The 230,686-nt window shown below is 48.0% G+C and carries 195 protein-coding genes, 1 riboswitch and 1 other annotated feature (2 of these 197 running past the window's edge); of the genes, 46 read left to right on the top strand and 149 right to left on the bottom strand.

Going from position 1 to position 230,686, the window contains the following annotated elements; all coding sequences use genetic code 11:
* From C558_RS31280 to C558_RS0117340, 15 genes are all read right to left on the bottom strand, one after another.
* Positions 1–694, bottom strand: the 5' portion of a protein-coding gene (locus tag C558_RS31280; protein ID WP_018757572.1) for a glycosyltransferase. It extends 479 nt beyond the left edge of the window; only the first 694 of its 1,173 coding nucleotides appear in the window; its start codon is at positions 692–694; its stop codon lies beyond the left edge, outside the window.
* A complete protein-coding gene (locus C558_RS35210; RefSeq protein WP_018757571.1) occupies positions 691–1,389 on the bottom strand; it encodes a CatB-related O-acetyltransferase in 699 nt (232 codons plus the stop codon). The genes C558_RS31280 and C558_RS35210 overlap by 4 nt, the downstream gene beginning before the upstream one ends.
* Entirely contained in the window at positions 1,386–3,383 is a 1,998-nt protein-coding gene (locus C558_RS0117400) for a DUF4838 domain-containing protein (RefSeq protein ID WP_156826166.1), read from the bottom strand. The genes C558_RS35210 and C558_RS0117400 overlap by 4 nt, the downstream gene beginning before the upstream one ends.
* A 101-nt stretch (positions 3,384–3,484) precedes the next feature.
* Entirely contained in the window at positions 3,485–4,795 is a 1,311-nt protein-coding gene (locus C558_RS0117395; protein WP_018757569.1) for a glycosyltransferase family protein, read from the bottom strand.
* Complete coding sequence (locus C558_RS0117390; protein ID WP_018757568.1) at positions 4,761–6,023, bottom strand: hypothetical protein; 1,263 nt, start codon at positions 6,021–6,023, stop codon at positions 4,761–4,763. The genes C558_RS0117395 and C558_RS0117390 overlap by 35 nt, the downstream gene beginning before the upstream one ends.
* Before the next feature lie 24 nt (positions 6,024–6,047).
* Positions 6,048–7,157 (bottom strand): glycosyltransferase, encoded by a 1,110-nt coding sequence (locus C558_RS0117385; protein WP_018757567.1) that lies wholly within the window; start codon positions 7,155–7,157, stop codon positions 6,048–6,050.
* A gap of 16 nt (positions 7,158–7,173) precedes the next feature.
* Complete coding sequence (gene wecB, locus C558_RS0117380; RefSeq protein WP_018757566.1) at positions 7,174–8,304, bottom strand: non-hydrolyzing UDP-N-acetylglucosamine 2-epimerase; 1,131 nt, start codon at positions 8,302–8,304, stop codon at positions 7,174–7,176.
* A gap of 3 nt (positions 8,305–8,307) precedes the next feature.
* Complete coding sequence (locus tag C558_RS0117375; protein ID WP_018757565.1) at positions 8,308–9,423, bottom strand: polysaccharide biosynthesis C-terminal domain-containing protein; 1,116 nt, start codon at positions 9,421–9,423, stop codon at positions 8,308–8,310.
* Positions 9,420–10,445: a polysaccharide biosynthesis protein gene (locus tag C558_RS0117370; protein ID WP_018757564.1), complete on the bottom strand. Its 1,026-nt coding sequence runs from the start codon at positions 10,443–10,445 to the stop codon at positions 9,420–9,422. Before C558_RS0117370 ends, C558_RS0117375 begins: the two co-directional genes overlap by 4 nt.
* A gap of 38 nt (positions 10,446–10,483) precedes the next feature.
* On the bottom strand, positions 10,484–11,620 hold the full coding sequence (locus tag C558_RS0117365) for a glycosyltransferase family 4 protein (protein ID WP_211220774.1): 1,137 nt from the start codon (positions 11,618–11,620) through the stop codon (positions 10,484–10,486).
* A gap of 100 nt (positions 11,621–11,720) precedes the next feature.
* Positions 11,721–13,601 carry a polysaccharide biosynthesis protein gene (locus C558_RS0117360; protein ID WP_018757562.1) on the bottom strand — a complete coding sequence of 627 codons (1,881 nt, stop codon included), beginning with the start codon at positions 13,599–13,601 and terminating at the stop codon, positions 11,721–11,723.
* Positions 13,602–13,844: 243 nt separating this feature from the next.
* Positions 13,845–14,534 carry a CpsD/CapB family tyrosine-protein kinase gene (locus tag C558_RS0117355; RefSeq protein ID WP_018757561.1) on the bottom strand — a complete coding sequence of 230 codons (690 nt, stop codon included), beginning with the start codon at positions 14,532–14,534 and terminating at the stop codon, positions 13,845–13,847.
* Positions 14,515–15,264: a YveK family protein gene (locus tag C558_RS0117350; RefSeq protein WP_018757560.1), complete on the bottom strand. Its 750-nt coding sequence runs from the start codon at positions 15,262–15,264 to the stop codon at positions 14,515–14,517. The genes C558_RS0117355 and C558_RS0117350 overlap by 20 nt, the downstream gene beginning before the upstream one ends.
* A gap of 45 nt (positions 15,265–15,309) precedes the next feature.
* On the bottom strand, positions 15,310–16,017 hold the full coding sequence (locus C558_RS31275) for a tyrosine-protein phosphatase (RefSeq protein WP_018757559.1): 708 nt from the start codon (positions 16,015–16,017) through the stop codon (positions 15,310–15,312).
* A 75-nt stretch (positions 16,018–16,092) separates the two neighbouring features.
* Positions 16,093–16,527: a hypothetical protein gene (locus tag C558_RS0117340; RefSeq protein WP_018757558.1), complete on the bottom strand. Its 435-nt coding sequence runs from the start codon at positions 16,525–16,527 to the stop codon at positions 16,093–16,095.
* Positions 16,528–16,737: 210 nt separating this feature from the next.
* Here C558_RS0117340 and C558_RS0117335 point away from each other — a divergent pair, with 210 nt between their 5' ends.
* Positions 16,738–17,109, top strand: coding sequence for a helix-turn-helix domain-containing protein (locus C558_RS0117335; protein WP_018757557.1), 372 nt, complete (start codon positions 16,738–16,740; stop codon positions 17,107–17,109).
* Between the two features lie 74 nt (positions 17,110–17,183).
* On the opposite strand, the gene C558_RS33855 is transcribed toward C558_RS0117335, so the two are convergent.
* From C558_RS33855 to C558_RS0117315, 4 genes are all read right to left on the bottom strand, one after another.
* Positions 17,184–17,348, bottom strand: a complete 165-nt coding sequence (locus C558_RS33855) for a hypothetical protein (RefSeq protein ID WP_018757556.1) — start codon at positions 17,346–17,348, stop codon at positions 17,184–17,186.
* Positions 17,349–17,773: 425 nt separating this feature from the next.
* The gene (gltB, locus tag C558_RS0117325) at positions 17,774–22,375 is read right to left on the bottom strand and encodes a glutamate synthase large subunit (protein WP_026263970.1); all 4,602 of its coding nucleotides are present in this window, start codon (positions 22,373–22,375) and stop codon (positions 17,774–17,776) included.
* 435 nt (positions 22,376–22,810) lie between these two features.
* Positions 22,811–24,808 (bottom strand): YhgE/Pip family protein, encoded by a 1,998-nt coding sequence (locus C558_RS0117320; RefSeq protein ID WP_018757554.1) that lies wholly within the window; start codon positions 24,806–24,808, stop codon positions 22,811–22,813.
* Between the two features lie 115 nt (positions 24,809–24,923).
* Positions 24,924–25,502 carry a TetR/AcrR family transcriptional regulator gene (locus tag C558_RS0117315; protein ID WP_018757553.1) on the bottom strand — a complete coding sequence of 193 codons (579 nt, stop codon included), beginning with the start codon at positions 25,500–25,502 and terminating at the stop codon, positions 24,924–24,926.
* Positions 25,503–25,749: 247 nt separating this feature from the next.
* Here C558_RS0117315 and C558_RS0117310 point away from each other — a divergent pair, with 247 nt between their 5' ends.
* The gene (locus C558_RS0117310; RefSeq protein WP_018757552.1) at positions 25,750–26,871 is read left to right on the top strand and encodes an MGDG synthase family glycosyltransferase; all 1,122 of its coding nucleotides are present in this window, start codon (positions 25,750–25,752) and stop codon (positions 26,869–26,871) included.
* A 149-nt stretch (positions 26,872–27,020) separates the two neighbouring features.
* Here the strand turns inward: C558_RS0117310 and C558_RS0117305 are convergent, their stop codons facing one another.
* Complete coding sequence (locus tag C558_RS0117305; RefSeq protein WP_026263969.1) at positions 27,021–27,902, bottom strand: cation diffusion facilitator family transporter; 882 nt, start codon at positions 27,900–27,902, stop codon at positions 27,021–27,023.
* A gap of 170 nt (positions 27,903–28,072) precedes the next feature.
* Here C558_RS0117305 and C558_RS0117300 point away from each other — a divergent pair, with 170 nt between their 5' ends.
* Positions 28,073–28,258, top strand: a complete 186-nt coding sequence (locus C558_RS0117300) for a hypothetical protein (protein ID WP_018757550.1) — start codon at positions 28,073–28,075, stop codon at positions 28,256–28,258.
* 990 nt (positions 28,259–29,248) lie between these two features.
* Here the strand turns inward: C558_RS0117300 and C558_RS0117290 are convergent.
* From C558_RS0117290 to C558_RS0117265, 5 genes are all read right to left on the bottom strand, one after another.
* Positions 29,249–30,235 carry an S-layer homology domain-containing protein gene (locus C558_RS0117290; protein WP_245583822.1) on the bottom strand — a complete coding sequence of 329 codons (987 nt, stop codon included), beginning with the start codon at positions 30,233–30,235 and terminating at the stop codon, positions 29,249–29,251.
* A gap of 209 nt (positions 30,236–30,444) precedes the next feature.
* Complete coding sequence (locus tag C558_RS0117285; RefSeq protein WP_018757547.1) at positions 30,445–31,653, bottom strand: MFS transporter; 1,209 nt, start codon at positions 31,651–31,653, stop codon at positions 30,445–30,447.
* Between the two features lie 189 nt (positions 31,654–31,842).
* Positions 31,843–32,832 carry a helix-turn-helix transcriptional regulator gene (locus C558_RS0117275; RefSeq protein ID WP_018757545.1) on the bottom strand — a complete coding sequence of 330 codons (990 nt, stop codon included), beginning with the start codon at positions 32,830–32,832 and terminating at the stop codon, positions 31,843–31,845.
* A 145-nt stretch (positions 32,833–32,977) separates the two neighbouring features.
* Positions 32,978–34,594 carry an ABC-F family ATP-binding cassette domain-containing protein gene (locus tag C558_RS0117270; RefSeq protein WP_018757544.1) on the bottom strand — a complete coding sequence of 539 codons (1,617 nt, stop codon included), beginning with the start codon at positions 34,592–34,594 and terminating at the stop codon, positions 32,978–32,980.
* A gap of 52 nt (positions 34,595–34,646) precedes the next feature.
* The gene (locus C558_RS0117265) at positions 34,647–35,600 is read right to left on the bottom strand and encodes an MBL fold metallo-hydrolase (protein ID WP_018757543.1); all 954 of its coding nucleotides are present in this window, start codon (positions 35,598–35,600) and stop codon (positions 34,647–34,649) included.
* A 238-nt stretch (positions 35,601–35,838) separates the two neighbouring features.
* Here C558_RS0117265 and C558_RS0117260 point away from each other — a divergent pair, with 238 nt between their 5' ends.
* From C558_RS0117260 to C558_RS0117250, 3 genes are all read left to right on the top strand, one after another.
* Positions 35,839–36,975 (top strand): conserved virulence factor C family protein, encoded by a 1,137-nt coding sequence (locus C558_RS0117260; protein ID WP_018757542.1) that lies wholly within the window; start codon positions 35,839–35,841, stop codon positions 36,973–36,975.
* A 258-nt stretch (positions 36,976–37,233) separates the two neighbouring features.
* Positions 37,234–37,887 (top strand): transcriptional regulator, encoded by a 654-nt coding sequence (locus tag C558_RS0117255; RefSeq protein ID WP_018757541.1) that lies wholly within the window; start codon positions 37,234–37,236, stop codon positions 37,885–37,887.
* A 529-nt stretch (positions 37,888–38,416) separates the two neighbouring features.
* Positions 38,417–38,620: a DUF6199 family natural product biosynthesis protein gene (locus tag C558_RS0117250; RefSeq protein WP_018757540.1), complete on the top strand. Its 204-nt coding sequence runs from the start codon at positions 38,417–38,419 to the stop codon at positions 38,618–38,620.
* A gap of 14 nt (positions 38,621–38,634) precedes the next feature.
* Here the strand turns inward: C558_RS0117250 and C558_RS0117245 are convergent, their stop codons facing one another.
* The 4 genes from C558_RS0117245 to C558_RS0117225 form a co-directional block, all read right to left on the bottom strand.
* The gene (locus C558_RS0117245) at positions 38,635–40,506 is read right to left on the bottom strand and encodes an ABC transporter ATP-binding protein (RefSeq protein ID WP_018757539.1); all 1,872 of its coding nucleotides are present in this window, start codon (positions 40,504–40,506) and stop codon (positions 38,635–38,637) included.
* Positions 40,507–40,664: 158 nt separating this feature from the next.
* Positions 40,665–41,723, bottom strand: coding sequence for a stalk domain-containing protein (locus C558_RS32630; RefSeq protein WP_018757538.1), 1,059 nt, complete (start codon positions 41,721–41,723; stop codon positions 40,665–40,667).
* A 101-nt stretch (positions 41,724–41,824) separates the two neighbouring features.
* The gene (locus C558_RS0117230) at positions 41,825–42,535 is read right to left on the bottom strand and encodes an anti-sigma factor (protein ID WP_018757537.1); all 711 of its coding nucleotides are present in this window, start codon (positions 42,533–42,535) and stop codon (positions 41,825–41,827) included.
* Positions 42,536–43,105: an RNA polymerase sigma factor gene (locus tag C558_RS0117225; protein WP_018757536.1), complete on the bottom strand. Its 570-nt coding sequence runs from the start codon at positions 43,103–43,105 to the stop codon at positions 42,536–42,538.
* A gap of 222 nt (positions 43,106–43,327) precedes the next feature.
* On the opposite strand from C558_RS0117225, the gene C558_RS0117220 reads away from it, so the two are divergent.
* From C558_RS0117220 to C558_RS0117200, 4 genes are all read left to right on the top strand, one after another.
* Positions 43,328–44,023, top strand: coding sequence for a hypothetical protein (locus C558_RS0117220; RefSeq protein ID WP_018757535.1), 696 nt, complete (start codon positions 43,328–43,330; stop codon positions 44,021–44,023).
* Between the two features lie 8 nt (positions 44,024–44,031).
* The gene (locus C558_RS0117215) at positions 44,032–44,574 is read left to right on the top strand and encodes an RNA polymerase sigma factor (protein ID WP_018757534.1); all 543 of its coding nucleotides are present in this window, start codon (positions 44,032–44,034) and stop codon (positions 44,572–44,574) included.
* Positions 44,567–44,821 carry a hypothetical protein gene (locus C558_RS0117210; protein ID WP_018757533.1) on the top strand — a complete coding sequence of 85 codons (255 nt, stop codon included), beginning with the start codon at positions 44,567–44,569 and terminating at the stop codon, positions 44,819–44,821. Before C558_RS0117215 ends, C558_RS0117210 begins: the two co-directional genes overlap by 8 nt.
* 75 nt (positions 44,822–44,896) lie before the next feature.
* Positions 44,897–45,085, top strand: a riboswitch (Lysine riboswitch).
* A gap of 116 nt (positions 45,086–45,201) precedes the next feature.
* Complete coding sequence (locus C558_RS0117200) at positions 45,202–46,662, top strand: amino acid permease (RefSeq protein ID WP_018757532.1); 1,461 nt, start codon at positions 45,202–45,204, stop codon at positions 46,660–46,662.
* A gap of 61 nt (positions 46,663–46,723) precedes the next feature.
* Here C558_RS0117200 and C558_RS0117195 read toward each other — a convergent pair whose 3' ends face one another.
* A complete protein-coding gene (locus C558_RS0117195) occupies positions 46,724–48,202 on the bottom strand; it encodes an arylsulfatase (RefSeq protein ID WP_018757531.1) in 1,479 nt (492 codons plus the stop codon).
* A 44-nt stretch (positions 48,203–48,246) separates the two neighbouring features.
* Complete coding sequence (locus C558_RS0117190) at positions 48,247–48,612, bottom strand: DUF4180 domain-containing protein (protein ID WP_018757530.1); 366 nt, start codon at positions 48,610–48,612, stop codon at positions 48,247–48,249.
* A gap of 185 nt (positions 48,613–48,797) precedes the next feature.
* Between C558_RS0117190 and C558_RS0117185 the strand changes: the two genes are divergently transcribed.
* Complete coding sequence (locus C558_RS0117185) at positions 48,798–49,919, top strand: helix-turn-helix domain-containing protein (RefSeq protein ID WP_018757529.1); 1,122 nt, start codon at positions 48,798–48,800, stop codon at positions 49,917–49,919.
* Between the two features lie 43 nt (positions 49,920–49,962).
* On the opposite strand, the gene C558_RS0117180 is transcribed toward C558_RS0117185, so the two are convergent.
* From C558_RS0117180 to C558_RS0117140, 9 genes are all read right to left on the bottom strand, one after another.
* Positions 49,963–50,715 (bottom strand): class I SAM-dependent methyltransferase, encoded by a 753-nt coding sequence (locus tag C558_RS0117180; protein ID WP_018757528.1) that lies wholly within the window; start codon positions 50,713–50,715, stop codon positions 49,963–49,965.
* 102 nt (positions 50,716–50,817) lie between these two features.
* Positions 50,818–52,242 carry an amino acid permease gene (locus C558_RS0117175; protein ID WP_018757527.1) on the bottom strand — a complete coding sequence of 475 codons (1,425 nt, stop codon included), beginning with the start codon at positions 52,240–52,242 and terminating at the stop codon, positions 50,818–50,820.
* A gap of 110 nt (positions 52,243–52,352) precedes the next feature.
* Positions 52,353–53,624 carry an MFS transporter gene (locus C558_RS0117170; RefSeq protein ID WP_018757526.1) on the bottom strand — a complete coding sequence of 424 codons (1,272 nt, stop codon included), beginning with the start codon at positions 53,622–53,624 and terminating at the stop codon, positions 52,353–52,355.
* 14 nt (positions 53,625–53,638) lie between these two features.
* The gene (locus tag C558_RS0117165) at positions 53,639–54,751 is read right to left on the bottom strand and encodes a transglutaminase domain-containing protein (protein WP_018757525.1); all 1,113 of its coding nucleotides are present in this window, start codon (positions 54,749–54,751) and stop codon (positions 53,639–53,641) included.
* A 19-nt stretch (positions 54,752–54,770) separates the two neighbouring features.
* A complete protein-coding gene (locus C558_RS0117160) occupies positions 54,771–57,125 on the bottom strand; it encodes an S-layer homology domain-containing protein (protein WP_018757524.1) in 2,355 nt (784 codons plus the stop codon).
* A 95-nt stretch (positions 57,126–57,220) separates the two neighbouring features.
* Positions 57,221–58,138, bottom strand: a complete 918-nt coding sequence (locus tag C558_RS31260; RefSeq protein WP_211220773.1) for an alpha/beta hydrolase — start codon at positions 58,136–58,138, stop codon at positions 57,221–57,223.
* Between the two features lie 682 nt (positions 58,139–58,820).
* Complete coding sequence (locus C558_RS0117150) at positions 58,821–59,459, bottom strand: bifunctional 4-hydroxy-2-oxoglutarate aldolase/2-dehydro-3-deoxy-phosphogluconate aldolase (protein WP_018757522.1); 639 nt, start codon at positions 59,457–59,459, stop codon at positions 58,821–58,823.
* Between the two features lie 24 nt (positions 59,460–59,483).
* On the bottom strand, positions 59,484–59,810 hold the full coding sequence (locus C558_RS0117145; protein ID WP_026263968.1) for a YnfA family protein: 327 nt from the start codon (positions 59,808–59,810) through the stop codon (positions 59,484–59,486).
* Positions 59,811–59,822: 12 nt separating this feature from the next.
* Positions 59,823–60,785, bottom strand: a complete 963-nt coding sequence (locus C558_RS0117140) for an ROK family protein (protein WP_018757520.1) — start codon at positions 60,783–60,785, stop codon at positions 59,823–59,825.
* 208 nt (positions 60,786–60,993) lie between these two features.
* Between C558_RS0117140 and C558_RS0117135 the strand changes: the two genes are divergently transcribed.
* The 4 genes from C558_RS0117135 (at position 60,994) to C558_RS0117120 (ending at position 64,436) form a co-directional block, all read left to right on the top strand.
* Positions 60,994–61,191: a hypothetical protein gene (locus tag C558_RS0117135; protein ID WP_018757519.1), complete on the top strand. Its 198-nt coding sequence runs from the start codon at positions 60,994–60,996 to the stop codon at positions 61,189–61,191.
* A gap of 82 nt (positions 61,192–61,273) precedes the next feature.
* Entirely contained in the window at positions 61,274–62,572 is a 1,299-nt protein-coding gene (locus tag C558_RS0117130) for an MFS transporter (protein ID WP_425413949.1), read from the top strand.
* Between the two features lie 494 nt (positions 62,573–63,066).
* Entirely contained in the window at positions 63,067–64,059 is a 993-nt protein-coding gene (trpS, locus tag C558_RS0117125) for a tryptophan--tRNA ligase (protein ID WP_018757517.1), read from the top strand.
* A 29-nt stretch (positions 64,060–64,088) separates the two neighbouring features.
* A complete protein-coding gene (locus C558_RS0117120) occupies positions 64,089–64,436 on the top strand; it encodes an MmcQ/YjbR family DNA-binding protein (RefSeq protein WP_018757516.1) in 348 nt (115 codons plus the stop codon).
* A 427-nt stretch (positions 64,437–64,863) separates the two neighbouring features.
* Here C558_RS0117120 and C558_RS0117115 read toward each other — a convergent pair whose 3' ends face one another.
* Positions 64,864–65,736, bottom strand: a complete 873-nt coding sequence (locus C558_RS0117115) for an SDR family oxidoreductase (RefSeq protein ID WP_026263967.1) — start codon at positions 65,734–65,736, stop codon at positions 64,864–64,866.
* Between the two features lie 132 nt (positions 65,737–65,868).
* On the opposite strand from C558_RS0117115, the gene C558_RS0117110 reads away from it, so the two are divergent.
* Complete coding sequence (locus C558_RS0117110; protein WP_018757514.1) at positions 65,869–66,852, top strand: helix-turn-helix transcriptional regulator; 984 nt, start codon at positions 65,869–65,871, stop codon at positions 66,850–66,852.
* Positions 66,853–66,896: 44 nt separating this feature from the next.
* On the opposite strand, the gene C558_RS0117105 is transcribed toward C558_RS0117110, so the two are convergent.
* From C558_RS0117105 to C558_RS0117095, 3 genes are all read right to left on the bottom strand, one after another.
* Positions 66,897–68,099 carry a hypothetical protein gene (locus C558_RS0117105; protein ID WP_156826165.1) on the bottom strand — a complete coding sequence of 401 codons (1,203 nt, stop codon included), beginning with the start codon at positions 68,097–68,099 and terminating at the stop codon, positions 66,897–66,899.
* Between the two features lie 97 nt (positions 68,100–68,196).
* Positions 68,197–69,459 carry a hypothetical protein gene (locus C558_RS0117100; protein WP_018757512.1) on the bottom strand — a complete coding sequence of 421 codons (1,263 nt, stop codon included), beginning with the start codon at positions 69,457–69,459 and terminating at the stop codon, positions 68,197–68,199.
* Between the two features lie 18 nt (positions 69,460–69,477).
* A complete protein-coding gene (locus tag C558_RS0117095) occupies positions 69,478–70,194 on the bottom strand; it encodes an SOS response-associated peptidase (protein WP_018757511.1) in 717 nt (238 codons plus the stop codon).
* 101 nt (positions 70,195–70,295) lie between these two features.
* On the opposite strand from C558_RS0117095, the gene selD reads away from it, so the two are divergent.
* On the top strand, positions 70,296–71,345 hold the full coding sequence (gene selD / locus C558_RS0117090) for a selenide, water dikinase SelD (protein ID WP_018757510.1): 1,050 nt from the start codon (positions 70,296–70,298) through the stop codon (positions 71,343–71,345).
* 15 nt (positions 71,346–71,360) lie between these two features.
* The gene (gene mnmH / locus C558_RS0117085) at positions 71,361–72,392 is read left to right on the top strand and encodes a tRNA 2-selenouridine(34) synthase MnmH (RefSeq protein ID WP_018757509.1); all 1,032 of its coding nucleotides are present in this window, start codon (positions 71,361–71,363) and stop codon (positions 72,390–72,392) included.
* 205 nt (positions 72,393–72,597) lie between these two features.
* Here mnmH and C558_RS0117080 read toward each other — a convergent pair whose 3' ends face one another.
* Genes C558_RS0117080 through C558_RS0117070 form a run of 3 tightly spaced genes read right to left on the bottom strand, consistent with a single transcriptional unit; the run spans position 72,598 to position 75,671 of the window.
* On the bottom strand, positions 72,598–73,683 hold the full coding sequence (locus C558_RS0117080; protein WP_026263966.1) for a Gfo/Idh/MocA family protein: 1,086 nt from the start codon (positions 73,681–73,683) through the stop codon (positions 72,598–72,600).
* Positions 73,684–73,695: 12 nt separating this feature from the next.
* Positions 73,696–74,631 (bottom strand): AraC family transcriptional regulator, encoded by a 936-nt coding sequence (locus C558_RS0117075; protein ID WP_018757507.1) that lies wholly within the window; start codon positions 74,629–74,631, stop codon positions 73,696–73,698.
* A 35-nt stretch (positions 74,632–74,666) separates the two neighbouring features.
* Entirely contained in the window at positions 74,667–75,671 is a 1,005-nt protein-coding gene (locus tag C558_RS0117070) for a Gfo/Idh/MocA family protein (RefSeq protein WP_018757506.1), read from the bottom strand.
* A gap of 256 nt (positions 75,672–75,927) precedes the next feature.
* Between C558_RS0117070 and C558_RS0117065 the strand changes: the two genes are divergently transcribed.
* From C558_RS0117065 to C558_RS0117040, 6 genes are all read left to right on the top strand, one after another.
* A complete protein-coding gene (locus C558_RS0117065) occupies positions 75,928–76,161 on the top strand; it encodes a twin-arginine translocase TatA/TatE family subunit (RefSeq protein ID WP_018757505.1) in 234 nt (77 codons plus the stop codon).
* Between the two features lie 20 nt (positions 76,162–76,181).
* On the top strand, positions 76,182–76,946 hold the full coding sequence (gene tatC, locus C558_RS0117060; RefSeq protein ID WP_018757504.1) for a twin-arginine translocase subunit TatC: 765 nt from the start codon (positions 76,182–76,184) through the stop codon (positions 76,944–76,946).
* 15 nt (positions 76,947–76,961) lie between these two features.
* Positions 76,962–77,435 carry a VOC family protein gene (locus C558_RS0117055; RefSeq protein ID WP_018757503.1) on the top strand — a complete coding sequence of 158 codons (474 nt, stop codon included), beginning with the start codon at positions 76,962–76,964 and terminating at the stop codon, positions 77,433–77,435.
* Positions 77,436–77,584: 149 nt separating this feature from the next.
* A complete protein-coding gene (locus C558_RS0117050; RefSeq protein WP_018757502.1) occupies positions 77,585–79,123 on the top strand; it encodes a beta-N-acetylhexosaminidase in 1,539 nt (512 codons plus the stop codon).
* Positions 79,124–79,169: 46 nt separating this feature from the next.
* The gene (locus tag C558_RS0117045) at positions 79,170–79,772 is read left to right on the top strand and encodes a hypothetical protein (RefSeq protein WP_018757501.1); all 603 of its coding nucleotides are present in this window, start codon (positions 79,170–79,172) and stop codon (positions 79,770–79,772) included.
* Between the two features lie 121 nt (positions 79,773–79,893).
* Complete coding sequence (locus tag C558_RS0117040; protein WP_018757500.1) at positions 79,894–80,973, top strand: M42 family metallopeptidase; 1,080 nt, start codon at positions 79,894–79,896, stop codon at positions 80,971–80,973.
* A 102-nt stretch (positions 80,974–81,075) separates the two neighbouring features.
* On the opposite strand, the gene C558_RS0117035 is transcribed toward C558_RS0117040, so the two are convergent.
* The 10 genes from C558_RS0117035 to C558_RS31255 form a co-directional block, all read right to left on the bottom strand.
* A complete protein-coding gene (locus C558_RS0117035) occupies positions 81,076–82,578 on the bottom strand; it encodes a methyl-accepting chemotaxis protein (RefSeq protein WP_040675236.1) in 1,503 nt (500 codons plus the stop codon).
* A 4-nt stretch (positions 82,579–82,582) separates the two neighbouring features.
* A complete protein-coding gene (locus C558_RS0117030) occupies positions 82,583–83,152 on the bottom strand; it encodes a hypothetical protein (protein WP_245583821.1) in 570 nt (189 codons plus the stop codon).
* A gap of 350 nt (positions 83,153–83,502) precedes the next feature.
* Positions 83,503–83,850: a hypothetical protein gene (locus C558_RS0117025; protein WP_018757497.1), complete on the bottom strand. Its 348-nt coding sequence runs from the start codon at positions 83,848–83,850 to the stop codon at positions 83,503–83,505.
* A 73-nt stretch (positions 83,851–83,923) separates the two neighbouring features.
* Positions 83,924–84,514, bottom strand: a complete 591-nt coding sequence (locus C558_RS0117020; RefSeq protein WP_018757496.1) for a hypothetical protein — start codon at positions 84,512–84,514, stop codon at positions 83,924–83,926.
* Positions 84,515–84,714: 200 nt separating this feature from the next.
* Entirely contained in the window at positions 84,715–85,683 is a 969-nt protein-coding gene (locus C558_RS0117015; RefSeq protein WP_018757495.1) for an ABC transporter ATP-binding protein, read from the bottom strand.
* The gene (locus C558_RS0117010) at positions 85,676–86,659 is read right to left on the bottom strand and encodes an ABC transporter ATP-binding protein (RefSeq protein ID WP_026263965.1); all 984 of its coding nucleotides are present in this window, start codon (positions 86,657–86,659) and stop codon (positions 85,676–85,678) included. Before C558_RS0117010 ends, C558_RS0117015 begins: the two co-directional genes overlap by 8 nt.
* Before the next feature lie 10 nt (positions 86,660–86,669).
* Positions 86,670–87,590: an oligopeptide ABC transporter permease gene (gene opp4C, locus C558_RS0117005; RefSeq protein ID WP_425413948.1), complete on the bottom strand. Its 921-nt coding sequence runs from the start codon at positions 87,588–87,590 to the stop codon at positions 86,670–86,672.
* A gap of 17 nt (positions 87,591–87,607) precedes the next feature.
* A complete protein-coding gene (locus C558_RS0117000; protein WP_026263964.1) occupies positions 87,608–88,561 on the bottom strand; it encodes an ABC transporter permease in 954 nt (317 codons plus the stop codon).
* A gap of 57 nt (positions 88,562–88,618) precedes the next feature.
* Entirely contained in the window at positions 88,619–90,349 is a 1,731-nt protein-coding gene (locus tag C558_RS0116995; protein WP_018757491.1) for an ABC transporter substrate-binding protein, read from the bottom strand.
* Positions 90,350–90,629: 280 nt separating this feature from the next.
* On the bottom strand, positions 90,630–91,553 hold the full coding sequence (locus C558_RS31255; RefSeq protein WP_018757490.1) for an ArsR/SmtB family transcription factor: 924 nt from the start codon (positions 91,551–91,553) through the stop codon (positions 90,630–90,632).
* A gap of 210 nt (positions 91,554–91,763) precedes the next feature.
* Positions 91,764–91,996: a binding site (T-box leader), on the top strand.
* 42 nt (positions 91,997–92,038) lie between these two features.
* Between C558_RS31255 and C558_RS0116985 the strand changes: the two genes are divergently transcribed.
* Complete coding sequence (locus C558_RS0116985) at positions 92,039–93,949, top strand: arginine--tRNA ligase (RefSeq protein ID WP_018757489.1); 1,911 nt, start codon at positions 92,039–92,041, stop codon at positions 93,947–93,949.
* A 23-nt stretch (positions 93,950–93,972) separates the two neighbouring features.
* Here the strand turns inward: C558_RS0116985 and C558_RS0116980 are convergent, their stop codons facing one another.
* Positions 93,973–94,719, bottom strand: a complete 747-nt coding sequence (locus C558_RS0116980) for an MBL fold metallo-hydrolase (RefSeq protein ID WP_018757488.1) — start codon at positions 94,717–94,719, stop codon at positions 93,973–93,975.
* 135 nt (positions 94,720–94,854) lie between these two features.
* On the opposite strand from C558_RS0116980, the gene C558_RS0116975 reads away from it, so the two are divergent.
* Positions 94,855–95,283, top strand: coding sequence for an Lrp/AsnC family transcriptional regulator (locus C558_RS0116975; RefSeq protein ID WP_018757487.1), 429 nt, complete (start codon positions 94,855–94,857; stop codon positions 95,281–95,283).
* On the opposite strand, the gene C558_RS33850 is transcribed toward C558_RS0116975, so the two are convergent.
* Positions 95,271–95,510, bottom strand: coding sequence for a hypothetical protein (locus tag C558_RS33850; protein WP_156826164.1), 240 nt, complete (start codon positions 95,508–95,510; stop codon positions 95,271–95,273). The two genes, C558_RS0116975 and C558_RS33850, sit on opposite strands and share 13 nt — an antisense overlap.
* A gap of 59 nt (positions 95,511–95,569) precedes the next feature.
* Here C558_RS33850 and C558_RS0116970 point away from each other — a divergent pair, with 59 nt between their 5' ends.
* Complete coding sequence (locus tag C558_RS0116970) at positions 95,570–96,904, top strand: ABC transporter substrate-binding protein (RefSeq protein ID WP_018757486.1); 1,335 nt, start codon at positions 95,570–95,572, stop codon at positions 96,902–96,904.
* A 76-nt stretch (positions 96,905–96,980) separates the two neighbouring features.
* Here C558_RS0116970 and C558_RS0116965 read toward each other — a convergent pair whose 3' ends face one another.
* The 4 genes from C558_RS0116965 to C558_RS0116950 form a co-directional block, all read right to left on the bottom strand.
* On the bottom strand, positions 96,981–97,151 hold the full coding sequence (locus tag C558_RS0116965) for a hypothetical protein (protein WP_156826162.1): 171 nt from the start codon (positions 97,149–97,151) through the stop codon (positions 96,981–96,983).
* 74 nt (positions 97,152–97,225) lie between these two features.
* Complete coding sequence (locus C558_RS0116960; protein WP_018757484.1) at positions 97,226–97,861, bottom strand: FMN-dependent NADH-azoreductase; 636 nt, start codon at positions 97,859–97,861, stop codon at positions 97,226–97,228.
* Between the two features lie 185 nt (positions 97,862–98,046).
* Entirely contained in the window at positions 98,047–100,797 is a 2,751-nt protein-coding gene (locus C558_RS0116955; protein WP_018757483.1) for an alpha-mannosidase, read from the bottom strand.
* A gap of 3 nt (positions 100,798–100,800) precedes the next feature.
* The gene (locus tag C558_RS0116950) at positions 100,801–103,926 is read right to left on the bottom strand and encodes a beta-galactosidase (protein ID WP_018757482.1); all 3,126 of its coding nucleotides are present in this window, start codon (positions 103,924–103,926) and stop codon (positions 100,801–100,803) included.
* Between the two features lie 861 nt (positions 103,927–104,787).
* Between C558_RS0116950 and C558_RS0116940 the strand changes: the two genes are divergently transcribed.
* The 4 genes from C558_RS0116940 to C558_RS0116925 are packed head-to-tail and all read left to right on the top strand — an operon-like array spanning position 104,788 to position 107,692.
* Positions 104,788–105,216, top strand: a complete 429-nt coding sequence (locus tag C558_RS0116940; RefSeq protein ID WP_018757480.1) for an SRPBCC family protein — start codon at positions 104,788–104,790, stop codon at positions 105,214–105,216.
* Positions 105,213–105,593, top strand: a complete 381-nt coding sequence (locus C558_RS0116935; protein WP_018757479.1) for an ArsR/SmtB family transcription factor — start codon at positions 105,213–105,215, stop codon at positions 105,591–105,593. The genes C558_RS0116940 and C558_RS0116935 overlap by 4 nt, the downstream gene beginning before the upstream one ends.
* Positions 105,594–105,635: 42 nt before the next feature.
* On the top strand, positions 105,636–106,316 hold the full coding sequence (locus C558_RS0116930) for a response regulator transcription factor (protein ID WP_018757478.1): 681 nt from the start codon (positions 105,636–105,638) through the stop codon (positions 106,314–106,316).
* Positions 106,313–107,692, top strand: a complete 1,380-nt coding sequence (locus C558_RS0116925) for a sensor histidine kinase (protein ID WP_018757477.1) — start codon at positions 106,313–106,315, stop codon at positions 107,690–107,692. Before C558_RS0116930 ends, C558_RS0116925 begins: the two co-directional genes overlap by 4 nt.
* 56 nt (positions 107,693–107,748) lie before the next feature.
* On the opposite strand, the gene C558_RS0116920 is transcribed toward C558_RS0116925, so the two are convergent.
* Both C558_RS0116920 and C558_RS0116915 read right to left on the bottom strand, forming a co-directional pair.
* A complete protein-coding gene (locus C558_RS0116920) occupies positions 107,749–108,081 on the bottom strand; it encodes a hypothetical protein (protein ID WP_018757476.1) in 333 nt (110 codons plus the stop codon).
* A complete protein-coding gene (locus C558_RS0116915; protein ID WP_156826160.1) occupies positions 108,078–108,332 on the bottom strand; it encodes a hypothetical protein in 255 nt (84 codons plus the stop codon). The genes C558_RS0116920 and C558_RS0116915 overlap by 4 nt, the downstream gene beginning before the upstream one ends.
* Before the next feature lie 258 nt (positions 108,333–108,590).
* On the opposite strand from C558_RS0116915, the gene C558_RS0116910 reads away from it, so the two are divergent.
* The 3 genes from C558_RS0116910 to C558_RS0116900 all read left to right on the top strand — a co-directional run bounded on the left by C558_RS0116910 (position 108,591) and on the right by C558_RS0116900 (position 111,952).
* Positions 108,591–110,816: an MMPL family transporter gene (locus tag C558_RS0116910; protein ID WP_018757474.1), complete on the top strand. Its 2,226-nt coding sequence runs from the start codon at positions 108,591–108,593 to the stop codon at positions 110,814–110,816.
* Between the two features lie 126 nt (positions 110,817–110,942).
* Positions 110,943–111,341, top strand: a complete 399-nt coding sequence (locus C558_RS0116905) for a DUF2871 domain-containing protein (protein ID WP_018757473.1) — start codon at positions 110,943–110,945, stop codon at positions 111,339–111,341.
* 125 nt (positions 111,342–111,466) lie between these two features.
* The gene (locus tag C558_RS0116900) at positions 111,467–111,952 is read left to right on the top strand and encodes an NUDIX hydrolase (protein ID WP_018757472.1); all 486 of its coding nucleotides are present in this window, start codon (positions 111,467–111,469) and stop codon (positions 111,950–111,952) included.
* Positions 111,953–111,997: 45 nt separating this feature from the next.
* Here C558_RS0116900 and C558_RS0116895 read toward each other — a convergent pair whose 3' ends face one another.
* From C558_RS0116895 to C558_RS0116755, 30 genes are all read right to left on the bottom strand, one after another.
* Positions 111,998–116,311, bottom strand: coding sequence for a DEAD/DEAH box helicase (locus tag C558_RS0116895; protein WP_018757471.1), 4,314 nt, complete (start codon positions 116,309–116,311; stop codon positions 111,998–112,000).
* Positions 116,312–116,456: 145 nt separating this feature from the next.
* Positions 116,457–116,639, bottom strand: coding sequence for a hypothetical protein (locus tag C558_RS33845; protein WP_156826159.1), 183 nt, complete (start codon positions 116,637–116,639; stop codon positions 116,457–116,459).
* A gap of 330 nt (positions 116,640–116,969) precedes the next feature.
* Positions 116,970–117,401: a hypothetical protein gene (locus tag C558_RS31250; protein WP_018757470.1), complete on the bottom strand. Its 432-nt coding sequence runs from the start codon at positions 117,399–117,401 to the stop codon at positions 116,970–116,972.
* Between the two features lie 9 nt (positions 117,402–117,410).
* Positions 117,411–117,878: a zinc ribbon domain-containing protein gene (locus tag C558_RS31245; protein WP_018757469.1), complete on the bottom strand. Its 468-nt coding sequence runs from the start codon at positions 117,876–117,878 to the stop codon at positions 117,411–117,413.
* A 349-nt stretch (positions 117,879–118,227) separates the two neighbouring features.
* Positions 118,228–122,178 carry a polysaccharide lyase family 8 super-sandwich domain-containing protein gene (locus C558_RS32625; RefSeq protein WP_018757468.1) on the bottom strand — a complete coding sequence of 1,317 codons (3,951 nt, stop codon included), beginning with the start codon at positions 122,176–122,178 and terminating at the stop codon, positions 118,228–118,230.
* A gap of 650 nt (positions 122,179–122,828) precedes the next feature.
* Positions 122,829–123,806 carry a metallophosphoesterase family protein gene (locus C558_RS0116875; protein WP_018757467.1) on the bottom strand — a complete coding sequence of 326 codons (978 nt, stop codon included), beginning with the start codon at positions 123,804–123,806 and terminating at the stop codon, positions 122,829–122,831.
* A 127-nt stretch (positions 123,807–123,933) separates the two neighbouring features.
* Complete coding sequence (locus tag C558_RS0116870; protein ID WP_018757466.1) at positions 123,934–124,821, bottom strand: AraC family transcriptional regulator; 888 nt, start codon at positions 124,819–124,821, stop codon at positions 123,934–123,936.
* An 85-nt stretch (positions 124,822–124,906) separates the two neighbouring features.
* Positions 124,907–125,869, bottom strand: a complete 963-nt coding sequence (locus C558_RS0116865) for a carbohydrate ABC transporter permease (RefSeq protein WP_018757465.1) — start codon at positions 125,867–125,869, stop codon at positions 124,907–124,909.
* A gap of 17 nt (positions 125,870–125,886) precedes the next feature.
* Positions 125,887–126,756, bottom strand: a complete 870-nt coding sequence (locus C558_RS0116860; RefSeq protein ID WP_018757464.1) for a carbohydrate ABC transporter permease — start codon at positions 126,754–126,756, stop codon at positions 125,887–125,889.
* A 4-nt stretch (positions 126,757–126,760) separates the two neighbouring features.
* Entirely contained in the window at positions 126,761–129,118 is a 2,358-nt protein-coding gene (locus C558_RS0116855; protein ID WP_018757463.1) for a DUF5696 domain-containing protein, read from the bottom strand.
* On the bottom strand, positions 129,118–131,229 hold the full coding sequence (locus C558_RS0116850; RefSeq protein WP_018757462.1) for a YIP1 family protein: 2,112 nt from the start codon (positions 131,227–131,229) through the stop codon (positions 129,118–129,120). Before C558_RS0116850 ends, C558_RS0116855 begins: the two co-directional genes overlap by 1 nt.
* Before the next feature lie 24 nt (positions 131,230–131,253).
* On the bottom strand, positions 131,254–132,168 hold the full coding sequence (locus C558_RS0116845) for a carbohydrate ABC transporter permease (RefSeq protein WP_018757461.1): 915 nt from the start codon (positions 132,166–132,168) through the stop codon (positions 131,254–131,256).
* The gene (locus C558_RS0116840; RefSeq protein WP_018757460.1) at positions 132,168–133,163 is read right to left on the bottom strand and encodes a carbohydrate ABC transporter permease; all 996 of its coding nucleotides are present in this window, start codon (positions 133,161–133,163) and stop codon (positions 132,168–132,170) included. Before C558_RS0116840 ends, C558_RS0116845 begins: the two co-directional genes overlap by 1 nt.
* Positions 133,153–136,119 (bottom strand): extracellular solute-binding protein, encoded by a 2,967-nt coding sequence (locus C558_RS0116835; RefSeq protein ID WP_018757459.1) that lies wholly within the window; start codon positions 136,117–136,119, stop codon positions 133,153–133,155. Before C558_RS0116835 ends, C558_RS0116840 begins: the two co-directional genes overlap by 11 nt.
* A gap of 13 nt (positions 136,120–136,132) precedes the next feature.
* Positions 136,133–137,251, bottom strand: a complete 1,119-nt coding sequence (locus tag C558_RS0116830) for an ABC transporter ATP-binding protein (RefSeq protein ID WP_018757458.1) — start codon at positions 137,249–137,251, stop codon at positions 136,133–136,135.
* Positions 137,252–137,955: 704 nt separating this feature from the next.
* Positions 137,956–138,738, bottom strand: coding sequence for a hypothetical protein (locus C558_RS0116825; RefSeq protein WP_018757457.1), 783 nt, complete (start codon positions 138,736–138,738; stop codon positions 137,956–137,958).
* Positions 138,739–138,765: 27 nt separating this feature from the next.
* Positions 138,766–140,130: a sensor histidine kinase gene (locus tag C558_RS0116820; RefSeq protein WP_018757456.1), complete on the bottom strand. Its 1,365-nt coding sequence runs from the start codon at positions 140,128–140,130 to the stop codon at positions 138,766–138,768.
* Complete coding sequence (locus tag C558_RS0116815; RefSeq protein WP_018757455.1) at positions 140,130–140,831, bottom strand: response regulator transcription factor; 702 nt, start codon at positions 140,829–140,831, stop codon at positions 140,130–140,132. Before C558_RS0116815 ends, C558_RS0116820 begins: the two co-directional genes overlap by 1 nt.
* Positions 140,832–141,041: 210 nt before the next feature.
* A complete protein-coding gene (locus tag C558_RS0116810; RefSeq protein ID WP_018757454.1) occupies positions 141,042–142,400 on the bottom strand; it encodes an ABC transporter substrate-binding protein in 1,359 nt (452 codons plus the stop codon).
* 292 nt (positions 142,401–142,692) lie between these two features.
* Entirely contained in the window at positions 142,693–145,428 is a 2,736-nt protein-coding gene (locus C558_RS0116805; RefSeq protein WP_018757453.1) for an alpha-mannosidase, read from the bottom strand.
* 11 nt (positions 145,429–145,439) lie between these two features.
* Positions 145,440–148,547 carry a beta-galactosidase gene (locus C558_RS0116800; protein ID WP_018757452.1) on the bottom strand — a complete coding sequence of 1,036 codons (3,108 nt, stop codon included), beginning with the start codon at positions 148,545–148,547 and terminating at the stop codon, positions 145,440–145,442.
* On the bottom strand, positions 148,544–149,863 hold the full coding sequence (locus C558_RS0116795) for a glycoside hydrolase family 125 protein (RefSeq protein WP_018757451.1): 1,320 nt from the start codon (positions 149,861–149,863) through the stop codon (positions 148,544–148,546). The genes C558_RS0116800 and C558_RS0116795 overlap by 4 nt, the downstream gene beginning before the upstream one ends.
* An 86-nt stretch (positions 149,864–149,949) precedes the next feature.
* Positions 149,950–150,867: a carbohydrate ABC transporter permease gene (locus C558_RS0116790; RefSeq protein ID WP_018757450.1), complete on the bottom strand. Its 918-nt coding sequence runs from the start codon at positions 150,865–150,867 to the stop codon at positions 149,950–149,952.
* 27 nt (positions 150,868–150,894) lie between these two features.
* On the bottom strand, positions 150,895–151,833 hold the full coding sequence (locus C558_RS0116785; protein ID WP_018757449.1) for an ABC transporter permease: 939 nt from the start codon (positions 151,831–151,833) through the stop codon (positions 150,895–150,897).
* Positions 151,834–151,914: 81 nt separating this feature from the next.
* Positions 151,915–153,381 carry an ABC transporter substrate-binding protein gene (locus tag C558_RS0116780; protein ID WP_018757448.1) on the bottom strand — a complete coding sequence of 489 codons (1,467 nt, stop codon included), beginning with the start codon at positions 153,379–153,381 and terminating at the stop codon, positions 151,915–151,917.
* A 147-nt stretch (positions 153,382–153,528) separates the two neighbouring features.
* A complete protein-coding gene (locus tag C558_RS0116775; protein WP_018757447.1) occupies positions 153,529–155,049 on the bottom strand; it encodes a response regulator transcription factor in 1,521 nt (506 codons plus the stop codon).
* Position 155,050: 1 nt separating this feature from the next.
* Positions 155,051–156,865, bottom strand: coding sequence for a sensor histidine kinase (locus tag C558_RS0116770; RefSeq protein WP_018757446.1), 1,815 nt, complete (start codon positions 156,863–156,865; stop codon positions 155,051–155,053).
* Between the two features lie 347 nt (positions 156,866–157,212).
* Positions 157,213–158,190, bottom strand: coding sequence for an aldo/keto reductase (locus C558_RS0116765; protein WP_018757445.1), 978 nt, complete (start codon positions 158,188–158,190; stop codon positions 157,213–157,215).
* A 210-nt stretch (positions 158,191–158,400) separates the two neighbouring features.
* Complete coding sequence (locus C558_RS0116760) at positions 158,401–159,786, bottom strand: Ig-like domain-containing protein (protein WP_018757444.1); 1,386 nt, start codon at positions 159,784–159,786, stop codon at positions 158,401–158,403.
* Positions 159,787–159,926: 140 nt separating this feature from the next.
* A complete protein-coding gene (locus C558_RS0116755) occupies positions 159,927–160,316 on the bottom strand; it encodes a hypothetical protein (protein WP_018757443.1) in 390 nt (129 codons plus the stop codon).
* A gap of 131 nt (positions 160,317–160,447) precedes the next feature.
* On the opposite strand from C558_RS0116755, the gene C558_RS0116750 reads away from it, so the two are divergent.
* The 3 genes from C558_RS0116750 (at position 160,448) to C558_RS0116740 (ending at position 162,582) form a co-directional block, all read left to right on the top strand.
* On the top strand, positions 160,448–161,338 hold the full coding sequence (locus C558_RS0116750; protein ID WP_018757442.1) for a helix-turn-helix transcriptional regulator: 891 nt from the start codon (positions 160,448–160,450) through the stop codon (positions 161,336–161,338).
* A gap of 68 nt (positions 161,339–161,406) precedes the next feature.
* The gene (locus tag C558_RS0116745) at positions 161,407–161,676 is read left to right on the top strand and encodes a zinc ribbon domain-containing protein (RefSeq protein WP_018757441.1); all 270 of its coding nucleotides are present in this window, start codon (positions 161,407–161,409) and stop codon (positions 161,674–161,676) included.
* Positions 161,677–161,700: 24 nt separating this feature from the next.
* Complete coding sequence (locus tag C558_RS0116740; RefSeq protein ID WP_018757440.1) at positions 161,701–162,582, top strand: SPL family radical SAM protein; 882 nt, start codon at positions 161,701–161,703, stop codon at positions 162,580–162,582.
* A 55-nt stretch (positions 162,583–162,637) separates the two neighbouring features.
* On the opposite strand, the gene C558_RS0116735 is transcribed toward C558_RS0116740, so the two are convergent.
* The 4 genes from C558_RS0116735 to C558_RS0116720 are packed head-to-tail and all read right to left on the bottom strand — an operon-like array spanning position 162,638 to position 166,852.
* Positions 162,638–162,874, bottom strand: coding sequence for a hypothetical protein (locus tag C558_RS0116735; protein WP_156826156.1), 237 nt, complete (start codon positions 162,872–162,874; stop codon positions 162,638–162,640).
* 7 nt (positions 162,875–162,881) lie between these two features.
* Positions 162,882–164,102 carry a Ger(x)C family spore germination protein gene (locus tag C558_RS0116730; RefSeq protein ID WP_018757438.1) on the bottom strand — a complete coding sequence of 407 codons (1,221 nt, stop codon included), beginning with the start codon at positions 164,100–164,102 and terminating at the stop codon, positions 162,882–162,884.
* 1 nt (position 164,103) lies between these two features.
* Complete coding sequence (locus C558_RS0116725; protein ID WP_018757437.1) at positions 164,104–165,201, bottom strand: GerAB/ArcD/ProY family transporter; 1,098 nt, start codon at positions 165,199–165,201, stop codon at positions 164,104–164,106.
* Between the two features lie 22 nt (positions 165,202–165,223).
* Positions 165,224–166,852, bottom strand: coding sequence for a spore germination protein (locus C558_RS0116720; protein ID WP_018757436.1), 1,629 nt, complete (start codon positions 166,850–166,852; stop codon positions 165,224–165,226).
* A 446-nt stretch (positions 166,853–167,298) separates the two neighbouring features.
* On the opposite strand from C558_RS0116720, the gene C558_RS0116715 reads away from it, so the two are divergent.
* Positions 167,299–168,273 (top strand): C40 family peptidase, encoded by a 975-nt coding sequence (locus tag C558_RS0116715; RefSeq protein WP_018757435.1) that lies wholly within the window; start codon positions 167,299–167,301, stop codon positions 168,271–168,273.
* 78 nt (positions 168,274–168,351) lie between these two features.
* Here C558_RS0116715 and C558_RS0116710 read toward each other — a convergent pair whose 3' ends face one another.
* The 15 genes from C558_RS0116710 to C558_RS0116645 form a co-directional block, all read right to left on the bottom strand.
* Positions 168,352–169,467, bottom strand: a complete 1,116-nt coding sequence (locus C558_RS0116710; protein WP_018757434.1) for an aminopeptidase — start codon at positions 169,465–169,467, stop codon at positions 168,352–168,354.
* A 344-nt stretch (positions 169,468–169,811) separates the two neighbouring features.
* The gene (locus C558_RS0116705; RefSeq protein ID WP_018757433.1) at positions 169,812–170,771 is read right to left on the bottom strand and encodes a carbohydrate kinase family protein; all 960 of its coding nucleotides are present in this window, start codon (positions 170,769–170,771) and stop codon (positions 169,812–169,814) included.
* Positions 170,772–170,821: 50 nt separating this feature from the next.
* Positions 170,822–171,532 carry an SRPBCC domain-containing protein gene (locus C558_RS0116700; protein WP_018757432.1) on the bottom strand — a complete coding sequence of 237 codons (711 nt, stop codon included), beginning with the start codon at positions 171,530–171,532 and terminating at the stop codon, positions 170,822–170,824.
* Positions 171,507–171,842, bottom strand: coding sequence for an ArsR/SmtB family transcription factor (locus C558_RS0116695; RefSeq protein WP_018757431.1), 336 nt, complete (start codon positions 171,840–171,842; stop codon positions 171,507–171,509). The genes C558_RS0116700 and C558_RS0116695 overlap by 26 nt, the downstream gene beginning before the upstream one ends.
* Positions 171,843–171,921: 79 nt before the next feature.
* A complete protein-coding gene (locus C558_RS0116690; RefSeq protein ID WP_018757430.1) occupies positions 171,922–172,545 on the bottom strand; it encodes a hypothetical protein in 624 nt (207 codons plus the stop codon).
* Between the two features lie 28 nt (positions 172,546–172,573).
* The gene (locus C558_RS0116685; protein ID WP_018757429.1) at positions 172,574–173,869 is read right to left on the bottom strand and encodes an ABC transporter substrate-binding protein; all 1,296 of its coding nucleotides are present in this window, start codon (positions 173,867–173,869) and stop codon (positions 172,574–172,576) included.
* 343 nt (positions 173,870–174,212) lie between these two features.
* Positions 174,213–175,373 carry an efflux RND transporter periplasmic adaptor subunit gene (locus C558_RS0116680; RefSeq protein WP_018757428.1) on the bottom strand — a complete coding sequence of 387 codons (1,161 nt, stop codon included), beginning with the start codon at positions 175,371–175,373 and terminating at the stop codon, positions 174,213–174,215.
* 17 nt (positions 175,374–175,390) lie between these two features.
* Positions 175,391–176,269, bottom strand: a complete 879-nt coding sequence (locus C558_RS0116675; protein ID WP_018757427.1) for a carbohydrate ABC transporter permease — start codon at positions 176,267–176,269, stop codon at positions 175,391–175,393.
* A 13-nt stretch (positions 176,270–176,282) separates the two neighbouring features.
* The gene (locus C558_RS0116670; RefSeq protein WP_040675277.1) at positions 176,283–177,122 is read right to left on the bottom strand and encodes a carbohydrate ABC transporter permease; all 840 of its coding nucleotides are present in this window, start codon (positions 177,120–177,122) and stop codon (positions 176,283–176,285) included.
* Positions 177,123–177,151: 29 nt separating this feature from the next.
* Positions 177,152–177,973 (bottom strand): hypothetical protein, encoded by an 822-nt coding sequence (locus C558_RS0116665; protein WP_018757425.1) that lies wholly within the window; start codon positions 177,971–177,973, stop codon positions 177,152–177,154.
* Complete coding sequence (locus C558_RS0116660; RefSeq protein WP_018757424.1) at positions 177,963–178,538, bottom strand: sigma-70 family RNA polymerase sigma factor; 576 nt, start codon at positions 178,536–178,538, stop codon at positions 177,963–177,965. The genes C558_RS0116665 and C558_RS0116660 overlap by 11 nt, the downstream gene beginning before the upstream one ends.
* A 163-nt stretch (positions 178,539–178,701) precedes the next feature.
* The gene (locus C558_RS0116655) at positions 178,702–179,562 is read right to left on the bottom strand and encodes a DegV family protein (protein ID WP_018757423.1); all 861 of its coding nucleotides are present in this window, start codon (positions 179,560–179,562) and stop codon (positions 178,702–178,704) included.
* 618 nt (positions 179,563–180,180) lie between these two features.
* Positions 180,181–180,399, bottom strand: a complete 219-nt coding sequence (locus C558_RS34475) for a peptidase associated/transthyretin-like domain-containing protein (RefSeq protein ID WP_211220771.1) — start codon at positions 180,397–180,399, stop codon at positions 180,181–180,183.
* 159 nt (positions 180,400–180,558) lie between these two features.
* Positions 180,559–181,560, bottom strand: coding sequence for a PHP domain-containing protein (locus tag C558_RS0116650; RefSeq protein ID WP_018757422.1), 1,002 nt, complete (start codon positions 181,558–181,560; stop codon positions 180,559–180,561).
* A gap of 14 nt (positions 181,561–181,574) precedes the next feature.
* A complete protein-coding gene (locus C558_RS0116645) occupies positions 181,575–182,345 on the bottom strand; it encodes a DeoR/GlpR family DNA-binding transcription regulator (RefSeq protein ID WP_018757421.1) in 771 nt (256 codons plus the stop codon).
* Positions 182,346–182,716: 371 nt separating this feature from the next.
* Here C558_RS0116645 and C558_RS32620 point away from each other — a divergent pair, with 371 nt between their 5' ends.
* Positions 182,717–183,559 carry a DUF2785 domain-containing protein gene (locus tag C558_RS32620; RefSeq protein ID WP_018757420.1) on the top strand — a complete coding sequence of 281 codons (843 nt, stop codon included), beginning with the start codon at positions 182,717–182,719 and terminating at the stop codon, positions 183,557–183,559.
* Between the two features lie 127 nt (positions 183,560–183,686).
* Here C558_RS32620 and C558_RS0116635 read toward each other — a convergent pair whose 3' ends face one another.
* From C558_RS0116635 to C558_RS0116605, 7 genes are all read right to left on the bottom strand, one after another.
* Positions 183,687–184,568, bottom strand: coding sequence for a metal ABC transporter permease (locus C558_RS0116635; protein ID WP_026263960.1), 882 nt, complete (start codon positions 184,566–184,568; stop codon positions 183,687–183,689).
* Positions 184,565–185,518, bottom strand: coding sequence for a metal ABC transporter permease (locus C558_RS0116630; RefSeq protein WP_018757418.1), 954 nt, complete (start codon positions 185,516–185,518; stop codon positions 184,565–184,567). The genes C558_RS0116635 and C558_RS0116630 overlap by 4 nt, the downstream gene beginning before the upstream one ends.
* Positions 185,519–185,526: 8 nt before the next feature.
* Positions 185,527–186,309 carry a metal ABC transporter ATP-binding protein gene (locus tag C558_RS0116625; RefSeq protein WP_018757417.1) on the bottom strand — a complete coding sequence of 261 codons (783 nt, stop codon included), beginning with the start codon at positions 186,307–186,309 and terminating at the stop codon, positions 185,527–185,529.
* Between the two features lie 33 nt (positions 186,310–186,342).
* Complete coding sequence (locus C558_RS0116620) at positions 186,343–187,302, bottom strand: metal ABC transporter solute-binding protein, Zn/Mn family (RefSeq protein WP_018757416.1); 960 nt, start codon at positions 187,300–187,302, stop codon at positions 186,343–186,345.
* 189 nt (positions 187,303–187,491) lie between these two features.
* Entirely contained in the window at positions 187,492–188,136 is a 645-nt protein-coding gene (locus C558_RS0116615; RefSeq protein WP_018757415.1) for a nitroreductase family protein, read from the bottom strand.
* Between the two features lie 104 nt (positions 188,137–188,240).
* Entirely contained in the window at positions 188,241–188,702 is a 462-nt protein-coding gene (locus tag C558_RS0116610; protein WP_018757414.1) for an RrF2 family transcriptional regulator, read from the bottom strand.
* A 137-nt stretch (positions 188,703–188,839) separates the two neighbouring features.
* Positions 188,840–190,162: an alpha-L-fucosidase gene (locus C558_RS0116605; protein ID WP_018757413.1), complete on the bottom strand. Its 1,323-nt coding sequence runs from the start codon at positions 190,160–190,162 to the stop codon at positions 188,840–188,842.
* Positions 190,163–190,281: 119 nt separating this feature from the next.
* On the opposite strand from C558_RS0116605, the gene C558_RS0116600 reads away from it, so the two are divergent.
* Positions 190,282–191,121, top strand: coding sequence for an AraC family transcriptional regulator (locus C558_RS0116600; protein ID WP_018757412.1), 840 nt, complete (start codon positions 190,282–190,284; stop codon positions 191,119–191,121).
* Between the two features lie 502 nt (positions 191,122–191,623).
* On the opposite strand, the gene C558_RS0116595 is transcribed toward C558_RS0116600, so the two are convergent.
* From C558_RS0116595 to C558_RS0116515, 17 genes are all read right to left on the bottom strand, one after another.
* On the bottom strand, positions 191,624–192,229 hold the full coding sequence (locus tag C558_RS0116595) for a response regulator transcription factor (protein WP_018757411.1): 606 nt from the start codon (positions 192,227–192,229) through the stop codon (positions 191,624–191,626).
* Between the two features lie 6 nt (positions 192,230–192,235).
* Positions 192,236–193,411, bottom strand: coding sequence for a sensor histidine kinase (locus tag C558_RS0116590; protein ID WP_018757410.1), 1,176 nt, complete (start codon positions 193,409–193,411; stop codon positions 192,236–192,238).
* Complete coding sequence (locus tag C558_RS0116585; protein ID WP_018757409.1) at positions 193,412–194,152, bottom strand: ABC transporter permease; 741 nt, start codon at positions 194,150–194,152, stop codon at positions 193,412–193,414.
* A gap of 75 nt (positions 194,153–194,227) precedes the next feature.
* Positions 194,228–195,109, bottom strand: coding sequence for an ABC transporter ATP-binding protein (locus C558_RS0116580; protein WP_018757408.1), 882 nt, complete (start codon positions 195,107–195,109; stop codon positions 194,228–194,230).
* Positions 195,110–195,318: 209 nt separating this feature from the next.
* Entirely contained in the window at positions 195,319–199,503 is a 4,185-nt protein-coding gene (locus C558_RS34970; RefSeq protein ID WP_018757407.1) for a S8 family serine peptidase, read from the bottom strand.
* A gap of 282 nt (positions 199,504–199,785) precedes the next feature.
* Entirely contained in the window at positions 199,786–201,024 is a 1,239-nt protein-coding gene (locus C558_RS0116570) for an L-lactate MFS transporter (protein WP_018757406.1), read from the bottom strand.
* Between the two features lie 118 nt (positions 201,025–201,142).
* Entirely contained in the window at positions 201,143–201,874 is a 732-nt protein-coding gene (locus tag C558_RS0116565; protein ID WP_018757405.1) for a LytR/AlgR family response regulator transcription factor, read from the bottom strand.
* The gene (locus C558_RS0116560; RefSeq protein WP_018757404.1) at positions 201,871–203,514 is read right to left on the bottom strand and encodes a sensor histidine kinase; all 1,644 of its coding nucleotides are present in this window, start codon (positions 203,512–203,514) and stop codon (positions 201,871–201,873) included. The genes C558_RS0116565 and C558_RS0116560 overlap by 4 nt, the downstream gene beginning before the upstream one ends.
* Positions 203,515–203,665: 151 nt before the next feature.
* The gene (locus C558_RS0116555; protein ID WP_018757403.1) at positions 203,666–204,508 is read right to left on the bottom strand and encodes an alpha/beta hydrolase; all 843 of its coding nucleotides are present in this window, start codon (positions 204,506–204,508) and stop codon (positions 203,666–203,668) included.
* Between the two features lie 54 nt (positions 204,509–204,562).
* Positions 204,563–205,324: an alpha/beta hydrolase gene (locus tag C558_RS0116550; RefSeq protein WP_018757402.1), complete on the bottom strand. Its 762-nt coding sequence runs from the start codon at positions 205,322–205,324 to the stop codon at positions 204,563–204,565.
* An 11-nt stretch (positions 205,325–205,335) separates the two neighbouring features.
* Positions 205,336–206,361 (bottom strand): FecCD family ABC transporter permease, encoded by a 1,026-nt coding sequence (locus tag C558_RS0116545; protein WP_018757401.1) that lies wholly within the window; start codon positions 206,359–206,361, stop codon positions 205,336–205,338.
* Positions 206,354–207,364, bottom strand: coding sequence for a FecCD family ABC transporter permease (locus tag C558_RS0116540; RefSeq protein ID WP_026263957.1), 1,011 nt, complete (start codon positions 207,362–207,364; stop codon positions 206,354–206,356). The genes C558_RS0116545 and C558_RS0116540 overlap by 8 nt, the downstream gene beginning before the upstream one ends.
* Positions 207,365–207,387: 23 nt before the next feature.
* A complete protein-coding gene (locus C558_RS0116535) occupies positions 207,388–208,374 on the bottom strand; it encodes an ABC transporter substrate-binding protein (RefSeq protein WP_018757399.1) in 987 nt (328 codons plus the stop codon).
* Between the two features lie 123 nt (positions 208,375–208,497).
* Positions 208,498–210,147: an AraC family transcriptional regulator gene (locus C558_RS0116530; RefSeq protein WP_018757398.1), complete on the bottom strand. Its 1,650-nt coding sequence runs from the start codon at positions 210,145–210,147 to the stop codon at positions 208,498–208,500.
* A gap of 74 nt (positions 210,148–210,221) precedes the next feature.
* Positions 210,222–210,554 (bottom strand): antibiotic biosynthesis monooxygenase family protein, encoded by a 333-nt coding sequence (locus C558_RS0116525; RefSeq protein ID WP_018757397.1) that lies wholly within the window; start codon positions 210,552–210,554, stop codon positions 210,222–210,224.
* Positions 210,555–210,745: 191 nt separating this feature from the next.
* The gene (locus C558_RS0116520) at positions 210,746–212,230 is read right to left on the bottom strand and encodes an ABC transporter substrate-binding protein (protein ID WP_018757396.1); all 1,485 of its coding nucleotides are present in this window, start codon (positions 212,228–212,230) and stop codon (positions 210,746–210,748) included.
* A 188-nt stretch (positions 212,231–212,418) separates the two neighbouring features.
* A complete protein-coding gene (locus C558_RS0116515) occupies positions 212,419–213,297 on the bottom strand; it encodes an AraC family transcriptional regulator (RefSeq protein ID WP_018757395.1) in 879 nt (292 codons plus the stop codon).
* A 182-nt stretch (positions 213,298–213,479) separates the two neighbouring features.
* Here C558_RS0116515 and C558_RS0116510 point away from each other — a divergent pair, with 182 nt between their 5' ends.
* The 5 genes from C558_RS0116510 to gnd all read left to right on the top strand — a co-directional run bounded on the left by C558_RS0116510 (position 213,480) and on the right by gnd (position 221,039).
* Positions 213,480–215,693, top strand: a complete 2,214-nt coding sequence (locus C558_RS0116510; protein ID WP_018757394.1) for a GH92 family glycosyl hydrolase — start codon at positions 213,480–213,482, stop codon at positions 215,691–215,693.
* Between the two features lie 222 nt (positions 215,694–215,915).
* Entirely contained in the window at positions 215,916–216,647 is a 732-nt protein-coding gene (locus C558_RS0116505) for a GntR family transcriptional regulator (RefSeq protein WP_018757393.1), read from the top strand.
* Positions 216,640–218,187: a gluconokinase gene (gene gntK / locus C558_RS0116500; protein WP_018757392.1), complete on the top strand. Its 1,548-nt coding sequence runs from the start codon at positions 216,640–216,642 to the stop codon at positions 218,185–218,187. The genes C558_RS0116505 and gntK overlap by 8 nt, the downstream gene beginning before the upstream one ends.
* A gap of 19 nt (positions 218,188–218,206) precedes the next feature.
* Complete coding sequence (locus C558_RS0116495; protein WP_018757391.1) at positions 218,207–219,553, top strand: GntP family permease; 1,347 nt, start codon at positions 218,207–218,209, stop codon at positions 219,551–219,553.
* Between the two features lie 76 nt (positions 219,554–219,629).
* Positions 219,630–221,039 (top strand): decarboxylating NADP(+)-dependent phosphogluconate dehydrogenase, encoded by a 1,410-nt coding sequence (gene gnd / locus C558_RS0116490; protein ID WP_018757390.1) that lies wholly within the window; start codon positions 219,630–219,632, stop codon positions 221,037–221,039.
* Positions 221,040–221,114: 75 nt separating this feature from the next.
* On the opposite strand, the gene C558_RS0116485 is transcribed toward gnd, so the two are convergent.
* The 9 genes from C558_RS0116485 to C558_RS0116445 all read right to left on the bottom strand — a co-directional run bounded on the left by C558_RS0116485 (position 221,115) and on the right by C558_RS0116445 (position 228,331).
* Positions 221,115–222,053, bottom strand: a complete 939-nt coding sequence (locus C558_RS0116485) for a metallophosphoesterase family protein (protein WP_018757389.1) — start codon at positions 222,051–222,053, stop codon at positions 221,115–221,117.
* Positions 222,054–222,134: 81 nt separating this feature from the next.
* On the bottom strand, positions 222,135–222,863 hold the full coding sequence (locus tag C558_RS0116480; RefSeq protein WP_018757388.1) for an MgtC/SapB family protein: 729 nt from the start codon (positions 222,861–222,863) through the stop codon (positions 222,135–222,137).
* A 24-nt stretch (positions 222,864–222,887) separates the two neighbouring features.
* On the bottom strand, positions 222,888–223,928 hold the full coding sequence (locus C558_RS0116475; RefSeq protein ID WP_018757387.1) for an ABC transporter ATP-binding protein: 1,041 nt from the start codon (positions 223,926–223,928) through the stop codon (positions 222,888–222,890).
* A complete protein-coding gene (locus C558_RS0116470) occupies positions 223,925–224,773 on the bottom strand; it encodes an ABC transporter permease (RefSeq protein ID WP_018757386.1) in 849 nt (282 codons plus the stop codon). The genes C558_RS0116475 and C558_RS0116470 overlap by 4 nt, the downstream gene beginning before the upstream one ends.
* The gene (locus tag C558_RS0116465) at positions 224,770–225,627 is read right to left on the bottom strand and encodes an ABC transporter permease (protein ID WP_026263987.1); all 858 of its coding nucleotides are present in this window, start codon (positions 225,625–225,627) and stop codon (positions 224,770–224,772) included. Before C558_RS0116465 ends, C558_RS0116470 begins: the two co-directional genes overlap by 4 nt.
* Positions 225,594–226,715: an ABC transporter substrate-binding protein gene (locus C558_RS0116460; protein WP_018757384.1), complete on the bottom strand. Its 1,122-nt coding sequence runs from the start codon at positions 226,713–226,715 to the stop codon at positions 225,594–225,596. Before C558_RS0116460 ends, C558_RS0116465 begins: the two co-directional genes overlap by 34 nt.
* A gap of 379 nt (positions 226,716–227,094) precedes the next feature.
* On the bottom strand, positions 227,095–227,292 hold the full coding sequence (locus tag C558_RS0116455; protein WP_018757383.1) for a YwbE family protein: 198 nt from the start codon (positions 227,290–227,292) through the stop codon (positions 227,095–227,097).
* Between the two features lie 16 nt (positions 227,293–227,308).
* Positions 227,309–227,797 (bottom strand): translation initiation factor IF-3, encoded by a 489-nt coding sequence (gene infC, locus C558_RS0116450; RefSeq protein WP_018757382.1) that lies wholly within the window; start codon positions 227,795–227,797, stop codon positions 227,309–227,311.
* 27 nt (positions 227,798–227,824) lie between these two features.
* Positions 227,825–228,331: a metal-dependent hydrolase gene (locus C558_RS0116445; protein WP_018757381.1), complete on the bottom strand. Its 507-nt coding sequence runs from the start codon at positions 228,329–228,331 to the stop codon at positions 227,825–227,827.
* 204 nt (positions 228,332–228,535) lie between these two features.
* Here C558_RS0116445 and C558_RS0116440 point away from each other — a divergent pair, with 204 nt between their 5' ends.
* A complete protein-coding gene (locus C558_RS0116440; RefSeq protein ID WP_156826155.1) occupies positions 228,536–229,117 on the top strand; it encodes a hypothetical protein in 582 nt (193 codons plus the stop codon).
* A 153-nt stretch (positions 229,118–229,270) separates the two neighbouring features.
* On the opposite strand, the gene C558_RS0116430 is transcribed toward C558_RS0116440, so the two are convergent.
* Together C558_RS0116430 and C558_RS0116425 are read right to left on the bottom strand one after the other, a co-directional pair.
* Complete coding sequence (locus tag C558_RS0116430; protein ID WP_018757378.1) at positions 229,271–230,248, bottom strand: alpha/beta hydrolase; 978 nt, start codon at positions 230,246–230,248, stop codon at positions 229,271–229,273.
* Positions 230,245–230,686: the 3' portion of a TetR/AcrR family transcriptional regulator gene (locus C558_RS0116425; protein ID WP_018757377.1), read on the bottom strand. 194 nt of this gene lie beyond the right edge of the window; only the last 442 of its 636 coding nucleotides appear in the window; its start codon lies beyond the right edge, outside the window; its stop codon occupies positions 230,245–230,247. The genes C558_RS0116430 and C558_RS0116425 overlap by 4 nt, the downstream gene beginning before the upstream one ends.

The raw sequence follows: 230,686 nt of genomic DNA, 5'->3' as shown, positions 1-230,686 counted from the left end.
TTTGAGCATGTTGACCAATATCACCAAAGTTGGTTGTCAATGAAGCCCTCGGGTATACAAAGAATTTGTTAGATTGAACAATGTATTTAATATAATATTTAAGCCATGAAGACTCTGGCCACTGAATGATCGCTTTGGGAAGGCCATCCTCATTCGAAATCATTCCATTATTTTGTTCATACCAGCATTTAAAATCGAGCCACATTCTTGCTGTCCACACTTGCCCCCATGACTGAGCAAATTGAAAAAAATAGCCATCCATCCCATCATCCATGGGTATGAATGGCCTATTTGAATTCACATTCCACAAATGGGAATAAAGTGAGATACCTGCAACGGATTCTTCATCTTTATACTTCTGAATCGCTTGTGTGAGATATCGATAAAAATAGGGAGAGACAAACAAATCATCCTCCAATAGAGCTACAGCTCCATACTGTAATGCATAATCGCCGCACTGGAGAATATGTCTGCGGAGCCCCAGACGTTCAGGTTGAATCACAACAACCTTCTCACCATAAGGCCAATTGAATTCTTTCGCAATGGATTCGACCTCCGAGTTTCCACTTTGATCAATGCTTATGATTAACGGAACTGCATCGCCGTCATAAATCGCATTTGTCAGTGATTCTAACAATCTTTGTAATGACTTTGGCCGGTTATATCCGACTGCAACGAGAGCTAGATTACTCATGCATATTCCACCTCTTTGTTATCGCCTTGAACGACAGCTCGTAATAACTCAATATCATGAAAGTATTCCACATGCTCCATAAGCCACGCTTCGGACTTATTCCACCATTGAAGGCATACTAAAAATTCAATTTCATCTTGGGTGAACCGATAGCGTATATGTTTAGCAGGAGTACCTGCCACAATAGAATAAGGCTCGACATCCGCTGTAACTAAGGCGTTTGCCCCCACAATAGCTCCATCGCCAATGGATACTCCTCCTAGGATACGAACGTCCGCACCAATCCACACATCATTTCCAATGGAGACATAACAACCATCCTGCGCAGCGTATTTTATTTCTTCGAATCGTTGTTTATTCACATAAGAAAAACCAGACTGCTTCAGAAGAGAATAAAATGCTGGATGTGTCGACACAAAGGTATGTGTTGGATGCATACCGGCTACAACCTTCACTCTCGGTCCAATGGAGCAATATCTACCAATTTTTGTACCATCCATGAAAGACTCACCGCCAATAAATGACCCAAAACCAATAGAACTGTTTTGAAAGACCACTTTTTCATTTATCACGTTATTCCCTAGGAATATGCTATTAAGACTGATGTTACAACCCGGCTTAAAAACTACCTTTTTCGTGCGAGAAATCCATACCTTCCGGAATTTCTTAATCATTCTTTTCACTAAACCTGTCATGGATCAATCCTCACAACCTTCAGTATATGATTTGCACGCTCTCTTGCCATCGTGTCCTGACCAGCAGCGGATTGAATGAGCATATCGTACACAGGCCCGCCTTTTGTCTCATATGTATTTAAGTAATCTACTACTAAGGAAAACTCCACAAATGAATTCTCCTGTTGCTCTTCCTGCGTCATAACAGAACCTGTCATATGCTCTAAAAGCGCATGATTGGGATCGGTTCTATACTGTTCTATTAGATCTTGCTTCTTCCGTGCATAATCCGCTTGTGTTCTCCCACTAAGTACGTGATCCAATAAGTTCATTGCTGTATTTGTATCAACTGGTTGCTGAATCGCTCGGGGATAACTCAATACAGAGGCCTCATAATATTCGAATTGCTTCATCAGGATCATAGCACGTGATTTCTGCTGCGCTGTCTCCGTCCTTGCAACAACAGATTCCAGTAATGACCTCATTTCTTTCATTTCTTCTTCTGATAATGACTCGAGATACGAATCCGAATGAAATAGAAAATACGTTAAATCTTTCCCTTCTTGAAACCATTCGGTCTCTTTAATCCGTGTTGTCCAGAACTCCTCCCAATGATCGAAATAGGCTCTTAATGCCGGAGCAGCGTCTTTTCCAACAGCATGTTCATACCAAAAGTTCAAAAGCTCATCCACATTTCTGCCTGGATCCCAGAGTAGTTTTGCGATAACCCAAGCTTTAGGTCCTTCCCCCCAGTTCGGGTACAATTCCCCAAAGTATGCGATGACCTCTTGTTCCTCGCCATACTTTAAATATTCCGCCATTTGATGAGGATAAAATCGTGGAAGCTTATACGGAGTTCCGTAAATATAATCATAATAAGCCAATTGGCTTGAAACTCTGTTCCAAGCCTGTATTTGTTGCTGATCTTTTTCCCTTACGCGATCATCAATCCAGCCCATCCGATCTTTGGTGAAATAAGGGATAATTCGCGAATTCAACTTAAATGATGGTGGATCCATTACACTGCCATACGCAAGTAAGCCGAACCATTTATCGGGATGAACCTTGAGGACTCCTTCTACGACTCGATTAACCCACGCGTAATAGATTTCAGACATATCGGGTTCTCCGATTGAATTCAGTCGATGCGGATTCTTCGGATGATCTAGTTCCGTTTCGCAGAAACCACCGTTATCATTAATTGCTAGTGAGAACGAAGAAATCTCGGGATGGTTATTAAAAAAATCCACAATTGTATCTATTGCTGCTGTTATCGTCCCTGGTTCCGAAAAACATGGTTGCCAGCCGATCTGCGTGGTCGGAATAAATCGCTCTCCATTCCGAAGCGGATAAAATTCTGGATGGGTTATCGGATATTTTTCACTCGGCAATCCTTTTTGAGGGAGGAATAGACTCCACATATGATGCTGATATCCAGAAATCCGTTGATGTAATCGATTCCGAATCCCCCATGTATAATTCGGACCATTATCCTGAATGATGAGTTCCGATAACTGCAGCCCAAACAAGACACGCGATTGATATGCTGGCTCCTCACGTATTTTTACATATGGAATCGATAAACTTGATCTCGCAATTACATCTTCCCCATCAGGACCTGGCATCAACCAGCTCACACCAACATATCGCTCAAGGAATTCATATACTCCGAATTGGGCCCCATAAGGTGTGCCTCCCAATATGGTGATAATCTTGTCTTGCACTTCAATCAGAAAACCATCCTCATCGATTTCTCGGAGCTCTTTCTTGACGTTTCCATTCTCTATGCTTCGAATGTCCCCAATCATTATATGGGTTAGTTCCTGATCGGAAGGCTCCAACTCCGTTACATACTTAATGGGTAACTTCACCTTCGTGGATTTCCACACATACTCAGATAAAAAATTCGCCCCTTCCATGAGCTGATTATCTGCATCGGTCGGAATGACGATAATGGCATTCGCCCGACCGTTGTCTACAATAAGGACAGAACGTTTCCAACTCAACCAAGTCATAATGAGAACACATAGAACAGTGAAACCTATAAGGGGGAACAGAAACCTCTTGTTTCTTTTTTTGAAGACATAAATGCGCACTGAGTTCCCTCCTGCACCCTTTAGCTATGTGACAAAATTCCCATGAATTGATCTGATATCGTATTTAGTTGATAGGGCCTCATCCAATCGGAGAGGGTCTCTCCTTTAAGATTAGACATTCCGAACAATTTCTCCAGTAAAGACACTACCTCTTCATCAAGAATAGCTAGATTTGAGCGTATGGTGATTGCGCTAGGATAACGGTTGAAAAATATTTCTGAATTATCATGATCAATATCCGCGATATTCAGGATACGATTGCCCGTACTTGCATATTCAACCACTTTACTTGGTAGCTGAAGCGGTGTCCGATTACTGATATTCACGAGGACATCGGCCTGTTGCATGGCATTTAATGCGACATGATGCTCTACAACACCATGCATAAATATATGGGTATGAAGGAGATCTTCATACGACGTAAAACTAGCTTCACAATCATGCACATTCCCAAAAAAATGGAGCTCTAGCCTATCGCCATAAGGAGTATCTAGCATTCGACGAAATAATTGGAGCAGAAAATCCGGATTCCGTATTTTACGGTATAACGTTCCGATGAAAACAAATCTTATTTTCCCATCCTCTTTAAATACATCCAATGACTCAGGCGCTTTTTGAATCGTTAACATGGGAGGGATGACATGCATTTTGTTTTCACTCTCTGGAAAAATCGTTATATAGGATGCGATGGCTTCTGGCGTAATCCCTACCGCGTTGGCATTCTGGAATATTAGACGTTCATATTTATAGTTCAAACGTTGATACAGGAGTACATTATTCGTAGGCGTCTCTTCGAGAATACAAAAAGGATCGCCAACATCAACTAACCAAGTGAGTTCAGGATTCTTGGTTTTTAGTCGATTAGCGACCACATGACTGGTGAATGGATGCGACACACTGACAACAAAATCATATCCATGCTTTACCTGTAAGCTTTTTGCTCTCCGATAGGCAGGGTAGAACCATAGGCAAGCGTAATCTGGCCAATATATTTTTTTCCAGGTCATATCATGAAGCATTTTCAATGTTTTCACGATCATTTTCTTAGCAGATGACTTCAATGTTGTCTGATTTTCTTTTTGGTCTTGCGCTGCATGAACTTTGGATGTAACACGCTTCCTTACTCTTTCTAATAATCCTCCGGCTACGCGATGAACGTTAACACCCTTCATTTTTTCTTGTTGCAGCAAACCCGGTTTACGAACAGATACAATATCAACTTGATGCCCATTCTCGACCCACTTCTCAGCAATAGCAGACCATCGATATGCATGGGGGGAACCAATCGGCAAATAATCATAGCATATAATGAGTACTTTTTTGAGCTCCATCAGCCCACTCCCATTCCTTGACATCGGTTTGATTCATCGAATATCGAATGTAGCCCAGAATAAAAAAAGAGAGAATAAAATAATAATTATAGCCTTGCATGATGGGTTCTAACATCATCCCTGTTGAGAAAGACATCAAGGTCCCAAGTACGATATAATTTTTCTGTTTGAATATGGCCTGTGCAAATGGCTTCATATGCTTAATTTGAATCATCAAAAGGATCAGGACAGGAATAATTCCTCCGTACCAGCCAATATCTAACCAAAGATTATGATAGAAGCTAGCCGATATACTTTGAGACTTTTGTCCTCCCATTGGAAATTCTATTAGCCCACGCAACCCTTCGAGCCATACACTATATCTAACATCTTCAACCCCCATCTCAACTTGACGACGAAACAAAGGACTGCTGACAATATATTCGATAATTTGATTTGCAAATATTGTGATCCCTAGAATAATACACCCAAATATAAATATCCGTTTGATCAAACCTTCTTGTGTGATAAAGGAGTGACCCAGAAATAGCGCTACAACTATGAGAATCGTAATTATCCCCGTAAGAAGAGGCGTTCTGCTCTGAATCGCCAACGTCGCAAAAATACTAAATAGTGAGATCGTAACCCCATAAACTTTCCAGTATCGATTCATTCGATCAAACAAAGATGTAATTAAAGTAATCCCTAAAGACAAATAAAGTCCTAATCCTGTAGCGGAAATCCTCTGCGATTCATCTGAGCTCCAAATCGAAGGAACGTTTCTGTTATCTAATACAATAGAGCCTGATCCAAATGTATTTCCATCCATAAGAATATTTTTATATACTGAGAGATTACTGAAGATAACAAATCCAGAAATCACAATAATGATTGTCACATGTACATTTTTATATGTATGCGAGAGGATTGCTCCTAAATAATAGGCGATACAAAAATTCACCGTAATTAATATCATTTCTTTATCAAGTACCGCTAATCTATAGCTAATCATAATGCCATAATAGATAAAACAGAAAAGAAAGACGAGTGCCACATCAATAACCAGCTTCATACGTATATTTAAACCTTTCATAAATAAAGATACAACGAATGCAGCAGGCAGCATTAATGATGAGATGGTCTTAATCTGTAGCCCAAATATAAATAGACTACATAGTATGAATAGGCTAACAAAAGTCAATTTATCGTTGGTTCCATCATCAATCTTGTTGATTATATCTCCATTCATGATATTTGCTCCTTTATTCTCAACCTATGTAGGGACTACACATTCTTTTATTAGATTAAGCACTGGTTGCCACCCGCTGTTGACTCTGGAAGGTGTACCAGAAGGTAACGAGTAGCTCCATCCCCCTTGCATAATGAACTCCATTTCTTGGGTCAACGCAAGGGGATCCATAGGATCGAAAAACCTTGCATTTTCATAACCCGCTAAATTCTCCTGAGAAAAGTTACAGTTCGACGCAAGAATAACGCCTCCAATCATTCTCGCTTCGATCAGTGGAAGTCCTACAGTTTCGATATAAGAAGGAAACAACAGTACTGATTCTGCGAATTTCTTATACACGTCACTTCTTGCTAAGGGTCCAATGAATCGAATGCAGTCCTCTAACTGCTGCGCATCAGTATACAATTCTCTCGCTAATGAATTATCATCTTTATTCATTGTGAACTCGATCGTAAAATCCTTATAACCCCGATCTAATAAAATACGTGCCGCTTGTAGAATACAATGGTGATTTTTATAATGACTCGCACCCGCAGGGTAGAAAAAACGATTCATTTGAATGGGATAACCAGTTTTAAGCGAACATCGGTCTATTTCAGGCATAATTAATTCGGGTGGAATAACAGCAACCTTGTTCTCCTGAATTTGTGTCTGATCTATCATAGCTAGTTTCATCCAGGATGACTGCACGATGACTTGGTTGGCTCGACGTACTCCGGCTTTAATCAGTCGACCAATCACGTGCTGATAGAATGCCATACTACGCTCTCTGCGATCGAAGAACGAATAACGTTTTACATTTTGAAATGGGAGTGATTGATGAACATATACGATATTGGGTACTTGGGAGAAGGGGATCGGAATATTTTGCAGCGAGAAAATAACATCGGGACGGTATTTCTTAATTCTTCGGCCTGCCAGACAATAATCCCATCCTAATCGATGTAATAAGCTCTTTCTTATCCAAGGCAGCCGAACCACTTGAATATGATCACACGCCTCAAGCTCCGGCGTACTCACAATGAAAGTCCATTGATCACGCTGACCATGATCCTTTACGAAATTGTAGAAATCGTTAAGAATCGATAATGCCCCCCCGCGATCTGCAGGTACATCTACAACAACGATATGCATGACCCATCCCCTTATTCTACTCGCCTTTTGACCATACGAACTGGTTGACGATTTTGGTATAACTTTGAATAATTTTGACAACCTTAATCGATACATTATCATCAGCATAATCCGTTGCTAATTTAACACGTTCTTCATTCGTCCACATTTGTCTTGCTAAATCGATACCTTGTACAAGATCCCGCTCCGTTATCCCGCCTATAATGACAGTCCCCTTATCCAACACCTCAGGGCGTTCTGTTGATGTTCTAAGAAGCACACCCGGGAATCTTAAGATTGCTGACTCTTCGGATAAGGTACCGCTATCGGATAACACACAGAATGAATGAAGTTGCAAGTGGTTGTAGTCAAAGAAACCGAACGGCTTCAATTGTCTAACCAATGGATTGAACTTGAACCCCGACTCTTCGATTCGTTTCCAACTTCTTGGGTGTGTTGAATAAATAATAGGCAGCTCATATTGATCTGCTATGCGGTTAAGTGCATTCATGAGCGAAAGGAAATTGCGTGCATGATCTATATTTTCTTCACGATGAGCCGAGACTAGTATATATTTCCCAGCTTCCAAGCCTAATTCATGAAGCACCTTGCTCTTCTCAATGTTATCCCTATTCTTATCTAAAACCTCAGTCATCGGTGATCCTGTAACAAAAATATGCTCTTTACGAATCCCTTCGGATAGAAGATATCTTCGACTATGCTCGGTATAAGGCAGATTAATATCACTGATATGATCTACAATTTTACGATTAATCTCTTCGGGAACATTTTGATCAAAACAGCGGTTACCAGCCTCCATATGAAATATTGGTACCTTAAGACGTTTTGCAGCAATTGCGCTTAGTGCACTATTGGTGTCTCCGAGAATTAATAATGCATCCGGTCTTTCTTGTTGCAGAACGGAAAAAGATTTGTGAATGATATTGCCCATGGTCTCCCCTAGATGTTCACCGACCGCATTCAAATAATAATCAGGTTCCCGTAAACCTAATTCTTTAAAGAAAACTTCATTCAACGTGTAATCCCAATTCTGACCTGTATGTACAAGTACATGTTCAAAATATTGGTCACAAGCTTTAATACACTCGGATAGTCTAATAATTTCGGGTCTCGTACCTACAATCGTCATCAATTTCAATTTATTCACAAGTTAAACCTCCAAATAATAAGTGTCCGATTTCGCAGTATCAAATATTTCACTGGCCCAGAACAACGTTAACACATCGCTGTCACCAATATTTGTAATAGAGTGCGCATAACCCGGAGGTATATCTAGAACTTTCAACTCATTTCCAGTAACATGATATTCAATGTCAAAATCCGCATTAACATGCCGGAATTTAATGATAGCTTCTCCATCGATTACAAGAAACTTCTCTACTTTCGTATGATGCCAGTGGTTGCCACGTGTAATTCCTGGTTTGGTGCGTGAAATAAATATTTGGCCCAAATGATCCGATTTAATAAACTCAGCAAGCCAGCCGCGATGGTCTTGCTTCATCTCAAGGGCGTAACTGAAATTACTTTCATCCAAATAAGATAGATAGGTCGCATATAAGAATCTCTCAAAATCACCAGCTAGATTATGTACGACCAGAGAATCCCTGCTGCCTTGAAAAGAATACAATGTATCTGCTAAATCGCCCAACTTCACCTTAAACGTACGTTCCACGGAACAATGACCGCTAACATCCCGATGATCTATTTCATTGAGTACTCTTGTAAATTCCTCAATCACATCATCGATATAGACAAGATTTAACTCCGTGTTGCGATCATGGATCTGAATCGGTTGATGGGTGGCAATATTGTGGCAGAATGTCGCCACGACCGAATTATAATTGGGCCTGCACCATTTACCAAATACATTAGGCAAGCGATACACATATACTTTGGCACCAGTCTTTACTGCATAATTCTTCACAAGTTCTTCAGCATCTTTTTTGCTCATACCATAAGCATTATCTAAAGAAACTTGGATCGATGAGGACAAAAGGACTGGAATATTCCTTCCATTTTCTTGAATACAATCCAACAGCAGCTCGGTAAGCCCTCTATTGCCAGAATCAAATTCTTGAGGATTCAGAGGACGATTGTCTCCTGCAAGATGATATACAAAATCTGCCTTGGCAATCAACTCTCTCAACTGCTCTGGTGTATTTTCCTTGCCGAATTTCAGAATTTCGACATTACCAGTCTGGCTCAGAGAGGTGGCTAAATTGCTCCCGATAAACCCATTGACGCCTGTAATCAATACTGTTTTCATACCCGTACACTCCAATTTTTAATTTCGGCTCTGACGTAATCCAATGTTAAAAGTAGCTCTCTGATCTGAGGGATATCTAAACGCTCAGCATTATGCGAGTTATACTCAAAGCTCTCACTAATGACCTGTTCACCCCGTGTAAAGTAACTATCATAGTTCAGATCTCTTGTATCCGCAGAAATCCGATAATATAAACCTAAATCCTCTGCATGAGCCATTTCCTCACGCGTTAAGAGCGTTTCATATAATTTTTCCCCATGACGCGTTCCAATGATCTTTAATTCGTTCCTTGCTTCAAATAAATCCCGTAAGGCAAAAGTTAAGTCTCCAATCGTCGAAGCCGGTGCTTTTTGTACGAAAATATCACCTTGCTTCGCATGCTCAAATGCAAATAAAACAAGTTCAACGGCTTCTTCGAGTGACATTAAATACCGTGTCATCGACTGGTCGGTTATCGTTAATGGTTGATCATTCTTGATCTGCTGGATAAATAATGGTATTACGGAGCCTCTTGAACACATCACATTTCCATACCTCGTACCGCAAATTAGCGTTTGCTGAGGAGATACAGTGCGAGATTTAGCCACCATAACCTTTTCCATCATTGCCTTGGAAATACCCATAGCGTTGATTGGATACACGGCTTTATCCGTTGATAGGCATACAACCTTTTCTACGCCGTGTGCAATTGCTGCATTTAGTACATTCTCAGTTCCTATAACATTCGTCTTAACTGCTTCCAACGGGAAAAATTCACAAGAAGGCACCTGCTTCAACGCCGCTGCATGAAAAATGTAATCGACCCCACGCATCGCTGACTCAATACTTGAGTAATCACGAACGTCACCAATAATAAACTTAACTTTCTCATGGTGCAGTTCTTTCCGCATATCATCTTGCTTCTTCTCATCCCGCGAGAAGATTCGGATTTCACGGATGTTTGTATTCAGAAATCGATGTAACACAGCATTACCAAATGAACCTGTACCGCCGGTAATTAGAAGACATTTCCCTTCAAACATTCCCTACCAACCCCCACATATTCTAATTTCGACTAGACTTATACATGCGCAGTAATAATTTGATAAGCTCTTGAAACCGTATAATGCTTCTCCAAATACGCTCGACCATTTAACCCCATTCGAGCTCGAAGTTCTGGATCGGCTAACGCTATTGTATTTATCAATTCAATAAACCCAAGAACATCATTACTTTCCGTCCACATTCCGCAGCCCGCCTCATGAATCACATCCTTGAGATCTGTGTTGACATCCGTTGCACATACAACAGGTAGACCTGATTCCATATAGGATGTTAGTCTCGACGGGAAATTGGGGATCGTGAATCTCGAATCTAAGAAAACCAATCCCACATCACAGCTTTCTAACAACTCATCATATTCTGCTGTTGGTAGAAATCGTCTGATCATAACATTTGAAAACTTTCCATCATGTAAACGAGAATGAATCCGATCATATTCTGTTCCTGCACCAACGATGAGGAAATAGAGATCTGTTCGATCTTTTACGACCTCAAGGACCTCAAGAAAGAAATCCATCCCCTGTGGTTTGCCCAAATTACCGCCATAAATGAAAACAACGGAATCCTGAGGGATCCCGTATCGAAGTCGAATATCATTACGCTTGTTATGACTCCTCCGAAGAGGTAATGGATTAATACAATTCGGACACTCCTCAACTTTACTGCGGCTTATTTCTGGATTATGTTTCAACACATATTCCACGTTGGCTCGAGACATACAACCAATGAAATCCGAGGCTTCATATAGGCGCTTTTCTTTATTTCTAAAATAACGCCAAAGCAATCCATTTGGCTTCAACATTCCGATATCGACTGCATTTTGTGGAAAAATATCTTTCAAGAGCAAATAGCTTTTACATCTATCACGCCGTTGAATATGTTTCACGACATTCTCGAACGTAATTGGCGGTGTAGAATAAATCAAGAGGTCAAACTTGACCCCTTGCAGATACTTTTTGATCGCATTTACATATTGCTTCTCAATGAGTAGTGTTGAGATCCCTTTCTCAACTAATGACGTTTTAGTTATATTTCCTGTACGTACCCTAAGAACATTTACACCCTTTTCGAAATTGAATGTCGTTGGTTTTCCTGAACGGCGTTCTCTTTGGCACAGGACATATACTTCATCTCCCTGCTCGTAGAACTCATGCATGAGATCCGTATATATATTCCTATCATTTCCTTCTTCTGGATACGACAATGTTAAGAAAAGTATTCTCACGATCTATCCTCCGCCTATTGTGAATATCGGTTTAGACACCTGCAAAGACCCACTCTGGATTTATTTCCTTACTTGCTTGAGATTGCTCCTCCATAACAAGAGAATTAAAACTTGGTACAATGTACGATAGATAACGATGTATATCTGATTTATCTTGATCTAATATCAAACTTAGGCGACTCATATCAACCTGTAATTGACTCCAATCTACTTCTTGAGCCTTTCCAATAAATATCCGATTATGTATTGTTGAGCTTAGGCCTTCTTCGTTCGTCAACAATTCCTCATATAATTTCTCTCCAGGTCGAATACCAGAATAAGCTATTTTGATATCAACCTCGGGCTCGAATCCCGACAATCGTATTAAATCACTAGCCAAGTCAACAATTTTTACAGGCGCGCCCATGTCAAGGACAAACACCTCTCCACCTTCAGCGAAAGCTCCAGCTTGGATAACCAATTGAACAGCTTCTTGAATGGTCATAAAATAACGTGTCATTTCTGGATGCGTAACCGTAACAGGACCACCATTTTTTATTTGTTCTTTAAATCGTGGAATAACACTCCCTCTACTCCCTAGAACATTTCCAAATCGAACAGCTGCAAAAACCGTACTGCTGCTACGACTTAAGCTTTGAATAATCATCTCAGCGATCCGTTTTGTTGTTCCCATAACACTCGTTGGGTTAACAGCTTTATCCGTTGAAATAAGAACAAATCGTTGTGCACCATATAGATCCGCGCATTCTGCTACATTTCTCGTCCCGAACACATTATTCTTAATAGCCTCTGCTGGGTTTTGTTCCATTAATGGGACATGCTTGTGAGCTGCAGCATGAAAGATGACCTGTGGCCGATATTCTTTAAAAATTTGCTCTATACGATCTCGGTCTTGCACATCAGCGATAATACTCTCCAATCTTATGTGGGGAAACTTTGTACGTAATTCCATCTCGATGGTATAAATACTATTTTCACCATGCCCTAGTAATAGAAGTGTACTTGGATGAAATGATGATATTTGACGACAGAGTTCCGAACCAATCGATCCTCCTGCTCCCGTAACAAGCACTATTTTTCGCTCAACATAATTGGCGATACCCTCTAGATCAACATTCACGCACTCTCTACCCAAGAGATCCTCAACTTCCACATCACGTATTTGTTGGATAGCTACCTTACCTTCAATCACATCACTCAAAATAGGAATTATTTTAAGCTTTGCCTTGGTTTTTTTACAGATCTCAATAATCTCTGAAATCGCATTTGAGGATGCAGATGGCATAGCAATAATAATATGTTCCACGTTCAATTTAGATACGGTATGAATGATATTATCTCTCGCCCCAAGAACCGGAACCCCATGAATTTGATACTTATGCTTCGTCGTATCATCATCTATGAATCCTACAGGATTCATATTAGACATACGATTCGCTTGTAATTCTTTCGCGATAATACTTCCGCAATCTCCAGCTCCAATGATAAGTACCTTTTGCGCATTGGTCTTCCTTTTAAAATCATAATAGTGCTTGTATTTCCACATGAACCTCACGCCACCAATTAGAAGCATCATGGTCTCCACCGATTGAATCATGATGGATAGTGGGATTGCTTCATGCAGGAAAAAATAGGTCATCAGATATGATGCACCGCAGCAAAATATCACAGCTTTCATAATAGCAAGGGTTTCTGGCACACTAGCATATTGCCAAATTCGATTATACAGTTTGAAATAATACATAACCCCCAAGCAGAACAATGTCGTCGATACGGAAAAAAATATACGCTGCGCTGTGAATTCTGGAGGGACATGACCGCTCATTCTGGAGAAATATGCAAAATAAATACTCACCCAAACCATGGCGATATCCGTTGTCATCAATATTATTTTTTTACTGTAATAATTCATTGACTACTTCCTTTCGTAGGAATAATCTATCATTTGCTTAAATAATAAAAATAACAGCTATATCGACTCGTTATGCCGAGTTTATATAGCTCATACTTTTATTTAGAAATCAAATAGAATGGGCATTAAACCCGTCCTCACATCACACCCTTGACGATAAACGTCTAAGGTATTCTCATACCCACAGCATGACCGAGTGCCTACAGTGATAAAGGTTCAATAGACATTACCTGAACTCAACAACTACTCTTCTTTAAGTTCGTAATCGTAATATTGTGATTCAGATTTGTTCAGTTTTTTATTGTTTAACACGACACCTAGGAGAGGTGCTTTTGCATAATCTAATTTTTCTTTTGATTTTTTTATCAAATGACGCTTTGCCTTTCCCGCTTGAATAACGAAAACGACACCATCACATAAAGTTGTAACAATTAGTCCGTCTGAGACCGTTAGAATGGGAGGTGTATCGATTAGGATGATATCAAAGCTGTTCTTTAACTCATCAATCATTTCCATGAAATTAGGTGAGGTTAATAGCTCTGCAGGGTTTGGAGGTATGGATCCCGATGTTAGAATGGATAAGTTATCTACCCCTGTGGTTCGAATCACATCACTTGCATGATATTGATTGACAAGTACATTAGACAAACCAACCTTATTTGCCATTGAAAATATACGGTGCAAAGAGGCTTTTCGTAAATCAGCATCCATTATCAGAACCTTCTTGCCTTCTTTAGCGAAACAAACAGCAAGGTTACTAATTGTTGTCGTTTTGCCTTCTCCAGGAATACTTGATGTCACAGCAATAACTTGTAGCTTCCTATCCCATTCCGAAAATTGAATATTAAGTTTCAAAGTACGATAAGCTTCTGCAATAGGTGAGTTAGGGTTAATCTCCATGATAAGTTTTGTTTCACTGGCTAATCGTGACATAATTTTCACCCGCTTGTTTTTTGGATGTTTTGTTACACTTTTTCTTTAAATCTTTCTTTCGGATTCTTGATATCACCCCTATGGTCTCTAATCCAAATAATTGCTTAACTTCAACTTCTGTTTTCACGGAGTCATCCAAAAAATCTAACAATAGAACTCCTCCAGCTGACAACATGAACGAGAGCACAAAAGCCATCACAAGATTTAATTTGAGCGCTGGACCCACCTTTACCGCATGATCATTGAGTTTCGCTGAGTCTAGAACTGTAATATTATCAACCATCATTATTTTAGGAACTTCTTCTTTGAACACTTCTGAAATAGCATTTACTAATGTCGCAGCCTTTTGATAAGATCCATCCGTCACTTTCAGCGTAATAATCTGTGAGTTTTGTGTCGTTAATACTTTTATTCGATAAAATAATTCCTCTGCAGAGATATTCATGTCAGGATATCGTTCTACAACCTTGTCTAAGATCGCTCCTGAACTAATAATTTCTTTGTAGGTATTGATTAACATAATATTCGTATTGATAGAGTTGACATCCAATAATGAGTTTCCGGACCTATCTACATCAGATTTATTCACAACGAGTTTATTGGTGGCCTCATAAGTAGGAGATACAAAAAATACTGTATAAATACCCGCCGATGCTGTAACAAGTATGACAATAAAGGAAATAAGCCACATTTTTCTTCTTAGTAATTGTAAAAATTGTCTCAGTTCCACGGTCCCACCCCCAATATTTTCCGCTAAATGGATTCATTCCGACAGTTACTTCCTGATGACAAGCCCCTCAGCATTTTGTAATATTGAATTTACATACTTCCTTCCACACAACTGCTCAATTGCTGCGTAACCTTCGCGTAGATAAAAACTTCGCTTCAACGTATTATGAGCATCTGATGCAAGGAAGTGCGCCCATTTACGTTTGCATATAAGAGCCGCAATTTTTTGGACTTTTTTCCCAAAAACACCTACTAATGACTGCGATGTAACTTGCAACATCACTCCCGCCTCAATCCACTCGTATAACTGTTTTGAATTTCGAATTACGCCAACATTCCGCTCGGGATGTGCGATTACAACTTTTATATGGTTATGGGACATATAGTTAATAAATTCAAAAAAATATGACGGTATCATTCGAGTGGGAAGTTCGACAAGCAAATAGGATGTTCCAGCCATCGTCTGTAATCTACCTGTTTGATGATCCACCTTGTAGAATTCATTTAATCGAAATTCTTGCCCAGGCAAAACCGTAAGTTGAATCCCGTTCAGTTTTAGCCTTTCATTTAACTTGATAACACCTTCTTGTATTTTTATTGCAGTATTACTATATCGCTTCGTTCCATGATGGGGTGTCGCAATAATTGTATGTATTCCTTGCGTAACGGCTACTGCGGCCATCCGAAGAGAATCTTGAATCGTCTGCGCCCCATCATCACAATTCGGCAAAATGTGACAATGCGTATCGATCATACCTCTCACCTGATTCCCTATTTTTGCGACTATTTCACTAATGCACAGCTGTCAGAAATATAGTAAAATGATATTCTAGTGATCCGATGACACACTTCGTAACAATGTGCTATATAATTGATGAATTCGCTCTTGCTCAGGAATGATTGATCTTAGATAGTCATGGAGTAATTTACTTAAGAGGAGCCTCTCAGCCTCAGTCTGAAGCAGCGTAACGCCGTATTCGTACAAGTTCTCTTCTTCAGTCCTCCACTCAACAGCGCCCCTCAGTTCCAAATGAACCTGAAGTATTCGCATTTCAATTCGTAATTCATAGTGGGACTCTACAGGGAACTTGAGGTGCGAGCAAATTCGCAATCCTGAAGGACTCATGTGGACGATAAGCACGGGATGTGCATTGCTCTTCACAGGCTCGCCATTTACGGCTTCAATACACAATTGGCCGATCAGAGGTGGGATGAGCCGAAGTCTGATATTCTTTCTTCCAATAGGTTTTTGTTTATGTTGCATACACCGATTCCTTCTTTTATTCATGGGAATGAGCAGGATTAACCTAGCTTAAAAAAGGGAATAATGCTACTTGTTGTTTCAAAACATCGCTTTACGATACATTTTGTATCATAGATGACACTATTAATTTACGATACAATTTGTAACATGTCAAGCGTTTTTTATCGTTGTCGATTTTAGATTGCATAGCATCCTTGGGGAGGAAAACATATGAAAAACGGGAATCGAATCTCAGAACTGCGGGAGCAAAAAGGGTGGACGCAAGAGGAGTTGGCAACGATGATCGGCATCAGCCGAGCAGCACTGTCACACTATGAGAAGAACCGCAGAAAGCCAGATTTTGAGACGTTGACACAGCTAGCCGATCTATTCCAGGTATCCATCGACTACCTCATCGGTAGAACGAATACCTCACAGCATGTTCTAGATCCTGAAATCGAACACTTTACGGAGCAATTAGAGCTCGCCGATTCGGAACTCTTAGAACGATTTAATCTAACCGTCGATGGACAACAATTAACGGATGATGAAGCCCGTCGCTTCATCGCATTTGTTCGCGCCGAACGTATGATGAAATCATAAGAAGAAAACATAACAATCCTCAATCAAGTGAATATAATCTCTCGCCATTCATTTGACTGAGGATTGTTCGTTTGTTAAGAAGGATCTGGCAGCACACGCTTCTGAATGATCTCCAAGGGCCACCGTTCTTCCTCAATTCCGAGCTGATGTAGCATCTTAATGACATCGATCTCAATCTTAGCCGGTGCATTCGCTTCCTTGTGAACCGATACGGTTTCAAAAGCTTGCTCTTCGCTCATATTATGTACCCTCGCTTTTTAATATATTTCTATGTATCACGTATCATCATCTGGCAGCATTTTGGGCTTCCTAATGAAGCACAAGCCTTATTATAAGGGAAGCGATCACAGGATGTTGTCGTTATCTGGAAGGGATGCAGAGGATTTTCATTCTTTTTTTGTCGAATCCATTTAGGTTTAGTTTAAAGTGTTAAAGTGCAGTTAGAGGAGATGCTTCGACCAAAAAAATATTAGATAAACCCCTGCGTTTGCTCAATTGGAGGGATGGGTATAGGGTTCCAATCGCTGTTAAAATCGTGTCTACTTGAATGGATGTAATAGCGGTTTTGGACACGACTTTAAGGTGAGCGCTTCGCTTCTCCACACTATAATCAACACAAAAAACCTCAACCCGTTCAAAACGGATTGAGGTTTCTCTATCTCGACTACACCTTCAGAACTTCACGCATACTGGTCTCGAAAGCCGACATTAATGCGCTCTCGCCTTCAAGGCCCTTCGCTTCAGCCTTCGCGATGTATTCAAGCATTTTCTTATAATCCTTCGGAATGATCCGTACGAATTTCGGAAGTGTTGCATCCCAATTGGAGAGGATCCGTTGACCAAGCTCACTGCCCGTGTAACGGACGTGCTCTTCGATCATCGTGCGCAGTTCCTTGACTTCATCCGCATCTTCAACACGTTCGAGCAAGACCATCTCCAGGTTCACACGGTTCACGAAAGACTGATCCGTATCGAGTACATACGAAACCCCGCCGGACATCCCGGCTGCGAAGTTACGTCCTGTAGCACCAAGAACAACAACACGACCACCCGTCATATATTCGCATCCATGATCACCAACACCTTCAACGACAACATGTGCACCGGAATTCCGAACAGCAAATCGTTCCCCAGCAATCCCGTTAATGTAGGCCTTACCGGATGTCGCGCCGTAGAAAGCCGTATTTCCGATAATGACGTTCTCTTCTGCCTTGAATGTCGCCTTCGTCGACGGTCTGACGATCAACTTACCGCCGGACAATCCTTTACCAACATAGTCATTGGAGTCACCCTCCACGGCTAAGGTCATCCCCTTCGGAATGAAGGCGCCAAGACTCTGGCCTGCCGTACCTACAAAGTTGAACCGGATCGTATCTTCCGGCAAGCCTGCCGCACCATAACGGCGCGTCACTTCGCTGCCAAGAATCGTACCCGCTGCTCGATCCACGTTCGTGATCGGAAGCGTCGCTTCAACCGGCGTACCCGTTACAAGCGCCTGCTCCGCAAGCGGAACCAGCTTCTTCATATCGAGCGTCAGCTCTAGACCATGATTCTGCGACTGTACGCAATAACGTTCGCTGTCCTCAGCCATTTCCGGTTGATATAACATCGATGAGAGATCGACGCCTTTGGATTTCCAATGCATAACCGCTTGCTTCGAATCCAGATATTCCGTACGTCCAACCATTTCATTCACGGTACGGAATCCGAGTTCAGCCATAATCTCGCGGAATTCCTGAGCAATGAACCGCATGTAATTTGCCACATGTTCAGGGTCCCCTGTGAAGTTCTTACGCAGCTCTGGATTTTGTGTCGCTACCCCTACAGGGCACGTATCCAACTGGCAGACACGCATCATGATACAACCAAGGACGATTAACGGAGATGTCGAGAAGCCATATTCCTCAGCACCTAGCAATGCGGCAATCGCCACATCGCGTCCGTTCATCATCTTCCCGTCCGTCTCGACAACGACGCGATCCCGGAGGTTATTAATCATGAGCGTCTGGTGCGTCTCTGCAAGTCCTAACTCCCAAGGCATCCCCGCATGGCGGATCGATCCCTGCGGCGAAGCTCCAGTTCCGCCATCATAGCCACTCACGAGAATGACATCTGCACGTCCTTTAGCAACCCCTGCCGCAATTGTACCTACTCCAACTTCGGAGACGAGCTTCACATTGATGCGAGCACGTGGATTGGCGTTCTTCAGGTCATAGATCAATTCAGCCAAATCTTCAATCGAATAGATATCATGATGTGGCGGCGGCGAGATCAGACCTACGCCTGGCGTTGAACCACGAACTTCAGCAACCCAAGGGTAAACTTTACGTCCTGGCAGCTGACCGCCTTCTCCCGGCTTCGCGCCTTGCGCCATCTTGATCTGAATCTCATCGGCATTCACGAGGTAATTCGATGTTACACCAAATCGGCCAGAAGCAACTTGTTTGATCGCACTACGCCTTGAATCCCCATTCGCATCCAGAATGAATCGTGCTGGGTCTTCGCCGCCTTCACCTGTATTGCTCTTCCCGCCAATACGGTTCATCGCAATCGCAAGACTCTCATGCGCTTCCTTACTGATCGAACCGAAGGACATCGCCCCCGTCTTGAAGCGGCTCATGATCGACTCAATGGACTCCACTTCATCAATCGGTACAGGCGTCCCTGCATGCTTGAAGTCTAGCAGCGAACGAAGCGTTAGATGCTTCTTGTTCTCACCCTGCACAAGGTTCGAGAATTTCTTATATAATTTGTAATCATTCGTGCGGCACGCATGCTGCAGCGTATGAATCGTCTGTGGGCTAAATAAGTGGTCTTCACCGTCTTTACGCCATTGATACTCACCGCCCGAATCGAGCGTTAGATCATTCGCTGTTCCTTCCTCAAAAGCACGGCGATGGGGCGCAAGCGCTTCTTCCGTAATTTCCTCAAGACCAATCCCGCCAATGCGAGAAGGCGTCCATGTGAAATATGCATCAACAAACTCTTCTTTCAATCCAACAGCTTCGAAAATTTGCGCTCCACGGTACGATTGAATCGTCGAGATGCCCATTTTGGATAGAATCTTCACGACACCCTTCGTCGCGGCCTTGATGAAGTTCTTCACGGCTTTCTCATGCGTTACACCGCGCAGCAATCCTTGACGGATCATATCATCGAGCGTCTCGAACGCCAGATACGGATTCACCGCACTGACACCATAACCTAATAACAGGGCAAAATGATGTACTTCACGCGGCTCGCCGGATTCGAGCAGGATGCTGACTTTCGTTCTTGTTCCTTGACGAATTAAGTGATGATGGAGCGTCGATACGGCGAGTAGTGCCGGAATTGCAGCATTCTCCACATCAATCCCACGGTCGGACAGAATAATGATATTGTGACCTTTGGCAATGACACGATCCGCCGCTTCACACATCACTTGGAGCGCATCGCGCAGTCCATTACTGCCTTCATTCGCAAGGAAGAACATCGGAATCGTAATCGACTTAAAGCCTGGACGATGCAGATGACGCAGCTTCGCGAACTCTTCATTCGATAACACCGGGGTGCTCAGATGGATCTGGCGGCAGCTCTCCGGCTCTGGGTTAAGCAGATTGCGTTCTGGTCCGATTGTCGTTCCTGTCGCGGTGACGATTTCTTCACGGATCGCATCGATCGGCGGGTTCGTCACTTGCGCGAACATTTGCTTGAAATAGTTATACAATCGTTGTGGACGATCCGATAACACGGCCAGCGGTGCATCGTATCCCATGGATCCAATTGCTTCCTGACCAGTTGTCGCCATCGGTTCGAGCACTTTGCGCAGCTCTTCATAGCTGTACCCGAAGGCAAGCTGACGGCGGTGAACCGCTACACGGTCCGGTTCAGGCATTTCCTTCGCATCCGGCAGATCCTCAAGGGCCACCAAATGCTCATCTAGCCATTCCTGATACGGGTGCTCGGCAGCGATTTGCGCTTTGACTTCCTCATCCGAGATAATGCGGCCTTGCGCCGTATCCACGAGTAGCATCCGACCTGGACGCAGACGTTCTTTATAGAGAATTTGTTCTTGATCTAGCTCCAGTACGCCTGCCTCCGACGCAAGCACGATCATATCATCTTTGGTGACGACATAACGTGCCGGGCGAAGCCCGTTCCGATCAAGAATCGCACCGATCTGAACACCATCCGTAAAGGCCATTGCCGCAGGACCATCCCACGGCTCCATTAACGAGCTGTGATATTGATAGAATGCACGTTTCGCAGGGTCCATACTCTCATGATTCGACCATGGCTCCGGCACCATCATCATCGCAACATGAGTCAGGGGGCGCCCCGCCAAATATAAGAACTCTAGCGTATTATCGAACATCGCCGTATCCGAACCGTCCTGGTTAATGATCGGCATAATCTTGGCTGTATCTTCACCGAACATATCCGATGCAACCAGCGTCTGACGCGCATGCATCCAGTTCACGTTCCCGCGAAGCGTGTTGATCTCCCCGTTATGAATCAAATAACGGTAAGGATGCGCCCGCTCCCAACTCGGGAATGTGTTCGTACTGAACCTTGAGTGAATCAGCGCAATCGCTGACTCCAACGCCGAATCCTGTAGATCCACATAGAAATCTCCGACTTGCTCTGTCGTAAGCATCCCTTTATAGACAACCTTACGGCAGGAGAAGCTTGAAATATAGAATGTATCCTCACCTTCGCCACCCGCATAACGGATCGCTTGTTCAGCACGTTTACGAATCACATACAATTTCCGTTCAAATGCAAGATCATCCGCTGCAGCAAGCGCCTCGGAACGTCCGATCATCACTTGACGCACATAAGGTTTAACTGCCTTTGCCGATTTTCCTAACTTCTCGTCGTTCGTTGGAACTGTTCTGTAACCTAACAGCTGCTGTCCTTCCTCTTGTACGATCGACGCAAGAATCGCTTCATGCTTCTCCCGTAACGCTGCGTCTTGCGACATGAACAGCATCCCTACGCCATATTGTCCCGCTTCAGGAAGCGTTACACCCATCGCGCCCATTTCTCGAGCTAAGAAACGATGCGGGATTTGAATCATGATCCCTGCGCCATCGCCTGTATTCGGTTCACTTCCTTGACCGCCACGGTGCTCCATGTTCACCAAGACGGTTAGCGCTTGTCGTACAATTTCGTGCGACTTCTGACCTTTGATGTGCGCAACGAACCCCATACCACAGGCATCTTTTTCATATTGTGGATCGTATAATCCCTGTTTTGGGGGCAGGCCAATACCGTTCTGTATCATCGTAGCATCGCAACCTTTCAAAGAGTAATAGAGGTTGTTCAAAAAATCAGCTTTTGATCACGAAGTGATTCAAGTAGCGGGATTCGACATCGAATCTTGCGCTCACCTTCGAAGTCCGGTACTCATTTAGGTTTTGCCTAAACTCCGTTCCTCCTCCTTCAGGTTCTCCCAACCTTCTCGGTGCTGAAAATCTGATTTTTGAACATGATTTAAAGTGTCAAAAACGTATACAGTCTCAATATTGTTCAATCATTGTATCACCCGCAAAAAGGTCAACACAATTTAATTCTTTTTATGGTCGTGATAAGAAAGTTTATACTATTTTCGGCAAAAAAATCTAAAGTTTGTGCAAAAATGTACATGGAAAATAAAAAGAAAAAATGCTCTAGAAGCGCATCACTGTGCATTCTAGAGCATTTTTCACGTTCTATACGATTATACTAACGCATTTTCCTTTTTATTACCATACACGGCTTGGAAGAATACGAATGTCAAGATCAAGAAAATGATCGCGAAAATGGATAAGATCCCTGCATTATTCCACATCATAGCATGATCGCCCATCGAAATAATCGCTTTAAACCCATTTACAGAGTACGTCATTGGCAGCCAAGCGCCCAACACTTGATAGAACTTCGGTGTCAATTCCACAGGGAACGTACCTCCGCAAGTTGTCAATTGTAGAATCAAGATCACAATCGCAGCGAATCGTCCAGGGTTACCCAGCGTTGTAACAAGACCTTGAACAATGAACATATACGTTAAGCTCGTGATAATACTGAATACCACGAATAAGGACACACTTTCCACTTCTAATCCTAATCCGTACAGAAGAATAGCATCTGCGAATAACGCTTGAAGCACACCTATACCAATCAAAATAAACGTTTTACTTACGAAACGCCCCCAGCCTGATGCATTCGCAACTGGGCTTTCACGCAGTGGGATAACAATGGTAGAGATCAATGCGCCAACGAATAATCCTAGCGATAGGAAGTAAGGCGCAAATCCAGTACCATAGTTCGGCACTTTATTAATGCTCTTCTCAACGAGCGTTACTGGCGACGCGAACATATCTACACGTTGGTCTGTACCTTGAATACCCGATGTTTTGTCTGCTGCTTCATTCAATTTGGTTGCCAGTTCACTAGAACCGTCTTTCAACTTCACAAGTCCTTCTGTTAATTTCCCAGCACCGTCATTCAATTGCATTGAACCGCTAGATAATTTAACAACTGCATCGCCAACTTGTTTAATTCCTCCAGGGAGCTGCGATGTTCCTGCCGCGAGCTTCTCTGTCCCTGCAGCGAGTGCCTTACCACCAGCAGCCGCTTCAGATAACTTCGTACCAAATTGCGTCATGCCGCCTTGCAGTTGTGCTTGCCCTGCTTCAAGCTGTGTAGCCCCTTGGCTTAGCTTGACTTGGCCTTCATGCAGATCCGCTGTTCCTTTCGCAAGCGCTTGGCTCGCTGCTAATAGCTGCTGCAACGCAGGGTTCTGTTCACCCTTCGTCGCTTGAATATATTGTTCAAGACCTTTCGAGAGCTGCTCCGCGCCGCCCGACAATTTTGCACTGCCGTCCACCGAAGCGTTCAAGCCTTGTGCCAATTGATCTGCCCCTGCTTTGGCCTTATTCGCCCCTTGCAGCAGCTGTTGTTGTGCTCCGTTCAATTGTGCAAGACCGCCTGATAGCTGCGACGCACCCTTTTGAAGTCCTTTTGCACCTTGATCTACAGCTTGAGCTCCACTATGGAGCTTATCTACACCTGTCTTCAATTGACTTGTTCCCGAGACGAGCAAGCCTAAATTTTTCTTGAGTAAATTCGCACCAGATTCCGCATCATTGACGCCGTTCGTTAACTTCGTTGCACCGTCTCCAGCTGTCGTAAATCCATCAGAAACTTCCGTCAACTGTTCGAATACGGACTCTGTATAAGATTTCGTCACTTCTGCAGATACTTCCGACTTAAGGGTCTGCATCCCCGAACCACCAATTTGAGCCGCTAAGAAGTTATGTCCTTCATTAGCCTCGACAGTAATTTCTGCTTGCTGCGGCTGATCGTCCATGAGCGTCGTTGCTTTCTTCGAGAAATCTTCAGGAAGCTTTACCGTCAGATAATAGCGGTTGTTTCGAAGTCCATCTTCCGCTTCCGCTTCATCGACGAAATGCCACTCAAAGGACGGATTTTCTTTCAATTTCTTCACGACATCCGAACCGACATCAAGTGATTTTCCTTCATAATTCGCACCCTTATCTGCGTTAACGACTGCAACAGGGAGCTCGTTCAACTTCGCGTAAGGATCCCAGAACGTTCCGAGGAAGATCCCGCTATACAGTAATGGAATGAACAAAATCGCAATAACAGGAATTAAAACTTTTGGACTTCTCACGATCGTGGAAATCTCTTTAGACAACACCGACAAACCTTTCATATTTCTTTCTCTCCTCTATCTTTTATATAATAAGATTATACTGAATGACCACTATTGTCATTTAGTCAATCTTGGTGAAAATAAAAACGTCATCGATTCATGACGCTCTTACAACCTACGCTTTAGGCGACAATCCTTCTATAAAATACAACCGAAAATACTCTTTGATAGCTTCCTTCTCAAGCGGTTCATGTGTTTTTCGCCAGTCTGCTGTCAAAGCCACATACAGCTTCAACATGACAAAGGAGGTAACCGCTGGATCGCATTCTCGCAATTCTTTCTTCGCTATGCCCAGGCGAATATCTTGTTCTATATAATGAAGAATCATCGATTCAATCTTGCTTAAGCCTTCGTTCGCCTTCTGGGTCCCGAAATCCCGTACTTCATGAGACAGCTGAATGATCAACTCATGATGACTGCGATAATCCAGCAATCGATCTAGAACACGATACAGATTATCGAAGAACGGCTTATCTTCCTGAATTTCACCTTCAACGATATGTTTCATCTCTTGAATGACCTGCTGCAAGATCTCATCGAACAATTCTTCTTTATTTGCGAAAAAAGTATAGATCGTCCCTTTTCCAACGTTCGCAATTTTCGCAATCTGATCCATTGTCGTCGCTTTGTACCCGAACAGCGCAAATGATTTGGATGCTGCTAGAACTACTTGTTTCCTTCGATCAATGATCAACGTACAAACACTCCTTTCTTTCGTGTATAATATAATGGAACCGAGAACGGACTGACCGGAATTCGAAATTGGTCAATTGGTCATTCATTACTTTACCATGCCTTTTTACCAATTGCAAGCAAAACAAATTCTTTTTTCATTCATTCTTTCTCTTACATATTTATATATTTATGGATATTTTACATTGAATGGTCTATCCAATACAGCAATCCTTCGTTACAATGGAGTATAAGAAGTAGGTGAAAACATGCGAAAGAAACGGGTCCTTCTCTTATCCGAAGCATTCGGAACGGGTCATACCCAAGCTGCTTATGCCTTAGCTGTTGGCCTTAAGCAACTGTCCCCCCAAGTGCATACGCGGGTTATAGAACTCGGTAAATTCCTAAATCCTACGGTAGGTCCCTTAATCGTCTCTGCCTACAGGAAGACTGTGAGTACGAGGCCTGAATTAGTCGGTAAACTATACCGTAATAAATATAAAAAACCATTAAACCGTATTACCCAGCTCGCGCTGCACCGAATTTTCTACGCGCAAGCCGCGAGTGTGGTTCGTCATTTAAAACCGGATATGATTGTATGCACACATCCGTTCCCGAACATTGTAATTTCAAGGCTCAAACGCCTCGGGCTGGATATTCCATTATTTACGCTCATTACGGATTATGATGCCCACGGTACTTGGATCAATCCGGAAGTGAATAAATTTCTCGTCTCAACACCGAGAGTTAGAGAGCTGCTGCTCGCACGAGGCATTCATCAGAGCCGGATCGAAGTAACCGGCATTCCGGTACATCCGAACTTCTGGAAGCCGCATAATCGCGATGAAATTCGTGCTGAGTTCGGATTCCAAGCCGTGCCGACCGTAATGGTCATGGGCGGCGGATGGGGGCTCGTATTCGATGAAGGGCTGCTTACCTATATGGCGCAGTGGAAAGATAAGATCCAGTTCATCTTCTGTATGGGCAGCAACCAGAAAATGATTCAGAAGATGCAAGCCGATCCGAATTATCAACATCCGAACATCCACATTCTCGGTTATACGCACGAGGTGCACAAAATTATGGATGTCTCCGATCTGCTGATCTCGAAGCCCGGTGGAATGACGTGTACGGAAGGACTTGTCAAACGAATCCCTATGCTCTTCTATGATCCCATTCCTGGGCAGGAAGAAGAGAACTGCGAATATTTTGTTCAAAATGGACATGCTGAAATACTCACATCGACCGATACACTGGATAGGTGGTTCTCGCTCCTTGTAAATGATTACGAGGCCGTCACAAGCCGCCGTATTCAGTTGACACAGCAGTTGACCGCATCCTCATTCGACCACCCTTCTCACTGCTCGCAAGCGGTACTTGATCTTTTATAAATAAAAGGCTATCCGAACAAGGTCTTACAAACCTTTCAGGACGGCCTTTTTTCATTGCCCAATAAATTCTATCGAATTGGTTAGATCCCATAAACAACAAAACCTTAACCCTTTTCAGCTTATCTGAAAAGAATTAAGGTTTCTCGTCGTTATTCCCCGTGGTGCTCGTAAGGCTCCATATGAACATGGACATTCATAATATTGTGTTTCTTCATCATTCTTCGTTCGATTTCATCACTAATTCGATGCCCTTCCGCAATGTTCAATCCCGGATTCACTTGAACCACAACATCGACGAGCACTTTATTTCCATGCACCCGCGCTTTCATATCTTTGATCGTCTCGACACCTGGAATTCGGGCAACACTCGTACGGAAATTTAACAGTTGCTTCTCATCGAATCCATCCGTCAACACCAGTGTAGCATCTGTGAAAATATCCCAAGCGGTTTTACAGATCAATACAGCCACGAACAGCGCAGCAACCCGATCGAGCCATGGAAGCCCAAACTGTGCACCAATTATTCCCATCGCCGCACCAATACTGACGAAGACGTCGGAACGAGAATCTTTGGCCGCAGCCATTAACGCTTGGTTATTAATCTGAATGGCGAGCTTACGATTATACCGATAGACAAGATACATGAACACCGCAGAGATCAGCGCTACCCACGCCGAGCTCATATTCGGCACCTGCGAGCCTCCGCCTGCCACCCAATTACGTATCGTCTCGATAAAGAGCTGAATGCCGACTGTCGCCATAATGAACGAAGCGAGCAGCGCTGCAACAGTCTCTGCCCTTAGATGACCATAGGGATGGTCTAGATCCGGTGGCTTCTGCGAAATTCGAAGTCCAACGAGTACCGCCACCGACGCAATGATATCCGTTAAGTTATTTAAACCGTCTGCAGTCAGCGCGCTCGAACCAAAGATCACCCCGCTGATCAACTTGAATGTAGATAAGATCAAATATGAGATGATGCTAATCCACGCACCACGCTCGCCTTTTTTTATATCTGAGTATGCGTCCAGAACAACACCTCCAATCACCTTTCTAATCTATTCATCAATATTCGAATTTGAATACATTCTTTATCATTGTCTCCTTGAAGCGGACCTCAAAAACGTATACAATGAAAAGGTAACAAAACCCTATCGTACCGAAGCACAAGCTTCGATATATTGAAGGCAGGTGGAACGAAATGTCCGAAACCAATGAACCGAAAAAAATAAACTTGGCTGATGCCATCAAACAAAAGCTTGCCCAAAAAAAGGAACAGCAATCCCAGCAGAAGAATCAATTTAATGGTGCTGGCGGTGGGAAAAAGCTCGTATCGCAAAATAATAAAAAGCCAAATAATCAGAGACGTCGTACAGGCGGATCGTAGGAGGGAAGACCGGGAAACGGTCTTTTTTCTTTTTGTGCGGGAGGCGTGGGACCCTGTCGTGTGAAGGTTCTGGAGTGGGTATATCCGATTCCATCGCTGTTGAAAACAGGAAAGTTGAATTTGACGATAATGGTGTTTTCCTGTTTTCAAAGGCGATCGCTTCCGCTCTCCATCGGCTATACCCATCTCCCCTTGATTCACACGACAGAGTGAAAACCGCCCGTTTCCCGGTCGGGGGAGGGCAAAGCAGTGTTCACTCCCAGCTGCGCGACGGGGTGCGATATTGTTGGTTTCGTACACGGCTGCGCTCGGTGAGGCGGCTTTGTTGGGAGCGTACTCGGCTGTGCGACGGGGTGGCGGCTTGTAAGGACAGAAATCAGATGAGCCTTTCGGGCGAGGTTGGTGCTGAGCGCTCCGTCCACGTCACCTTCGGGTTACATTACTTACAAGATGACGGGAGTCCGTACTCCTTCACCTGCTCCATCTTTCACCAACCTTCTATATCTCGTCATCCATGTGATATGTTTGGCAATGCCTCTCGACTACTGCACCGCGCGGCTATGTTGGATATTTGCAGTAACTTCGGCTCGAAATGCGGCGATTGAGCTGCTACAGTGGATTTTTGCACGAACTACGGTCGATTTGAGCAATGTAGAGGTGATATTGGGCATGCTATCCTGCAGGAATCCAGTATAGATGAGGCGCACTGCCCTTTTCACATCGCAATGTTGGATGGAATCCAGTATAGACGCCGCAGAGGGCATCTTAAATGCGATGTTGGATGAAGATGCGTTGATCATTTAATACGATGTTGGATGAAAGTGCGTTGATCACTCAATGCGATGCATAAAGAGCACCGAATCAACGTGGCACGGCAAAACCGTCATGCCACGCGCAACAGAAGCTTCATCACGCTTAAAAACCTCATCACGCAAAAAAAGCTCACCCTTATTCGTATCCGAATTCGGGTAAGCCTTTTTCAGCAATAGATTAGTTCCACCACTTATAATATACCGTCGTGTAAGAGGTTGGGCTTGTAATCTGTGGATCGATAACGAGTGTCTTACCGCCAACGGTAACGGAGACCTCTTTCTTGTTCTTCTCGGCCTCTTCGATCTTCTTGAAGAAAGTGTTATCCACCTTAAAGCCGTACAAATTCAGAATATCGAGCATCATGTTGCGCTGCACAATATCCGTACAGTTGGATAAAGATACCCCGCTGAAGCCCTTCAACTGCTGTTCGAATTGAACGGCAACCGACGTATCCGTCTGGTTCTGCTGCAATGTTTTCGTCAGAATGATCTTGTTCACGCCGTCATCGTACATCCGGTACCCGGTGTAATTCGGGAATACTTTTTTCCGAATCGCTAGATACATCTCATCTCGGTACGTATCCCATGCCGTCGGCAGCTTCGGTAATCGAGCCTCTGACGTCACTTCGAGCGGTCGATCATACATCTCCTGCGTGCCGTGATCCACCAGATTACGAATCAATTGCAGCACTTCGGCGCGTGTAATCGTCGCTCCACCCATGAAGCCCTGGATAGTATTCTCGCCTTTGATGCGGCCGTTCGCATATTTTTTACCCAGTACATATTGAATAGCTTGATCACCTGAGAAATTCACGCCATCGCTGCTCGAGACGAGCTCTGCTACATGCGCTCGATTGACGTAGCTATTCCGGTTTTTCGGATTATCATACCCATCCACCGGATAGTTCTTAAAATGAAGAAAATCATAATATTTGTCTGACCAGTTGTCAGTAATGAAATTATCTTCCAAGTCCTTGCCCGTAATCCCCACAACGAGCATCCGAATGAATTCCGCCTCCGTCACGTTCTGATTCGGCATGAACATCCCATTCGCGTAGCCCTTCACGATTCCTTTCTCAACGCCCCATTCAATCGTCGTCTTCGCCCAATGATTCTGTATGTCGTTAAAAGTAACACTGCTCGCCGCAGATGCATTACCTGCCAAGAGCAATCCTCCTAAAACGATAGCCGAAAAAACTTTGTAAAGCGTTTTCATACCTTGACCTCCATTGTCATGTTCTTCCACCCAATCCCGCATGGGAGTAGGCCTACCGAACACATTCTACCTGCCTCAAAATCAGACGGTCAAGCATAATAGCCACAAAAGTCGAAAGTTGGGTGAATCAGACTAATCCTGTCGAATCAATAGGAGACTTAAGCACTAGGACTGACGGTTTCTGATTTGTGAGCCGAGTCCGGCGTCAAAGCGATCCAGATCGAACCGCATAACAAGAGAATACAGAGTGCAAATGGAAGCAGATGATTCACCTGATACAAAAGTGTGCTCACGACAGGAGCGATGATCGCCGAGACACCATTCACGGATTGCGTCAGTCCTGCCACAGCCCCTTGCTGCTCTTGTGAGACGGCTAGCGACGCCCCCGTCATATAGCCTGGCAATTGCAGCCCACTGCCGATGCCGAAGATAAAGAACGCCAAATAATAGGTCCAATGCGATTCCGTGACAAGCAAAATAACGAAACCTATCATGGTCATCAAAGCCCCGATCCAGATCATCTGCAAAGGGGTAAATATCCGCTTTCTCATCAAAATGAGCTGCGTTATCAGCATCGCAACACCGGTTAAGGTCAATGCCAGCGCGAGCATTTTGGCCGTTGCAGCAACCGATAGCCCCAGGCGATCCTGGAAGTAAAAGCCGGTATTCACCTGAATGGACACAATTGCGATAAGTGCGAATAGACCAAGTGTCAGGAACTTGCGTACTCCTCGATGCCAAGGCATCAGCCGCTGCGGTTTCTTGACCATTCTCACTTTCGATGGCGGCAAAATAAAGATGACCGTAATAAAAGCAATCAACGGGAGAATCGTCCCCGCATACATCGGCCAGATCAAGCCGATCAGGACAAGCAGCCCGCCAAGCGCCGGCCCGAACACGAGCCCCATCCCACTTGATGCACTAATAATCGCCATGCCGGAGGATCGATCTCCTACCTCCGTAATATCTGCCATATAGGCCTGCGAAGCCGACGGTACAGCAGGTATGAAAGCCCCCACCAAGAACCGCCCAATACTAATCAAGACAAATATCGTCGTAACTGATAATGTTCCGCTGAAGCCCAGTTGGATCTGATACGTGTAAATCGCATAGCTTGCACACAAGCCGATTAGCCCCACCAAAATAATCGCTTTGCGGCCGAATCGATCACTTAATCTTCCCCATATCGGTCCCATTAAAGCCGTCCCAATAGCTCCGAAAGTCACCATGAAGCCCGCCTGACTCTCTGTCAAATGCAGCTCCCGAACAATTGGTGATAGGACCGGCATAATAATGGATACCCCCAGAGAGGCGATAAACGCGCATATAAAAATCAATATTTTCGTCATTTTCACAGACCTTGTCATCCTTTTATTCCTCCTTGATGGATTTCTCTTCTCTCCCTATGAGAAACATTATCATTTAGAGGAATGATGATCTCCCCCAGGATGGATTTTTTATCCCCCGAGAGGGAGTCTGACTGACAGTCTGCATACCAAAAAGCCCTTCGCTCGGCATTGGCCAATCGAAGAACTCCTCCATCATCGATCACAATTCTATTTTCGTGCAATCATCTCACCCGGATTCACCCCGTATCGCTTCCGAAAGGCAACCGTGAAGTGGCTTGGATTGGAGTAACCTACAGCGCAAGCAGCTTCTCCAACATTCATTCCTCCCTGCTGCAATAGCTGCATCGCATGCTCCAATCGTTGATTGCGTAAATAACCGAACAAGGTCGTGCCGAATACTTCCTTAAAACCAGCCTTTAGTTTGTAATCATTCAACCCGACAATCCTAGCCATTTCAATCGTAGAGGGCGGATGATCCATATGCGCGAGGAGCACATCCCGGGCATGCAGAATACGGTCCCGATCGTCATGCCGGAGCACAGAAACAGCAGATTCCTGCACAGACGATTCCATCACATACCGCTGCAGATAGTAGGCGAACAGCTCGAGCATCTTGCTCTCCAGCACCATTTTGCGAAGCGGCTGCGGATAATCACAATGCCGAATTTCATACAAAAGCCGTTCCACATGGGCATCCATCGGATGTTGAACCATCCGGTAGCCTTGCTGCCCAATCCAGCGCTGAATATCGAACCCCTGACCCAGCCCAACGCCCTCCAGATACTGTTTCATAAGGGAAAGCTCCATGCGCAGCTCCAGAAATTCGGTATCAATCTCACGCACCAACTCCACCACCGCATGCACCTGTTGGATGATCGAAATCCGACATTCGTGCTCCAGCATGATGATTTCGCGCCCCTGAATACCGCAATGATATCGACCTTTCAAGCAGAAAGTCAGCTCAATCGCCGGTTCCGCGGAACGAAAATCCAATACCTTATCCTGTGCTAGCCGATAGCTGGACGTAATCATCTCCATGCCGTCACGCAGCTTCATCCTTGCTAAGAGCCCTTCCCCTATAGCAGAGGGTATGGTCATCGTCTCAATACCACCATCCGTGCAGAGCACTGGGCCGAGTTGAGATACATAGTTGTTATACGTATGATGAAAAGCAGCAATCTCTTGCGCACTGCTCATTCGTAGTTCATCTCCTGTCTAAATCCGATTCTGACCGAACACCTAATTGAGAATCATTTTCATTATAAATTTAGAATAAGAATCCTGCAAGAGAACAAAAAAAGAGCGCAAGCCATTGCTGGCCCTGCACTCTTTTCTAAAAAGCTTAATTATATATCTTCTCACGCAATTGTTTGATTTCGTCGCTCTCCAGGTATTCATCATACGACATTTGACGATCGATGATACCGTTCGGCCCAATCTCAATAATGCGATTCGCAACCGTCTGAATGAACTGATGGTCATGGGATACGAAGATCATGGTCTCTTTGTAGTCGATCATACCATTGTTCAGTGCTGTGATGGATTCGAGATCCAAATGGTTCGTCGGTTCATCCAAGAGCAGCACGTTCGCGCCATGAAGCATCATTTTGGATAACATACAGCGTACTTTCTCGCCCCCGGACAATACGGAAGCTTTCTTCAATGCTTCCTCACCAGAGAATAGCATACGTCCCAAGAATCCGCGCAAGAACGTCTCGTCTGGATCTTTGGAATATTGACGCAGCCAGTCCACGAGGTTCATGTCTACACCGTCGAAGTATTCTGCGTTATCTTTCGGGAAGTAAGCCTGCGATGTCGTAATCCCCCATGAGAATTCACCGCTATCTGCTGTCTTCTCACCCATCAGGATTTGGAACAACGTCGACTTCGCAAGACCATTTGGTCCCACAAGCGCGATTTTGTCACCTTTGTTCACGATCAGGTTCAAGTTCTCGAACAGCTTCTCGCCATCTACACTCTTCGTCAAGCCTTCAATCGTAAGGATTTGTTTGCCACCTTCACGATCTGCTTTGAAGTTAATGAACGGATATTTACGGTTCGATGGACGCAGGTCGTCGAGCGTAATTTTGTCGAGCTGCTTCTTACGGGAAGTTGCTTGCTTCGATTTGGAAGCATTAGCACTAAAGCGTTGAATAAACGCTTGAAGCTCTTTAATTTTCTCTTCCTTCTTCTTGTTCGCATCGCGTACAAGTGTCAGAGCCAATTGGCTGGACTCGTACCAGAAGTCATAGTTACCGACATACATTTGAATTTTACCGAAGTCAATATCCGCAATATGCGTACATACCTTGTTCAAGAAGTGACGGTCATGGGATACCACGATAACAGTACCTTCATAATCCATCAAGAAGTTCTCTAACCAGCTGATCGATTCGATGTCCAAATGGTTGGTAGGCTCATCGAGCAGTAGGTTGTTCGGTTGGCCGAACAAAGCTTGCGCTAAGAGAACGCGGACTTTCTCGTTACCGGAGAGTTCCGCCATCTTCTTGTCATGCAAATCACGAGAAATACCAAGACCGATTAAGAGCGCCGAAGCATCTGACTCGGCCTCCCAGCCGTTCATCTCAGCGAAGTCGCCCTCAAGCTCACCCGCACGCAGACCGTCTTCTTCCGTAAAGTCAGCTTTGGCGTACAGCGCATCTTTTTCCTTCATAATGCTATATAGCTTTTGGTGACCCATAATAACGGTCTCGAGTACCGCGTATTCATCGTATTCGAAATGGTTCTGCTTCAATACGGCCATACGCTCGCCCGGTGTCATGCTAACGTCGCCAGTGTTCGCTTCAATTTCGCCCGATAGAATCTTAAGGAACGTCGATTTGCCCGCTCCATTTGCTCCAATTAGTCCGTAGCAGTTGCCCGGTGTGAACTTTATATTGACATCTTCAAATAGCGGGCGCTTGCCGTAACGCAAACTAACGCCTGTTACTGTAATCATGAATTAATCCGTCCTCCCTTAAAATAAACCCAAAATCCTTACCAAATCCCTATTATAGCACAAAATGGTCCGATAAACGTACTGTTTCGCCGTGTGCGGGCACAATAATTCGCTCTTTCGCAATATTTTTGCGTCTGCGTTCCGTTTCCAGTCGATCGAGTGCTTCCTTAGGCGTATCATCTGCTAATCGGAATGCCCCATAATGCATCGGAATCAACACTTTTGCACGCGATTCAACGAACCCTCGCAGCGCTTCTTCCGGCGTAACATGCTGCGTTTGCATGAACCATTCAGGCTCATACGCGCCAATCGGCATGAGTGAGACATCAATGTTGAACCGTTCGCCAATTTCTTTGAATCCACGAAAATACCCCGTGTCCCCCACAAAATGAATCGTTGGATACGGTGCCGTCGAAGACGGAATCGGTTCAATCATATATCCGCCCCAATGGGACGTGTTCGTATCGGTTAAGGTACGTCTTGTCCAGTGCTGCGTCGGCACGAAGGTGATCTGCACTTCGCCCAGGGTCAACGCTTCCCACCAATGCAGCTCCGTCACGTTGCGGAAGCCTTTGCGCAGCATTTTGCTCTTGAGTCCGGCAGGTACGACGAGCATCGTCTTCTCGTTATACAATTTCCGAACGGAACTGATATGCAGATGATCATAATGCGAATGCGATATTAAGATCACGTCCATTGTCGGGAGCGCTGCAAGCGGCACACCCGGTTCTGAGAGGCGACGTTGGAGACCCATACGCTTCGCCCACACAGGGTCCGTCACGATATTTAAACCAGCATATTGGATGAAAAAAGTGGAGTGCCCGATCCAAGTCACCGTCGGCTCGGTGCGATTTCCCTTTAAATATTCAATGTCCGGTTCGACATTCGGAACGACGAAGGTATAATCTTTCTTCTTCGCGCGCCGTTCTTTCTGCCACTGTCTTAAGCTCTTGAGGTCATTGTTCATCTTCTTGAAGTCTAAATTGTGGAATCGTTCTTTTGCCATGCGTTCTGCGCTCCTTTCCCGTAATTCTACTATAGCAAAATTTGGACGCAAAACAAAAAAATCCGCATCTCCCTCAGAATTCACTTACGTAAAGATACCGGGGCGGGGTATAATAAGATAACCCCACAAAGTGCAGACCTGGCTTCGAAGCTGATTCAGGTACTTTGCAGGGGGCCTCGAAAATATATACTTTTTAGTGCGAAACAAAGAACGTTGTACATCCATAGGAGGAAGAACAATGAAATTAATATCGATTGAACCCACGCCAAGTCCGAATTCCATGAAGCTTCATTTGGATGAGAGTCTTGCGCATGGCGTTCGTAAAACGTATACGCATGAAAATGAACGCTCTGCACCACCCTTTATTCAACGCATGCTGGCGATTAACGGTGTGAAAAGTGTGTTCCACACTGCGGACTTTGTGGCGCTTGACCGCCACCCGCGGGGAGACTGGGCCGCGATTCTCGGCGAGGTGCGCGATATTTTCGGCGCTGCTGACGGCGCGCCGCTCGCCGCATGGGACCCAAATGCGGCGGTAAGCTACGGTGAGGCACAGGTATTCGTGCAATATTTCCGCAGCATTCCGATGCAGATCCGCGTCAAAGCTGGCGTCAGCGAGGAGCGGATCGGGCTAGGTGACCGCTTCACGCAGGCGGTCACAGCGGTGGCAAGCGCGACGATGATCAAGGAGCGCCGATTGGTTGAATTTGGCGTGCGCTATGGCGAGCTTGCCGACATCGCACGTGAGGTGGAGCAAGAGCTCGAGGCGGCTTATCCGCCTGAGCGATTGCAAGGGCTTGTCGAGAAGGCGATCGCGCTCGGTGCGAGCGAGGAGCCTCTGATTGAAGAGCGCGGAGAGCTGACGGACAGCGAGCTCGAAGCGCTCCTGCGTGACGCGGACTGGCGCGTGCGGTACGCCGCGCTAGACCGCATGCAGCCGAGCCTGGCCCGGCTGCCGCTCTTGGCGGAAGCTTTGCGCGATGCGCAAAGCTCGATCCGCCGCCTCGCCGTGGTGTACCTCGGCGAGCTGCGTGCGCCTGAAGCGATGCCGCTCCTTTTCGCGGCATTGCGTGATTCGTCCGCAGCCGTGCGGCGGACGGCAGGCGACACCCTGTCCGATCTAGGCGATCCCGCCGCGATCGGACCGATGCTTGAAGCGCTGAGCGACTCGAACAAGCTCGTTCGCTGGCGCGCCGCCCGCTTCTTATATGAAGCCGGCGACGAATCCGCGCTCGACGCGCTTAGAATCGCGACGGCTGACCCCGAGTTCGAGGTCAGCCTGCAGGCCAAAATGGCGGTCGAACGCATCGAATCCGGCGAGGCCGCAGCAGGTACCGTCTGGCAGCAGATGGCACGTCGCGGGGACGAAGCGTAAATCACCTAGTACGCCGACTTAGACTCCCATTCGCACACATTTCGCTCGATCTACCTGCCTGCATATTCAAATAAAGGAGTTCCCCTTTTCCTGGGAACTCCCTTTTCCTTTTCATATTTTCAAGTTATACTAACCATATATTGCAGGTCGTGAAGCACACGCCGCTTTGTACCATACTTCGCCTTTGTGGGTCAGTATGTGTCAGAGCGGCTTTTTTGCGTCCTCCACCCATGATCCTCGAAAGCTGTGTGTGAAGCCATGTCAAGATTTGACCAAGCATTCGAAGAGTGGATGCATACTAGCATCACGCAAGAGCAAAATCATAGAAGACGTGAAATACTTGAGAAAGGACTTGGTCACGGTACCATTGAATTTTTGCGAAGTGTCTGGTTTCCTGCCGTGAAAAACTTCGATCATCTGCAACCAGAATGGGAAGTCCGTGATTTCCATAACGGCTATAGATATCTGGATCTTGCCTATATACCTGGCGGCGATGTCAAAGGTGGGATCGAGATTCAAGGCTATGGTCCTCATGCCAGGGATCTCGACGTACGACGGTTTAAGGACTTGTGCTGGCGCCATTGTCTGTTAGCACTGGACGACTGGCTATTCCTGCCCATTGCCTATCTATCGATAACTGACGAACCTAAGCGTTGTCAGCAACTCGTCCTTTCTTTTATCGGTAAGTTCATTTCAACGGATGTGCCTGAGCAATTGGCCTGGCTCGAAGCCGAGACCCTACGCTATGCGATACGACTTCTTCGTCCATTTACACCTCAAGAACTAGCAACCCATCTGCGCGTGACAGACCCACATGCGAGACGAATCCTTCATAAGCTAGTCGAGCTCCAACTTCTGTTCGTGATCAGCGGCAATCAGCGTTATCGTACATATGGCTTACGAACCCAGTAATTCTTATTTGCTCAAAAAACTGCGATTTAGAATTCTAACGAACTCCAGCGGCGCTATTCCTCGTAAAAGTGCTTCAAAACACCTACAATAGGCACAATAACGCTTCTGGAGTTCGTTAGCTCGAAAAAAAGCCCATTTTCTCACGAATAAGCACTATACGATTCGTTAGCCGCGGACTGGTATTCAGATACCCAAATCCCACTTGTATTTTTGTTCGTATAAGTGGTCCGCGGCAATCAGCGTTATCGTACATACGGCTTACGAACCCAGTAACTCTTATTTGCTCAAAATCCCGCCTTTTCGAATTCTAACGAACTCCAGCGGCGCTATTCCTCGTAAAACAACCAAAATAGGCACAATAACGCTTCTGGAGTTCGTTAGCTCGAAAAAAGCCCGTTTTCTCACGAATAAGCACTATACGATTCGTTAGCCGCGGACTGGCACTCAGATACTCAAACCCCACATTAACCCCCCTCAACCGAAACCGCTTACCTCCAACTGACGTACAATATACAAAGGAGATGATCTCATGTTCTTTTTCTTCGGTTTAATCATCATTGCCATCGGTCTAATGAATATCTTCAAACCATCCCTCGCCTGGTACCTCAAAGAAGGTTGGAAGGTTAGTGGGGACTCCGAACCGAGCGATACCTACCTCGCACTAACCCGGTTTGGCGGCGTCGTTGCCATCATTATGGGGTTGTTCGTGATAATCTCAGGTTGTTCCATGTAACCCCGATCGCCCCACTACACCTTCGCAAACTGCGTCTCATACAGCATCGCATACAAACCATGCTGCGTAAGCAAGTCCTGATGCCGCCCACGCTCCACCACGCAGCCGTCCTGCACGACTAGAATCTGATCCGCTGCCAGAATCGTCGATAGGCGATGCGCGATAACAAGTGTCGTACGGCCCTTCATCAGCTCCTGCAGCGCTTCCTGCACATACCGTTCGGACTCTGAATCCAGATGTGAGGTCGCTTCGTCCAGCAGCAGGATGGTCGGATTTTTCAGAATCGCACGCGCGATCGATATCCGCTGTCGCTCCCCGCCTGACAAGCGATGTCCGCGTTCTCCAACCATCGTGTCATACCCATCCGGCAGCGATTGAATGAAATCATAAATATAGGCTTTACGACAAGCCTCTTCGATCTCTTCCTGCGTCGCATCCTCGCGAGCGAATCGTAAATTCTCTCGCAATGTTGCATGGAACAAGAACGATTCCTGCGTTACATAGCCAATATGGCGCCGCAGATCCGCGAGCTTCACGTCCCGCAGGTCCATATCATCCACCTCGATGCAGCCCTCGGTTGGATCGTAGAGCCGTGCGATCAGACTGATCAACGTCGATTTCCCCGCACCGCTCGGTCCGACAACCGCAACCACCTCATTTGGTTTCGCCTCGAACGTGATACCCTTCAGCACGAGTTCATCCTCCTGCACCTTAGAGCCCGCTTCAAGCCGATCATCACCATGGTCGCCATCACGTCCCCGATCTCCGCCACCATAACCGAACTTTACATTCTGGAATGTGACCCGACCTGCCAGCGCGTCCAAATCCTTCGCATGCGCCCCATCTTCCATCTCCGGCTTCATATCCATGTATTCGAAGATTCGCCCGAACACGCCGAGTGCCGTAACGACTTCAACATGCAAGTTGAGCAAAGTTCCGAACGGCTGATATAACCGTCCCAAATAGGCGGCAAAAGCGACAATTGCCCCTACCGTCATCGTTCCTTGAATCACCGCAAATCCGCCATACAAATAAATAATGGCGGTGCCGATCGGCCCCAACACGCCGACGAACATCATGAACCAACGGCCCATCAGATTCACCTTCAGCTCCATGTCCATCACTTGCTTATTCGTCGCTTGGAACTGTGCGGCCTGACTTTGTTCGCGCCCGTAAATCCGGGTCAACAACGCGCCCGAAATCCCGAACACCTCGCCAAGCTGGGAGGCCATCTGTGCACGCACCTTCTGCGTTTCCTGCCGCATTTTTTTACGAAGGTGAGATACCTTGCGCACTGGAATCATCGAAATCGGCAGGATAATCATCGACAACAGCGCCAAGCGCCAATCCAGCACGAACAGGATAACCGTTGTTGTCACGACAACCACACTCTGCGTTATCGTATTGACGACCAGATTTGTTACCACGCCTTGTACCGCCTGTACATCTTCGGTCACCCGCTGAATAACTTCCCCAGACCGCGAATTCGTGAAAAATCCGATCGACTGCCGCTGTAAATTGCTGAACAATCCTTGTCTCAGATCCCGCATAATCCCCTGCGCAACTTTAAAATTCATATAATTCTGCCACACCCCAATGACGCCGCTAAAGACTGGCAACCCGATCAACAGCGCAGCCATCACGAGCAATTGTTTACGATCCCCAGCTGGAATCGCATCGTCAATAATCACTTTCATGACAAGAGGGGGGCCGAGTCCAATCACGGCACCCGCCAGGGCAAGTAGAATAATAAAGCCGAGCAGCGCACGATATTCCCGGAACAACTTCCACACGCGCCGAAGCGATACTTCTTGCACACTATCTTTTAATGTTTTCTTCGGAATCGCTCTGTCCGATCCCTCTACACCACGCCATGCATGTCTCATCCCTATAACACCTCAATTCTCTTCGTTCATTATAGGCTGATCATGAAGGACATTTCATCCTGAATTTCAAAAAAAAATCCCCCTGTCAAGTAAACGTCATGCGCTGTACCAGCACCGTTCACTTGAAGGAGGATTTAGAACAAATAAAAATTATTAACCTATTTTACGATGATCTTCCCTGTCATAAAATTATGTGGTTTACAGTAAAACTCGTACTCCCCGGCTTCAGTGAAGGTCATTGTAAATGTATCATTCTTCCCAAGGGATTCACTGTTAAAGGAACCGTCCTTTGCTGATACTGTATGATCCACATCATCCAGATTGGTAAACGTAACCGTGGAGCCGGCCTCTATTGTCAACTTATCGGGTTTAAAGGCGAATTCAGAAATACTGACCGCATATTTCTTGGCAGATTCCGCCTTATCCGCTCCTCTCGGCTGATCAGACGCTGCCTTTGTCATAAAAGTGATCACTTGTTTCACTTCCGGCTTAATTGGTTGGTGATTATTCCCTACCAGCTGGACCGTCAAGGTGTGCTTGCCTGGTTTAACATGCTCGAAGACGGCGGGTTCACCGTTAATCATTTTATAGGCCACTTTGGGATCGCTTGCGTCGGTATCCAGCCAAATATGGACATGCCCCTGGCCTTCATGTGGCTCCATATGCGTGCGGAAATCTGTGAGCGCATGGTTAAAAACGGCAACCCCCACTTTTACCGTATCGGTATACAAAATCGCATCTTTCGTAGGGCCCAGAACTCTTAATGAAGGCTTATTCGTTGATTGTAAAGAAACCGTTTGCTTTGCGGCATCATACTTCACATCCACCCCTAAATTCTCCGATACGAATCGGATCGGAACCATCGTAACGCCTTTTACGACCCTCGCCGGTTCATCTAGGGCTACAGGAATACCATTCAAGGTTGCCGTCTTCGATTCTAGTGGAAGCAAGTAGGTGTTAGTTCCTTTTGTGACCTTAACCGTTTTGGTCGCGGCTTCATAACCAACGACAGCACCGATGGCTTCTGCTATTGGTCTATAGGGAACGAGCAGTCTCCCATGACTGAGCAACGGCTGCTCACTGAAGGTAATCGCCTTGCCGTTGAATGTCGCGGACACACTGGTTGGCGACACTGGCGCCTGCGCTGCAACAGGCACCGTTCCGAGCATGGCTGCGAATAACGCAGTCGTGAGAAGCATTTTACTAATCTTGTTCATGGTTGATCCTCCTTAAATGTACCGTACTTGACGGTGAATGCCTTTATTTAAAGGGAACGAACACATGAGCAGTCCGGTTTGATGAGATGACAAAAAAATTTTTACGTACCCAGCACCTTCTTACCGCGAGGCTTCTCCCCGACCGCATCGGGCTCTAGCGTAATACCAATGGCTTCAAAAGGAGCTTGTTGCTCTTTCATATCATACGTAAGCACGCCATTTCCCTGCTCGTCGACAAGAAACACCCCTGCACTCCTTCGCGTTCCATTGTGGATGAGCCACACCTGATAGGCTTCCTGCCCCTCCGCCTGCGATAACCCTTGCACGCTAAATACGAGCTTCTTCGCATCGCCTTGCTGCATCAGCCACGCACTGCCTCTAGCTGCATCTCTACCCGAGTCCGCGGCGTTCAATGCAAAGATTTGCAGCACTTGCGTCGGGAGGCTCGGATTGGTCTCCATCGCTCCAAGCTGATTCCTTAGGTGGTTATTATTCCAGGAAACCCCAACCAGTAGAAGCATAAGAACCGCTGCTGCGATCCATCCGGTATTCATGGACCATTTTTTCTTCATCACAGGCTGCTCTGCCTTAAAAATAGAATCCATGACCTCGGATTTCAAATCCGCTGGTGCCTCTATTTCTTCCATCTCATAAGGGATTGCATACCACGCATCTCGCATCTCTTCCAATTCTTTCCGACAAGTCTGGCAAGATTCGATATGTTGTTCAATGCGTATCCGATCTTCTTCATTTATTTCACCGAACATATATTCAATGAGTTGATCTGTTCCGTGGCAGTTTGGGTTCTCCATTTACGTCTCCTCCTTTTCATGCACCAAGTGATTTCTTAGTATTTTCAACGTTTGGTGAAGTCGGCTTTTAACCGTACCTACGGGTTCGTTACGCATCTGAGCGATTTCACGAAGCGAATAACCTTCCCAGTATAAGTATTGAATGAGTTCGACTTGGCTCTTCGATAGATACTGATAGGATCGTTTCACTTGTTCCCGGATCAGCTTCTGTGACACGATGTGCTCCGGCGTGTTCTCTGTTCGGTCGGGCATGACCTCCCATATCTCCGGATCCATCGTAACCGCTGTCTGATCTCTCCTCTGCTTGCGGATATAGTCAATCGTAATATTCCGTGTCACCGTAATCAACCAATTGATATATTCACCTTTACTTGGATCATATCCCGCCCGGGTCGTCCACAAGCGCGTAAACACAGACTGCACAATGGTTCTTGCCTGCTGTTCATCATTCGTTGACTTCATGGCAAAAGAGTACACGAGCTTCACATATCGATCATATAACTCTTCCAAAGCCGGGCGATGCTTGATCATCACAAGCTGCATGAGATCAAGATCTGTCTTGTTCTTCATGAGATCCGCTCCCCCTCTTTCTGATCCCTGTTCTTGCACCCATTCTACCACAGATTTTCCCATATTCTTTTGAAATTTCAGTTCATCTATTTTTACTGAAAAATGCTACACAATAGCTTAAAATGTCCTTATTATTATTTTTTCCTAAATCATCCAACACTTTACGATATCGATCGTTTTATAGGGTATAGCAGCACAACATTTATGATGGAGGGATATGAAATGGTTGATGTGAATCAAGAGAACGGCATTACTAATGTGGGGTTCCTGGAGCTCACGGGAAAATCGCCTGAAGATTTAAGCGGCATATCTTATTTGGAAAATGTAGGAATCGTCCTTGTGCCAGAATCGTTACATGCTGCTTTGTTGAAAATCCCACAAAAAAATGTTGGCATAATCGTCACCGTACCGAAGACCGAAGGAAAAATAAAGGTTCTCAGTGGGCAACTCACTTTAAGTGGTGATGTATTCTCGAACCTCTCAGGTTCGCCAGATGATATTCTTGTGATTGTAGGCCAAGTCATCATCTCTTCACCTATCGAAGCAGTCGGATTCAGTGAAGTTATCGTTGCCGGGCAATTGTTCGCCCCGAAGAGCCAAGAAAGCAAGATAGTGAGCACCGTATCGCGCATGGTCGGCCAAATCGCCTATTACACAGGAGATGTTCAACGAGTTTTTATGGGTAACGAAACTTTCTCGCAAGATTTCTTCGAGCTAATTGATAGTAAAATGTCCTTGATCTTGATCGGAAGTTGTGAGATCTCCGAGGATGTCGATATCGTGATTCTGAAACAAAAGATTGCTGATTTCATTATCATTGGAGATATAACTGTTTCTCGAAAGCTCGCTCCACTTATTCAAATCCTAGCAACCACGAAACTCGGCGATATTCTGATTAGAGAAGATCAAGCAGGATAGTCTCGCCGATGAACAAAGAGCTATTTCATCAAATCTATGTTGATCATTATCGACAGGTATTTGCTTATCTCTATGGACGGACGAATAACAAGGAAGTCGCTGCTGATTTATTGCAGGATCTCTTCCTTCGCGTCTGGAATCGCATGGAAACTGTCGAACGCATCCCAACGCAACAACGGTTATACTGGCTATTTTCCATTGCCTCCAATCAACTAAAGGACTATTATCGCAAATCATCGACACAGCAGAAAACAGAAGAACAACTGCGCTCACAGTACCATCGCCCAACTGGCGATCTTTCCAATCTTCTCGAAGGGCAAGAGCAATTTCGTGAACTGGAAGCAGCGATCAACACGTTACCAGAAGAACTGCGCTGTATTCTCGTCATGAAGGTCATCGGGGAAATGAACAGTTTCCAGATTGGTCATGCGTTGCAGATTCCAGCAGGCACCATTCGATATAAGATGGCAAAGGCACGAAGATTGCTCGCGGAACAGCTGGGCATGTTCACGGAAGACACAGCGCAGGAACGGAGGAAACCCAATGGATGAAATAAACAAAAAAGCGATGAGTGAAATCCAAGCCTATCGACAATTGGACCAACTATTGGGGCAGTGGGCGAATGAAATGATGCAGCCGCTTGCGCAGGAATTCACCTTGGCTGATTCGATTTATGTCATCAGCGATAAAGATTTGGGTTACGATTGGTGGCGCCAATTGGTCGATCACGCCCGGCTCAACTCCGTCACCCTGCCCCCCTCGTTCTTTCAGCCTATTCAACGAATTGGAAGCAACTAACATTGATCCCACGTTGGTTCTCAGCTATACTAAAACTCAAATTTGCAATTGAATAGAAAACCCTCATCTTACGAAGGATGAGGTAGAGGTCGCGGTTGTTAAGAGTAAGAAGCGGAGAGCCAGAGAAATGCTCGATGATGCTATTCTGAAAGGAACCACCGCCGAAGTTCGCCAAGGTACTCTGCCTTTGCGTGCTGGGGCTGCTGCTGAATAAGCGCAGAACTGTCACAAGGGATGCATCCCTTGTGTTGTGCTATCTTATTCGTACATCGTAGGAGCCGTAGGGGTTGAATTGAACCGCCGTACATCGCTACGGCGGTTTTTTGGCATTCTAGCAGCATAAAGCCTTATCGTTCTGACATCTAAGAAGGAGTGTTATTATGTCTAAATCCACATCCCAAGCCGCTCCGGAGCTCAAGCGCTCCCTCAAAGCACGCCATCTCACGATGATCGCGCTTGGCGGCTCCATTGGTACTGGCCTGTTCCTCGCATCAGGCGGTGCGATTGCTACAGCTGGGCCTGGTGGTGCATTGCTCGCATATTCCGCTGTTGGCATCATGGTATATTTCCTGATGACAAGTCTCGGGGAGCTCGCCACCTATATGCCGGAATCCGGTTCATTCAGTACCTACGCAAGCCGTTTCGTCGATCCGTCGCTTGGCTTCGCGCTTGGCTGGAATTTCTGGTACAACTGGGCGATTACAATCGCCGCGGAGCTCTCTGCTGCGACGCTTATTATTAAGTACTGGTTCCCAGACACCAATTCCTTCATCTGGAGTTTCCTGTTCCTTGCCATTATCTTTTTACTCAATGCACTATCTGTCAAAGGCTACGGTGAGTCGGAGTATTGGTTCGCCTTGATCAAGATTGCTGTTGTCATCGTCTTCCTCATTGTCGGTGTGCTGATGATCTTCGGAATTTTGGGCGGCAAATCTCCTGGCTTCAGCAACTTTACTATGGATGGCGGTCCGTTCCACGGTGGATTCTTGACCATTCTCGGGGTCTTCATGGCTGCGGGATTCTCTTTCCAAGGAACAGAACTAATCGGGGTTGCTGCCGGGGAGAGCGAAAATCCTCGTGAAAATGTACCTCGTGCCATCCGTCAAATTTTCTGGCGTATTCTCATTTTCTATATTCTCGCGATCTTCGTCATTGCGATGTTGATTCCGTATACGAATCCAAACTTGGTGCGCGGCGGTTTGGAAGACATCGCGATTAGTCCATTCACGATTATTTTCGAGAATGCAGGACTTGCTTTTGCAGCCGCTGTGATGAATGCCGTTATTCTAACGTCGGTATTATCCGCCGGTAATTCAGGGATGTATGCATCCACCCGTGTCTTATGGGTTCTTGCCAAAGAAGGCAAAGCACCGAAATTCCTTGGCAAACTGAACCGCAATGGTGTACCGATCAATGCACTGTTGATGACAACAGCCGTAGGCATGCTCGCTTTCCTCGCATCCTTCTTCGGCGACGGTGTCGTGTACACCTGGCTGCTTAATGCTTCCGGTATGTCTGGGTTTATCGCTTGGGTCGGTATTGCGATCAGCCATTATCGTTTCCGCCGGGCGTTCAAAGCCCAGGGCCGCAGCCTCGATGAGCTCCCGTATCGCGCCAAATGGTTCCCATTCGGGCCGATCTTCGCGTTCATTGTCTGTATGATTGTTATTCTCGGTCAGAATTATCAAGCTTTTCTTGGCGATACGATCGATTGGAACGGTGTGCTCATCTCCTACATTGGACTGCCGTTATTCATCATCGTCTGGCTCGGCTACAAATTCATTAAGAAGACGAAAGTCATTCCGTTACATGAATGTAAGCTGGATCCTCCAACAAAATAAGCCTGAAATGAAAAACAGCCTCTCGATCCACGTTCAACGTGATTCGAGAGGCTGTTCTTAACTATGCGTGAACCGCCTGCTGCTCCCGCAAATGCGTTAAACAGCTCTTCGGCGTTCGGCCTACCGTTAACGCGCCATTCACGACATACCCTTCTTCTCGGTCGCGAAGCTCATGGATAAGACGTGATCTACCTAAGGCAAGCTCCGCTTCGTGCGCAGCATCTGCCACTAAGTTTCGCAGCTCCTGTGGATCTTCATCCAGATGGAACAACTGCTCCGTACCTGTCTGCGAATACCAGATGTATTTCCAATGCCCATCTGTAATATAGTGATGCGACAAGGCGCCATACGCATGCTCACCATGTAGGTAGGTTCGCCATGAACGCTCCTCCGAATCATTACAAAGAGGTACGACGCTTTGTCCATCGACGCAATCCGGTATCGCTGTTCCGGCCGCATCGAGCAGCGTCGGCATAATATCCCGCATCTCGATCACTTCAGAGACAACGCTGCCTGATTTGAATCCAAGCTTACCGGTCCGGTCGCTAATAATGAACGGCACCTTGGCACTGCCTTCATAAGCAAGTGCTTTCCGATAATAGTGATGATCTCCCATCATTTCACCATGATCCGAAGTGAACACAATGACCGTATTATTCAGTTCCCCATATTCATTCAAGGCATTGATCAAGCGTCCAATTTGATAATCTAGATGCGTAATCAATGCATAATACCCGGCTCTCGCTCGTTGCAGTTCATCTGCGCGCAGCTTCTTCAACCCCGTGACCGGACTTGCACTGCCCGCTTCTGCTGCGAACTCGTTGACCCAATCACCGACAGGTGGGTCTGGTAATGTCTGATGGATATACATATCCAGATACGCCTGCGGCGGATCGAAAGGCGGATGCGGACGGACGAATGAGGTCCAGAGGAAGAACGGCTTGGACGGATCGCGGCGGCGCAGGAAATCAATGGACTGTGATACGGCCCAATTCGTCGGATGCAGCCGTTCTGGCAAATGCCAAGGTAAGGTAACCGTCGACGCGTTGCAATCGAGCGCCATATCCATGATATCCTGATACGAGCCGGCTTGTTCGCGCAGCCAATGTAAGTAATCATCGCATTCATCGAAATGTCCTGCTGTGGATTGAGCCTTGCGATCGCGATTATAGTGCATATAACCATCATGCAGCACGACATTATGGAATCCACAGAGATTGCGCGTTGGATATACATGCATTTTGCCAACACATTGGGTATGGTAGCCCGCATTCGCCAGTTCACCCGCTAACATATGCTCATATTGCCAAGGTACCCGATCTTCGTACCCGACCCTACCATGCGATTGCTGGCTCATCCCCGTCATAATCGCCGCCCTCGCCGGTACACAGCTTGGTGTTGCCGTATACGCATTGCGGAACATTACGCCACTTTCTGCGAGCCCATCCAGATTCGGGGTTCGTACAACCGGGTGCCCGGCGCTACTCAAACAATCGGCTCGCATCTGGTCTACAGTAATCAATAAGATATTCGGTTTCATTCCTCTACCCCCGCCTCATGATCGAATCCCTGCCACGCCTTATTTTAGGAACGATGAAGCGCCTCCAGCGCCGCCTGCTCGTCCGCCAAGAAAAACACATGACTGCCTTGATTGCACTCGTAAATGAAATCTCTCAGACTTTTGCTGGTATATCCGCTATAATCCCCTACGATTGCGATCTTGAGCTGGTAATTCATATATTTCTGCAGAATCTCACCTGCCAGCTTCGTACTTAAATCGAAGAAGACTTCCGTAATATTGGATTTGTGCAGGATGATCTTATCGCACTCCTCTTGATACCTCACCGTGGCCATCAAATCCAAAGCATCTTGTACATCCTGGATTAGCAGCCCATCGTTTTCCACAATAGCCACCTTAGAATTTCCTTGTTGATCAACACGAATATGCATAGCCTTACTCCTTTCTCCATTCTTAACGCTTTACGCTAAGTGCTTTACCTGATTTTACCACGAATTTAATTCAATCAGTAGATAACACGGCACGATCATTTTCGTTGATATTTACAATTTGTCGTCGTTATGATATTATGTAATTACGTAATTACGTATTTAAATAAAATAACGAGGTGATCCTGTTGAAACGAAATGTCGAAGCAGAATTAGATGCACTAAAGGTACAGATGACTGAACTTCATGCACTCGTGAGACAACTAACCGTGTCAAACGCTACGACTACTACCAACCCCGCATTGAACCGCGTTGCTGCCCATCCTATCCAGACGGAAGTGCCGCAAGAATCGATCGACCAAGGCGGTGTCTATTTTTCCGGGCAATATCAGGGGGCCTTCTCCCAATATCGATGGGAACCGCAAGAACGCCGCATTAGCCAGCTGCTTGATCTGGATGGCGACAAAGTTGCCAAGGTACTATCCGTACTTGGACACCGTCAACGCTTAGATATTTTGCGCGCCGTCATGCAGGAACCCCTAACAGGGGCAGAGATTGTAGAACGGTTGAATATGGGTACAACCGGTCAACTCTATCACCATATTAAAGCTTTACTTGGCGCAGATCTCCTAGTCCAGGAGGAACGCGGCGGCAAATATACTTTGCCTGAACGACGTGCTCTCCCACTTCTCCTTCTGTTCGCCTCATCGGCTGAACTGCTCGATACGAGTGATTACATGGAACTTGCTCATGTACGAGAAGATGCAAGCGGGTATCTGGGCAGCTCGCAGGACGTCTATGATCCGCATTTGCTCTTAAGATCCGTCATTGAGAACACCTTGCTGGAACACCAAGCCGGTTACTGTTCAGAGGTTAGCATTATTTTGCACGAGGATGGCAGTGTGACGGTCGTAGACAATGGCCGTGGGATTCCAGTCGTAGCATTCGCAGGCACATCCAAACCGCATGTGCAAGCCGTGCTCACGGAACTCCACGAGAATGCCAGTGCATCCATCCACGCCTCGAACCGTAACAAAGGAATCAATATCCCCGTCGTCAATGCGTTATCGGAGAAACTATCGGTTGAGGTTCGTCGGGAGGGCAAAATCTACCGTCAAGACTATAAGCACGGCATCCCGCAATCGAATGTGCACACCGTTGGACTCACGCGCGATACAGGCACGAGCATTACCTTCCTGCCCGACCGCGACATCTTCCGTATGTCCTTCGATCGCAATCGGTTGGCTCAAGAGCTTGATGAAATTTCGGCACACCATGCAGGTTTGGCCCTGCATTTTCTACAGGACTAACAAAAAAGAGCAGGGTACGAGGTACCCTGCTCTTCTGGACTGATTAGGATCCCCAGAACACTTCTGTCTCATAATCGAAGGACACTTGACCACCCTGTTCGTTACGTTCAAATAATTCACGCAGGGCATCCATCATCGCATCGTAGCTCGGATCCCCTGGTACGGGAATGTAAGAGGAAGATAAAACTCGTCCCGCTAGCCCTTCTAAATCGAATAATTGATGATTCGGGAATCTTCCGATCTGCATATCCCCTGTTTCGAAAAATTGCACCAATGCATCAGGCGTAATATTTTTCTGCGTCACCGTCTTATAATCCGTACCGAACGTATGTAGAAACTGATCATATTCTTCCCGAAATGGCGTCCCCTGCGTCAGTCGATTGTTCCAGATCAGAACGATTTTTCCATTCGGCTTCAGAATACGCTGGAACTCTACCCGCGCTGCCGCCCGATCGAACCAGTGGAACGATTGCGCACAGACTATAAAATCGACAGAATGGTCCGGTAGCCCTGTCTCTTCTGCCGACCCTGGCACGGCACGGTAATTCGACTCTCCGCCAAGGTCCTTCTCGGCTGCTTCACGCATCTCCTTATTCGGCTCGACTGCAATCACTTGACTCCCTCGATCCAAGAGAAGCTTGGAGAAAATCCCTGTCCCTGCACCGACGTCCGCTACAACACAATCCTGTTTCAATCCAATGACACCGTACAAATAATCCATGACTGCTTGCGGATAACTCGGACGGTACAACACATACGTATCGACCCGGTTCGAGAACCGTTCCTTGCTATTCATAAGATCACGCTCCTTCACAGATCATCATTGCAGGTCAAAGCGTGAATGGCAACTTATAAAAAAGACGCCCCTTACGCGGAAGCGTCTTTCTCCTCTTCATTCTTACCGCCGGCGCATCTTCGCGATCTGCGGAAGGACCAACCCTAACGCAATCAAGAGACAAGCCGTTACAATGTTCATAATGAATTGGAAGTACCATTCGCTGGTATAGGCTTCAACCTTTGGGAACATCCCCATAATACAGGCGAATGCAGTGAAGATAAAGCACCATAGACCGATGATGAAACCCCATGTTTTATTTTTGACAAATTGGTATTCCGACTTGAACTTATCCGCCGCCTTCATGAGCGCCATGAAAGCAAGGAAGACGAATAAGTAACGAAGCGGCATGACGATGGAATTGAGGTCAAGCAGCCAGTTGTAGAGGGAATTCATGTTTCCGATCCCGAGCGCCGGAATGATAATCAGAATCCCGACCAAGATCCCTGTCATTATATAGCCATTCACCGGTGTGCCGCGGGAATTGGTCTTCATTAAGCCCTCCGGGATGTACCTGCGGTCCGCATCGCTCAATAATACTTTAAGCGGCGCGTCAATGGAGAACGCGAGGGCCGAGATCTGCGCGAGCGTATTCGCGATCGCATACAGAATCATGAGACCGTTGCCGAGTCCGTAATATCCCCCAAGGATCTGGAAGGCATAATACTGTCCGTTCATCTTCAGGTCGGCTGGAATGTTGTTCGAGTCGAACATCAGTCCCATCGCGAAGGAGCCGAGCAAGGCACAGATCGCAACCATAATTGCTAGTGCAATCATCCCCCGCGGGAATTCTCGTGCCGGATTACGCGTCTGATTGACGTAAGGGGAGATTTTCTCCGCTCCGCCAACCGCGAAGACGAGCATGGAGATCGTCGTGAAGTAGGCGAAATTAAAGTCAGGAATAAAGGTCTTGAACGTAATATTTGCCGTCGCAATCTTCGCCCCCGTCAAGGCTGGAGCTGTAATGGCAAGCAGTATGTACAGCAGTGACATAATGAAGACTGCAAGGCCTGCGATCGTGCCGATCCGCTTCAAGGAAGCAAGCCCATAAGATGCAATCCATAAGAATATCAGGAAGACGACAAGACACGCCGTTTGAATGAGAATGGGAGAATATTTCGACGTCAATCCACCCGTCCCTGTAAATGCCCAACCCAGTGCGATCAGAATCCCTTGCGGCTTCTGGGCCAAATATGGCACGTGAACCACCCAATACGTCCATGCGGCGAAAAAAGCAACGGTTGGACCCATCGTTTCTTTGATCCAGCTGCTGACACCGCCTTTCCCCTCCTTGAAGGTAGAGCCCATTTGGCCGACCATCAGCGCATAAGGAACGAAATATAACGCGATAATCAGAATCCATGATGTAATAACCGTTAGTCCCTGGTTTGCATAGTTGTTAACAACATTCCCGAATCCCCATACTGACACGAAGGCGATTAAGGCAACGTTGTACCAGCGTAGCTTTTTCTGTTCGATGCTATTCATTTGTTCTACGTCTTGCTCCTCTCTAAGATGTACCGTTTAGCCTAATTATTCTCCCCCTATCGTTTCCAATTCGCTATGAATTAAGCCACAACGGCACAAAAAAATCGGCCCTATAAGGACCGATTCATTGGAGCGGCTTGCTGAGGCTGCAGCTCATTGAACGATTGACGATACAAGTAACCAATACCCGTTGCCACTAAGCTTAATAACCCGCAAATAACGTAGATGGCTGCAATCCCGAACAGATCCGAGAGAACCCCAAGCACAACCACCGATATGCCAAAAATAAACGTATTGAGCGTAGACATCGCTGCGAGCACCTTCGGCAGCAGCTCTTCTTCCACGCTAAGCTGTCTGATCGTCGTAACGGCTACCGTACGCATTTCAACAAGCGGACCCATAAATAATGCGAGTGCTAGAGCAATCCAAGCGCTCGTCATATATCCGAAAATCAGGGTCAACACACCGTACCCGATCATTCCGATCATCATGGCACCGAAGCGGTTGCGGTTCAACCATGAACTGATCGCAACAATACACAGACCGCCAATAATCGCACCGATAAAGTAGGAGACATTGATATACCCCCACCACGTCTCATCGCGGTGAAGCACAGTCTTCACGTAAGCTAACAAGAATGCGCCTGCCCAGACCGAACCTGCTAACCCTTCTAAGAAATCCATGATGGCTAGCGACCGAAGCGCAGGACGTGACCAGATGATCAGCCAGCCCTCACGAAGACGCTGCCAAGCGCCTGCTTTAGGCGCCTCCTTAGATTCAACATCCGATGCCGACTTTTTCTCGCTCTTCCGCTTCGGTTCATGCACCATCGAAGTCATGAGGAACGCAAAGAAGTACATCACCGCGATACTAAGCAGGGTGTAAGGTCCCCCGAGCCAATTGAACACGATGGCACCACCGGCCCAGCCTGCGAGCTGAACGATTTGATTGGCTGTTCCGAACACGCCATTCGCCTTCAAGACATGCTCGGAATTGTCGAGCAGCCTCGGAATGAGGGCACTAGTAGCTGGCGAGGTCCAACCGTCAAGGAATGCCCAGACCATAATGAGGAGGAGCATTACCCAGAGCGTCTCTGGACTAAGCGACTGCCACGCATACCAGCCAATGATACAGAACAAAATGAACTGCAGGAATTGAGAGCTTTTTAATAAAAACGTTAATGGATAACGATCAAGCAGGAGCGGCGAGATGAGCCCGCTAATACTCTGACTGATCATTCTTACTAGTGGAACAAGTGCAGTATACGTTACCGAATTACTAATATGATACATGAGCGTAACGATCGTAATTGTCGCCATTACATCAGCGAGATTGGACAACGTCTGACCGAATACTAAATTTCTGACTGAACGATTAAACACGGAATCTATTCCTTTTATTTCAGAGTTATTTCGAGCAAAATATCACCCGTATTCTCAAAATCACGGTAGCTGTATCGAATGGACCCTTCGAATCCGCTTATATCTTGCAGCGCTTTACTGAGGTCATCAGATAGTGTTGCCTTGCGTGTGTAGCGTATTTTTACCGATGAATCCCCTGCACGCACAGCCTTCTCAATCTTCACAGATAGTGCCTTCACGGAAGAGACAATGTTCTCCGGATTCAAGTAAATATAATTCAGGTCAGTCTCCAGCTTGGTATAGAATGCACTGCGGCTCTGATCATCCTTCTTCAGCCGTTCTAGTGTCATGTCATAAGACTCAGCCGCTGCAGGATATACCTTCGTCCACTGATGATCCGCTCTAAGCTGCTTATCTGTACGCAAATAATAATTATAGCTAACTTTGCCCTTCTGGTCCGGAACAGGGTCATCCCAAGTCGTATCCAGGTGATACCACTTGCCATCGAGGTTCACGACATTCCATGCATGCAGTTGCCCCCCGGCCTTTCCTTCGGCAATCCGATTCGTAATTCCCGCTTCCTTCAGCATCCGATATGTCAATAAGGCATAACCTTGACAGACCGTCTTGCCTTCTTTCAATCCCAAATACGCTGTATCATTCTTCAGGGATGTGTCATAAGCCAAATTCAAGACGACCCAGTCGTGAATGGCTTTTACTTTCTCATGCGCGTTCATATTCTTGTTAATGATTGTAGGTAGTACACGCTTCACCGTACTTGTCACATACGCCGTCTGATCCGCGTCCTCACGGTACTCCATATAAATCGTAATGCTCGATGATAGCAACGAGCTTTTGTATTGATAGGAATATTGACGGACCATAAACTGAACGTAAGGATCCGTTGTAATGGCGTCCTGCAATGCCTTCTCGATCTTGGACTTGGATACACTCCCATTGATAGAGTAAGTCATGACCGTATCGCGGTTCAGCATCGACTGATAGATTTCCTTCGTAAGTCCTTCCATGGAATTCACCGTGGGCGTATCCACCGCCGCCGTGACAGGATTATTGATTACTTCAATCAGCGCAAAACTCAGCGTACTTGCGAACAAAATTTTAAAAATATGCTTTGCGAATCGAGGCACAACTCAACCCCCTTGTGAACTATCGTTGAATTTCAGAATCAATTCGTCCCTGAATTTCAACCAGCTTCATAATGGTCTCCGCTGCTTCTGCACGTGTGACCGTAGATTTCGGATAGAACTTGCCTCCGTCCGTGCTCATAATGCCTAATTTCAGCATAAGGGCAACGACACCTTTGTTCTGCACCTCAGCGGCATCCTGCAACTGCGTCACTTCCAAATCTTTGGATAAGAATTTCGCTAGTTGCTCGTATTGTAGTATACGAGAGACCGATTCGGCAAGTTGTTCGCGGGTTAATTCGGTCTCAGGTCTCAGAAATTCGGATGGATTTCCCTTCAACCATCCCTTGGAGATGAAGAAGGATACAGAGGAATAATAAGTGCTGTCGGATGTTATATCCTTGAAAAGCGGCTTATCATCACGGTTAGACGCATAAGACTGCACCGCATTGCTGATCCATTGTATCCAATCGCCGAGCTTGATCTTATCATTCGGTTTCACCAACCCATCGACATCCGATTTCAACACGCCAGCCTGAAGCAATTTTTTGAAAGCAGCCTCCGAAGTCGTGCCTTGGATATCTTTAGCATTCAACGCATCCTGGTTATTCCTTGCGTTATACCAGCCTGCTTCGAATTTACCTGTTATGGCGTTTAGAACAGTCTCATTCTCTGGGTTGAATTTTGGGCTATAGACAAGTCTTTGCTCTGATTTGATAGTTGGGTTTGCATTGATGTAGTCATAAGGCCCAACACGTGAATAACGAAGTTCCATCCCCAGATGATCCAAATACGTAGAACGCGCTTCTTCGGCAGACATGGATGGCTTAAGACCTTTCATGCCTTCTAGATTCAATGGTTGGATCGACGTCTCATAATTCACAAGCTCCCCACGACTGCCTAGCTCCATTCGGACGCTATTGACGTTCACCGGAATACCGTCCACAAATTGCTGGTACTCGAAGTGAAATCCTCCATTATCCTGCACATTCTGCTCTTTGGATGGGGTGCTCAGTTTCAAATTTGCCGCTGCATCTGGATAGAGAAGATTGATCCAGTAGTTCGCTTTTTTCTCTGCGTCCGCTAGGCTGATCTCCGGATTCTTCTTCTCCGCCTTATTCTCATTGCGGAACGACTTATAAGGATTGCCAATCGCTAGAATTTGACCCGTCGCTGCATGGATCCGTGCGATAAATTGATTATCGTATCCCCCATTTGGCCCCGTCCCCGCAGGGTTATCCCACGACAAGTACCACATCTTCACCTTCGGGTCATACCAATCATTCTGTATATGCTGATTCGTACGCGTATTAGCGGCAGGCGGCTTCATCACGTTCAACGCAATTTCTTTTGCCTGCTCATTAGTCAACTCGCTACCTTGATACGCTGCAAACTGCTTGGCTGTTGGTGTAATACTCTGATATGTATTTGGTTTCATATTCGCTTCTTTGCCGGTTGTCACATCGACAAATTTGCCGCTCTTCGCATCTAGAATACCATATTGGACATTCGTCGGTTGATAGGCGAGCATCATTTCCTTCGAAGGACCATAAGGCTCACCCACAGGCATATAGACGAGCTCCATTTTCAAACTCTCTGCATACAACGATTTCGCTTTCTCTGGCGTAATTGATGGAGTCCCCGATGGATAGCTCTGTTCCGATTTGGATCGGGAATAACTGAAGATGTTCCCTTCACCATCGATGGACACGTAAATCGTTTCTTCCGAAGGCAGCCCATTTACAGGGATGTTATATGCGAACGAATAACGCGTAGGTCCAAACAGGCTTGTGCCGTAATCATAATATGTTGAATCTTGCCCTTTCAGCTTCTGCATATCTACGTTTGGCGCTACACGCCCAACTAGCTTTTTCACGAGTTCTTCCGCTTGTTCTCTCGTGTAGGTCGGTGGATATTTCACCTTGTCTCTGCTCAGATCCGTCCATGGAGAGAAATCGACCTGCAATATTTCACCGGTCAGTGCATCGACACGACTGCCGAACCCGTAACCGTGATTCCCTACTTGATATTCCCATTGAATAGTCCAGACCATTTCATCGCGAGGCGGATAGACATTCGGATCCCCTAACGTAACGGACTGTACCTCAGCATCTTTAAATTGGGGGAAAAATTCTCTGATCTTTGCTACAGCCTGATCTTTGGTAATGGCAGGGTTTTTCTTCACTAATTTGTCCGTTGTGGCCTGGGTGTTACTACTTGCCGAAACCGAAATAGTGTCTGTTTTTACCGTCTTTTCATTTACGCCGTAACCTTCAGCCGCTGCAACTTGTTGCATTAGACATACACTAAGCGTCGTAGCAATAGCTGCTTTTCTAATCAGCACCGCTTGGCGATTTTTCTTTTGCCTCAATGTCATCGCTCCTCCTAATCGTATACCAGATATTTCCTTACATATCATGTTAAACGGTTGAAGAGGAGAAAAGTTCCTATAATTTCGTTATATCCCAGAAATTAGGACCTCTGAGCCATTCCGTGTTCCGAAGCCGTAGGGAAATGCTGTCGAAAAAATGGAATAACATGCCCCCAGAATTGATGATCTTTCTCCGAACAACTGTGACCTTTAATATCAATGAATAAATGCTCGACCTTCGTGCTGACATGATCAATAATGTATTGTAATTCTGAATGTGGGATAAACCCATCATGCCGAGAATGGATGAAGAAGACAGGAATCTTCGCGCCCTGCGCATTCCGATTGAGGACATGGATGACGTTCATTTTCTTGAACAGCTGTGGCGTGATCCGGGCACGGAGCAGCCAGATGAACATCACCATATAAGCGAGTGGAAACATAGGGACATGAATGCGGCTGCATTCCGATTGCAGCACGGTACGAAGTCGTATAGGCATCGAATCGGTGATAACCGCTTGAACGGAAAGACCGAGATCTAGGGCTAGAATTGCGCCCAACCCACCGAGAGAATGACCAACAACGCCGATCGCATCCTGCTGAACATCAGACCTAGATCGCACGTATTCAACGGCTGCCAGAAGATCATCACGAAACGTATAGGAGGAGGATGCCGGAATTTCTTCACTGTCGCCATGACAACGAACATCGAACAGGAAGACGGAGAACCCGGCATCATATAAGGGATCGACATACCGTAGGGAATATGCGCGATTCGAACCCCAGCCATGGACAACAATGATCGTCGGTGCCGTCATATGCGCCTGTGACGTGACATCACGACTCGGGATGAACCATCCGCAGCACTGTTTGTCGCTGCTACGGAACTTCACCTCTTCATAATGCTGCTTCGGTAATGCATCATTCACACGTCGAAGCGGCGTCTGCGTTCTCACCCCGAGCAACCACACCAGTACAAGTATGAGAGCCGCCACAAGAATTGCTACCTGTAAGATCATTATTCCCTGCATTCAAAGCACCTCCGACAGCACTTTCATGCCAATTAAAAGTACCTCTAGTGTTCCCCGTTTTGAAGAAAAAAGTGATGAAAACCCGGTGAGAAAGCTGCCCAGTGTCTCCTGCGTATTCCAAGTCTTGCGTGAAGCAGTTTCGTGCGGGGAATAACTGCAATTTTGCAGTTATTTCCGGTGGGGCGTGTCTTTACGAGCTAAATAACTGCATTATTACAGTTATTTCGGGTAGGCAGAGCCAATGCAAGCGAACTAACTGCGGTTATACAGTTATTTTGGGCGGGGAACGCCTCTGCGAGCGAAATAACTGCACTTTTGCAGTTATTTGGGGCGGGATGTGCCTTTATGAGCGAAATAGCTGCATTATTACAGTTATTTCGGGTAGGCAGAGCCAATGAAGCGAATTAACTGCACTTTTGCAGTTATTCGGGGTAGGTAGAGCCAATGCGAGCGAAATAACTGCATTAATGCATTTATTTTGGGTAGGCAGAGCCAATGCAAGCGAATTAACTGAACTTTTGCAGTTATTTGGGGCAGGGTGTGCCTCTGCGAGTGAAATAACTGCACTTTTGCAGTTATTTCGGCGAGCGGAGCGTGCTTTGCCACGCAACCATCTCAAAAAGACTTCCATATCCTCACGGACATGGAAGTCTCCACACTACCTGTCTATTCAAAGTGTCGTCTTAGCCGAATTCACATACTCCCGCGCATTCGCCGTCATCTGCTCGAAATCTCCGCTTGCGATCAGATCCGGTCGAACCAGCTTCGTACCGAGACCAACTGCAGCAGCGCCGGCCGCGAATGTCTCTGCAATGTTGCTCAGATCAACGCCGCCTGTTGCCATGATCGGAATATGATCGAGCGGCGCACGGATTTCACGCAGATAGGACATGCCGAGCGAAGCCATCGGGAACAGCTTCACCAGCTTCGCCCCAGCGTTCCATGCACGAACGATCTCGGTCGGGGTCATGACGCCGGGCCAGACATCCACGCCACGCTCAGCGCCGTAGGCGATCACCTGCTCATCTAGATTCGGTGAGATCAAGAACTGTGCTCCTGCAGCAATGGCTTCCTTCGCCATCGCTACATTTAAGACGGTACCGGCTCCAATATATGCTTGTCCGACGAACGAATCGCGCCATCTCGCAATAATCGGCAGCGCTCCAGCCGTATTCATGGTTACTTCCATAAAAGCAACGCCGCCATCGACAAGCGCCCGTGCGGCTGCATCCGCCTGATGGTCTGCAATGCCGCGGAAAATCGCGACGATGCGATGCTGTAATAATTGCGTCGTTAAATCCAACTCCACTCGTCCTCTCCTACCAAATCGTCCCTAAGATCGCGGGGCCCATAACATAATGGACACCCCGACAATACAAATGCCTGCGCCAACCCAGTCATATACGTCTGGTGTTTTCCGGTCCACGAGCCATCCCCATAAGACAGCAAGAATAATGAACACCCCGCCGTATGCTGCATAAACCCGGCCAAAGGAGGGGAATTTCTGCAGCGTCGGTATTACACCATAGGCGATAAGAATCGCCGACCCAAGGAGGCCATACCACATCGGTTTGGCCTCACGCAGCCATAACCAGACCAAGTAGCCGCCGCCAATCTCGGCGAGTCCTGCGATAATGAACAAAATAATAGCAATCATCATTGGAATTCGTTGCTATGCTTGCTTGGACACGCTGCTATTCGCGAATGCAGCACTTCCAATAACGCCGCCGTTATCGATAAGCTCTCCGACACGAATACTGAGGCGTTCCAGATACCCTTTGTAGACTGAACGTTGCAATTCTTCGCGCATAGGTTTGAGCAGACGTTCTCCTGCCATCGCGCCGCCCCCGCCAATCACAACGACATCAGGGCTGAACAAACTGATAGAATAAGCAAGGCCTTTTCCGAGCACCTTACCGGTATAGCTCATAATTTCAATGGCTAATGCATCACCAGCATCGTAGGCCTTCGACACTTCCGCTGCCGTCAATTCACCCTTCTCATAGACTTCACGTAGCGAGCTCTCACGTCCCGCAGCTAGCGCTTCCGTTGCTTGACGCGCAATCCCTGTAGCCGACACAACCGTCTCCAAGCAGCCCGTTAGTCCACAACCGCATGGCGTCTTCTCACCATCAATCGTTACGTGTCCAAGCTCTCCTGCCATATACCCGCTTCCATAGAACAGCTCACCGTTCGATACAGTCGCTGCCGCAAGGCCCGTTCCAATCGTAACGCCATGTACGACATTCGCACCTTTACCGGCACCTTTCATCGCTTCACCAAAAATGTACATCCGCACATCATTATCTATAAATACAGGTACGCCAATTTTCTCACTCAATAAATCTGCGAATGGAAGGTCTCTCCACTGCAAATTCGAGTTGAACGTGACATACCCTCTCTTCGGATCAATAAATCCAGGGATCCCTGCGCCAACTGCCTTCAATTCGCTGCGATCCACTTTCGCATTATTTAGCAATTCGTCGATCATCGATACCATTTTGTTCAGCACGTGGTCGCTGCCAAGATGCCGTTCGGTCGGCCGCTTAAGCGTTTGCAACAAGTTGTATTCCATATCGACCAGACCGCATACAATGTTCGTTCCTCCAACATCAATCCCAACCAAATAACTCACAACTTCTCCTCCTGCTCTCTAAAGGAAATAGATTCATATAATCTATCGATTATTATATCATATCGATTCCCGTGGATTCGGAAAATTCTTAATTTCGCCCCATTTGGAAAAGGATTATTAAGGTAAATGTCGGCAGCATTCTATATAATACTATTGTGATACTCGTCACACAATCTCGTTATCGAATTCATTTACGGGGGTTATTCTAGTGACCATTGTTGATATTAGTCAAATTGATGCATCGCTATTCATTACGATTGCCGTCTTCTTGATGGTAATTTGCCCACTGCTTAGCCTTGGGGTATTGCGGCTCTTTCAGGAGAGGAAGCGTGCTGGACTAACCTATATCGGGGGGTCCATTGCCGGCTATATTATTTTCCTCATCGTCATTAAATTGTTTTTCTGATTTCATCGATCAACTACATATTTTCAGATGACTTTATCCCACCCTCGTGCTTAGCATTCTGCGGCGCGCTGGTGGGATTTCTATTTTGTACCTTTCACTCGCGGTTGAGATTTTCCATCAATTTCACTATAATAGAACGGTTGTGCTGTTTACATCTAGAGGAGGATACATCATGAACAATGATTCCACATCAATGCAAACCTCGAGATTGCATTATTTCATTATGATTACAGTTATTATTGTGACGGGCGCGAGTCAGGGACTGCTGCTGCCGCTGCTAACGGTTCTGCTCGAGCATATGGGCGTCTCATCCGACTTGAACGGATTGAATGCGGCGATGCTCTATATCGGTATCTTCTCAACACTCTTTTTCGTGGAGAAATTATTAGCCTATTTCGGGTTCAAAAAACTCATTTCACTCTCATTGATGCTCGTCATCATTGCTCTAGCACTGTTTCCGATGTTTAAGAGTATTTGGATCTGGTTCGCGCTGCGCTTCTTAGTCGGTGTCGGCGACAGTGCGCTGCATTACGCATCCCAGCTCTGGGTGCTAACATCGAGTAATGAACAGAATCGGGGACGCAACCTTTCCTTCTATGGTATGAGTTACGGGATCGGGTTCAGCATTGGGCCGCTCGGCATGAATTTGCTGGTGTTCGGCGATTGGGTGCCTTTCGCAGCGATCGGCGTACTATGTACCATTGTGCTGCTCCTTATTGTGTTCATTCTGCCTGACTATCAGGTCATGGGGACAAAAAAAGATGCGCCTGTGCTGGAACGCCGCTATACACGGTCTTTCCAATGGGCATGGTTCGCACTCTTACCAGCATTCCTATACGGCTACACCGAAGCATCGATGAACAGCAGCTTCCCGATTTATGCGCTTCGGATTGGACTGGAACAGAACTGGATTTCCTTCCTTCTGCCGTTCTTCGGCATCGGAGGACTTATTCTGCAATTGCCGCTTGGCGTGCTAAGCGACCGGATTGGACGAAAAAAAGTGCTCATGGGCGCAGGATTCCTCGGTGGGATTGCGTTCCTGCTCATTCCGCTCTACGGTGCTAATCCGACGGCCATTCTGATCCTATTCATGATCGCTGGCGGCATGTTAGGTTCCTTCTTCTCGCTAGGACTTGCCTTCGCCGCAGATATTCTACCCAAAGCTTATCTGCCTTCGGCCAATGTCGTTGCCAGCTTCATCTTCAGTATCGGCAGCATTCTCGCACCGAACTTGGCTGGGATCGGCATGCAGCATATTTCCATTTCATCGCTCTTCTGGCTGCTTGGCGGTATCTTCATTGTGTTCGCTGCGCTAGGATTCATGTTCAAGTTGAAGCAAGCGGAGCAAGTACGCATACGCGAATCTGCACTTGACGTGTAGTCATTCGAACGCGTATGATACTGGAAATGGAAATAACTTACTGAACGACGTTGAAAAAGGGTAAGTAAAAGCGCGAATGTGGACTTGCAGAGAGCCGGTGGGAGCTGTGAACCGGTGTCCAGCGTACTTTGAATGGCCTTTGGAGTTGTCTCCCGAACCGTATCTACGAGAGTAGGGAGTACCGGGTTTCCCGCCGTTATCAAGGGAGCGATATCGATGAGCTGTGCCGGTGTTCGGCAATGCATCAGCGATTCCGTATCGTTAGAGCGGATCTGTCCTCCCATTTCCTGGGCGTGTGACGATTCATAAAGGTGGTACCACGAAGCTTTCGTCCTTTCTATAGGCGAAGGCTTTTTTTGTGCAATTTGACATGTTGAAGGAGGTGATGGTCATGGAAGATGGTTGGTGGTGGGCGTGGTTCGTTCGTTGCATATGTTATCACAATGAAAAAGGACACCAGCTGCGTGCTGATGTGTTCTTAAGGAGGAGCTTATATGACACAAGAACGCGTATTAACAGGAGATCGCACGACAGGCCGACTTCACCTTGGCCATTACGCCGGAAGCTTACAGAACCGTGTACAGCTGCAGCATCAATATGATACATTCATCATGTTAGCCGATGTGCAAGCTCTAACAACTCATTTTGACCGCCCCGAGATGATTCGGGAGCATGTACGCGAAGTTGCACTCGATTATTTGGCGGTGGGCATCGATCCGGAGCACGCGAATATTTTCATTCAGTCCATGATTCCGGAAATTGCTGAACTGACCGTATTCTTCTCGATGTTCGTGAAGGTGAATCATCTGCGTCACAATCCAACGATCAAAGCGGAATCTAGAGGTGGCTCATTCGACGAGCTCTATTACGGCTTTCTGGGATATCCGATCAGTCAGACAGCCGATATTACATTCTGCAAAGCAACGATCATCCCCGTCGGCGAGGACCAACTTCCGCATTTAGAAAGTTCACGTTACATTGTGCGGCGGTTCAACGAGCTCTACGGATCCGTGTTCCCTGAGCCTCAGGCCTTGCTGAGCAAGTTCCCACGACTCATCGGGCTTGACGGCAATGCGAAGATGAGCAAAAGTCTCGGGAATGCCATCGCCTTAAGCGCGAGTAACGAAGAGATTGCACTCAAGGTACGGAAAGCCGTGACCGACCCTGCACGGATTCATAAGAACGACCCGGGGCACCCGGAACGCTGTCCGATCTACCATTACCATCAAGCTTTTCGAGCGGATGAAGCAGCCGAAGTTCATGCTGCATGCGAGCAAGGCACCATTGGCTGTACGGAGTGCAAACATCGCATCACGAAAACCCTCCAAGATCTGCTTGGGCCTATGCGGGAGCGTCGAGCTGCCTATGAAGCCAAACGTGCATTCGTTGATGAGATGCTCCAGCATGGAACCGAACGTGCTCGCGGTATCGCGTGCCATACGATGGAGGAAGTACGTGAAGTGATGGGGATTCAATATTTTAAGTAAATAGATTGCAAGAAGGGAATGAATCGCACATGATCCATTATCTCGAATACTGCTTAAGCAAACCAGGTACTAGCCTGACTTTCCCCTTCGGGAATGAAGTGCGCGTCCTCAAGGTAGGGAATAAAATGTTCGCACTCATGTCGTCCGACGATCCAGCACCCGACATCAGCTTGAAATGCGATCCCATTCGTGCCGCTTCGCTTCGGGAACAATATGCGGAGATCAAACCCGGCTACCATCTGAACAAGAAGCATTGGAACACCGTCACCCTAGATGGCAACCTTACGGACGAGGAGATCAAGATGCTGATCGATCATTCGTACGAGTTGGTCTTCAAAGGGTTAACGAAGGCGGAGAAAGCCGAAATCTCGGGATAAGTTAAAATTAGCTAGGAAGATGAAGCAAGAGGTGTTCTTGCTTCATCTTTTTTTGGTCGACAGTATCACGTCGTACGATGCTAGTTCCCTGCTGCTATGTTGGATTTCGTACAATATAGGACGTAGATAATAACCCTTTGCCTCGTCTATCATGGATCTGAGCAGGATAGAAGACCATAAATGGCTTGTTTGCGCCGAAATAACCCCAAGTTACTGCAGGAATCCACTATAGTATAAGATTGCTTCTTATAGGACCCAAGTTACTGCAAATATACAGGTTAGCCAATTCTGTTCTATACATCATCTCCTCTTATCTCGATGGATTGAATCTCATACCCGTTTACCAGGCCTTTATTGAAGGTGCTTAATCAATAGAGCCGCCTATCTTGGTTTGGACCCAGATAGGCGGCTCCTTTCCGAGGTATGATTATGCTTTCGCAACATGCTCCGCATAATGCCGTCCCCAATGCGGTCTTGTCCCATCAAGATCCGTGAAGTCGTACACCTCTGACAGTCCCCATGTGCTATAGGTTCCGCCTGTTTTCTCGAATACGTTCGGATCGCTCGCCAGCGCAACGACAGCTCGGCCGATATAATATGGTGTCTCGGATGCGATGAAGTTAGGGTCCTTCTTCGCACCTTCCTGCCAATTCGCTTCGGTAACACCGAAGTGCTCCAGCATCTCCTCCGACCGTAAAAATCCTGGCGTTAACGATAGCGCCGTTATGCCATGAGGACGCAAGTCCGCAGCCATCGCTTGCGCCAGGTGAATGTTCGATATCTTGGCCAAGCTATAGTACAGATTGCCGCGATAATCATAGCTGACCCCGTCCGTAATCTCGAGAATCAACCCTTGCTTATTCTCGACCATGAGCTGCGCCGCATAGTAGCTTGTAACCATGTGCGTTCGTACGGCTCGCTCCTGAACGAGCAAACCTTTCGCAAGTGAATGCTCCCAGAACGGTTTCGTCCAATCGACCAGCGATTCGCCACCCCAAATATCATTGACGAGAATATCCAGACGTCCTTGCTCCTGCTTCACACGCTCGAATAGGGCAACAACTTCCGATTCCACCGTGTGGTCCACACGAACTGGAAAGGCTGTGCCGCCTCTTGCCTGAATTATCTCTGCTGTCTCATCAATCGTCTCACTGCGTCCGATATCCGATAGAGATCCGCGGACACTGCGCCCCGTCACATAGACCGTCGCTCCCGCTTCCCCCAAGGATACAGCAATCGCCCGCCCTGCACCTCGAGTTCCTCCTGCCACAACAGCTATTTTTCCTGCCAGCGATTTGATCTGCATAGAATTTGTCATAAGAATCGTCATCCACCTTTCCTATTTGCTTGTTACCTGTGTCTAATGTATCATCCCTATGATGACATCTATTGTCATATATGAAATTCAGTTTGATCCAAGGAGGTCTTCAGCATGCGCGGCGACCGCTTATTATCCATTCTGTTATATCTTCAGAGCCATGGCAAAATGACAACATCCGAACTCGCAGCAAGACTCGAAGTCTCTGAGCGGACCATTCATCGGGATATGGAAGCCTTGAGTACGGCCGGGATTCCGGTCTATGCAGAGCGCGGCTCAAGCGGAGGATGGGCGCTCATGGAAGGATACCGCACCAATCTTACGGGATTACATGCGGACGAGATGATGTCGCTGCTGTTAGCTCATCCCTCGGAGACGTTGTCTGAACTAGGTCTGCATAAAGAATATGATTCCGCCCTGCTCAAGCTGCTCGCTTCTTTGCCCAAAACCCTCCAAGCGGATGCTGAATTCGTCCGGGAACGCATTCATATTGATGGCGCGGGCTGGAGCACTGGGGGCAGCAGCTCTTCCTGGCTATCAGTCGCCCAAGAAGCCGTGTGGGAAGCAAAACAGCTATTCATTCACTATCCGTCATCCTCTCAGTCTGAGGTGACCGAACGGGTGATTGAACCGTTAGGCCTCGTCGTCAAAGGAAACGCATGGTATGTCGCTGCCCTTACATTAGAAGGCACGTATCGCACGTATCGTATCTCCCGGATCAAGCATGCCAGCAAGAAGGAGCAATCCTTCGAGCGCCCCGCCGACTTCAATCTTGCCACTTACTGGGATGCATCTGTGCAGAGCTTCAAAACGAATCTACCTCGCTATGAGGCCGTCATTCAGGTACATAACGCCATCCTAACTCGGATTGAGTATGCACGATTCGCAACCATCTTACACAAAGAGCCCCTGCATGACGTTCCGCAGCGGAGCACCGCACGGATTCAATTCGATACGCTCGAATCCGCAGCCTCCTATCTGCTAGGCTATGGGCCAGACGCCGTGGTCGTCGCCCCGCAGGAGCTGCATGACCTCGTCGTGCGGCAGGCTGAGGCGATTATCGTGGCTTATCGGAATACAACGCACAAAAAGAAATAGGGCTGAACAGTTAACTCCTGCCCAGCCCTCATCACCCAAATCCGTTAACGATTCGATGTAATTGTAATATCCGAATACCCTAGTGTTTTCAATTGTGCTTGTGTCATGAAGACACGGTCATTCATGATCCTACTGTTATCCGGGGTAAGTTCGATTTGCCGTGAACCGACTTGGATCGTGTAGCGATATCTCGGTGCTGCTGCACGATCCTTAGCGGACTCCAACTTGACTTGCCAATGCAGCTTCTGCGCCAGCTCACGCATCGGAATCCATTGCGCTCCATCTCTGTTGAAGACATATGGGACTGCAATCTCTTTGCCGTCAACATGAACCGTATGTAACTTATCCCTTACGACCGCAACCGGGTGAACCGGGAGTTTCCAGACGTCCAAATTCGCATCGAGCTTCGGTTGCTGTTCATATCCTGGCGGTGACCAAGCAAATAGACGGCCCCGCTCCGTATCATCAACTAGAAGACGTGACTTTTTCGTACCAAGATCATATACCATTTCTCGTCGAGACGGTTCATTATTCACATAAACCATCAGGTTGCTCTTGATATCATAGGCATATAATGTCCCTAACAAGATCCGCTCCCACTTCCCAGATGCAGGATCGTATGTCACAATCTCATTCTGACGGTCTTTCTCACTATAGCGCTTCAAAATGATCCGATCGTCTGCCGTCCAAGCCGCTCTTGCATTTCCGTAGCTCTCATTCCACTCTACAATCTCTCCTGTTTCGACATTACGCATCCAATAGACATAGCGTTTGTCACCCACAGTGAGATAATACGATTGCTCGATAAAAGCCCACTTGCGATTCGGTGACAGTATGAAGTTCGGACCCTCGTGGACCGTGTCCTCCGTCCAGTCATAATAAGAAGGTTGGAATTCCATATCCACATTGTACGGAATCCAGACGTTAGGCGCGTCCTTTGGGGTCCCTTTACTTACCCAAGTAAATCCTTCTCCCCACCGACTTAGGCTTCCATCCGGCTTGCGTTCAACGACGGCACTCCAGTAGCTATCTCCATCATGTCCACTCACATTGTAATAAACCGTTCCCCTCTCCTCATCGATATACCCAACGTATTGATTCTCAATCTTCGCGACGTCCGGACGATTCTCCACGACCGTACCTGCCAGCGTATTCGACTCTGCTGCATAACTCACGCTACTACCCATCAGCAGCGTAGCGCTCAACACAGCCAACGCGACAATTCTCCACTTCCCATTTACTCTCACACGTAACACTCCCCAATAGGAATAAAATGACAGGTTGGAAATTAATGTAACAACCATCCTATAGACGCCCCTTTGCCAGAAAGGTTGCAGTCCACCACTAATTCGTATTGAAGACACTATCCGTAATCATCTTACTAATTACATCCTGCACATCAGGCGAGATCTGCGTTCTGACCGGTCCGAGCAGGGACTGGACTTCTTGATTACGGAAATCGTAGCGATTCGCTTGAAATACCTTTGTAAAATGCGCTAACGTCTTGTCCAAGGCTTCCGGCGTCACGCCTTTGGCCGGTCCTTCTCTTTTCAACAAAGTCATATATCGGTTCAAATAATCGGCCTTATCCTCAATTCCTCCATCAAAAATGTACGCAACCCGTCTCGATATCTTCTTCTCGCCCGAACTTGATGCACTTGTAAACGGTGGGAGCCACCCTTCATTCTGATAAATGATCACAATATCATAACTGTCTGCGGTAATTCGCGGGTCCGTGAAGTCGATTAAGAACTGCCGTACCCCCGGATTTACGTATATTTCTTTAAGCCGGATTCCTTTCTCCTTCTCATTGTCCGCATAAGGTGCAGGCACGAGGTACGCTCCCACGGCATTGCCCTTGAACTTCACGATCGCAGCATCATCTTTGGACGAATAAAATTCCGTACTCGAGACGGCTATGGATGGGAACCATGCGCTTTTAGCCGATGGATATATATAGAAGGCGATCATGAAAATGAACATCATCACGACGTACAATCCATAGCTTTTACCGATATATCTCTTGGTGGAAGTCACCCGAATGATCAGATAAAAGCCCAAAAGCACGAGCGCGATCACCACGGCAACGATGAGATAACTGATCGAATCCAGCTGATGATTTTGCAATACATTCACCAATAAGTAGATAAATAACAACGGAAATGCGAGCGCACATAGAATGCTTAACCCGCAGTAGTAGAGCACGATCGTAAAATACTTCTCAATCTTAGCCAGCGTAATGCGAGAATCTTGTATGAAATAGAATGCAAAATGAAAAAGATAGAACAAAATGGGGATAAAAATAGAGCAGACCATGCCCTTAATCATATAAATCACGAAATTCCACATCATATTCAAATCGATCTGATCATCGACATAAATATCCCGCTCCATGGCACCCACCGTATTAAAAATATAGATTAACGCCATAATAATCGCGCCAATGATAATCGTGTGACGAATATTAATGCGATCCATCGTAGTTATCCCATCATCGAGAAGGGCAGGTACGGTCGGCTTCTGAGGCTTCTTTCTGGTCCTCCACCTCCATTTCCATCGCTTCTGCTTGTACGTCTTCGCACGAGACAATTCGACTTCATTTTCCATCGTTATGCTCCTCTCCCTTTAGAATAAGTACGGCTGCTCGGACTCCTCCGTCACCTTAAGTTCCTCCACCTTCGCAACACATTCCGGGCCATCATTCTTTACGCTTCCCACGGTGCTGGACACCGCGTAGCGCATCATTTCGGATTCAGGAAAAGGTTTCAGCAGGGTCAGCAGCTTGTCCGGGTTCGACTGATGGCGGTCCAGCCAGTATGCCTCATCTTCCTTCCGCAAAATAACCGGCATCCGATCATGCACATCGGACACCAGGCTGTTCGGCGTCGTCGTAATAATCGAGAACGTGCTGATCTTCTCGCCGTCTTCCGGGTTCACCCAGCTATCATATAAAGCCGCCATGCTGAAAATCCCTTCATCCCTCCGCATGAACCGCATCGGCTGCTTCTTGCTTCCAAACGCCTTCCATTCGTAGAAGGAATCCGCTGGAATGATGCATCGTTTACGGTAAACTAGATTACGATATGAAGGCTTCTCCAGCAGCGTCTCCGCCTTCGCATTGATCATGCCGCCCGCCTTCCGCTGATCCTTCGCCCAGTTCGGGACGAGCCCCCAGCGCAGCGGACCCAGACGGTTGCGGCTTCCATCGTTAATAATCGCGGGGACAATTTGCATCGGAGCCACGTTGTATCTGGGTAGATAGAAGGGGTCATTCACTTCTTCGATAAAATATCGCACGACTAACTCGTCGAAGGTCATCGTAATGGTATATCGTCCGCACATGAGGCGGTCCTCCTCGAGAATAGATTTCGAACCGTAAAATCGGTTATCATGAATATATAATTACTTCCATCTTAGTCCAAGATTGAAAGGGGAACAAGAACATGTCTGCCTCAGAGAAAATTAAATTAACCTCTTATTCCACGAAAGGAGGATGCGGATGCAAAATCGGCCCTGCGGATTTGTCGCAAGTCATTCGCTCCTTACCGCCAGCGATCCCGAACCCGAACCTTCTCGTCGGGATCGATACGAGCGATGATGCAGGTGTCTATAAACTGACTGACGATCTTGCAATCGTGCAAACCGTCGATTTCTTCACCCCGATCGTGGATGATCCGTATGCCTTCGGCCAGATCGCTGCTGCGAATGCGATCAGCGATATTTATGCAATGGGCGGCAAACCGCTTACTGCACTTAATATTGTAGCTTTTCCGATCCATACGTTGGACAAACAGGTCCTCGCCGATATTCTGCGCGGCGCCCAAGACAAGATGAATGAAGCTGGAGTAATGCTCGTCGGCGGGCACTCTATCGATGATAAAGAGCCGAAGTTCGGTCTTGCTGTGACAGGCCTTGTACATCCCGGTAAAGTCCGTGCCAATGCAGGAGCCAAGCCTGGGGACAAGCTAATCCTCACCAAACCGATTGGCGTCGGCATCCTCACAACATCGATTAAGAAAGATCAGCTTAGTGAATCGGAAGTCGAACGCGTAACGAGCGTCATGGCGACATTGAACAAGAAAGCCGCTGAGACGATGGAGCCTTTCGATGTCCATGCGTGTACGGATGTGACGGGATTCGGCTTGATGGGACATAGCCTTGAGATGGCCAAGGGCAGCGGCGTTGGATTAATCATTCATGCGGATCAAGTCCCTGTACTGCCACGCGTGCGGGAGCTAGCCGAAGCAGGCTTCGTGCCGGGCGGCACCAAGAACAACTTCGCTCACGTGCAGGAATCCATCACTTTCCCGGCCGAGCTGGATCAGGTCGGACAATGGATTCTGTGCGATGCCGTCACCTCCGGTGGACTCCTCATTTCCGTCGCTGGTGAACAGGCCGAGGAATTACTTCAACAACTGCAACAAGCCGGCGTCGAAGCAAGTATGATTGGCGAGACGACCGAGAATCATCCAGGACGTATCGTCGTACGCTAAAGGGGTCATTCAACCGTGTTCCAAGATATCACCATCGAACAATTATTAGCACGTAGATCATCCGGAGAGCTGACGTTAATTGATGTCCGTTCGCCTTCCGAATATCAAGAGAACACCATTCCAGGCAGTCTGAACATCCCGATCTTCGATGATGCCGAGCGCGCTGAGATCGGTACGATTTATAAGCAAGTTAGCGTCGAAGCAGCTAAGGACCGAGGACTCGAAATTGTCTCCGCCAAGCTGCCGACCTTCATCAAGACTTTCGCCCAAATCCAAGGTCCAAAGGCCGTCTTCTGTTGGCGGGGCGGCATGCGAAGCAAGACGACAGCGACGGTGCTCGACCTGATGGGCATCAAAGCTTCTCGCCTCATGGGCGGGGTTCGAGCCTATCGGCAATGGGTCGTCGCTACACTTGACGGGTTGGAACTGCCGCCGGCTGGATATGTCATTAACGGCAATACCGGCACTGGCAAAACGTTGATTCTACGCCGCCTCCAATCCGAGGGATACCCAGTGTTGGACCTGGAAGCGATGGCGGGTCATCGCGGTTCGATCTTCGGACATATCGGATTGCATGCGAACAATCAGAAATCCTTCGAAGCGCTGCTCGTCGAGCAAGCACTCATGCTGCAAGGTTCGCCTTATGTCCTCATGGAAGGCGAGAGCAAACGTGTCGGTAAGGCCGTGCTGCCCGACTGTGTCGTGCGTTCGAAAGAATCCGGCACCCAGCTCTTCATCGAGCTTCCGCTAGAGGAACGGGTACGCCATATTCTCGAAGATTATCAGCCGATGCAGCATAAGGATGACCTGGTGCAAGCCTTCAAGCATATCAAGAATCGCATCCATACCCCGATCGCGAAGGAAATCGAAGCCAATCTGTTGATCGGACAATTCGAACGTGCGGTGAAGCTACTGCTGGAACATTATTACGATCCAAGATACGCACATGCGATGAGCCAATACGAAGGGGATCGCATTGTCATTGAGGTGAATACGATCGAAGAAGCCATGGAGGCGGTAAAGGCACATCTTCCCGTGAAAGCTTAAATAAAGACCTACGAAATATTAAACAGTGTCAAAATCCAATAATACGAAAGCTCCAACGCCCACATCACTGTAGGTATTGGAGCTTTTTTCATGTCTGTCTATAGTGGACTCTAGTCTAGAAATAAAACCGCTCCTTCATGACAATGGAAGCATAGCAACCCTGTCAAAAAAGAACGGTTTGATTCGATCAAGTATTTCCCTTCCCCTACATCTCCGGAATCACAATCTCCACTTCCCGCTTCAATTGCGAAGAACGCAAGATACCATCCAGAATCGCTTGATTCCGCAGAATCTGCTCACCCGGAATCGGTGCAGGCTCCCCGGCACGAACGGCGCGAACGAAATCCTTCACCTTCTCCTCGAAAACATTGAGCTTGTGCTCTACGATCGGAATCGCGCTCTCCGTATGATGGCCTTGGATATCATGAAACAGCGAGATCGAGCCTACGCTGCCATCCCATACGCCGCTCCACGGACCTTTGCCAGCAGGCGTTACCTTCATCCCTGCATCCGTCCCGAGGAACATCGTCGCACCGAGCGTGTCCATATGCATCGCCCAGGAGGTCTTGAAGTTCAGCACCAAATCGCCTTCGAAGCGCACGATAGCAACCCCGAAATCTTCCACATCGAACTTCGACGCTTCCCCATGGTATTTCGGATTCGTGCCGAAATAGTTCGACGTATACGCCGAGACCGTCAGAGGCTTCGGATACCCAAGTGTGTTCAACGCCAAGTCAAGCGAGTAGCAGCCAATATCCGCCATAGCGCCAGCCCCTGCAATCTCCTGACGGATGAACGATCCACCCGGCATGCCGCGGCGACGGCCGCCTCCGGTTTCCACGTAGTAGACTTTACCCAGTTGACCGGACTCAACCATTTTTTTAATCGTGCTCATATTCGGGTCATAACGCGGCTGGAATCCGACATTGAGCATGAAGCCGGTCTTCTTCGCCACCTGGACCATATCGACCGCTTCTTCGAGCGTTACCGACATCGGCTTCTCCAACATCACATGTTTACCTGCATTTAACGCGTCAATCGTCGTCTGGGAATGTGCCACATTCGGTGTGCAGATACTTACGCCGTCCAAATCCAGCTCCAGCAGGTGGCGGTGATCTTCATAAGCTGCGGCGCCCTGCAGCCCCCATCGCTGGACGAACTGCTCCGCACGGCCCGGCATAATGTCTGCCACCGCGACGACTTCAACGTCTTCCATTCGTTTATAGGCCTCAACATGGCCGCCAGCAATACCGCCGCTTCCAATAATCCCTATCCGAATTGCTCTTCCCATGGCCATTGTCACCTATCCCCTCGCATTCATTCTTCGATATAGCGATGGCGTCATCGCATACCGTTTCCGGAATACCGTATGCAGGTAGCTTCCGTTCGAGAAACCCTCTTTAAGCGCAATATCTTCAATCGGCATCGTGGTCTCAACCAATCGCCGACATACCGCATTTAGTCGCACATCCTCTACGATTTCACTGAAGGAACGTCCATCCCCCTGCTCCTTCAAGATGCGCTGCAGCTGCCGCGAACTGATATGAAGCTTATCTGCGACATCGCTCAGTATCAATTGGCCTGTCGAATTCGTCTGAATATACTCCAGCGCCAATTGATATCGATACGCCTTCATATCACGGAACGGCAGTTCGGCTTCATTCGGTTCCGAATAATAAGCACGGACCGCACGCAGTAAGATTTGGACAATACATTGCTTAATCGTCGTATATACGCCGTTATACCGCTGTGCCGTTGCTTGGTAGGCATCTAGGAAGTATGGCATCGCTCGGTAAATATCCATCGTCGGCTTCAGTGGAAGCTGCCTCAGCTTCTCCACACAATCGCGTGCTTCATCCACTTCCCACGGATTGATTAGGGAATCCGCAAGCAGAGATTCCTCATCTCGCTCAACAATATCCACATGGAGACATAACTCTTCCATGGATTCACGGGGATCCGCCTCTTGATAGTGCAGCACATCCGGCCCCGTCAGATAGAACATGCCTTCTCGAAGCGTGTACGGCTCATCAACCAGGATCACACTCCCTTTGCCGCGAGGGATGAAGTGAAATTCAAATTCCGCATGCTTATGGAACGACACGATCTTCCCTGGTGCAAAAGATGTGAGATGGAACCGGAGAACGCGAATTTCATAATTGCCCCATGTTATGCTCAAATCGAGCCTTTCCAGCGCATCTTGGCGATCTCGCATCACTTCATAAGGAAAACTGCTCATTCCATACACCTCTCATAACATAACCTTAAAGTATTTTAGGCTTGAAGCTCATCCAATCGAATACTACGCTGCTCGCGAGCCGATTGATTCGCTGCCTCCATTAATTTCGTCAATTCCACCGCAATCGCGATATTCTCATCTGCTGTTGTATCATTCTTAATATGGTTAATCCATTGCTCGAATGCGCTCTCACGCTTCGTAGGTAACGGCTGTTCTACCCATGCGTTAGCGTCTTCTTTCGCTGGGTTCGATGTACGCAGTAGCAATTTCTCATCCGGCGTACCGAATAAGAGCGTACCTTCCGTGCCATGTACCTCAATCGTAAATGGAGAGAAGTTGTTAACGAATCCGGCTTCCACAATCCCTACAGCACCTGATGTCGTCGATAGTGTTGCAACGGCGTTATCTTCCACTTCTTTGCCTGTTACATAACCGAATTGCGCCTGTACGCCCACTGGCTCTTCCCCGAGGAATACGCGTGTCAAATACATCGGATGGCAGCCAAGGTCGATCAATGCGCCGCCCAGACATTCTTCCAGACCATAGAAATGCTCTGGCAGCCAACCTGCCGTCGCACCATTGTGAGAGAGTCGTACGCGAACGAGCGTTACTTTGCCGAGCAATCCTTGATCTAAGATGTCACGAATGGCAAGGGTATAGTTATCATTTAATCTTGGCAAAGACACCGTCAATTTGACATGGTGCTCCTTCACCGCGCTTAGAATTTCATTCACTTCATGAAGCGTTGGAGCTAGAACTTTCTCGGTGAAAATATGTTTGCCCGCACGTGCCGCAGCAAGTATGACGTCACGGTGCATCGATGTAGGCGCATCCACAATCACGCCATCAATATCATTCCGCTGCAGCATTTCTTCGAGTGAGGCATGGAACTGTGCCCCTTGTTTGTCTGCCGCTTCTTGACCACGCGCTGGGTTCTCATCCCATACCGCAACGATCTCCGCCTCTGGATGCTCTTGCGCTTGCTTCGTGTAATCCCATGCATGTACGTGCCAATAACTAATTTTTCCGATTCTAATCATTCTTAAGCTCACCTCTGTATTTAATATTAGGACATCATGAACATAATCTATCATATCATTTTAGCTTATTTCACTATGTTTACACGACAGATAACTTAAAATTCGCGACATAAATTCAGAAAGTCGCATTTCTATATATCTATCAAATCCAAGTGATGAATTTCATGGAAAAGATATTGGTCATATGCCTAGATTCCGTTTATAATTGGTAATGAGTCCAAATTGAACGAGCTTAAATTATTAGGAGGCGTATATCATGTTCAGCAACATCGGAGCGAGCGGTTTTATCATGATCGTTATTTTAGCGCTTATCATATTCGGTCCTAGCAAATTACCCGAACTCGGCCGTGCCGCAGGCAGAACACTGCGCGAATTCAAAAATGCGACGAGCGGTTTAATGTCAGACACCGAACCTGCGAAGAAAGAAACATCTTCTCCTGCTGCGCTGCGGTCCGAATCCGAAGAAAAAGACAAAAACACGCAGCAATAAGCTGCGGCTAGGTGATAAGGATGCCCGAGAAACTACAAGCCATCTTACAACATATTGGTGATCTACGCAGACGGTTGATATGGATCATCGCAGTACTTTTCCTGACGGCCATTATTGGCCTTTTTATTTCCCAGCAATTGATTGCTTATCTCAGAAGCGTTCCGCCAGGATCGACGTTCGAATGGAATGCTTTTTCACCGTGGGATGCCATTAAGGTCTATATGAATGTGACGATCCTATTCGCCTGCGTCATTACCCTGCCGTTCACCCTATTCCAGCTCTGGAAATTCGTGAAGCCAGGACTGCGGAAGAAGGAGCAGCAGGCGACCTTACGATACATCCCGTTCGTCTGTCTCATGCTTATCGTCGGACTTGCTTTCGCCTACTTAGTCGTCTTCCCGATGGCGTTCAAGTTCACGACCCGGATGACTGTAAGCATGCATCTGATTCCGACGTACGGCGTGTCGCAATACTTTGGATTCATGTTCAGCCTGGTTATCCCGGTGTCCCTAGCGTTCGAGCTGCCTGTCCTTGTCATGTTCCTGACAAAGTTGCGCATCCTGAACCCGAAGAAATTGCACAAGTTCAGAAGATATGCCTACTTCATTCTCGTCATCGTTGCGACCATGATCTCACCTCCAGAGCTGATCTCTCACCTGATGGTTGCCATTCCACTGCTCATCCTATATGAGATTAGTGTCGGTGTATCCAGCATCGTGTATCGTAAGCAGCTCACCGCCGATCAACAACTTGAAACGGATGCCGATGAACAGCATATCGCTTAGGAGGACGCAGATTCTATGATTCGAGGCTTATACGAGACCCACTTGCCGGTGCGCAGTCTAGCGGTCTCTATCTCGTTCTATGAACGGCTTGGATTAACCTTCGCCAGATGGCAGGGCGAACATACCGCATTCTTATGGATAGAAAAAGGCAAGAGCTGGCTCGGTTTATGGGAAGGAGAGCAGGTCAACACGCCTTACCATGCATCACTGCGTCACATTGCCTTTACAACGACTTATGAGGATCTTCGGCATGCTGCGGCATGGCTTCGATCCATGCAGATTGAGCCTGTCATTTTTCCGGGACAAGCGACAGGCGACCCCTTCGTTCGTCCGAGTCAGGCGAATGCCTCGATTTACTTCGATGATCCCGACGGAAACAGTCTTGAGCTCATGGCGAACATTGATGTCCCTGTTTCATTACGGGAGATCACCACGCTGCTTACCATCGAAGAATGGGAAGATCAACTGCGAACGGTACAACAATCCTAAATGTATAGCAATGCCCTCGAATAGCGGTGAAGGACCTGCAAGTTGTATGGTGCTTCACCGCTATTTGTATGGTTTTCCCTACGATTCAATCGTGATATGATAGTCTCGTCATTTTGTATATTTTCCCAATAGAAATGGAGGAATTTGCGATGAGCAAGATCAATGCAGCACCATCCATTGTGCCTAGCTTAAGAGAGTGGACAGGGCGGACAGGTAATTTCCAATTCCATCACACAACGCGAATTGTCATTGATGCGAAGAACGCCAATGTGCTACAGGAAATTGCAAACGCTTTACTAGATGAACTGAAGCAAGTAACTGGGCTTGAGCTTACGATTCATACGGCTCCTGCTGCAGAGCACGGCGATCTCTTCTTGACTATGAATATGGAAGACATGGCCCTTGGCGAGGAAGGATATGCCCTTGATGTAAGCGATAGCCTCTGCATCCAAGCCCCAACGGCTGCGGGCATCTTCTACGGAACACGAACACTGCTGCAGATGCTAACGCTCGATGTGGAGGCGCAAAGTCATGTCCCACAAGGTGTTGCACGAGATTACCCATCGTATCGGCGCCGCGGCATCATGCTCGATGTCGGACGCCGATATTATTCCGTGCCATATCTCGAGGATACGATTCGTCGCCTTGCCTGGCATAAGTTGAACACCTTCCAGCTTCATTTCAGCGAATGGAACGGCTTCCGATTGCAGAGTGAGACATACCCGGGACTCGCATCGACCAAATCTTACAGCAGAGCGGATATCGATCATCTACAAGCTGTCGCCAAGCGTTATCATGTCATGATCATTCCTGAAATTGAAATGCCGGGCCATTGCGCCATTCTCAATAAATATAATCCAGCGCTGAAGTTCACTTGCCCTTCGATGGATATGGATACAACCGGATGGAGTATTCCTGAATTTACAGTGGATTACACCAAGCCCGAGACGCGGGAATGGCTGAAGAAGCTCGTGGATGAATTCATCCCTTGGTTCGAATCGCCCTACTTCCATATCGGCTCAGATGAAATTCAGACGGAAGAATGCATGAAAGCTTCGGCGGTGCTCGCCCTATATCAGGCTAAACAAAACCATCCGAAAATCGGCGACAGCTTCATTGAATTCATCAATGAGATGAGCGAGCATGTGAAGAAGGCCGGCAAAATCCCGATGAACTGGAACGGCTTCGAAGACTATGATCCGAGCATCGCGCTACACCCGGACAACGTCATTACCGTCTGGAGCGATGAAGGAAGCCATTCAAAGCAAGCGATCGATTTCGCGGAGGAAGGCTATACCGTCTATGCCTCGCCTGGCAATGTCCTCTATGTCACACCAGGCAAACAGTTACTGCCGGACAACAACTATGTATATGAGACTTGGGAGCCGACAACGCATACGAACATCACCGGTTATTTCCTCTCGATCTGGTCCGACTACTGGGATCTAGTCCAGACGCCGGATGGCCGAGTTGGCTATGAAAGTGGTCGTTCCTTCAAAGGCGAGGAAGTTGGAGATGGCGTCCACGTCATTCCTGAATCCAACTTCGAAGATGCCTCCCGCGGACCGCGCCAGGTTCTGGCTGAACGGATGTGGGGTGGACCGCGTTCTGCGACGACCGCGGAGTTCTTCGAACGTGTGGAACGGATCGGGGATGAACCTTCGATTCGAGGGGATGTAAAGAAATAAACATCCGTAACAGGAATTAACCAATTTAACTCGGAGGGTCATATACTTGAAGATTTTGAAGACAGTACTCATCTCTCCAATGATATTCGTATCAGGTTGCAGTACATCTAGTCCAAATTATCTGGATGCATCATTGTTGAAGCCTAATCAAATATCTACAGAGGAGTTAGCATTGTATGATAAGAAAAACTCAACAATGATTAAATTAGGCATGTCTAGAGCAGAAGTTGAGAAGCAGATTGGCGAACCGAACGAATTTAACAATGTCGTATATACGTATCAGTATGATGGAATAGAAATCCGCTATGATAATAAAAATCATGATCGAGTCATAGCCATTTGTATAAATGACAACACGCCTAATTATACGAAATATGCTACGCCAAGGGACATCCGATATAATGACTTGTACTCGGATGTGATTAGTACATACGGTGACAAGGGGCTTGTTACTGAATCCGATAGCAATATCAGTTTGACTTATGCTCTTGAACTTAAGGATAACAAGTTTACGATGATCAAAGATTATTTTGGATTAGACACTAACAATATTTATTATGTATCCATGAATTTTTACAATAAGGACAAATTATCTTATCTTTTAATCTCAGATTATGAATTTGCCCAAAATCCAACTAAATATTATTAAGTTAGGGTTCTAGCTATCACATCACGAACTTGCTTCCTAATCGCAAGAAGTTCATACTGTAGGTAGATTAATTTGGAAGCCTCAACAGGCTTGAATTTTTTCATAAAAGGAGTATATAAGCATGCAACAAGAAACGTTGGATCTGTTCCGCAAATTAACGGAGTTCCCTGCCGCATCTGGTTTTGAACGTGGGCTTCGTGCACTCGTCAAAAGCGAAATCTCGAAATACACCGATGAAATCATCCATGATGCACTCGGCGGCGTGTTCGGTGTCATGCGTGGGAACGAAGAAGGACCTCGCGTCATGGTGACAGGACATTTGGATGAAGTCGGCTTCATGTCTACGCAAATTACCGATACCGGGATGATCAAATTTACGACCCTCGGCGGCTGGTGGGGACAAGTCATCCTCGCACAACAAGTCGATGTCATCACACCGAACGGCCCGATCCGTGGTGTTGTGGGTTCCATTCCGAAGCATCTCCTGGATGAAGCAACGGCGAACAAGCCGGTCGATCCGAAAGTCATGTACATCGATGTCGGTGCAGACAGCCGTGAAGATGCCGAGGCAGTAGGTATTCGTCCAGGCCAACAAATTGTGCCGGTCTGCGAATTTACACCGATGCTCAATCCGAAGAAGATCATGGCCAAAGCTTGGGATAACCGTTATGGTGTAGGGCTTGCGATTGAACTAATGAAGGAATTACATAACGAGAAAGTGCAGCTGCCGAATATTCTGTTCGCGGGTGCAACGGTTCAAGAAGAAGTGGGACTTCGCGGTGCGCGCACAGCTGCGAATCTGATTCAACCAGATATTTTCTATGGACTGGATTGCAGCGCAGCCAACGACATGACAGGCGATCGCAATTCTTTCGGCCACTTGGGCAAAGGCGCATTGCTGCGTATCTTCGACCCGACGATGATTACGCATCGCGGTCTCATCGAATTCGTACAGGATATTGCGGATACGCACAAAATTCCTTACCAATACTTCGTATCGCCAGGCGGTACCGATGCAGGTCAAATTCATATGAGCGGCATCGGCGTACCATCGACGATTATCGGGGTGGTTGGCCGTTATATCCATACCCCTGCTTCGATTGTACATACCGATGATATCGATGCAGCCAAAGAATTGCTCATCCAACTCGTGAAACATACCGATCGTACGACGTACAATACGATTGTGGAGAATAGCTAGTCCGACTGATTCACAAATCCAAGAAAACCCCACTGCTCTGAGAGAAGGTAATGAACCCTTTCCCAGACAGTGGGGTTTTGCTATGTATTCTTAATGAATCCGTTAGGCTTGATGCTCTGCCAATTGTTTCAGACTGGATACGCGTTGATCCAGACGATCATATCCTTGAACGAGTGCTCCAATTTGACCATCCTGATGTTCCATGCTCGCTGTCACTTCTTCAATCGACATCATATGCTGTTCCGTACTTGTAGCAATGGAGATCATACCTTGGGCCATCGTACCATACTGCTGCTCCAGATCAGCTACGGCAGTGCGCATAAGCTCTGCTTGACTGTTGACTTGATCCGTATTCCCCATAATCAACCGCACGATGCCTTCTACGGCATTCGTTGCTTCGACACTTGATGTTACAGCGCCTTCGCCTTGATCAATTAGGTGGGCTGCATCTGTAATCTGGCTCTGAATACTTTCAAGGATGGAGGCTATATCCTGCGCCGCACGCTGAGAATGATCAGCGAGCTTACGCACTTCATTCGCAACAACAGCAAAACCCGATCCGTGCTCACCTGCGCGAGCCGCTTCAATCGCCGCATTCAATGACAATAAATTGGTCTGAGCAGATATCTCACTGATGGTCTGCACGATGCTTCCCACTTGATCCGTTTGCGCCGTAAGTCTATTCATCAATTGAACCGTTTCACGGATCATGGACTGGACATGTCCAATTTCTTGGACGAGTGTTGATATTTGGGTATTCCCTTGCGTCACCAGATTCAGCGTCTCCGTCGCAACCTCATCCAACTGCCCGCTGCCCTCGCCGACATGTCGCAACGAACGCTCCACGGCTTGAACCGAAGCATTCATTTGATGTAGATTATTCGTCTGCTGCTCAATCGAGCTTGCGATCTGAGCAAAGGTTCCCACGACTTCGCGGGAAATGCTGCTCGTCGTCACTACGCGTTCCTTCTGCTCTATGCTAAATTCATTCAACATCGTGACGGATTCACGAATCTCAGTTAGCAGCTTCTCTGTTTGCGCTTTGGATTGCAGCGCTGCTTCGCTATGCTCCAGCACTTGCCGCTGCAGCTTCTCGATGAATATAGCTGATGCGCACAAGGCAATGGTCGCCAATACCACATACAATAACAAATAAAGAAGTGGCTCCTTCGTGAATAATGCATTATGCAAAACCGGATGATTGTACACATAGATCGTTGTAGCAATACTAAGTACACCAGTCAACAGCACGGGACGGAAGTTCGAATAAAGCGTCATGATACCCATATTCACATACACAAGGAGGTATGTACTAAAGATTGGGTTCGGGTCAGAGAGCATCAGCAATAGAATAAGTCCTGTCATAATAACGGGAACGAAATACATAATGTATTGGACTGCAAGACGCTTATACGTCAAAAATGTTGCAATCCCGCAGCCTACCGATCCACCAATGACTAGCGTGTATATCAGCTCGGCCTGAGCCCCTGCTGCAAGATTCGTTACGGTTCCTAACACAATCATCGCCCATATTATTTTGACAAACAATCGGTTTCTCTTGTCTAGAATATTCCGCTCGTTCAAACCTCTCCACTTCCTATTCATTAATTTATCCTACTATCGATACCCCCTCTACCTCTTGGGGATCCGGCAGTAACCATTCAAAATCGGATTTATTCTCACGAACTTCACCCACGTGAATAATCGTAGGTATGACATCATCTCCTTTATAAGCAGTTCGACCCGCAATCTGAGTTGTTGGCACGTGGAACGATACCCGAAGCGCACGGGCAAATACCGGCTCTAGCAAACAAATAAAATAATTCAAATGATGCTTGTCCGCATAATGCACCATCGCCGACAGCAAACGCGAGATGTTCGGTCCCCGATATTGTTTTAATAGAGCTACTTTGTCCACTTCTGCGACACGCGCAGAAGGTTCTATCAATTCTGGCTGCTCATGAAATGGCGCAATTTGGTGAATGGGATTGCTCTTTTCAGCGTGATAAGGTTTAATTTCGAAAGTACCTACATGCACCCCTTCTTCATCGCTTACGATCAGCCGATCCAGGACTTCTTGCCCATATTCAAGTTCAAACCCTTTTTCACGCCATACCTCTGTCCAAATGCGATGAAACTCCAACAGTTGTGAATGATTCTGAACAACGGTATACATCATACAACCCCTTCCCATTTTTAAATAAATTGGTTATTTTTGTGTGTTCCTACCCTTATTTTACTGATATATTGGGAAAAGAACCATACAAGCGCCAATTTTTCCTACTAAATACCTAGGAATAGTTTTATTTTAAAATGGTCAATAGAATTGATGATCTTTTTTTATCACTTGTTATCATTTATCGGCAAAACTAATCATTTCATTGAACATTACAGAGCGGTACCATTTAACATTTTTGTAAAAAAGCCATATCCCGCTAAAACAAACAACCCCGCATCACGCGATAAAGGGATGACCCTTTGCCACGAACTACGGGGTTCATTGGTACTGAACAACGTAAACAGTATCGCTTACAACATCAAAGTGAAATACACGCTGAGTCCGATCACCAATACAGACGAAATGCTGCATAAAACCGTGTGCAGCCCCTCCATCCGATGCTTCACCGCATAGATCAACTGTCGAACAGCAAAGAGAATACCCACCACATTCAATACGATGACCAGAATCATGAACACATTCATGAACGTCGACGAACCCGCAGCCATATCATGATGATGCATCGTCGCCATGGTACTCATCAGCATGGGGGCCGAGAGCCAGTGCACCGTATGCAGCACAATGACGCCTAGTAGAGATAGGACAGAAGCTGCCGAATACTTCGATTGCGCCCGCATTCGCATCATTCTCGATATCATGCTCACCACATCCTTCTATCCTTGATGGCAGATGTTCGCAAGAACTTCCTTTACTCATTATACGGGGGAAGCTTCAGAACATTCGTAATGATTCCATCTCACTACTCGTTGTTTCCTCGTCTATGCATTGGACAAATTCTGCCGGATAACACCGAATATAAGCGCCAATCCGCTGTAATGTGGCAGGTCCGAACTGACGGAACATTTGATCCAGCGGTGAGATCGCAGCGAACATTTGCTTATCCTCATCTAGATCGTGATATATATGATGGATTTGGTCAATGTCCCGGGTATCGTGTCTAGAAGTAAATACCTTCTCTACTTCCTCGAGCAGTCTCAGCATTGTAATTTCCCCAAAATACTGAACCGCCTTCTTCAGACTCGACCAGAACATCGGCTGCGCAAAAAAGTACGCACTCCACCAGTAGAACTCGGCTTGGGATTGTATGGCATGGTGATGATAGGAACAATACATAAATAACGCTTGTTGACCCGGGGTCAACTGTTTATAGAATTGAACTTTGGCTAATACGCCGTCTCCGCCCATCTCTTCATTCTTCTGCATCAACTCTTTGTAGGTCGCGATGATCGGCTTAAAACATACCCATACCAAGCTTTCATCCGTTGAGGAATCGAATGCTTGGCGTTCTACAAGAAAGTCCATCTTTTTACCCACTCCCTACGTATAAATATACAGGAAATGGAAGATGTAGGATAGGTGTTTATTATGATTTTGTTGCATTTATGTTTGTGATTTCCAAATTTAAGCGAATTCGACAATTTAATTTATTGCCACAAGATCAATTCCTTCTAATTCGGTAAAAGGCTCGCCGCAAGAGATTCTTCCCTTAGAACGATTCTTCATTAATTCACCAAATGGCACGCCACATAATGGTCGCTACCGACATGACGGAATTGCGGAATTTCTGCCTTACAGATCTCCGTCGCAAACGGACAGCGCGTATGGAACTTACAGCCTGACGGCGGATTCGCCGGGCTAGGAATGTCCCCTTTGAGTACGATACGATCCCGCTTCAGCTTCGGAATGGGAATCGGTACCGCGGACAGCAGCGCCTTCGTGTATGGATGCAGCGGATTACGGAACAACTCGTCGCGCGGAGCCGTCTCCATCATCGAGCCCAAATACATCACGCCAATTCGCGTGCATAAATGTTCGACGACGCTTAGATCATGCGAAATGAATAGATACGTAAGACCTTGCGACTCTTGAAGGCCGCGGAACAAGTTAATAATCTGAGCTTGGATGGATACATCAAGCGCCGACACCGGTTCGTCTGCAATAATCAAAGCAGGATCAAGGACAAGCGCTCGTGCGATACCGATACGCTGCCGTTGTCCGCCGGAGAACTCATGCGGGAACCGATCATAATGATAGGATGACAAGCCACAGGCTGCCAGCACTTCTTCCACACGGTCCCGGACTTCGCCTTTCTGCAATATACCGTGATCGAGTAATGCCTCTCCAATCGCATCCCCTACGCGGACACGCGGATTAAGCGAGCTATAAGGGTCTTGGAAGATCAATTGCATTTGCGGACGAAGCTTCCGCAGCTCCTTCGGAGGAAGCGTGTGAAGATCGATCCCCTTGAACAGAACTTCACCGGATGTCTTATCGGTTAGGCGCAGAATGGTGCGTCCCACCGTGCTCTTCCCGCTGCCCGACTCCCCGACGAGGCCGAACGTCTCGCCTGCTCGGATCGACAAGCTAATATCATCGACAGCCTTCACATGACCAATCGTACGATTCAATAACCCGCCAGTAATCGGAAAATACTTCTTCAAATTCTTTACTTCAACGATAGGTTCAGACACGAACGGCCGCCTCCTCGTATAACCAACATGCCACCTTCTGGCGGTCTGCAATGTCTTTTAATTGCGGCTGCTTCGACTGACATATCGACATGCACTCGCCGCAGCGATCATGGAAATAACAAGATTCCGTCAGAGACAAGGGGTTCGGAACTTGTCCTGGAATCGAATAGAGCTGGTCCTGCCGCTGATTGATGATCGGCTTCGACTTCAATAAGCCTTGCGTATATGGATGTCTCGGGTTGTTGAAGAGCTCGACCACTTCGCCTTCCTCGACAATTTTGCCGGAGTACATCACGATGACGTAGTCTGCCATCTCTGCTACGACACCCAGATCATGGGTGATGAGTAGGATCGACATATTCGAATGCGCCTTGATCTCGCGAAGCATATCCAGAATCTGCGCTTGGATCGTGACATCGAGCGCCGTCGTCGGTTCATCGGCAATCAGCAACTTCGGGTTGCAGGAGATCGCAATGGCGATCATAATCCGCTGCAGCATGCCGCCGCTCAATTCATGGGGATACGAATCAAAAATTTGCTCCGCTCTCGAGATTCCAACTTGTTCAATCAGCTCAATGGCACGTTTGCGCGCTTCTTTCTTGCTCAGCTTCATATGCTCCATCAGCGGCTCCGTGATCTGTTGGCCAATCGGAAGCACTGGGTTGAGCGAGGACATCGGTTCTTGGAAGATCATCGCGATCTCATGACCGCGAATCGTTCGAAGTTCATTTTTGCTCATCTTCAGCAAATCTTCCCCTTCGAATCCAATCCGACCGTTCACGACTTTCCCTGAGGGCCCCTCAATTAATCCCATGATCGACATCGCTGTCATGCTCTTGCCACAGCCTGATTCGCCGACGATGCAGACGGTTTCCCCTTCTCGCACACGCAGGCTTATATCGTCAATCGCCTTTACCGTACCATCCTCGGTATAGAAATACGTACTTAAATTGTCGATTTCTAATGTGTTCTTCATCCTCATTCACCTACTTCCTCTGTTTGGGATCCAGTACGTCCCGAAGCCCGTCACCGAATATATTAATGGCGATGACCGTCGAGAAAATCGCAAAGCCTGGCGGAATCCAGAGCCATGGATGTTTCTCGAAGTCAATGATGCTATTCGCCGCATCAATCATATTCCCCCATGTGGCGGTAGGCGGCATGACACCGAGACCGAAATAACTCAGCACCGACTCCGATAGAATCGCTCCACCGATATTGAGTGTTGCTACGACAATTAAGAGAGGGAATAAGTTCGGAAGCAGATGATTGAACAATTTGCGCCGATCCCTTAGACCAAGGACAACAGCCGCGTGCATGAACTCACGTTCACGAAGACTCAGCATCTGCCCGCGGACAAGTCTCGCAAGACCCGGCCAACCAACGAAACTCAGCATCATCATGACAATATACATCCGGTAATCCGTCGGAATCTTCCACTCGGATAACAAGGCCCCTAAGATGAACAAGATCGGGAGACTCGGGATGGAGAGCAATAGATCAGCGACTCGCATGATCACTTGATCCACGATGCCGCGATAGTAGCCCGCGATCGCACCGAGCAAGCTGCCGATAAAGACCGATAGCAGCATGGAAGCAAGACCAACGGTCAGCGAGATCCGACCGGCTTGGAGCAGGCGTGTCAGGACATCGCGTCCTAACAAATCCGTTCCCAGCCAATGCTTGAGATTTGGCGCATGATTCATCGCCGTCACATTCACTTTGCCGTCCGTATAAGGCGAGAAGAACGGCCCAATGAAGCAAGCGGCGAACATAAACACAATGAAAATAAGACCTGATACGGCTAATTTATTTTTTCGCAGTTTCCGCATGGACTGTATCCATAGCGAGGTTCTCGCTACGGGGAGCTTGCTGCTACGACCTTTGACGACTTCACCTTGAACCATCGACATATGCTCCCCCCTCACAATTTCACGCGCGGATCCGCGACGTTATATAGAATGTCAGATACGAGTGTACCGATGACCGTGAGAATGGCGATGAACATCGTAAATCCCATGAGCAGCGGATAATCTCTAGCGCCAAAAGATTGCATATACAGCTGACCGATGCCCGGCCAATTGAATATTTTCTCAATAATGAGCGAACCACCAAAAAGCCCAGGCAGTTCGAAGCCGACGAGCGTAATCGCAGGCAGGAGTGCATTGCGCAACGCATGACGGAATAATACTGTCTTCTCCGTCATCCCTTTGGCACGGGCCGTACGGATGTAATCCTGTTTGATAACGTCGATCATATTGCTGCGGAAATACCGAGTTAACGATCCTACACCAAGCAGCGTCATCACGATCACTGGCAGCGCCATGTGATTAATGACCTCCTTGATATAAGCTATCCCCGTCGCATTGCTGCCTGTTGTCATCATGCCGCCCGGAGGCAGCCACTTCAGATCCACAGCCAGCGTCTTGATCAGGAATAGTCCGATGAAGAACGACGGAATCGACATCGCCGCGAAGATCCCGATCATCACAAGCGTATCGAACCAAGAATACTGACGATATGCCGAGATAACCCCAATAATGACGGCGAGCAGCCAAGTCAAGAAGGTCGAAGTGATCGCGAGCAGGAATGAATTCCAGATATATTCATTGAACAGCGTCAGCACTGGCTTCTGCTGTGCAAGCGAATAGCCGAAATCACCATGCAGCGCATTCTTCATCCAGAGAAGGTAACGATCAATTAACGGCTTGTTCAGACCATAGATCTCCCGAAGCTCCGCCTTCCGATCCGCCGTCAGCTTCATGTTGCTGGATACGAAGTCCCCAGGCGTCAGGGCATATAAGAAGAAAATCAGCATCGAAGCGCCAAGTAATATCAATACCATATAGATCAGGCGTTTTGTTAGATACGTGCTCATATTTGGCTCCTTCATAGTCCATCCCCTGTCTACACGACAAGGGACGAAAAGGTGATATTATTTCAAAGTCCACTCCGGCAAACTCGCTGAGATGCCTTGCGATGGATTGACTTTGATATTTTCAATACGGCCGTTGTATGCCAGGATCAATTTGCTATAGCTTGTGAAAATATACGGTGCATCATCGTTGATCACTTGATACAGCTCTTTATAGATCGCTTTACGCTCTTCGATATCTGTTGTTGCAAGACCCTTTGCATAGAGCTCCTTCACTTTTGGATTGTCGTACCCTTTCACTTCGCCGTCAACAAAGGACATAACACCCTCCGAAGGATCGCCTAGAACCGATGTGGAGAAGGAGACCAGATCGAAGTCACCGCTCTCGAACTTGGCAATTTGTGCATTGAAGTCCGCGAATTGTTCTGCTTCCAGCTGTACGCCGATCGCCGCATAGTTTTCTTTGGCCACCGCGATGAAGATGTCCGTTCCTTTCTTCTTAGAGCCGATGAAGTGAACACTCAGCTTCTTGCCGTCTTTCTCACGGATACCATCCTTGCCTTCCTTCCAGCCTGCTTCATCCAGCAATTGCTTCGCTTTTTCCGGATCATAGTTGTACGGGTTAATCCCCTCTTCTGTATAAGACCATGAGCTTTGTTGCGTTGGGATATTCGCAATGGTCGCTGCCCCCTGATTCGAATCCACATAAATCGTCTGACGATCCAATCCATAAGTTAATGCTTGGCGAACGCGTTTATCCTTCAATGCTTCATGCTCCATATTGAACTGAAGGTAGCCATAGTTGCTCGCTGTATAAGGCTCTAGATTCAAGAAGCCTTGCTTCTGCAGACGGTCAATATTGTCTGTTGTGGCCGAGAAGCTGCCGTAGTCCTGCTCCCCTGTCTCGATGAATTGGAATGCGTCGCCTTCCGTTGTTTTGTAGATGAAATGTTCGGTCTTCGGCTTGCCAGCATAGTAGTTCTCGTTCGCTACGAAGCGTACTTCCTGGCCTGGAATAAATTTATCCAGCTTGTAAGGTCCGTTGCCGAGCGGTTTGGCATGCAGATTTTTGATGTAATCCAATTGGCCGAACTTGTAGTCTTTGCCGTAGTAAGCTTTGGACAAGACATCCGAACCGAGTACGGTAAGCGCCGTTGCATTCACCTTCTCCAAAGTTACCGAAATCGTAAGCGGGTCGATGACTTTGATTCCTTCGATGGAAGAAGCTTTGCCTTCCTTGTAGGCTTTACCGCCTTTGACATTCGTCGAGAGGATATCGTATTGGCCATCGTAGGCTTTGTCATGCAGAATCGTCCATGTAAAGGCGACATCATCTGCTGTAAGCGGGGATCCGTCGCTAAACTTCAAATCTTTGCGAAGGTGGTATGTATAGGTTAATTGATCTTCCGAGATATCCCATTTCTCTGCAAGACCAGGGATCGGAAGGCCTTTCTCATCGACTTTAACCAGTGAAGAGAAGAGCACCGAAGTCACGTTGCCATCATAGCCGCTCTGTAGGAAATAAGGTGTAAAGGCACCACTTGGATCTGTTAAACCGACGATGATCGTATCCGTACGTTTCTTTGCATTCTCCGGAAGTTTGGATAAATCCGAAGCTTTCACCAAGCTGGTAATGCCTCCAGCTGCCGGCGTTGTCTGCTCGGAGGTTGTCGTCGCAGCTTCCGTCTTGCCGCTATCTGCTGCAGGCGTCGAAGCTGGTGATGAACAAGCAGATAACAAGAGTGCCCCGCTAATGATAATCGTTAGTACAGAAAATAAACCTTTTCTCATAATACATCTCCCCGTTTCCAATAAATTGAATTACACATTAAATTCCGACCCGAAAGGTATGAATTAGTTTGATTGGTTTTATTATAAGAATCAAAATGTGTTCTGTAAATAGAGAACTTAAAAAAAGTTTTGTGTAAAGAGAATGTATTTCAAGTTCATAAAAAGTCATCTAGACAAAAAAAACGCCTCCGGCGTCCTTTCAAGGACGGGAAGCGTCTAGGCGAGAAATAGAAGAAAAATATTTTCAAAAAAAGATCCAACGTTCATTTCGCTGACTATATTATTGCGACATCGTAGTGATGTAGCGGTATAGAATCTCGTCAATTTGCCTTACTGCCTTGAGCCGAAGACTATAATGCGTCGTAACTTCTCCTTCGACATGGGCATGAATGAATCCCGCACTGCGCAGTTTCCCAATATGATCGTGAGTAATCCCTTTGGAAATTTTCAGATGACGAACAATTTCGGTAAAAGGCTGCGGACCATGGTGCAAATAACGCAAAATCTTCATTCGGCTCTTCTCGCCAATGGTCCGAAGAACTCGATAATGATGAGGAGAGAGCTCCCCAGGCTGGTCCATATACACTCTTGCTGCATAGTGGCAAAGTGTTACTTTACCAAAGTGCCAAATGACATTAAGTGGTTGAAAATGGTATTGCGGAACAAGGATCAATTCTTCAAGCCCCGGTATTGGGGTGAATAGCATCCCGTTCGTCGTATCATCGACGAAATCCTCTGGCGACAGCTGGGTCAACATCTCCGTTCTCCGAGCTACTTCCGCATGAAGCAACCGAAGGATCTCCGGGTCCAGTTGGCGGAAATACTCTTCATTCCAAGCCGTCAACAATTGAACAGCATGCGTGCGGAACGCCTCCATCTGAGCTGGAAATTCATTGCCATATTGCGACAACAGTTCGTATAACTCACCCACGGAATGACCTTCAATCCACGTCACGAGCTCTTCGGGAGACGTCGAGTCCGGACAGACAAGGGCCAGCAAATAGATAAATCTCCAATCGCCATTCACCTCGGTATTATCGAGCATACTTCGAAGTTCCGGCGATAACCGCTCTTGCGTTGTCTCCACCCATTCCATCGAGAGATCGATTTTTTTATAGGATTTACGGCATAAATAAGTATGCAGACTGCTAATAAATTCATGCAAAGGCGTAAAACTTACACGCAAGCGATAATCCAATGCCACACCCCTCCGCTCCTTTCCTATCCCTTACGGTTATCGATATTTTTATCTTCTAAATGTATAGAAAACTGTATCTATAATCAAGCGGTTCTGTAGCGTACCCCTAAAATAACCCCACAAAGTAGGACCCCGAAAACTAACATAGACTCGTTCCCGGTCATCAGCCACTTGCATTTATTTCACAGATTTTGTATAGTGTTTGACAATATATCTTCAATTTCGTTGATCGGGAGAGTAATTCATGTGAAGCGTCCAAGCGAACCGGGATAGTGTGAGCCGGTACGACAGCATGAATGAAGCGGACCCGGGAGAAAATCTGCTGAACCAGCGCGCTGCAGTCGCTGTGGTAGGGAGATTCGGCGCCGTCCGTTATCGGCTAGAGGGGTTAGACACATTATGTCTAGCAACAAGAGTGGTACCGCGAAGCAACAGCCTTCGTCTCTTCATAGAGACAGGGCTGTTTTTTTCATTTTTAGGGAGGAATTCGTATGAGATTACAATCGTTTATCATCACGCAGATTGAGAAAGCCATTACACGTCTTTATGAGCTATCATTTGCTTCGGAGCAACAGTCGCAAGTCGCCGTGCGGATTGAGCAGCCATCCCATATGGAGCACGGGGATTATTCCACGAATATTGCGATGCTGCTGGCCAAGGTTATGCGCAAATCACCAATGATCTTGGCTTCTGAGATTGCGGCACAGCTCACGCAAGACGGGATGATGGAACAACTCGTCGTTAAGATCGAGGTCGCACCGCCTGGATTCATGAATCTCTTCATCGATTGGGGCGTATGGGCCCGTCAGGATTGGCAGCTTGAGGCGCGTGGAGAACAGAAGAAGGCGATTGTCGAGCATACGTCCATTAATCCGAACAAATCTGCCCATATCGGCCATCTTCGCAATGCCTGCATTGGCGACAGCATCGTCCGTCTGTTAAGACGCACAGGTATGGGGGTCGAAGTGCACAATTACATTGATGATCTTGGCAATCAACTCGCCGACACCGTTGTCGGAATGCTTCATACGCCGCTTCAACAAGCGCATGCGAGGTTCGGGGATTTCTGCTGGGATGTCTATTCCTCACTGCATCGGGAATACAAGGTTCGCCCTGCCTTAGAACAAGAGCGTTCCACGATCCTTCACGCGCTGGAAGAAGGCAATAATAACATCGCTTGGATGGGGATGCTGGTCGCAGAGCGCATCGTTCGCGAGCAATTGGAGGAGATGGAGCAGTTCGGGATAGGTTATCATCTGCTCGTGTGGGAGAGCAATATTGTGCGGGAAGGGTTCTGGGATGCGGCCTTTGCACTGCTGCAGCAGACACCGCAATTCAAGCAGGAGACAACAGGCAAGCTGGCTGGCTGTTGGGTGTTGAAGCAAGGGGAGACAGGGGCTGTTGAAGAGCACGGGGATGAATCAGAGGTAGACAGCGAGCATCAGCAGGATAAAGTATTGGTGCGTTCCAATGGCATTCTGACGTATACGGCCAAAGATATCGCCTATCATCTCTGGAAGTTCGGCTTGCTGGGCAAAGATTTCGGTTACAAGCGATTCGCAGACGGGTTGTTCACCACGACTGCAGCCGGAGGGTCTGGAACCCATGCCGAAGCTGGTGCCTTTGGTCAGGCCGACACCGTCATTAACGTCATCGATGCACGCCAAGCGTATCCGCAGATGATGGTGAAGCAGGCGCTAGAAGTGCTCGGCTTCACAGCTCAAGCGAATCAACTACGCCATATCAGCTATGGCGTAGTCTCGCTCAGTCCGCGATCGGCGGCAGAGCTCGGCATCGATACGTCAGATGGCAAAGCTGCTTACGCAATGTCCGGCCGCCAAGGGATTGGAATTAAAATTTCACAGCTGCTCGATCTGATGGAACAAGTCATCGCGGATAACCGCTCTAACTCGGATGGACTATCCAGTCGGCTGATCGCAGCCGCTTCAATACGATACTATCTGCTGCGGTTCAACCTGCAGACCGAAGTCGTCTTCGATTTGCAGCAAGCGACCGAAATCTCAGGCAATACCGGCGTCTACCTGCTGTACGCCTATGCCAGAGCCAGCACCCTATTGAACCGCGCCGCAGAAGAGCATGGGATTATGCCGCAGAACCCTGCCGTGTTCCCTCTGTTACATCGCGCAGAATATGCACTCTTAAGGCAGATCGCGCTGTGGCCCGATACGCTGCACAAAGCAGCCGAGGAGTTGTCCCCGAGCCTTATCTGTACGTATGCCCATGAGCTCGCGACGTTATTTAATAACTTCTACGGCGCATGTCCAATTCTGAAAGGCGATGAAGCTTCGAAGGCATTCCGTATCTGGTTGACGTCCAAGTTCCACGAGACGCTTGGCGATGCGCTGCAAACGCTCGGGCTGCCAACGCCTGAGCGCATGTAATCAGGCTATCTGCGGTGTCGATCTTAGATCCATTCGCCGTCTTCCGGGATAAGTACGTTATAGGTCTTCTCTGATTCGGCGAGTTCTTCCCGAAGCTTCGCGCGTGTGACATGACAGTGATTGATCGCATCCATATGGACGGCAACAACTTGCGTATAAGGTGCGTGCTCGCACACAGCGATGACATCCGCTTCGTTCATTGTGATCGGATCGCCAGTAACGAACTGCGCGCCTCCGGCGTTCACTACCGTTACGTCAGGGTGATACGCATCCAGAGCTTGAACGACGTCATCGCACCAGATCGTGTCGCCAGCGATATATAACGTTGGTTCGTTCGCTGCTTGCAGGACAAAACCGGATACTTGGCCCATCCACTGACCAATCTCTCCCGTGCCATGTTGACCATCGGTACGATGTATGGTGATCTCCTTCCAGGTTAGCGTTGTATCGATCGGTTCGACGTCCGTGAATCCATGTGATTGAATTTGACCCTCGTTACCAGGTTGGCACAGGACCGGCGTTGACTTCGATAGGTGTGTAACCGCCGCCTCATCGAAATGATCCAGGTGAAGATGGGTGACGAGCATCAGATCGGGATGCTGCCATGCTGCAACTTCTGCTGGCAGCGGCACGAGTGGATTGCGTCGATCATTATTGGAGTTTATAATCGGCGGATTTGCACCCGCATCGCTAAACATTGGATCCACGAGGATCTTAACACCTGCATATTCAAGCCATAATGTTGCATTTCTTATCAATTGTATTTTCATCCTGACATCCTCCTTTACTTCCTGATACAATGATACACAGGATCATGAACCACATAAATAATCGGATGAAAGGAAACGGCGATTCTTACTTTCAACATGTAAGAATTTTATACGTTGCATAGAGGTGTTCAGCAAATGAATGATGGAACCATTGATTCCGTAGATTTGGATATACTCCAATTATTGATCGAAGATGCGAACCGATCTCACAAAGAAATTGGTCAAATCGTCCACCTAACGGGGCAAGCGGTCGGTGCTCGCGTGCGCAAGCTGCAAGACATCGGCATTATCGAAGGGTATACGGTAAGGTGGAATCGAGATAAGCTCGGGCAATCCGTCCAAGCGCTCATCACGATTTTCCTGACTTCCAATCATGCACATCAGCAATTCCGCTCCTTCGTCGCCAGCAGCGATGAAGTGATTGAAGTCTATAGCGTCAGCGGCGAAGGCTGCTATTGGATGCGTGTTCGTGTTGCATCGCCCTCTGACTTGAGCGCATTTCTCGAACAACTGCTGCGATTCGCGAATTATAAAGTCAGCCTCACGATTGATCAGCTCAAATAAGAAGGACCGTCCGGATCCACTCGACCGGACGGTCCTTTTTGGGTGTGAAGACCCATACGTGTACGATAGAGTTGAACGAAGCGGCCCAGCTTGCGATTGATGCAAGCCGGGTTTTTTGGCGTTAGACCGCAGCCTCGATTCTTCACACTATCTTCACGCCCAGTTTGGTAGGATATGGGTAGATTGACACGAAGGGGGAATTTAATGAGAGAGTGAATCGAAGCCACGCATGGATCACGCACCGTTAAGTAAGCGCTACCTATTTTATCATTGGGAGGTAATGAGTTTGAAAAGGAATAAAAAGAGCACGACTAGGTTGCTTGTATTCCTCATGTTAGTATCTTTGCTTGGCGGTTGCACCAGCGATAACGAAAATGCGAAGAAAACGGAACCGGAAATAGAGAAGAGCGATTCGGCAGGCACGGTCAAACAAACCGATAACGAAGTAGTTGAGATCACAATTTTATACCCGCACCCGGAAGAAAACTTCAAATCCCGATTCGGAACAATTAGTGAGAAGCTGAAAAATATTAAGCTGGTGCAGCTGCAAAAAGGAAACAATCTGGAGTCGCTTCAGGAACTGAACGCCCAGAAGATCGTACCTGACTTGATTTGGGGCGACGGCGACGCAATTGAAGCGACCACGGAGCTCGATATGATCGAGCCATTGGACGAGTTGGTCAAAGCCAACAATTTCGATTTATCAACAATCGAGCCTTCGATCATCGCTACTTACCGCGCCATGAACCCGAATGGCAGTCTGATCGGAATGCCTACTTTCAGCGACAACTTCACACTGTATTACAATAAGGACGTATTCGATAAATTCGGTATTCCATACCCGAAGGAAAATTTGACTTGGGACGATATTGTCGACCTGTCCAAGAAGCTGACAGGCGAACGTGACGGCATGCAGTACCACGGTTTTGAGTTTGGTGCTTATGGCGAAGCACTGGTACCGCTCAAGCAATTTTCCGTTAACTTAACAGATCCGGATACCGGAGAAGTCCTCATCGACAAATCGCCGGAAGTTACTAAATATTTGGAACTGATGAAGCGCATATACAGCATCCCCGGTTTGTACAACAAAGAAAGCTACCAGTTTCCGAAAGGAAATGTCGGCATGATCGTCACGTGGCCGCAATACTTGATGTGGGGGATCGGCGACGCGGACATTGTTAAAAATGTCGATGCTGTGCCGCTGCCATCTTGGCCGGAGCTTCCGAACGTTTCACCGACTTCGTATTCACATCCGATCATTCTGAACAAATATAGCAAAAACAAGGACGCGGCGTTTAAGGTCATGGCCGAGTTCGTATCTGTTGAAAACCAGTCCAGAATCACAAGAAAAGGCGTCGACCCTTCGGTCCTCAATGCCCAAGAAGTCAGGGACCAATATGCCGTTGATCAAGAACTGTTTAAAGGCAAAAATATTAAAGCATTTTTTGCTTCAAAACCGGCTCTTCCGCCTTCAAAAATAAGCCGATATGACAAATACGTCAATATTAACGAGAGTTTGGCCAAATTCGCTGAGTCCGACATGAACATTCCGGAATTTTTACGAAAACTGAAAGAAGAGTCGGGGGCCAAAATCAAAGACGCGATATCCAAACAAAAGTAAAGCGAATACTTATCAGATTGAATAAGAAAAAACGGCTGCCTTCAGGTATATAACCGGAAGCAGCCGTTTCTCATGATCATGATTGTGTGTAAAAAAAAGGATTGCCGCTAATATGGCGGCGCCATTCTTCATTCGTTATCGATCGATCATCTTGTTTATGTTCCGGGTCTTCTATCATTTCTTCAGCAAACTCTACATGCGCAGAACCATCGTAATAAACTGGAAACTTCTGATCTCGTGCCGACATCGTTCCACTCCTCAAACTATTGTTCTTAAACAGAAGATATGCATCGTTATTTGCCGCAATTCGTCCCATTCCATTTAGAAACGTTTTGCAGCCTCCTTGGCTTTAGCGATCGCTTTTTCTTTAATGGATTGCGCTTGATCCGGCATAGCCCCCATCCCTTCGACAAAGATCCCTTCGAACGACGGAACGCCGTGAAATTGCATGATCTTTTGCAGGTAGCTATGTCCATATTCCATGGCTGCTGCCGGCCCTTCTGAGTAAATCCCTCCGCTCGCCTGGATATGAAAAGCCTTCTTGTTCGGCAGCAATCCGACGGGGCCATTCTCGGTATATTTGAACGTTTTGCCTGCGACGCAGATCGCATCGATATACGCTTTAAGAATCGGTGGGAACGAGAAGTTCCACATCGGCGTAACATACACGTACTTATCCGCTGCCACGTATTGATCGACGATCTCGTTCAGACGGGCTACCTTGGAACGCTCATTCTCTGACAGCTGATCAAAGGAAGATCCTCCCTGGAGCTTCCCCCAACCGCTAAAAATATCTGCATCAATATGCGGGATATTTAATTTGTACAAATCCAAATGAATGACCTCATCATTCGGATTCGCTTCACGATAAGCTTCAATAAATTCTTTGCCCACAGCCATGCTGTACGATACTTGATGATCGTTCGGATGTGCAGTGATGTAGAGGACGGTTGCCATGTTCCCGAATAACTTCCCTTCTGTCTATAATTTAACGAAAATGGATTCACCAGCAAATATACGATGTCCGCAATGATCAATTTCTATTCCTCGTGCAACCTATGCTTTCTAAATATTTGCATAATAAGCCGCCCTCTGATCCTTAATTCAGGATCAGAGGGCGGCTTATTAGAATCATGCCAAATTTATTCGTAGTTCACACCAACACGTACCGGCTTGACGCCGATTGTGACGATCTCGCATGGACCCAGCGGCAGCGTTACACCTTCCGTCGCCTCGCTTGCGAACGGCTCTGCAGGCTGCTCCAAGATCGTCGTCTTGTACAGCTGCTCGGTCTGAATCGTTGCGTTCAGCGCCATGTCAACAGGTTGTGCGCTCATGTTGTACCAACGCAGCATCAAGTCGCCCGTCGCTGGGTTCATCTTCAAGGAAGAGAAGGCCGCAGCCTTCGATTCCCAGCGGAACGGCGTACATACCGCACTCACTCGGCCCGCATGAACGCCCGTCTGACATGCCGTCCAAGGCACTTGGAACTGGTAGGCTTCTGCATATGCACCGGATTCAATGCCGTCGCCGTCATGCGGGATGACTTCCATCCGAACCGTATGCTCACCGATGCATTGCGCTTCCGGTGTCGGGAAGTAACCCCAGTCGCCGAGTTCGCCGACACTGCGCAGCAAGGTCACCGCAATCGTATTGCGTCCATCACGGAGCACTTCGTATTCATTCAAGCCGAAATTCGCTACCGTGAGTCCCGCTCCCGCTTCGCTCACATCAACAAAGGCTTGCTGATGCTGACTATTGCTCGGATTCGTCCACTCCGGTGCAGGCTCGATCGAACGCTTCACGATTTCGAACATCGAATCCACGTCATGCGTGCTCGCTGTGACATCCGTCGGGAACAATGCACGCAGACGATGATCTTGCGCCTGATTGTTATACGATGTCTCGATCTGTACGCCACGACCATTACGATCAAGCGTCAATACCGTACGAATCGTGAACGGTACCATCTTGTTCGAACGCTGTGCCTTGCGCACCGACCAGCCGACCAACTCGCGTTGTTCTGTACCGAGCAATTCCTCAGCCGATGCCGGGATTTCCCAGGCATGAACAATCTCGAACGAAGCGCGATACGCCGAATCCTCAAGCACGCGAACTTGTGCAGGAAGTCCCTTCGTCGTTAGAGCTTGCTCCCCTTCCGGCTGCTTGTACATATACTCATTCCCGATATCGCCTGTACTCTCATAAATCCCAAGATCCGTGTACACACGTCCCGTACGCTTGTCCGTCAGCGTATAGGAGCCATCTTCAGCAATCTCCACTTGCAGCAGATGATTCGCCATGCTGCGATCGCCCGTCACCAGGGAGCTCAACTGCGATGCGTCTTCACTGCGTAATACCCAAGCATATGTGTGCAATCCAAGCGCAGGAATTCCCTCTGCTTGGAACGTAAGACGAACCTTGCGCGTTAGGAATGGCTGACGGAATTTATCGTTCGGCAAATCATATCCGAACACCACACCCAAATCCTCCACCGTACAAGGAATCGCGTTCCCTTCCGTATCTACGAGCACCCGTCCCGCGAGGCTTACTGCCTTCATGCGCTCCGTCATTTCTCTCGCTCGAATCCCTTCACGCTCATAGATTTTCGCGACTTCCAGCTCAACCGACACAACCCCTGTACGGCTCCAGCCTGTCGTATTGAAGACAACCAGCGGTAATGGCTCTTCACCATAGGCTTCAAACCCTGTCGTGTCCACCGCATCCACAATCGTACGCACGCTTGTATCAACGATCGATTCCGCGACATGACGGCTCTTATCGAAGCGTGTCACCATCTCGCGGTGCACTTCATCCACGCTGCAGCCGCAAATGCTATCGTGCGGATGGTTCTGCATCAGCGTCTTCCATGCATACGTGAGCAGATCATGCGGGTATGGACGGCCGAGCAGGTCTGCGAATGTCGCGAGCGGCTCTGCTACCTTTTCCAATAGCATCTGTCCTGTCTGGTTCATCTGCTTCAAATAGACGCGCGCCGACGCCGTATTCACGAGCGTGCCCAATCCATCCGTGCGCTGGCTGCGAAGTTCGCCGCGAACCGAAGATAACTCCCGTTCCATCGCACCTTCGACGGCCGCCAGATAATCGATGAAGTTTGAATGAATGAATTCCGTATCCGGATAGAGCTCCTTCGCGACGCGAATCGCTTCCGGTACGTCGAGCTGAATCGGCTGATGATCGCAACCGTTCATGAAGAGCAGCTCCCGCGTTGATGCGTATTTCTCTGCATCCGCAAGCTTGCGATCCCAGAATTTTCTCGCTTCTTCTTTATCTGTCGGTACCTCATTCCCGTTCGAATACCAATTCGCGAACAGAATGCCGAGCACCTTCGAGCCGTCTGGGCCTTCCCACATGAGCTCGGAGAACGAGGACTCATAGCCCCCGTCTGATACCGTGTTATTGAAACCGGTCGGCTTCACGCCGCGTCCGAAGAATGCGTTCGTTATGCCTGATTGCTGCATCAATTGCGGCGTCTGTCCCACAAGGCCGAACGTATCTGGGAAATAGCCGATTTTCGCCGGCTCGCCGAATCGCTTCGAATCCTCATGGCCGACCTGCATATTGCGCACGTTTGCTTCGCCGCTCGTCAGGAACGCATCCTGAAGAATGTACCAAGGGCCGATCATAATTCGGCCTTCTTGGATAAATTTCGTCAGACGCTCACGCTGACCGGGACGAACCTGCAAATAATCTTCGAGAATAATCGTCTGTCCGTCAAAGCAGAAGCTTTTGAAATCCGGATCCTGATCCAGCTTGTCCAGCAAAGCATCAACCAATTCCACAAGGCGTACATGATGCTTCTCATAAGGGAGGTACCATTCCCGATCCCAGTGGGTATGCGAAATAATATGTGCTGTTCTACGTTGTTCCATCGCTTAGTCTCTTCCCTTCACTGCAATGTTCACTTCTTGTGGACGATAAGTGGATACGAGCTGTCCGCCTTGATCCGTTGCGAATAGAATCGAGCGCTCTGCTGGTAACGTGAATTGATACGTCATACCTGATATCGGATCTTTGATCTCAACCGGCGCATCCCAAGCATATTCCGATACGAAAATATACAAGTTCCCGTTCTTGAACGCCAGCTTCTGACCATACACGCCCGGCAAATCACTGCCTGTAAGCCATTCCATGACAGGACTTACACCTGCTTGGCCTGCTGCATAACGATACAACGCTTCGATAGCCTCATCCCGTTCATTCAGTTCAACCGCCAGCGGACTCCAGAGAATCCGGCCTTGGCCGATCGACACTTCAACGATGGCATCCCCGTCCGTTGCTTGTTGTACCGAAGGCACTTCCTTTGCGAGCTGTGCAATGCGGCGCTGTCCGAAAGATACCCGGTAGCGCTTGTCACCGATCAACAGCATCTCTTCACGACGAACATTGCCAATCGTCCGCTCACCGAACTGCTCGTTCAAGCGGTTCGATGGCTGCCAATAAGCACCGATGCCTACAGGACCTGTAATCAACAAAGTCGCACCGGTCTCCTTAACGATCTCCACGAGCTGTTCCATGGCTTGATCATCCACATTATGCGCACTCGGCAGCACGATGAGCTTCGCCGGGTTCACGCGCAAATCTTCCAAGTGATATTCCGAAACCCCACGGAACGGCCATTTCAGACTATAGTTCATGACACGTGTAATCCGCGTCGTTGCGTCGAATGCCAGCTTCCGATTCGAGAAATCATTCGAATACGGGAAAATAACAGCGATGTCTTCAAGCGCACGATCTTCGAACAAATCGCGGTTCTCGTTCATGAATTGACCGAAATCATAAGATACATCCGCTTCCGGCTTCTCCGTTCCATCGGCACGCAGTGCGCCGATATGCGATTCATTCGCGTTATCCATATAGAAGTTCGTGTTCCAGATCCATTGAATGGCACCTGCACCGCCCGTGGAGAAAGCATACGCATATTTGCGCTCCAAGATGCTCCGCAGTTCAAGCTCAGAACGCTTCGCTCGACCATCCGGTGTCTCGACATACATGATTCCTGTCTCTTGAATCACATTCGGCTTATTCGCCGTCTTCGCGAAGATCCCATCCCAGACCAATTGATCATTCAACCACCAGGAATGGACGGTCGTATAATCAACTGCTTCTTCATAGAAGAACGGTGACGGACGCTGTGCACCGAGCGCTTCATCCTGACCTACCGTGACAAGATGATTCGGAACAATGTCCTTAATGGTATCGTACAACGCCTTTGCCCAACGATTATGCATCTCCATCGAGAACAAGCAGTAATCCAACCAACGTGTCCCTTTCTTGCCTTGGTGCATATTCTGAACGTCGAAGTTGATCTCTTCCTCTTCCGGCGGCAACACCACATCGAAGCTTGGCAGCTGTGCAGGCGACATATTCCAGCGCTCTTGCAAGAGCTCGATCGAGCCATGACGCTCTTTTAGCCATGTACGATACGCTTCCCGCTCGTAAGGATCATGTGCAGAACGAGGGCCTGACGAGAAGATTTTCTCCGGCGCGAACATCGACGGTTCATTGATCAAGTCCCAGTCCACATTCGCCGTATCCCGGTGACGGCTAACAATCGCGCGAATGAAGCGCTTCTGTGCTTCGACGCTTTGCGGATCCAAGTACGGATTTACGCCTTCCCATGTCTCTGGTGTGAACGAGAAGAAGGTAAAGGTAAGCTGAAGATCATGACGCTTCGCCGTCAAGATGAACGCATCGATGGCACGCAGTACTTCCTCGGACGCGTGACCGTCCACTTGCATAATGTTTCGATACGCCGTCCATACGCCCGTACGAATCCAATTGATGCCGGCTTTCTTCATCTGTGCCATATCGCGATCCCAGACGTCCACATTCGGCAGGAATAAGAACTTACGCGCCACATCCGATGTCATATAAGTCATCCCGACCACAGGGAGCGGACGTCCATCTTTTACGAAATAATCCCGATTGGCGGAGATAGGCTCACCCTCACGAAGCAATGCCGCATCATGGCCCCAGAATCCTTGACGAAGCACACGTACTTCACCGCTAGCCGATATCGCTTCACAACGAAGTTGATAGAAGCCGCTGCGAATCTCTACTGGTACAGGGATGCGCACGAACTGAAGCTCACTTCCAGCTTCCACTTTCACGTGGTGCGTCCAGCAAGCTGTCTCTTCATCATGCCGTGCTAAGGTAAGATCAACTGTCCATGACTCCACAGCAGCCGAAGTACCTGCGATCATGCGCTGCAAGTTCTGTGTCTGAAGCATGAGCATTGGACGTTCACCAGCTTCATAATTGGCATAATTCGGTTTAATTGAAATTTCCGTCAGACCTCTGCCGCAGAACGCTGCCAACCTCGCAATCACTGCCGCACCGCCTTGCGACCAGAATGAAGCACTAAGCGGCATATGGATGAAGATCCAGCGCGATCCCACGAATGTCCCACGCGAATTCTCCCATAAAACAACCGGTGCGCTAAGCTCCCGATCATCCGCGCTCTTCCCGATTAATAATGGGGTGATTTGCGTGCTCATCGTACCCGCCGAACCCATCTGGAGCGGCAAATCCGCGTTCTTCGTCGTATGTGGAACGAGATTCCATGTATCTGCAATATCGAATAGCCCTACTTGATCGGCAAGCATTGGATAGGCCTCGGATGCCTCCACACGTGCTACTTTCGTAGCATCGACCTTGAGCGCTTCATGAATATACAATTCCTGATGGTAACCTGTTTGCTCCGCTTCCACGATCCATTCGCCGTTCTCATGACGAACCGGACGTTTGAACGGCGCACCACCGACGCTTAGAAGTCCCCCGCCATTTCTCAAATACTGAATGATCCCGTTCCATGCGGATTTCGGGAAATACGGCGCATGCATATTCACGAAGCAGCCGCCTTCTACGCCTTCCAATGCGGAAGCAAGCCCCTCGGCTCCTACCACAGTGCCGAATTTAGCTAACTCCTCTACTTCAATGCCTTCTGCATGAATGATAGGAAATGATGGATCATAGAAAATAATAGCCTTTGTACTCATAGCAATCCCTCTTTCATAGATTTGTAAGATTTCGGTGTATGCGGGCTTCCACTCCCCTGTGCTGCCTGACTTTCAACGTATTAAGGATTCTTTTCACTCGGCGCTAAACGCCGTATTATTTCTGAAAATGATTGGATCCTCATTCAAGCGCTTTCAAACGAAGTAAAAAATTCAATCTATCGGAAGACCCGTTCGGTCAATTCTTTTTCTATTAACGATGCGCAACCACAGTGGACATATTTCCCGAATATTGTAACGGAAGGCGTGGTCTCTCGCAATTCTAATATTACGACACAAGCATGAGATAGACGGCGCGATATGTCGTGATTTTAAACACCCATCAAGATCCTTACATCAACTCGGACTCTGATCGGAATTCACTTGCACTTTTCCCCGTATATTCTTTGAAACGTTTGTAGAACGTATCCAGTTTTCAATACCCTACTTCTGTCGCAATTTCATATATTTTTTTATCCATATTTAGTACGAGGAACTTCACACGATCGAGCGCGCTCTTGAACACTTGCCCCAAATAGGTTGAATTCATATAGATTTCTTCAGCTGGTTGTGAACAAGAACTGCGATTCATAACCGGTATTGATGATAGAGCCTAGTGGCATAATAAGCAGCATCGTCGCTATTCTTTTGATCGATGACTGTCTGATAGTTATCCCTCCTTATCAGAAATTGCGAGACGCGGCAAACCTACAATACGATAGAATATGACTCCCAGAATCTTATAATCGCACGCCATCTTGAGGGGGTGCTGGTGTTCTTGCATTGACACAGTGATCAGCGGTTCCGTATAATTTTCATGAAACCAATAGGTTTCGAATGTACATTATTGGAGGATTATAACCCATGACGAATCACCCCGGGACCATGCCCGATATTGTAAAAGAAATCGAATTCAATGCGCCCATCCAGAAGGTATGGGATGCCGTATCGACAGCGGAAGGCATTGCCACTTGGTTCATGCCGAATGACTTCGAGCCTGTTCTTGGGCATAAATTTACCATCACTTCCGCCTATGCGGTATCGCCTTGCGAGGTGCTCGAGATCAATCCGCCGAAAAAGCTTGTATTCAGCTGGGGGGAAGATTGGATCATTACGTTCGAGCTGACGGCGATGGAAGAACGGACTGCATTTACGCTGACCCATGGCGGTTGGGTGGACAAAGTGGCACCGGATACGGGGATTCCTTATTCGGTTGCTCGCGAGCGCATGAACGGCGGATGGGACTCGAGCGTACTCCCTGCACTCAAGAAATATGTTGAGGGATTGGCATGACAGCAGCTGCTCCAAAATATGACGTGTTCCAAGCGATTGCTGATCCGACGCGGCGACAGCTCCTGCACTTGCTCGCAGAGCAAGAGCTTCCTGTAAATGTGATCAGCAGCAATTTCCCGATGAGCCGGACCGCGGTATCGAAGCATTTGCATGTCCTTGAGAGTGCGGGGCTCGTCACGGAGCGCAAGATCGGCCGCGAGACAAGGTACAGTCTTCAAGCTGCACCACTACGAGAGCTGAAGGATTGGGTCGCGTACTACGAGCAATTCTGGGATAACAAGCTCGCCTTGTTGAAGCATTTGGTGGAGGCGGCAGATGGGGGTACAAATGCAGATCCGAGTCAATCGAGTATGTCGGGTCCGCTCAAGCCGCTCTAAGGCTTGCCTTCACAATAGATGGGATGAAAGGAGCATGCCACGATGAGAATACATCTCCTCGTTGCGGACGATGATCCGCATATCCGCGAGCTGCTGCGCTTTATTCTGGAGAAGGAGGGTTACGTCCCTCATGAAGCGGAAGACGGCGAGCAGGCGATGCGCATACTGGAGAATGAACAAGTACACCTTGCTGTAATCGATGTCATGATGCCAGGCAAGACGGGGCTTGAGCTGTGCGAAGAGATTCGACGGCACCACGATATACCCGTCATTCTATTGACGGCCAAGGGTGAAATCGATGATAAAGAAAAAGGATTCCTATCCGGGACAGATGATTACATGGTGAAGCCCTTCGAACCGAAGGAGCTGCTGTTCCGTATTCGCGCGCTGCTGCGACGGTATCAGCTCGTCTCCTCGGAGATGATTAAGCTCGGCCGAACGATGATTGACCGCAGAAGCTATGAAATTCATGTCGATGGGGACACGCTCGTCCTCCCGCTTAAGGAATTCGAGCTTCTATCGCATCTGGCGAGCAATCCTGGACGGATTTTCACACGGGACCAATTGCTGCAAGCCATCTGGGGTGCGGATTATGAAGGCGACAGCCGAACGATTGATGTGCATATTAAGCGATTACGCGAACGGTTCCATGACAGACCAGAGGACTTCGTTATTACGACGGTACGAGGTCTCGGCTATAAGCTTGAGGTGACGGAACCGTGAGAACCCTTTACGTTCGAATCGTCATGATCTTCCTGCTGATTAGCTTCCTAGGAGGTATTCTCGCCCTCATTGTCACGAACTTCTATTATCTTGGGCATATTCAAGATTCGAACGAGAAGAAGATTATGAGCATCGGCGAGGACATTCGCTCACTCTATGAGCAGAATCCGAATATGGAGCTCGGTAGTTATTTGACGCATATCGCGAACCTCGGATATCAGATCTATGCCGTCGACAGCGAGCTGAACGGGACATATTACGGTACTCCGTTCAAGCACAAACAGTTCAATGGCGAGCATATAAAACATGTCCTTGAAGGCGGTGTCTATAACGGCATCAAGCAAGAATCGCAATGGCTCAAAATCAATGGTCTATTCGAAAATAGTCTGCGCAACAGCGTCGGGCTGCCTGTACAAGTTCACGGCGAGCCTTATGCGCTCTTCATCCGACCGAATATGGAACAACAGATCGGCGAAGTGAGAATCATCCTTGCGCTGCTTCTCGGCTTCTCGTTCCTCTTCAGTATCATCTTGATCGTCGTGTTGTCGCGATTTATCGTCAAACCGATCAAGAAGCTGACCGATGCGACGCACCGCATTGTCGGCGGCGATTATCATATGGAGCTTGATGTCACGCGGCGTGATGAGATCGGGGATCTCGCAAGGGACTTCACCCATATGGCACGATCGATCAAGCAGCTAGACGACATGCGGCAGGAATTCGTCGCGAACGTCTCGCACGAAATTCAATCGCCGCTGACTTCGATTCAAGGCTTCGCCCATTCGATCCTCGAGAAGAAGACGAGTCCCGAGGAAGAAGAACGTTATCTGCGTATTATTGAAGAGGAGAGCAAACGACTCTCTTCCCTCAGCAAGCAGTTGTTAACCTTGGCGACGCTCGACAAGGAAGATCATGTCTTGAAGCGTTCGAGCTTCCGGCTGGATGAGCAGATCCGACAAATCTTCATCGTGACGGAGCAGCAGTGGTCTGAACGCGATATCGAGCTGGACCTCGACCTGCCGGAGGTCGTCGTGACTGCCGATCAGCAGCTGCTCAACCAGGTGTGGTACAACTTGATCACGAATGGGATCAAGTTCACGAACCCGGGAGGCGTGCTGCGCGTCGTGCTTGCGGCGGAGGGCGGGCTTGTTGTCGTGCGGATCGCCGATTCGGGCATCGGCATCCCGGAGGCCGAGCTGGCACATATCTTCGACCGCTTCTACAAGGCGGATAAGATGCGCAATCGCACGCAAGGCGGCAGCGGATTGGGCTTGTCCATCGCGAGCAAGGTCATCGCGCTGCACGGCGGGCGGATCGAGGTGACGAGCCAATTGGGCGAGGGAACCGAGTTCACGGTTCGGGTGCCGATGGGGTGAGCCGCGCGTGGTGCAGGCGGCGGATCGCGTGAAATAACTGCACTATTGCAGTTATTTTAGCGACGAGCGGCCTCTTCGAGCCCATTAACTGCATTTTTGCAGTTATTTCGGCGCAAGGCGGCCTCTTCCAGCCCATTAGCTGCATTTATGCAGTTATTTCGGCGTCGAGCGGCCTCTTCGGGCACATTAACTGCATTTTTGCAGTTATTTCGGCGCCAGGCGGCCACTTCGAGCATATTAACTGCACTATTGCAGTTATTTCGGCGTCGAGCAGCCTCTTCGAGCATATTAGCTGCATTTTTGCGGTTATTTCGGCGTCGGGCAGCCTCTTCGAGCATATTAACTGCATTTTTGCAGTTATTTCGGCGCCAGGCGGCCGCTTCGATCATATTAGCTGCATTTTTGCAGTTATTTCGGCGCAAGGTGGCCTCTTCGACCCCATTAACTGCATTTTTGCAGTTATTTCGGCGTCAGGCGGCCTCTTCGAGCCCATTAACTGCAATTCTGCAGTTATTTCGGCGTCGAACGGCCTCTTCGAGCATATTAGCTGCATTTTTGCAGTTATTTCGGCGCCAAGCAGCCTCTTCCAGCCCATTAACTGCATTTCTGCAGTTATTTCGGCACCAGGCTGCCACTCCATGTGATTTAGCTGCATTTTTGCAGTTATTCCCTCACCATATCCCTACACAGCAATAACCGAGACCCCCCTGCATCCAGCAGCGTGGGATCTCGGTTATTTTCATATATATCCACACTTGTAATTCCCTGTTCATCATGCGTTCATATTCCAGACCTACAATGCATCGTATAAGAAAAATCTCTATCGAGGTCCTTCAAAGAGGAGCGACCGCGTTCAGAGGTAGTTTCTACCGCCAAATAGAATTGGAGGCCTTGAACTATGCACCGATTTTTTCAATCGTTAGCAAAACGTATAACCACACGTAGAGGCGCTTGGACCGTACTCATCATATGGCTCGTCGTCATCATTGTATTAAGCGGCGTAGCACCCAGCTCGAAGAAATTTGCCGTCAGCAGCGGTGAAGGCAGCATTCATGAGAATACGCCTTCGGCTATCGCTGAACAACTGATGAACGAACAATTCCCGTCCGAGGATGGACCTGTCGGGCTGCTCGTCTTCCATGCGAAGCAGGCCATCACGACCGAGGAACGTGCCAAGATCGCCGAAGTCAGCACTTGGCTGTCGTCGGATCAGAAGCCGGAGCATGTCTCCAGTGCACTGCCTTTTCACAAATTTCCGAAGCCTGTTCAAGACAAGATGTTCTCAGAAGATCAGACCACGATCCTTCTCAACATTGCGCTAGAAAAGGATCTCGATTCCGCTCAAGTCTACGATACGATGCAGCAAATTCGAGACAAGGTCGCTCAAATCGGGATGAAAGATGTGCAGTTTGAAATTACAGGTCCTGCAGGGATCGCTGCAGATACCACGAGTCTATTCAAGAATGCCGACTTCGTTCTGATGTTCGCCACCGTCGGACTCATTCTTATCCTTCTGATCGTCATCTATCGTTCGCCGCTGATGGCCATCATACCGTTAATCATTGCAGGGCTCGTCTACCAAGTAACCGACCGCATCCTCGGGCTTGCAGCCAAAAATGATTGGTTCGTCGTCGACAAGCAGGCACTCTCCATCATGATGATCCTGTTGTTCGCCGTCCTAACCGACTACTGTCTATTCATCGTCTCCCGCTACCGTGAGGCCTTGAAGACGATCGATTCGAAATACGAAGCGATGGGCGTCGCGCTCGGTCAAGTCGCTGAACCGATTGCTTTTAGCGGTGGGACGGTATTGATTGCGATGCTGACTCTGTTCGCTGCGATTTTTAAGCCGTACCATAACTTCGCACCAGTCTTCTCCGTCGCGATGGTCGTTATTCTGCTCGGCGGGTTGACCTTGATCCCTGCGATCTATACCCTATTCGGACGTCGTGGATTCTGGCCTTTCATGCCAAAGAAAGAACTCGCTCCCGCGCCGAAGAAGCCAGGCTTCTGGACCCGAATGGGCGGCGTTGTAACGAGAAAACCTGGCCTTACATCTGGGATTCTATTGCTCTTCTTAATCGTGTCGTCCATCAATGTGACAGGGATGAATTACTCCTTCAATCTGATGAAATCCTTCCCGAGCGATACCTCGTCCCGGCAAGGGTTCGAGCTCTTGGAAGAACAGTTCCCGCCAGGGCAATTGGCGCCGGTTACGATGCTGCTCCAATCCAATAAGGAAATCGCCATCGATGCTGCCTATGTAGAGAAGTTAACGAAACTCACCCAAGCGCTCGAAGCAGAGGGCGGCATCCATGACATCCGTCCGAATATCACGAATGACCTCGCAGCGCCGGGTGCAAAGCTGCCAGATCGGTTCCTATCAGATCAGAAGCACACCCTGATGTTGAAACTAACGCTGCAGGCGAACCCTTATGACCCCGAAGCGCTAGAGGTTATTAGCAATCTACGCGAGAAAAGCGAAGCCATTCTGGAGCAGAACGGCTTCGATCCGGCACAGAATACGCTTCAATTCGCGGGGCAGACGGCACAACAGCTCGATGTTCGCGGCATGAACAAGCAGGATACCATCGTTACTTTCACACTCATCACCATCTTTATTGCATGCATGCTCGCTTTCCAAGCACGTTCGCTCAAACTCGCTTTCACGATGATCGTCACGATGCTGCTCTCGTATACCGCTACGCTCGGGCTAGGCTGGATCGTGTTCCACGACATTCTCGGCTATGAAGCAATCAGTTATCGACTGCCAGTGTATACATTCGTCTTCTTGATCGCGCTCGGCGTCGATTACAACATCATGCTCGTCTCCCGCATTCGAGAAGAAGCGAAGCATTACCCTTGGAAAGAAGCGATCAGCCGTGGCGTCGCCAAAACCGGCGGTGTCATTTCTTCCGCGGGGATCATCCTTGCAGCCACGTTCTGCGTATTGATTACGCAGCCGTTGCAAGAGCTGTTCCTGTTCGGATTCATCATGGCAATGGGCATCTTAATCGATACGTTCCTCGTGCGCGGCATGCTGCTTCCAGCACTGATGTCACTCATGGGATCGCACAGCAAACCAATCAATGCCCCGCTTACAAAAGAACAATCCCGATTGTAATCGGCCTTGGATTAGCACGACATGTTGTAATGTTCTGTTCATTCTCCGTTCATATTTGTCTCGTATGATGAATCGTGTACATGAACATCGTTCAATTCATATCATTCCTAAGGAGTCTACATCACTATGAAAAAGAGTTATTATGCAGCATTCTTTTATCTCATCATTGGCATGCTAGCCGGTGTATTCTACCGTGAATATACCAAATATTCTAACTTTGACGGGCAATCCATTCTTAGCGTCGCCCATACGCATTTACTCGTCCTAGGTTTTCTGTTCTTCCTCGTCGTGTTGATTCTGTGCAAATTATTTGATATTCACAAGCATAAGCAATTTAATCTCTGGTTCATCGTCTACAATGTCGCTTTCATCATTATGATCGGTGCGTTAATCGCCCGGGGTATTTTGCAGATCGAAGGAGCGGATTTCGCTGGGCTTCCGCATATCGCTGGACTTTCGCATACCCTGATGTTCGCCGCATTGATTTGGTTCCTCTTATTATTCCGCAAACAGATCAAGGAATAGAGATATGAAGCCTATGAAGCCCATTCTTCAACTCGAAGAGTGGGCTGTTTTTATTACCGATGATTCCCAGCAAAAGAGCGCTATGCTAGACTTGGATCATGACTTTTATCCAAGGAGGAATAGCATTGACAAACATCGCCGTAGACTGGGGCGCATCCCGTGTCCTATTAACTTGGCAGCAGAGCACTGAACTCCCGCCACGGCATCTCATCACAAGCGTGCACGGTTTCTGCTTCCATCATCAGCAACTCCTATTGGTAGACCTTCATCATCGAGGCTGGGATTTCCCCGGAGGACACATTGAAATCGATGAAACGCCTGAAGCTTGTTTCCGCCGGGAAGCGATGGAAGAGGGGTATGTTGAAGGGGATTGCACACTGCTCGGTTATATGATCATCGACCACAGTGAGAACTCACAGTGGAATGATACCAGTCCCTATCCGAAGATCGGGTATCAGGTGTTCTATCGGATGGATATCCATGCTTTGCACCCTTTTGCGGCCAAATACGAATCGTCCCAAAGGAAGCTGATCAACATCAGCGATGTTGCTGACTACTATAGCGGCTGGCATGAAGTGTATCAGGAAATCTTGGACTGTGCGCTAACGTGAATTGCTCATGGTAGCAGTCAGAAACGCCGTTCTATTTTTTAACGATTAATTTACACTGCTTGACCAGATCACAAAAGAATTTCGATCCTTGATGGCCCCAAGCTCTCTCAATATTGGCGCGGCATGAGATGCTTCAATGGCTGTACCGTCCCACGTATCGATCACCCATTTGCGTGCACCTGTCAGTCGAATGACTCGCTGGGCAACGTATTGCATCACCGGCTTATTAAGCAGAATCGCTAGAGTAGAGGAAGGGTCACTACCAAGCGTCATGATCCGTTTCCCTTTATTCTCAATCCACAACGCACAGCGGCCATTGACGAGCACAATACAATTCCCCTGCCTCCTCGTGAACTGAATCTCTGACATATCCGGCCAGTCTAGTAGGACGCCATAAGGATTCATCGGGTCGGCTGCTGTCATCACCGCAATGTGATCCTTCGCCATCGTTATAGGTAGTTGAAGCTGTTCGATAGTCTCCGGCTTGGCGAATTGAAGCGACTGAATCCCTTCAATCCAGAAACCACGCGTCAGCATCCCCATCTGTTCCAGCTGCTTGCAAGCATCGTACATCTGCTCCCATGTGAATAGCGATTGCGTCGCAACCGTCTCCTTGGTCAAGATCAGATGCGTATCCAGTAAATGCTCAATCCAAGCTGCAGCACTTCGTTCAAGTGGCAGTTCCGGGTCCGCAAGCGACTCAAGCATATACCATCGTCCTAGCCCCGATTTAAAAGCACCCTGGGATTTACCTGGCTTCGAGCCATGCAATCGCAGAGGTGAGAACTGATCATTCGAGACGAGACCCGCCCAGACCAGATCGATCAGCAGGTCCATCAGTTCTGAAGGAGCACATGCCATCTCTCGGCTCAATGCGGTCAGGAAGCTCGCTCCTTTGCTTCGCAGTAGTTCTACGAGCTGCGGGTGAACCTCGAGTGAAGTCGACTTACAGAGCGGTGCATACAACGCCTTGGACTCCGCGAGAAAAAAAGCAACACGTCCTTCTTTCTCCCCCTCTTCTCGGCGTCCCACCCAGATAATATCGCCTTCCGCGCATAGTTGATCGAGCCATTCCTTCCGATACAGCTGCATCCGAGCCGGGAATAGACTCGACTCCCAATGCGACAACGGGAGGAACACCCCTTGCATGCGAGCAATAATTTTCCGAAGCCCCTCCGCGCCTTGTTCTTGATCTTGACGATACAAATAATGCCGACTGCATACATCATGACCATACCTTGATGCCTCCACAGGCTCAACCTGTTTGCGCAATTGCCCCGTAGTCCGGCGAATGGCCCGTTCAGCTGCTGTTCGGCTCATCCAGGTCGTTTCTTCGGATTCTTGGAATGGCGCAGGCTCAATCCGCTCCCGTTCCAACAACTCTTCGATGAACTTGTCTACCTGTGCTTCCGACAGACCATATGCAGCGACCAACTGACTCGCTGTAAAATAGAGCTCTCGCTCGATATATCGCTCCAGCACGAATGCCGCTGCTTGTGCATCTTCCTGCATCCGTGCATACGTATCTGCCTCGTCCGAACAAATCCAGCGTTTGGCACCATTAAGGGATATCGATTGAATCCGTTGTCTCTGGGTGAGCTCATCAAGCAGCCGTAAGGTCTCTTCCGCATCTTGCGTCACATGAATGAGCTCAGCCGTACTCCGATCGCCCTTACGCTTCAAATAGGTCCACAGATCTTGCGAGGACTGGACGTGATGTTCTTCTTCCTTCGGTAGCTCCGCAGATTTGGCGGGGAGCAGCGAAGCAGGGAACATCTCCCCTGCAAGCTCTCGATTGATGCTGAGCAGATGAAGCTGAATATCTTTGCCGATCGCATCGGATTCATACATCTGACTATTGGCTGAATCGAGTGCGAATTGCCACGCAAAAGGGGATGGCGTCTTGCGATCATCGATGACAAATTCAAGAGTTCCTGCTTGAATATCTGTCAGCAGCTGCTTCAATCGCTTCAGATCCAGCAGCTCATACAGACAAATCTGCATCGTCTCTTCGATGAACGGAAATTGAACCGCATGCGGGACTGCCGCACGAAGCAGTTCTTGACTGCGCAGCCGCTGCTTCCATGCCGGTGTGCGCGTGAAGCTTCGCGGCAGCAGCAAGGAAGTCTCTGCGACGCGGCGGAACGTCATGCCGAACAAAGGGGATGCAGGAATCGCATCGACCAGCAGCTCTTCCACTTTATGCAGCGGCATGCTGAACAAAGATTGCACAACACGCAGATCCCAGTCTGGAAGGATGAATTCAATGCCGTTGTCTTTGAGCGATGTATTCACATGCACGTTGAACAGACGTTCCAGACTAATCTGCAGGACAAGCTGCCAGGTTCGATTTAATCTTTTGCCGAACCAGCTGTGAATGACCATGTGATGCCGTAGATGATCGTCCTGATAATGCTCCACAATGATGCGCCGATCCGTAGGAATCGGTCCTGCTTCAAGCTGTGATTGGATATAGCCGACAAGCTGCTCTGCGGCACTCGCGTCCATCCCATAATTTTGCATCAGCCAGTCTTTGACTGCATCCTTCGTCTCCGTCTCTAACCGTATCGCAATCGACTGATGGAACTGACCGATCTGACATGATAATTCGAAGGACCTCCCGGACGCCTCCGCACGCCAGAAAGGAATTTCGCTCACTTCATTCGCCGCCTCGACCACATATACGCGATCATTCTTAATCGATTGAATCCGCCAAGAGGAGGTCCCGAGCTGGAAGACATCGCCGATGCGGCTCTCATAAATATATTCCTCTTCCAGCTCACCGAGCTTCAGTCGAGACTGGGCGTGGTGGATCGGGTAGCTGGTGCTCTGCGGAATCGTTCCAGCACCCATAATCGCGGACATCAAGGTCGTTCGGGTTGGCGTTAGCATCCCTGAAGCCGTATCCCATTCAAATAAAGGCCGAACAAACGGAAAATAACCCGATAGCACGCGCAAAGCATCATGCAGCCGTTCATGGGTTAAGCTGCGATACGTATCACTGCGTCTCAGAACCGCATAAAGACGCTCCACAGACCATGCCTCACTTGCAACCATCGCTACGATTTGTTGAGAGAGTATCCCTAGATCATTCGAAGGAATCTGGATGGCTTCGATCTGCCGATGGGCAATCAGATACGCTTGCACTGCACATTCCGAGAGGATGCCACGTGAACGAGCGATCATCGTCCCTCGGCTAATATCCCCAACGGCATGGCCTGCCCGTCCGATTCGCTGAATGCCGGATGCTGTGCTTGGCGGCGCATCAATCTGAATCACCAGATCTATATGGCCAATATCGATCCCGAGTTCCAACGAAGACGTAGCAACGAGGCATGACAGCTCCCCAGCCTTCAGCGCCCGCTCCACCTCGAGTCGATTTTCGCGTGACATGCTCCCGTGATGCGCTCTCGCGCGATCGGTACCCGCCTCCAGATTCAAATGCCGTGTCAGCCGCTCACAGAGTCTGCGATTATTGGCGAAAATAAGGGTTGTCCGATTCTCCTTCATGAGCGATTGAAGGCGATCCACGAGCGGAGCCCATATCTCTTCTTTATTGTTCGTCATCAGCGTACGATCAGGCAGCATCACGGACACGTGATAAGTCTTGTCCATCTTACTCTCGATAATCCCGACCGGGCGCGGTTGATAGATCGCTTCTAATGGTTCTACTTCCTCTGTCGATCGTTCCCATCCACCCATAAATTGCGCCACGAGGTGGATCGGCCGCTGCGTCGCGGAGACGCCGATACGCTGCGGTGAACGTCCTGTCAGCTCGACGAGCCGCTCGAGCGTAACGGATAGATGCATGCCGCGAGCATCCCCGGCTAGACTGTGAATTTCGTCAATAATCACCTGCTCCACCGTCTTCAGCATTTCTCGGGACTTCGGCGAGGTGAGCAGCAAATAGAGTGACTCCGGCGTTGTGATCAAAACATCGGGTGGTTGACGCAGCATCGCGGCTCGAGCCCGCTGCGGCGTATCGCCCGTCCGAATGCCTACGTGTAGTCCTGGCCATGCCAGATCCGACTTCGCCGCGACCTGCTCCATCTCGGCCGCGAACTGCAGCATATGATGATGCACGTCATTATTGAGCGCCTTCAGCGGCGTCACATAGAGCAGCTTCACACCCTTAGCGGGCTTCCCATACGCTTGTTCTTTCCCTCGAATAATCCGTTCCAGGCAAGGCATCAGTGCGGCCAGCGTCTTGCCCGAACCCGTCGGCGCTGCGATCAACAGGTGATCGTGATGCTGAATTTCACGCCATACGCTTCGCTGCACCTCGGTTGCTTCACCAAATTGCTCACGAAACCACGTCGCCAATACCGCGTGAAAAGATGTTAGATCAAATTCCAGCAACAACAACCCCTCCATCGTAACAAAGTCATATGTTGTTAGTATAAAGATATTTACATCATTATCCAATGACGAAGAAATAAAGCGCAAACTCCGCGAATCGAGTTGCGCTTCTTTTTAAGATTTTCTGTTCAAATTACATAGACTATTACCTTCCTGCTCTCCTCCGACGCAGGATGTACAAGTACACATACACCACCACGCCATACTTAGCAGCAAACCATAGGTACTCACTCCATGTTGCCTGCGTATTCCCGAGGCCTACAAGCAAGTTCGAGAAAATGCGGAACAGCACGATTGGCAGCACTAGAACAAGGATGATTCCGCCCATATCTATGGAACAGGAACAATTCGTAAGCCATCATTGAAAAAAGAAGCGGATACCCGTAAGCAGGGAGAAATAATTCCGGCTGATGTTTGAGCATGATGAGCCCTGTCTACCAAATCTGAATCTGAGGAGATAATTTCTTCTTCGTTCTGGCCACCTACAACTTTTTTTCATTCAGTAATTCATGACCGCAATGGATACAGAAACGTTCCTTTTCTTGATTCTGTCCGTGACAGTCATTACATATCATCGCTAATCCTCTTATCGTAAGATAAAATAAGCCCCTTCATGCAAACGCATGACAGGGGCAGTGTGCTTCACTACTTTTAGCTGCTATACCGTAATCTCTCTCTCATTAATTTCAGAATAGCTAGATGAGGCCGTGAACTTAAGAAGTAGATACCCCAGCCAGATAAAGATCGCAGCCTTAAGTACAGAGAATAATGAGAAGCTAGTAAACGGAAACAAAAACACAAACACGTTTGCAAACAAAGCGTATGGCGCCAATTTCATGTCTTTTGTGACAAGAATCAACCAAAAACCAATCCAAAAACCGAAATAAGCGAATGAATCTAAGAACGAAATGACAGAATAGATTCCATAAGCGTAAATACGAGGGAAAATCGTATAGGTTAATTTACATAAAAAATCAACCGCGATAGATCCAAATAAGATATATAGAGCAAAAGGCAAAAGAATATTTACGAATGGAATAGATAGAATCCACTTGCGATATTCCCGAAGTACATTAGAAAATTGATTCATAATAACCTCCTAAGATAGGGTATAGCCGCAGCTACCACAAAACTTTGCGTCATTCTGTACCGATTGATGGCATGAAGGACACGTAGCCGTCTCTTCAAGCTCAGGCTCTAGGGTTACGACAATCACCTCTTCGAATTTATGTCCACATGAGACACAAAACTTCGCATCCAAGGGCAAAACCTTTCCGCAAGCACATGTCTTTTCATTGCTTAATTCTTTGATCTTGAGTTCCAAGTCCTTCATATCTGCTTGAATGCTTAAGATCTGAGCGCACCATTCATCGATGGATGTAAGCTTCGCATCAGATTCCTCTTCTTGACGAATCTGAAACATAGCCTCTCCTATTTTCAAATAATACTCTTGAATTTCTTTTCTTTTATTAGATATCTGGAGCTTCAGACGGTTTACTTCAACTGTCACTTTAGCTAGCGTACCTGCTTCCGCGACTCCTTTTTTGAACTTATCAAGAAAACTCATCGGATCACCTGCTTAAGGTATTTTATTAAAGCTAACTTTAAATAATGAAGAAAAACCTTGCATCAATATACGATCATATGAAATACGTAGAACGAATAGTCTTTGAGACTCACGTGAGATAGATATGTATGACTACTTCCAAAATTTTCACCTAGGTCTTAATCATTATGTCCAATCGAGTCAACATTTGTCAATATTTGAAATTACATGTAAAAGAAAAAATAATGAGGTGACGCTGTTTCTACCAAATTTTAATTAATGAGATGGACACGTCAAGTACACAAAAGGCTATCCGCCGGTTCCTTTCAGACCCGGTCGGATAGCCTTTTTGATTTGCTTGATAACCCGTTTACAAATTCAATATCTTCCGCGCAACCATCGCCAAGTCATCAATATCAACCTTACCGTCGCCTGTCACATCGGCTCGCTTCGTTTGCGCCCAGCCAGCATCCGTCTCGGATGCGCCGTAATTCGCCGCCACGATCGCAAGGTCGCCGATGCTGACGACGCCGTCTCCGTTTACATCTTCAGGCACGACCGGTCCTGCTGGGACGACTTCAATCGTTATCGATGCCAGAGCTGCAGCTGTCTCCGCTCCACGCGCATCACCAAGGATTGCCGATTCGACTCCGATGTTCCCGAGCGTTGCCGCTGACACTTGCTTCGCCCGGAATGTAAGCTTCAGTAAGTTCGCATCACCGGATACTGCATTCTCTGCGCCTGCACTCGCTGTGATGAAGCGAACCTGGCCCGGTTCTGGCTGGGAAGTCTCTAGCACTTGAAGCCCTTCACGATTCGGTTTCCCTTCCACAAACTCAAATCGACTTGCATCATAGCTTATTCGAATATCCTGCGCGAATACGGGATCCTTCACTTGTGAAAGTCCTAGTTGGACCTGCACTTCTTGCCCCGCCGTGACTTTCGCTGGAGCGCTTAACGTTGCACTCGTCTTCATCGCAACCGTCGTAAATGTGCTGCTATAGGCATCTATCCCCATTCCCCCGCTATTCTGTATGGCTCCCTTTGGAATCAAAATCGTATACTGAAGCTCAGGCGATAACTTGCTGCTCGGCTTCAGATGAAGCGTGCTGCCTTCGACCTTAATCACAACAGGTACCACCGTCTCTCCTTGCTTCAATTGAATCTGATCGAATGTCTGCCCTGGCTTCACTTCTTGATCGAACTGAATCGAGAGTTCTTGATTCAGTGGTACATCCTTAGCCTCGTTGGCAGGGGTCGATTGTACAACAATCGGTGCGGCAGCCGCTTGCTGGAGTTGGAATGCATGCGTCGATCCCTTCGAGCCTGCGGTTTGAATCTCTACTTTGAGCGATGGCGTCGTCTGAAGTACCGTAACGGTGCTATCCTTACTTGCTACGGTAAGGTCCGAGCGATTCCATTCCAGCGTGATCTTCGACTGCGTCTGTGTTGGGTCAGAGATACCGACGCTCCACGTGCTGCCTTCCTTGCGGAGCATAACCGAAGCTGGGCTTGATGCCGTCAGCTCACCCGATGTCCCTGCTTTCCAGAAATTCATTGCCGTCACGCCGAGCTTCGTCTCTTCCACCGCTTGAAGATCCCCGGTGTTACTGAGCACGCGAATATCGGGATTCTCGCTATAATGCTGTGTCTCTTGGGTATTCTTATTCGGAAGCAATGTATAGGCATAAGATGCATCCGTCGGGTTCGTCCCATGGCCAACAGCCAGTGAGAGATAATTGCGCGTTATGGATTCCGTATCCGTAAATTCGAGCTTCTGATTAATATCGGACCACGCATTTGTGCGTGCTTCCCGTGAACCTACAACATCCGTTGCTTGTGGAAAATAGTACCCGATATCAGAGCCTGCCACATTCCCTTGTAAATGCGCCCAGTGAACGCCGAGAACAGTCTCTTTCCAGCCTAGCGCCGCCGATTTCGATACCCCGTTGATCGTCAACGCGTTGTCCCCGCTAGCATTTAGTTTGCGATTCTCCACGATCGTCTCGACGGTACTCCCATCGGTCGCCTGAATCCCTGCGCCAAGCGCTACAATCTCGTCATCGAACATGAACCAAGATTTTTTGCCCCGGAGTGTACTGCCCCGTGGAGCCACATCCATCCCAACCGCTCCGTATTTTCCTTCCAATGACGATCCGCCTACCCAAGTCCGATCATTCGTACCGCTCGTTCGCGTCTTCCCGTCTGAGGTTACTCCAGGCAACCGATACGAATCCACCGTCGGCCAGAAGTCATCATTGAACTGCGCTAGATCTTGATTGTATAGATAGGTCATGCCATCGCCTGTATACCAAGCTTTCAGGTTCTCACTGTTCCCCGTCTCATAATTCGCGATACGCTTCGAAGTAAGACTGATGCCGAATCCAAACCCTGGACGCAAGTGTACCGCCCGATCCATCGCTGGGAACTGCTTATGCAGGACAAGCTCCTCTTTTGGCGTAACGCTCGTATCTTGCAAGAGAGATTTGACGAGCTGCATATCCGAAATTGGGAGTCCTGCTGTAAACGAAGATCCAGATTTACTAGACTCGATCCAATATTTTGCCATACGCTGGATCTTAGCCCCTTCCTCCGCTGGTGCAGCCTGAGATAATCGGAGCAAAATAACGACCGCCGCTTGCCCGATCGTATCGTCCTGCCAAGCTTTTCTCGAGATCGCTCTGCCGCGTACCATGTCCATCATGACACCTTTGTAAATCACCGGCTCGAAAGAATCTTGAATCCAGCGGTAAATATTACTCGTCCCTGGATCGGTCACTTCCCAGCTCGAACCTTTCAAAAGCACGAGCAGATCCGCTAGATGATCGATGAGCACGTACCCATAGCTGCCGGTGTAGGCGATATTGGAATGCTGAATGAAGGAACCGTCCTTATAGAACCCATCTCCCGAGGTCACATAGGCGAATACTTGCGAGAGGGCGTCACGGCCTTGCGCGACTTTGGTGCCATTTTTGCCAATGATGCCACGCAGTGCAACAATAAGTGACTTATCTACGCGGTTCGCGCCGGTCTCGATTAATGTCGGGGAATTCGTCCGTTTCGTCGGATCGAACACAAATTTATCGATGGCTTGGATATAATTCGCTAGCTGCGTCTCGGTTAAATCGCTATACATCAAGGCCATGAGATCGTTCAAGGTCATTGGCGAGCCAATCTCCCAGTCCCACCAATTGCCCCGTTCGGTTGCTTTCTCGTTGTATCGCTGAGCATACAGCCAATCGAGCGCATCAAGAATATCTTTACGAAGAAGTGGATCTTGATAATACTTGGAACCAACCGTCGCATAGGCGAGCGCCATGTCTTTCAATCGATTGTAGCCTGCCGTAATATCAGCCGAATATTGTGCTTGCGAAGACGGAGCATTCAGATCGCTCCACAAATACGTACGGTTCGCCGCCTTATTCAGCGTATCCCAATAGCCCGTCGTATCGGGGTTCTTCACCCTCGACTCCAGCGCACGAAGCGTTGCCGCGATATCTTGATCCGCCGGATCAAAAGCCGATCCTCCCGTCAATTTATTGCGCCACTTGGCGAGCAGCACCGGGAACATCGTATCGATGCGAATCGTTGCTTTGACTTCCGGACTTTCATTCCCATCGACACCCATAATCTTCGCATACACATCCGTCTCGCCTTGCTCCCGAACAGTGACGGAACCGGTATATTTTTGCCAAGTACCGTCCTTCTTCAGTTTATAGAGCAGCTCACGGATATTCCCTTCCGCAGCAGGGTCAACTTGCAGCGTAAAGGTCACTTCCTGATCACTCCAACCTTCTTGGCTTAATGCAATCGTTAAAGGCGAAGGACCGTAAACCTCGAATTCGAGGAGTGAGTATCCGTATTGCGTCGCCCGCTTCGTTCCGAGCATTCGGACATACCTCGCATTCTCTGTCTCGAACGTGATTTCATCTGTTCCCCCGTCACCTGTCGAGGTCACGAATACATCCTTCCACGTCCCGCCATCGTCCGAGACTTGAATTTTGTATCCGCTTCCATATGCAGCCTCCCAAAATAACTTCACCGTGTTAATCGACATCGACTTGCCTAAGTCCACGTAAATCCATTCCGCATCCGTCCGATTGCTCGACCAACGTGTAACCATGCTGCCATCAAATGCATTTGCAGTGTAAAATGTCGTCGTCCCCTCGACCGAAGAGGATACCGCTGTTTTTCCCTCCGCCATGTTGATCGTTCTGCCACCACTTACCGCACCGTATGCCGTCATCGAAGGGGTAATCGGCAGCATGGAACACATTAGACTTGCTGTCAATCCAAGTAACAGACTCCGTCGCCAGTTCACATGTAGACCTCCTATTCATTGGCTAAAATATTGATACGAGACAACACAAAAAAGACATGCGCAAGAAGAGTTGCCTCTTAAAGCTCATGCCTGCATGCAGTAACACGCTTAGGGCTTGATTCTACCCCTAACATAGATGATCTATATGCACTTCGCAATACATTCGACAAAGGTTCCTAAGGTTCTTAGAAATCTCTGTTAATCCACGACAAGTTCCATCCATAAAAAGGAAATACCATCTCGCTGTCGAATGTTCTTCGTCATATCCCATTGCATAAGGAGTCGACGATCGTGAGTAACAGCACAACGACTAACGTTATATATCAGCTTAAATCTCTTAATCCCATTTATATTTATTAATCTCTTGTTCTTCTGCTATCCAAAGTTTTGGTTAGGAGGATTTATTCTCCCTGAGGGTCTCGTTAGCATTCCTATTTTGGTCTTTCTAATCGGTTCGTTTTGTTCATTCCTGTTCAGACTCCATCGCTACATCCCGATCTGGGTTATTCTATTAGATTGGTTATTATTATCCATACTAAGCGTAGTATATCTTTTGAGTGTAACGGATTTCTTCCTTAACCTCGAACGAACGCGATGAATCTACAAATAAAAGCGCAAATGCCGTTTACGGCGTTTGCGCTTTTATCTCTTTACACCTTCCGACCCTCCGGCTTATGCTCCGGCTGCTCATGCACCACGCTGCCATCCGTCTGGCGAATCCAAGTCTCGAACTGCTTCTCGCCTTGCTTCAGTCGAATCACACGTGCGCCTGTCGGCACGAGGTCATGACGCACCCCGTCCACGAAACTCACATAGCGTGTCGAACGGCCGTAACAAAGACGAATCCCGTGCAGTTCTCCCCAGAAATCATTGCCATGATCGTGACCTACGAATGTCCCCATCACATCGCCCATATCGACCATCGCAGAGAACATGCCCGAATTGATATTCGGTGCCGAGCACCAGTTATCGAATCGATGTCCATAGCAGGTATGGAAATCCCACAGGTCGTTGTATTCCGGGAGCGGAATATGGAAGAACGCAAGGGCAGGCAGCGGTTCGCCGCCGTTCCGTGCGGTCAGCTCACTTGATCTGCCGGTGTACCAATCGATTTGGCTTCGACGGATCCAGTCGTAACCGCCAACCCGATGGCCTTGCTGAGCATAGTCACCGCTATCGAAGAAATAGAGCGCCGCTGCTGTATGATCATCTTCATCTGTCACGTGAACGACGAAGTTCCCTGCACCCTCTACACCTTCAGGATCTTCTTCCGCTACGTTGTGCGCATACTGCAATTGCAGGTCATGCATTTGCTTCCGAGGCACTACGCCTTCCGAATCATGATTGCCGAACACCGCGGCCCACGGAATCCCGCGCGCTTCTACAGCTTCAACCGCACGGCGGAACGATTCGAGCGGATCTCTTGCCCGGTTGCTCGCCACCACATCCCCAGCGAATACGACAAGGTCCGGCTTCTCTGCATCCATGACACGCTCCATTAAAGCTTTCGTCTTGGCATCATAGAGAGGTGTCTCCGGGTCATAATCAAATTCATCTAGAATTTCCACATCCGAAAATTGCACAATGACAAACGAACTATCTTCACGAAACTTGAGTTGTTTCTTCATCTTTCGATTCCCCTTTGTCAGCCTATCCTCACCGATAGACAGCTGCATATTGATAGGTTCCTGAATCTTCCATGTCAATCCAAATATAGCATATGCGGCACAGATGCGGTGATGTTTCTGAACCTCTCTACGATTTCTCCACCGGAGATTCAAGATCCAAGGACGAAATGACCGTGGCATTAAATTGACTTAGACTCATCTGCATCCGCTTCTTGAACATGCGACTGAACGAATGCAGGTCCGCATAGCCGACTAGATTGGCAATCTCGGTGATGGTTAGATCCGTCTGGATCGCTAACTGTTTGGCCTTCTCGATGCGGATCGAAGCGAGATAATCCGCTGGCGTGGAGCCGTAACATTTGCGAAATTGACGAATGATATAGTTCCTGCTAAGTCCCGTGATCGCACTTAATGTATCCAACCGAATCGCCTGCCGATAATTTTCTTTCATATAATTGCAGATTTGCACCATCTTCGCATTCACTTTCGTCGTACTTGCGGTTGGCGCTTCGAGCGCAGGACGATTCTGAGCGAATTGATAGATGATTTGAAGCAGCAGCCCTTGCGCCAGCATATTGCTGGACAGGTGATGCTTCTTAATCGCATGAATGAGTGATATGAACATCCCATGCAGAGACCCGTTCTCATCATTGCCCAGATAAGGGCCTCTACCCAGAATGGTCTCCAGCGGCGACTCCCATCGTCCAAAATGAAAGGTGACAGTTATCCCGGTAAACGGGTCCGCTGGGCAAGGATGCTGTGAAAGAATCGCATTCGGCGGAATGAGATAGACATCCCCTTTTCGCATCACATAGGTGTTACCGTCCACGATATTCTCCGCCATCCCCGCAACACCGTACAGAAGCTGGTACTGCTTAAACCCTTGGGGTGCCATGAACCAGCTCTTCGGAGACTTGAACATCCGAGCGAGTGTAATATAAGGCGGATAATAGAATTGATTACGCAGCAATGGAAGTGTCTCTTCTGGACTAAGGCTAGGCAGCTGATCCAGCATGAAGTGTCATTCCTTTCTCTACTTGATTCGAGAGAAAAACCCCAGCAACGTGGTGAATATTGCTGAGGCTTACGCTCGGATTCTTCTATTCGACCAAGCCCGTTCTTTCCACACTTTCGATAAAATAACGCTGTGCGAATAAATAGATCAGCACGGGCGGCAGGATCGTCAAGAAACTAGCACCCATCTTAATCGGCTCCGCCATATATTCCGGGAATCCCCCGTTCTGAATAAATTGCCCCAAGGCTGTATCGATGAAGGTCATCTTCATCGCAAGCGGCATATCGCCGGTCGGACTGAGGAACATCCGCGGATAATAGGTGTCATTCCACGTCCACACGAAGGAGAACAGGAAGACGACCAAGATCGCTGGTCTTGCGAGCGGGAACATCACGCGGAAGTAGAATTTTAGCGCCGTCGCCCCGTCAATTCTCGCAGCCTCTTCAAGCGATTTCGAATGCGTCATGAAGAACTGTCTGAAGATGACGACGAACAAGGCGCCTTTGACCCCAAACCCGAAGATTGACGGTAAAATCAGTGTAATGAGATGACCGTTTAAGCCTAATTTGGTATAGACCATAATCGTCGGCAGAATGATAACCTGCGGTGGAATAATGAACGCAAGCATCAATAGGAAGAAGATCGTTCGTTTGAACGGTACATCTAATCGAGCGAGCGCATATCCCGCCAATCCGCAGGAGATACAATGTAACACGGCTACACTCACGGCGATGAACAAGCTGATCATTAATGAATTCTCATAATTCAGCAGCTTCCACGCCTCTGCCACATGACCCAAATAAATGGAGGATGGCACCCATGTTACTGTCGGATCTACGAGATCCTTCACATTCATGACCATCTTCACGAGCATCTTCAGCATCGGATTCATGTAAATATATGAAGTAATGATAAGGACTGCGTACAAGATCAGCTTAAATACAAGCCCTTGGTTAATCTCTTTCCCGAGCACCAAATTACGTGCTTGCCTGATCCGTCGCTTTGTTAGAAATCGACGACCCTTCACATCGGATAATATGGTCCGCATCTGCGATTCCCTCCCCTCTAGACGTAATTTTTAGCATGTCTACGATTCATGATCGAATAGATCAATATCACAAGCCCCAAGAAAATGATGATAATGAAGAAATAGATCCAGGCCAGTGCGCTGTTAAACCCGTAATTCCCTGTGTTCACCAGCTCAATGACCGGATTGGATGGGAAGGTGAACATGTCGACCACGGTATAGATCAAGTTAAGCAGAATAAACGGCGACATCGCAGGAAGCGTAATTTTCCAGAAGACTTCCCACGGGGTTGCCCCGTCAATTCGTGCCGATTCATACGCCGAGGTGGAGATGGTCTGCAGCCCGGCGAGGAAGATCAGAATCTGAACTCCCGAGTACCACAAGACGAGTACAAAGTGATTCAGAACCTCCTTCACCGGCTTCGCCCAAGAGCTGTCCCCGAGGAAGGTATCGAGATAGCCGCCAAGTTCGAACCGCTCCAGGAACCCGAGGTTCCCCTCCCCCTGGTTAATAAACTGCAGCAGTACCGCGCCGGTCGAGAAGATTACTGGCAGGAAGAAAATTGCGCGGAACAGGAATCTACCGTACAGCTTCTGATTGAGTAGAATCGAGATCATCAGTGCAAAAATAACAATCACCGGTACCATAAGCACTACTTCTTGAAAATAAGGGATCAACTTATCATAAAGCGCGGAACTGTTCAGGATAATCTCGCGGTAGAATTTCAGACCGACAAAATCATAGGCGACCTTATTCGGTAGAATCTTAACTGTATGAAAGCTCATGTACAACGAGAAAAGAAGCGGAAACCCTAAGAACGCGATAAATCCAATCACCCAAGGGGCTATAAACAGCGTCCCTTCGAGCCTCCGTAAAGACCGAGCGGTAAGCACGCGTTTTCGACTCATTCCATCACGCACCTCCCTTAATAACAATAAAGTCTCTCGCCTTCACCACATGCTGTGTGTCCAGGTTGTACGGCGTCTCATTGTAGTTGACAATAATGCGCTTGCCATGCGCGTATGTCGTCTCAAACACCCCATGCGCTAACTCGCGATGATTCACGATGAACTCGCCTTGGACATCACCCAGCGCTTCCGTATAACGCTGATATTGCGATACGATTTCTTGAATCCAATCTTTATAATACGTGCTGTAGAATCGATCCAAATGAAGGGACTTGAGCAGCTCCTGCGGTTTGGCATACGTGACGATGTAAGATGGCACCGCCCCGTACTCGATTCCTTTCAAGAAACTCTCCTCATAATCATCACTTAAATTGGCATAGTCAAATGAGTAAGTAACGAGACCATGCAGAACCATCTGTGCAAAAGGAATCGCGCGATCCACGAACAGATCATAAGAGTTACTCGCGAACATATTGTGCATATGATTCACATACGGCAAGGTATACAAATTCCCATCCGCGACTTGCACGTTCCCGAGCGACTGCTTCGTCTGATTCATGATCTCCTGCTGAATGTGCATCGATTCCTCTCTTGATACCTTGTGATTCTCGTTATAGTCGGTATTTAACTGATTGCCGACCCCTTGACCGTACATATAACCGTCCACCATCAGATCTTTCGCGTCCTGCAAATCATCCTGTATCACCTTCTGCATGAATTTCGGACTGACGAACGTCGTACGCTGATCATCCCAAGAATTGAATTCGATGACGGATGAACCAAGGTCCCGAAGTCCATCCCGCTTCACGCGAAAGCCGTCTTTGCCGGTATTGTTGAACGTATACGATGAGGCGTCCAAATAAACCGGAAACCCGCTCGTATGGGCAAAATCAATGAATTGCTGCATGCCTTCATTCCCGCCAATCTTCGAACCGACCGGGAACGCCCCTCCGAATTTGCTAAACCCGCCATTCTGCCAGCCCAAGTAAGTAATGGACATGTCATCGACGCCGAGTGCACCGAGCTCCTGCACAATTTCTTTGGCCTCTGCGGTTGTCGTAAGAGGCAGGTAGGAGTCCCATAAGAAGCCTATCTCCGTGTCAGCCCCTAGGACATGGAGCTGAAGCTTCATGTCTGCATTCTTGCCTTGAAGCGGCTTCAGTCCCTGTTCATCGATCAAATATTGACGATACCGATCTGCCATCTGCGCATAATCAACCTCAGGCTGATCGATAAAGTAATACCTGACAGAACGATCAGACTTCGTTATTTCTTTGCTGTACATCAGATAACCGTTCTTCTTCTTCGTATCGGTTGGTTGGAAGAACTTGAAGCGATATTCGAATTCTGCCGTCGCCCAATTGTATTGACTGAATGACCCGGAAGGCGCAGCGACAACGTTCGCATAGTCGTCCCCTTCACGGATGACACCAACCATCGCCTGGTTCGCTGACTTGATGCCGAAGACCGGCATTTTGATCGCTTTGCGTTCGGACATGATATTGCGGTTGCTATATGCCCAGTCATCGCCATATACGCGTTCCGTGTACAAGTTCTGGGTGCCTGCACGATATTTCTTGAAATCGATTAAAGCTCCTGAGCCATCTGGAATGAGCAGAAACCCATCCTCCTCATCCGAAGTCTGCGCCCCAAGGAAAGGGAAGAGACGAATCGATACGAGCCTAGCCAGCGGATCTTTTTTCTTCGTCTTCAATTCTTCCGCGGTGTATACCCTCTCGTCCTTCAATCCTTCGGATAGCACCTTCGTCTCAACAAAATCATCTCCGAGGGTGACTTCCACGGGAATCGAGAAGCCAAGCTCTGGGAGCTCATATTGAATTTTGAAGCCGTGCTCTGTCACCTCAAATTGCGAGACCGTTCCCTTCTGTGCAATGAGGTTCGACTCTTTGAGCAAGTCTTTCCGAATATTGAATTCAACATAACGGAACATGAAGGGCGATGCGAGATGGTCCTTCCAGGCTGCCGTGTTAGACTTTTCCTTCCAATTCTTCGGATTCGGGAAGGAACGCCATACATCTCCCGTCTGCTTATTCACCACGAGGAAATGGCCTGTACTCGCATCGACCTTTAACTGTAATCGCTGATTCTCTACCAAGGGCTTGAATGTACGTTCATCTGGCAACCCACTCGCAACTGGGGTACCAGCAGCGGCGACCTTCACGCTGGCCGGCTTCACCTTCGCTTGTTGCGCTGTTGATGGCTCGCTAGACTGTTCAGCCGATTGTTGCTTAGATTGCGAATCTGAGCCCGATGCTGCGAAAATAAACCCGACAATCGTTAATACAGATATGATGCATGCAGTCACCGATAGCAGTAATTTCTTCGAACGAAATAATCGCATCACATCGATACCTCCTGATAAATCGTATAGATGAAGTTGCTGAACTCGGAAGACAGGCCGACCAGAATGAAGATCATAATCCACAGAATCATCATGGTCACTCCGGTGAGCAGAATGTTGACGACCGTCTCTCCCACACCATAATTCTGCATCGCCTGGATATTCCAGAAGAACAGCAGCCCACTCCAGAGCAGCATCGCCCATTCAATCGAATGATAAATGGATGCTTCGCTGAGCGTAAGCCCGTTCGAGATCAACGCCAGCGGTAGGCCGAACAATACAACAGGGAACAGCGCATAAGAGCTGCCCATGAATACGTCCTTGAACCTTGCCTCTCCTTGCCGAATGGAACCGATCAAATAGTTGCAGACGACCCAAGACAGCCAGACCGACATGAAGATGATCAGCATCGAGCTGGCACCTTTCTCATAATCCGGGACTGGATTGAATGTAAAGCTGGAGTAGAACGTCTTCACCAGAATCATGACAAGCGTCAGGATGAGCAAGATCAAGGCACTGATATAACTGCCTTTTTGCCGATACCTAAGATCGCCGAAGCCATCAATCGGGTGTTTCAGAATATAGAACACATGCTTGAATTGCTGATACCAGCGCTGCCGATCGAGCAGGGTCGTCTTCGGTAGAATCCTGAATTTATACTTCCGCTTCAAAAGTCCGAGAATCCAGATCAAGACGGCCAGCACAATGAGTACATTCGCAAAGATCGAGAAATTCTTCTGGAACCACACGAGTCGCAGCTGCCAGAAGGAATCGGAGAATCCACCCTCATCCCCAGCGAGCTTGAACATGTCACGCGCTAACTCATAGTCCTCACGATAGAAGGCCGCTTGCGCAATCCCTTGAAAAGCAGGGGAGAAATGCGCATTTAATTTCAGCACCTTGGTCCAATATTTCTCGCCTTCAAGATACTTGCCATCCTGCATGAACTTGTATGCCGCCTGTACCGTCGATCCAAATTCCGTCGGCTTATATACTTGTACGAGATTGAGCGCTTCATCCAGAATGAACACTTCGTTCCGAGAATTGGTCGCGACAGCCGTTGGTGCTTTGGTTAACCCGATTAATGAATTTCCCGTTGTTGAACTGCCACTCCAATAGAACAACAATTCGCCATTCTCGTCATATTGCGAAATGATGTTACGTGACTTATCGATCATCAGAATATTCCCGTTCTGATCGACGGAAACATCGGTTAACTGCGGCTCAATCTGTTCACTGCTAGTACGCCGATATGCCTTATTTTTATCAAAATCGATATCCTTCTCTTTCCATAAATCTTCGCCACGAATGTTCAACTTCTTCACTTGCTCCGATTTGGAACCCGAGACGGTATAAATAAAGCCTTGGTCGTCAATTTCAATGTTACGGATCGTAACGGGAAGTAATCGAACTTGTCGACTCAGCTGCTCCTTCGTATAGAACTGTCTACGGATTTTGTCCATCAGATTGACTTCCGTTTTGTTCGTTCCGAAGAACTTGAGGAAATTGCCCTCCGGATCGAATTCGATAATACCGTTGTAGCTCCCTTTCGATACCACATAGATGAATCCGCGCTTATCAACGACCATATTCGTCGGTTCATACACAAATTGATCATTCATGAAGCTCGACTTCGGCCGCTTCAACTCTTGAACGAGCCGACCTCCCTTATCCGTGTGCACGACTCGTTTATTGCCGGTATCCGCAATGAAGAGGTCCCCATTTTCGGTCACAAATACCCCCTGCGGCTGATTCAACGGACTCTCTGGCAGCGTAATGATCCGTATCAGCTCTCCGCTCGGATCCAAATGAATAATTCGATTGTTATCTGTATCGGCGATATAGATATGGTCCTGACGATCAATGAACAAGTCTTGAGGTCTTTGCAAGGGCGTATAGCTGACCTCGCCTTGCTGGTTCAGCGTAGGGATATCCCTTGCGATGACGCCTTTCGGTGCATAGGCAGGTTGGGTCATAATCGTACGACCATAGCTATCCTTCGTAAATGTTCGATACGGCACATCCGCGAATGCAGCTGTTGGAAATAGCGTTATCGTCATCAAGCAAACGAACCAAATCGCAAACTTCCGCCTGCTGTGATTGTTTTTCATGTCGGAACCCCCTTCTCCTATCGCTTATTTAATCCCCGAATGCGCCATCGTTGTAATGACCTTCCGTTGGGAGACTAAGAACACAAGCAAGGATGGAATGAACATAATCAATGCACCAGCCGCCGCCGCTCCTTGCCTTGCTACCGAATTAGCTAAGTTCGACGTTAACGTCCCCATATAGAAAGGAAGTGTCTTCATTGCATCATCCTGCATGAATAAGGTTGAAGTCTCTGCATTTCCCCAAGCCGATTGGAATGCCAGGATCGTGATTGTAGCCATTGCTGGCGACACAATTGGAATAACGATGCGCAGGAAAATGAAAAATTCCGATGCGCCGTCAATTTTGGCTGCTTCGATTAATTCATTCGGAACTTGATCCATGAACTGCTTCAGGAGGAATACCCCGACAGGCATCGCGATCATCGGCAGCACATGCCCCCAATAGGTATTCATAATCCCAAGGCTCTGCACGACGACGAATCGAGGGATCGCAATCGCTTCCGTCGCGAATAAGAGCGAGGTCAGCACCAAGCCGAAGACGATTTTAGAACCCGGAAATTTATGTTTGGCAAGCGGATAGGCGCACATCGCTCCGAAGATTACCATTCCAAGTGTAGCTAAGAACGTCACGACGATACTGTTGAAGATATATCTCGCGACAGGCACAACCGTCGATTCCGTCAAGGCAAGCAGCTCCGAGAAGTTCTGGATGGTCGGTTCTCTCACCACGAATGTCGGAGGGAATAAGAACAATTCATGCAGCGGCTTGAACGCATGGTTAAAGATATAGAAGAGCGGCAGCAGCATGAAGATAGCCAGTGGGGTTAAGCCGATCGCAATCCCAATCTGTGTTCGGTCCACCTGCCGGACTGCGAAGACAAAATCCTGCCATTTCGCAGACCACGTCCGCTTGGTCGTCATCATTTGGATCTCTTGCATCATTCATCCTCCTTCGGTCCGAACAACTTCCAGAACAGCTTGCTCAGCAGGAAGCACATGATGAGCAGCACGATGGAAATGGCGCTGGCGTAACCCAGTTCAAAACGTATAAAGCCGAAGTCCCCGATGTGATCAATCATAAGCTGTCCAGCATAGTTCGGTGTTGGATTGCTTCCCGTCAGCGTCGAGCCTAGGCCTCCCGATTTGAGTGTATGAACGATCGACATGATGGCTGCGAACAGCATCTGCGGCTTCATCATCGGGATCGTGATGTACCACACTTCCTGCAATCGACTCGAAATGCCGTCGATTCTCCCGGCTTCATACAATTGTTTATCTACATTAAGAATACCCGCCAGGATCGCGAGGAAGCCGATCCCCATACTGGACCAGATCGAGATCACGATCATAATATTGAGCAAATAATCCTTATCGATCAGGAAGTATACCGGCTTATCAATGAGTCCCCATTTGAGCAGGAAGCTATTGATATAACCGGATCGATCGCCCGTGAACATTACCGTCCATACAACCGTCATCGCTACCCCTGCGGATAAAGAAGGAGCATACATGGCTAAGGCATACCAGGTTCTGAGCGTAGATGGCAATTGAGCGATTAACCACGCCAGAACAAAGGCGAAGATGTAACCGATCGGGCCGACGAACAACGCAAATTTAAATGAGTTAGGCAGGACATGCTGCAAAAATACGATATCCTGCGAGAAGAGATTCTGGTAGTTCATCCATCCTCTCCACGTTGGGAACTCAATCGCGTTGAAGTATGTGAAGCTGAGCAGGACGCCGGCAACGACTGGGATCAGGATGAAAATCACGAACAACACAAGGAATGGAAGGATAAACAAATAGGACAGCCGGAACTTCCATATTTCACTTAATAAATAACGCAGCTTCTGCGATAATTTGCTCTTCGTCTCGCCAAGTCCAGCCGGTGCTGGACTTGGATGATCAGAAAGGATCGGTGTTCTAGTCGACATTTACTTCCGCTCCCTTCCATGGTTCCGTCACTGTGGGAAGATCTAGTTTCTTGATGATATTGCCGTCGCTATCGATGAAGTTGAATTCCTGCTGCTTGCGCTTCAGTTCCCGATTGATTTCTTTAATCCCTTTCTCCAGGGATATTCGTACATTCTCACCGTCAATCGTGACGCGGTTCCAAGCAAATCCGAGCTCTCGCAGCGTCATATATCCACCAGGAACGTTCGGAATATCTTTAATCCATTTCCACTGTTCAAGAATGGCCTGCAAATCTTCCGTCTTCCATGGCATATTGACAAAAGCATTCACGTTCGCTGAATTCCACCGGAACGCCTCGCCGCGGTATTGCTCCAGATTCAGACCATACTCGGTCTGGATCTCATCCGACATGTACCACTCAAGGAACTTCCATGCCAAGGTTTGTTTTTCTTTGGGCGTATCGTTGAATAAGACACTGGCGGTTGGGGTAATGCCTGAACCCCCAGACCATCTTGCAATTGTCCCATCTGCTTGCTTCGTACCTGGAATCGGCGCGATGCCCCATTCGTTCAATATTTCCGGAGCAGCGACGAGCAATTGCATGTATTGGTTGAAATCGGCTATGCCAATCGGCAATGTTCCATCTCTGAACTGGTTGTAGAAGCTGGCAACTTGGCGTTCTAATCCATACACATTGAATAGATCCGTCCACTTCTTGAACGCTTCGAAAGCCTGCGGCTCGCCGAGTGCGGTCGATAGCCCATCCTGCTTATAGAGCTCTACCCCGTTCTGGAAGAACAGATAGGAGAAGTCTGCCGGATCGACATAGAAGTTACTCTCGTTCTGGAGTAGCGTTGGAAGCATCGCATAGACGTCATCCCATGTGTTCGGAACGGTGAGCCCAAGCTGCTTCAGAATATCTTTGCGATAGAACAGCACTTTGAAGTTGGTCGTCTCCGGAATCCCGTAGACCCCGCCGTCATAGCGGTATGGAAGCATCGCCCCTGGATGGAAGCTGGAGACAAGCTTATCGGCCCCCGGCATCGTATTCAGATCAAGCGCTGCGTGACGCAAGGCCAAATCGAAGATCGAAGTATTCGATACCCCGATAGCAACATCCGGGAGGATGCCCGCTGCTTTACCAAGAACGAGCAGGTCTGCCGATTGGATAAGATTCACCTTCACGCGAATACCAGACTCCGGTGTGAATTTCTCGTCTGCAAGCTGCTGCATCTCATCTACGTAATCTCGTCCTTTGAACATCCAGACGTTAAGTTCTTGATCATTCTGTTTACTTATCTGGTTATCCGCTGTGAACGAGTAGTATAGCGATGCGAACATGCCGCCTACTTTCTCGAAGAACCCCGCTTCCATGCGTGGCAATTCCGCCTCAAGCGGTGCAATATACAGCTTATCGATTTGTAATTGACTATCCATCAATTGCGACCGCTGCGACTCCAGCTTCTCTTGCAGTGATCCAATGGTTAGTTGGCTGTATGGAATTTCGTTCGGTTTATCGAGCAGATCCTTCAGATCCTGCACCGATGTTCGGAACGTCTGCGACACACTATTGGTCTCATGATTGATCTGATCCATCTGTGCGGTTAGCACTTCGAATTGCTGCTTCAGCCGCTGCAAGCGATCGGTGATACCCGGAATATCCCGTGCGACATCCCATACCCGATATTCATCTTCACTGTTGCCTGTAGCAATGCGAATTTCCTGCGAAATATCTCGAATTTCCGCGGACATTTGATCGATTAGGGCAAGCATCGGTACATAAGGCTCATAGCCTGCTTCAAGCTTGATCGCGTGTTTACCTTTCGTCAGATAGAACGTGAACGGCTTATTTTCTTCTTGCTCGAGCGTAGCCCCATACCAATCCGAGTGATAGGCGAAGGGATAGTTCGTGAGCTCCTTGAATGGAATCTGACCGTCGATGGAGATCGTTCGAAATGCTGACAGGTTTTTGCGGAAGTTCTGTTTGACGCGGAAAGCGATCTTGTAGAGGCCATCTTCCGGCACATCGAAATCCCATGATACCGCTTGCCCTCCTTTGTACCAGACCGTTCCGCCGATTGTATTAAAGCTCACGAGGTCTAATGACTTCGGCGTTGTTAATGGACTTCGGTCATATTGCGTTTGAATGGATGAAGAGTTTTTGGTTGTGAAGTTCTCAGCTTCAAGTGCGATGATGTTCTGCGCGGTCGTTGCTCTGGATGGGTATGCTTTACTTACCTCTTCGTAAGATGGAAGGGTTGAAGGCGCTTGCAAACGGATCGATTTCAAGGCCATCGGCTGACGAAGCACCGAGATGCGAATCGTATTTTTCCCCTTCTGCAAATGCCATAAGAGTGGAGTTGCATAAGCATTCTGGGAATCCCGTATCACCTTGCTCTTCCAGCCTGTGATCTCGTTCAGCAGCGAACGCAGCTGATTCCCGTCTGCATCGAACTTCTCCGGCTTCTGGTCGACGAATTCACGTTCGAGTGAGATCGAGTGCGCTTCCCGATAAGGGAATTTGCCATTGAGCTGGACTGTCATCATGACTGGCTGCTTGCTGCCGCCATCTTCCTCCGTGAATGGGAAGTACTCGGCTGCCATTTCGTAGAGACCTTCCTGCGCCACATCCACTTCATACTCGATCCAGCCTCTTGGCTTAGACCACAGCAGTACATCATTCTCCCCTTGATAGGAGCCGATCTGAATGGACGCATCTGGCGATTGGTTCGCAATCGATTTCAAATTGATTGATATTTCCTTTGTTCCCGCTGGAACCTGATCTTTCTCCCATTGCTTCTTCACTTCATAGAAGTAAGGATCATGTGAAAGGCTATTGCTCATGATTTCTGAGGGGTCGGCTTGTGCTTGTTCTCCGTCCGAATGACGCGGAAAACCTGCTACACCAAGTACAGCCACAGAAAGAATCATGATGATCAAGGGGTAGCTAACAACCTTGTACCATCGTTTTGCCATCTGTCTCCCTCCATTAATCCGTTAATAAAATCTCAGTCTCTTTGTGGAAAAATAGCGCTTTGTTCATATCCACCGCTACCGATGCGCGCATGCCATCATCGAAGTGGTAGCGTGGATGCGCCCGCGCCACGAACCGCTTATCCATTCCGATATCCATATGATAATAACGATCCGACCCGACGAACTCGCTTAGCTCCATAATGCCATTCACGATCGAATGCGGGTACGTCTCGAGCATAATTTCCTCGAAGCTGATATTCTCTGGGCGAATTCCGAGAATCACCACACGGTCGACAAGGTTAAGTTTTCTTAATTGCGACGCCTGGCGCTCCGTCAATTGCAGCGAAAATCGGTTCGTGTGGAATTCGAGAAAACCATTATTCTCTTGCAATTTGCCCTGAATGAAGTTCATCGGCGGGTTCCCGATAAATTTAGCGACGAATAGATTCGCCGGGTGATTATAGACGCGTTCTGGGGTATCCACCTGCTGCACGATCCCTTTCTCCATGACCACGATCCGGTCGCCCATCGTCATCGCCTCGATCTGATCATGCGTGACATAGATCGTCGTCACGCCGATTTTCTTATGTAAGCTGACGATTTCGGAGCGCATCAATACGCGGAGCTTCGCATCCAAGTTCGACAACGGCTCATCCATCAAGAAGGCTTGCGGGGTTCGAACGATCGCTCGCCCGAGCGCAACCCGTTGGCGTTGACCCCCGGATAATTCCTTCGGTCTGCGATCGAGGAAATTCTCGATTTCGAGTACGCGTGCCGCCCGCTTCACAGCGAGGTCAATCTCATGCTTCGGAAGCTTCCGCATCCGTAGTCCGAAAGCAATATTCTCATACACGGACATATTCGGATACAGCGCATAGTTCTGGAACACCATCGAAATATCCCGTTCCTTGGGAGGTATATCGTTCACAATCGTATCACCAATATAAATTTCACCTTCAGATACATCCTCAAGCCCTGCGAGCATACGCAAGGTTGTTGATTTCCCGCATCCCGAAGAGCCTACGAAGACGAGAAACTCTTGATCCTTCACATCCAGATTGAAATCCTTCACTGCATATTCCTGATATTTTCCATAGCGCTTGTGTACATGATTAAACACGATTCTCGACATGATACCCCTCCTAGGCTATAGATGTGCAAATCTATATATCTTGATACTAACAATTTTACTGTGAGCGTAGTGTGTGATTGTTGTGGATTTCGTGTGAAGATGGGACAACGCGCGGGATGATAGTGGGAGCAAACCCGTTAAATTGGAGCACGGGAGGGGGATAGGTAGGGGGCTCCACCCGCTGTTAAAAAACGTGTGGATTGAATGATATGCAGCGGAGTTCACACGTTTTTTAAAGGCGGACGCTATCGCTTCTCCTCCCCCTGCCCATCCCCTTGCTTGCTACGTTGGTGTGGGGTTCGACCTCATTACACCCTCTCGTCGTTGTGCCTGGGAGTGAGAATGGCTATAGTGGATTTTCGCATCATAGAAGCTCGAATTGGCTGCAACGCAACTTCTATACTGGATTTTTTACACTAACTTCTCGCGCTTGAGGGGAACAACAAGCCATTTCGGCCAGCTATCCTGCTACGATCCAACATAGCTGCGGAATGGAGTGAAAAAGGGGCTTCTATAGTGCACATATCCACCATAGACGGTGGGGTACGAGAGCGGTCGAAACGAAGGGCAAGATACCTCCCAAGAAGAACGATTTCATCGCCCTGTAGCGCGATAAGCGTTCTTACAAAACCTTCTCAAAGACAACACAAAAGGCCGCCCCCGCGATATTCCATAGCTTACAGGGACAACCTTTACATGCAATCCTATTCAGATTCCAATTGCGCTCGCACCTGACTCAACACCATCATCAATGCAAGCTGAATCACCGATACCACGTAAGCGCCGATCACGATGCCAGCGAGGATCGCATACGGGCTCCACAGCTGGTGAATGAGCGTACTCAACAGCCCCGATACGACGAATAAACAAAACACCAGTACCATCGTCTTCAGTCTGGATTGCTTGAAATATTGCCTGCTGCGGCGTAAAGCTGCATCCAGCTGGGATCGATCAACCACAATCGTAAATTCAAGATAGATAAATAGAATGCGAAGCACGATGAAGACCAATAACGATAGGAACAATCCAATCCCTTGGAACAACATCACGAGAAGTGTCGTGACTGCCGTCTTGGCGAACATGATCATCAGATAAAGGAAAATAAACCGGATCCAGTAGACCTTGCCCTCCCGTATAAATCCCCTGATCGATGCCGGCTCTCCGATCGATGCTTGCCAAAGAATGCCAATATATCCGCCCTGCGCAAAGGTCATCAAGAGCAGCATCAGCACCACAGCAGCCCAGCCGATGGTCGGTACGCCAGGAATGTTCATAAATTGTAATTGATTCGGCAGCAATGGAATATTGATCAAATGGCTGACCGACGGCAATCCCATCTCAAGAATTAGTCGATACGATAGAGACGATGTTCCGATAAAACCTACCAACGCCCCGCCGAGCAAATAAGCGATAAGATCCAAAATGATAGGACATAGAATCAACATCGGATATCGAAGGATCTGGACAAAAGCACGTTGAAGCAGCATGATCTACCTCCATGACAAGATGATGTGTTAATGAATCGACTTCGCAAGCGGCAAATGCAGCCAGAACGTTGAACCTTCACCCAGCTCGCTCTCCGCATCAATCGTTCCCCCGTGGGCCTCGATCAATGCTTTGGCGATGCTTAAGCCGACGCCGATCCCTCCCGTACCGCGTGAACGAGCTTTGTCCGCACGATAGAATCGATTGAAAATAAGCGGAAGGTCTTGCTCCGAAATGCCAATTCCGCTGTCGGTACAGTACATCGTAACGGTATGCGCATCCTTTACCGAGAGGCCTACCCCTATCGTTCCGCCTGTCGGCGTATATTTAATCGCGTTCGATATGACATTGGTGATCACTTGGATGAGGCGGTCCGCATCTACGCGGACTGGACATGGAACATGCAAGTGATGCAGATGGAACGTAATGCCCTTATCTTTGACGAGAAAGATCATGTTCTCATAGACGTCCTTCACGAGTTCGCGCAAATCGACCTGCTGCATGACCAGTTGGAATCTCGCGCCTTCGGCCTCAGATAGTTTCTCCACCTCATCCACCAACCGGCATAGACGATCAATCTCTGCATAAATCCGATTCAAATTCTCTTCATTCACCGGATAAATGCCGTCAATCAACGCTTCCATACGTGAAAGCATTGAAGTAAGCGGCGTCCGCAATTCATGCGTCAAATCCTGCATCGACTGTTTGCGCCACGTCTCTTGCTTTGTGAAATCTGCGGATAACGTATTGATGGCATGCGTGAGCTGATCAAGCTCCTTCATACCCGCCGTAGGGATGACAATGTCGCGATCTCCGCTCGTAATGAGCTCCGCCATCTTCCCGCTTGTCCGTAAGGACCTCGATAACCATCGTGCCGCACCATAACTAACAAGAATCGATATGAGGATCACGAAGAAAATGTTTCCCTTATTCTGATGAACAAGATTGTTCGCCAGAAAAGCCAAATAAGGAATATGCTGTACATTATTCAAATCAACGAACGTATCCAAATAACCCAGCAGTACCCCATTAACCGAAATCGGTACACTCACCGTGTACGGCACAGCCCATTTATGCGATTTGGGGACTGAATCAAAGAGAACGCTCTGATGGTCCGGTCCATAATAGCGCACATGCATGGCATAGATATTGACAGCCTTCCGCATCCATTCCGTCTGCTCCTTCGAGAGGATCCCCGGTTCGAGATTCGATCGGAGAGTGAAAGCCATTTTATGCGTCTGATCTCGAATCACTTGCTTCTTATACGCCGTTAACGATTCATTCCAGGTGAGGCTTAGGAACAGTCCCGCCGTCAACATCAGAAGAATCGATGTCATCATGAGTGTGAAGAACAGCATGAACTGTGTTCTTCGCAGGATCCCGTATTTGCCCATTAGAACCCCTCATCCGAATGATAGGAGAACTTGTAACCGCCTCCAATTTTGGTTACGATGTACACCGGATTTTTGTGATCCTCTTCAATCTTCTTCCGGATATTCTTAATATGCGTATCGGTCGTTCGTCCGTCGCCGATATCCCGATACCCTTGAACTTCATAAGACAGCTCTTGCCTCGTATAGAGCTTGTTCGGATTCTTTACCAGCACACTGAGCAATTTGAACTCGGTAATCGTCAGATTGGCCGGCTTGGAATTCACATAGACTTCCTTCGACTCGAAATTAATCACGAGATTGCCCCGATTGAACCGTATCACGGTCTGATTATTCACGGGGAACATATTCATTCGGCGCTGGATGGCACGGATTCGCGCGATCACTTCTTTCATTCGGAACGGCTTCGTAATGTAGTCGTCCGCCCCTAGATTCAGACCGTTAATCGTATCCATTTCTTGCGCCTTAGACGTGATCATAATGATTGGAATATTCGAGAATTTGCGAATTTGCTTACAAATCTCCTCTCCCGATACACCCGGTATCATCAAATCCAGCAGCAGTAGATCAAACTTAAAATTGTAAATTTTCTGAAGCGCATCATTGCCATCTTCGGAAGTATGTACCGTCCAACCTTCGTTAATGAGATACGACTGTAATACATTGCGAATCGAATCATCGTCCTCTACGATGAGAATGTTCATGCTGTCACCCCTCAGAACTTTAGTTGTTGTAAAGCTATCTATAAGAGCGCGAGGACTCCTATGGTCTGCTGAAGATGCTGCCAAGAAAGGACTCTATTAATATAGCATCGAACCCTACTCGGCTCAAGGTTTTCCTACAATTCCAGATTTGCACAAAAACACCCGACCATTTCTACGCTAGAAATGATCGAGTGCTCCGTTTCACACTGCTTAGTGTGCCTTCGCCATGGCTTCTTTAATTTTCGTCTCCGATTCTTCCTTCAGCACTCGCAGGAACTCTTGGATATTCATATCGGACTCTGCGAATTTGGACAGACTTCCGGCGATATCGACGTATTGATCCCACTTACTAACGGTCTTCGGCACAGCCGCTTCGCGTGAGAAGAAGGCTTTAATATTTTTCCCTTTATAGATATCCAGATCGGCACCGAACGCTTCATAGACTTTCGGATCGATAAGCACCGGCGGATCTCCTGCCTTCGCCAATTTCGTCTGATTCTCTGCCGACACATATTCAGCTAGAACCTGGAAGGCTTCATCTTTATGCTCGCTATATTTATTAATGACATAGGGATGGGAGCCTGATGGAGGCGCGATGTTTGGTAAATCCGACCACATTGGCACAGGAACCGAATCCATATTTTTGGCGACTTCTGGATCACCAATTCCCCACTTGATGTACCCTGGCCAGGATACAATCATCCCAACATTCTTTTTCCCGAAAGCATAATCTTTTCTCGCCTCAGGGTCACGATCATAAATCCCTGGGATACTGTAGAACTTCTTCATCAGCTCAAGATATTTCGTCACTTCAGGCTTCTTATCGATTAAGACCTCACCCGTGTTCGGATCCGTCAAGTTCGTATTCAGCTCAAGCAGAGGCACCAGCGCTTCATAACCTGTGAACCCGGGCCCCATCTCCAGACCACGATATTGGATGCCATCGCGTTCACCCGTTAACTGCTTCGCAAGATCAACCATTTCCTCCCAAGTCATATGCTCGGATGGATACGGCACGCCGAACAGATCGAACACTTCTTTGTTGTAATACATCGTATAGTTATCACTGCTCGAAGGCATGCCTGTTAGTTTCCCTTCAGGGTTTACCGCACGCCAGTACGCTAGAATCGAAGGATCAATCGCGCTCTCATCGAAGTTATGCTTCGCCATCAGATCATCGAGCGGCTCAATCATACCGAGCTCCTCTAACGGCTCAACGCCCCAGTTCGCAAATATAATATCCGGAACGATCTGCTTCGCATTCAGCTCCTGCAGCGGCTCCAGCTTCGCTTGCGCATCGACTAATTCAATCTTAATATTGGGAAGCTTCTCATCAATATCTTTGAATAAGTTATCGAAAAAGCCTTGTCCCCATGGATACAAAATTTTTACCGTTACTTCTTCCCCTGTAGTCGCTGTATCCCCTTGTGCTCCGGCATCCGTTGATTCCGAAGTCGTCGTCTCGGTCGATTCTTTCTGCTCGCTTGGAGCTGATGAACCGCACCCTGTAAACAATGTGATGAGCATAGTTAGAACAAGCAGCAGAACGAATTGATGTTTCATTTTCATACGACATTGGCCTCCCTAGGTAGTATTGTGAATCCATGCAAGCTAACGATTCTCTGATGATCTCTTGTCTGTTTCCCCTTATAAATTTTCAATATTATCGCATTGAATTTAGAGAAAATCATAACAAAACCGATGTGAAGATGGTGTGTGTTTTCGGTGGAAATTCTGCGTAGAGACCACGTCATACTGGGCATGTCGTAATATTGAACATCCACTCACGTGCAATCAAAAAAGGCCGCATTTCACCCTGAAATAGGAGTGAAATACGACCTTTGATCTACGATATTATCAGTTATTTGCTTGTGATACCTACGGTAACAATCTCGCATGGACCTACAGCTAAGGACAATTGTCCTGCATCGTTCTGCTCGATCCGAGCACCGCGCTCTTCCAAGATGTTACTCTTGAACGCGTTGTCGAACGGCAAGTGGTACGCAAGATCTAGCGTTGTTGCTTCACGGCTCATATTGAACCAACGCAGCATCAAGTTGCCCGATCCTTCATGCAATTTCATCGAGGAGAACGCAAGCTCTGTGTTCTCGAATGTGTATGGTGCGAACGTCGCAGCCATCGATCCTGCATGAACACCGGTCTGTGCTACGGTCCAAGGCACTTGGAACTGATACGCTTCCGCATAAGCACCAGACTTGATGCCGTCGCCGTTATGAGGAATCACTTCCATACGTACTGTATGCTCACCAATACATTGCGCTTCTGGCGTTGGGAAGTAACCCCAATCGCCAAGCTCGCCAACCGAGCGAAGCAGTGTTACCGCAATCGTGTTGCGACCATCACGCAATACTTCGTATTCGTTGAGTCCGAAGTTCGCAACCGTAAGGCCTGCTCCAGCCTCGGATACATCAACAAAAGCTTGCTGATGCTGCGCATTGCTTGGGTTGTCCCATTCTTCAGCCGGCTCATTGTCACGAACCGGAATTTCGAACATGGAATCCACATGGTGGACATTCGTGCTCAGATCGGTCGGGAACAATGCGCGTACGCGGTGATCCTTCGCTTGGTTGTTGAAGGAAGCTTCGATCTCTACGCCATTACCGCTCTTGTTCAAGCTAATGACCGTGCGAATCGTGAATGGAACCATCACATTAGAACGCTGTGACTTACGATTCGGATAATACACGCATGCATGCTGTTCAACATCGAGCAATTCATCCGCAGATGCCGGAATCTCCCAATGATGTGTTACTTCAACCGAAGCGCGGTATGGTGTATCTTCAACAACGCGAATCTCTGCGGACAAGCCTTTCGTCGTTAGAGCCGTCTCGCCTGTTGGCTGCTTGAACATATATTCGTTACCGATATCGCCTGTATTCTCATACACACCCAGATCACGGTACGTACGACCGAATTTCTTATCCGTTAATGTGAACGAGCCATCCTCAGCGATCTCGACCTTAAGTCCTTCATTCTCCATGGTCCGTTCGCCGCTTAATAACGATGCTGCTGGTACGACTGCCCCGGCTTGGCGAACCCAAGCATAGGTCGTTAAGCCCATCGCTGGCACCTTCGAAGCTTCGAATGTCAGCTTCACTTGGCGGCACATGTACGGCTGACGGAATGCATCATCCGGTAGATCATAGCCGAATTGAAGGCCCAGATCTTCTACCGTGCAAGGAATGACATTGCCTTCCGCATCCACGAGTACGCGACCTGTAATATCCAGATTGCGAACCCGATCTGTCGCTTCTTCCAAGGTATAGCCGTCGCGGAAGTATAGACGCTCAGCATCCACCGTGATCGTCACAACGCCTGTGCGTTCCCATCCCGTTGTATTGAATACAACGACAGGTCGTGCTTCTTCGCCATACTTCACGAAACTTGATGTATCGATGTTATCAGCAATCGCTTGTTTCACATCATCTACAATCGACTCTGCGACATGACGGCTCTTATCGAAACGCGCCACCATCTCACGGTGTACCTCATCCACACTACAGCCGCAAATGCTGTCATGCGGGTGATTCTGCATTAAAGTCTTCCAAGCATAAGTGAACAAGTGATGCGGATAGGCTTCACCCACGCCCGCCAAATGTGCCATCGATGCAAGCGGCTCTGCCACTTTCTCCAGCATCATTTGACCAAGCTGATTCATTTGCTTCAGATAGACACGTGCAGACGCTGTATTAACAAGCGTACCCCAGCCGTCTGTACGTTGACTGCGAAGCTCGCCATGAACCTCGGAGAGATCACGGTCTACCGCACGCTCCAGCGCATTGAGATAATCGATGAAATTCGAGTGAATGAACGAAGTATCTGGGTATTGCTCGCGAGCGACGCGAATCGCTTCTGGCAGATCCAATTGGATCGGCTGATGATCGCATCCGTTCATATAGAGCAGCTCGTTCGTCGATGCATATTTCTCCGCATCTGCGAGCTTTCTATCCCAGTATTCTTTAGCTTTTTCCGGATCGGCAGGGACTTCGTTCCCGTTCGAATACCAGTTCGCGAACAAGATGCCGAGCACCTTTGAACCGTCCGGTCCAACCCATTGCAATTCCGAGAAGGACGATTCATAATTGCCATCTGCAACCGTATTGTTGAAGCCCGTTGGCTTCACGCCGCGCCCGAAGAACGCGTTCTGAATACCCGATTGCTGCATTAATTGCGGCGTCTGACCGACAAGGCCGAACGTATCCGGGAAGTAACCGACTTTGGATACATTTCCATAACGTAATGCATCTTGATGTCCGACTTGCATGTTGCGTACGTTTGCCTCACCGCTCGTTAAGAACGCATCCTGCAGGATGTACCATGGACCGATAAGAATACGTCCATCGCGAATGAACTTCGCAAGACGATCTCTCTGATCTGGTCGTACTTGCAGATAGTCTTCAATAATAATCGTCTGTCCGTCCAAGAAGAAGCTGCGATATTCCGGATCTTGATCCAGTTTATCGAGCAATGTATCCATTAATTTGACAAGACGCACATGATGCTTCTCGTATGGCAAGTACCACTCCCGATCCCAGTGCGTATGCGATACGATATGGGCTGTTCTCTTCTTCGTCATGGCTGTTCCCCCTATTCTTCGCTTACCTGAATATCCACCTCATGCGGACGGTAAACCGATATGATCTGTCCTGCCGCATCCGTCGCGAACAGCACGGATCTTTCCTGTGCTAATGTAAATTGATAAGTCTTGCTCGTGTCGTTATCTTTCACTTGGATCGTCGTATCCAAGGCATATTCCGATACGAAAATAAATAAGAAGCCGTCCTTGAACCGCAGCTTGCGTCCATAGACACCTGCGAGATCTCCGCCTTGCAGCCACATCATGTCTTGTTTGCAGCCCGCAGCTTCCACCGCGTATCGATAGAGCTCAGCAATGGAATCTGTACGTTCATTCAATTCAATCGGGAGTGGACTCCAGATCAAGCGGCCTTGACCAAGCTGTACATCGATAACGGCATCGTTGCCCGTTTCGCCGCGTACTTCCTTGCTTACTTCCGCAATGCGACGATGACCGAAGGATACCGGAATCGCCTTCCCACCGAGATGGAGCATCTCTTCGCGGCGAACATTACGCAGCTCGCCCTTACCGAGCAAATCCGTCAAACGATCGGATTCTTGCCAGTAGGCATTAAGGCCGATCGGACCCGTAACAAGCAACGTTGCGCCCGTGTTCTCCACCATGTCGATCAGCTTCGCCCATGCCGCATCCTCGAAGTTATGCGCACTTGGCAGAATAATTAATCTTGCCGGGTTCTGCTCTAGTGCCTCTAAATGGTATTCGGATACCGCACGGAATGGCAAATTCAATTGATAAGACAATACACGCGTTAACCGTGTCGTCGCATCGAACGCGAGTTTGCGATTCGAGAAGTCATTCGAATACGGGAATACCGCAACAATCTCCTCCAATGCGCGATCTTGGAACAAGTCCCGAATCTCGCCCATGAATTGTCCAAAATGATACGATACATCCGCTTCCGGTTTCTCTGTACCATCTGCACGGAGGGCACCGATATGGGATTCATTTGCATTATCCATGTAGAAGTTCGTATTCCAGATCCAGTGAATCGCACCTGCACCTCCTGTCGCGAATGCATAAGCATACTTGCGTTCCAACAAACTACGTAGTTCTTGCTCGCTGCGTTTCGCACGGCCATCCGGATTCTCGACATACATGATGCCTGTCTCCTGAATGACATTCGGCTTATTCGCGGTCTTCGCGAAGATACCGTCCCAGATGAGATAATCATTCAACCACCAGGAGTGAACCGTTGTATAATCCACGGCTTCTTCATAGAAGAATGGAGATGGACGCTGCGCGCCGAGCGCTTCATCCTGACCTACCGTCACAAGATGATCCGGCACGATGTCCTTAATGGTATCGTACAACGCCTTCGCCCAACGATTATGCATCTCCATCGAGAACAAGCAGTAATCGAGCCAACGTGTTCCTTTTTTACCTTGATGCATATCTTGTACGTCGAAGTTAATCTCTTTCGGACCTGGAATGACCGCAGCGGCGAAGCTCGGAAGCTGCTCCGGCGTCATATTCCAGCGCTTCTGCAAATCTTCAATCCGCTCATGACGCTGTTCAAGCCACTGGGTGAAGGCTTCCTTCTCGAAGCGGTCTCCGCAAGAACGCGGTCCTTCGGAGAAGATCAATTCCGGTTCGAACATGGAAGGCTCGTTGATCAGGTCCCAATCCACATGCGTCGTCGTCTTATGACGCGATACGATGGAACGAATGAAGCGTTTCTGTGCTTCCACGCTCTGTGGATCGAGATAAGGGTTGGCCCCTTCCCACGTCTCCGGTGTGAAAGAGAAGAAGGTAAATGTAACTTGTAAATTGTGTTTCTTCGCCGTTAAGAAGAAGGCGTCAATCGCACGCAGCACTTCCTCCGAAGCGTGTCCATCCACTTGCATCACGTTTCGGTATGCCGTCCAAATGCCCGTACGAATCCAGTTGATGCCGGCTTTCGCCATCTGTCCCATGTCCCGATCCCATACATCGGTATTCGGCAGGAACAAGAATTTTCGCGCCACATCGCTCGTCATGTATGTCATGCCGACGATTGGCAGCGGTCGCCCGTCCTTCTCAAAATAATCTCTTCCGCTCTTGATTGGACTGCCAGCTGTCAATAACGCTTCATCGTTACCCCAGAATCCTTGACGAAGCACGCGTACTTCGCCGTCTTCCATTGTAATGGTACAAGTCACACGATAATGTCCGCTGCTGATTTCGAGCGGAACTGGAATGCGAAGATACTCAATTTCACGTGTTACTTCTAATATAAGCGAATTCTCCCAGCGATCACTTGCGTCTTCGCGTTCAACTACAAGATCAACCTTCATGGATTCAAAACGCTTGTCAAAATGAACGAAACGTTCAATACGTTGTGCTTGCAGGGTTAATACCGCGTGCTCACCTGGCTCATATGTCGCATAATTCGGTTTGATCCAAAATTCTGTAACATCCTTCGCACAGAATTGCGTCCACGTCGCGAGTGCTGCCAAGCCACCTTCATCGAAGAAACGTTCCGTTAATGGTGCATTCACAAACAACCAACGCGATCCACCGAACTCGCCGCGAACATTCTCCCATAGGACAACAGGTGCCGCAATCTCGCGTCCCTCTTGGCTAACCGCCTTCAGGAGCGGATAAATCTGCGTACTCATCGTACCAGCAGAGCCCATTTGCTGAGGCAAGTCGGCATTCTTCGTCGTATGCGGCACGAGATTCCAAGTCTGATCGATTTCGAATAAAGATTCCTGACCACGCAGCAATGGAATGGAATGAAGTGCCGTAAGCGTTGTTAACTTCGCATCGACGCGCAGCATTTCATGAATGTATAACTGCTGATGATAAGCGGTCTGCTCGGCCTCGACGACCCAGCTGCCGGACTCTTTCCGTACCGGAAGCTTGAACGGCGCGCCTCCAATGCTAACAAGCCCGCCACCTTGACGTAAGAATTCAAGAATCGCAGGCCATGCCGCTTTCGGGAAATAAGGTGCGTGCATATTCACGAAGCACCCTGATGCAGATGAACGAAGGGCTTCAGCAAGCCCCTCGCTATCTACAACCGTTCCGACCTGACCGAGGTCCGCCGCGCTAATTTCCTCTAGCGCAGACGGACTCGGGAAAGTTGGATCATAAAATACGATGACTTGACGGCTCATAGAATGCCTTCTTTCATCGCCTTGTACACCAGCTGCGAGAACAAGCTGTTCGACCAAGCGAACCATTTACGTGTGAAGACGCTCGGATCATCCGCATGGAATCCTTCATGCATGTAGCCTGTATCTGCATCTGTGTTTTCTAACATCGCGATCATCTCGAGCTTCTCTTCCTTCGTCGTTGCCGTAATCCCTTGCATCGACAAAGCCATATGCCAGATGTAATCTTTAGGCGTATGCGGACTTCCGATCCCTTTCGCCGCTTTTCCTTCGAAGTAGAACGGGTTCTCTTTGGATAATGCAAATCTTCTTGTATTCTGGTAGATCGGATCATCTGCACCGACATATCCAAGGTAAGGGATCGACATCAAACCCGGCGTACCCGCATCATCCATCAGGCAATGGTTGCCAAAACCGTCTGTCTCATAAGCATAAATCGGTCCAAACTCTGGATGACGGTAGATACCATACAACTGAATCCCGTGGTCAATATCCTTTTCCAGGTCTTTCAGTTCTTTCAAGAAGTCCATATCGCGGAACACCCACTCCGCGAACTCTTGCATATGACGAAGGGCAACGACTGCGAACATATTCCCTGGAATGTTGTAGTGGAAATCGCACGCATCATCACTCGAACGGAAGCCCGACCATACCATACCTGTGTAGTTCACTGGCATGCCAAGCCCGTTATTGCGCAAGGAATCCTCAGGAATCCCGTTATCCCGCGTGAAACGGTAAGGCGACAATTCGAAATGGCGTTGTTCCGTCTTGAACAAATCGTAAATCTTACGCATCGCCGACTTGAAGCCTGCATCAAAGATGTCCGTCAGCTCTGTTTCTTTCCAGTACATATAAGCAAGACGCATCGAGAAGCAAAGGGAGTCAATCTCGAACTTGCGCTCCCACACCCAAGGGGACATATCTGTGATGTCTGCTTTGTTCCAATGCCAATCATTCGCTGATTCGTTGAATGCATTCGCATACGGATCGATGTGAATGTAGTTGATATGGCGCTTAATCAAGCCGCTCAAGATGCGTTGTAGATCCGCATCTTCCTTCGCGAACGGGACATAATGGATCACTTGCTCAACGGAATCCCGCAGCCATGAAGCTGGAATATCACCCGTAATGACGAATGTCGTTCCATCTTCCATTAATTTCGTTGTCGTCTCCAGTGTGTTCGGGAAGCAGTTCTTGAATAATTGCAAAAGCTTCGGACGATGAGCGAGCTTCTCTTCTGCTTCTTGAATCACTTCTTGAATCGCTTGCGGCAGCTTTAGCTCCGGCATCGGAATTTTAGGCAATCTGAATTGTTCCATGGTAAGTTTCCCCCAGTCTTTTTAGAGGTTGTTCAAAAAGTCATCTTTTGATTACGACGAAAAGTTGACTTTTTGAACACACAATTTTACTCTTTTACCGCACCAATCGTTAGACCTTGAATGAAATAACGTTGGAAGAATGGATAAGCGAAGATAATCGGCCCAGTCGCGAGTACGACCATCGCCATCCGTGATGTATCCGCTGGCAAGGATTGCATTATGCCCGCACCCAAGGATGGATTATTCGTATTCTGTAGAAGGAACTGCATACTGTTCTCGATCCGCATAAGCATCGATTGCAGTGGTACAAGATCCGGATTATCAATATACAGCAACGCGTTGAACCAGTCATTCCAGTATCCTAATGTACTGAATAGTCCGATGGTTGCAAGACCCGGTAATGACAACGGCAGAATAAGTCGGCAGAAAATTCCGAACTCGCCTGCACCGTCAATTTTCCCGGATTCAATAATGGCTTCCGGCACCGAGGTGACGAAGAAGGTTCGCATAATCATAATATAGAAGGCGTTCCCTGCCATCGGCAGGATTAGCGCAAGCAGTGTATCCTTCATGCCAAGCAATTGCGTTACAACGATATACGTCGGAACAAGTCCACCGTTGAATAGCATCGTAAAGAAGGCGAAGAAGCCGAAGAAATTACGATATTTGAAGCTTTTGCGGGAAATCGCATAAGCAAATGTTGCCGTTAGAATCAAGCTGACGAGTGTTCCTATAAGTGTAACGGTAATGGTAATCCCGTAGGAACGAAACAACTGATCTCCTGCTTTGAATAGATAACGGTAAGCATCAAGGCTCCATTTCTCTGGGAAGATACTATACCCGTTTGTCGCAAGAGTTTGCTCGTCCGTGAACGAGATGATGGTAACGAATAAGAACGGGAAGACGCAGGCAAAGGCGAACAACCCAGCTATAATATTAAACACGACATTTAACCCGGCGGGTAATTTATGAAAATCACGCGATTTAAGCGCTTTTGTCGACATAACCATTTCCTCCTTCCAAGGCGATCCTTAGAATAATGCGTTGTCCTTGTCCCATTTGCGAACGATCCAGTTCGAGACAATAACAAGCGTAAATCCGATCACTGATTGATATAATCCTGCTGCTGTACTCATGCCAATCTCACCTGTTGCTTTGAGACCGCGGTATACGTACGTATCGATAACGTTCGTGACAGAGTAGAGTGCACCCGAATCTCTTGGTACTTGATAAAAGAGACCAAAGTCCGCATAGAAGATACGTCCAATTGCAAGCAATGTTAGAATGGTCATCAGCGGTTTAAGCATTGGGAGCGTAATGTTGCGAATTTGCTGCCATTTGCTAGCCCCGTCGATCATTGCCGCCTCATAGAGTGATTTATCAATCCCCATGATCGCCGCTAAATACACAACGCTGTTATAACCAACGGACTTCCATAGGAAGACTAGAATAATGATAAATGGCCAGTATGCTTTCTCGGTATACCATTGCGTTGGCTCTGCGCCGAACCAACTGCCGATTTGATTGATCATCCCTTTATCAAAGCTCAAGAAACTGAACACGAAATAACCAACAATAACCCAAGATAAGAAATAAGGCAGGAACATACCGGTCTGATAGACTTTTGCAAGTTTTTTGTTCGTAATCTCAGCGAGAATAATCGCCATCGTTACGGCAAGCACAAGACCGACAATAATAAAGAAGATGTTATACAATAGTGTGTTACGTGTAATGATGTAGGCATCATTGGTGCTAAATAAGAACTTAAAGTTATCCCATCCTACCCACTTGCTGTCTACAATACTTGCCCAGAATCCATCACGGCTGTTACGGTATTCCTTAAATGCAATAACAACCCCGGCCATTGGCAAATAGGAGAAGAACAGGAACCATAAGGTCGCCGGCAAAGCCATCAGCAGAAGTACTTTATTCTTATTGATATCCTTGAAGAATCCGCCGATCCTTTTCATACGATCACCTCTCGAATCAAAGTTGAGAATGAATTAGGCGAATGATCAACATCCGCCCAATTCATTTATATCTTGTGACGTTTATTTCTTCGTTGCTTTCCAAGCATCCACTTGACTTTGTGCTTCAGCAATAATTTTATCTAAGCCAGCAGCTTTGAATTTCGCAGTTGCTTGTGGAATGAATTTATCTGGATCCACAGTTCCTGTCATAAGCGATGCCCAGAATTCTTCTTTAACGTTTTGTACTGCCGCGATTTCCGTTGTTACTTTGGATGGATCGAAGTTGAATCCTAGAAGCGGTGCTTTTTCACCCGAATCGTTGAATTTTTTGAACTCGTCCCATTTGTTCTCAGGGTCATTCTTGTCACGGTATGTGAGCATTACGTTACCCAGGGAGAATGTCGGCATATCGTAGTTCTTGGATTCTGGCAAGTTTTCCATGGCATCGTCGCCTACTTTTTTGTAGTGAACGCCTTCGATACCCGAGTCAATCATGTTACGAAGTACAGGATCTGTATTCAGCAAGTTCAAGAATTCCATTGCTTTCTCAGGGTATTTCGAGTTCGCAGAGATCGCTTGCATCGAACCCATAACGGACCAGTTGTAGATCAACGCTGGGCTAGCAGCTTTGGATACGACTGGGTAGCCAAGGCTTTGGGACCAAAGGTTATCTGCGAATGGTTGGTTCGTTGCTTTATCTGTTAACCATTTGCCTGTAGCTTGTACATCAGACAAGGAAGTCAGTGTTGCAGCTTCTGTTGGGATGTAACCCGCTTTGTAGTATTTGTGCATGGTTGCAAGCGTTTGCTTCATCTCAGGTGTTTCAAGGATGTTAACGACTTTCAGATCTTTATCGCCAACTTTAACCGCCATCGGCATGTTCTCGATGATGTAATCGAAAGGAACGATTGGGTTAAATGTTTTGTCTACTGCAAGCGCATAAGTACCTGGCTCATTTTCTTTGATGGTCTTAAGCAAAGGCTCAAGGCTTTCTAGGGAACCTACGTTATCCAGATTCAATTTGTATTTATCAACAAGGTTTTTGTTAAAGCGCCATACGGATTGTGCTGGAAGCTCTTTGTTCGCAGGAACACCGTAGTTGTGTCCGTCAACTTTGGAGCCTTCAAGGAATGCCGGATCAAGTGTGTCTACGATGCCTTTTCCTTGTTTCTGTAGTAGGTCTTCGATCGGTAGGAATGCGCCTTTACGTGCATTTTGTACATAGTCGAATGCCCATGATGACGTGAACATGAGGTCCATCGGTGTACCCGAAGCTGTCATAACTTGCATTTTCTGAGTGTAGTCACCCCAGTCGATCATGTTCATTTTTACAGTTGCGCCGATTTTCTCTTTTGTATATTTGCTAACCTCTTCCATAACACGATCCACATCTTTTTGTGGTGTACCGATCGTGTACCAGATCAGTTCTACGGGTTTCTCAGGTGTTCCAGTGCTCTCTTCTTTTTTGCCCCCGCATGCACTTAGGGATAATGATAGCGCTAACATCAGCACTAAAGTTGTTACAAAACTTTTTCTCACTTTACTCATTTTTGTTTCCCTCCTGTTGTACTTCTCAATGACTGACCCCCGTTTGGGGATATATTTACAGTACCTCATGAAAGCATTTTCAAATAGGCGACAAAGTAAATGATCTATGTCCAAACTAAAGAAAAAAAAGACTACTCTAATTATTGTTTAGAGTAGCCCTTTATATTCCGTTGGGGAGATTCCCACATATTTCTTAAACTGTTTGTAGAAGTAACCTGTCTCCCAATAGCCCACATTCCGCGCAATTTCGTGGACTTTCAAGTGCGTGGTCTTCAACATTTCCTTGGCTTTATCAATCCGGTATTTATTAATGTATTCGGTAAAGGTCTCGCCCGTCTCCTTGTGGAACAACTGCCCTAAATACACGGGATGGATGTTATATTGCTGGCCCATTAGCTTGAGCGACAATTCTTCGGCGTACGATTTGTGAATGTAATTGAGCACCTGCTGCACAACGGGACTCTTCACATCGGAGATAAGAAATTCGACCGCCGTATCGCACACGCTATGAATGGCTTCACTCAAATCGTCAATCGTGCTTGCTGTCCGAACTTGATCGAATGCGTCATGGAACAGATCCGTCTCTTCAGTATGGCGTATCGCTTTCAGTTCCACCTTGAACCGAACGATCATTTCAAGCGCAATGTTCTGCACATCATGCGGCATGATGCCCGGGAGACTCTGAATTCGGCTGAAATCCTCTCGGATCAATTGATGCAGCGCTTCGTGGTCTTTGGCAATAAGCAGCTTGGTATACTGTGCCCAATCCAGTGTAAAATCAACCCGTTCAAGCTCCTGTCGAATCGGAAGTTCACTATAATCCATCATATCTTGGTCCGGATAAATCCAGAAATAGGCTTGCGTCTTCTTCGCATTCAAGTAGCTTGTCCCTGCGTGCTGAGGAAGAGATTCCATACTGCCGATCGAGATCCGAAGCGGATGGTAGTTACTGAGTCGATCATGCAGTTCTTGCAACCACGCCTTCAGCTCTGTAAATCCTTGGTCAGGATCCTGGATGCACGCAAGCAAAATCAGATCCCCATCAATATCGCGGAAGCAGGTATACGTCTTGTGATGCTTCAATTGTCTTGCAACGAGTTCGAACACCTCAGGCTGCTTGCTCTCCGGACTGAATACGACGGCCGCAATATAAGGTGCATTGAACGTGATATCGAGCAGATCCATCCGTTCCTTGAATTCCATGGGACCGATCTGATTCGTGACCCAGCGATGGAGCGTATTGTCTTTCAGAATTTGCGTGCTGAATTCCGTGATCATTCGCTCTTCTCGGAACGTATTCAGCTTCTCAACGGTATTCAGCAGCGTTGCACGCAGCTCCTCGACATTGATCGGTTTGAGCAGATAGTTCTCAATCCCGAGACGCATACCTTCTTTCAAATACGTGAACTCATTAAACCCGCTAAGCACGATAACCTTAAGCTCATCGTGGAATTCTCTCGCTCCGCGAATGAGTTCAAGGCCATTCATCACGGGCATCGAAATGTCCGTAATCAGAATATCGACGAGCGTCTGCTTCATCGCATCCAGTGCCTTACGTCCGTTCTCGGCATGGCCGACTATCTCGAGACCCAGCCCGGACCAATCGATAATATCGTATAGGCCCTCGATAATAAAGGGCTCGTCATCGACAATAAATACTCTATACATCTTAACTCTCCTTCTCTTCGATGTCTGGCAGGAGCACCTTCACAATCGTGCCTTCCCCATCCCGACTCTGAAGTTCAATCCCATAGGGACTGCCGTACAAAAGCTGAAGCCGATCATGTACACTACGGAGTCCGAACGATTGGCCTTCTGGCGCATCAGGGTGCAGCGAGGCACGAATTTGTTCTAATCGGTCCACGGCAATCCCATGTCCGTTATCCTCAATCTGTACGAGAATCCCCTCATCACAGCGCATCGCGCGGATATGAATAACATTATCCATCTGATCGCTGCGAAGCCCATGGACAATATAATTCTCAATAATCGGTTGAAGCGACATCTGCAATACTTTTTTGTTACTAAGCTCGAAGTCGCATTCAATCGTGTACGAGAATTTATCTTTGTATCGGATACGGAACAATTCCAAATATAATCGACACGCTTCAAGCTCATCCTTCAGCAAATAAATCTCCTTCTGGTGCACGAAGCTGCGGAATAGCGCCGATAAACTGTAGATCATCTCCCCAACATCTTGTGCTCCTTGCGAGATCGCCCGCATCCGGATGACTTCTAGGGTGTTATATAGAAAATGTGGATTGATCCTCGCTTGCAAGGCCATAAGCTCTGTCTGCTTTTGCTTAATATCTGCCTTATAAACCCGATCGATGTATTGATTCAGATCCATCAGCATATCATTGAAGCTATGTGCAATCTGTCCAAGTTGATCTTCCTTCGGATCATGAATACGGGCGGTCAAGTTCCCTTCCTTCACCTCTTGGGTGAAGCGAATAATCTCGTTCGTCCGTCTAGCGAACCGTATGATGAAGATCGATGGGAACAGGATTGCGACAAGGATACAAATGGCGCTGACGCTTAGAATCGTATTGCGTACGCCGTTATAGGAGGCCTGCATCTCCTCCTGTGAGATCATGCCGAGGACCATATAGCCACCTTTATTCTGCGTCAGCTTGGTCATATACTGATTATTCACCAGCTCACTGCTCTCATAGAAAGAGTTAATCGCCGTCATATCCGGGTAGGTCTGCCCGTACATCTGTCCGAGGGAATCGAACAATACGCCGCCATCGGTCGTGAGCACGAGGATCCGGCCTTTGAGCGTATCCTTCAAATCGATGAGTGTCTTCCAAATGCTGTCCGAATTGTAGAACACGAGCAGTTGGCCGATATTCGTCAGGGACTGCTTATCATTGAGCTGCAGGCGAAGCGAGAACAAATGCGTATTCCACTGATCGAGCGCCTTGCGCACCCATGGATTCGGGAGCGTAATGTTGCCGCCTTCCAGTGCCATCACGTCGGGGATATAGGTATGTACGACATCCGTCTTCCGTACCTTGAGCTGCTGGTACTGATTATATTCGTACATCGTCTGCTGTCCCGAGCTGTATAGGATGAGGTTGCTGATATCCTCGTCGTCTTCCATCTTGTTCTTGAAATATTGGAGCGTCTCCGACCATACACTGTTCGAATTTCGGTAATATTGATCCAGATTATACTGGATGTACTCTTGGAATGGATGCTCTAGGAAATACGTTACGCCCGCCGACAACGCCGAATCTCGGTACACGCCTTCAACCATCATGTGCACGGCATCGTATTTCGACGAAATATAGCTATTGACGCGCTGCATCGCTTGCTGTTGACTTTCCAACTCCCGATTAATCACCGTCTCGGACATGGAGCGGAACATCAAATAAGAGAATGTAATAATGGTCACGATCGTGATGAAGGAGAACAGAAGAATCAGCTTCATGAACAAGTTGTTTTGAAAATGTGTGCGGTAGAGGCTGCCTAATTTCATCCTGTACATCCCTTCATACGTTAGTCAGTAGTTGATTATATCACGACTTGCACAGAAGTCGAAATGACACCACGGGTCGACACCCGTTCTTTAGCGCATAGGTGGGGAATGGCTGGAGATTCCGGTCGCTGACGCTCCTCCACCCTCTGATAACCCCTTTCAGTTCTACATCGGTGCGGAGTTGGTCTTTTTGTATAGCAACACCGGACGATCCGTGTACACACGGCAGACCTACCCACATCGATCACCGACGCAGCACCAACACAAGAACGATCCAAGGGTTTCTCCCTTGGATCGCACTTTTCACTTCACTACCTATAAACCATATGTCTTTCGAATTCGAAAGCTTAAGGCATATTCACGCCACGCGAACTAACATAGAGCGAATACCACTCTTCGCGCGTCATCAGCTGTGCTTGGCGCTCAGCATCCTTTGTCGCCAAGATCCGCTCCACATTCGACGATCCAATCACCGGTTGAATCCCTGCAGGGTGACGCATCAGCCAACCCAGCACGATCGCTTCCGGCGTCGTACCTTTCTCCGCTGCCATCCGCTGAACCATCGCTGCTGTGGCTTGAATATTCGCAGGCTCGCCTTCCACGCTACGGCCTGTGAATCGACCCTGCGCAAGCGGTGCCCAAGCTTGAATCTGAACTTTCTCCATCTGGCAATATTCCATCAGCCCCTCGGAGAAGTTCACATTCACGCCTGCTTGTTGGTTCACATGAACCCCTTGATCGAGCCAATCGAGCTTCGCAAGACTCATTTCCAGCTGATTCACGACAAGCGGCTCAGGTAATGCGCTCTGCAAGAAACGAATTTGCGCCGCACTCATATTCGATACGCCGAAATATCTTACTTTGCCCGATGCTTTCAATTTGCCGAACGCTTCTGCCACTTCCTCAGGCTCCATTAGAGGGTCTGGACGGTGCAGCAGCAGCACATCCAGATAATCAACGCTTAGACGGCTAAGTGAAGCATCGACGGATTCTAGGATATGCTCTTTGGAGAAATCAAATCGTCCAGGAACGTCGCCTTCTCCGAATCGAATGCCGCATTTGGTCTGAATCACGAGCTGTTCACGCAGCTCAGGTCTGTTCTTCAGAATGCGACCGAAGGCCTCTTCTGCTTTACCCATCGTATAAATATTCGCATGATCGATCATGGAGATGCCGATGGACATTGCTGCATCCAACGCCTTCTCCGCCTTCAATACATCTTCCGCCAAAAGTGGGTCACGGTTCCATCCGCCACCGAACGGCATGCATCCCATAATTACTCGGCTTGCAGCAATACCGCGTTGTTGTAAAGGTATGATCTTCATAAGTTGTGTCGCCTCCTGTGTATGTGAGAAATATGACCATATTCACATCCATTATACACAGGTTGAATGCGATCTCACGAATTTTTTACATGCTCGCGATATTTCGCTTAAATAGTCCGGACAAATTTTAACACGAGAAAAAAACCTAGTACACTAAGGGCACTAGGGCATAAATTGGGGGATTCGAAGATTATTTATAACGTCTCGATGCTACTCTATCGTTATACGCAAAGATATATTTTTACCGCCATAGCTAAATGTGATGACGTCCTTGCCTTTGCTCACCGCGGTAATCGTGCCCTGATTGGCAGTCGCCTTACCATTCGACTTTGCCTTTGCGAGCGACGTTACATCGGAGCTGTTCCCACTGCTGAACACGGCTAGTACTTGATAAGTTGTTGTCTGATTTAGAGCAAGCTTTGATGTCGATGCCGTGACCTTCAACTTCTGCAGCTTAGGCGTGACTTGGACCGGGATCTCAAATGTGCGATCACCGTACCTGCCGACGATCGTTGTCGTACCTTCTGCCAATCCTTTTACGCTTGATCCTGTGGCTTTGGCAATTTGCGCGTTTGCGGATGTCCATGCCACCTTGCTTGCAAGCGACACCTTTTTACCGCTGGAATAGGTGCCGATCACTTTGATGGGCTTAGATGAGCTTGCTTCCATCAGGAGAGAGGCAGGCTGCACTTCAATACTCACCAAGCTCTCCTGCAAGGTGACTGGAAGCGACACGCCTTTTCCTCCATAATACAGTTTGACGCTGGCCTGTCCCTGTGACTGACCGGTCGCCGATACTGTGCCGTTGCTCACTTGAATGCCTTTGCCGTCTGCTATAGCCGTCACCTGGGAAGAGACATCCACCGTGCGTCCACCTTCATAAACCGCCTGAACGGAATACGTGGCCGATTTACCGGGCGTCAGAACCAGCTTCGCAGGGGTTACGGTTAGTTTGATAATCTTCGGTGTAATTTGCACGGGAATCTCGAACTTTTTCTCGCCCATAACGCCCGTAACGGTTGTGCTACCTTCCGCCACGCCCTTTATCGTCGTGCCGCTAACCCGCGCTACTTGATCATTTCCGGATTTCCACGTCACTTTCGTTGTGAGCGATACTTTTTTCCCACTTGCGTAGTAGCCCGTTACTTTAATCGGCTTAGAGGAACCTGCACTTAATGTGACGGAAGATGGCTCCGTTTCATATTTCACGAAATCCTCTTGGATTTGAACGGGAACGGTAACCGTCTGATTGCCGTATGTACCTTTCAGCTTAGCTGTGGCTGCATATTTGCCGCTCACCTTGCCTCCGCTGATATTCAGCACATCCGAACTGGACTGCCACGTGATGGATCCAGTCACGTCCTCGATTTTGCCGTCCTTATACAAAGCGTTTACTTTCGGAAGATTGGTTTCCTGTCCAATGATGAGATCTAATGACTGGGGCGCAGCTATCAATTTAAATGAAGCCGCCACAGCATTGCTCTTGGCTTGTGCGCTTGCCGGCCATGATATGGCAAAGATCAGCATCAGCATAGAACATACAACTAACACTCCAATACGAAATTGGCCTTTTCCTGATTCAAATACTGACTTCATAAGTTTCTCCTCTCACAACTGCCTGGTTATATCATTTTCGATGCCTTATTCGGATAGGCTCTACTTCATATAACGGCTGTTAATGAGAAAAATTGTTGCTTTTAAATAAAATTGGATGCCATCCGAGTACACCTGATGCGTTATCCATTCGCTTGTCTATAGAGAAAATCATTCACACTCGAAGAGGAAATGAGCAGTATCGAAGTCACGAGCTGGCAGACTAACGTTAATATGGAGACAATAAATAGACCTGTAGTGAACTGCCCGCTAATCGTGCTCAGCAACAGTCCACAGATGAATAAAAGCATGTTCAGGATAGAAAACACGATGAACACCCATTTCGCTTTTACACTACCGAGATAGATACCTATGCAAATGACAATCCACACAATGCTCCCGAGGAGATTCGAATATACGCCCTCTCTTAAGCTTAAGATCTCAACAATCAAGATTAATGCCAAATTTAATAGCGTTAACCCTCTTGCAAGCGTACGTCCTCTACGATACTGCTGCGCTATGAAATCGTTCATGACACCCACCTGACTTTTCCTTATTTGGTTAAAATAAGAATCCTTTTCCACTATTATATGATCTATCTGCATAAATCCACCATCTTCCAAATGATGAATTATGATATAGTGACGTGGAGGTGATGTAACCCATGCAAATCCATCGTATGTTCGAGATCGTCTATCTCCTCATGCATAAGAAGACGGTCACCGCCAAGGAGCTTGCTGACCATTTTGAAGTGTCTCCGCGTACGGTATACCGGGACATTGATACCTTGTGCGAAGCCGGCATACCGGTCTATACGCTCAAAGGTAAAGGCGGCGGCATTCGCCTCCTCGATAACTTCGTCCTGAACAAGTCGATGTTATCCGAACAAGAGCAAGAAGAAATTCTCTCATCGCTATCCGGGCTGAATGCCGTCACGGGCGATATGGAGCAAGTGCTCGCGAAGCTCAGCGGCTTCTTCAATAAGACGATGCCCAGTTGGATCGAGGTCGATCTGTCCCATTGGGGTGAGGAACATTCAGACCATTACCAGCTGCTGCGTACCGCGATCCTACAACGCTTGGTCATTCGGTTCGTGTACTTCAACAGTAGCAGCGAGAAGTCCATACGAACCGTCGAGCCCCTTCAGCTATGGTTCAAACATAGAACCTGGTACATCAAAGGCTACTGCCGGCAAAAGCAAGCCATGAGACTGTTCAAGCTAACGCGCATGAAGCACATCGAGCTGCTCGAGGAGAACTTCGATCGCGAGCTTCCTCCGTCGTTCCATGTGCAACAGGCAATTCAAGCCCCAGCCGTGCGGCTAGTTCTACGCATCGATGCTTCGCAAGCCTATCGGCTCTACGATGAATATGACGAGCGTCAACTCACGAGAGATGATGACGGTAACTTCATCGTCACAGCCGAATACCCCGAGGATGAGTGGGTGTATGGCCATGTATTGTCCTTCGGCCATTATGCCGAGGTGTTAGAACCTGTACGTCTTCGTACCCTCATCAGTGAACGGCTCCAACTCGCCGCGAAGCGATATTTATAATATGACATTCAGTTGTCACATTACATCTCGTACAATGAACCTAACAACGCGAAAGGGGAAGATATGAGATGGAATCAACAACATTTTGTCAGAGCTGTGGCATGCCAATGGGAGGGAACGAGGAGCTGCTCGGGACCAATGCGGATGGAAGCAAAAACGAAACATATTGTACGTATTGCTACCAAGAGGGCAATTTTACAGCGGAGATGTCGATGGAAGAAATGATTGAATCCTGTGTGCCACATATGGTCGATGGGAATCCGGGGATGACCGAAGAAGCCGCGAGGCACAGTATGAAGAACTTTTTCCCACAGCTGAAGCGCTGGGCAGCACAATAAATTCAAACATAACAGGTGAGCGAGATGGAATGGGTACATACCAAAGGCCTGCTGATCAAAAATAAGCATTACGATTGGTTCGGACATGACTATACGATGAATTTGTACCGTGGTTGTCACCATGGCTGCATATACTGCGATTCCAGGAGCAGCTGTTACGGGATTGAGCATTTTGACATCGTGCGTGGTAAAGCCAACACGGAGGACATCCTCCGCAGAGAGCTTGCCAGCAAGCGCCATAAAGGTGTCATTGGCATGGGCTCGATGAGCGATCCCTACAATCATGATGAACCGGATCATCAGCTCACAAGAAATGCACTCAAGCTCATTCATCAGTATGGGTTCGGCGTGTCGGTTGCGACCAAAAGTAAGCTTGTTACGCGGGATATCGAACGTCTCGCCCACATCCAGACGCAGGCGCCTGTGAATGTCAGTCTATCGATCACCGCAGCAGATGATACACTGAGTCAGCGAATTGAACGGCGTGTCTCTCCGGCTTCGGCTCGATTCCAAGCCCTGAAGGAATTATCCGAAGCCGGAATCTATGCCGGGGTATTGCTCATGCCTATCCTACCGTTCATTACGGATCATGCATCCAATATTCGTGAGATTATAAGTCGTTCTTATGAGGCTGGAGCGAAATACATTTACCCGTCGTTTGGAATGACACTGAGGGAGAACCAACGAGAGCATTATTTTCGTTGGTTGGACAAACTGTATCCAGGACTCAAAGCGCAGTATATTCGCACCTACGGGATTCGCTACGGCTGCATGTCGACGCGTCAGCAGCAGCTAGAATGGGTCTTCCAAGAGGAATGCGAGAAGCGAGGGATAACTTATCGCATGCCGGAGATCATCGCTGCTTACAAGTGGGAGCGAGGACCCGAGCAGCTTGAATTATTCTAGCAAAAATCATGGTCCGACCTGTTCCTCATTTTCTAGGCAAAGGATTCATATATACTTACCCAGCCTTCCATAGTTGATCGATCCATTTGCCTACAGGCGTAAAGACAGCATTCATTGGGGTAGCAATGGTCAGCATGGGCCATGCGTAGATGTCCGCTAGACTTAAATACATACACCATCCGACCACACAAACGTACAAGACAAGTTCTTTGGTATAACCTTTACTTCGTATCGTACGGGTGCCGATATAGAGCAGCATGACATAGAACAAAATCCATAATCCCGTTTTCATGGTAGAATCATCTCGCATTATCAGAATTTGAACTCTTGAATGTTTTGCTGGTGAGCCCAACACGATCCATTGAAATCTTAATATGGGGCTCAATTTGGATTTTACTGAAAGTTTCTTCCCAATTATTTTTTACTCTTCTCCATTCCCTCGGATATTTGCGATGAACGGCATCAGCGAACCCGAATACATCTACTTTCAGCCGCTTCGCCGCCTCCCAAGATCGGATCACCATCTGCTTCACTTCCTCTTGCAGCTGCTGTTCCAATTGTTTGACCGCTGCAGGTTGAGTGAGGTCCGTCACGCAGTTGCTCTCCAAGAGATACCCCGCGCCTTTAATATCGATCCCCATGGTCATCTTGCCGTTACGCAACGTGGGTTTCAACTTTGTGGCAGAAGTCTGGAGGCGAAAGGTCATATTATAGGTCTTGTCCCCTGGTTTGCATCGGAATGCCAGATTACTGGAACGCACTTTATTCGCAATAAAAGAGACGCCAAGCCCTTCTTCCCGCGTCAACCAGCCTGCAAATTTATCCCCACGCATTACGGCAAGCCTTCCTATTCTTAACTTCGCCTGCTCATAGGTTTTTTTTAGGACATCCAGTGATCTACCGTCCTCGTCGTTACCCGCAAAGACAATTTCCGGTATCACAGCACCTTTCCCGTCACTCGAGATTGCCATCGCTAATTCGTACAACATGACACTTGGAACGATCGACGTATTACGTGATTCATTGCTGAGGATCCCACGAATCCCTTGACCTGGTATTTTCTCCGTATGGACTAATCGTTCCAGAATCGATCTTGCATTGCCTTGCGTAATTAGGATACTGACGGTCTCGCGGGCATCGGTATTCCGGTAATGCAAATCAAGAATCTCATTAATCCCATGCCGAGCGACTTCTTCGCTAATAATTATGGCACTATTATGGGCAAAAAACATCTGTCGCGGCGTCTCCATACTGCTCTTCCCGACGGCTTCCCGAATTGTTCTCCCCTCTGTGGAGAATACCGTAACAGGGGATTGTGAGCCGCCGCCGCCTGCAAGACCTGTACCCGACGAAATTGCCGACGGAATGATGACCTGATAAGAATTCACCCATTTGTTGCCATTAAAATCGAAGGATGTAGCCGAGACAATCGACAACTCGTTAAGCTCAATTCGATTCCAACAACCCGATATGAGACTGCATGCAAGGAGCAGCACGATAATTCCCGTTATTTTCTTCATGTTATTTCCCTGCTTTCATCGGATTTGGCTTAATAAAGCGAAGAAGAAGCCAAATGACAAGGGGAATAAGGACATTAAACGTTATGGCATAAGGGATCAGTGCTGTTTTTGAGAAATAAGCTAAATCTACAGACCTCGGCCAAGCATACAAGGTCGTTAATACCGTAAAAAGTCCAAGACATAGCAGAAACGGCTTCTCATTGCGGATACGGAACGTATGAATGAAGCAATGGAACGTCGCGAACATCACGATGGACATTTTGACATACATCATGCAAATCCAGATCGAAATGAACAGAAGATCAATGCGTTCTAGAAAGGTTCCGATTTGAATGATCCCAATCATATAGAACGTCGGATACGACATAATCGAGATAAGACGTGATCCGATGATCGTAATCGCCGCCACAACAATGATTCCTAGTTCGATGCTCGTTAATACGATCCCCCACATACCAACTTTTCCTGCTTCTGCGGGTTTACTCATGAAGGGCGCTATCAACAAGAGGATAGACACTTGCAAGAGCCACGTGGTTGGCGTCATACTGCCTTGCGCGACTTTGTGCAGCGGATGTTCCCACAAGGGAAGCAGGTTCTCGATATGAATGTTCTTGAGCAGCAGAATCCCCGTCACGATAAATACGAGCAATGACACCGGAAGGACGATCAAATTGACACGAGCAATGTTGACGATCCCTTGGCTGACCCCATACATGACAACGGCTACCGTAATAATTAAGAGGAAATAGACAGGCGTTCTAGACAATACATTCTCGCCGATAAAATTAACAAATTCGCGCATTTCGATCACGACGGATATCAAATAATAGTACGTGAGTAGAATACCGATAACCGTTCCTATCTTACTGCCTAATCGAACTCTTAGCCAATCTAGGAACGTTGTCTGTGTATTCTGTCTACAGATGGACCCGATGAGGAGGGAGAACAAGACTCCCGCCAACATTGCAATGATGATGGATACCCAGGCATCCTGCTCCGACAACTGGACGACCACACTCGGAACCGACAAGATTGCTGTTGGGGCAATGGTACTCATCATTAACAAGATCCCCTGCAGCTTCGTCATTTTGATGATCATGAGTCCCCCCCCTTCCTTTCTTCTATGAGTTTGATGGATGATCAGATGGATTCGATTGTCCTGCGTTCTCCTGCCTTGCGATATTGTCCGTAGCCGCTTCAGGCCGCGTATTCATTTTCCACCATGGCACACGAATGAAGATATCTTTGAGACTGTTATAACTCAGCGGCGCTAACGGTGCCATGTATGGAAAGCCGAAGGAGCGCAGACTCGCCATATGAATCAGTAAGAACATCAGACCCGATATGATACCGAATAGCCCTAACGTCGCACCAAGAAGCATAAGCAAGAACCGGGTTAGACGGGCCGCAATGGCCATATTGATCGCCGGGATAACGAAGTTTGCAATCGCAGTAAACGACACGACGATAACCATCGCTCCCGAGACGAGGCCTGCTTGTACAGCGGCCTGACCCAAGACCAGCGCCCCTACGATGGATATCGCGGGACCAATGACGCGAGGCATTCGAACGCCGGCCTCACGGAGTACCTCGAAGGTCATCTCCATCAACAAGGCTTCGAGCAGCGCCGGGAACGGGACCCCATCCCGCTGTGCGGCTAGACCAATGAGCAACGTGGTTGGCAGCATTTCCTGATGAAACGTCGTGATGGCAATATACAGGGATGGCAGCAGCATCGATACGAGAAACGATACGTAACGAATCATCCGTAAGAACGTGGAGATATCGTAACGTTGATAATAATCTTCACTAGATTGGAAGAATTTAAAGAACGTGACGGGCATAAGCAGCACAAACGGTGATCCGTCCACGATAATGACCACTTGTCCTTCGAGAATCCCCGCGGATGCGGCATCTGGCCGTTCGGTATTGATCATCGTTGGAAACACGGTAATCTTCGCATCCTGAATAAATTCCTCGATATATGCGCCCTCTAGGACGCCATCGATCTGGATCGAATCGAGCCGGCGATGGATTTCCTGTACAATTTCTTCTTTCGCCACACCCTTTAGATAGACAACAGCGATATTGGTCTTCGTCTGCGTCCCTATGACCTTGGCATCGATGCGAAGATCGGGTGATTTGATCTTGCGCCGAATCAACGATGTGTTCGTTCGCAAGCTTTCCGTGAAGCCATCCTTCGGCCCACGGATAACCGTCTGCGAGCTTGGCTCTTCGACAGACCTTAAATTCCCGCCTGCCATATCTGCGAGGAGTGATGTGGCGCATCCATCGACTAGAACAACCACATTTCCGTTGAAAATCGAGAGCAGCACTTTGTCCTCTTGATCGGTCTCCGTAACTCCCCCAGCCGCAAGCGCATGATTCTTCAAGAACTGATAGAATTTTTCACCGTTCTGCAGCTTGTTCATGTCGCGTTCGGTTTGCTTCGATAATTCAGCAATCAACTCATTAACGCTTGCACCATTGACTAACCCATCGACATACACCAGCGCAAATTGCTGGCTGTTCCTATTCATACCATCCGCCGGATCCCCTAGCCTCCGAATAACAATATCCGGACTTTTCCCCAGTCGGGTATGAAGCATATCGAGATTGGATTGCAGATCCGACGAGATCAATTGAGCCTGTTTTTCCCCTGAAGCATTGTTTTGGCTTCCCTCTGTCTTGTTATTATTGACGCCGTTAGCGGATTGGCCCTTCGATTCTTGGTTGTTGAAAATATCCATAATCCCCTCATATGAACAGATAGTGTGCAAAAAGTACCCTTATCGTTTCCAAATATCGCTATTTAATGCATAAATTTGGTGATAGTCCATGGTTGAGCTCACAAAAAAACCGCCCGGAGAACATACCGGACGGTTCTAGTGCATAAGAAAGGGGCAACAATGGTTCAATTGATTTCATATCCATCCGATTAATTTACAAGGCCTATTGAAATGGATCGATGCATTGTTGAACGTCACATGATCTTCGTCGTTCGACCGATCCGCATACCAAAACACCCCCACCCGTCTTTTCGAATTAATTCATCATCAAACCATATTCATGCTGTTGTCCGCTATTGGAGCCCTATATGAAATCATCCTTAATGAGCCTATTTATCCGTCTAAACAACCATGTTGATCAATGGAACATATTATAGTCATGTAAACTGTGAAGAGGTGATTACGAAATGGGCACGAAGAAACTCAAAGTCAGGATGGTGCTATTTCAGAAAGATTTCTTTAACACAAAAAGAAGAGTTTTTCCGGCAACTACACTCCTTAACAACAATTGTATCTACTATCTATCGTTAAATGATGTATTGGAGATCTTAGAATATGATCGTTACAGATCCAATAGCCTCCAATTAACCGTTACAGATGGTTCTGAGTTTGTTACAATTCCGCTTAAGGGTACCACAGCTATAAGTGAAAGCGTTAAGTTTCGTATCGACCCTATAATTACATTCAACAAGCGGGAGTTCATAAGCCTTCGCTCAATCAACCGTTTGTTCAATGTGGATGTGAAGCTAAGTATAATAAAAAAGGAGATACGTATAAATCAACCAGGACGTTTTTTCATCGCACTGCAAGGTGATACTTTGCGCAGTATTGCAAAATTACTTAACACCTCTGTCAAGCAACTGTTGTCCAAAAATAAAAATTTACGCCAGCCCATTCCTCCCGGAACAAAGATCGTCATTCCAACCCTAGATTTTGATTCGCCATCACAACGGACGGGGAAGCGATCCAGATCCATTCAAATCAAGCAGAACGTCGAGCTTGCTCCCAAAATCATCGCACTCGGTCGAAAGCTGATCGGAACTCCTTATCAATTTGGTGCTGCACCATATCCGCAGAGTAAGAAGTTCGACTGCTCCTCCTACACGCAATATCTTTTTAGACGAAATGGCATTTTCTTGCCTCGCACCGGTGTATTACAATCGCGCAAGGGTCGAGCACTTAACATCCGCAACATTGAACCGGGCGATTTAATCTTCTTTCGGCGTGACCGTTACTCAGATAATCGAATTGGGCATGTAGGCATAGATATTGGCAACGGTAGAATGTTAAATACGTATAAATCTCCCCCGGGCGTCACGATTACGACATGGAGAACACCGTATTGGCTTCGCAGATATGTAACCGCTAGAGAAATTCTATAACAATATCAGAGACGCAGATCCCCAGGACTCGTTAGTACGCGTCGTTCGACGATCCGCATACCGCTCCACATCTCTAAGTCACTTCAAATTCTCTGGATTTAACGCCTGTAATGCTTCAGGAACGAACATCCCGTCCTTACGAATTAATACATCATCGAACCATATTTCCCCGCCGCCATACTCTGGTCTCTGAATTTGCACGATGTCCCAATGCAGCTCCGACAAGTTCTCGTTGCCCGGCGATAGCGCTGGTACACATCCCGGCGTGAAGTGGAAGCTGCCCCATATTTTTTCATCGAATAAAGTGTCTTTCATCGGCTTCTCGATATAAGGATTCACGCCAATGCCGAACTCGCCGAAATACCTTGCATTGAAATCAATGTCTAGCAGTTTATTGATTCGCTCGGAATCGTTCGCGGTGGCACGCACAATTCTACCGTCCTTGATTTCTAGGTACACGTTCTCATAGACAAAACCTTCTTTGAGCGAAGGGGTGTTGTAGGAGATGACGCCATTTACGGAATCTCGCACTGGCATCGTATACACTTCGCCATCGGGAAGATTCATCAGTCCTGCATCCTTGAATGATGGCATGCCTAGAATAGAGAAGGATAAATCCGTTCCTTCCCCTACAATTCGGACTCGATCCGTTCGATCCATGAGTTCTACCAAATGATCCATCGCACGATCCATCTTCGAATAGTCCAGATTGCAGACATTAAAGTATAGATCCTCCATATCTTCTAGCGACATGTTCGCTTGCTGCGCCATCGCATGATTCGGATAACGGACAATACACCATTTCGTATCGTTATACCGTTTACCGTTGATTTGTTGTGCATAATGTTTGCGGTAGATTGCCATTTTCTCTGCCGGAATCCCACTGTACTCGCTCATGTTCTCCCCTGCTCGAATGAGGATGTAGGCTTGCATATCGTTCACTCGATTTACATCATACGAAGCCATGGCGGCCATCTGTTCTTCGGTGCAATTCAGGATGATTTCTCGCCATAACTCATGATTGTGAATGATAAGAAATGGGACGCCACCCACAGCATACACTTGTTTAATCAATTCTTTCGCGAGTGGAACTTCAAGCCCATCCGCTTCGATTAATATTTTTTCTCCGGGCTCAAGCCTCACGGAATATTGGATCAGGTTTCTAGCAAGCTGCTCGATTCTTGGATCTTTCATGGTTGACCTCCTCTTGATGAGAGCTTCATAACGTTATCCATATTCGCGAACGTTAAGCTCATTTCCTTTATTTGTATTCGGAGTCCCTTCACTGCATAACGGACATTGGTTCCGCTAAACTCGCTAAACCTACTAGAATTATACAGACGCGGACCTAGGAGTCGCTATTTGCTAGAATTACACCTTTCACTACGTCCTATTAACCATTTAACGGATCTACTGTCCGAGGCCCCCCCTGTGGACGCCTCTTTTGATCCATTAGCGGAACGTGAGTCCATTGCAACAGCTCAAATCAAAAAAGGTCCCTGATTCATGCTCAGTACATGCTTCAGAAACCCTTCTTATTAATTCGACTGTATGAATGCTTGCACTTCCGTAAGCGTTGGCATCGCTGGGATACCCCCCTTGCGGGTTGTCGCTAGCGCGCCCATTGCATTCGCGAACGTCAGCAGCGCGTCCAGCTCTGTCGAGGTCCACGCAGGTATCGGCTGGTTCGCTAGCAGAATGCTGTACAGTGCACCGGCCATGAACGCATCGCCCGCCCCAGTCGTATCGATGGCTTGAACCGCAAATCCTGCGCGCTCACCTGTCCGCGAGCCTGCTCGGTAGAAGCTTCCCGCACCACCGCGCGTAACAAGCAGCAGCGAAATCGGGAATTGCTCGCACAGGATCTGCGAACCTGCATCGAGATCCACCGTACCCGTGAGGAACTCCAGCTCCTCCTCAGAAACCTTCACCACATCGGCTAGACGGAGACCGGCGAAGATTTGTTCCTTCGCCATTTCTTCGCTAGCCCAAAGCGCTGGTCTCAGATTGGGGTCAAAAGAGACCAGTACACCGTGCTTCTTCGCATGGTGTACTGCTGCTAACGTAGCCGAGCGGACGGGTTCATCCGTCATCGAAATCGAACCGAAATGGAATATCCGCGCTTCCGCAATGCTCGCAAACGGCACCTCTTCCTCCGTCAGCAGCTGATCCGCACCCGGGTTGCGGTAGAAGGAAAACGAGCGGTCGCCGTCCTCCGCAAGGTGCACGAACGCAAGCGTCGTATTAGCCGATTCGGATAGGACGAGTCCCGCCGTATCGACCCCACTGCTTGTAAGCGCGTCGCGAAGGCCTTGTCCGAACGCATCGTTGCCTACTTTACCGATAAAACCTGATAAGCTTCCCAACCGCGCAATCGCTGCAACCACATTCGCAGGCGCACCACCCGGATTGCGTTCGAACAACGGCTGACCATGCTCTGATTTGCCATAAGGCGTAAAATCGATTAAAAGTTCTCCAAGTGTTATCACATCTGCCATAACAGAATCCACCTTCATTTCTTTCAATAATTGTCTAGTCCAATAACCATCTATGACTTAGAAACTACTCGTTTCCCGAAAGGAACTGTAATCAAATCCAGCTCGATCAGATCTCCTGCGCGAAGCAAGACAATTCGAAGAATCGTACCTGGATACACAGATGTAATGAGAGACTCTGCATCGTCGTACTTTATCACGGATTTGTCCTGAATGCGAACCAAAATATCACCGACGTGTAGGATCCCATCCGCAGGGGTATGAGAGATAACTTCCACTACGCTAGAACCGGAGGCGCCGTCTTCATAGAGAGTTCGATGATTCACGCCGATCCAGCTATTCCAGAACGTATCCCGGATATCAGCTTCCCCTTCCAGCACACACTTCATATTTCGCATGAATTGGTAGGTGCCGAAAGCCATGTTATCCATCCCCATCAAGCCCATATCTCCGGCCCAGAATCCAGTGTATTCAATTCCTACAACCGTTCCGCCGCCTTGCGGCGTAAGCGTCCATCGGGTCAGATCTCGATTCTCATCTTCAATGACGAGCAGCTCATTGATCACGAGCTCGCGAATCGTTCCCGTGTACGATACACCCCAGCCATAATCCAGTTCAACCTGGCCTCCAATAACCAAATCAATCTTACACTGTCTGGTCTCCCAGCGATTCCGTTCCTCAGGAACCGTTAATGCCCTCCATGCTCGCGCTGGTGCATCATGAATGTAAATCTCTCGCTTAACGCTCGTGAATTCCAGACCCATCCCCATCTTCCTCCTCGATAAAATATTTCAATCGGATCAACTTATCCTCCAAGATGAGGCCTAGCTCACTCTGCAGATGTTGATAGCCCTGTTGAAATGCCGGAGTGTTCAAACGGTAGTAACAATACTTGCCTTCTCGGCGAACGAGCAGAAGATCCTCTTCCTGCAGGATGGCAAGATGCTTCCTCACGGCAGGCTGAGAAATGGGAAAATCCCGAACAATTTCTTGCTGGGTACATTCTAGCTGCGCAATTTTACGAAGGATGTGCCTGCGGATCGGATCCGCAATCGCTCGATAGATATCCGTCATATGTACCACCTCTTCATATAACCTTTTGGTTATATGAAGAGTATATGGCACCGTTTTTCCCGTGTCAACAGCACTTTCCCTACATCTGAATCGAATCGATCATCTCATGCACAGCATTCTGCCATTCCCCCTTCACATCTGCGGGACATGTGAATTTGATTTCCAGAAAAGCGCCGGCGAGTTCCGCCCAAGCCACGAGATGATACGTGTCGCCTGCCTTGGATGGAACGATGACCTCATTCAACGCGATGTGCTTCCCATGGACTTGCTGCGTCTCATCCTTCAACCACTCTAATTTTACACCTTCATATTGTTGTTCGAAGATCCCTCTCATCTTCAACCGTCCCATATCGATATCCTCATCCGTCACCCGTTGCTCAGGATCATGCAGCATTTCGAGCTTCACTTGATTCGCTTTATCGGAATAGATCAATTTCGAATTTGTGGAGCCTGACGATTGTGCCTCAAGGCCCTCCGGAAGCTTCAATGCCATCAGATCCGAGAATACCTTGGTCATGCCCTGCCCATCCTTCTGGCCTTCTTCTTTCCTTTGTTCCTTCTCGGCAGTCTCCCCACCCTGTTGTTCTTGCGGCGCAGCCTCTATATTCACTTCTGTCTTTGTTTCTTGCTCACCTGGGAGCGAGCAAGCTGAGACACTTGCCACAACTCCGATTAATAACAACACCGTTATCCATTTTTTCATCCATCATCATCCTTTACTCATGATTCATTTACTCATTCAAATACGTTGTGATCCGATTTGCGATCAGCTCCGCAACCGCTTGCTCCGACTTTTGCCCGCTAAAATAGGCTTTCGCTTCCTCTTCAATGATCGATTGAATCTTCATATCTTCTCTCACCGTTGTCTTCGTATCGACGACCATCTGTTTAAGAACTTCGAGGTCTTCCTTGCTAACCGGTACGGAAGATCCCGTCGGCGATTCCACCGAGCCTTTATTCTCAAGGTCCTTGAACATCTTCTCGTTCACCGATTTGTTCAAGGAGAAGCCCTGCAATCCCGGCAGCGTCTGCGCCTCTTCAGACATCAGGAATTTCATGAAATCCCACGCTTCCGCCTGGACGTCTGAGTTCGAGTTGATCCCTAGCGTCCTATTCATGATGAATGAACCTCCCGATTGTTCCTGCAAAGCCCGTGGCTTGTTATAGATCTTCCCTTTCTCGTAGAACATGGCCGGTCCAACAAAATAATCTTCTGGAGATATAATCATGGTAGGCAAAAAGTAAGATTCATCTGCAGCAATCTCGGCCTTCGTGACGACTTGATCATCGTACATCTTCTTCACTTGCTTCATGAGTGCTGAGAATGCGTTCGTGTCGAAACGCTTCTCATCCTTCACAATCCCTGCATAGTTATCCGAGAACAAATAGTTCAGCATCTGCTCCGGAGGTGTATTTCCCGTCGCATGTTTCCGTTTCCCTGAAGCTGCCAAGCTTTTACCAACCGTTGTAAAATCATTCCATGTCCAGTTCGAATCATCGAATGTCACGCCTGCATCCTCAATCGCCTTGGCATCCCCCATCATCCTGTCCAAGAAAAATCGTAAAGGCAGCGTGTAGAGACCTCCATTCATCTTGGCACCGTCCAGAATATTCATCTCATATTGGCTTGCTTCAAAGGACTGATCCTGCTTCATCAGATCGCTCAAGTTGACCAACACTTTTTTATCGACATACTTCACGACAGGCAGCCCAAACACATCAAAGGCAATGATATCTGCCCCTTTACCCGATAAGAGTTCGGTGTTGGTTATGTTTATATATTTTTCCCCCTCCCCTTCATAACTGGCATTCGGGTCCTTCATATGTGCCTTAATCTGAATATCCACATTCGGGTGACTCGCTTCATATTTCTTCTCCGCCTGTGTATAGACTGGATCAGTGCTGAAGACGGATAAGACGACGGTTTTTTTTCCCTCTTTCTTCACGTCGCCGCTCTGCCCGCCAGAGCAAGCAGCCAAACTCATGGAACATGCAACCATCAAACATACGATCGAACTTTTTCTCATCTCATTCCCTCTCTCCACATGTAAAATCTATTAATGCGTGTTCAAAAAGTCGGCATTTCAGCACCTTAAAGTTTTCAAAGAACACTTACATCGTAAGCGTAAGCTTAGGTTGCGAGAACCTGAAAGGCCTATGCTTCCGTAGAGAGTTTTCCTTCGAAAAACTTTCAGAGGAACGGAGTTTAGGCGAAACCTAAATGAGTACCTGAAATGTTTCCAAAGGAAACATACTCCGTAAGCATATGCTCTCAAAGGTGAACGCAAGATTCGATGTTGATTATGCTTCTTGAATGACTTCGTGATCAAATGATGACTTTTTGAACAACCTCTATAATAAGCGAACGCACTAGACTCTTACGCGACTACCTTCCGCTAGCGGCTCGTTGCTCTCCACAATGATGGCATCCCCAATATATACCCCTTGCAGGACAAGGGTCTCCTGACCATTCGTATCCCCTACTCGGATTGGGGCTTTGCGAACGATAAACGTATTCCCCAGCGGACCTCTACGTTCTTCGACAACAAGTACGTAGATGTTCTTGCCTTCGCGATGAATCGCTTGGTTCGGCACAAGCAAGGCCCCCTCGTTCTCTTCGGATTGCGTTAAATCTACATTGACCAAGTCGTTGGCCTCCAGATCTTGATGCTCTACTTGTACAACGAAAAGTTGGTTCGATGCATCGGGCGTCGCATGCATCCCGGACGCCTCCTGCGACGGACTTCCTTCGCTTGTACTCGCTGTATTGCGAATTTCACGAATCGTCCCTTCAACGGGTACGTTCGTGTCCTTATGCTCTACTTGAACTTTGAGCTTATCTCCTGTACGATACTTCCGCCCCACGGCATTCGGTATAACAATCTCGAATTGGTAGCCTTGCTGCATATTCGCTAGACTTACATCCGGCCCGTTGCTCCCTGAGGGCATCTGCGAAGCCGCATTGACCTGCATTACGACACCATCAAATGATGCAACGATACGTTTTTGTCTACTCGCGTCCGACTGCATCACCGCTACTTTTCGCTGCTGCACACCCATCATCAACCGGGCTCGCTCTAGTTCCCTCTTCGTGCGACGCATCTGCATTTCATCATTGTTCTGAGCCGCTTCAATATAAGCATCTTGCAAATCCTCGATCGACAACCGCTGCTGCGCAAGACTCGCACTGGCATCCTGTATTTCCTGCTCGGCATTAGGATTGTCATACGTAATGAGCGTCTGTCCTTTTGTAACGCGATCTCCCGGTTTCACGAGCACTTCCTTCGTCGTCCACTCCGCAGCATTGGATAATGCCATCAATTGCCTGGGCATCAGCCGCGCTGTGCCATTCCACTGGGTGGTCAACGGCCCTTGTCTCCCGATCTCTGTTCGGACCTTAGGCAGACTCATCGTCAGCCATGTATTACTCGATAGGGTAAGAAGTAGGAGCACGCCGATGAACAGACCGGAGATCCACACTATTTTTCGTTTTCGGCCCGCATCCATCGCTTCAGCCATCCCTGTATTCATCTTGTTCCTCCTCTCGATCACCCTTTAATGCCCGACATTTGTACACCCTCGATAAAATACGATTCCGCATACATGAACAACAGCACCATCGGCGTCATGTAGATCATCGAAGCAGCGAAGCCGATGCCCTGCGCTTCCGTGTTAATTCTGGATAGATAGAGCGATAATGGCTGCTTAAAGGCATCCTCCAAGAAAATCAAGGGCTGCTCGACCATATTCCAATAGTCTACGAACAGCAAGACGACGAGCGCCGCGATCCCCGGCTTCATCAAGGGCAGCATAACACGGTAGAAAATACGATAATGTCCGGCGCCATCCATCTGTGCCGCTTCAATAAGCGCATAGGGAATCGACAGCATAAATTGTCTAAGCATGAACACCCCAAATGCCGCGAATATCCCTGGCAATATGATTGCGCTCGATGTATTCATTAAACCTAACTGATTAGCAATAATATAATTCGGAACCAGGGTCACTTGGAAAGGCATCAGCATCGTCATTAAGTAGACGCGGAACCAACCCTCTCTTCCCTTAAATCGGAGTTTGGCAAATGCGTACGCGGCCAACGCACTCACGACGGTCTGCCCCGCAATGATCGCTACGACCATGGCAACCGAATTCCACAACATGAACAGGTAATTCGGCGTCTCGAGCAACACTTTTCCATATTGCTCAAAGGACAGCCAATCCGGTATGAGCTTCAAATTCACAAATGACGGCGACTCCCCTGGCGCAAGGGTCGGCATGGTGCCCACAAGACCATAATTGCCGTCAATCTCTTTCTCTGTCATCAGAGAATTTGTGAAAGTAATCACAACTGGAAAAAGCATCATTAGCCCAATGCAGGCCATCACCAGCGTTCCCATGAGGTTCCGAATGAACCCCTTTTTCTCCATACTTCCTCCTCGTTCAATCCATAAATTGCGTATATCGCTTCTCGATTTGAAGCAGAATCGCTACGATCATGAAGATGCAGATCACCATGAGTGATGCGGCCGCAGACAGCTTCTGTACATCCATCGTTAGGAACATATTGTTCATATAATGCTGAAGTGTATAAATGCTATCATGCGGGTAGTCCCCTGCGATCAAGTACGTTTCTCGGAATATTTTGAATGTATTCATGATCGACATCAACACAACGAAGACCATTGTCGGCGTCAAGTAGACGAGCGTAATGCTGTAGAATTGGCGCCACTTGCCTGCCCCTTCGATATTCGCTGTCTCATAATAGTCTCGCGGAATACCTTGCAGCCCTGCTAGGAATAGGATGATATTGTAGCCGACATGCTTCCAGAGATAGAAGACCGATACGACGCCTCTAGCCCATGCCGATTTCATCCAATCGATATGATCCAGTCCGAAGCCATGCAGCCAAGCATTCAGCGATCCATTCCAATCGAAGATCACTTGCCATACCATCACGACAGAAGCGACCGGCACAACCAGCGGCAGAACATAGGCCATCCGAATGAAGTTCCGAAGATAGAGATTACGATTCAATAGAATGGCGATAACCAGCGATAATAACAGCATCAGCGGTACGTTCACTGCCGTGAACCAGAAGGTATTCGATGCCGCTTTGCGAAATGAACCGCTGCTCAGCAGCTCCTGATAATTCGCCAATCCTACAAACGATCCGCCTACGGTTCGATCCAACATCGAATAGATCAATCCCATCACGAACGGAATGATATAGAACAACGCGAATCCGATGGCACTTGGCAGCAAGAATGTCAACGCGACCATACCCTCACGACGGATGAGTCGTTGACCCCTCAAGACTTCTCCTGACTGATGTTCGCGACACTCGTACTGCCTTGTCGAAGGTTAACTTGGAGCATCTTCTTCCCATCTTGAGGACGCTTGTAGATCACGATCGATTGATCCGTTTCTTGCGTGTTATTCGAACTTGTCCGTATAACCTCATGTTGATATCCCTCGGTATTCATTTGCAATAGGTCCAAGAAGGCATTCGCAATCTCAATCGCTTCCGTCTCCCGCAAATTCGAGGTATGTGCCGAAGGATCTAATTCGATCGCTTGAAAGAATTGAATCGCTCCAGTCCTCACATCGACGATCGTTGTAATTTCCTTATGCGGATCAGCGAAAGTCTTCCCTTTCTCCATGAGAATCAAGTTCAATTCATGGATTTGCTCCCCGCCACGCGTCCCTTCTGTAATTTGTGCGTTAGCAATTTCGAAAGAGCGCGTCTCTGGATAACCGTGATAAATGCGTGCAAGCACATCTTGTGCAGCCTTATTCTCGGCAACCTCATCTTCATATAAATTGGTCGTGATATAATCTGAATCCTCATCTTTCGTGACGAAGCTGCGTGTGTCTTCCGTCCCCGATAAATGCAATAGAGCGCGAATTTGAGCGGCGACGACAGGGGCGGTATGGATGACTACAGGTGTGAGCAGGACAACCGCAAGCGCCCCTGCAATCAGGCGAAATCTTAAAGCTGATTTAGACTTATGCTTTTCATTCCGATAGCGCTCATAGGAAGCTTGCTCCACACGCTTTTGCATTTCTGATGGAACTTCCATTGCTTCCGCACAATCTTGTAGCTTATCGCGCAGTTGTTGTTCAATGGACATAAAGTTTCTGCTCCTTTTCTTGTTCAAAATGCGGACTAAGCTCACGAAGCTTGCCCAGTGCTGAATGATGCCTGGATTTGACCGTACCAAGCGGAATATCCAGCAGTTCAGCGATTTCATCTAAAGCATAATCGTGAAAATAACGAAGAATGATCACGATACGAAGTTTGTACGATAACTGATGAACGATCGATATCATCTCCTGGTGTGTCTCTGCCGCAAGAACAGGCCGATCCGAGAACAGGTGCTCTTCCACTTCTAAGAGCCTCTTCTTCTCAAAGATCCGGAACCTTCTCCAGCGCTGCGTCCTCCATTTCTGAATTTGCTTCAGCACAATGCCGTGTAGCCAGAATCGGAAAGGTCGGCGCGAATCATAATTCGGTATCGACATCCATAGCTGAAAATATATTTCATTCATCAGATCCTCGATCTCTTGTTTGTCAGGTATTAAGAACACGACCGAACGATAAATTTCGGGAAAGGTCCATTCATAGATGACCTTGAATGCAGATTGATCACCTTCCCGCAAACGTTCGATCCATCGCTGTAATTCGATTTCTTGCATGAACAAGGGCCCTCCTTGGTAAGCTTACACCTCTATATTGCTTCGATCGTTCGAAAAGGTTCAGTTTTATCATGAGGGTAATTATGGGAAATTATCAATAGTCGCAAAAAAAAGAGCGAGACCCCCGTCACTGTCTACGAAGGGTCTCACTCTAATTCTTTTCCTAAATGGATTTCGGCTCATTGTGCCAAATGACGGCCAAGGTCCCTTCACCCGCATGTACTGCAATCGCAGAACTAATTTCTCCGATGACAATATCCATGCTTGGAAAATGCTTCTTAATATCTTGCTTGAATGCCTCCGCCTTATCCCGGACATTCCCATGCATAATTTGCAATTGCTGAATGTGATATTTATCAAAAGCTTGCTTCAGGAGTTCTGTCATACGATTGAATGCCTTCTTCTCTGAACGGACCCTCTCGAATAGTTCGAACACCCCTTCGGAATTGACCCGAATGATGGGTTTAATTCGCAGAAGCGATCCTAATAAATATTGGGTTCCCGTCATCCGCCCACCCTTATAGAACTGATCTAAACAACCTAGAACAATATAATTTTGCGATTTCGCTGTCTCCAGCCGTAACTGATTCGCGATTTCCTTGCTGTCTAGCCCTTGCCGTGCAAGCGCTATGCCTTTGTAGATCAACGTTGTAATCGCATAAGACATCGATTTCGAGTCAACAACTTCGACCTCGAATGGAACAAGCTGCGAGGCCGATTGGCAGCCAGCGAATGTTCCACTTATTTTATCCGATACATGAATAGCAATTGCGCAGTCATAATCTGAACTAAGCTTCTCGAAAAGCTCCGTAAACCTGCCGACCGGGGGCTGGGATGACTTGGGGATCTCTTTCTCTTCCCGGATTCGTCGATACAGGTCCTCCGTGGTTAGCTCCACGCCGTCTTCGAACACAGAGTTACCGAATATAATCCCTATCGGAATTACATATACGTCCGGATTATTCTTCAAATCCTCTGGAATATAGGCAGTACTGTCTGTAATCCAAGCAATTTTCTTTGTCATGAAGGTCTCATTTCTTATTATTTAAATTTGTTGTAATTGCTCATTATATAACAGAAGTTCGAATATAACATTGCGAAATATCACGCTCATTCATCATTTACACCAATTTCCAACTAGAGAAATATCTTTACCTGGAAGTGGACAGCAAAAAATAACAACAGGTGCTCAAACACCCGCTGCTTCACGCAAATTAACTGCATTTGCGCAGTTATTTACTCCTTAATACGCCGATTCACGCAAATTAACTGCTTTTGCGCAGTTATTTACTCCTTAATCAGCCGCTTCACGCAAATTAACTGTATTTGCGCAGTTATTTACTCCTCAATCCGCTGCTTCGAGCAAATTAACTGCATTAACGCAGTTATTTCCCCCTTAATCAGCCGCTTCATGCAAATTAACTGCATTTGTGCAGTTATTTACTCCTTAATCCGCTGCTTCGAGCAAATTAACTGCATTTGCGCAGTTATTTACTCCTTAATCCGCCGCTTCGAGTAAATTAACTGCATTTGTGCAGTTATTTACCCCTTAATTAGCCTTCACGCAAATTAACTGCATTTGCGCAGTTATTTACCCCTTAATACGCTGCTTCACGCAAATTAACTGCATTTCCGCAGTTATTTACTCCTTAATCAGCCGCTTCACGCAAATTAACTGCTTTTGCGCAGTTAATTTCAACAATAAAAAAAGACGGGGTTCAATCCCCGTCCCATACCGCGCCGTCGGCTTCACCCTCACATTCATGATGAGTTTATCGTTGAAGTCCTCGTCGTTGCGAGGCTCGTTTGGGAAATACAACTGCGTAGTCAGAATCGGATCATTGGACGCTTGAGCCTTCATATGGATATGGCCGTGCGTGTCCGGCCGGGATAGAGTCCAGGAACGATCGAATGCAGTGTGAGCTTGCCCTTCTCATCCGTGTATTGGTGGCCGGCTTAGAGGACCACACGAAAAACCCCAGTGGATCTCCACTGGGGTCACAACATTTTACACGGTTCACTAGTCCCTTAGAGGCACTGTAATCCGCTGCTTCTCATGCACATAGATCACTTCGGTGTACCCTGCTGCTTCGAGCAGATCCATCGCTTCATCGAGCAACGTTCCGATATCATCCGGGAAATGCGAATCCGAGCTCATCGTGATCGGCACCCCGTGTTTATTCAGAATTTGCAGGAAGGATGGACTTGGACAAGCCTCTTTGACAGGATAACGATAGGCTAATCCCGTGTTGATCTCCGTCGCTACATTCGCTTCCTTCAACGTCTTCGCCACGTCTTCATAGAGCGGCAATAGTTGAATTTCATCTGGTCTATAGTTGAATACTTTGAGGTTATCCAGATGCGCAATAATGTCGAACAACCCGCTTCGCGCGGCCATTTTCACGTATTCAAAGCCTTTGGCATACAATTCGACCAAATCCCGATTTTCGAACAACTCTTGCGCCTCGGGGTTGTCAAACCCCCAACCATCCACGAAGTGAACCGAACCAATCACGTAGTCCAGCTCATATTGTGACAGCAATGCGCCAAGCTCCTCTTCTCCGCCCGGGAAAAAGTCCGCTTCTACGCCGAGCGATACCGGGTACCCCGCGGCCTTCGCACGCCGTACAGCATCCAAATACGGTTCAATCGACGTCACACATACCCGGTCCAGCCAATACTGCTGCATCCGTCCGAGCGGGGAATCGTCTAGCACCATATGCTTCTCGTAATACGAACGGAACTCGGTGAACCGATACAGATGATCCACCATACCAAACCGTTCGATCCCGCGTTTCTTGCCTTCTTCAAAATAATAGGCCAGCCACGTATCACTGAAGCAGCCCGTTTCCATCCGATCTCGCAACAGCTCTGTTAATTCATTAACCCAAGCTAGCGAATGCGATGGCGCATGCAGTGTCCCCCGATCTTGATGCACGTTCTCTAATGCCCGTGCTGTCCTTCCGATCCATCCTGTGCTGTATGGCCCTTCTTCCAAATGAAAGTGAAAATCGATCTTCATCGTCTGTCTCCCCTCTATTCAGTGATATATATTTCGTTCCCCGTCTCTCTCCACTGCTTCGCCCAATCGGCTGAACAGCCACGATCCGTAATCAGCATCGACACCTGCTTGATATCTGCAATTTTGGCAAAAGCGCTCTGGCCCAGCTTCGTATGATCCGCCACGACGATCGATTCCTCCGCCCGCGCCATCATGCACCGGGAGATACTCGCCTCGTTCACGTTGTAATCGCTAATGCCGTCCTTGAGCGATACGCCGCCGACGGAGATGAATGCCTTGTGTACCTTAAATTGCTGTAGACTGTTCTCCGTCATCGCCCCTGTCGCTGCTTGCGCCTGCACATCCATTTGCCCTCCGACAAAAATCAACTGTCCTTTGAACATCTCCATGGCGTAAAGCAGCACCGGAACAGAGTGCGTCACGACCGTCACATCGGCACGATCCCTAAGCGCCTTGAGCACTTCAAGCGTCGTCGTCCCGTTGTCGATCATGACCGTCTCTCCCTCTTGAACGAGCGAAGCCGCGAAGGCACCAATCGCCGCTTTCTCATCCGGCTGCATTAGTGAACGCTTCATGAACGGCGGTTCCATCACATTTTCCCGCGTCCTAACGGCGCCCCCATAGACCTTCTTCAAGCGTCCTTCCTTCTCCAGGCGGTCGAGGTCCCGGCGAATCGTCTCCGTCGTTACACTAAGCTGTTCAGCAAGCGGCAGCACCTGCACCTTCTCATCCTTATCCAACCAATCTAGAATCGTTTTCTTCCGTTCTTCAAAAGTCAGTGACATGATCGTTCCATCCTTATCATCATCAATATGTTGTTTTTGGTTGTTTGTACTGTTTTTATGTGGTATTCCTATGATTTATTCTAGGTTTTAAGGGGGGTAGTGTCAATGCTTGGGGGATAATCTTAATATAACTTTTACCAAATTTACCAACATGATAGAATTGATATATGGGATATCGGACCCTAAGGGCGATATTCTTGCCAAATGATCACTTTCTACTATCTAACGGACACATGGGCACTTATCAAAACACGTTCCAATTGGATAATTAACCGCTGGATACCGGCTGTACGGTACGTTTCACTGTTATCCCCCATTACTGTAACGTAAACAATTTGTGTTAATACATCTCAAAAAGGAGCATACACCGGATGCCAAGCTCAACCAGCAGCACCATCGAAACGAAACAATGGCTTCAACAATTACTTAACGAGGACATTCCGATGCCCGAAGGCGACGAACTGCTCAATGCATCAAAGCGCGTTCTTCAATGTTTTCATTCAACCGATGCCGAGCTTCGGGACAATCTCGCTTATTCACTCATCGCAAAATGGATTACGTCGTCCAAATTCACGTCTGATCAGCTCCTGACCCTGCTCGATCAAGCCCTCTCTTCGGAAATGCTGCTCTATCGCATCGGCGAGTCGAATACGTCCAGCGTGCTGATGCGAAGCTTCTCATCGCTCGTCATCGCATCGATCCTCTATCAAGATCAGCAGGAGAAATTCCTCTCGGAAGAGACTTATACAAACGTCTTGCACACCCTCATCACATATGCGGAACGCGAAATGGATCTAAGGGGTTATGTTGCAGAATACGGCTGGGTACACAGTGTGGCTCATGTATCGGATGCGTTCGACGAGTTGGCCTACCACCGATTCTCCTCGTATGAAGTTTGCCAGCAAATCTGGCAGGCGTTTTACCAATTTATCACCCGTGCGGAGGCCGTCTTCGGCTTTGAAGAAGATGAACGTATGGCGGTCGCACTCCGTTCGATGATTACGCACCAACACGTCTCCGCCGCACAGTTCTGTACATGGATTGAGACCGCTTCGGAACAGCTTGACCAACAGGATTACATGGAACGCTACGTCAAGGGCATTAATCTGAAGCATGTCGTTCGGAGCGTGTATTTGGGTTTCAAATTGAACGGGCAGCTGCGTGGGGAAGATGAGCAGCTTTATACCGAGTTAAAGGCCCTTCGTCAGAAATAACAGATCATTCACGAGATAAATGATTCATTCGATTAATAATCTTCACCAATCTATCCCGCAAAAAAAAGGGACGCGAGCATTCTCTCGCTTCCCTTCTCTTCCATATTTTTTTCACTTTTATCACCTTTTACGCTTCGACTCCAACCAATCGACGACGCTTCACCCATCGCATGAGCAATCCATGGCTTGGGGAGAAAATGAGTGCAACGACGAACAGCAGTCCTGCTACGGTCACCATCATCCCCGCAATCGATGCATCCAGCCAAGCGGCAGCATAGTAGCCGAGTACCGCACAGGTGATGCCGATAAGTACACTATAGAGAATCATAATCGATAAACGCTCTGTCAACAGATAAGCCGTCGCTGCGGGAACGATCAGCATCCCGACGACGAGGATCGCCCCGACACTCTCGAAGCTTGCGACCGTTGTCATCGATACCAGTCCCATCAGCAAGTAATGGAACAATGCAACCGGAATGCCGCAAGCGAGCGCCATTGCGGGATCGAATGCGCATAACTTGAACTGCTTGTAGAATAGTCCAATCACGAGGAATATCGCGAGCAGCGTAATGCCGAGGATCCACACAGCCTTCGGAACCCCATCAATCCCGAACACGCTCATCGTATTCCAATGCACATAAGCAATCTCACCGAACAAGACACAATCCAAATCCAGATCGACCTGTCTTGCGTTCAGACTCACGAGCACGACACCAACGGCGAACAAGGCCGTGAACACAACACCGATTGAAGCATCGGCCTGCACGCCGCTCTGCTGGAACAGCTGAATCAAGAACACGGTGACCAGTCCAAGAACCGAAGCCCCTAGCAGCATCGCGAGCGAGTCGCGTGACCCGCTCATCATAAAAGCAATCACAATCCCCGGCAATACGGAGTGGCTAATGGCATCCCCGATCAAGGACATTCGCCGAAGGACGAGGAAGCAGCCTAATATTCCGCATGCCGTCGCTACCAAGGCACCAGTCACGATAATCCAAAATTCCATTATAGGGACTCCTCCTTCCGCAGACGAATGTCCTGCCGCTGCATTTCTCGCATCCGTTCCGAAGCCCGAATCGCTTCATTGCCACGGATACGGCGAATCACCTTCGCACATACGCCGCGTCTTGGGGCGAATAAGATCGAGAAGCCGAATACCGTTGTCGCAGCAAGCACACTAAGCGGACCTGTCGGCAAGTTGCTCGTCGTCGTACTAATCAGCGTACCGATCACGCCGCTAATCGCGCCGAACACACCGCTGAGCACGACCATGACGCCTAATCGATCCGTCCAATATCTCGCTGCAACCGCCGGTGTAATGAGCAGCGCTGCAACCAAGACGACGCCAACCGCTTGAATACCTACAACGACCGTCATGACGAGGAAGAACATTAACAGCTGCTCGAGCAGCCCCACCGGAAAGCCCAGTCCTCGTGCGAAGCCAGGATCGAAGCTTAACAGCTTAAATTCCTTGAACAACAAGGTACACGCAATTATGATCACCGCAGATACCCCCATCATCAGATAGACGTCGCTGTGAATCATCGAAGCGGCCTGACCGAACAAGAATTTATCCAATCCACTTTGATTCCCATTCGGCGAATGTTGAATTTGCGTGAGCAGCACAATGCCAATTCCGAAGAACACGGAGAGCACGATACCCATCGCGGCATCCGCCTTTATCCGCGTATACCGTGTAATTACCGTAATAGAATACGTTGCAATTAGCCCCGACACAAACGCGCCAATGAAGAACAGCGGCAGTGATTTTACGCCCGTTAGCATAAAAGCGATACAAATGCCGGGCAGCGCTGCATGTGCGAGCGTATCTCCAATTAAACTCTGCTTCCGTAAATACGCAAAGCTTCCGATCATGCCGCTCATCAGTCCAAGCAGCATACATCCCATGAGAATCCATTTTGTGTTCGGGTCCGCAAGAACGGACCAAGAAAATTCCATCATTAGACTCACCTCGAATCGACGAGGATCGCCTCGTCTTCATGATCGAATACAGCCAGCCGTCCACCATACGTCTGATGGAGCAGCGATTTCGTAAATACATCTTCTGTCGGACCGTAAGCGACCATTTCTACATTCAGCAGCATAACCCAATCGAAATATTCTTTGACCGTCGCGAGGTCATGATGGACGACCAATACGGTCTTCCCTTGTGCCTTCAGCTCATTCAATAATGTGATAATCGCACGCTCCGTCATCGCATCTACACCGACAAACGGTTCATCCATGAAATATAAGTCCGCATTCTGTGCAAGCGCCCTGGCTAAGAATACCCGTTGCTGCTGCCCACCAGAGAGCTGGGAGATTTGGCGGTGCGCATAGTCAGCCATCCCAACCTTGCGAAGGCAATCCATCGCGATCTCACGTTCCTTCGCGCCGGGCCGCTTAAACCACCCCAAATGTCCGTAACGTCCCATCATGACGACATCCAGCGCATTCGTCGGAAAATCCCAATCCACCGACTCACGCTGCGGGACGTAGCCCACCTTGCGCCGCATCTCCTTGTACGGTCTACCGTAGATCTCCGTCTCTCCGCTAACACGTGGAAGTAATCCTAAGATCGCTTTGATCATCGTCGACTTCCCCGCACCGTTCGGGCCGATAATGCCGATCAACTTGCCTTCAGGCACCTCGAACGATACATTACGAAGCACGGGCTTCTTCTGGTAGGCCACCGTCAACCCCTCTACCGTCAAGGGTGATACTTCGCTTCCTCGATTCCTCTGATTCATCGTCCTTCCTCCTCCACTCACCATTCCTGATTGCTATTTCAAAGCCTTAACAATGATATCTACATTATGTCTTACCATGCCGATGTACGTGCCTTCCGTCGTTCCGGCCTTCCCCATCGCATCCGAGAAGAGCTCGCCGCCAATCTCGACGGTATGTCCCATCTTCTTGGCGCCTTCGATCACCGCTTCAATGGCTTTGGTCGACACACTCGATTCGACGAATACGGCTTTAATGTGATGCTCTACCAAATAATCCCGCAAATCGCTCACATCTTTGCTGCCGTACTCCGATGCGGTACTAATTCCTTGCAGGCCCATGACCTGAATGTTATAGGCTCTTCCAAAATAGTGGAACGCATCATGCGCTGTCACCAAGATTCGGTGTTCTTCTGGAATCTGCCCAATCTGCTCTCGTGCATAATCATCCGTCTCTTTCAGCTGCGTTAGAAACGCTTCTGCATTCTTGCGATAATCCTCCGCATGTGCGCTGTCTGCCTCAATCAACGTATCGCGAATGACCTCCGTTGCCTTCATCCAGTTCTGTACGTTGAACCAAATATGCGGGTCATGTGAATCGGGGGCTACGGGATCAGACAATAGCTCGGCTTCCGGAATCGTCTTCGAGACAGCAACCGTTGTCTTATGTGAACTCATCTTCTCTAGAATATCTACCATTTTGCCTTCCAAGTGCAGCCCGTTATAGAACACGATATCTGCGCCGTCCAGCTTCTTCATATCCCCTTGCGAGGCTTTGTAAAGATGCGGGTCAACGCCTGGACCCATCAGCGAGGTCACTGTAACATGGTCGCCGCCGACTTGCTCCGCCACATCGCCGATCATGCCAATCGTTGCCACAATGTTCAGCTTTCCTTCGGTGCCTTTCTTGGCTTCATTACTGCCGCATGCAGATAGCGCAATCGCTGCGCCGAGCACCACGACCATCATGATCAGTCGCCTAAGCGGCGCCTTTTTCACCGAGAATTTCGTTTGCATGGAAAACCCACTCCTTCAAAAATGTTTTAGTATATAAATATTTGTTTGTCTAACACAAATAAGTTTACCTTATACTTATTTTTTAATTATATTCAAAAAAGTTTCCTTAATGCAACATTTATTTTAAAAAAATATTTTTAGACGCAAAAAAAGCAGGGCGCACCCTGCTTTCTCATGTTTCTTTATGGTTTACTTCATGCTGTTCCAATGTGTTACTTCATCTACAGACAAACGAACTGTCGGGTGTCCTGGCTTCGCTGCTTTACCTAGTGCGATCAGCATGATGTTCTCGTAATGCGCAGGAATTTGGAACATTTCGTTGAACTTCGCAGCGTCATATCCGCCCATCGGTACCGTATCGTAACCCTTCGCACGAGCCACTAACATCAATTGCATACTGATGATGCCCCCATCGATATGCACAATTTTCTTCTTGCGCGCTTCATCCATGTGATGATATCCATTTTCCACTGTGGACATCATTTGCTTCTTCACATCTTCGCTCATGTAACCTGCTTCCACAGATTTAGAGTAGATTTTCTCCCCTTCGTGGTACCAATTCATATCTCCCAAGACAGCAATGACGGCCGATGCATCAACGACTTGTTGTTGATTATAGGCGATAGGCAGCAGTTTCTCCTTCAGGTCCTGATCATCGATAACGAGAAAACGCCACGGCTGAAGATTGCTTGAAGAAGGTGCAAGCGTAGCTTCCTGCAAGAGTTCTTCTAACTCCTGCTTCGAAATTTTCACTGCAGGATCATAATAACGTACGGAATGGCGTTCATGGACAACCTTGAAAAAATCCTGTTGCTGTTCGACTTGCGTTGACATGGTTAACTCCTCCTAAATATTCATCTGTGTTATATTTCGCACAGTTAAGTGTTTGGTTTATCTGTGCTCTTATTTGCACAGTATATACCTGCGATTCTATGATGTCAATCGGGCTCGCATGTTCGCTCGACCAAATCCGCTATCGTGTATTTGTTCAGTACCGTTAACACACTCTGATCGATTTCAGACGTAATATCTAACATCACCGATTTCATTTTCACACCGAATGAATTCTCTCCTGTTGCCTCTGTCATCCCGCTGCAACGTGCTTCATCAATCTGAAGGGCCGAGTAGACTTCTGCCATCGTAATCAAATCTGGACTCTTGCTTAGACGGTACCCGCCTTCGCGTCCTTCACGCGTCTCAATAATATGTTCCCGAGCTAAGACAGCAAGAATACGTCTTAACAAAGTCGCTTCGGATTGCATGTAAGTGGCAATATCGCTGCTTGGACATGTACTGGAATGCTTCGCAAGAATGACTAACGCTTGTAATGACAAGCTGAACGTTTTGTAGGTCGATGGGCAGGCTTTCGGCTGTTTCTTCGATGGCTGCTGTGCTTCCATGTTCCTTCCCCCTCCGCTGATTGTCACTGCTTCCCTGCATTGTATCGTAATCGCAGGTTTCCGGCAAGCATGGCAGACCGTATCGACAGGTGAAAAAAGCCCTCGCCAAAGCGAGAGCCGTCTTCCCTATCTATGATTTAATCGATCAATTTCAGTTCAATAACGGTATTGCGCGGATCCGGCAGCGGACAGGTCGAATGCTCCGGCCTGTGGAAATTCATGAACGCATCCGTCGAATATTGGGAAGCATTCCAAGGCAGTGACAAGAAGACTTCAGAACCGTCAGCGAGCACGCGTGCTTGTTTGATTTTCCCTGCCAAGCCTGGTAAATGAATCGGTCCGATGTTCTCCTCATAAATATGCGCATACACGGTATTCCCCTTCTGCGTGTAACGACCCCAGTCTGGTTTCGGGAGGTCGGCTTTTCCGGAGCCATAAATACTCTCCCCGTTCGCTCGCATCCACTCGCCCACTTCCTCCAAGATTCGAAGCGATTCAACTGGAATTTCACCATTCGCATTCGGACCTACGTTCAGCAGCATATTACCGTTCTTACTAACACATTCAACGAGCTTGCGAATGACCGTCTGCGGTGTTTTGTACGTATGGTCATGTGCGGCATAACCCCAGTTGTTATTCAGCGTAATACATGCCTCCCAAGGGAGGGAACGGCCTTCGTTATCCGTTAAGCCTTCCGTCGGAATGATCTGTTCTGGCGAGCAGAAATCCCCGGAATAGACCGATGGGTTATTCGTCATGATCGAAGCCTGCCCATCGTTCACCTCCAGACGGTTATCGATAATCAAATGCGGCTGAATGCTGCGGATCATCTCCATCAGCTCTGTCGCGCGCCATTTCTCGCCGCTCATTTCGCCATACGAGAAATCGAACCACATGATGTCGAGTTTGCCGTAATTTTCGAGCAATTCTCGGACTTGTCCGTGCATATATTCGAGATACCGCGGGAACGTCTTCGGATCACGCTGATAGTCCTTGTTATCGCGCATTGGGTGGTGAAGATCGCCGTAAGCCGGGTAATCCTCATGATGCCAATCAATAATCGAGTAATAGAGACCGACTTTGATCCCTTCCGCACGAAAAGCATCCAAGAACTCACGCACCAAATCGCGGCCGGACGGTGTATTCGTCGATTTATAATCCGTCAATTGGCTGTCGAATAGACAGAAACCGTCATGATGCTTTGCGGTAAGAACCGCATACTTCATCCCTGCCTGTTTCGCAGCACGTGCCCACTCCGCTGGATTATAATGCTGTGGATTGAACGCGTCAAAATACGGCTGATACTGCTCCACCGTCAATCGCTCACCATTACGCACCCATTCGCCGCGCGCTGGAATCGCATACAATCCCCAGTGAATGAACATACCGAATCGATCTTGCAGGAACCATTTTGTACGTTCTGTACGCTCCTCGATAAGCTGATTTTGCGTCGTAATCATATGTTCTCGCCACCCTTTTCATATTCGTCGTTGCAATCAGCTTAACAGAGCTATGGTATAATGGACAGGTGTGAAAATAACCTCCTTTCGTATAAAACTAACTTCAAGGTGGGACGGTGATGAACCGCATGGGAACGATGAATAACGTCTTCGAGGAACTGCTGCAGAATTTGCAGATTCACCTGCTCGAAGCACGACTGACGAAGTGTCCGCCCGACTGGCAGGATATGCATTATACGCCGAATTACAACAAGTTGTATTTCATTTGTGAGGGAGAAGGCTGGCTGCAGATTGGGGAACAAGAGCTCTACCCTAAGCCGGGACAGCTCTGTTTGATGCCCGCGCATATTGAGCAATCTTACGCGGCGATTAATGCAAATACGTATTTCAAATATTGGATTCATTTTACGGCCAAGGTCGGTCCGTTCGATCTGTTCCAGTGGCTGGATGTCCCTTTTATTTTAAGTGTAAAAGATTACGATCAGGTTGAGTCATGGTTCAAGCAGTTGACGATATTGGTCAGGCAGCAATCTTTGCCCGCAAGGCTTCAGGAGAAAGCAATCCTACTGCAGCTCATCGCTTATTTTCTCGAGTCAGTACCCGTTGAAATTCTACATACCCATCTAGAGGAGATTGACCGGCTCAGCCAAATTCAGCAGTACATCGAACGCCATCTGCATACGCAAATTACGGTGGACCAGATCGCGAAGTCTTTCCATCTGCACCCGAACTATTTCATCAAATATTTCAAGAAACATTTCGGCATGCCGCCGCTCAAATATATGCGCCAGAAGCGGATTCAGCACGCCAAACGGCTGCTCACCACCACCATGCTGCCGATCGGGGAGATCGCTGAGGCTACGGGCTGGGATGACTCGAATCATCTCGGTAAAATTTTTCGCAAAGAGACGGGTTACAGTCCTTCCGCTTATCGGGCGCAGTATCGAACGAATGCATGAACGAGGGCGGAGGGCGCGCTGCGAGCTATCGTGCGCGGCTAGTCGCCCAGGTTCGGCGGGGCGACTAACGAACCCTGCGATTCTTATTCGCACGTAAAGTCGCGATTCGGCAGCGTAACGAATCCTGGGAGCACTATTCCGCCGAAATTGAGGTTTTCAAGCCCAGTTTCGGCCCAATAGCCTCCCCTCGATTCGTTAGCGCGACAAATCCGCGATTTTCGCCGCAATAAGCATCCTACGGTTCGTTAGCAACCGGCATGCACCGCGAGCTGCATCCAGCGCTCGCTGTTATAAGCGTCGTCTACGAAGTAACTGCTTTTTAACAGTTATCTGCCCACCTTTCACCATAGAACCTCTAATTAACTGCCTTTTAGCAGTTATTTGATCGCCTTATACGGTTACGACACCTCTTGATAACAAAAGGAGCCGCCCCTCGGCCGCCCCTCCTTCTAAATCCGATCTATTTTCGATCCAATTTGCGTTCCTATAATTTCAACTATGCCTAATCCAGCCAACCTTTCTCATGCGCGATACTGATCGCCTCGATCCGCGTGCTGGCACCAATCTTGCCCATCGCTTCCGACATATAGTTACGAACCGTCCCATGAGAGAGGAATAGCGTAGCGCCGATGTCCTGCATCGTCATCCCCTGTGCCGCATATTTCAATACTTCACGTTCCCGCGGTGATAATGGACATGGGTCCTCCCAGACGGCGAGCGATAATTCCGGACTAATGACCCGCTTCCCTTGATGAATCTGACGGATCGCGTTCGCGAGATCATGGCTTGGCGTGTCTTTGAGCAAGTAGCCTGAGATACCAGCTGCGATGCCGCGCTGTAGATACCCCGGTCTAGCAAATGTCGTCAGAATCATGACGCGACCCGGGATATTATCCCGCTTCATGATCTCTGCCACGTCGAGCCCTGTTTTGAGCGGCATCTCAATATCGAGAATGACTACATCCGGCTTCAGTTCATGGACCAGTTGAAGCGCGACCTCTCCATTCTCAGCCTGACCGACTACTTCTATATCGTCTTCGAGCGACAACAGCGTCGCGAGCGCCCCGCGCAATAACCCTTGATCTTCCCCTAATATCAGTCGAATCATGTTCGATCAACCTCCTTGTTGACTGCGAATCGTTCGCGGAATATGTAGCCCGATCTGCATCCCGGCCTGCGGAGCAGATTGGATCGTAAGATGTCCGTCGACCAGCATCAGCCGCTGTCTAAGACCTGCAATGCCGCTGCCGCTCGCCGATTTGATTTCTTTCTCATCCATGCCTTGTCCATTATCGATCACATGCATGATGACACTACCTTCTTGAATCTCCAGCTCAGCCCTGCAATCCGTCGCACGGCTATGCCTTACAACGTTCGTAAGCACCTCGCGGAAGCTCATCGCAAGAATGGTCTCTTGTAAGGGAGACAATGGCGTTCGAGCCGTCGGCGAAAGAGCCTCATCTGCAGTCTTGTCCTTCTTATGATCATAGACGCGATCTTCAATCGTCAGCGCGATTCCCGCCGCGGCGCATAGAGCCCGGGCATGTGCATATTCCTCTGCCAGACGTACCACGCGCATCTCGGTCACAAGCTCCCGCATCTGCTTCAATGCCGATCTTGCCGTTTCCGTCAACTCCCGCGCTTCGGACATCGCTTTCTCCGGCGCACGCGGAATTAACTTCTCCGTGAGCTCACCCTTTAGCGCGATTAACGACAGCGTATGTCCTAGCGTATCATGCAGCTCACGGGCAATCCGCTGCCGCTCCTCTTGCTGCGCCATCCGCTCCAGCTGCTCGGTTGCCGCTTTGAGCCGTTCCGCCATCGTCTTGAACTTCGCCGCATTGCGAATGATGAAAGGCATGATGCATACCCCGAAGATCGGCGGAATCAGGATGAACAGCATCACTGAGCCGATTTTCTCGAAATACGGAATCGAAGCCCAAGCCGTTACGGCAGCGAACACAACGGCAACAACCATAATAAACCGAGGCCGCTGCTTGCTAAGCGGTAACGACAGAATGAATCCTAGATAGGCGGACCCTGGCTCATAGGCCACCACATAGAACAGAATAATCACGAGCTGAACAATAAGGAGATGCTGAACATATCGAACTCTCCAGAACTGCTCACGATAAGCGACAAGAAATACCGCAAACAAAAGGAGCCCTGGCCAGACACTGGCTAGAGGCTCTCGAAGCATAAAAAATAATGGAATAACACAATTGGCAAGTGCGATATAGGGGACGATCCCTTCCCGCTCCGGGAACAACCTCCATTTACTCTTCTCCACTTATAACGCTTCCCGTCTATTCAGAATGTATCCTGATAGTACCATAAACACGACACCAACGACTAGCAGAATGATAACATCAAGGAATGCCGGACCACTGCCATTCAACATATTCCAAGCCCCATGCGCGTAACGGTACGAAGGTAACCATTCACCGATATTTTGCATCCATGTAGGTAGGGTATGCAGCGGCATCCAAAGACCGCCCAAGATCGCAAGACCCATTTGAAGAATATTCGCAATTGCAATGACTGCATCTGCATTTTTCATCGTCCCAAGTAAAGATCCCATAGCTAGGAATGGCAAGCTGCCAACCCATAACCAACCACCGCATACAATCCATTGAATGACCGTTAAATCGATGCTGTAGACCAAACCTGCCGCTCCGAAAATCACGATAATCGTAAGCAAATGTACGATCATATGTGCAACCATTTTGCTGCCGATCCATGTTGAAGGTGTTAGTGGAGTCAATTTCAACAGACGTACCCAACCATCACGACGTTCGTACGAAAGACGGATGCCGAACTGGCTCATCGCGGTTCCAATCAAGCTGAATGCTGTCATCGAAATCATCGCGAAGGGTGCATATGTCGTCGATTGAACCTTCATATCCGAGCCATTTAAGCTGGCGAAGAGGAAGTAGAAGCCGAGCGGCATCAGGATCGAGAAGAGCATAAAGAAGGGACTGCGGATAATACGGATACTTTCGGCTTTCGTCTGTGCAATAAACATATTCATAATGGATAATCCTCCTAAGATTCGTTCGTTAGTTTTCATTTGGTGTTTTGTATTATCTATCACGTCGTTAATAATTTATTGGGTTAATATCCGGAACGCATCGCCCAGCTTCGCAGAGGAGACATCGATATCCGAGACGCCCCATGAGGTCTTTAAGAGTTCCGCGAGTATACGATCCGTATCTTGGACATGCAATCGAATGCGTGCACCCGTGATCTCTACCTTCTCTACACCCGGTAAGGAGAGCAGTTCGGCCTCCGTGACGATCGTCTGTACATGGAACGAAATCGTGCGCAGCGCTGTTTGAGCTTTCAAGGCTGCCGGCGTTCCTTCCGCTACGACTCGTCCTTTGGCAATCATCGTGATGTAGTCGGCCACCGCATCCGCTTCTTCCAGGTCATGTGTCGTTAAGATAATCGTGCGTCCTCGTGCAGCCATCGCCCGAATCGTATCCCAGAAGCGGCCTCGCGCTTCGATATCCATCCCGACGGTAGGCTCATCCAGTAGAATCATCTCCGGATCGCCAGCGAGACACTGGGCAAAAGCGAGTCGGCGGCGTTGTCCGCCGGATAGGGACGCAGCACGGCGCTTCGCTTCACCGTGAAGCCCTGAAATATCGAGCAGCTGCGTGAGGGAGAGCGGCTTCTTGTAGTAGCTGCGGAACAACTGGAGCACTTCGTCGACGCGCAGCCCATCCGGCGCTTTCACGTCTTGCATCATTGCGCCTACCCGCTCTCGCAGCGCTTTCGTACCCACCGGTTGTCCTAAGACTTGAATCGTTCCGGAGGTCGGCTTCAGCAGTCCCAGAATCATCGAGATCGTCGTCGTCTTCCCTGCCCCGTTCGGTCCGAGCAGCGCTGTAATCTTGCCTGTTTCGAATTTCATATCGATATGGTCAACGGCTTGAAAATCACCGAATTGCTTCACTAAGTCTTTAACTTCGATTGCATATGTCATTGTTCATCATCCTTTATCGTAAGTGTTGTTCTTGCGTGTTCCTTATGACTTTATTCTAGTGGATTGCGAAGCATGCTCGTTAGTGGACGATGTCAGAGATTCCATATGACAAATGTCAGAAAGTCATGACATATCTCCACAAATGACAAAAAAACAGCCTCCATTAGGAATCATCCTGATGGAGGCCGTTTTTTGAATTGGTCGAGCGATTAATCGATAAACTTGATTTTAGTCAGCAATTGATGAAGCGCAGCGGCAACCGTCTCACGCGTCGTTGCCGTTGTCGGAAGGAACTGTCCTTTCTGCGAATCGTCTCCGCCAATAATGCCTGCCGAAGACAACGCCTTCACGCTTTCCTTCGCATAATCGGAGATTTGATCATCGTCCGAATAGCCTTGGAATGACGGATTAGATGCTTTTAATTCAACGCCCGTTAACTTCAACGCACGAGCTAAAATTACCGTTAACTCTTGACGAGTTACATTCGCATTCGGGGCAAATTGTCCATTGCCTAGCCCTTGAATCAATCCGGCTTGCGATGCAGCCGCGATATCGCCGGCATACCACTCAGATCCCTTCACATCGGAGAAGGTCGGAGCAGCAGAGTTCGTCCGCAAGCCAAGCGAGCGAACCAACAATGCCGTGAACTCAGCGCGAGTTAAGTTGTTCTTCGGCGCGAAGGTCGTCTCCGAAGTTCCATCGATAATCAACTTGTTTGCGAGCGCTGTAATATCGGATGCAGCCCATGAGGAAGTAATATCATCGAATTTCACCGTGCGGCTAAGCGCAGCAAATAACGAGAAGCCTGGACGTGATACGGTGACAATCGTCGTGCCGTCTTTTTGCGGTGTGAACACCGATGCAACCGGTGTGATTAGGCCGTTCTCTTCGAATAATACTCCTGCCGTATTCGGTTCCACTGTGCCTGGAATAGAGAACGAACGCTTGATAAATGTTGCATGCGGCACTTGAACCACTGTCCGCGTCGAATCTTTTACCCAAGATGCTTCGAATGCAACCGGCGTACCCAGTACCTTCGCGCCAGGCAGCTTCGCCGCGAACTTCGCTTTTGCATCTTCAACCTGCTTCACGACCAACTCAAATCCTTGGCCTGCTGGCGCTTTGGCAAACACGGAGACAGGGATCGAAATCGCCGATCCTGCTGCACTGACGACAATGACGCTCTTCGATGGCATCGATTGAAGCTGCTTGATCTGTTCCGCCGTCAACGTCACCTTCGTCGCTGTGCCTGCATTCGCCGATCCGGATAGGATCACCGCCGCCGATGTGCTGCCCGCCGATTCAACGGCCTTTTTCAGATCGCTGTCCGCAACCGTCACTGTCGTTACGCCATCGGCCGTCGTCGATTTCGAGCTCACCGCAACCTGCTTCAAGCCTTGATCAATGATGGCACCCGCAGCCGCTGTTACGGTCGCTGAAGGAGCAGGTGTGGATGTACTTGGGCCAGGACTTGGACTAGGGCTCGGATCTGGGCCAGGTGTCGTTCCGCCTCCCGTCGAGTTATCGACGCGGTAAGAAGTGTAGCTCGAGTAGATCCGTGGATTCCCGGCTTTATCCTTCACCACTTCGCCTTTGGCATTGACTTCTAACGCCGTGACCGCAATCGAATACACGCCATCTTTTAAGTAGCTCGTCATTGGATTGCCGTTCTGATCTACGATCGGTTCCCCTTCACTGTCATAAGGGTGATATGCATTGCTGATCAGCTGTTCCAACTTGTAAGAGCCCGGCTCGAACCCAGCCGGATTGAAATCAGACGTGTAAAAGCCTAAAGTCTCGTCATTCAGATCCGATACTTCGGTCCGGATGACATTTAGACCTTTAAGTGATATTTTGAACGATAACTCCGTTCCATTCTGACTGTTGCGGTTCGGGTAGACGATTTTATTCGTAACCGCCACATCTTCAACGCCTAATTCAAGCACCGGCTTTTCCGGGCCTACATAGACGACGAACGGTACATGAAGCGCAGGAAGATTCTGATGCTTAACCGTCACTTGCCCTTCATAGAGCCCTTCTTCCGCTCCGGATCCAACATTTAATTTCAATTGGAGCGGTGCGGTCTGTCCCGCAGCGGCTGCAATCGTTGAACGATCAAGCGCAGCATCGACCCCGTCATGTTCCGTATACCAATCGACCGAAGCTTCATAGGTTAAGTCTTCGCTGCCCGTATTTTTCAATTGCAGATTTTTCACCTTCTCCGGTGAACCTGCTTCAACGACGCCAAAGCTGGCCGAAGAGTTGTAGTTGATGATGTTCATCGGATTGAAATTCTTATCCAGAATCGTAATCGGCTCCAGTGCCTGCAGCAGCGCCGGCGTCTTTAGCGCATTCACCACATTCGCGCGGCCTGCGCCTTGCTGGTACACATCGTATAAATATTCATCCTCATCCACAATCAGATCTGCCGTATTGGTCAAGGCGGAACGTATGTCAGCAGGCGTCCATTCTGGATGGGCTTGCTTGAGAAGAAGTGCTAGACCGGCAACATGCGGCGTCGCCATACTTGTTCCGCTGATCCGATTATAAGCCTCGTCATAAGACACTTCCGGTTTACCCTTACCGTAAGCAGGCCATGTCGATAAAATATTTACCCCTGGCGCCATAAGATCCGGTTTAATGCTCATATCGAGGTCGCCATTTGGGCCCCACGAGGAGAAGTCCGCCAAGAAGTCGCCAGGAATCGGTGTTACAGTTAAATCCTTTTTGAATGCTAACTCCAGTTTATTATTTGGATTTTTGACAAGTTCTCTGGCTAACGTTCTGCCTTGCTTGCCTCTTATATCAAAGGTTGGGATAAAATCAAAACTGTCTCCCAAATTACCACCATAGTATTCATTTAAATTCGGGATATCGTCACTTAGATCAGGCACCAATGCACTCTCTGGGTTGCTCGGATCGCTATTGACAGCTCGGCCGTTAAAGATGACAACCGCTTTTGCGCCATGCGCTTTTGCTGCGGCAATCTTATTGACGAATGGATAAGCTCCACGAGAGACGAGCGCGATCTTGCCGGCAACGTCTTTGCCCATGTAATCTTCGTCGATTCCTAGACCGACATAGACCGCCTCATAGGGATCAGACCCAAGCATACCTTTGAAATCTTCTTGAGCGGTCTGCCAAGCCATGACTTGAAACGGCGCATACGTATCATAAGTTACGGATGTTACCGAACTAAAGCTTAATTCGGTTCTACCCGAGAAACGCTTACTCTCACTTGTCACCGCGCCTACAGATATCGCGAGCTGCGAGGTTGCTGGAGCTCCCATGGTACCTAACCCCGGGCCAGCATTTCCGCTGGCAACAACAGCGACAATCCCCGACATTACCGCGTTATTGATCGCAATGGCGTCTGGAGAATTAACATCTTTCACGGCATCGGAACCGAGCGATAGATTGATCACATCCATCTTGTCCTTCACAGCGTGCTCAATCCCGTCAATGACCTGCGCCGTCGTCCCTGTGGACTTGTCAGGTGTCGTTAGGCTGCGTCCTAATACTTTGTAAACATGCAGTTCCGCACCGTAAGCAACACCTTTCTGCACAATATCACTAGTCTTATTGGCGAATTGGCCAATGATGGTCCCTGCCACGTGCGTCCCGTGATACGTTCCTCCAAAGCCTTTATGGTTACCTATGACGTCATCTTCAGGTTTGATCGGCACCTCTTCATAAGGATCGGGATCATTATAGAAGGAGTCATACCCTCCCTTGTAGACCGGTTCGATATCAGGATGCGTATAATCGACCCCCGTATCAATAACACCGATTTTCAGACCTTTACCTGTAAAACCTTTTTTCCATGCATCTATTGCACCAATTTGCTTCAGAGGACTTGTCTCGTAATTAGGATTCGCATCAGATGCATCAGATTCAATGGGGACCGCATACCACGTGCTGTTCTCATGAATCGACTTCACACCTGGAATCTCTGCTAGTTTAGGAATTTCATTCGCTGGGATGGTTACTTCAAATCCATTCAATACGGTGTTGTATTGATAGTTAACTTGCATATCTATGCCTTGGTCTGCGGCCTCATCAAGAACAAATGATTGTTGTGTATTCACAGTAGATTCTGTAGCCTGCGATGCTAAAGATCTGTTTCCTTGTCGTGCTGCGTATTGACCTAGTGCAGCAGGTTGTCCCGTTAGCTGAACAATAACTCTTACCTTCTCATTCGAGCGCGTATTCAGGCGAGATGAAATGGTCGCCTTTTGATCTTTCCCCCCAATAGACAGTACCTTCTGATTCTGACCCGATAAAAGGAATTCCGATGTGTTCGCAGCTGAAGCCAGGCCCGGAAGGGTACCCACAACAAGTCCAAGCGTAAGTGATAGAATAGATAATTTGCGAGTTAATAGATTTATTCCCAAATAAATTCCTCCAATGAATTGAGATAGCACTCTCTCGCACTATGAAAGGGGAAATCTAGACAACAAAAAAACTACACCCTCCCATCTATGTAATTTAATTAACCCTTAAAAGAATAGCGGAGAAGTAGACAAGAAAATTTTACCATTAGTTTAATGGATTGGCTATAAAGTTTTAGTAGGAACATAGTCTCAAATTCGGTTCAAACCAAAAACACCGCACCTCTTTCGAGATCCGGTGTTTTACGTAAAGTTTCCTATTACAGTTTCCTGTAACTGCTACGCTTAACCTGCTTGCTGCTGTTGACGAAGAACAACAGTTTTTTTGTTCTTCCGCAACCGCCCCTCACCCGGAGGTGTAATGAACATCGCGATGAGCAAGGATACCGCGCTCAATACAGCGATCACCAGGAATGTCACATGGAACCCGCCAAGTAATGCCGATAGGAAGGAACCTGTTAGTGCCCCAAGCCCGAAGCCTTGGTAGATGATGCCGTAGTTCTTGCTCTGATTCTTCAGTCCGAAGAAATCGGCCACAATCGCTGGGAATACCGTAATGTTACCGCCGAAGCAGAAAGCAATGGCAGACACGCAAGCGAAGAAAATAAGTTCGTTTAATTGAACGTAGTTTAATACAAGAACGGATACCGCTGTTGCAGAGATCGCACCCGCGACCACTTTCATCCGTCCGACACGATCTGACAGAGCCCCAAGGATAATACGACCCAACGTATTGAAAATTGCGACCATCGCGACTGCATTCGCAGCTGTGGCTACATCTAATCCTGCAAGCTTCACGCCGATATCTTTGACAATCCCGATCAAATACAATCCACTCATACAAGCGGTGAAGAAAATAATGAACAACAGATACGCTTCTTTGGTACGCAGCATTTCGCGAACCGTGTAGTCGCGCTTTATTGACTTCTTCGCACTCTGCGATGCTGCATCCGTCGTGACAACCGCCTCACGAAGCAAGAAGGAACCTGCCGCAATCATCACCATCGCAATAATACCCCAATACAAGAACGTCTGTGACACACCGACCGATTGAATTAAGCTGGCATTTACATATTTGAAGATCAAACTGCCTGACCCGAACGCCCCCACCGAAATCCCGGATACGAGCCCCTTATGATTCGGGAACCATTTGATCAAGTTTGATAATGAAGTAATATAAGCCGTACCGTCAGCGAACCCAACAACAACACCCATGAAGAGGTAGATCATCCAGAGCGATGAAGCCATCGAGCTCATCATAAGTCCGAATCCCAAGACAATCCCTGAGATAAGAATTAACCGCCGTATACCGATACGTTCTTGAATTTTACCCGCGAACAGGGTGGCAAAAGCAAGTGCAAAGCTTGTAATCGAGAAGGTAATCGATATCGAGCTTAACCCCCAGCCAAACTGTTCTTCTAACGGTTGATTGAATAAACTCCATGTATAGATTGTCCCAAGCCCCATCTGAACGATAATTGTACCTAATACGATCAGCCATCGATTTGCTTTTGGTGATTGCATCACGATTCCCCCGCTTTCATGCTGTTCTTGTGTTCTCGTTGTAGCTTCATCTTACAAGAGAAACCGCGACAGCAGCGGATATCAGCATGAAATGACGGGAAACCGGAATGAACTGCATTTAAAGGTGCATGAGCTGCCTGAATTCTTTCACTTTACTGCGACTGACCGGAATTTCCTTGTCACAATCACGCAAACGGAGCAAATACGTATTGTTGAACCACGGGACAATCTCATGAATTTGCTTCAGATTGACAGTAAAAGACCGATGGCTGCGGTAGAACTGATCCTGCGGTAGCATGGCATGGAACTCCGAGATGCTCATCGGCATCGTGTATTGCCCGCTCTTCGTATAGACTTGTGTTACTTTCTCCTGCGCTTCGGCGTAATAGATCTCCCCGGAATCCGTCACGATGATGTTATCATTCTTGAGCAGATTGATCCGTTTGCTGGGCATCGCCGCCGGTCGTCGATCGGATGGTTTTTCGTTCCTCGTGTAAGCTGCCTCGAGCTTATGGAGCATCGCCGCAATGCGGCGTTCATCGTAAGGCTTCAGAATGTAATCGAATGCTTCGAGTTCGAATGCCTGCGCAGCATGTTCTTTGTATGCGGTCGTGAAGATAATGAACGGTTTGCGTGCGAATTTGCTAATATTGTTCGCGAGCAGCATCCCATCCAAGGAAGGAATATTAATGTCCAGAAATATCGCATCCACCTCATACTCCTGCAGATACTTCAAGACATCAAGTCCATCCTCGAACCGTTCCACAATGTCGATCTGGCTATGCTCTGTGATCAGAAACTCCAGTTCCTCTCTTGCTAGCACTTCATCTTCTACGATTATCGCTCTCATGATGTCTCCTTTGGTATATCAAAAAAAATATCGGTTCCCTTCTCCAGACGACGAATCGTCAGTCCATGGCCGTAGAGCAGCTGAACCCGTTTATGCACGTTAAAAAGGCCAATATGATGCGCGGCAATACGTTCATTCAGCACATTTTCGATGACCGCTTCATCAATGCCAATCCCTGTATCCATGACCCCGATCCGTATCGCATTTCCGCGATCTTTTACGGATATCGTCACCGTACCTGGCCCCTTCTCCTTCAGAATACCGTGAATAATCGCATTCTCAACGAGCGGCTGAATAACAAGACTTGGGATCTGAACAACGACTTCATCAACGTCATATTCCACCGTGAGACGATTGCCGAATCTTGCTTTCTCTATCTCGACGTAATTACGGACCTGTTCTAATTCCTTATGAATGTCGATTTGCTCGTCCGTCAGCTCCAGATTATATCGCATGTAGCCGGATAGATTGACGATTAATTCCCTCGCCCGATCCGGCTTGTTTCGAATAGAGGAGCCAATCGCGTTCAGCGCATTGAACAGAAAATGCGGCTGGATCGTTGTCTGGAGCGCCTTCAGCTCTGCTTTATTGGCCATCTCCTTCATTTCCCCTACGCGTGAAACCTCCATCAAGGTAGAGATAATCTGCGAGAGACCGACCGCCATCGTCTGCAGCGAATAGGTAATTTTAGATGCTTTGCGATAATAGATCTTGAGCGTACCCGTCACCTCGTCTCGTTCCTTCAGTGGAATGATAAGGAGCGATTGAATGCCCGGCATTGTCTCATGGATGGCATGGTTACTCATCTTAAATTCGCCGGTTCGAATCACTTCCTTCGTCAGGTCGGTAATAATCTCATGATGTATAGAATAGCGGTCTTCGCCGAACCCTACATAGGCGAGTACATTCCGTAAATCCGTTATCGCCACAGCGTCCGCTTGGATATCTTCTCGAATAATACCGCAGATGGTATGTAGCGATTCGGGATTGACCGAGCGAAAATACGGCAGCGTCTTGTTCGCAATATCCAGCGCAAGCTTCGCTTGGCGGGCGGCGATATTCTCTTTCTCGGACTCCACGCTCTGAATTAAGAGGATAATAAGCCCCACATTAAGCTGCCCAACGATCATCGGCACAGCGATCTTCGAGACGATATCCATACCTAGCTCGGGCGGATTCGCATAGAGAATAATAAGCAGCATCGTTAATGCTTCACAGAACATCCCTGCGATAATTCCCGCAAGCCAGCGCCAAGACTTGGCCATCCACAAATGAATAAAACTCGCGACGAACCCTGCGATGATACTCGTAATGAGACAAGGGACCGAGGTAACCCCGCCGATATCAATGAGATAACGATGGATACCCGACACGAAACCGACAATAATCCCTACCCAAGGGCCGAATAGAATCCCTCCGGACATAATCACAATAATGCGGACATTGACGAGCGAGCCTTCCACATCAATCCCTGAATAGGTCCCGAAAATCGCAAACAAACAGAAGATCAACGTAATAACGGCGTACTCTCTCGGGGATTGCGTGTCTTTCTGCAGCACATGTCTGACACTCGAAATACGGATCATGAAAAATAATATAATGAGCAATAAGGCAGCACGTTCGAATAATTGCAACAGCATCGTCCTTATTCACCTCACTTCCTGCGAAGTCTTGTTGTGGATTCTTGATGCACATCTGTATAGTGTACCACATGAGCCAATTTTCATTTATAGAACCCACTCCGATGAATGACAAAAAAGGCCAACCCGACATCACAGGGTTGACCTTCTCTTATTTCATATTGTCCGTGCACGTTCTGCTTGCGTAGCGCAATGCCCGACTAATCAGAACCGGGAGCACCGACGTATGATTCTCCTCCGCAAAAACCCGGAACTGCACCTCGAGTCCTTGTCCCTCCAAGGAAGATAAGCGTACAGCCATCGTCTCCGCAAGTTCGAACATACGGCTCGGATGCCGTTCTTCGAGCTCCCCCATAGCAATCATTAATCCCGCATCGATTTTCTGCTGATCCAAACGCTGCACGAACTCCGCTTCTTCATCCCGCAGCAGCTGACGACCGAAATGAATGGACGGACTGCCTGCAAAATAAGTCTGAAATGTTGTCGGCTTCGTGAACAGCGTATGCAATACGAATAACCCTCCAAGCGAGTGTCCGAATAAGCTCTGTCTCGCCCGATCAATCGTCACTTGCTGCTCAATCGACGGCTTCACTTCCTCCTCCAAGAATCGGAGGAATGTATCTGCACCGCCGTGTTCGGGCCATTCTTCTCTGCCTGGTAATGTCGGCAATTCATCACGCGGTATCGGAAGCGAGTAGTCAACCATCCGTGTCGGGTCAAAGGGCTCCTCCGTCCGGTACCCGATTCCGACGACGACATGCGGCAGAACCCCTGTCTTCTCCGGCCTACGACTCTGCAACCGCACCGCTTCCACCATCGTTCCGAATACAGAATTGCCATCGAGCACATAGATGATTGGATAACCCGTGGAGGGTGGTGGATCATGAGGAACAGCGATCATAATCTGGTATTCTCGATCCCCTTGCTTCGAACGTATATATTGCTTGCATGTACGCGGCAGCGTCACTTCCTGCCCCGGAATGGGTAAGGTCATTCCTGTTGTACGATCTTCAGAATTATGCAGAATGGATACGCCTCCTTCATCCTTCTATTCACGATAAAGCCATGTAAGCGCAGATGGGAACCTTCGAGCAAAAGCCCCTGCCTCATGACTCGCTCCCTCATCCATAATTAGCGAGAGCTGCTCGGAACCCCGTCCGACAGCCTGCAGATGGGCATACACTTGTTGTGTTCGGGTCACCATTTCCCGTTGAACCGTCTGCTTACCTTCACCCTCTCGGCTCCCAACATCCATATAAATCCTCTGATTCCCGCATCGCTCCACCGTTTGCGAGACGATGAATTCCACGAACCCCTCGTACCAATAGGATCCGGAAATCGAGCCGATTCTTCCGAATGTTTCAGGGTGTCGATAGGCCCCGTACATCGAGATCAATCCGCCGAGCGACTTACCGAGAAGCCCTGTGACTTCGGCTCTTGCATCCGTGCGAAAGGTTTTATCGATATAAGGCTTGCACTGCTCCACGATGAAAGAGAGGTACTTATCGCCTTGACCGCCGAAGTCTGAAACGGTTCGTTGGTCAGATAACCGAGATGCAGTCCAAGGCGTATAGTCATCCATTCGCGCATGAGACGCTATACCCACGAAGATCATCTCGGGAAGCGTACCTTCCGCGAACAGCGCTTCGATCTCAGGCAGCGTATTATGAATAGCCGGATCGAACAGATCCCCTCGATCATGCATGTACACAACAGGATAGATCCTTGTCGCCATCAGGTCATAGCTTGGCGGTAAATAAATGAGCAGCTCGCGCTGCCCCAATTGATGTATACTGATTTGTCCTTTCATGGCTTCGCCTCCTATTTCCGTGCGCGACGAAGTAGATAGATGAAGTAAGGCACGCCAATAATCGAGATGACAATGCCGACCGGCAGCTCCACCGGCTGAAATACCGTCTTCGAGATGAAATCGGAGGCTACGACGAGCAGCATACCCATCACGCCGCTAATCGGCAGCACATAACGATGGCGTATGCCGACCAGCCTTCTCGTAATGTGCGGCGCAATCAGTCCGACGAAGCTAATGTTGCCGGATACCGATACACAAGCGCTGACCACCCCGATACAGCAGAGCAATAGTATACTCTTCTCTTTCTCTGTAGCAACCCCAAGACTCTTCACGCTGTTCTCCTCGAGCTGGAACAGGTCGAGCAGATGAGCCTTCCACATCATAATCGGAAGAAGAATAATCAGCCATGGCAGCATGGCGGCAATATAGGTCCAATTGGCATCCCAGATGCTCCCCGTTAACCAGACGGTCGCCATCTCGAAGTCATTCGGCTTCATCTTCAGCGATAAAAATAATGAAACCGCCCCAAAGCCGGATCCGATCGCAATCCCGACCAGAATAAGCCGCTGGGGATCCAGCTTCCCGCGATTCCAAGCGAACAGGTAGATGAGGGCGGCTGCGCTAAGTCCGCCTGCAAGGCCGAATAACGGCTTCGCCATCATGGCGAACCAGCCCGCGCCTTGAATGCTGCCCTGGAAGAAGAACATGAAGACGACGATGGCTGCCCCTGCGCCCGCATTGATCCCCAGAATCCCCGGATCTGCTAGTCCGTTACGCATTAAACCTTGCACCACCGCACCGACTACCCCGAGTCCGAAGCCGACCAGCATCGCGATCACGATTCGTGGCAATCGGAATTCGAAGATGACCAGATCATGCGATGGATCCGGGTTAATCCGCAACAGCGTCTTCACCACTTCCGCAAGCGTCATGTCGAATGCACCGTTGGTCAGGCTGACATATACGGCAGCCAACGTCAGAAGACATCCGATCAACAGTACGAATCCGAATCGCGTCGTTCCGGAATGATTATGCATGCTTGCCGCCCCCTCGTTTACGTATTAAATAGAGGAAGAACGGTACGCCGATCAGTGAAGTAACGACGCCGATCGGCGTCTCGAACGGATAATTCAAGAACCGGCTGAGCACATCGGATAGACCAAGGAATATCGCTCCAAGGACGCCTGCGATCGGAACAATCCGTCGATAATCAATGCCGACAAGGAATCGCGTAATATGTGGGACGATGAGCCCTACGAACGCAATCTTCCCTGCAAGCGCGACCGAAATGCCGGTCAGCATGACGACGGCTAGCGTCGCAATCACTTTGACCAGCACCGTGCGCTGGCCAAGCCCCTTCGAGATATCTTCACCGAGCGATAACACCGTCACCGATTTCGAGATCGCCACCGCTAGAATCAAGCCGACAATACCGAATGGGATCGCGACCTTCACGAGCTCCGGCGTCATGAGATGCATCCGGGCATTATACCAGAAGCTCACATCCTGCGAGATCTGAAAATAGGAGGCAAGCCCCGCCGATACACCGCTCAGGAACGTCCCGGTTATCAACCCAATCACGGCCATATTCACAGGCGACATGCCGCCAGGCACCAGTGTTGCGAGGCTGAAGACAACCGCCACTCCGATCAATGAGCCGATCATCGAGAAGAGGATCATCTCCATCGCCGAGTTGCTCTCCGGCATGAACACCATGCAGATCGTAATGGCAAAGGCCGAACCGTCCGAGACCCCCATGATCGATGGTGAAGCAAGATAATTCCGTGTCATCCCTTGCATCAATGCCCCGGACACAGCCAAGAACGCTCCGATCAGGAGCGCTCCGATGGCTCTTGGCAATCGTGAGTGGATCACGATCTGATGATCGACGTTCTCGGGGTCAAAATGAAAGAGTGCATCCCACACCGTGCTCATGGGCAAGTTCTTCGCGCCAAATAGAATCGATGCGATCACAATGCCGACCATGATGAGGGGGGAGCCCCATAGGAGCAGGCTCCCTATTCCTTTAACTCGTCGCATACATACCACTCACTTCATTGTCATTAGTTCAACTTCTCAGCCAGCGCCTTCAAGAAGTTGATCTTGCTCCATGCTGTTCCACCTTGTGCATCCGGGTCGATGAGGTTAACAAAGACCTGGTTGTCCTTCACGGCTTTCAAGTTCTTCCAGATTGGGTTGCCCTCGATATCCTTCATCACGGCAGGTGTTGCTTTGTTCTCAGATTCAGAATATTGAAGGATGATATAATCCGGGTTCATCTCACTCAATTTCTCAAGGGAGAGCGTCTCTTGTCCTTTCGCTGCCTTCACTTCCTCCGGTGCTGTAAATCCAAGATCCGTGTACAGCAATGGGTTGAAGAATACTTTGTCGGAGTAGAGCATCAGGCTGCCTGCGCGAACACGAACAGCAATGACCTTCTTATCTTTGAGGGTAGCTTGGATTTTACCCTTCGTCACTTCCAGCTCATCTTGGTATTGCTTCAGAATTTGCTCCGCTTGATCCTGCTTGCCAGTCAATTCAGCTAGCAGGCGAAGGTTCGCGTCCCAGTTCTCCGACAAGTGGGATACCGGGAAGGTTGGTGCGATTTTGCTCAGCTTCTCGCCCACTTCCGGCTTGAACTTCGTGGAACTCAGAATGACATCCGGCTTCATCTTCAGAATGCTCTCGAAGTTCAGTTGAATTTTCTCCCCGGTTGATTCGCTCTTACTCGTAATCGGCTTGAACATCTCCGCGAATTTCCCGCCCGAAGTCATCGCCCCAACCGGTTCAACATTCAACACCAATGCATCTTCCATGGACTCCACGGTGCCGGTGATAGCAATCCGCTCGACTTTGGCAGGTACAGTGTACTCTTGGCCTAAATATTGAATAACGCGCGTTGCGCCGTCTGTCTTACTCTCTGCCGGCTCCGCAGCCGTTGATGTCGTCGTTGTCTCTGCCTTTGGCGTTGCTGTATCTGCCTTTGAACCGCATGCAGCAAGGGCTGCTGCGAGAAGCGCAATCATACTGATCATTAATAACTTCTTCATGTTCTTTCTCCATCTCCCTATTCCATTTCATCTAGAAATCGTTTCATCCTGATTGATAACGATTCTCATTCTTAATTATAGGGGCAGGGTTAACCATGGACAATGGACATTATCCGGCAATTCTCATGGACGATTTCCTGATAGCAGCTGTAACGTCTCCTGCACGACTCTCTCCATCGCATCCGCGGTATAATGTCGCCAAGGGTCAGAATTCAGCCGATATAGGTGGCGCAGCCGGACGGCCTTCATTTCTTGCCAACTCGGTGCATGCTGCACTGCTTCCCAATGCTGCAGCGTCTCTTCTTCTTGCTGAACAAGCACAAGCAAATAATCCACATCGAGCTTGACCAAAGCCTCCATTGACAATCGTTCCTCATAGATCGCCTCACGGTACACCACTGCAGGCTTCATCTGCAAATCGCCATAGAAGATCTCAGCCATCGTTCGATTGCTGTAGGCATAAATCGCATTTCTCGTAATGCGAATGATAAGACAGGTTCCCCCTTGTACCGCAGCATGCAGCTTTTCTCTCGCACGGTTCACCTGCTGCTCATATTTGCCCAGCCATGTCTCGGCTTCTTCTGTCTCTCCTAACAGCTCCGCCGTAAGCCTCAGCTGCTCTCGCCAAGATAGGCCTTGTGCGGAAATATAGTAGACCGGCGCAATCCGCTCAAGCTGTTCCTTCTCTTTGCTTGATGCCTCTGCTGGACATAGAATGAGCTCTGGGCTATGCTCCGTTAGCTCCTGAATCTTCGAGGAAGAGGCATCATGCTGCCGATACGCACGGAGATGCACCGGGATATCCGCATGGTAGGTTCGATAATAATAGGCCGTCCACTTGGGATGCAGCGGGGCCGCGTAAGGAATGATTCTAAGCGGTAGCAAGAGCCCGATCATGTTCAGACTGTAGGCAGCGATTCTTCTGCGCTTGCGCTTCATATAGACGGTTGGTGCTACGCCAATCTCCTTCTTGAACTTGCGGCTGAAATAGAACTCATCCTGATAGCCAACCTGATGCGCGATATCGCGCAGCTTCAGATTGGGCCTCGCCATCAGCAGCTTGGCGCGGTTCATGCGCAGCTCCGTCAAGTAATCCATAGGACTCGTCCCATAATGCTTCTTGAATACATCACCAAAATATTTCGGACTTAAATCCATCATGCGAGCAAGCTGCTCGATGGTCATGCCTTGATCCAGGTGCCGCTCCATATGCAACCTCACTTGTTCCAAGGTGGAGCTGGAGGGCTGCTGCTTAAGTCGGTAGAATTGCATAACATGATAGATGAACTGCTCGAATGTATATTGGCTTCGGAATCGTTCCAATGGATCATGGCTCTCTCGATCGTGCAGCATAGACTCGCACAGCGGAACGAGGGTATCTGTTGGCAGGACTACAACCTCGCCGCGGCAAGGCAATAGTTCGCCCTGCACAGGATGCAGTCGCCGCTTGAATCCACCCCGCTCTTGATAGATATCGATACGGAATAGATAGAGCTCGACATAGGACGCTGGATTCGATTCCACACTGAATGTATTATCTGCAGGGCAGAAATAAACCGCATGCGGCTGCATCCGGTGTGACGTCTCATCAATCGTCACGCTGCCCTGTCCCTGACGGACATAGATCAGCACATGCGACTGCGTCAATTGCGGGTGAATATTCAGCGCTTCCCCTTGCAGACAAGTTGCGTCGCGAAGACGGAACATGAGGCCTTCCATCATGTTGTCATCATTCAAGTTTATTGTTCCAGATTGTTGCTCTCCTCGGGTCATTGAACCACTTCCTTTGTCAGTTGAAAAAAGCTATCAACCCCGCACATGGGGGCGATAGCTTCATTCGTTTATCGCTATGCTATGGATGACACGCCGCTCTTCGAGGATGCCACATCGTACGTGGCATGCGATCGGCTAACCATATATTCGGGCTGCGGCTTCCCTCTGGATTGACGATGTCCTTCAATATGCGCTTCGCTCGTCTCCCATTTCTTCCATGCTTCTTCCGATTTCCAGCGAATCAGCACGATTACTTCTTCATCGCTGCCGCGACGCGTACGCTTCACGAGCACGCTCAAATCGATGAACCCCTCCGATTTCTCGATAATCCCTTCGCCCGTAAAGCGCTGAACGATTTGATCCGAGAATCCTTCCTTCACGACAATCGTCTTCGTCTCAATGAACATTTCGCTACCCTCCCATGGTCTTCTATGAACGTGTATGTATACTCACATTCTATTGATAATGATTATCAATGTCAAATAAAAATGCGTGGCAAAGAAATTACGATCTTGGGACAAAACAAAACGGGTACCCCTCCTCTGGTCAGAGGATCGAATACCCGCTTGCTTATGAACTTGATTTCAGAAGAAATCGATTATTTTTTGTTTGCTTTCCAAGCATCCAGCTGTGTTTGCATTTCTGCTTGAACTTTGTCGAGTCCCGCAGCTTTGAATTTCTCAATCGCTTTTGGCACATAGACTTTCGGATCTACAGATCCTGTGAACAGGGAAGGATAGAATTCTTCCTTCACGTTCTGAAGTGCTGCGATCTCTGTCTTCACTTTGTCTGGGTTGAAGGAGAATCCAAGCAATGGTGCATTTTTAGCCGAGTTGTTGAATTCAGCGAATTTCTCCCATTTGTCTTTTGGATCCGTTGACAGCTTATCAAGAATGAAGAAGTTACCGAGCGTGAATGTAGGCATGTCATAACGCTCTTGTTTCGCTGGCAAATATTCAACGGTCTGGTCATCAATACGTTTGTAGTGCTCGCCTTCGATCCCGTTGTTCACAAGGTTACGAAGGTACTTATCTGTATTAAGCAAGTTCAAGAATTGCATCGCTTTCTCAGGATATTTCGACGACGCGGAAATCGCATGCATCGAACCTAGAACGGACCAGTTATAGACATAAGCTTCTGTGTATGGCACCGATACGACCGGATAACCAAACGATTGGCTCCATAGGTTGTCCGCGAACGGTTGTGTATCCGGCATATCAACGAACCATTTGCCCGTCTTCATCTCATCGCCATTCGCTGCCGAAGCAACGTCTTGTTTTAAGTAACCTTTTTGGTAGTACTCGTGCATCGTTGTGAAATCTCTCATCGTCTCTGGTTGCTCCAGAATGTTCACGATTTTGAGGTCGCCGGCATCATTAAGCGATACGCCTAGCGGCAAGTTCTCATTGACTAGATCGTAGTACAGACCGAACTTGAAGTTCTTGTCCCCGGAAAGTGGATACAATCCTTTCTCTCCTGCTTTCACCTTAGCAAGCAACGGCTCAAGGTCTTGAAGCGTCTTCACACTATTAATGTCTAGCTTGTATTTGTCAACAAACTGCTTGTTGAAGCGGAATACCTTCTGCGCCGGAAGCTCTTTGTTCACCGGAATCGCGAAAGTCTGACCGTCGATTTTGGCACCTGCAAGGAAGGACGGATGAATCGCCTTCTTCATGTCTTGTCCATATTTCTCAATGAGCTCGTCCATTGGATAGAACAAGCCTTTCTTCGCGTTGGTCACATAATCGAATGCCCAGGAAGAAGTGAATGCAATATCATAAGGTTCGCCTGTCGCTGCGATAACGCCCATCTTCTGGTTGTAATCACCGAAATCGAACATTTTCATTTTGATCGTGACGCCGATTTTCTCTTTTGTATATTCGCTCACTTTCTCCATGACTTTATTCAAGTCCTTCTGTGGCGCACCAATCGTGTACCAGAGAAGCTCTACCGGCTGTTCTGCCGCACCCTTGTCAGCGCTTTCAACTTGGTCCTTATTCTTACTTCCACACCCAGCCAAGACGATAGATGTCAGCATCAACAGACAAAATGTCGTGAGCAGCATTTTCTTTGCTTTGGTCATGTTGTTTCAATCCCCTTCTGTATGAAATTCAAGCGGTTACTGGTAAATCTTGATTGCTATTTAAGATTAAACAAAATAATACGCTTACAAAAGTCGACAAACTATAGATTTCGTGTACAAAATAAAGAAAGGTGTCTGGAACATTCATCCAATCGGATTTTCACTCCATCAACCTTCCCTATTTCCCCTTATAAATCCAAGGCTATTCCTTTATTCTTCCGATAGGCCGTTGGCGACATGTGCATGCGCGTCTGGAATACCCGCACGAAAGTAGAGTACGATTTAAAGCCAGCTTCATAAGCAATGTCTGTGATCTTCAAATTCGTACTGATTAATAAATTGCATGCGTGTGCGATTCGAATCTGCTCAAGAACCGCATAATAATTCTCGCCGGCCAATTGTTTGAATGAAGCGCTAATATAAGAGACACTATAGTTAAACTTCTTCGCGAGCGTCTCAAGCGTAATATCTTCCTTGAAATGATGGTACACATAAGAGATAATCTCTCGCATCCCTCGCATGGACTGGACCTCTCGATGCTGGGAAGGACTTGGTTCGAGATGACGCTGTCGATAGCGGTCGAAGAGAACGAACACCTGAATGAGCTTCGCTACGAACATGACGCGGCTCCAGGGATGCCCTTCCTGTATTTCCACATGCATCTGTTTGAGCAGCGTCAGAATCTCGGCCGCTGTCTCGTCATCGAGCCGATAGGTGGTATTCGGATCAGACTCTGCTCCTTGCAGCAAACGATGCAGATCAAAGAACGTGTCTCCGCCGAAGAATGCTTTAAGTCCAATCGCTCCGACGTAGAGATATAGCTCTTCACCCGGCTCAATTTTGATCTCATGGACTTGATGCGGGAATAGGAAGGTGAGTGTACCGGGAACTAACTCCTTACTAACACCATTAATTAATTCCGTGCCTCGGCCTTTAAAAGCATAGGTATATTCAATAAAATGGTGCACATGTGCAGGGATATGCGTCTCAAGATGATGAATTTTCAGTGTAAAAGGAAACTCGCCATGAACCTCATCATCGCCTTGCAAATAATATGGAAACATCATTTTTTTGCCTCTTTCTAGCATTCACAGCCATCATGACATTACGTCCTGATCTATTTTATCATGAAAAGTGATAGATATTCTAAAATATTGATAGGCGAGCGGGACACCTATTTCACTACAATGAAGGTAACGTGACCTAAAGACAGATCCGTTAAAGAGGTTGTTCAAAAAGGAGTGTAGACATGAACAAAATTGCTTACGTGAATCCCCTGCAAGGGACCGATTCCATTTACCCATATTCGAACGGCAATACACTGCCGTTAACTTCATTGCCCTTCGCGATGAACGCTTGGGCGCTGCAAACCTCCGAAGCCGGCGGCGGCTGGTGGTTCAGCCCGAACCATAACCGCATGGAAGGCTTCCGCCTGACGCATCAGCCAAGCCCATGGATTGGCGACTACGGCCATATGACATTCATCCCGCAGACAGGTCCGCTGAAGACCTCTGCCCATGACCGCTCATCCTCCTTCCGCAAGAAAGATTTGGTCGTGCGCCCAGACTACTTGAAGGTTCATCTGCTTCGCTACCAGACGACGATGGAACTCGCGCCAACAGCACGCTGTGCGAGCATTCGTCTGACCTATAAACGCCGGGATGAGGCCCGCTTCATTCTAGCGCCATTCCCAGGCGAGACAACCATGCAGATTGACACGGCGAACAATACCTTAACAGGCTACACAACAGCCAAAGCGGGCGGCACGCCGGAGAACTACCGGATGTATTTCGCAATTCGATTCAATTGCTCCATCGTTGGGGAGCTCAGCGGGTTATTCGATGCGAAGCATAACACGAACTCAGATCTTAACGGAACGGGCGAGCGCCTCGGTGCTTACGTCGGCTTAGAATTACCGGCAGACGGTATGGTCGAAGCGAGCTTCAGTACATCCTTCATTAGTCAAGAACAAGCCTTCACGAATCTGGATCGCGAGATCGGTCAGCAGTCCTTCGATGACATCCTTCAGGTTGCATCGGCCATTTGGGAGAAGCAGCTTGGCGTGATCGAGGTTGAGAGCGACGACCAAGAGAAGCTGAAGACATTCTATACAAGCCTTTACCGTACCTCCCTCTTCCCGCACGCGATTCATGAATATACCGCAGACGGTGAGCAGGTTCACTTCAGTCCATACAATGGCAAGATCGAGAAAGGTCCGCTCTATGCCGATATCGGATTCTGGGATACCTACCGGACATCCTTCCCGCTGTACAATTTGCTCTATCCATCCTTCGTGAATGAAATGATGCAGGGCTGGGTAAATGCATACAAGGAGACCGGTTGGATGCCGAAATGGGCATCGCCGGGCGAACGCAGTATGATGCCGGGTACCCTTATCGATGTATCCTTTGCTGATGCGATTGTCAAAGGGAACACAGGATTCGATGTCGAAACGGCCTACGAAGGACTACACAAACATGCGACGACCGTATCACCGGACAATCGTTACGGACGGAAAGGCATGGGCGAGTATTTGAAATTCGAATATATGCCTGCCGATATTCATACGCACGAGAGCGTATGTAACACGCTCGACTATGTCTATGGCGACTTCTGTATAGCACAGATTGCGAAGCATTTGGGTCGCGATGAGGAATACATGCAGCTTATGAAACGTGCGGAGCAATATAAACACCTGTACGATCCAGCTGTCGGATTCATGCGTGGCAAACTGCAGGATGGAAGCTGGCTGGAGCCGTTCGATCCGATCGTCTGGGGTGGTCCATACACAGAAGGCGGCGCTTACCAGAGCAGCTGGGCGGTTCAGCATGACCTGCTCGGACTTGCGGATTTCATGGGGGGACGTGAGGCTGCAAAAGAGCGGTTGGACGCGCTATTCGCGGCAGAACCTGAATTTAAAGTCGGATCATACGGCTTCGAAATTCACGAAATGTCCGAGATGGCCAATGTCGATTTTGGGCAGTTCGCGATCAGCAACCAACCGAGCTTCCACTTCCCATACATCTACACGGCACTAGGTTATCCGGCGTTGACGCAACAATGGGTTCGTCGGACCATGGATGAGTTATTCAGCTCCCGCCCTGACGGCTTGCCAGGCGATGAAGATAACGGCAGCCTATGCGCGTGGTACGTATTCGGTGCGATGGGCTTCTATCCACTCAGCCCTGGGGTACCTGAATATGTGCTTGGAACGCCTTATTTCAAGAAGATGACGGTCCATCTGGAGAGCGGCAAACAAATCGTGATTGAAGCTGAAGATAACACGGCTGAGCATAAATATGTATCGGGTGTCCAGTTGAACGGAGAATCCGTATCGAGGCTCTATCTAACCCATGAAGAGCTTGCCAATGGAGGCGTACTCGCCTTCGAGATGAGCACTCAAGCACCTGCTGAGGTAAGCGATCTGAAGAAGCTTCCTTATGCGATGGCCAAAAATAAATAACATCAGCGTCCATCTATAGGATGATCACACAGAATAAGCCCTACGTTCCATCCATCATGGAACGAGGGCTTATTTCGTTTCAATCGTCTGACGACGATGCGTGAACCTTCGAAAATAGAATTAAATAAAGTGGGTGAAATTGGTAGAAGATAACGCTTGCATAATCAATAATTAAGGGTATACTTGTATACAAGTATACTTGGTTGCAAAAGAGGTGAAGTTATGGCGGATTCAAAAGAATTTATTTATCCCGAAAAATGGCTTTCAAAAGCTTCGACTGGCGATCGTGTTGCAAGCGAACTTCGAATGCGCATTATTTCAGGCAAGATCGAAAGCGGTACCATTTTGTCCGAAAATAAATTGGCTGCCGATTTTTCCGTAAGCCGATCCCCCGTTCGCGATGCATTGAAAGTACTGGCATCTGAAAATATCATTCGCTTGGAACGAATGGGCGCCGTTGTCATTGGTTTAACCGAAAAAGAAATCAACGAAATATATGATGTCCGTCTTCTCATAGAAACGTTTGTCTTTGAGCGGCTTGCGAAGCTCGACACCCATGAGTTGGTCAAGGAATTGAATAAAATTATGGAAATGATGAAAATCGCCATTAAATATGAAGATGCGGATGAGTTTTCTTATCAAGATATTTTATTCCATGAGACAATTATCCGTTCCATTCAACATTCCTACGTCCTGATGATTTGGAGTAATTTAAAACCCGTTATGGAAAGCTTCATTCTATTATCGATGCGTACTCGCTTTAAGGAAAAGTACGAAGATTTAGCGCGGATTATCACTAATCATGAACTTTATATACAAGCCATCGGAACAAAAGATCGAGCACTCATGATTAAATCTTTGCATCAAAACTTTGATGATGTTCAAGGGAAAGTCGATGACCTCTGGATGTCGCAGCAAATGTTATCTAAAGGAGTAGAACAAGAACATGAGTAGCTATATGTTAGGCGTAGATATCGGCACAACAAGTACCAAAGCGGTATTGTTCACCGACAATGGCGAAGTCATTCAAACCGAGAATATCGGTTACCCGCTTCATACACCGGATATGTCCACGGCGGAACAAGATCCGGATCAGATTTTTCAAGCCGTACTGCAAACGATTTCAAATATTACAAAACAGCATTCGGATAAACAACCAGCGTTTATTTCATTTAGCAGCGCCATGCATAGTGTCATAGCCATGGATAAAAATGACCAGCCGCTGACACCATGCATCACCTGGGCTGATAACCGCAGTGAAGCATGGGCACATAAAATTAAAAATGAACTGAATGGCCATGACGTGTATAGACGGACAGGAACACCTATTCACCCCATGTCGCCGTTATGCAAAATTACATGGATTGTGAACGACCGTCCTGAGATCGCTGCCAAAACCAGAAAGTATATCGGAATCAAAGAATATATCTTTAAGAAATTGTTCGATCAGTATGTCGTCGATCATTCCCTCGCTTCATCGATGGGAATGATGAATCTTAACACGTTAGATTGGGATGAAGAAGCACTACAAATCGCCGGCATAACACCTGCTCAATTATCTGAGCTCGTGCCAACCACCAACATATATAACCATTGCAATCCGGACTTGGCTCAAAGGATGGGTATTGATCCACAGACCTCTTTTGTCATTGGCGCCAGTGACGGCGTGCTCTCCAATCTAGGCGTGAATGCCATCGGAAAAGGCGAGATTGCAGTCACCATAGGGACAAGCGGAGCCATTCGAACCGTCATTGACAAGCCGCAAACTGATAAAAAAGGAAGAATATTCTGTTATGCGTTAACGGAAAAGCATTGGGTCATTGGCGGACCGGTCAACAATGGAGGGATGGTCCTTCGCTGGATTCGCGATGAACTTGCCTCCTCAGAAGTAGAGACAGCGAAAAGACTAGGGATTGATCCCTACGATGTATTAACGAAAATCGCTGAACGTGTGAGACCGGGGGCAGACGGTTTGCTATTCCACCCCTATCTCGCAGGAGAACGTGCGCCACTATGGAATCCGAACGTACGCGGCTCCTTCTTCGGCTTAACGTTGTCACATAAAAAGGAGCATATGATTCGGGCTGCCTTGGAAGGCGTTATTTATAATCTATATACCGTGTTCCTAGCATTAACGGAATGCATGGACGGTCCTGTGACCCGGATTCAAGCAACGGGAGGCTTCGCAAGATCTGATGTGTGGCGGCAAATGATGTCCGATATTTTCGAATCTGAAGTCGTTGTTCCCAAAAGTTACGAAAGTTCTTGTCTAGGGGCATGTATATTAGGTCTCTATGCCACAGGAAAAATTGACTCTTTTGATATCGTTAATAACATGATTGGCAGTACCTACCAACACACACCAAAAGAAGAAGCAGCAAAAGAGTATAGACAATTGTTGCCGATCTTTATCAGTCTATCAAGAGTATTAGAAGAAGATTATACGCGAATCACCAATTATCAAAGAAGCTTAATCAAAGACAACCAAGAATAAACAATAAGGGGAAATTACGATGCCATTAGTCATTGTAGCAATTGGGATTCTAGCATTACTTGGATTAATCATGGTCTTGAAATTAAATACCTTCATTTCATTAATCATTGTATCGTTCGGCGTCGCCCTAGCCCTTGGTATGCCGATGGGAGATATCGTTAAAACCATTGAGGCCGGCTTAGGCGGTACACTGGGCCATCTAGCTCTCATATTCGGTCTCGGTGCCATGTTAGGCAAGCTGCTCTCAGATTCCGGGGGCGCACAACGGATCGCCATGACCCTTGTGGACAAATTCGGTGAGAAGAACATTCAGTGGGCTGTCGTGACTGCTTCGTTTATTATCGGCGTTGCCTTATTTTTTGAAGTTGGATTAGTATTATTAATCCCTATTATTTTCGCCATTTCAAGAGAATTGAAAGTTTCGATCTTGTATCTCGGGATTCCAATGGCTGCAGCTTTATCCGTAACGCACGGATTTTTGCCGCCCCATCCGGGACCTACCGCGATTGCGGGTGAACTTGGCGCAAACCTTGGTCACGTACTGCTGTATGGTTTTATTATTGCCATCCCAACGGTCATTTTGGCCGGACCTGTATTTACGAAGATTTCCAGAAAACTAATGCCGAACGCATTCACAAAAACCGGGAATATTAGCTCGCTAGGCGAACAGAAGGTATTTAAACTTGAGGATACGCCTGGTTTTGGTATCAGTGTATTTACCGCTTTATTGCCCGTGATTTTAATGTCAATCGCTACGATCATTACTTTGCTGCAAAAAACGATTGGCTTTAACGACAACGGAATACTCGCAACGATCCGGTTCATCGGGGATGCGGATGTGTCCATGCTGATTTCGTTATTAGTGGCCATCTATACGATGGGATTGGCAAGAAAGATTCCAATCAAAACCGTCATGGAGTCATGTACAACAGCGATTTCTCATATTGGTATGATGCTCTTAATCATCGGCGGAGGCGGAGCCTTCAAACAAGTATTGATTAATGGCGGCGTTGGCGACTACGTAGCCCAAATCTTTCAAGGCACTTCCTTATCGCCGATCTTGCTGGCCTGGATCATCGCTGCCATCTTACGTATTTCCTTAGGGTCTGCTACGGTTGCTGCATTAACAACGACCGGATTAGTACTTCCAATGTTAGGTACATCTGACGTTAATCTAGCTCTCGTCGTCCTTGCAACCGGAGCTGGCAGTCTCATTGCTTCGCACGTGAACGATGCTGGTTTCTGGATGTTCAAAGAGTATTTTGGGTTAAGTATGAAAGAAACCTTTGCGACGTGGACTTTGCTTGAGACGATTATTTCCGTATCCGGATTAGGATTTATATTATTGCTAAGCTTGTTCGTATAGTTCTCTCCAGGCAGTAGAAATTCAGCTTCGGCCAAGTTTCTACTGCCCATTATTTTAAGAAAACAGGTGCAAACATATGTTAAATACAATTGGTGTCATTGGTTTGGGGGTCATGGGCAGTAATATCGCACTGAACATGGCGGGTAAAGGGGAACACGTTGCGGTCTATAATTACACAAGAGATTTAACCGATAAATTGATCGACAAAGTGGAAGCCTTAACAGTCAAACCCTATTACGAAATTCAAGATTTTGTGCAGTCCTTACAAAAGCCAAGAAAAATCTTTCTTATGGTGACGGCGGGCAAGCCGATTGATTCCGTCATTACTTCATTATTACCTTTTCTTGAGTCCGGCGATATCATCATGGATGGCGGCAATTCCCATTATCAAGATACGGAACGCAGATACGATGAATTACGTTCCAGGGGAATCGGTTATTTAGGGATCGGCATATCCGGGGGAGAAGTCGGGGCTCTGCTAGGTCCTTCGATCATGCCAGGCGGGGATCCAGACGTATACGATAAAGTCGCGCCCATTCTTACCAAAATAGCGGCTCAAGTGAATGGCGAGCCTTGCTGCGTTTATATTGGTCCGAGAGGCGCAGGGCATTTCGTAAAAATGGTCCATAATGGGATCGAGTACGCAGACATGCAATTAATCGCCGAAGCGTATACCTTTTTAAGAGAAAGGTTAGGCCTATCGGTGAATGAAGTCGCTGACATTTTTGAAACATGGAATCAAGGCGAACTAAAAAGCTATTTAATCGAAATTACAGCAGAAATTCTAAGAAAGCAGGATGCCTTAACGGGCTTGCCGTTAATCGATGTGATTCTGGATAAAGCAGGACAAAAAGGCACGGGCAAATGGACGAGCATCCAAGCGATTGATAACGGGATCCCGACTTCTATTATTACGGAGTCTTTGTATGCCCGATATATCTCATCTTTGAAAGAAGAACGTGTGATTGCGGAGAGCATCTTGGCAAGTCCCAACATGGATCAGGCGCATTTACATTTAGATAAAACCCTGTGGATTGACTACGTTAGACAGGCATTGTATATGGGAAAAGTTTGTGCATACGCGCAAGGATTTACACAATACAAAATGACTTCCGAACTGTACGAGTGGGATTTGCCTTTGAAGGATATTGCGCTCATTTTCCGCGGCGGTTGTATCATCCGTGCAGAATTTTTAAAAGTAATCAGCGAAGCCTATGAGGCACAAACAGATCTTGCCAATTTATTAATTTCTCCATACTTCGCGGAGAAGGTATCGACATACCAAGACGCGTTGCGGGAGATCGTCTGTGAAGGGATGAGTTCCGGCGTTGCGCTACCATGTTTAAGCTCATCGCTAACTTATTTCGATAGTTATCGTACGGGCATGTCTAATGCTAACCTTTTGCAAGCGCAACGTGATTATTTCGGTGCTCATACGTATGAACGTAGCGATCTGCCTGGAGTCTATCACACAGACTGGCAGTGATTCTCTCATCGCAAACGATGCGGCCTCCGTCCTGTGAAATTCAGGACGAAGGCCGCATTTTTTTCTCTTTATTCGTTAACCCAACGTATTCTGAGCTTCGGATGTCGCTTCCTGCGCAATGACCGATCCGTCTTCAAGCCGCATCCATGTCTTGAACGCACGGTTGCCCTCCTCAAGCTGGATCACGCGCGCACCTTTCAAGAACCCATCCCGGCTATAGCTGTTATACCCGGTCTTGCGGCCGTAACAGAGCTGGATTTGGTGTAATTCACCGATATAATCATTCGTATGGTCATGGCCGACGAAGGTTCCCATCACATCCCCCATCTCAACCATCGCGGCGAACAACCCGGTATTAATACGAGGGCAGCAGACTGGTTCGAACCGATCCCCTACCGTGTTGCCTTGCTCCCATACAGTGACATATTCTTGGAGCGGAATGTGGAAGAACGCCAGCGCTGGCAATGGTGTGCCCCCATTCTTGGCCGTATAGGCCCTTGATTCCTGCTCATACCACGCGATCTGGCTGCGATCAATCCAGCCATAGCCGTCCACGTGAGAGACCGTCGATACGCTTCCGGAATCCAGATGATAGAGCAGCGCTGCCGGTACGCCTTGCGCATTCACGACTTCCAGACAATAGTTGCCGACGCCCGCGATGGATGCTGGACCCGGAACGGCGAGACAATGCGGGTTCTTCATTGCTTGTTCCATCAGCTGTTCCCGCGTAATATTGACTTCAGTATCATGGTTGCCGAATACGACCGTCCAAGGCACTTGACGCTCCTCAACGACCTCAGCAACCAACTGAAATGAATCCAATTGTCCATCCACGCAATGATGCGCCTCAATGACATCGCCTGTGAATACAACAAGATCTGGCTGCTCCGCATCGACGATTTGACCAATTAAGGCACAGGTCTGCTCATCCTTCGCATCACCTTGGTGCAAATGAATATCCGTAAATTGAACAATTTTGAACGTACGATCCTCACGAAATTGTAGTGTCGTCATTTCCCCATAACTCCTCTATATTCATATTGTGATTGAGCGCTTAATCGCTTGTCCATTCCGTCATCAGACTTGTCTGCCGTATTAGAGCGAGTCTCCTACGGTCTCAAGTCCATAAATGCCTTCCATTTCGGCTAAAGTCACGACCACCTCCTCATATCGATTCACTCGCTTCAGCTTCAGATGTAGTCTTACAATCAATAATCCATCCGAATCGACAACTTCACCTTCTTCTTTCTCGACGACCAGCTTATTCATCTGAATGCCCTTATCACTCAAGTAATCCACAACTTGGTTCAGACTTGAGGACCCCCGGGCCATCTTCAGGACCAACTGCCTTGTTGCCTTAGTCCGTGAGAACCGCTTCTCCATCTTATTCAAGAAGAACAAGCTGACGACGACGAGCAGGGTTAGAATACCTGCTCCGTAATAGAACCCCGCGCCAGCTGACAACCCGATTGCCGCCACCACCCATAGCGAGGCTGCTGTCGTAAGTCCTGAGATCGTCAGCCCCGTTCGTAGTATTGTCCCTGCTCCAAGAAATCCGATCCCGCTGATCACTTGTGCAGCAAGCCTTGCCGGGTCGAGACGCACATTCGGGTCAGCCGCGAATGCTGCGAAGCCATACATTGATAATAACGCGATCGCAGCAGAACCCAGACAGACGAGAATATGCGTTCGAAACCCCGCAGAATGGCCGCCAAGCTCGCGTTCCAGACCGATCAAACCGCCAAGCAGAAGGGCAAGCAACAAACGAATGGTCATCTCTAGATTGCTAATGTGCCAAATCATTGGATCATATGTCGTGTTCACCTGGCATCTCCCTTTTACCCATCATCATGCTAACGCATTCAAAACTCGGCAATCCTCCACTGGGAGGAACAGCCGTACATTCGTACCTTCCCCAACCCGCCTTGTATCCTGATCATGCAATCGATCGACGATCACCTGCATGGCCTGCACGCGAATGAAATACCGCATAACATTGCCAAGAATCATGCTGCGCTCCACCCTTCCTTCGCCGAGGCGCATCCATGTCGCATCGAACAAACCGTCTTCTTCCTCCGCAGGAACAATCCGGATCGATTCTGGCCGCACGGCGTACAGCTCCCCAGACGGCATCTGCGCCAGCTGGCTCTTCGAGAGCTCCTCCTTGCGCCAGACATTATAGCTGCCGATGAACTTCGCGACGAACTCGGTTGCCGGCGCCGTATAGATCTCTGCCGGCGTGCCTTGCTGCTCCATGACGCCGTTATTCATCACCACGATCCGATCCGAGATCGTAAGCGCCTCTTCCTGATCGTGGGTCACGAAGATGGTCGTCATCTTTAGCTTCCGCTGGATGTCGCGTATCTGATGCCGCAGATGCCGGCGGATCTTGGCATCAAGCGCACTTAGAGGTTCATCCAGCAGCAATACTTTCGGGCGTTTCACAAGCGCGCGAGCGAGTGCGACCCGCTGCTGCTGACCGCCAGATAATTGCGCAGGATATTGATTTTCTTTGCCGCGCAAATCGATTAATGCAATCATCTCTTCCACGAGAGGGGTATAGTCACGCTTCGTCATCTTCTCCATCTTAAGTCCAAAAGCAATATTCTCGAAGACGGACATATTCGGGAATAACGCATACGATTGGAATACCATCCCGACCTGCCGCTCCTTCGGCGACAAATGCGTGATATTGCGTCCGCCGACAATGATCGAACCGGAGTCGATCGGAATGAGGCCGGCAATGGCACGCAACAGCGTGCTTTTCCCACAGCCGGATGGACCCAGCATGGTCAGGAATTCCCCTTCCTCGATCTTAAAATCGATATCCTTCAGCACCATCTGCGCTTCATAGGTCTTGCGCACGGTATCAATATGAATGTAGCTCATTGATCCTCTCCCCCCGGTTTCGGATGTGCGAGATAGCCTCCCGGCTTCCGCCTGCCCAGCTTCAGCACGATGCCTGAGATCAAGAAAATAAACAAAAAGTACGTTACGACCACGGCGCTCGCCGATGGACCGGACACCTTCATCGCATTATATAGATACTGCTGGACCGTCTCGAACTCCCCGCCGACGAGCATCCGACCCATGACGAACTCGCCGAATACCATCGAGAAGGATAAGAGGCAAGCGACCAGCGTGCCGGACCATATATTCGGAAGAATAATCCGAAGGAACGCATTCACCTTCCCCGATCCGAGCACTTCTGCCGCTTCCATCAAATCCTGTGCATGGATCGTCCGCAGACTGCTCCGTACGCTCTGATAGATAAACGGCTGGATGAGAATGAAATAGACCGCGATTAGAATCCATATCGTACCGGTTAACGGGACCGGACCGCCGGAATAGAGCTTGATCAGCCCAATCGCTGCTACAACAGGTGGAAAGGCGAACGGCAGCAGCACAGAAATCTGAAGCAGCTTCTCCCACTTCGGAAAGTACACGGCGAGGACGAAAATCACCGGCACCATTACCGCTAGCCCCAAGGATACGGTCAATACGCCAACGAGCAGCGTACGCAGCACAGCGAACAGAAATCTCGGATCACTGAAAATATGCCCATACCACGACAGCGTATAGCTCGTCGGCAAGATGCTAGATTGCCAATCCTTCGCGATGGAGAAGAGCAGCGTCGCAACGATCGGCAGAAATAGATAGAGTAAGAGTACAGCAATGATGATCGTAGGCCCAGCTTCCTTCCTGCGAGCCACCGGTTGCGAAGATCGCCTCATAAGCCTCTCCTCCTCGAATACCGTGTCATCCACTCATTGAGGAACATCGCGAGCAGCATAATCAGCGCCAAGATGACCGCAAGTGCGCTGCCGAGCTGGAAGTTCGGGAAGATATCCCCCGATACAAGTGCTGCGATCCGAATCGACAGGAGATTGAAGTTGCTGCCGGTCAAGGCATAAGCTGTCGCATAGGCGCCTAACGCATTCGCGATCAGAATACTGAATGTTCCTAGAATACTAGGAAGCATCATCGGAATTCCGATATGCCGCCAGAACCGCCATGCGGAAGCGCCGAGCAGCGCCGATGCTTCCTTCCACTCCTCACGAATCCCGTGAAAGATGGGATAGACGAGCAGTATCGCGAGCGGAATCTGGTAGTAGATGTATAGCATGAGAAGCCCGTTCTCGGTATAGAGATCGAACTTCGCAAGTGAATCCAGCCCCAGCTTCTGAAACAGCAGGGTAAATGCTCCGTTGTTGCCGAGCATGATCATATATGCAAAGGCAAGCGGCACCCCGACGAAATTCGTAATCATGTTGGATACCATCAAAATCCGATCGCGAAACCCTTCGGAGAGGCGGGTAATGGCATACCCACAGACCAAGGCAATGATGATTCCGACAATGCTCGAGATGAGCGCCACCTTCAAGCTGTTCCATATCGCCTGCAGATAGATATCGCTTGTGAAGGCTCTTATGTATTGGCCAAGGGAGAACCCTTGGCCGCTATCATCTTGGAAACTCATCACGAGCATGCCAGCAATCGGCAGCAATTCAAACGCGGCAATCCAAATCAATAACGGAAGACAGACGAGCAGCATTATTTTATTTTGGATTGGACCTGTTCTAGCCATAATTGCGGCAGCTCCTTAATCGATTTCTCCCAAGCCTTGAAGTCGCTGATCGGTTTGGCGTTCGCATATTCATCGCTGCTAATCAATTTGGAGGCGACATCGTCCGGCAGCTTCACGCTGGAACGGATCGGACGCGCATACCCTTTGGCTAGGTTAATCTGACCCTCATCGCTAAAAATATAAGCCCGTGCCAGCATCGCCGCATTCTTATTTTTCGCATTTTTGTTAATGACGGAAGCATAACCGCTCGTTACGCTGCCCTCTTTGGGGATATGAATCTCAAATTTTGCCGGATCGATCTGATCCCGATACCCCAAGGAGTTGAAATCCCATAGCGTAACCACTTGGATCTCGCCTTTCTGAATATTCGGCACGGTCGCATCCACCTTGGAGATCCGATCCTTCGACGCCAGATCCGCGAAGTAATCGAGTCCAGGCTTCAGGTTGGTCACATCCCCGCCGAACGCCATCGCCGCGGCGAGCACGACATGCTGCGCTTGCGCTGCTTTGCCCACATCACCGAGGGCAACCTTGTAGTTGCCTGACTTCAGATCGGCCCAGCTCGTCGGGCACTTATCGACCAAAGTCTTGTTGCAGAGGAACGAGATCGTGCCGGTATATCCCACCATCCAGTCTCCGTCATCATCCTTCGCCCATGCCGGGACTTCATCCCAGAATTCCGTTTTATATTTGAGCGTTAACCCTTTCTCTTCCGCGACCGGACCAAAGGCAATGCCAACGTCGCCAATATCGGGCGGATTGCCTTTCTCCGTCTCGAATTTGGCTAGCTCTTCCGCGCTGGACATGTCTGTATCCGTGTGCTCAATTTTGTATTTGCTGAGCAAGTCATCCCATGTCCCTTTCCAGTTCGCCCAAGAGTCCGGCATCCCTACGCTGGCTAACTTTCCTTCCTTCTGCGCGAGTGGTACCAGTTCTTGCAGCGTTAGCGTCTTGCCTCCGTTTCCGTTCGAACCCGAATCATCCCCCGTCTTCGTACCTGATGAACAAGCTGCGAGTAAAGTCATGCTCGTTAGCGCCGCTGTAAGTGCAAGAATTGTAAAGAACCTCATGCCTCTCCAAGACTTCATACTTCCACCTCTCCCCATATCGCTAGGATTAAATCTATACAACCCAACTCCGTGAATCCCGGAATCAGAGCGGTAACTGGATCGGGTGCTGCGACTCTCGTATGCGAGACTTATTTCACTATAAGCGTGCTTGTTCTTCAATATTCATGAATTTCTGATTAAAACAGGTATTACAATTTATTTATGTTGTTTCTTGTTGTTTATGTTTGTTTCTTTTTTGATGTTATCGCAAAATTGCGGTAGGTTCAACAATAATTCTATCTATCGGAGCAAAAAAAAGTGAAGGATCACCTTCACTGCATGATCACGCAAATGGAAATGGGTTATGTTCGCACGTCAAATAAAAAGAGCATCGACCTCTCGGTCCATGCTCCATGCCTTACTTCGATATAATGTTCTTCACGCGTCCAACTTGTCCGCTCGTGAGTCGCACCTTAATCCCATGCGGATGCTGCGGGGAATTCGTTAGAATGTCCTTCACCGTCCCTGCTGTCAAGGCACCTGTCCGCTGATCCTGCTTCAACACGATCTCCACTTCGAGACCCGGGCGAATATTCGCGCGTAACTGTCCACTCATCGCTGTCACTTCCTTCTTAGGCTCTTGGCTTAATGATCGCAATCACTTGCTTGCCGCTTACTTGGATCCCCCGCTCTAACTGGCCGGATTCAGACAAGTCGCGGACCATCTCTTCGGCAACCCGCTTCGCAGGGTCCGTCTGCTTGCGATCGACGAGTACCGTCAGCTGCACACTGTTCCCGGTGCTGAGAATACGCTCCGCTTGGCGTTTCTTCGTGTCGTAGTCATGTTCCTCGATCGCCGCCGTAACACGAATTTCTTTGACTTTGGCAGGGACTGACGCCTTGCGCTCTTGCTGCTTCTGTTGATTCTTCTCTTGCTTATGTACGTTCTTCGCTACGAGCTTACACGGCGGCGGGCTCGACATTAACGAGAGACAGACGAGATCGACCTTCAGCTCTCTCGCCATCCGAAGCGCTTCGGCCGTCGCTACGACTCCAAGATCCTCGCCATTCACACCGGTCAGCTTCACTTCCGACGCTTTGATTTGTTCATTTGTAATCATTATTCAACCTCCTGACTCCTCACTCAGTTATAGCATACCCTTAGGTAACAAATATACGAACGGGATGACAATGACCGCAACCAGTAAGATCATACAGAATACACTTTCGCCAAAAGACCCCGTGTCGATCGCCATAAACTTCGGCAGAATACGGAATTTCTTCTTCCATGGCCAGAATAATGCTACACCCTGTTCATTCAACAAGTCAATGAGGGGATGGGATGCATACGCTAAGAGACAGGTCCAATAGAAAAAGTCCGGTAAGGGCGATAAAAGAAAACCGAGTGCAATGAGTGCAACAATCGAGTGCGTTAAGGTTCGATGCTTCACGCCGAGGAATTGCAGCAAATAAGATAAAGGCAAGAAAACCTTGGCCATCGTCGACCCTTTCTTATCGATATCCGCTAACGGCCCGGCGAGACATCCGATCAGCAGCGCTGCACCAGATTCCCAAGAGATGAGCGGCTGCTGAAAATAAATCATAACACCTTCGGCGGCAAGCACGCCGGCTAGGCTGTGTGTTTTCTGAAGCATAATTCCATCCTCCGCGTTTCTGCTATGATGTATTGTATTCTCCTAACGGAGTACTTCATTATAGCAAACATACGATCGCATGGCGAGAGAAGATTGGTAAGTGCGATCAAAGTCAAACAATAAATAGAAAACATAGATTTGAAATGGTAAAATATGACGGAGAGAGGTGAGGATATGCGGTATATATCATGCTTTCTAATCATTATGTTTTTATTAACAGGCTGTGCATCAAACTCTGGCAAGAACGGGCCTACCACCATCACATTAACACCTGTCGACATGTTCAGCGGTAACGCTGCGAAATTGAAACCATTTCTTGGCACCATGTCCGGCGCATTCAAACTGCGTTATGAGGGGAAAAGGCCTAATGCTAGTCTAGATATCGATCTATGGAAAGACGGGAAAAAAACAGCCTCCTCCGGCTCTATTGGGGATTTGTTCTTTAGCCCGAACGAAGAAGATAACGAAATGGAAGTCATGATATCAATGGATACGGATTACTACGCATCCGAAGGACAAGAAAAGATGATCAAGGTGAAAGTCGGAATCACCCATGCAACTGGATCCAGCCTAATGACCTTTACCATCCCATGGGATAAAAAATACACTGCGCTGGGACTGCTCAGCGAGTTTGAACCACGTACCTTCCACAAAGATGACGCGGTGCCTGTATGGGGCACGCAAGCAACGAGCACGAATACCATTCGGACGGCTGACTTGTCGCCTGAATCCTTAAGCAGACTGGAAGCGGCGATCCTCTTCACGCTGCGCATCGAGGACCAATAACAGCAAGGGGAACATCAACGGACTTGATCCGTGATGTTCCCCTTGATTCGTGTTCAGGTCATGAAGCCGTCATCCGACGCTATCATTTTATCAAGTAACAGCAGAAAAGCCGGCTTTCCCCTAATATAGGGAACACCGGCTTTCATGTCGTTTCTACTCTTTTCCTATATACTTATCCATAAAGCGATCTACTTTTTGGAAATATTCAGTGGGGTAATGATTGATGGCATCGATATGCTCCGTATTATGCGGGTACCATACTTCTGCATACGGGTCGTCTTTTAATGACTCCCAAATTGCTTCTGTATTTTTATAACTAATTTGCTGATCTCCAGTTCCATGAATCAGCATAACTGGCTTGTCTTTCATCTTCTTTACTGCATCCATTGGAGATACGGAATCAAGATCAACCTTTAAGACCCATTTACCCACCCATGTCGATGTATAACTAAATGGAAAAGAAGGTAAACCTGAGAAGAAGGGCAAACCCTCTCTCAGAAATAGACCTGCATTACGAAAAGGACTATCTGCAACTACAGCTTTGATGTCATCACTTTCACTTGCGGCTAGCAAAGTAGTAGCAGCACCCATTGAAAAACCAATAACTCCAATGTTATCACCAGCATGGTCTCTGGATTTTAAATAGCTTACAGCTCCAAGCAAATCATATTTTTCATTGAGGCCAAGTGTAATCATATTACCATCGGATTTACCTTGCGAACTGAGGTCAAATGCCAATACATTATAGCCTTTCGGAACGAAATGCTCTACTAACTTTTTGGTCCGCCCTTTGACTAAACGATTGCTTGTATATCCATGGACGACAATAATCGTCTTATCACTTGCCTTATTGGAAAGACCATTTGCATGAAAGAAGGAACCTCTAATCGTATTATCATTTTTCAAGCTCTTGAACTCAACCTCTTCGTAGGGAGTTTTATCGATATTCAAGTCGTAGCTGACATTCGTGTCTCTAGGATGGTGCATCAAGGTATCCATTACTTTATAGGATATGAAAAATACTAAACCCACCACAAGCAATAGCACGATCCCTAGGATCAATAAAATTTTCCCCCGTTTTTTCGAACGAACGTTTAATGTCAAATTTGGTTGTAATGATGTTTCACTCATTCAGATTCCCTCGCATTTTTTTTAGGTTGTGTAGGTGCGAACAAATATAAGGCATGCTCCTTCAAATTTCCCCACTCGGGGTGATGAATAATACTTTCTCCAAGAGTTAAGCCTATCCCATTTAAGAAAGAGATATAGGCACGAGAGATCATAGCTGGTGAAAAGTTTTTGTTGAATTCTCCCATTAACTGTCCCTTGGCATAGACGCATTCGATAGTATCTGTCATGACTTTTGTACTTTCAAGGACCTTCTGTGTAAGTTCAGGAAATCTTATCCGTTGTCCTAAGACATATTGAACAAGCCGCAATTCATTTGTATAGCAATAGATATGATTGAATTGTTCTTCTACCATGTTCTTAATTAATACGCCCGGCGTCCCCTCTTGTTTTAGACAAGCAAGTGACTTCTCCTGAATATCAGCAAGCGGCTCAAGGACA

Origin of the sequence: Paenibacillus terrigena DSM 21567, from assembly GCF_000374845.1 — a bacterium.
Classification (GTDB): Bacteria; Bacillota; Bacilli; order Paenibacillales; family Paenibacillaceae; genus Paenibacillus_K; species Paenibacillus_K terrigena.
Note: the sequence above shows the minus strand (reverse complement) of the source record. Positions and strands in the feature narration are given on the sequence as shown.

Coding starts and splice junctions, on each gene's coding strand:
- C558_RS35210 (WP_018757571.1), bottom strand. CDS start 1,389: ATGACAGGTTTAGTGAAAAGAATGATTAAGAAATTCCGGAAGGTATGG.
- C558_RS0117400 (WP_156826166.1), bottom strand. CDS start 3,383: ATGACTTGGTTGAGTTGGAAACGTTCTGTCCTTATTGTAGACAACGGT.
- C558_RS0117395 (WP_018757569.1), bottom strand. CDS start 4,795: ATGGAGCTCAAAAAAGTACTCATTATATGCTATGATTATTTGCCGATT.
- C558_RS0117390 (WP_018757568.1), bottom strand. CDS start 6,023: ATGAATGGAGATATAATCAACAAGATTGATGATGGAACCAACGATAAA.
- C558_RS0117385 (WP_018757567.1), bottom strand. CDS start 7,157: ATGCATATCGTTGTTGTAGATGTACCTGCAGATCGCGGGGGGGCATTA.
- C558_RS0117375 (WP_018757565.1), bottom strand. CDS start 9,423: ATGAAAACAGTATTGATTACAGGCGTCAATGGGTTTATCGGGAGCAAT.
- C558_RS0117370 (WP_018757564.1), bottom strand. CDS start 10,445: ATGTTTGAAGGGAAATGTCTTCTAATTACCGGCGGTACAGGTTCATTT.
- C558_RS0117365 (WP_211220774.1), bottom strand. CDS start 11,620: ATGCATGAGTTCTACGAGCAGGGAGATGAAGTATATGTCCTGTGCCAA.
- C558_RS0117360 (WP_018757562.1), bottom strand. CDS start 13,601: ATGAATTATTACAGTAAAAAAATAATATTGATGACAACGGATATCGCC.
- C558_RS0117355 (WP_018757561.1), bottom strand. CDS start 14,534: ATGTCACGATTAGCCAGTGAAACAAAACTTATCATGGAGATTAACCCT.
- C558_RS31275 (WP_018757559.1), bottom strand. CDS start 16,017: ATGATCGATACGCATTGTCACATTTTGCCGAATTGTGATGATGGGGCG.
- C558_RS0117340 (WP_018757558.1), bottom strand. CDS start 16,527: ATGCAACATAAACAAAAACCTATTGGAAGAAAGAATATCAGACTTCGG.
- C558_RS0117335 (WP_018757557.1), top strand. CDS start 16,738: ATGAAAAACGGGAATCGAATCTCAGAACTGCGGGAGCAAAAAGGGTGG.
- C558_RS33855 (WP_018757556.1), bottom strand. CDS start 17,348: ATGAGCGAAGAGCAAGCTTTTGAAACCGTATCGGTTCACAAGGAAGCG.
- gltB (WP_026263970.1), bottom strand. CDS start 22,375: ATGATACAGAACGGTATTGGCCTGCCCCCAAAACAGGGATTATACGAT.
- C558_RS0117320 (WP_018757554.1), bottom strand. CDS start 24,808: ATGAAAGGTTTGTCGGTGTTGTCTAAAGAGATTTCCACGATCGTGAGA.
- C558_RS0117310 (WP_018757552.1), top strand. CDS start 25,750: ATGCGAAAGAAACGGGTCCTTCTCTTATCCGAAGCATTCGGAACGGGT.
- C558_RS0117300 (WP_018757550.1), top strand. CDS start 28,073: ATGTCCGAAACCAATGAACCGAAAAAAATAAACTTGGCTGATGCCATC.
- C558_RS0117285 (WP_018757547.1), bottom strand. CDS start 31,653: ATGACAAGGTCTGTGAAAATGACGAAAATATTGATTTTTATATGCGCG.
- C558_RS0117275 (WP_018757545.1), bottom strand. CDS start 32,832: ATGAGCAGTGCGCAAGAGATTGCTGCTTTTCATCATACGTATAACAAC.
- C558_RS0117270 (WP_018757544.1), bottom strand. CDS start 34,594: ATGATTACAGTAACAGGCGTTAGTTTGCGTTACGGCAAGCGCCCGCTA.
- C558_RS0117265 (WP_018757543.1), bottom strand. CDS start 35,600: ATGGCAAAAGAACGATTCCACAATTTAGACTTCAAGAAGATGAACAAT.
- C558_RS0117260 (WP_018757542.1), top strand. CDS start 35,839: ATGAAATTAATATCGATTGAACCCACGCCAAGTCCGAATTCCATGAAG.
- C558_RS0117255 (WP_018757541.1), top strand. CDS start 37,234: ATGTCAAGATTTGACCAAGCATTCGAAGAGTGGATGCATACTAGCATC.
- C558_RS0117250 (WP_018757540.1), top strand. CDS start 38,417: ATGTTCTTTTTCTTCGGTTTAATCATCATTGCCATCGGTCTAATGAAT.
- C558_RS0117245 (WP_018757539.1), bottom strand. CDS start 40,506: ATGAGACATGCATGGCGTGGTGTAGAGGGATCGGACAGAGCGATTCCG.
- C558_RS32630 (WP_018757538.1), bottom strand. CDS start 41,723: ATGAACAAGATTAGTAAAATGCTTCTCACGACTGCGTTATTCGCAGCC.
- C558_RS0117230 (WP_018757537.1), bottom strand. CDS start 42,535: ATGGAGAACCCAAACTGCCACGGAACAGATCAACTCATTGAATATATG.
- C558_RS0117225 (WP_018757536.1), bottom strand. CDS start 43,105: ATGAAGAACAAGACAGATCTTGATCTCATGCAGCTTGTGATGATCAAG.
- C558_RS0117220 (WP_018757535.1), top strand. CDS start 43,328: ATGGTTGATGTGAATCAAGAGAACGGCATTACTAATGTGGGGTTCCTG.
- C558_RS0117215 (WP_018757534.1), top strand. CDS start 44,032: ATGAACAAAGAGCTATTTCATCAAATCTATGTTGATCATTATCGACAG.
- C558_RS0117210 (WP_018757533.1), top strand. CDS start 44,567: ATGGATGAAATAAACAAAAAAGCGATGAGTGAAATCCAAGCCTATCGA.
- C558_RS0117200 (WP_018757532.1), top strand. CDS start 45,202: ATGTCTAAATCCACATCCCAAGCCGCTCCGGAGCTCAAGCGCTCCCTC.
- C558_RS0117195 (WP_018757531.1), bottom strand. CDS start 48,202: ATGAAACCGAATATCTTATTGATTACTGTAGACCAGATGCGAGCCGAT.
- C558_RS0117190 (WP_018757530.1), bottom strand. CDS start 48,612: ATGCATATTCGTGTTGATCAACAAGGAAATTCTAAGGTGGCTATTGTG.
- C558_RS0117180 (WP_018757528.1), bottom strand. CDS start 50,715: ATGAATAGCAAGGAACGGTTCTCGAACCGGGTCGATACGTATGTGTTG.
- C558_RS0117175 (WP_018757527.1), bottom strand. CDS start 52,242: ATGAATAGCATCGAACAGAAAAAGCTACGCTGGTACAACGTTGCCTTA.
- C558_RS0117160 (WP_018757524.1), bottom strand. CDS start 57,125: ATGACATTGAGGCAAAAGAAAAATCGCCAAGCGGTGCTGATTAGAAAA.
- C558_RS31260 (WP_211220773.1), bottom strand. CDS start 58,138: ATGATCTTACAGGTAGCAATTCTTGTGGCGGCTCTCATACTTGTACTG.
- C558_RS0117145 (WP_026263968.1), bottom strand. CDS start 59,810: ATGATGATTGCTATTATTTTGTTCATTATCGCAGGACTCGCCGAGATT.
- trpS (WP_018757517.1), top strand. CDS start 63,067: ATGACACAAGAACGCGTATTAACAGGAGATCGCACGACAGGCCGACTT.
- C558_RS0117120 (WP_018757516.1), top strand. CDS start 64,089: ATGATCCATTATCTCGAATACTGCTTAAGCAAACCAGGTACTAGCCTG.
- C558_RS0117110 (WP_018757514.1), top strand. CDS start 65,869: ATGCGCGGCGACCGCTTATTATCCATTCTGTTATATCTTCAGAGCCAT.
- C558_RS0117100 (WP_018757512.1), bottom strand. CDS start 69,459: ATGGAAAATGAAGTCGAATTGTCTCGTGCGAAGACGTACAAGCAGAAG.
- C558_RS0117095 (WP_018757511.1), bottom strand. CDS start 70,194: ATGTGCGGACGATATACCATTACGATGACCTTCGACGAGTTAGTCGTG.
- selD (WP_018757510.1), top strand. CDS start 70,296: ATGTCTGCCTCAGAGAAAATTAAATTAACCTCTTATTCCACGAAAGGA.
- C558_RS0117080 (WP_026263966.1), bottom strand. CDS start 73,683: ATGGGAAGAGCAATTCGGATAGGGATTATTGGAAGCGGCGGTATTGCT.
- C558_RS0117075 (WP_018757507.1), bottom strand. CDS start 74,631: ATGAGCAGTTTTCCTTATGAAGTGATGCGAGATCGCCAAGATGCGCTG.
- C558_RS0117070 (WP_018757506.1), bottom strand. CDS start 75,671: ATGATTAGAATCGGAAAAATTAGTTATTGGCACGTACATGCATGGGAT.
- C558_RS0117065 (WP_018757505.1), top strand. CDS start 75,928: ATGTTCAGCAACATCGGAGCGAGCGGTTTTATCATGATCGTTATTTTA.
- tatC (WP_018757504.1), top strand. CDS start 76,182: ATGCCCGAGAAACTACAAGCCATCTTACAACATATTGGTGATCTACGC.
- C558_RS0117055 (WP_018757503.1), top strand. CDS start 76,962: ATGATTCGAGGCTTATACGAGACCCACTTGCCGGTGCGCAGTCTAGCG.
- C558_RS0117050 (WP_018757502.1), top strand. CDS start 77,585: ATGAGCAAGATCAATGCAGCACCATCCATTGTGCCTAGCTTAAGAGAG.
- C558_RS0117040 (WP_018757500.1), top strand. CDS start 79,894: ATGCAACAAGAAACGTTGGATCTGTTCCGCAAATTAACGGAGTTCCCT.
- C558_RS0117035 (WP_040675236.1), bottom strand. CDS start 82,578: ATGAATAGGAAGTGGAGAGGTTTGAACGAGCGGAATATTCTAGACAAG.
- C558_RS0117030 (WP_245583821.1), bottom strand. CDS start 83,152: ATGATGTATACCGTTGTTCAGAATCATTCACAACTGTTGGAGTTTCAT.
- C558_RS0117025 (WP_018757497.1), bottom strand. CDS start 83,850: ATGATATCGAGAATGATGCGAATGCGGGCGCAATCGAAGTATTCGGCA.
- C558_RS0117020 (WP_018757496.1), bottom strand. CDS start 84,514: ATGGACTTTCTTGTAGAACGCCAAGCATTCGATTCCTCAACGGATGAA.
- C558_RS0117010 (WP_026263965.1), bottom strand. CDS start 86,659: ATGAAGAACACATTAGAAATCGACAATTTAAGTACGTATTTCTATACC.
- opp4C (WP_425413948.1), bottom strand. CDS start 87,590: ATGGTTCAAGGTGAAGTCGTCAAAGGTCGTAGCAGCAAGCTCCCCGTA.
- C558_RS0117000 (WP_026263964.1), bottom strand. CDS start 88,561: ATGAGCACGTATCTAACAAAACGCCTGATCTATATGGTATTGATATTA.
- C558_RS0116995 (WP_018757491.1), bottom strand. CDS start 90,349: ATGAGAAAAGGTTTATTTTCTGTACTAACGATTATCATTAGCGGGGCA.
- C558_RS0116985 (WP_018757489.1), top strand. CDS start 92,039: ATGAGATTACAATCGTTTATCATCACGCAGATTGAGAAAGCCATTACA.
- C558_RS0116980 (WP_018757488.1), bottom strand. CDS start 94,719: ATGAAAATACAATTGATAAGAAATGCAACATTATGGCTTGAATATGCA.
- C558_RS0116975 (WP_018757487.1), top strand. CDS start 94,855: ATGAATGATGGAACCATTGATTCCGTAGATTTGGATATACTCCAATTA.
- C558_RS0116965 (WP_156826162.1), bottom strand. CDS start 97,151: ATGTCGGCACGAGATCAGAAGTTTCCAGTTTATTACGATGGTTCTGCG.
- C558_RS0116960 (WP_018757484.1), bottom strand. CDS start 97,861: ATGGCAACCGTCCTCTACATCACTGCACATCCGAACGATCATCAAGTA.
- C558_RS0116955 (WP_018757483.1), bottom strand. CDS start 100,797: ATGGAACAACGTAGAACAGCACATATTATTTCGCATACCCACTGGGAT.
- C558_RS0116950 (WP_018757482.1), bottom strand. CDS start 103,926: ATGAGTACAAAGGCTATTATTTTCTATGATCCATCATTTCCTATCATT.
- C558_RS0116940 (WP_018757480.1), top strand. CDS start 104,788: ATGACGAATCACCCCGGGACCATGCCCGATATTGTAAAAGAAATCGAA.
- C558_RS0116935 (WP_018757479.1), top strand. CDS start 105,213: ATGACAGCAGCTGCTCCAAAATATGACGTGTTCCAAGCGATTGCTGAT.
- C558_RS0116930 (WP_018757478.1), top strand. CDS start 105,636: ATGAGAATACATCTCCTCGTTGCGGACGATGATCCGCATATCCGCGAG.
- C558_RS0116920 (WP_018757476.1), bottom strand. CDS start 108,081: ATGATCGAAGCGGCCGCCTGGCGCCGAAATAACTGCAAAAATGCAGTT.
- C558_RS0116915 (WP_156826160.1), bottom strand. CDS start 108,332: ATGGAGTGGCAGCCTGGTGCCGAAATAACTGCAGAAATGCAGTTAATG.
- C558_RS0116910 (WP_018757474.1), top strand. CDS start 108,591: ATGCACCGATTTTTTCAATCGTTAGCAAAACGTATAACCACACGTAGA.
- C558_RS0116905 (WP_018757473.1), top strand. CDS start 110,943: ATGAAAAAGAGTTATTATGCAGCATTCTTTTATCTCATCATTGGCATG.
- C558_RS33845 (WP_156826159.1), bottom strand. CDS start 116,639: ATGGGCGGAATCATCCTTGTTCTAGTGCTGCCAATCGTGCTGTTCCGC.
- C558_RS31250 (WP_018757470.1), bottom strand. CDS start 117,401: ATGAATCAATTTTCTAATGTACTTCGGGAATATCGCAAGTGGATTCTA.
- C558_RS31245 (WP_018757469.1), bottom strand. CDS start 117,878: ATGAGTTTTCTTGATAAGTTCAAAAAAGGAGTCGCGGAAGCAGGTACG.
- C558_RS0116875 (WP_018757467.1), bottom strand. CDS start 123,806: ATGAAGAAACAACTCAAGTTTCGTGAAGATAGTTCGTTTGTCATTGTG.
- C558_RS0116870 (WP_018757466.1), bottom strand. CDS start 124,821: ATGCTGGATCAGCTGCCTAGCCTTAGTCCAGAAGAGACACTTCCATTG.
- C558_RS0116865 (WP_018757465.1), bottom strand. CDS start 125,869: ATGCGGACCATATTATCCGATGTGAAGGGTCGTCGATTTCTAACAAAG.
- C558_RS0116860 (WP_018757464.1), bottom strand. CDS start 126,756: ATGAGTCGAAAACGCGTGCTTACCGCTCGGTCTTTACGGAGGCTCGAA.
- C558_RS0116855 (WP_018757463.1), bottom strand. CDS start 129,118: ATGCGATTATTTCGTTCGAAGAAATTACTGCTATCGGTGACTGCATGC.
- C558_RS0116850 (WP_018757462.1), bottom strand. CDS start 131,229: ATGAAAAACAATCACAGCAGGCGGAAGTTTGCGATTTGGTTCGTTTGC.
- C558_RS0116845 (WP_018757461.1), bottom strand. CDS start 132,168: ATGCAAGAGATCCAAATGATGACGACCAAGCGGACGTGGTCTGCGAAA.
- C558_RS0116840 (WP_018757460.1), bottom strand. CDS start 133,163: ATGTCGACTAGAACACCGATCCTTTCTGATCATCCAAGTCCAGCACCG.
- C558_RS0116835 (WP_018757459.1), bottom strand. CDS start 136,119: ATGGCAAAACGATGGTACAAGGTTGTTAGCTACCCCTTGATCATCATG.
- C558_RS0116830 (WP_018757458.1), bottom strand. CDS start 137,251: ATGTCGAGAATCGTGTTTAATCATGTACACAAGCGCTATGGAAAATAT.
- C558_RS0116825 (WP_018757457.1), bottom strand. CDS start 138,738: ATGCTGCTTCAACGTGCTTTTGTCCAGATCCTTCGATATCCGATGTTG.
- C558_RS0116820 (WP_018757456.1), bottom strand. CDS start 140,130: ATGGGCAAATACGGGATCCTGCGAAGAACACAGTTCATGCTGTTCTTC.
- C558_RS0116815 (WP_018757455.1), bottom strand. CDS start 140,831: ATGAACATTCTCATCGTAGAGGACGATGATTCGATTCGCAATGTATTA.
- C558_RS0116810 (WP_018757454.1), bottom strand. CDS start 142,400: ATGAAAATGAAACATCAATTCGTTCTGCTGCTTGTTCTAACTATGCTC.
- C558_RS0116805 (WP_018757453.1), bottom strand. CDS start 145,428: ATGACGAAGAAGAGAACAGCCCATATCGTATCGCATACGCACTGGGAT.
- C558_RS0116800 (WP_018757452.1), bottom strand. CDS start 148,547: ATGAGCCGTCAAGTCATCGTATTTTATGATCCAACTTTCCCGAGTCCG.
- C558_RS0116795 (WP_018757451.1), bottom strand. CDS start 149,863: ATGGAACAATTCAGATTGCCTAAAATTCCGATGCCGGAGCTAAAGCTG.
- C558_RS0116790 (WP_018757450.1), bottom strand. CDS start 150,867: ATGTCGACAAAAGCGCTTAAATCGCGTGATTTTCATAAATTACCCGCC.
- C558_RS0116785 (WP_018757449.1), bottom strand. CDS start 151,833: ATGAAAAGGATCGGCGGATTCTTCAAGGATATCAATAAGAATAAAGTA.
- C558_RS0116780 (WP_018757448.1), bottom strand. CDS start 153,381: ATGAGTAAAGTGAGAAAAAGTTTTGTAACAACTTTAGTGCTGATGTTA.
- C558_RS0116775 (WP_018757447.1), bottom strand. CDS start 155,049: ATGTATAGAGTATTTATTGTCGATGACGAGCCCTTTATTATCGAGGGC.
- C558_RS0116770 (WP_018757446.1), bottom strand. CDS start 156,865: ATGAAATTAGGCAGCCTCTACCGCACACATTTTCAAAACAACTTGTTC.
- C558_RS0116765 (WP_018757445.1), bottom strand. CDS start 158,190: ATGAAGATCATACCTTTACAACAACGCGGTATTGCTGCAAGCCGAGTA.
- C558_RS0116760 (WP_018757444.1), bottom strand. CDS start 159,786: ATGAAGTCAGTATTTGAATCAGGAAAAGGCCAATTTCGTATTGGAGTG.
- C558_RS0116755 (WP_018757443.1), bottom strand. CDS start 160,316: ATGAACGATTTCATAGCGCAGCAGTATCGTAGAGGACGTACGCTTGCA.
- C558_RS0116750 (WP_018757442.1), top strand. CDS start 160,448: ATGCAAATCCATCGTATGTTCGAGATCGTCTATCTCCTCATGCATAAG.
- C558_RS0116745 (WP_018757441.1), top strand. CDS start 161,407: ATGGAATCAACAACATTTTGTCAGAGCTGTGGCATGCCAATGGGAGGG.
- C558_RS0116740 (WP_018757440.1), top strand. CDS start 161,701: ATGGAATGGGTACATACCAAAGGCCTGCTGATCAAAAATAAGCATTAC.
- C558_RS0116735 (WP_156826156.1), bottom strand. CDS start 162,874: ATGAAAACGGGATTATGGATTTTGTTCTATGTCATGCTGCTCTATATC.
- C558_RS0116730 (WP_018757438.1), bottom strand. CDS start 164,102: ATGAAGAAAATAACGGGAATTATCGTGCTGCTCCTTGCATGCAGTCTC.
- C558_RS0116725 (WP_018757437.1), bottom strand. CDS start 165,201: ATGATCATCAAAATGACGAAGCTGCAGGGGATCTTGTTAATGATGAGT.
- C558_RS0116720 (WP_018757436.1), bottom strand. CDS start 166,852: ATGGATATTTTCAACAACCAAGAATCGAAGGGCCAATCCGCTAACGGC.
- C558_RS0116715 (WP_018757435.1), top strand. CDS start 167,299: ATGGGCACGAAGAAACTCAAAGTCAGGATGGTGCTATTTCAGAAAGAT.
- C558_RS0116710 (WP_018757434.1), bottom strand. CDS start 169,467: ATGAAAGATCCAAGAATCGAGCAGCTTGCTAGAAACCTGATCCAATAT.
- C558_RS0116705 (WP_018757433.1), bottom strand. CDS start 170,771: ATGGCAGATGTGATAACACTTGGAGAACTTTTAATCGATTTTACGCCT.
- C558_RS0116700 (WP_018757432.1), bottom strand. CDS start 171,532: ATGGGTCTGGAATTCACGAGCGTTAAGCGAGAGATTTACATTCATGAT.
- C558_RS0116695 (WP_018757431.1), bottom strand. CDS start 171,842: ATGACGGATATCTATCGAGCGATTGCGGATCCGATCCGCAGGCACATC.
- C558_RS0116690 (WP_018757430.1), bottom strand. CDS start 172,545: ATGAAAAAATGGATAACGGTGTTGTTATTAATCGGAGTTGTGGCAAGT.
- C558_RS0116685 (WP_018757429.1), bottom strand. CDS start 173,869: ATGAGAAAAAGTTCGATCGTATGTTTGATGGTTGCATGTTCCATGAGT.
- C558_RS0116680 (WP_018757428.1), bottom strand. CDS start 175,373: ATGAATACAGGGATGGCTGAAGCGATGGATGCGGGCCGAAAACGAAAA.
- C558_RS0116675 (WP_018757427.1), bottom strand. CDS start 176,269: ATGGAGAAAAAGGGGTTCATTCGGAACCTCATGGGAACGCTGGTGATG.
- C558_RS0116670 (WP_040675277.1), bottom strand. CDS start 177,122: ATGGTCGCGTTGACATTCTTGCTGCCAAGTGCCATCGGATTCGCGTTG.
- C558_RS0116665 (WP_018757425.1), bottom strand. CDS start 177,973: ATGTCCATTGAACAACAACTGCGCGATAAGCTACAAGATTGTGCGGAA.
- C558_RS0116660 (WP_018757424.1), bottom strand. CDS start 178,538: ATGCAAGAAATCGAATTACAGCGATGGATCGAACGTTTGCGGGAAGGT.
- C558_RS0116655 (WP_018757423.1), bottom strand. CDS start 179,562: ATGACAAAGAAAATTGCTTGGATTACAGACAGTACTGCCTATATTCCA.
- C558_RS34475 (WP_211220771.1), bottom strand. CDS start 180,399: ATGAAGGCTCAAGCGTCCAATGATCCGATTCTGACTACGCAGTTGTAT.
- C558_RS0116650 (WP_018757422.1), bottom strand. CDS start 181,560: ATGAAGATCGATTTTCACTTTCATTTGGAAGAAGGGCCATACAGCACA.
- C558_RS0116645 (WP_018757421.1), bottom strand. CDS start 182,345: ATGTCACTGACTTTTGAAGAACGGAAGAAAACGATTCTAGATTGGTTG.
- C558_RS32620 (WP_018757420.1), top strand. CDS start 182,717: ATGCCAAGCTCAACCAGCAGCACCATCGAAACGAAACAATGGCTTCAA.
- C558_RS0116630 (WP_018757418.1), bottom strand. CDS start 185,518: ATGGAATTTTCTTGGTCCGTTCTTGCGGACCCGAACACAAAATGGATT.
- C558_RS0116625 (WP_018757417.1), bottom strand. CDS start 186,309: ATGAATCAGAGGAATCGAGGAAGCGAAGTATCACCCTTGACGGTAGAG.
- C558_RS0116620 (WP_018757416.1), bottom strand. CDS start 187,302: ATGCAAACGAAATTCTCGGTGAAAAAGGCGCCGCTTAGGCGACTGATC.
- C558_RS0116615 (WP_018757415.1), bottom strand. CDS start 188,136: ATGTCAACGCAAGTCGAACAGCAACAGGATTTTTTCAAGGTTGTCCAT.
- C558_RS0116610 (WP_018757414.1), bottom strand. CDS start 188,702: ATGGAAGCACAGCAGCCATCGAAGAAACAGCCGAAAGCCTGCCCATCG.
- C558_RS0116605 (WP_018757413.1), bottom strand. CDS start 190,162: ATGATTACGACGCAAAATCAGCTTATCGAGGAGCGTACAGAACGTACA.
- C558_RS0116600 (WP_018757412.1), top strand. CDS start 190,282: ATGAACCGCATGGGAACGATGAATAACGTCTTCGAGGAACTGCTGCAG.
- C558_RS0116595 (WP_018757411.1), bottom strand. CDS start 192,229: ATGATTCGACTGATATTAGGGGAAGATCAAGGGTTATTGCGCGGGGCG.
- C558_RS0116585 (WP_018757409.1), bottom strand. CDS start 194,152: ATGAATATGTTTATTGCACAGACGAAAGCCGAAAGTATCCGTATTATC.
- C558_RS0116580 (WP_018757408.1), bottom strand. CDS start 195,109: ATGACATATGCAATCGAAGTTAAAGACTTAGTGAAGCAATTCGGTGAT.
- C558_RS0116570 (WP_018757406.1), bottom strand. CDS start 201,024: ATGCAATCACCAAAAGCAAATCGATGGCTGATCGTATTAGGTACAATT.
- C558_RS0116565 (WP_018757405.1), bottom strand. CDS start 201,874: ATGAGAGCGATAATCGTAGAAGATGAAGTGCTAGCAAGAGAGGAACTG.
- C558_RS0116560 (WP_018757404.1), bottom strand. CDS start 203,514: ATGCTGTTGCAATTATTCGAACGTGCTGCCTTATTGCTCATTATATTA.
- C558_RS0116555 (WP_018757403.1), bottom strand. CDS start 204,508: ATGACCTTACCCATTCCGGGGCAGGAAGTGACGCTGCCGCGTACATGC.
- C558_RS0116550 (WP_018757402.1), bottom strand. CDS start 205,324: ATGAAAGGACAAATCAGTATACATCAATTGGGGCAGCGCGAGCTGCTC.
- C558_RS0116545 (WP_018757401.1), bottom strand. CDS start 206,361: ATGCATAATCATTCCGGAACGACGCGATTCGGATTCGTACTGTTGATC.
- C558_RS0116540 (WP_026263957.1), bottom strand. CDS start 207,364: ATGCGACGAGTTAAAGGAATAGGGAGCCTGCTCCTATGGGGCTCCCCC.
- C558_RS0116535 (WP_018757399.1), bottom strand. CDS start 208,374: ATGAAGAAGTTATTAATGATCAGTATGATTGCGCTTCTCGCAGCAGCC.
- C558_RS0116530 (WP_018757398.1), bottom strand. CDS start 210,147: ATGACCCGAGGAGAGCAACAATCTGGAACAATAAACTTGAATGATGAC.
- C558_RS0116525 (WP_018757397.1), bottom strand. CDS start 210,554: ATGTTCATTGAGACGAAGACGATTGTCGTGAAGGAAGGATTCTCGGAT.
- C558_RS0116520 (WP_018757396.1), bottom strand. CDS start 212,230: ATGACCAAAGCAAAGAAAATGCTGCTCACGACATTTTGTCTGTTGATG.
- C558_RS0116515 (WP_018757395.1), bottom strand. CDS start 213,297: ATGATGTTTCCATATTATTTGCAAGGCGATGATGAGGTTCATGGCGAG.
- C558_RS0116510 (WP_018757394.1), top strand. CDS start 213,480: ATGAACAAAATTGCTTACGTGAATCCCCTGCAAGGGACCGATTCCATT.
- C558_RS0116505 (WP_018757393.1), top strand. CDS start 215,916: ATGGCGGATTCAAAAGAATTTATTTATCCCGAAAAATGGCTTTCAAAA.
- gntK (WP_018757392.1), top strand. CDS start 216,640: ATGAGTAGCTATATGTTAGGCGTAGATATCGGCACAACAAGTACCAAA.
- C558_RS0116495 (WP_018757391.1), top strand. CDS start 218,207: ATGCCATTAGTCATTGTAGCAATTGGGATTCTAGCATTACTTGGATTA.
- gnd (WP_018757390.1), top strand. CDS start 219,630: ATGTTAAATACAATTGGTGTCATTGGTTTGGGGGTCATGGGCAGTAAT.
- C558_RS0116485 (WP_018757389.1), bottom strand. CDS start 222,053: ATGACGACACTACAATTTCGTGAGGATCGTACGTTCAAAATTGTTCAA.
- C558_RS0116475 (WP_018757387.1), bottom strand. CDS start 223,928: ATGAGCTACATTCATATTGATACCGTGCGCAAGACCTATGAAGCGCAG.
- C558_RS0116470 (WP_018757386.1), bottom strand. CDS start 224,773: ATGAGGCGATCTTCGCAACCGGTGGCTCGCAGGAAGGAAGCTGGGCCT.
- C558_RS0116465 (WP_026263987.1), bottom strand. CDS start 225,627: ATGGCTAGAACAGGTCCAATCCAAAATAAAATAATGCTGCTCGTCTGT.
- C558_RS0116460 (WP_018757384.1), bottom strand. CDS start 226,715: ATGAAGTCTTGGAGAGGCATGAGGTTCTTTACAATTCTTGCACTTACA.
- C558_RS0116455 (WP_018757383.1), bottom strand. CDS start 227,292: ATGAGTGGACAGTTACGCGCGAATATTCGCCCGGGTCTCGAAGTGGAG.
- infC (WP_018757382.1), bottom strand. CDS start 227,797: ATGATTACAAATGAACAAATCAAAGCGTCGGAAGTGAAGCTGACCGGT.
- C558_RS0116445 (WP_018757381.1), bottom strand. CDS start 228,331: ATGCTTCAGAAAACACACAGCCTAGCCGGCGTGCTTGCCGCCGAAGGT.
- C558_RS0116440 (WP_156826155.1), top strand. CDS start 228,536: ATGTTTTTATTAACAGGCTGTGCATCAAACTCTGGCAAGAACGGGCCT.
- C558_RS0116430 (WP_018757378.1), bottom strand. CDS start 230,248: ATGAGTGAAACATCATTACAACCAAATTTGACATTAAACGTTCGTTCG.